This window comes from Rhodococcus sp. 27YEA6 (assembly GCF_044908235.1).
GTDB lineage: Bacteria > Actinomycetota > Actinomycetes > Mycobacteriales > Mycobacteriaceae > Rhodococcus_F > Rhodococcus_F qingshengii.
Map to the genome: position 1 here is coordinate 1 of NZ_JBIYCY010000011.1, position 173,931 is coordinate 173,931.

Annotated in this window: 152 protein-coding genes and 2 pseudogenes; 72 read left to right on the forward strand and 82 right to left on the reverse strand. The window is 61.9% G+C overall.

Annotated elements, in window-relative coordinates:
• Positions 1-176 precede the first annotated feature (176 nt).
• From ABH939_RS23685 to ABH939_RS23700, 4 genes are all read left to right on the forward strand, one after another.
• The gene (locus tag ABH939_RS23685; RefSeq protein WP_404650231.1) at positions 177-836 is read left to right on the forward strand and encodes a response regulator; all 660 of its coding nucleotides are present in this window, start codon (positions 177-179) and stop codon (positions 834-836) included.
• Positions 833-2,527, forward strand: coding sequence for a two-component system, sensor protein (locus tag ABH939_RS23690; protein WP_404650232.1), 1,695 nt, complete (start codon positions 833-835; stop codon positions 2,525-2,527). Before ABH939_RS23685 ends, ABH939_RS23690 begins: the two co-directional genes overlap by 4 nt.
• A 74-nt stretch (positions 2,528-2,601) precedes the next feature.
• Complete coding sequence (locus tag ABH939_RS23695) at positions 2,602-3,279, forward strand: GAP family protein (protein WP_404650233.1); 678 nt, start codon at positions 2,602-2,604, stop codon at positions 3,277-3,279.
• Positions 3,280-3,304: 25 nt separating this feature from the next.
• Positions 3,305-4,879: a carboxylesterase/lipase family protein gene (locus ABH939_RS23700; RefSeq protein WP_404650234.1), complete on the forward strand. Its 1,575-nt coding sequence runs from the start codon at positions 3,305-3,307 to the stop codon at positions 4,877-4,879.
• Between the two features lie 4 nt (positions 4,880-4,883).
• Here ABH939_RS23700 and ABH939_RS23705 read toward each other — a convergent pair whose 3' ends face one another.
• The gene (locus tag ABH939_RS23705; protein ID WP_404650235.1) at positions 4,884-6,842 is read right to left on the reverse strand and encodes a BTAD domain-containing putative transcriptional regulator; all 1,959 of its coding nucleotides are present in this window, start codon (positions 6,840-6,842) and stop codon (positions 4,884-4,886) included.
• A gap of 98 nt (positions 6,843-6,940) precedes the next feature.
• Between ABH939_RS23705 and ABH939_RS23710 the strand changes: the two genes are divergently transcribed.
• Together ABH939_RS23710 and ABH939_RS23715 are read left to right on the forward strand one after the other, a co-directional pair.
• On the forward strand, positions 6,941-7,819 hold the full coding sequence (locus ABH939_RS23710; protein WP_217018035.1) for an alpha/beta fold hydrolase: 879 nt from the start codon (positions 6,941-6,943) through the stop codon (positions 7,817-7,819).
• Between the two features lie 71 nt (positions 7,820-7,890).
• Positions 7,891-8,376: a hypothetical protein gene (locus ABH939_RS23715; RefSeq protein WP_042922885.1), complete on the forward strand. Its 486-nt coding sequence runs from the start codon at positions 7,891-7,893 to the stop codon at positions 8,374-8,376.
• A gap of 33 nt (positions 8,377-8,409) precedes the next feature.
• Here ABH939_RS23715 and ABH939_RS23720 read toward each other — a convergent pair whose 3' ends face one another.
• A complete protein-coding gene (locus tag ABH939_RS23720) occupies positions 8,410-9,387 on the reverse strand; it encodes an ABC transporter substrate-binding protein (protein WP_030536198.1) in 978 nt (325 codons plus the stop codon).
• 244 nt (positions 9,388-9,631) lie between these two features.
• On the opposite strand from ABH939_RS23720, the gene ABH939_RS23725 reads away from it, so the two are divergent.
• The 3 genes from ABH939_RS23725 to ABH939_RS23735 are packed head-to-tail and all read left to right on the forward strand — an operon-like array spanning position 9,632 to position 13,530.
• Positions 9,632-11,185 (forward strand): MBL fold metallo-hydrolase, encoded by a 1,554-nt coding sequence (locus tag ABH939_RS23725; RefSeq protein WP_003942885.1) that lies wholly within the window; start codon positions 9,632-9,634, stop codon positions 11,183-11,185.
• 14 nt (positions 11,186-11,199) lie between these two features.
• Positions 11,200-11,865, forward strand: coding sequence for a YoaK family protein (locus tag ABH939_RS23730; RefSeq protein ID WP_404650236.1), 666 nt, complete (start codon positions 11,200-11,202; stop codon positions 11,863-11,865).
• A 39-nt stretch (positions 11,866-11,904) separates the two neighbouring features.
• On the forward strand, positions 11,905-13,530 hold the full coding sequence (locus ABH939_RS23735; protein ID WP_404650237.1) for a cation:proton antiporter: 1,626 nt from the start codon (positions 11,905-11,907) through the stop codon (positions 13,528-13,530).
• On the opposite strand, the gene ABH939_RS23740 is transcribed toward ABH939_RS23735, so the two are convergent.
• On the reverse strand, positions 13,531-13,968 hold the full coding sequence (locus tag ABH939_RS23740; RefSeq protein ID WP_007730272.1) for a DUF2867 domain-containing protein: 438 nt from the start codon (positions 13,966-13,968) through the stop codon (positions 13,531-13,533).
• 53 nt (positions 13,969-14,021) lie between these two features.
• On the opposite strand from ABH939_RS23740, the gene ABH939_RS23745 reads away from it, so the two are divergent.
• The gene (locus tag ABH939_RS23745) at positions 14,022-14,594 is read left to right on the forward strand and encodes a TetR/AcrR family transcriptional regulator (RefSeq protein WP_404650238.1); all 573 of its coding nucleotides are present in this window, start codon (positions 14,022-14,024) and stop codon (positions 14,592-14,594) included.
• 179 nt (positions 14,595-14,773) lie between these two features.
• Positions 14,774-14,902, forward strand: coding sequence for a hypothetical protein (locus ABH939_RS23750; protein ID WP_003943237.1), 129 nt, complete (start codon positions 14,774-14,776; stop codon positions 14,900-14,902).
• Positions 14,903-14,963: 61 nt separating this feature from the next.
• Here the strand turns inward: ABH939_RS23750 and ABH939_RS23755 are convergent, their stop codons facing one another.
• Positions 14,964-15,848: an SDR family oxidoreductase gene (locus ABH939_RS23755; protein ID WP_042922879.1), complete on the reverse strand. Its 885-nt coding sequence runs from the start codon at positions 15,846-15,848 to the stop codon at positions 14,964-14,966.
• Between the two features lie 56 nt (positions 15,849-15,904).
• Here ABH939_RS23755 and ABH939_RS23760 point away from each other — a divergent pair, with 56 nt between their 5' ends.
• Positions 15,905-16,231, forward strand: a complete 327-nt coding sequence (locus tag ABH939_RS23760) for a helix-turn-helix domain-containing protein (RefSeq protein ID WP_019745900.1) — start codon at positions 15,905-15,907, stop codon at positions 16,229-16,231.
• Positions 16,232-16,239: 8 nt separating this feature from the next.
• Here ABH939_RS23760 and ABH939_RS23765 read toward each other — a convergent pair.
• The 8 genes and pseudogenes from ABH939_RS23765 to ABH939_RS23800 all read right to left on the reverse strand — a co-directional run bounded on the left by ABH939_RS23765 (position 16,240) and on the right by ABH939_RS23800 (position 28,608).
• Positions 16,240-17,300: pseudogene (locus ABH939_RS23765) on the reverse strand (alpha/beta hydrolase).
• An 83-nt stretch (positions 17,301-17,383) separates the two neighbouring features.
• Positions 17,384-18,853, reverse strand: coding sequence for a cellulase family glycosylhydrolase (locus ABH939_RS23770; protein WP_404650239.1), 1,470 nt, complete (start codon positions 18,851-18,853; stop codon positions 17,384-17,386).
• A gap of 80 nt (positions 18,854-18,933) precedes the next feature.
• Entirely contained in the window at positions 18,934-21,057 is a 2,124-nt protein-coding gene (locus tag ABH939_RS23775) for a phosphocholine-specific phospholipase C (RefSeq protein WP_404650240.1), read from the reverse strand.
• Between the two features lie 104 nt (positions 21,058-21,161).
• On the reverse strand, positions 21,162-22,907 hold the full coding sequence (locus tag ABH939_RS23780) for an Ig-like domain-containing protein (protein ID WP_404650241.1): 1,746 nt from the start codon (positions 22,905-22,907) through the stop codon (positions 21,162-21,164).
• A gap of 29 nt (positions 22,908-22,936) precedes the next feature.
• Complete coding sequence (locus ABH939_RS23785; RefSeq protein ID WP_063315478.1) at positions 22,937-24,079, reverse strand: Ig-like domain-containing protein; 1,143 nt, start codon at positions 24,077-24,079, stop codon at positions 22,937-22,939.
• 237 nt (positions 24,080-24,316) lie between these two features.
• Entirely contained in the window at positions 24,317-25,450 is a 1,134-nt protein-coding gene (locus ABH939_RS23790) for a nitrilase-related carbon-nitrogen hydrolase (RefSeq protein WP_197486202.1), read from the reverse strand.
• Positions 25,440-26,876, reverse strand: coding sequence for an amidase (locus ABH939_RS23795; protein ID WP_064075074.1), 1,437 nt, complete (start codon positions 26,874-26,876; stop codon positions 25,440-25,442). The genes ABH939_RS23790 and ABH939_RS23795 overlap by 11 nt, the downstream gene beginning before the upstream one ends.
• Positions 26,863-28,608, reverse strand: a complete 1,746-nt coding sequence (locus tag ABH939_RS23800; protein WP_404650242.1) for an amidohydrolase — start codon at positions 28,606-28,608, stop codon at positions 26,863-26,865. The genes ABH939_RS23795 and ABH939_RS23800 overlap by 14 nt, the downstream gene beginning before the upstream one ends.
• Before the next feature lie 176 nt (positions 28,609-28,784).
• On the opposite strand from ABH939_RS23800, the gene ABH939_RS23805 reads away from it, so the two are divergent.
• Positions 28,785-29,522 carry a helix-turn-helix transcriptional regulator gene (locus ABH939_RS23805; RefSeq protein WP_054781200.1) on the forward strand — a complete coding sequence of 246 codons (738 nt, stop codon included), beginning with the start codon at positions 28,785-28,787 and terminating at the stop codon, positions 29,520-29,522.
• 25 nt (positions 29,523-29,547) lie between these two features.
• On the opposite strand, the gene ABH939_RS23810 is transcribed toward ABH939_RS23805, so the two are convergent.
• Positions 29,548-30,057, reverse strand: a complete 510-nt coding sequence (locus ABH939_RS23810; RefSeq protein ID WP_404650272.1) for an O-acetyl-ADP-ribose deacetylase — start codon at positions 30,055-30,057, stop codon at positions 29,548-29,550.
• Between the two features lie 489 nt (positions 30,058-30,546).
• Positions 30,547-31,485: pseudogene (locus tag ABH939_RS23815) on the reverse strand (ADP-ribosylglycohydrolase family protein); the annotation flags it as partial.
• Positions 31,486-31,563: 78 nt separating this feature from the next.
• Here ABH939_RS23815 and ABH939_RS23820 point away from each other — a divergent pair.
• From ABH939_RS23820 to ABH939_RS23830, 3 genes are all read left to right on the forward strand, one after another.
• Entirely contained in the window at positions 31,564-32,244 is a 681-nt protein-coding gene (locus tag ABH939_RS23820; RefSeq protein ID WP_404650243.1) for an NrtR DNA-binding winged helix domain-containing protein, read from the forward strand.
• A gap of 61 nt (positions 32,245-32,305) precedes the next feature.
• On the forward strand, positions 32,306-33,430 hold the full coding sequence (locus ABH939_RS23825; protein ID WP_030536189.1) for a dihydrodipicolinate reductase: 1,125 nt from the start codon (positions 32,306-32,308) through the stop codon (positions 33,428-33,430).
• Positions 33,427-33,906 carry a carboxymuconolactone decarboxylase family protein gene (locus ABH939_RS23830; RefSeq protein WP_404650244.1) on the forward strand — a complete coding sequence of 160 codons (480 nt, stop codon included), beginning with the start codon at positions 33,427-33,429 and terminating at the stop codon, positions 33,904-33,906. The genes ABH939_RS23825 and ABH939_RS23830 overlap by 4 nt, the downstream gene beginning before the upstream one ends.
• Position 33,907: 1 nt before the next feature.
• On the opposite strand, the gene ABH939_RS23835 is transcribed toward ABH939_RS23830, so the two are convergent.
• From ABH939_RS23835 to ABH939_RS23860, 6 genes are read right to left on the reverse strand one after another with little or no spacing between them, the layout of a single operon-like run.
• A complete protein-coding gene (locus ABH939_RS23835; protein WP_317418975.1) occupies positions 33,908-34,693 on the reverse strand; it encodes an SDR family NAD(P)-dependent oxidoreductase in 786 nt (261 codons plus the stop codon).
• A complete protein-coding gene (locus ABH939_RS23840) occupies positions 34,683-36,428 on the reverse strand; it encodes an amidohydrolase family protein (RefSeq protein WP_065351588.1) in 1,746 nt (581 codons plus the stop codon). The genes ABH939_RS23835 and ABH939_RS23840 overlap by 11 nt, the downstream gene beginning before the upstream one ends.
• Positions 36,425-38,086 carry a class I adenylate-forming enzyme family protein gene (locus tag ABH939_RS23845; RefSeq protein WP_058038402.1) on the reverse strand — a complete coding sequence of 554 codons (1,662 nt, stop codon included), beginning with the start codon at positions 38,084-38,086 and terminating at the stop codon, positions 36,425-36,427. The genes ABH939_RS23840 and ABH939_RS23845 overlap by 4 nt, the downstream gene beginning before the upstream one ends.
• 19 nt (positions 38,087-38,105) lie before the next feature.
• Positions 38,106-39,146, reverse strand: coding sequence for an NAD(P)-dependent alcohol dehydrogenase (locus ABH939_RS23850; protein ID WP_404650245.1), 1,041 nt, complete (start codon positions 39,144-39,146; stop codon positions 38,106-38,108).
• Complete coding sequence (locus ABH939_RS23855; RefSeq protein WP_372025530.1) at positions 39,143-40,297, reverse strand: serine hydrolase domain-containing protein; 1,155 nt, start codon at positions 40,295-40,297, stop codon at positions 39,143-39,145. The genes ABH939_RS23850 and ABH939_RS23855 overlap by 4 nt, the downstream gene beginning before the upstream one ends.
• The gene (locus tag ABH939_RS23860) at positions 40,294-41,682 is read right to left on the reverse strand and encodes a flavin-containing monooxygenase (RefSeq protein ID WP_372025528.1); all 1,389 of its coding nucleotides are present in this window, start codon (positions 41,680-41,682) and stop codon (positions 40,294-40,296) included. Before ABH939_RS23860 ends, ABH939_RS23855 begins: the two co-directional genes overlap by 4 nt.
• Before the next feature lie 167 nt (positions 41,683-41,849).
• Between ABH939_RS23860 and ABH939_RS23865 the strand changes: the two genes are divergently transcribed.
• Entirely contained in the window at positions 41,850-42,506 is a 657-nt protein-coding gene (locus ABH939_RS23865; protein WP_372025526.1) for a TetR/AcrR family transcriptional regulator, read from the forward strand.
• Positions 42,507-42,509: 3 nt separating this feature from the next.
• On the opposite strand, the gene ABH939_RS23870 is transcribed toward ABH939_RS23865, so the two are convergent.
• The 3 genes from ABH939_RS23870 to ABH939_RS23880 form a co-directional block, all read right to left on the reverse strand.
• The gene (locus ABH939_RS23870; RefSeq protein ID WP_050654996.1) at positions 42,510-43,082 is read right to left on the reverse strand and encodes a TetR/AcrR family transcriptional regulator; all 573 of its coding nucleotides are present in this window, start codon (positions 43,080-43,082) and stop codon (positions 42,510-42,512) included.
• A gap of 36 nt (positions 43,083-43,118) precedes the next feature.
• On the reverse strand, positions 43,119-44,234 hold the full coding sequence (locus ABH939_RS23875) for an agmatine/peptidylarginine deiminase (protein ID WP_372025524.1): 1,116 nt from the start codon (positions 44,232-44,234) through the stop codon (positions 43,119-43,121).
• Between the two features lie 157 nt (positions 44,235-44,391).
• Positions 44,392-45,975, reverse strand: coding sequence for an AraC family transcriptional regulator (locus ABH939_RS23880; protein ID WP_030536181.1), 1,584 nt, complete (start codon positions 45,973-45,975; stop codon positions 44,392-44,394).
• 172 nt (positions 45,976-46,147) lie between these two features.
• Here ABH939_RS23880 and ABH939_RS23885 point away from each other — a divergent pair, with 172 nt between their 5' ends.
• Both ABH939_RS23885 and ABH939_RS23890 read left to right on the forward strand, forming a co-directional pair.
• A complete protein-coding gene (locus tag ABH939_RS23885) occupies positions 46,148-46,978 on the forward strand; it encodes a siderophore-interacting protein (RefSeq protein ID WP_007730297.1) in 831 nt (276 codons plus the stop codon).
• Positions 46,979-47,032: 54 nt separating this feature from the next.
• Positions 47,033-48,118, forward strand: a complete 1,086-nt coding sequence (locus ABH939_RS23890; RefSeq protein WP_372025521.1) for an ABC transporter substrate-binding protein — start codon at positions 47,033-47,035, stop codon at positions 48,116-48,118.
• A 96-nt stretch (positions 48,119-48,214) separates the two neighbouring features.
• Here the strand turns inward: ABH939_RS23890 and ABH939_RS23895 are convergent, their stop codons facing one another.
• Positions 48,215-48,595, reverse strand: coding sequence for a hypothetical protein (locus ABH939_RS23895; RefSeq protein WP_372027922.1), 381 nt, complete (start codon positions 48,593-48,595; stop codon positions 48,215-48,217).
• Positions 48,596-49,249: 654 nt separating this feature from the next.
• On the opposite strand from ABH939_RS23895, the gene ABH939_RS23900 reads away from it, so the two are divergent.
• Entirely contained in the window at positions 49,250-50,407 is a 1,158-nt protein-coding gene (locus ABH939_RS23900; protein ID WP_030536178.1) for an acetyl-CoA C-acetyltransferase, read from the forward strand.
• Between the two features lie 72 nt (positions 50,408-50,479).
• On the opposite strand, the gene ABH939_RS23905 is transcribed toward ABH939_RS23900, so the two are convergent.
• The 10 genes from ABH939_RS23905 to ABH939_RS23950 form a co-directional block, all read right to left on the reverse strand.
• Complete coding sequence (locus tag ABH939_RS23905) at positions 50,480-52,027, reverse strand: ATP-binding cassette domain-containing protein (RefSeq protein ID WP_404650247.1); 1,548 nt, start codon at positions 52,025-52,027, stop codon at positions 50,480-50,482.
• Positions 52,027-53,658 (reverse strand): ATP-binding cassette domain-containing protein, encoded by a 1,632-nt coding sequence (locus ABH939_RS23910; protein WP_404650249.1) that lies wholly within the window; start codon positions 53,656-53,658, stop codon positions 52,027-52,029. Before ABH939_RS23910 ends, ABH939_RS23905 begins: the two co-directional genes overlap by 1 nt.
• 129 nt (positions 53,659-53,787) lie before the next feature.
• Positions 53,788-54,681 carry a hypothetical protein gene (locus ABH939_RS23915; RefSeq protein ID WP_054188368.1) on the reverse strand — a complete coding sequence of 298 codons (894 nt, stop codon included), beginning with the start codon at positions 54,679-54,681 and terminating at the stop codon, positions 53,788-53,790.
• A gap of 46 nt (positions 54,682-54,727) precedes the next feature.
• The gene (locus tag ABH939_RS23920) at positions 54,728-56,500 is read right to left on the reverse strand and encodes a sulfite reductase subunit alpha (RefSeq protein ID WP_404650250.1); all 1,773 of its coding nucleotides are present in this window, start codon (positions 56,498-56,500) and stop codon (positions 54,728-54,730) included.
• 33 nt (positions 56,501-56,533) lie between these two features.
• Positions 56,534-62,002 carry a glutamate synthase-related protein gene (locus ABH939_RS23925; RefSeq protein WP_404650251.1) on the reverse strand — a complete coding sequence of 1,823 codons (5,469 nt, stop codon included), beginning with the start codon at positions 62,000-62,002 and terminating at the stop codon, positions 56,534-56,536.
• A 182-nt stretch (positions 62,003-62,184) separates the two neighbouring features.
• Entirely contained in the window at positions 62,185-63,228 is a 1,044-nt protein-coding gene (locus ABH939_RS23930) for a ParB/Srx family N-terminal domain-containing protein (protein ID WP_404650252.1), read from the reverse strand.
• 152 nt (positions 63,229-63,380) lie between these two features.
• A complete protein-coding gene (locus tag ABH939_RS23935) occupies positions 63,381-64,241 on the reverse strand; it encodes a 3-hydroxyacyl-CoA dehydrogenase (protein WP_063315496.1) in 861 nt (286 codons plus the stop codon).
• Between the two features lie 15 nt (positions 64,242-64,256).
• Complete coding sequence (locus tag ABH939_RS23940; RefSeq protein WP_030536169.1) at positions 64,257-64,871, reverse strand: TetR/AcrR family transcriptional regulator; 615 nt, start codon at positions 64,869-64,871, stop codon at positions 64,257-64,259.
• A gap of 84 nt (positions 64,872-64,955) precedes the next feature.
• Positions 64,956-65,552: a hypothetical protein gene (locus ABH939_RS23945; protein ID WP_003943061.1), complete on the reverse strand. Its 597-nt coding sequence runs from the start codon at positions 65,550-65,552 to the stop codon at positions 64,956-64,958.
• 4 nt (positions 65,553-65,556) lie between these two features.
• Positions 65,557-66,015, reverse strand: coding sequence for a hypothetical protein (locus tag ABH939_RS23950; protein WP_003942982.1), 459 nt, complete (start codon positions 66,013-66,015; stop codon positions 65,557-65,559).
• A gap of 101 nt (positions 66,016-66,116) precedes the next feature.
• On the opposite strand from ABH939_RS23950, the gene pip reads away from it, so the two are divergent.
• Complete coding sequence (gene pip / locus ABH939_RS23955) at positions 66,117-67,076, forward strand: prolyl aminopeptidase (protein WP_404650253.1); 960 nt, start codon at positions 66,117-66,119, stop codon at positions 67,074-67,076.
• On the opposite strand, the gene ABH939_RS23960 is transcribed toward pip, so the two are convergent.
• Positions 67,064-67,666 (reverse strand): TetR/AcrR family transcriptional regulator, encoded by a 603-nt coding sequence (locus ABH939_RS23960; RefSeq protein ID WP_003942861.1) that lies wholly within the window; start codon positions 67,664-67,666, stop codon positions 67,064-67,066. The two genes, pip and ABH939_RS23960, sit on opposite strands and share 13 nt — an antisense overlap.
• Before the next feature lie 106 nt (positions 67,667-67,772).
• Here ABH939_RS23960 and ABH939_RS23965 point away from each other — a divergent pair, with 106 nt between their 5' ends.
• Positions 67,773-68,852, forward strand: a complete 1,080-nt coding sequence (locus tag ABH939_RS23965) for an alpha/beta fold hydrolase (RefSeq protein ID WP_064113605.1) — start codon at positions 67,773-67,775, stop codon at positions 68,850-68,852.
• Here ABH939_RS23965 and ABH939_RS23970 read toward each other — a convergent pair.
• A complete protein-coding gene (locus ABH939_RS23970; RefSeq protein ID WP_404650254.1) occupies positions 68,823-69,944 on the reverse strand; it encodes an endonuclease/exonuclease/phosphatase family protein in 1,122 nt (373 codons plus the stop codon). The genes ABH939_RS23965 and ABH939_RS23970 overlap by 30 nt on opposite strands.
• A gap of 86 nt (positions 69,945-70,030) precedes the next feature.
• On the opposite strand from ABH939_RS23970, the gene ABH939_RS23975 reads away from it, so the two are divergent.
• Positions 70,031-71,368 (forward strand): MFS transporter, encoded by a 1,338-nt coding sequence (locus ABH939_RS23975; RefSeq protein ID WP_404650255.1) that lies wholly within the window; start codon positions 70,031-70,033, stop codon positions 71,366-71,368.
• On the opposite strand, the gene ABH939_RS23980 is transcribed toward ABH939_RS23975, so the two are convergent.
• Positions 71,343-72,356: an ABC transporter substrate-binding protein gene (locus ABH939_RS23980; protein ID WP_007730352.1), complete on the reverse strand. Its 1,014-nt coding sequence runs from the start codon at positions 72,354-72,356 to the stop codon at positions 71,343-71,345. The two genes, ABH939_RS23975 and ABH939_RS23980, sit on opposite strands and share 26 nt — an antisense overlap.
• Before the next feature lie 88 nt (positions 72,357-72,444).
• Here ABH939_RS23980 and ABH939_RS23985 point away from each other — a divergent pair, with 88 nt between their 5' ends.
• Together ABH939_RS23985 and ABH939_RS23990 are read left to right on the forward strand one after the other, a co-directional pair.
• Positions 72,445-73,272, forward strand: a complete 828-nt coding sequence (locus ABH939_RS23985) for a transglutaminase domain-containing protein (RefSeq protein ID WP_208690113.1) — start codon at positions 72,445-72,447, stop codon at positions 73,270-73,272.
• Between the two features lie 12 nt (positions 73,273-73,284).
• Positions 73,285-74,079: a 2-phosphosulfolactate phosphatase gene (locus ABH939_RS23990; protein ID WP_404650256.1), complete on the forward strand. Its 795-nt coding sequence runs from the start codon at positions 73,285-73,287 to the stop codon at positions 74,077-74,079.
• Here the strand turns inward: ABH939_RS23990 and ABH939_RS23995 are convergent.
• From ABH939_RS23995 to ABH939_RS24010, 4 genes are all read right to left on the reverse strand, one after another.
• Positions 74,034-74,825, reverse strand: coding sequence for an ABC transporter permease (locus ABH939_RS23995; RefSeq protein WP_054780764.1), 792 nt, complete (start codon positions 74,823-74,825; stop codon positions 74,034-74,036). The two genes, ABH939_RS23990 and ABH939_RS23995, sit on opposite strands and share 46 nt — an antisense overlap.
• Entirely contained in the window at positions 74,822-75,763 is a 942-nt protein-coding gene (locus ABH939_RS24000; protein ID WP_007730361.1) for a daunorubicin resistance protein DrrA family ABC transporter ATP-binding protein, read from the reverse strand. Before ABH939_RS24000 ends, ABH939_RS23995 begins: the two co-directional genes overlap by 4 nt.
• 14 nt (positions 75,764-75,777) lie before the next feature.
• Positions 75,778-76,653: a DUF4097 family beta strand repeat-containing protein gene (locus tag ABH939_RS24005; RefSeq protein ID WP_208690114.1), complete on the reverse strand. Its 876-nt coding sequence runs from the start codon at positions 76,651-76,653 to the stop codon at positions 75,778-75,780.
• A 65-nt stretch (positions 76,654-76,718) separates the two neighbouring features.
• A complete protein-coding gene (locus tag ABH939_RS24010) occupies positions 76,719-77,234 on the reverse strand; it encodes a toxin-antitoxin system HicB family antitoxin (RefSeq protein WP_404650257.1) in 516 nt (171 codons plus the stop codon).
• Positions 77,235-77,365: 131 nt separating this feature from the next.
• On the opposite strand from ABH939_RS24010, the gene ABH939_RS24015 reads away from it, so the two are divergent.
• On the forward strand, positions 77,366-77,962 hold the full coding sequence (locus ABH939_RS24015) for a CHAP domain-containing protein (protein WP_030536161.1): 597 nt from the start codon (positions 77,366-77,368) through the stop codon (positions 77,960-77,962).
• On the opposite strand, the gene ABH939_RS24020 is transcribed toward ABH939_RS24015, so the two are convergent.
• Entirely contained in the window at positions 77,953-78,723 is a 771-nt protein-coding gene (locus ABH939_RS24020; protein WP_003943026.1) for an acyl-[acyl-carrier-protein] thioesterase, read from the reverse strand. The two genes, ABH939_RS24015 and ABH939_RS24020, sit on opposite strands and share 10 nt — an antisense overlap.
• Before the next feature lie 124 nt (positions 78,724-78,847).
• On the opposite strand from ABH939_RS24020, the gene ABH939_RS24025 reads away from it, so the two are divergent.
• Together ABH939_RS24025 and ABH939_RS24030 are read left to right on the forward strand one after the other, a co-directional pair.
• Positions 78,848-79,192, forward strand: a complete 345-nt coding sequence (locus ABH939_RS24025; protein WP_007730375.1) for a helix-turn-helix transcriptional regulator — start codon at positions 78,848-78,850, stop codon at positions 79,190-79,192.
• Positions 79,192-79,863, forward strand: coding sequence for a cation transporter (locus ABH939_RS24030; protein ID WP_285181634.1), 672 nt, complete (start codon positions 79,192-79,194; stop codon positions 79,861-79,863). Before ABH939_RS24025 ends, ABH939_RS24030 begins: the two co-directional genes overlap by 1 nt.
• Before the next feature lie 54 nt (positions 79,864-79,917).
• Here the strand turns inward: ABH939_RS24030 and ABH939_RS24035 are convergent, their stop codons facing one another.
• Positions 79,918-80,070, reverse strand: a complete 153-nt coding sequence (locus ABH939_RS24035) for a hypothetical protein (RefSeq protein ID WP_007730382.1) — start codon at positions 80,068-80,070, stop codon at positions 79,918-79,920.
• 275 nt (positions 80,071-80,345) lie between these two features.
• On the opposite strand from ABH939_RS24035, the gene ABH939_RS24040 reads away from it, so the two are divergent.
• Positions 80,346-80,762 carry a hypothetical protein gene (locus tag ABH939_RS24040; RefSeq protein ID WP_003943077.1) on the forward strand — a complete coding sequence of 139 codons (417 nt, stop codon included), beginning with the start codon at positions 80,346-80,348 and terminating at the stop codon, positions 80,760-80,762.
• A gap of 95 nt (positions 80,763-80,857) precedes the next feature.
• Here ABH939_RS24040 and ABH939_RS24045 read toward each other — a convergent pair whose 3' ends face one another.
• Complete coding sequence (locus ABH939_RS24045; RefSeq protein WP_003943015.1) at positions 80,858-81,070, reverse strand: hypothetical protein; 213 nt, start codon at positions 81,068-81,070, stop codon at positions 80,858-80,860.
• A gap of 258 nt (positions 81,071-81,328) precedes the next feature.
• Between ABH939_RS24045 and ABH939_RS24050 the strand changes: the two genes are divergently transcribed.
• Genes ABH939_RS24050 through ABH939_RS24060 form a run of 3 tightly spaced genes read left to right on the forward strand, consistent with a single transcriptional unit; the run spans position 81,329 to position 84,414 of the window.
• Complete coding sequence (locus tag ABH939_RS24050; protein ID WP_007730384.1) at positions 81,329-81,988, forward strand: GAP family protein; 660 nt, start codon at positions 81,329-81,331, stop codon at positions 81,986-81,988.
• Between the two features lie 15 nt (positions 81,989-82,003).
• Entirely contained in the window at positions 82,004-82,717 is a 714-nt protein-coding gene (locus ABH939_RS24055) for a GAP family protein (RefSeq protein ID WP_058226844.1), read from the forward strand.
• Positions 82,714-84,414: a SulP family inorganic anion transporter gene (locus ABH939_RS24060; protein WP_328599546.1), complete on the forward strand. Its 1,701-nt coding sequence runs from the start codon at positions 82,714-82,716 to the stop codon at positions 84,412-84,414. The genes ABH939_RS24055 and ABH939_RS24060 overlap by 4 nt, the downstream gene beginning before the upstream one ends.
• Here ABH939_RS24060 and ABH939_RS24065 read toward each other — a convergent pair.
• The 5 genes from ABH939_RS24065 to ABH939_RS24085 form a co-directional block, all read right to left on the reverse strand.
• Positions 84,406-85,227, reverse strand: a complete 822-nt coding sequence (locus ABH939_RS24065) for a hypothetical protein (protein WP_003942972.1) — start codon at positions 85,225-85,227, stop codon at positions 84,406-84,408. The two genes, ABH939_RS24060 and ABH939_RS24065, sit on opposite strands and share 9 nt — an antisense overlap.
• 14 nt (positions 85,228-85,241) lie before the next feature.
• Entirely contained in the window at positions 85,242-87,941 is a 2,700-nt protein-coding gene (locus tag ABH939_RS24070) for a LuxR C-terminal-related transcriptional regulator (RefSeq protein ID WP_064687892.1), read from the reverse strand.
• 175 nt (positions 87,942-88,116) lie between these two features.
• Positions 88,117-89,079 carry an asparaginase gene (locus ABH939_RS24075; RefSeq protein ID WP_064687891.1) on the reverse strand — a complete coding sequence of 321 codons (963 nt, stop codon included), beginning with the start codon at positions 89,077-89,079 and terminating at the stop codon, positions 88,117-88,119.
• A gap of 15 nt (positions 89,080-89,094) precedes the next feature.
• Positions 89,095-90,540, reverse strand: a complete 1,446-nt coding sequence (locus ABH939_RS24080) for an amino acid permease (RefSeq protein WP_030536152.1) — start codon at positions 90,538-90,540, stop codon at positions 89,095-89,097.
• Positions 90,540-91,979, reverse strand: a complete 1,440-nt coding sequence (locus ABH939_RS24085) for an aspartate ammonia-lyase (protein WP_058038379.1) — start codon at positions 91,977-91,979, stop codon at positions 90,540-90,542. Before ABH939_RS24085 ends, ABH939_RS24080 begins: the two co-directional genes overlap by 1 nt.
• Before the next feature lie 216 nt (positions 91,980-92,195).
• On the opposite strand from ABH939_RS24085, the gene ABH939_RS24090 reads away from it, so the two are divergent.
• On the forward strand, positions 92,196-92,906 hold the full coding sequence (locus tag ABH939_RS24090; protein WP_047272293.1) for a FadR/GntR family transcriptional regulator: 711 nt from the start codon (positions 92,196-92,198) through the stop codon (positions 92,904-92,906).
• Positions 92,907-92,956: 50 nt separating this feature from the next.
• Positions 92,957-93,664, forward strand: a complete 708-nt coding sequence (locus tag ABH939_RS24095) for an ankyrin repeat domain-containing protein (RefSeq protein WP_404650259.1) — start codon at positions 92,957-92,959, stop codon at positions 93,662-93,664.
• On the opposite strand, the gene ABH939_RS24100 is transcribed toward ABH939_RS24095, so the two are convergent.
• Positions 93,649-94,665, reverse strand: a complete 1,017-nt coding sequence (locus tag ABH939_RS24100; RefSeq protein ID WP_404650260.1) for a helix-turn-helix domain-containing protein — start codon at positions 94,663-94,665, stop codon at positions 93,649-93,651. The genes ABH939_RS24095 and ABH939_RS24100 overlap by 16 nt on opposite strands.
• Before the next feature lie 99 nt (positions 94,666-94,764).
• Here ABH939_RS24100 and ABH939_RS24105 point away from each other — a divergent pair, with 99 nt between their 5' ends.
• The gene (locus ABH939_RS24105) at positions 94,765-95,571 is read left to right on the forward strand and encodes an alpha/beta fold hydrolase (RefSeq protein ID WP_007730412.1); all 807 of its coding nucleotides are present in this window, start codon (positions 94,765-94,767) and stop codon (positions 95,569-95,571) included.
• Between the two features lie 30 nt (positions 95,572-95,601).
• On the opposite strand, the gene ABH939_RS24110 is transcribed toward ABH939_RS24105, so the two are convergent.
• From ABH939_RS24110 to ABH939_RS24125, 4 genes are all read right to left on the reverse strand, one after another.
• Positions 95,602-96,792 (reverse strand): lipid-transfer protein, encoded by a 1,191-nt coding sequence (locus tag ABH939_RS24110; RefSeq protein ID WP_020909545.1) that lies wholly within the window; start codon positions 96,790-96,792, stop codon positions 95,602-95,604.
• Positions 96,789-97,262, reverse strand: a complete 474-nt coding sequence (locus tag ABH939_RS24115; protein WP_007730419.1) for a Zn-ribbon domain-containing OB-fold protein — start codon at positions 97,260-97,262, stop codon at positions 96,789-96,791. The genes ABH939_RS24110 and ABH939_RS24115 overlap by 4 nt, the downstream gene beginning before the upstream one ends.
• 212 nt (positions 97,263-97,474) lie before the next feature.
• Positions 97,475-99,202 (reverse strand): FAD-dependent oxidoreductase, encoded by a 1,728-nt coding sequence (locus tag ABH939_RS24120; RefSeq protein ID WP_404650261.1) that lies wholly within the window; start codon positions 99,200-99,202, stop codon positions 97,475-97,477.
• Between the two features lie 33 nt (positions 99,203-99,235).
• Positions 99,236-100,243, reverse strand: coding sequence for a diiron oxygenase (locus ABH939_RS24125; RefSeq protein ID WP_003943163.1), 1,008 nt, complete (start codon positions 100,241-100,243; stop codon positions 99,236-99,238).
• Positions 100,244-100,520: 277 nt separating this feature from the next.
• Here ABH939_RS24125 and ABH939_RS24130 point away from each other — a divergent pair, with 277 nt between their 5' ends.
• The gene (locus tag ABH939_RS24130) at positions 100,521-101,363 is read left to right on the forward strand and encodes an SDR family oxidoreductase (protein ID WP_074447109.1); all 843 of its coding nucleotides are present in this window, start codon (positions 100,521-100,523) and stop codon (positions 101,361-101,363) included.
• 111 nt (positions 101,364-101,474) lie between these two features.
• On the opposite strand, the gene ABH939_RS24135 is transcribed toward ABH939_RS24130, so the two are convergent.
• A complete protein-coding gene (locus ABH939_RS24135; RefSeq protein WP_404650262.1) occupies positions 101,475-102,713 on the reverse strand; it encodes a DUF222 domain-containing protein in 1,239 nt (412 codons plus the stop codon).
• A gap of 1,103 nt (positions 102,714-103,816) precedes the next feature.
• Between ABH939_RS24135 and ABH939_RS24140 the strand changes: the two genes are divergently transcribed.
• Positions 103,817-104,440, forward strand: coding sequence for a hypothetical protein (locus tag ABH939_RS24140; protein ID WP_064443584.1), 624 nt, complete (start codon positions 103,817-103,819; stop codon positions 104,438-104,440).
• Positions 104,441-105,110: 670 nt separating this feature from the next.
• Here the strand turns inward: ABH939_RS24140 and lanKC are convergent.
• Entirely contained in the window at positions 105,111-107,693 is a 2,583-nt protein-coding gene (gene lanKC / locus ABH939_RS24145; RefSeq protein ID WP_404650263.1) for a class III lanthionine synthetase LanKC, read from the reverse strand.
• A 368-nt stretch (positions 107,694-108,061) separates the two neighbouring features.
• Here lanKC and ABH939_RS24150 point away from each other — a divergent pair, with 368 nt between their 5' ends.
• From ABH939_RS24150 to ABH939_RS24160, 3 genes are read left to right on the forward strand one after another with little or no spacing between them, the layout of a single operon-like run.
• The gene (locus ABH939_RS24150) at positions 108,062-109,255 is read left to right on the forward strand and encodes an acetyl-CoA C-acyltransferase (RefSeq protein WP_030536138.1); all 1,194 of its coding nucleotides are present in this window, start codon (positions 108,062-108,064) and stop codon (positions 109,253-109,255) included.
• A 28-nt stretch (positions 109,256-109,283) separates the two neighbouring features.
• The gene (locus tag ABH939_RS24155; protein ID WP_003942978.1) at positions 109,284-110,045 is read left to right on the forward strand and encodes a 3-hydroxyacyl-CoA dehydrogenase; all 762 of its coding nucleotides are present in this window, start codon (positions 109,284-109,286) and stop codon (positions 110,043-110,045) included.
• Between the two features lie 13 nt (positions 110,046-110,058).
• The gene (locus ABH939_RS24160; protein ID WP_063315515.1) at positions 110,059-110,685 is read left to right on the forward strand and encodes a TetR/AcrR family transcriptional regulator; all 627 of its coding nucleotides are present in this window, start codon (positions 110,059-110,061) and stop codon (positions 110,683-110,685) included.
• A 72-nt stretch (positions 110,686-110,757) separates the two neighbouring features.
• Here ABH939_RS24160 and ABH939_RS24165 read toward each other — a convergent pair whose 3' ends face one another.
• Positions 110,758-112,380 carry a long-chain fatty acid--CoA ligase gene (locus ABH939_RS24165; protein ID WP_003943212.1) on the reverse strand — a complete coding sequence of 541 codons (1,623 nt, stop codon included), beginning with the start codon at positions 112,378-112,380 and terminating at the stop codon, positions 110,758-110,760.
• 101 nt (positions 112,381-112,481) lie between these two features.
• Complete coding sequence (locus ABH939_RS24170; RefSeq protein ID WP_198035670.1) at positions 112,482-114,167, reverse strand: dihydroxyacetone kinase family protein; 1,686 nt, start codon at positions 114,165-114,167, stop codon at positions 112,482-112,484.
• Between the two features lie 54 nt (positions 114,168-114,221).
• Here ABH939_RS24170 and ABH939_RS24175 point away from each other — a divergent pair, with 54 nt between their 5' ends.
• Both ABH939_RS24175 and ABH939_RS24180 read left to right on the forward strand, forming a co-directional pair.
• The gene (locus tag ABH939_RS24175) at positions 114,222-115,085 is read left to right on the forward strand and encodes a patatin-like phospholipase family protein (RefSeq protein ID WP_047269365.1); all 864 of its coding nucleotides are present in this window, start codon (positions 114,222-114,224) and stop codon (positions 115,083-115,085) included.
• Positions 115,082-115,936 (forward strand): LLM class flavin-dependent oxidoreductase, encoded by an 855-nt coding sequence (locus ABH939_RS24180; RefSeq protein WP_054186995.1) that lies wholly within the window; start codon positions 115,082-115,084, stop codon positions 115,934-115,936. The genes ABH939_RS24175 and ABH939_RS24180 overlap by 4 nt, the downstream gene beginning before the upstream one ends.
• Position 115,937: 1 nt before the next feature.
• Here the strand turns inward: ABH939_RS24180 and ABH939_RS24185 are convergent, their stop codons facing one another.
• Complete coding sequence (locus ABH939_RS24185; protein ID WP_338926521.1) at positions 115,938-116,948, reverse strand: GntG family PLP-dependent aldolase; 1,011 nt, start codon at positions 116,946-116,948, stop codon at positions 115,938-115,940.
• A 335-nt stretch (positions 116,949-117,283) separates the two neighbouring features.
• Here ABH939_RS24185 and ABH939_RS24190 point away from each other — a divergent pair, with 335 nt between their 5' ends.
• Both ABH939_RS24190 and ABH939_RS24195 read left to right on the forward strand, forming a co-directional pair.
• Positions 117,284-117,814 carry an HNH endonuclease gene (locus ABH939_RS24190; protein WP_338926519.1) on the forward strand — a complete coding sequence of 177 codons (531 nt, stop codon included), beginning with the start codon at positions 117,284-117,286 and terminating at the stop codon, positions 117,812-117,814.
• 19 nt (positions 117,815-117,833) lie between these two features.
• The gene (locus ABH939_RS24195; protein ID WP_003943196.1) at positions 117,834-118,091 is read left to right on the forward strand and encodes a WhiB family transcriptional regulator; all 258 of its coding nucleotides are present in this window, start codon (positions 117,834-117,836) and stop codon (positions 118,089-118,091) included.
• 4 nt (positions 118,092-118,095) lie between these two features.
• Here the strand turns inward: ABH939_RS24195 and ABH939_RS24200 are convergent, their stop codons facing one another.
• The 7 genes from ABH939_RS24200 to ABH939_RS24230 all read right to left on the reverse strand — a co-directional run bounded on the left by ABH939_RS24200 (position 118,096) and on the right by ABH939_RS24230 (position 124,362).
• Positions 118,096-119,517: a DUF2252 domain-containing protein gene (locus ABH939_RS24200; protein WP_047269369.1), complete on the reverse strand. Its 1,422-nt coding sequence runs from the start codon at positions 119,515-119,517 to the stop codon at positions 118,096-118,098.
• 80 nt (positions 119,518-119,597) lie between these two features.
• On the reverse strand, positions 119,598-119,921 hold the full coding sequence (locus ABH939_RS24205; protein WP_003942947.1) for a DUF6292 family protein: 324 nt from the start codon (positions 119,919-119,921) through the stop codon (positions 119,598-119,600).
• Positions 119,922-119,990: 69 nt separating this feature from the next.
• Positions 119,991-121,271, reverse strand: a complete 1,281-nt coding sequence (locus tag ABH939_RS24210) for an NAD(P)/FAD-dependent oxidoreductase (RefSeq protein WP_338926516.1) — start codon at positions 121,269-121,271, stop codon at positions 119,991-119,993.
• Between the two features lie 45 nt (positions 121,272-121,316).
• Entirely contained in the window at positions 121,317-121,799 is a 483-nt protein-coding gene (locus tag ABH939_RS24215; protein ID WP_030536130.1) for an acyl-CoA thioesterase, read from the reverse strand.
• A gap of 125 nt (positions 121,800-121,924) precedes the next feature.
• Entirely contained in the window at positions 121,925-122,728 is an 804-nt protein-coding gene (locus ABH939_RS24220; RefSeq protein ID WP_030536129.1) for a class I SAM-dependent methyltransferase, read from the reverse strand.
• The gene (locus ABH939_RS24225; RefSeq protein ID WP_125052245.1) at positions 122,725-123,381 is read right to left on the reverse strand and encodes a FadR/GntR family transcriptional regulator; all 657 of its coding nucleotides are present in this window, start codon (positions 123,379-123,381) and stop codon (positions 122,725-122,727) included. Before ABH939_RS24225 ends, ABH939_RS24220 begins: the two co-directional genes overlap by 4 nt.
• A 78-nt stretch (positions 123,382-123,459) precedes the next feature.
• Positions 123,460-124,362: an Lrp/AsnC family transcriptional regulator gene (locus ABH939_RS24230; protein WP_007730473.1), complete on the reverse strand. Its 903-nt coding sequence runs from the start codon at positions 124,360-124,362 to the stop codon at positions 123,460-123,462.
• A 224-nt stretch (positions 124,363-124,586) separates the two neighbouring features.
• On the opposite strand from ABH939_RS24230, the gene ABH939_RS24235 reads away from it, so the two are divergent.
• The gene (locus ABH939_RS24235; protein WP_042921482.1) at positions 124,587-126,302 is read left to right on the forward strand and encodes an amidohydrolase; all 1,716 of its coding nucleotides are present in this window, start codon (positions 124,587-124,589) and stop codon (positions 126,300-126,302) included.
• Positions 126,302-127,636: an MFS transporter gene (locus tag ABH939_RS24240; RefSeq protein WP_003942898.1), complete on the forward strand. Its 1,335-nt coding sequence runs from the start codon at positions 126,302-126,304 to the stop codon at positions 127,634-127,636. Before ABH939_RS24235 ends, ABH939_RS24240 begins: the two co-directional genes overlap by 1 nt.
• Before the next feature lie 137 nt (positions 127,637-127,773).
• Here the strand turns inward: ABH939_RS24240 and ABH939_RS24245 are convergent, their stop codons facing one another.
• The 3 genes from ABH939_RS24245 to ABH939_RS24255 all read right to left on the reverse strand — a co-directional run bounded on the left by ABH939_RS24245 (position 127,774) and on the right by ABH939_RS24255 (position 130,479).
• Complete coding sequence (locus ABH939_RS24245; protein WP_007730475.1) at positions 127,774-128,139, reverse strand: hypothetical protein; 366 nt, start codon at positions 128,137-128,139, stop codon at positions 127,774-127,776.
• 336 nt (positions 128,140-128,475) lie between these two features.
• Positions 128,476-129,342 (reverse strand): alpha/beta fold hydrolase, encoded by an 867-nt coding sequence (locus ABH939_RS24250; protein ID WP_238704762.1) that lies wholly within the window; start codon positions 129,340-129,342, stop codon positions 128,476-128,478.
• 90 nt (positions 129,343-129,432) lie between these two features.
• Positions 129,433-130,479, reverse strand: coding sequence for a LacI family DNA-binding transcriptional regulator (locus tag ABH939_RS24255; protein WP_338926510.1), 1,047 nt, complete (start codon positions 130,477-130,479; stop codon positions 129,433-129,435).
• A gap of 248 nt (positions 130,480-130,727) precedes the next feature.
• On the opposite strand from ABH939_RS24255, the gene ABH939_RS24260 reads away from it, so the two are divergent.
• The 5 genes from ABH939_RS24260 (at position 130,728) to ABH939_RS24280 (ending at position 135,951) form a co-directional block, all read left to right on the forward strand.
• Positions 130,728-132,182, forward strand: a complete 1,455-nt coding sequence (locus ABH939_RS24260; protein WP_328599532.1) for an APC family permease — start codon at positions 130,728-130,730, stop codon at positions 132,180-132,182.
• Positions 132,179-133,783: a N,N-dimethylformamidase beta subunit family domain-containing protein gene (locus ABH939_RS24265; protein ID WP_042921484.1), complete on the forward strand. Its 1,605-nt coding sequence runs from the start codon at positions 132,179-132,181 to the stop codon at positions 133,781-133,783. The genes ABH939_RS24260 and ABH939_RS24265 overlap by 4 nt, the downstream gene beginning before the upstream one ends.
• A gap of 1 nt (position 133,784) precedes the next feature.
• A complete protein-coding gene (locus ABH939_RS24270; RefSeq protein WP_007730501.1) occupies positions 133,785-134,147 on the forward strand; it encodes a cupin domain-containing protein in 363 nt (120 codons plus the stop codon).
• A 14-nt stretch (positions 134,148-134,161) separates the two neighbouring features.
• Positions 134,162-135,589 (forward strand): aminobutyraldehyde dehydrogenase, encoded by a 1,428-nt coding sequence (locus tag ABH939_RS24275; protein ID WP_404650264.1) that lies wholly within the window; start codon positions 134,162-134,164, stop codon positions 135,587-135,589.
• 227 nt (positions 135,590-135,816) lie between these two features.
• Positions 135,817-135,951, forward strand: coding sequence for a hypothetical protein (locus tag ABH939_RS24280; protein WP_003942853.1), 135 nt, complete (start codon positions 135,817-135,819; stop codon positions 135,949-135,951).
• A gap of 14 nt (positions 135,952-135,965) precedes the next feature.
• Here ABH939_RS24280 and ABH939_RS24285 read toward each other — a convergent pair whose 3' ends face one another.
• A complete protein-coding gene (locus ABH939_RS24285; protein WP_007730507.1) occupies positions 135,966-136,619 on the reverse strand; it encodes a nucleoside/nucleotide kinase family protein in 654 nt (217 codons plus the stop codon).
• A gap of 124 nt (positions 136,620-136,743) precedes the next feature.
• On the opposite strand from ABH939_RS24285, the gene ABH939_RS24290 reads away from it, so the two are divergent.
• The 5 genes from ABH939_RS24290 (at position 136,744) to ABH939_RS24310 (ending at position 142,804) form a co-directional block, all read left to right on the forward strand.
• Positions 136,744-137,337, forward strand: coding sequence for a TetR/AcrR family transcriptional regulator (locus ABH939_RS24290; protein ID WP_007730510.1), 594 nt, complete (start codon positions 136,744-136,746; stop codon positions 137,335-137,337).
• Between the two features lie 45 nt (positions 137,338-137,382).
• The gene (locus ABH939_RS24295; RefSeq protein WP_223304467.1) at positions 137,383-138,261 is read left to right on the forward strand and encodes a crotonase/enoyl-CoA hydratase family protein; all 879 of its coding nucleotides are present in this window, start codon (positions 137,383-137,385) and stop codon (positions 138,259-138,261) included.
• A 14-nt stretch (positions 138,262-138,275) separates the two neighbouring features.
• Positions 138,276-139,919 (forward strand): AMP-binding protein, encoded by a 1,644-nt coding sequence (locus ABH939_RS24300; RefSeq protein ID WP_042451563.1) that lies wholly within the window; start codon positions 138,276-138,278, stop codon positions 139,917-139,919.
• Positions 139,920-140,001: 82 nt separating this feature from the next.
• Positions 140,002-141,555 carry an acetyl-CoA hydrolase/transferase family protein gene (locus tag ABH939_RS24305; RefSeq protein WP_404650266.1) on the forward strand — a complete coding sequence of 518 codons (1,554 nt, stop codon included), beginning with the start codon at positions 140,002-140,004 and terminating at the stop codon, positions 141,553-141,555.
• A 37-nt stretch (positions 141,556-141,592) separates the two neighbouring features.
• Complete coding sequence (locus tag ABH939_RS24310) at positions 141,593-142,804, forward strand: CdaR family transcriptional regulator (protein ID WP_210377815.1); 1,212 nt, start codon at positions 141,593-141,595, stop codon at positions 142,802-142,804.
• Here ABH939_RS24310 and ABH939_RS24315 read toward each other — a convergent pair whose 3' ends face one another.
• A complete protein-coding gene (locus ABH939_RS24315) occupies positions 142,805-143,632 on the reverse strand; it encodes an SDR family oxidoreductase (RefSeq protein WP_003942902.1) in 828 nt (275 codons plus the stop codon). It abuts the gene before it with no gap.
• Positions 143,633-143,796: 164 nt separating this feature from the next.
• Here ABH939_RS24315 and ABH939_RS24320 point away from each other — a divergent pair, with 164 nt between their 5' ends.
• On the forward strand, positions 143,797-145,029 hold the full coding sequence (locus tag ABH939_RS24320; protein ID WP_054781271.1) for a CdaR family transcriptional regulator: 1,233 nt from the start codon (positions 143,797-143,799) through the stop codon (positions 145,027-145,029).
• 4 nt (positions 145,030-145,033) lie between these two features.
• Here the strand turns inward: ABH939_RS24320 and ABH939_RS24325 are convergent, their stop codons facing one another.
• A complete protein-coding gene (locus tag ABH939_RS24325; RefSeq protein WP_003943172.1) occupies positions 145,034-145,381 on the reverse strand; it encodes a hypothetical protein in 348 nt (115 codons plus the stop codon).
• A gap of 225 nt (positions 145,382-145,606) precedes the next feature.
• On the opposite strand from ABH939_RS24325, the gene ABH939_RS24330 reads away from it, so the two are divergent.
• Positions 145,607-146,692, forward strand: coding sequence for a TerC family protein (locus ABH939_RS24330; protein ID WP_003942925.1), 1,086 nt, complete (start codon positions 145,607-145,609; stop codon positions 146,690-146,692).
• A gap of 61 nt (positions 146,693-146,753) precedes the next feature.
• Here ABH939_RS24330 and ABH939_RS24335 read toward each other — a convergent pair whose 3' ends face one another.
• On the reverse strand, positions 146,754-147,800 hold the full coding sequence (locus ABH939_RS24335) for an NADP-dependent oxidoreductase (RefSeq protein WP_030536117.1): 1,047 nt from the start codon (positions 147,798-147,800) through the stop codon (positions 146,754-146,756).
• Positions 147,801-148,168: 368 nt separating this feature from the next.
• Here ABH939_RS24335 and ABH939_RS24340 point away from each other — a divergent pair, with 368 nt between their 5' ends.
• Both ABH939_RS24340 and ABH939_RS24345 read left to right on the forward strand, forming a co-directional pair.
• Positions 148,169-149,434: a cytochrome P450 gene (locus ABH939_RS24340; RefSeq protein ID WP_404650268.1), complete on the forward strand. Its 1,266-nt coding sequence runs from the start codon at positions 148,169-148,171 to the stop codon at positions 149,432-149,434.
• Between the two features lie 138 nt (positions 149,435-149,572).
• Positions 149,573-150,154, forward strand: coding sequence for a PadR family transcriptional regulator (locus ABH939_RS24345; RefSeq protein ID WP_050656919.1), 582 nt, complete (start codon positions 149,573-149,575; stop codon positions 150,152-150,154).
• Between the two features lie 108 nt (positions 150,155-150,262).
• Here ABH939_RS24345 and ABH939_RS24350 read toward each other — a convergent pair whose 3' ends face one another.
• Complete coding sequence (locus ABH939_RS24350; RefSeq protein ID WP_007730520.1) at positions 150,263-150,985, reverse strand: IclR family transcriptional regulator; 723 nt, start codon at positions 150,983-150,985, stop codon at positions 150,263-150,265.
• A gap of 280 nt (positions 150,986-151,265) precedes the next feature.
• Here ABH939_RS24350 and ABH939_RS24355 point away from each other — a divergent pair, with 280 nt between their 5' ends.
• A complete protein-coding gene (locus ABH939_RS24355) occupies positions 151,266-152,192 on the forward strand; it encodes an alpha/beta hydrolase (protein ID WP_007730522.1) in 927 nt (308 codons plus the stop codon).
• Between the two features lie 5 nt (positions 152,193-152,197).
• Here the strand turns inward: ABH939_RS24355 and ABH939_RS24360 are convergent, their stop codons facing one another.
• Positions 152,198-152,848, reverse strand: a complete 651-nt coding sequence (locus ABH939_RS24360) for a Dabb family protein (RefSeq protein WP_404650269.1) — start codon at positions 152,846-152,848, stop codon at positions 152,198-152,200.
• Positions 152,841-153,188, reverse strand: coding sequence for a hypothetical protein (locus ABH939_RS24365; protein ID WP_007730530.1), 348 nt, complete (start codon positions 153,186-153,188; stop codon positions 152,841-152,843). Before ABH939_RS24365 ends, ABH939_RS24360 begins: the two co-directional genes overlap by 8 nt.
• 241 nt (positions 153,189-153,429) lie before the next feature.
• On the opposite strand from ABH939_RS24365, the gene ABH939_RS24370 reads away from it, so the two are divergent.
• Both ABH939_RS24370 and ABH939_RS24375 read left to right on the forward strand, forming a co-directional pair.
• Complete coding sequence (locus ABH939_RS24370; RefSeq protein ID WP_042921616.1) at positions 153,430-154,317, forward strand: SDR family NAD(P)-dependent oxidoreductase; 888 nt, start codon at positions 153,430-153,432, stop codon at positions 154,315-154,317.
• 47 nt (positions 154,318-154,364) lie between these two features.
• On the forward strand, positions 154,365-155,228 hold the full coding sequence (locus tag ABH939_RS24375; RefSeq protein ID WP_007730535.1) for an SDR family NAD(P)-dependent oxidoreductase: 864 nt from the start codon (positions 154,365-154,367) through the stop codon (positions 155,226-155,228).
• Positions 155,229-155,255: 27 nt separating this feature from the next.
• Here the strand turns inward: ABH939_RS24375 and ABH939_RS24380 are convergent, their stop codons facing one another.
• The 3 genes from ABH939_RS24380 to ABH939_RS24390 form a co-directional block, all read right to left on the reverse strand.
• Positions 155,256-156,752 carry an MFS transporter gene (locus ABH939_RS24380; protein ID WP_404650270.1) on the reverse strand — a complete coding sequence of 499 codons (1,497 nt, stop codon included), beginning with the start codon at positions 156,750-156,752 and terminating at the stop codon, positions 155,256-155,258.
• 154 nt (positions 156,753-156,906) lie between these two features.
• Complete coding sequence (locus ABH939_RS24385; RefSeq protein ID WP_047269441.1) at positions 156,907-158,370, reverse strand: benzaldehyde dehydrogenase; 1,464 nt, start codon at positions 158,368-158,370, stop codon at positions 156,907-156,909.
• A gap of 93 nt (positions 158,371-158,463) precedes the next feature.
• Positions 158,464-159,354 carry a LysR family transcriptional regulator gene (locus tag ABH939_RS24390; protein WP_003943104.1) on the reverse strand — a complete coding sequence of 297 codons (891 nt, stop codon included), beginning with the start codon at positions 159,352-159,354 and terminating at the stop codon, positions 158,464-158,466.
• A gap of 124 nt (positions 159,355-159,478) precedes the next feature.
• Here ABH939_RS24390 and ABH939_RS24395 point away from each other — a divergent pair, with 124 nt between their 5' ends.
• From ABH939_RS24395 to ABH939_RS24410, 4 genes are all read left to right on the forward strand, one after another.
• Positions 159,479-160,846, forward strand: a complete 1,368-nt coding sequence (locus tag ABH939_RS24395; protein ID WP_003942969.1) for an NAD(P)/FAD-dependent oxidoreductase — start codon at positions 159,479-159,481, stop codon at positions 160,844-160,846.
• Positions 160,847-160,895: 49 nt separating this feature from the next.
• Complete coding sequence (locus ABH939_RS24400; RefSeq protein WP_003943227.1) at positions 160,896-161,648, forward strand: IclR family transcriptional regulator; 753 nt, start codon at positions 160,896-160,898, stop codon at positions 161,646-161,648.
• A 98-nt stretch (positions 161,649-161,746) separates the two neighbouring features.
• Positions 161,747-162,937 (forward strand): 4-hydroxybenzoate 3-monooxygenase, encoded by a 1,191-nt coding sequence (locus ABH939_RS24405; RefSeq protein ID WP_007730544.1) that lies wholly within the window; start codon positions 161,747-161,749, stop codon positions 162,935-162,937.
• A gap of 322 nt (positions 162,938-163,259) precedes the next feature.
• Positions 163,260-164,129, forward strand: a complete 870-nt coding sequence (locus ABH939_RS24410) for a TIGR03619 family F420-dependent LLM class oxidoreductase (RefSeq protein ID WP_007730547.1) — start codon at positions 163,260-163,262, stop codon at positions 164,127-164,129.
• 43 nt (positions 164,130-164,172) lie between these two features.
• Here ABH939_RS24410 and ABH939_RS24415 read toward each other — a convergent pair whose 3' ends face one another.
• Both ABH939_RS24415 and ABH939_RS24420 read right to left on the reverse strand, forming a co-directional pair.
• Positions 164,173-165,495: a ClC family H(+)/Cl(-) exchange transporter gene (locus tag ABH939_RS24415; RefSeq protein ID WP_338926488.1), complete on the reverse strand. Its 1,323-nt coding sequence runs from the start codon at positions 165,493-165,495 to the stop codon at positions 164,173-164,175.
• Between the two features lie 114 nt (positions 165,496-165,609).
• The gene (locus ABH939_RS24420; RefSeq protein ID WP_064075026.1) at positions 165,610-166,230 is read right to left on the reverse strand and encodes a LysE/ArgO family amino acid transporter; all 621 of its coding nucleotides are present in this window, start codon (positions 166,228-166,230) and stop codon (positions 165,610-165,612) included.
• A 75-nt stretch (positions 166,231-166,305) separates the two neighbouring features.
• Between ABH939_RS24420 and ABH939_RS24425 the strand changes: the two genes are divergently transcribed.
• From ABH939_RS24425 to ABH939_RS24445, 5 genes are all read left to right on the forward strand, one after another.
• Positions 166,306-167,199, forward strand: a complete 894-nt coding sequence (locus ABH939_RS24425) for a LysR family transcriptional regulator ArgP (protein WP_064075025.1) — start codon at positions 166,306-166,308, stop codon at positions 167,197-167,199.
• A 132-nt stretch (positions 167,200-167,331) separates the two neighbouring features.
• The gene (locus ABH939_RS24430) at positions 167,332-168,804 is read left to right on the forward strand and encodes a class I adenylate-forming enzyme family protein (RefSeq protein WP_054826947.1); all 1,473 of its coding nucleotides are present in this window, start codon (positions 167,332-167,334) and stop codon (positions 168,802-168,804) included.
• An 85-nt stretch (positions 168,805-168,889) separates the two neighbouring features.
• Entirely contained in the window at positions 168,890-170,737 is a 1,848-nt protein-coding gene (locus ABH939_RS24435) for a DUF3556 domain-containing protein (protein ID WP_338926482.1), read from the forward strand.
• The gene (locus tag ABH939_RS24440; protein WP_338926480.1) at positions 170,734-172,167 is read left to right on the forward strand and encodes an NAD(P)/FAD-dependent oxidoreductase; all 1,434 of its coding nucleotides are present in this window, start codon (positions 170,734-170,736) and stop codon (positions 172,165-172,167) included. Before ABH939_RS24435 ends, ABH939_RS24440 begins: the two co-directional genes overlap by 4 nt.
• A gap of 35 nt (positions 172,168-172,202) precedes the next feature.
• Complete coding sequence (locus ABH939_RS24445) at positions 172,203-173,492, forward strand: CdaR family transcriptional regulator (RefSeq protein WP_063315534.1); 1,290 nt, start codon at positions 172,203-172,205, stop codon at positions 173,490-173,492.
• Between the two features lie 97 nt (positions 173,493-173,589).
• Here ABH939_RS24445 and ABH939_RS24450 read toward each other — a convergent pair.
• Positions 173,590-173,931, reverse strand: a 342-nt coding sequence (locus ABH939_RS24450) for an HNH endonuclease signature motif containing protein (RefSeq protein WP_404650271.1), incomplete at its 5' end; no start/stop codon positions are given.

The following is a 173,931-nucleotide window of genomic DNA, read 5'->3' on the forward strand; positions in this document are numbered from 1 at the left end:
CATGGCCCGTCCTGATGGTCGAAGGGGTGTGTACTCGGAACACCCTGCGCTCCGACGCTTGGGACATATCGGGCGAAATGCTTGGAACCCGCATGGTTGATAACTGCCGTGTTACTCGGAATCCGTCACCACCTGCTCGGTCGAATACGCACTCTCCCAACGGTTAATCTCTGGTCATGGAGACCAGCCAGTGGGTGCGACGGGTGTTGGTGGTGGAAGACCAACCACTGATGCGTGCGCTCGTCGGTGACACGCTCACACACGCCGGGTTCGTGGTCCATACGGCCGGATCGGCGGTCGAAGCGCTCACGGAGTTCGACGGATTCGATCCTGACCTCTTGGTCACGGACATCGACCTTGGCGTGCGGCCGAACGGCGTCGATCTCGCGAACATCGTCACCGTGAAGGCTCCGCATTGCGCGATCGTGTTCCTGACGAACTACCCCAACGCATCGACAGCGCCAGGTTCTGTGGGTGCGCCGCCGAAATCGCTGTTCGTGGACAAGGCGGCTGTCCAGTCGGCGGATCAGTTGATCGGCGTAGTGGAGGCCGCGTTGACGGAAACCGAGCCACCGGCGCTCGGGAGTGATCCGGACTCCGCCTTGTCGAGCCTCACCAGATCACAGCTCGATCTTCTGCGTTACATCTCGCTCGGGTGGTCGAACAGCGCAATCGCAGCGCATCGTGGGTCCTCGATCCGAGGTGTGGAGAAGCTCATCGCGCGCACTCTCGAGAGCCTGGGATTGACGCACGATTCGTCCACCAATCCGCGAGTGCTTGCTGCGAGTATCTTCATCCGCCATTTCGGTGTGCCCGAAGTGACCGACTCGGTGTGAACCCGCGTGAGTGGTGGCTTCGACTCGGTGATCGGAACATCGTCACCAAGTGGTCCTGGATTCTGACGCTGCCGTTCGCGGTGACCGTGATGGCCAACTACTACCTGTGTACCGGGGTGCGCGAAGTAGGCGTGATGGCAGTCGGCGCCTTCGCGACCCACTGCGTCGTCGGGGTGATGCTGCTGATGGCGAGGGCTGTTCTTGCAGCACACCGATCGCAGCTCGCAGCCCTGGCCCTGTTCGCAATGATCGGCGCGATCCGCCCGTTCGTCCTCGACGCGATCACCCGCTCGCTCGAACTCCCCGTCGACCCCAGACCGATGCTCGTCCGGGTGGGACTCAACGTCGTGTGCAGCGTTGTCTTCTTGTCGTTGACCGCCGTACTGGTAGGCGCTCTCCGTGACCGCCTCGCGCTGCAACGGAGTTTGAAGGTTGCCGGGGCCGCCGTCCAACTCCAACAGACCCGGGATCGATTCCGCCTCGACCAAACCCGTGCGCAGTGTCGGCGAGAGCTCGAGCGCAGTATCGAGACAGTCATGCACGCGGTTGCTGAAACGGAACTCGAGGGAGTACGAGGAGCAGCGCTCTTGAATCGAATCTCCGACGACGTGGTTCGCCCGATGAGTCATCGACTGTTCCGGGAGATTCCCCCGATCGAATCACCGACGCCGACTGTGCGGCTGACGGCGAGAGATCGACTGATCGGCGTCGTACGCAGCGTTGAACCGGCGCCACTGTACGTACCGGTGTTCGCGTACACGGCACTGGTGACCGTCTACCTGCTCACGACTTACGGCGTGACGTTCACGGCGGTCCAGCTCGGCGTCGGTTTCTGGCTCTTCGTCGGTGGCAATGCGTGCGCTCGCCGAGTTGTCAGCAGCGGAGACGGCCCTCTGAGACGGATCGCGACTCTTTCTGCGGTGTACTGCGCGAGTGCGTTGATCAGCAGTACCGCGACGTGGCTGCTCCTGACGGTGTTCGGCCGTACCCCGACTTTCTATCTCTCGTCGATGGCCGTCTACCCGTTGGTTGCGCTGTCCGTCTGTCTGATCAGGGCTGCGGATACGCAGCGTCAGGACGAGGAGCGTCAACTCCGCAGTGCCCTGAGCCGGCAAGCGCTCGATGCAGCTCGTATCCATGCCGAGCTCATGCACACCCGACGTGGACTGGCCAGGTTGTTGCACTCGTCGGTGCAGGGCGAACTCGTAGCGGCCGCATGGTCTTCGGACGCCGTTGCCGGTCGCCCGGTCGATGTTGCGGCAACCATTGCCCACATTCTCGACGGCTTGGAAAGCGACCTGTCTGCGTCATCCGATCAGCCGGCTGACTCCGATGCCCGAAAGCGTATCGATGATCTTGTCACGGTGTGGCGCTACGCAATTCCGGTCGTCAGTCACGTCGACGACGAAGTCTGGGCGGTGATCGGTTCCGGCTCCGCTCGGCTCGACAGCGTGGTGGAGATCCTGTCGGAGGGACTGACCAACGCCGTGAAACACGGTGCAGGAGGGCCCGTCTTCCTCGAGGTGACACTCGCCGATGCTCGGGCGGTAGTAGTGCGGATCAGTTCGCCGGGTCGGCTGCCGGTGGCACGGGACTCAGGGATCGGGCTTGAATCGCTCGCCGGTACGGTAACGTCCCTCGAACTTGTCGAAGAGCAAGACCGGGTGGTCCTCACAGCCGTGCTTCTGTGACACCGTGAGTGGCGATGTCGTGGAGGCCGAACGTTTCGCGAATGGCCGGATTGGCCGCTTGTACGGTCGCAGAAATGGAATCGATTACTGCGCAGCTCATCCCACTCGCCACCGGCGTCGTCATCAGCCCGATTCCTCTGGTTGCGATCATCGCGATCCTGCTGTCCACTCGGGCGAAGGCAAATGCATTCGCGTACACCGCGAGCATCGTGCTGGCCGCGGCAGCGATCACAGCAGCGACGGCACTCTCGACCACCGGAGTGGAATCGAAGTCCAGCGGCAGCGCGCATACCGTCCAGACGGTGTTCGCCGTCGTGTTCACTGTCGGTTTTCTGGCGCTCGCATACTCGAGTTGGCGTAGCCGTCCGAAAGACGATGCCGAGCCGGCGATGCCGTCGTGGCTGGCGCAGATCGACTCGATGCAACCGGGCAAAGCTGCGGTCCTGGGACTGTTGTTGACCGTACCCAACGCGAAGAACCTGCCGCTCGAACTCAAGGCAGGTTTGATCATCGGTGGCGGGCACCTCGGCTGGGTATCAGTGATCGCGTACTCCGTCCTGTTCGCGGTAGGGGCGTCCATCGCTTTGATCGTGCTGTCAGCATTGGCTGCCGTGCCCTCGGCGAAGGTGACCGATGCACTGAGCGCCACCAAAAGCACTCTGATCCGCCACAATGCAGCAATCATGACCGTTTTGTTCCTGATGCTGGCAGCATTGGAACTCTCGCACGTTGTCGAAGCCCTGTCGAAGTAGCAACTTGTATTCGAGGAGAAATCGAATGACGATCACACCCAGCGAAGCGCCGGTAGTCGAGACAACGTACGGGCCGGTTCGAGGATCGACGGAAGGCTCGGTGTCGAGTTGGAAGGGGATTCGTTACGCGGCACCTCCGGTCGGTCCGCTGCGATTTCGCGCGCCGGTTCCGCCGAAGCCATGGACCGAGGTCCAGGATGGAACAGAATTCGGACCGTGTGAGCCGCAAAGTCGACTCGCGATGATCCCGCTCGGTGAGAACGTTCCGATGGACGAAGACTGCCTGTTCCTCAACGTGTGGGCACCGGGCCCCGTCGGTTCTGATGCGCCGGGTAAACCGGTGATGGTCTGGATTCACGGCGGAGCGTATTTCCGCGGAGCGTCCAGCCAACCACTTTTCGACGCAACCACATTGGCTGAGAACGGCGACGTTGTCGTCGTCTCGATCAACTACCGCATCGGTGTGTTCGGCTTCGTCGATTTCTCGTCCTTCAATTCGAGTGAACATACCTTCGAGCCCAATGTCGCTCTCCGCGACATGATTGCAGCGCTGCAATGGGTTCAAGGCAACATCGCGGCTTTCGGTGGCGATCCCGACAAAGTGACGTTGTTCGGCGAGTCGGCAGGTGGCGGCGCGGTGACGACGCTGATGACCGTCCCGTCCGCTCGCGGCCTGTTTCATCGCGCTATTGCCGAAAGTTCGCCCGCCACTTCGGTGTACGGTAGTGAACGTGGTGAGATCGTCGCGAAGCTGTTTCTCGAGATCTTCAGCGGCGGAAGCGATCTGGGTCTGTTGCGGTCCACGTCTGCCGAAGACTTGATCGGGCCGTCAGACGAACTGTTTGCTCGCGTCCCCCAGGAGACGCCTGGCACTTTGGCGTTCGCGCCGATCGTCGACGGTGATCTGCTCCCTGACTACCCGGTGCGCGCGTTCCGTCACGGCAATGCACACCCGATTCCGCTGATCATCGGAACCAACAAGGACGAATCTTCGCTCTTCCGGATGATGAAGTCGCCGTTGATGCCGATCGATCCCGTCGTGATCACGTCGATGTTCGCGGAGATCGCCGACGAGCATCCAGGACTCGAGCTACCGGATCATTCTCAAATCGAAGGCGCGTATTCGGGACTGTCCAAGCTGGGCGCCGGTCTCGGTTTGACCCGTGATTTCGGATTCCGGCTGCCTACGTTGTGGATCGCCGAAGCGCACAGCAAGGTTGCGCCGACGTGGTTGTATCGCTTCGACTACGCGCCGCCGATGCTCAAGGCGCTGAAGATCGGTGCGACCCACGGCACCGAACTTGCCTACGTCTTCGGCAACATCAACCACGGGGCACGAGACATCACCTACAAGTTGGGTGGCTTGAGCGCGGCGCGTCATGTCTCTGAGCGCATGCAGGCGAGGTGGTTGGACTTTGCCAGAGCTGCAGGCGATTACGACGCCGGGGACGATCGCGAACTGGGTGCGGACCCGGGGTGGCCCACTTACGACACCGACACACGCTCGACACTGTTGATCGACAAACGCGATGCCGTCGTCGCTGATCTCGACCGCGAGATCCGGGAGGCGTGGGGTGAGACGGTGATTGCATTCACCTGACGGTTCAGCCCTGCTCCAATTCGGCCAGGTAGTGCGAGACGGGTCCCACGGTGAGCATTCCGCTTCCGGCGCCGGCTATTTCGGCGGCGGCAGGTAGGAGCGCCGCTCGCGCACGCTCCTTGACTCGATGGTCGCCGACTGCAGTGGCCGCTGCGGCAGTCAAGCACCACAGTGCCTCGGAGAGTAGGTCTTCGGGCGGGTCCGGCAATGCCTCGACGGCCTTCGCTGCTTCGTTCGTCTGCCCCTGTGCGATGAGCAGGTGTGGCCGGGCCCAGGGTTCGTAGGGGCCCCACTGCGTGGTCGAGTCGAAAATCGCCGGCAGTCCCCGCCATACGCGGAGGGCGAGAATTGCGAGAGGGAGTATGCCGTCCGCGAGACCCGGCATGCCGGCATCGGAAAGATTGACCGCCGCAGCTTCGTACAGCTTCTCGCAGTGCGCGGCCTCCGCGCCGGCAGCGGCAGTACGCATAGCGCGAAACCAGGTGGTGAACACCGCTGCCAACGGGCGTTCGTGACGTCCGGCCAATCGATCAACCGTCTCGGCATGTAGCTCGGCTGCATCGAATTGCCCAAGGGCGCTGAGGGCTTGCATGCGGATCAGATGGCCGAGGATCTCGAAGGTAGCCAGGCCGTGTCGAATGGCGAGGTCGACCAGTTCACGGCCGATGTCGTCGCGCTCGGAGGCCAGACCGGTAGTCCAGAACGTCTGCATGAACAATCCGTTCAGAGCGAAGGCCAGGAGCCCTGGATCGTCGAGAGCGCGACCGATCTGTACTGCGGCACGGGCACATTCGAGACCGTGATGACCGGGCAGTCCGCGCGATTCGAGTGCGATTGTCGCCAACAGTCTCGCCCGAGCGGGTTCGTTGCCGGCCGGAAGTCGATCGAGAGTGCGCTGAGCGGCCTCGACGATCTGCGTAGCCTGCCGAGGATCGTCGGATCGCGTCCAGATCCCGGGCACGTCGTAATTGCCGATGATCCGCGCGGTGAGTTCGACGTCGTCCAATTGTTCAGCGGCGCCGATGATTGTCAGTCGTTGGTTTCGGGCAATCTCGAGTCCGCTTCCGCCCGCAACTGCCAAACTTCGGAGGAGGCCGACGGTTGACTCCAATCTCGATTTCGATCCTGCCGCTACGGTCCGGTCGTACGCTGCCGAAACCTGACTGAAGATCTGTTCTGCCCCTGCAGAATCCAGGCGGGTTTCCCTGCGGAGAATGTCGGACTCGAGGTCGTTCAGTCGTGGACCAGGGTCGATGCCCAACTCTTCGGCGAGTAACTTCCGTGCGCGACGTAGGACTGCCAGAGCATCGCCTTGACGATCGGACCGGTACAGCGCCAGAGCGAGTAGTCGCCAACCCTCCTCGCGCCAAGGGTGTTCCGTCACGTGGGCATCCAGATCGGGAATCGCTTCGGCAGCTCGCCCGAGATCGAGCTGCGCGGATGCCAAGCGTTCGACGGCAGTCAGACGCAGTTCCTCCAAGCGTGATCGCTCCGTTCGGGCCCAAGGCTCGTCGGCGAACTCCGCGTAGGCCGGCCCTCTCCACAGCTGCAGCGCGGTTCGGAGCAGTTCGAGTGATTGCGCCGGCGTCGAATCTGCGGCTTCTCGCACCAGTCTTTCGAATTCCCAAGCGTCGACCGCGTCGGGTGCTGCATGAAAGGCGTAACCGGGCCCTTCGGTGACAATGACTTTCGGCTTCTTTCGCGGCGCGCGATCCGGTTCGAGCGCACGCCTCAATGCGGAAACGAACGTACGTATTGCGCTGGTAGCGCCGGACGGAGGATCGACCCAGAGGTCGTCGACAATCACGTCCACGGGAACAACACGTCCGCGGGCGACGACGAGACGAGCGAGGACCGCTCGGTGTCGTGGACCCTTCAGATCGATCTGGTGTGAAGACTCGTTCCACGCGACCACGGGTCCGAGCACTCCGAAAGCCGGGGCTTCAAATGTGTGGTCTCGCATTTCCCCACGCTATCGCGCTCATCGAACGCTCATCGACTGCGGCGAAGCTGATTGCCATCACCCCGACCTGCCATCACCCCGACTAACGAGAGCGATCGATGACTATCACCATTCCAGGCTTCGACTACCAGCAGATTTCCACAGCAGACGGAGTGCGGCTCAACGTCGCGGTCGGCGGAAGCGGAACACCACTCGTCCTTCTGCACGGCTTCCCTCAGACTCACCTCATGTGGCGTCACGTAGCCACTGCCTTGGCGTCGGATCACGCCGTCATCTGCCCGGATCTACGCGGATACGGAGCCAGCGACAAACCGGTCGAGGAAAACCCGGACACCTACTCCAAACGAACAATGGCTGCCGACATCGTCGAGGTGGCCAGGAACTTGGGACACGAGAAGTTTGCCCTCGTCGGCCACGATCGTGGCGCACTGGTTGCCGTCAGAGCGGGGCTGGATCATCCGGATGTGATCACGCAACTCGGCTCGCTGGACGTGCTCCCCACCCTGGATATGTGGGACATCCTGCATGGATCGAATGCTGCTGTGGCGTTCCATCTCTATCTCATGGCTCAGCCACCTGGTCTTCCCGAGCAGATGATCAGCGCCAGCGCCGATGCGTTCTTCGAGTACTTTCTCGACGTGTGGACGCAGAACCGCGAAGCGATTCCGGTAGACGTGCGGGCGGAATACCTGCGCGCCTCACGGGAGGCGGTGCCGTCGATCGTTGCTGATTACCGGGCGTCGGCAGGCATCGACATCGAACACGATCAGTCCGATCGGGAGGCGGGCAACCAACTGCACATGCCGGTCACGGTCATTCAGCAGGACTGGGGCTCGATGCTCGGCTACGACGCCGAGGCCCTGTGGAAAGCGTGGGCGCCCGATCTCGAGCACCGCACGCTGTCCGCAGGTCACTTCATGGCAGAAGAGGCGCCTGCCGAAGTGGTCGAGGCGATCCGGACCCTACTCGAGAGGTAGTTTTGACGCTTCTCGGCTGTCGAGGTACTGGCGAGCGCATCACGTGCGTCGCGAATGGACGAGGGGGATCGATGGGTTTCTCGCTGCACTTCATGCGGGTGACGAAGGACGTGCAACTCGATGTTGATCGGGCGGCGGTCGCCGCTTTCCTCGATCAGCACGGGCTGCGCGTGGTCGAGAGCCCGTACGGAGGCGAGATCGTCGACCGTGACGACAGGGCATTGACGATCGACGGGGCCTTCTCCGACCTTCATCTCGACTCGCTCGAGCAGAGCGATCCACTCAGTGGTGGAATCTTCCACGCGACGCTGTCGCCTGCCGAGTGCGCGTTCGTCTACGACCTCTGCGCGGCGGCTGGGTTCCTGATCGTCAACCCTCAGGGTGACCCGACGTTTCTCGTTCCCCAGCGCAATCACGAGCCCGACGACGTTTCCGAGTTGGAGGACGTCGTCTGGGTCGACAGCGCCGAGGAACTGGCGCGGGCGCTCACCGGTGGTTTCCAAGCGTTCCGCGAGTTTCGGGACCGCGTGACAGGACGAGCCGCCGGTGCCGAATGATCGGGGCCCCGTCGGGTCGACGAAGGTCGGGTTCTACCGCTTGACCCCGGCCGCCAAGTCGTCGACGAGAACCTTGGCGGTCAAGGCGTATCCCGCGGCCTTGTAGTAGTCGAAGGGAATCACTCGACCAGCCTGCGCGGCGGGCAGACGCTGCCACGTCGGCGAGGTGTACACGCTGCCGGAGGCGCTGCGATCCAAGGCGAAGATGACGTCGGCTTCTTCGAGACGGTTGAACTGCTCCGATCCGAGCATCACGCGAAGGTCGGGGCCTTCACGGAGCACCTCGAATCCCAGGTCCTCGGCGACGGCGGTGCGGAAATCGTTCTGGAACCACGCGATCTGATCCTCCGCGGCGGCGACGAAGGCAACCTTCTTGCCGGCCATCAGCGGTTCGACGGTCGGGCGGACCTGAGCTACATGGGCGTCGTACTCGGCGAGTACTTCTTCGGCGCGATCGCTGCGCCCGATGCCGGTGAGGAAGTCCGACATGACCTTCCGCCACTCCGGGGTGAAGTCCTTGCCGACGGGCAGGACCGGTGCGATCTGCTGCATCCGGTCGTTGCCGTACGACCCGGTGTCCCACCAGCCGGCGCTGAGGACGAGAAGGTCTGCGCCGAGAGTCGAGATGTATTCGAAGTTGGGATCGGAAGCACCTTCGGCGAAGATCTCGACACCCGTGGCATCCGGGACCTCACGGCGTAGGTGATCGGCGGCGCCGGTCGGGTAGGCGGTCACCGGGTATCCGGCGAGGATCGACAATTCGAGGCCGTCCCGCGGGTCGAGGGCAACGACGTTCTGCGGGTCCGTCGGAATGATCAGCTTCTCGTCGCCGCGCGTGAACTCGAAGGTCTCCGCGTTCTCGGGCGTCGAACTTTCCGTGCTGCCGCAGGCGGCGAGAAACGCGGCCGCAGCGACGCCCGCGCCGACGCCGAAGAAACCGCGTCGCGTCAGGTTGTCCACGATCGCCCAGTAGTCGCGATCGGTCGTGGAGGGAGAAAGGAGTCGAGTCATGCTTGTTAGGTTAGCCTTAGGGGCTGTCTTCGGGAATGCTGAAACAGCTCCCGCGAACGCCAAGAAATACGGCGAACACGCCAGCACAGAGAGTGTTGTCCGCGTCACCGGCAGGTCTGATTCACAACCCACTTTCGACCTCTGACGTGCATGACGTCACAACCGGCCGCCTCCTCGATCGCGATTTGGCCCTGATCGCGCCGACTATGCTGAGTTGACCAGCAGTACGATTTCGGAGGTTGCAATGCAGATCACCAGCGTCGGCCACGCAGGATTTCACATCCAGACCGAGGCCGGATCCATCCTGTGTGATCCGTGGGTGACCCCGACGTATTTTGCGTCCTGGGTGCCGTTCCCCGACAACACAGAGTTGGACTGGGACGCGCTGGGCAACTGCGACTACCTCTACGTCTCGCACCTGCACAAGGACCACTTCGATCCGAAGAATCTGATCGCGCACGTCAACAAGGACGCCACAGTCCTGCTCCCCGATTACCCGGTGCCGGACCTCAAGCGTGAACTCGAGAAGCTCGGCTTCCACAAGTTCTTCGAGACGGAAGACTCCGTCAAGCACACCGTCAGCGGTCCCAAGGGCGATCTCGACATCATGATCATCGCTCTGCGCGCTCCCGCGGACGGTCCGATCGGTGACTCGGGCCTCGTCGTCTCGGACGGGGAAACCACCTGTTTCAACATGAACGACGCCAGGCCCGTCGACCTGGACCCGCTGACCGACGCCTTCGGGAAGGTCGACATCCATCTGCTGCAGTACTCGGGCGCGATCTGGTACCCGATGGTCTACGACATCCCGAAGGGCACCAAGCGCAACTTCGGCAAGCAGAAGCGTCAGCGCGGCATGGACCGCTGCCGCAACTACATCTCCCAGGTCGACGCTGCCTGGGTTGTCCCGTCGGCCGGCCCGCCGGTCTTCCTCGACGACGACCTGCGTTACCTCAACGACGATCATGGCGACGAGGGAAACATCTTCCCCGACCAGATCACGTTCCTCGAGCAGATGCGCATCAACGGCAACGATCGTGGTCTGCTGATGATCCCCGGCTCGGCCGTCGAACTTCGCGGAAGTGAGAAGGTCGCACTGACGCATCCCATCCCGGACGCGGACGTCGACAAGATCTTCTCGAACAAGGCCGAGTACATCGAGAAGATGGCGCAGAAGATGGCACCGGTCATCGCCGCGCAGAAGGCCACGTGGGCGCCGGCCGAAGGCGAGCCGCTGCTCGACGGTCTCAAGGCCAAGTTCGAGCCGATCATGGCTCAGTCCGATCTGATCTGCGACGGAATCGGCTACCCCGTCGGACTCGTGATGGGAGAGGAGACGGTCGTCCTCGACTTCCCGAAGCGGATCGTTCGTGAGCCCATCGACGGAGAAGGCAAGTACCGCTACGGCTTCCGCATCGCTCCCGAACTGGTTCGCACCGTTCTGCGCGACGACGAGCCCGACTGGGTCAACACCATCTTCCTGTCGACACGCTTCACGGCGTGGCGCATCGGTGGGTACAACGAATTCCTCTACACGTTCTTCAAGTGCCTCACCGACGAGCGCATCGCGTACGCCGACGGCTGGTTCGCCGAGGCCCACGACGACAGCGCGTCTATCGAGTTGGGCGGGTACGAGATTCAGCGTCGTTGCCCCCACCTCAAGGCGGACCTGTCGAAGTTCGGTGTCGTCGACGGCACCAACCTCACCTGCGATCTGCACGGCTGGCAGTGGGATCTCGAGACCGGCCGCTGCAAGACGTCCAAGGGCCACGAGCTGCGCACCAGCAAGCTGAGCTGAACCGAGCTCGTCGGGTGACGGGATACAGCAGGTCGCTGATCGGCCTGGCGACAGCGCTCGCCGGGTTGGCCGGTTACGTCGACGCGCTCGGATTCATCACGCTCGGTGGGCCTTTCGTTTCGTTCATGAGCGGCAACATGACGCAGGCGAGCGTCGCATTTGCCGACGGGGTGTGGTCGACCGCGAGAGTTGCCGGCGGAATCATCGTGCTCTTCCTCCTGGGAATCGCGCTGGGAACCGTCGTCACCCACTTCACGGAGCGCTATTCGGTCCGGGCTCGCAAGGTCACGGTGCTCGCGGTTGTAGCCGGGATGCTGTCCATCGGTTCGGTGATGAGCAGCCTCGACGTCACCCCCGGCGCGATCTCGGCGATGGCCTTGGCGATGGGAGCCGTCAACTCGGTGTTCCAGCGCGACGGCGAGGTGACGATCGGTGTCACGTACATGACCGGTGCGCTGGTCAAGATGGGCCAGCGTCTGACCGGAGCCTTTCTGGGTGGCCCGAAGTGGGCGTGGCTGCAGCACTTCGGGATGTGCGCGGGGTTGATCGCGGGCGCGGTGGTCGGTGCGCTCGTTCATCGGTGGATCGGTCTTCACGCTCTGTGGCCCGCATCGGCGTTCACGGTTGTTCTGATCGCCGTTGCCTGGCAGGTCTCGCCCCCGTCTCCGGCAAAGGTGTAGAAAGAGCCAGACACAAATCCGGGGGTACAGGGGGAAGCAGTGGATGCTCTGATCATCGTGGTGCTCGGACTGCTCGGAATCGTCGCGGCCTCGACGCTCGGAGCGCGGATCGGAGTCGCAGCACCGTTGATTCTGGTGATGGCCGGGATCGTTGTCAGCCTCCTACCATTTGTCCCAGCAGTGGACATCGACCCGGAATGGATTCTGGCAGGCGTGCTTCCGCCACTGCTGTACTCCGCCTCGGTCTCGATGCCGTCGATGGAGTTTCGGCGTGAGTTCGGTGCCATCGGTGGGCTTTCCGTTCTGCTCGTGGTCGTGAGTGCGCTTGTTCTCGGTGTGTTCTTCTCCTGGGTGATACCAGGACTCGGTATCTGGTGGGGCATTGCACTCGGTGCGATCGTGAGCCCGACGGATGCCGTCGCGACGTCCATCGTCAAGAAACTCCCGGTCTCGCCGCGGGTGGTGTCGATCCTCGAAGGCGAAAGCCTGCTCAACGACGCCACCGCTCTGGTTCTGTTGCGTACTGCCATCGCCGGGGCCGCCGCATCGGTGTCGCTGTGGAGTGTGTTGGGCAAGTTCGCTTTTGCCGTCGTCGTGGCCGCGGTCATCGGAGTTGTCGTCGGCAAGGTCAACCTGATGGTTCGCGCCCGTGTCACCGATTCGACGGTCAACACGGTCATCTCGTTCACGGTGCCGTTTCTGGCGGCGATCCCCGCCGAAGAGTTGGGTGCGTCAGGGTTGGTTGCTGCCGTCGTGGCCGGGCTCGTCACCGGCTACGACGCTCCTCGGAAGCTGTCACCGCGTCATCGGTTGTCCGACTCCCAGAACTGGCGCACAGTCGAATTGGTCCTCGAAGGTGCGATCTTCCTGGTGATGGGCCTCGAACTCTCGTCGATAGTCGACGATGTCCGGGTCGACCACGAGGGCATATTCACGGCGGTCTTCGTGGCGGCGGGTGCACTGTTCCTCACGATCTTGGTGCGGGCTCTGTACGTGGCCCCGCTCCTGCGAGCGCTCCAAGCGCGGGCGAATTTTCGTGAACGCATGAAACCCAGACTCTCCGACATCGCGAATCGCCTCGACAATCCCGAGGATTACCCGCCAGGCGAACGACGCAGCAGGCGCCGGGCACCTTCGGCGAATCAGATGGAAAGGTTCAAGGTTCGGGTTCGGCGGACGGTTGCCGATATCGACTACTACCTTGCTGCGCCGTTGGGATGGCGTGAAGGCACGATCGTCATCTGGGCCGGCATGCGCGGGGCGGTCACTCTGGCTGCAGCGCAGACTCTGCCGGAAGACACCCCGAGTCGATCGCTCCTGATCTTGGTTGCGTTCCTGGTGGCAGCAGGCTCGTTGATCCTTCAGGGAGGAACGTTGAAGCGCGTCGTAGTGGCGACCGGTCCGGCATCGCAAGATCTCACCGAATCCGAACGAGACGAGCATCGCAGGTTGCTCGACCTCCTCGAAGATGCTGCTGCGAGTGTCGTTCCGCCAGAGAGTCGGTCGAAGAAAAGGATCCGCCTCGACGTGATCGACGCGCAGCGTCAGGCACTGCTCGACGCACGTGACGATGGCGTGTTCGACGCACGGATGCTCGGATCGGCACTTGCCGCGCTGGATGCCGATCAGATCAGCCTCGAACTCAAGGGCGGTCCGGACGGTTGATCACGTGCACAGTCTCTTTCGAGCGGACGTCATCATTGCCCGCGTGATCACGCCGTGCAGTACCTGAACGGGTGCGAAGTAGATTCGGCCCGCGCGGTTCTTCAGCTCCACGGCGGTGACGACGTGCAGGAGGCCGGCGTCGTTGTCGGCCTGAACCGAGGCGACGAATCGTAGGTGTTTCTCGTCCGCTTCGATGAGGGCCTCGCCGTCGGCGATCTTGTCGACGGCAAAGGTGTCGGGGCGTCCCTTGGCGATGCCGAGCAGTCCGACTATCCGCTCCCTGAGCCAGAACATCGCGAGGACGGGTGCGGGGACATTCCTGACGTCGAAGACTGCCTGCGCCCACTCCTCGGATGTATGGGTCGGAACAGACGGGATGGTGATCGTGGTGGCTTCTGCCCAGTCCGGTGCAGGCATTGCCTTGAAAGCGAGTGTCATTTCGTCCTCCGTACGGTGCCGTATGGAACTTACCCATACGGTACCGTACGGAGGTGACGAATGCCCGCGCCCGACTCTCTCGCGACCAGTGGATCGATGCAGCTTTCCAGGCTCTGACAAGCCATGGGCCTGATGCAGTTGCAGTGGAAAAGGTGGCGCGCACGCTCGGATCGACCAAGGGTTCCTTTTATTGGCACTTCGCCAACCGCGACGAATTGCTGCAAGCTGCGCTCGGCCGGTGGGAAGTTTTGGCAACCGAGAGACTGATCTCCTCCGTCGAGTCCTCTGGTGAACCGGCGGAGGTGAGGTTGCGTCGTCTGGTGGATTCGGTCACGACCGGATTGGCCGATCGTCGTGCGGAGTTGGAACTGCTTGCCGGGATCGACCATCCTGTGGTTTCGGCGGCGGTTCGACGTGTCACCGAGCGTCGAGTTACCTACATCGTGACGTTGTTGGTCGATCTGGGGATGGACAGGCAGAAAGCGGAACATCGTGGCGTACTTGCCTATTCGATGTACCTGGGGCAGATGCAATTGGTACACAGTGCGCCCGATGTGGTTCCTGGCAGCGGTGCGGACGCTCAGGCGCTCGCCGACGAGTTCGTGAACATGGTTCTGGCCAGGTAAGTTCGCCGTCGAACGCAGCGTGATCTGCGCATCACCCTGCGCTTTCAGGTGAGGGACCACACATTGCGCGTAACCCATAGTTACAGATACTTTGAGGTCAGCTGAAGTGGGGTGCCGGATATGTCGACATTTCCCGGAGGCGCAAAACCGTTTCACGACAGGAAGAAAGGTGACTCACCATGAGCGTTGTGCTTATTTCGTTGCTGGTCGCCGCTGGACTCACCGTGCTGGCCACCAGTGACGGTGCCGGTCTGGACTTCGGGAGTCGGCAGCTGAACCGCCAGTTGAAGACCCGCACGCACCGGTAACCCCGGAAATCGGCCGGCTCCACGCGATACTTCGCGGAGCCGGCCGTTTGCGTTGTTCCGGTCAGTTCACTCCGAGATCTACCAGCCAGGCCCGGGGGCTGCGGGCGACGATGCCCAAGGCAACGGCAGAACCCGTCGCGGAGTCGAACGCGACGCTGTCGGCAGATTCGAGCCCCGTGTAGAGCTGGGAAACCCCGGCTGCTGCGCCCGCTCCGATGATCGGCGCAATCGACGCACCGAAGGCATCGGGCGTCACGGCTTCGAAAGTTACCGCGCGCGAGAAGTGTTCGGCGAATGCCTCGGCGAGTTCGATGCCGGTGATCGCCGGAATCTGTCCGATGTCGACCGCGTCCGGTGCTACGTCGAGAGTCAGGGCAGCAACGGCTGCATCAGCGACGTCGAGATGTGAACTCCATGCGACCGCGAGATCGGCACGTAGTGGGTAACGCAGGACCCCTTCGTCTTTCACCCCCGACAGCACGGTGGGCAGAAGAAGATTCTCGAGGAACAAACGCGGGGTCAGGACGGTCACCGCGATACCTTCGGCGCGGAGTCCGTCGACGAGCTCGGAGAGAACGGGTGTGTTGGGACCGGCAAGCGGCGAAGTAGCGTCGCCGGTCACCGTGCCGCTGGTAGAGATCACGAACCGCGAAGGACCTGTCACTCTTGCTGCTGCCAGAACATTGTGGGCGTAACCAGCTAGCGTCTCGGTGTCGCCGGCGAGTGGCAGGTGGAAGAACACCCCGTCTACCCCGCGATAAGCGTCGGCGAGAGAGTCGGCTGACGCATTGTCCGCGACGACGGTGTTCGCACCCTCGAACGTCTGGTCAGGGTTGCGGGTGATTGCTCGGACTTCGGCACCTGTCGATCCGGCGAGAGCCGCGACCAATCCCGCGAGAACGGGAGAACCCTGTGCGCCGGTGGCGCCATGCACTGTGTAAGTCATGACGCCTATAGTTCAGATTGGGAACCAGTTACTTCAAGTGAACTAATGGGGAATCGATGAGTGAATCAGGTCACGTGCTTCCGGAGTGCGGCGTCGCGCGCTTTCTGCTGGTTCTGGACGGACCGTGGGCAACGCTGATCGTTCGTGAGCTCACGCACGGCCCGATGCGCTTCACGGAACTACGACGCGCATTGCCCGGCATCAGTCCCAGGACACTGTCCGCCAGACTCAAGCGATTCGAGGAGTTCGATCTGGTGACCCGGACTGCCTACGCCGAGGTGCCGCCGCGAGTGGAGTACGAACTCACCGCGACGGGGATGGAACTGCGCTCCGTGCTCGAAGCGATGGTCGAGTGGGCGGATCTGGCACTCCCCGTTTCGTGACCCTGCCCTCAGTGCGGGCCCGAAAGTCCAACCCGCAGAGCGCCGCAGGCCTCGAACATCGCATCTTGACCGGTATGGCCGACACCGGTGGTTTGACGAAGGCATGGATCAATCCACTGTGACGCCTGAGTGCAACCGGGACTCCGGCCTCTCGCAGCCGGTTCGCGTATTCCTCACCCTCGTCGCGTAGTGGGTCGAAACCGGCGACGGCAACGTACGCGGGTGGTAGGCCGGCCAGGTCCGGAGTGAGCAGCGGGGAGACTCGCGGGTCGAGGGCCGAAGCGCCGCCCGACAGGTAATGGGCCGCATACCAATCGAGTTGGGCGTCGGTGAGAAAGAAGTCGGTGCCGAACATCTTGTGCGAAGGGCGCTTCGACGAAAGGTCCACCCAGGGAAAGAAGAGTAGCTGATATGCGGGCTTGACGTCGTCTTCGGTCGTGGACTGCGCGACGACGGCAGCCAAGTTCCCACCCGCGCTGTCTCCGCCTACCGCAATGGATTTCGGATCTGCACCCAGATCTGTGGCATGCTCGACGCAGTACCGGAATGCGGCGACGGCGTCATCGACCCCGGCGGGGAACGGGAACTCCGGTGCTAACCGGTAGTCCACCGACAACACACTGACCTCGCCGTGGCGGGCCAGGAAGCGGCACACACTGTCGCCGCTCTCGAGGCTGCCGAGGACGAACCCGCCGCCGTGGAAGTACACCAAAAGTGGAGCGGGCGTTGAGACTCCGGCCGGGCGATACAGCCGAGCCGGAATCGCGTGATCCCCGGCCGGGATCTCGAGGTCACGTACCGTCTCGATGTCGATGGGCGTACCGCCGAACAGTCGCGATTCGGCGGCGATCTGAGCCCGTCCCTCTTCGACCGGAAGATGCTCGAAGCTCGTACCTTCGACCGCTGAGAGCAACCGCAGTGCAAGCTGGATCTCGGGGTGCAGAGTCTGCCCGTCGATCTCCTTCGGCTTGCCACCGAGAATGCGCTGCGCGCCGGTCGGTAAGGCGCCGACGACATCGAGCACCACCCGCGCAACACGATCTTGGACAGACATCTTCTCCGTGGACATCGTCGCCTTCCGTCGGCCGATCACCCGTCGCTTGTACGTTACGAAAGAACCGGACAAATATCCAGGAATCTCGGCGCTCGCGGTCAGTTTGCCGGCGTTACCGTGACCGTGACGGGACCCGCGCCGTCCGCGGTTTCCACTGTGAGAAGACGGCTTTGGGGGTTCCAGTTCACGATGTCGGCGCCCGCGACGTCGACGCCGCCGGGAAAGCCGCTTTCGGGTAGGTAGATCTCGGTCGGTGCCGTCACTGCGGGGTTCGGGGTGAACGTCAGCTGAAGGCGGTCAACGGTCGAGGACCATTCGGTGGGTGTGCCCGCGACGGCACGCGGATACGGCTTGTTCAGGGTGTCGACGAGGAGTGTCTGCGATCCGTCCGGCAGGTACGGGCCCCAAGGACCTGGATCACTGGACCAGTAGGAGACACCCGCGCCGAGTTCTCGGGCGGTCGTGTAGACGCGGTCGATGTAGTCGGTTGCGCCGGGCAGTGTTGTGTCGAGCCCGAATTCGCCGAGAATGATCGGAACGCCGCCGAGTACGTTGCCTGCGATGTGTTCGACGCTGTCGCGCCAGGTGTCGATGGTCGCGTCAGTGAGTGTGCGTGAGAGGCCGGAGTATCCGTCACCGAGGTCGAGGGGCAGCGGGTACAGGTGTGGGCAGTAGGCGATTCGCTGTTCGCCGGCTCGTGGGTCGTTGATCTTCGTGAGCCCGCTGGGGACACCTTGGTTGACGCCGACGGCCTGCGGGGCCACACACACCCAGCTGTCCTGATCAACTTCCCTGATGGCGTTGGTGGTTCGCTGATACAGGGCAGCGAGGGGCCCACCTTCGAAGGCGGGGCCTTGGAGGGAACCGCCCCACGGCTCGTTCATCAGGTCGTATGCCACGACGGTGTCATTGCCTGCAAAACGTTCGGCCACCGCCTGCCAGGCGTTCGCGTAGTGCTCGACCAGTTCGGGATGTTGGCCGGTGGTGTTCCAGAAGTTGTCGAATGCACGCATCACACCGGGTTGGACGTAGTACAGCTCCCAGCGGTCTTGAGGGGTGACCGGAAGGCCGTCCATGTAGGTCGCCCAGGCCGGCGCGCCGTTGCCGATGTTGCCGGCGCCGTTGCCGCTGTTGCCCTCTGGTGTGATCGCGCCGGAGTAGACGTCCTGATGCATGTCGAGCATGACCTTGTACCCGCGTTCGGCGTACCAGCTGACCCGGTCCTCGACGCGGTCCAGATATTTCTGGTCGTACTGTCCCGGCTCTGGCTCCACCGAACGCCAGGAGATCAGGAAACGCACGAAATTTGTTCCCATGTCGGCATGTTCGCGCTCGAGATCGGCTTCGGTGAACTTCGGCATGCCGTCGGGTGCGCTTTTTGCGCTCGACGCCGTGTTGAACCCTCGCAGGATCAAGGAGCGCCCGGCGTCGTCGGTCAGGTACGACGGTGGCACCGACGTGCCATCGGCGCTCCCCGACGTGGGCAGGCTGCCCTGAGCCGCGGCAATTCCGCCGCCCAGTATCAGTGAGCCCGCGACTATCAGTGCTGAGAGCGGGATACGACGCACGGAAACTCCTTCTGGGTGTGTGGATGGATTGACTTGTCCGAATGGGGATTCGGCCCTGGGCTTGAACGCTCGGTGTCGATTCACGTCGGTTGGCTTACACTGGTCCGCCCGTTTTCGATGTGTCCGACGAGCACGCGCTTGAATTCAGGATCTTCGTCGACCGTCACGGTGGCCTGATACCAGCCGTCCACCGACGCCACCGCCCACCGGCCGCGTGCGCCGGCAGCGAGCTTCCGTCGGTCTCCGTCGACGTCGACGGAGAGTGCGCGACTTCCGGAATTGTTCGCGGTCAGTACAAGCGCGCGCGTCCCTGCGTCGATGGTTGTCGAGACGTCGAGCGAGGCTGCCGCACTGTCTGTAGCTCCACTGAACTCGCGCCTGAAACCATTGGGACCCAACAGGGTCAGGCTGTAGACGCGATCACTGAGCGCAACGGTGTCATCGACCTCGCCCAGGAGGTCGTAATGCCGTGGCTCGTCGAACTCACCTGCGTACGGGTACAAGGCCAGGTGAGTTGATGCGGCACCGGCATTGACCAGATGGACCGTCAACGAGCCGGTTTCCGGGTTCACCGTCGTGTAGGCGTCGGGCTGATAGGGAAGGGCCCGTGCTGGTCGAGTGCCGCTTTCCTGCAGGGGCATTCTCTGTTCGGTGGGTGGGGTCGGTGTCCACCGCGGTTCCAGAGGCGGAGTGGGCTGCGGGCGCGCCAAAGTCGGTCGGCTACGCGGGTTGGCGAAGTCGAACGCCGACGTCAGGTCGCCACTCACCGTGCGTCGCCACGGGTCGATTTCCGGCTGCGTGATTCCGAACCGCTTCTCCAGGAATTGCGTGACGGACGTGTGGTCGAACACTTGTGAACAAACGAAACCGCCAACAGTCCACGGCGAGATGATCGTCATCGGCACCCGCGGGCCGAGACCGAGCGGCTGATTACCGACCCATTCGGCTTCGACCGAGCGCGGCGGTCGAGGTGGCGGTACATGGTCGAAGTACCCGTCGTTCTCGTCGAAGTTGACGATCACGGCCGTCTTCGTCCACAGATCCGGATCGGACGCGATGGCGTCGAGTACTTGATAGAGCAGTGTTGCGCTCGCTGCCGGTGACGAACCCGATGGGTGCTCCGAATCCACCTCGGACGGAACGAGATAGCTGACTTGCGGCAGTCGACCGGACTCGACGTCTTTCCTGAACTCGGCAGCCAGTGTGCCGGGCCGGGATCGGTACAGCGCGCGATCGTAGAGTTGGCGATCAGCAGGCGACAGTTGGTCTGCGGCATTCGCGAGGGCCAGTACCGCTGCGTCCTGGACCGGCGCCGGCATCGACGGCAGGGCGAGATAGAACCCGGCCAAGGTCTGGATTTCGTAGGGGAGCAGGCTCGGCCGGCCAAGCAGCCCTGCCGCCACTTTCTTGAAGGCGGTGAAGTATTCGAGGTTGTTGTCTCCGAAGTTGTCCCACTCCTGGTAGGTCTTCCAGGAAATGCCGGCGGACTGCAACCGCTCGGGGACCGTCGTCCATCCGTAACCGGCGTGCCAGGGGTTGTAGGCCGCGTTGGTTACAGCTCTTCCCCCGGGACCGGGTGGATCCGAAGGCAGGACCGACTCGGTTGGATTCGGCGAAAGTGGCTCGTATCCCGTGTATCCAGAGACCCAATAGTTCCGGTTGGGGCTCGTGGACGTCGGAACGGAGCAGTGGTAGGCGTCGCAGATCGTGAACGCGTCCGCCAGTTCGTAGTGAAAGGGAATGTCTTGCCGGTCGTAGTAGGCCATCGTCGTGCCGGTTTTTGCCGCGATCCAACCGTCGTGCCAGCCGTCGGCGAGTGCGGCATGTCCGCCCGCCCAGCTGTGGTCGAGTCCGGTCACGTTCTGGGTGTCCATGCGTTGCGCCGCAGCCGAATCGCGGATAGGGAAGGGGAGCACAGGACCGGTAGGCCCGGGTTGTTCGAAGACGCTGTGGCCGCCGCGCAGACGCAGCGCATTCGGATCCCCGAATCCGCGAACACCCCTCAGTGCGCCGTAGTAGTGATCGAAAGATCGGTTCTCCTGCATGACGAGGACAACATGCTCGATCGAATCGAGCCCGCCGGAGTTGACGGGTGTCGCCAGTACACGCTGAAGCGACGGCGGGAGAAGGGAAGTAGCGGCGACTGCAGTTGCACCGACCCCGGCGGCGAGAAACGACCGTCGAGAAAGAGAATTCCTGGACACTTGTGCTCCATCGATAAATCAATCAGTTCTATGACCACGGCCGCAACAGGCTGCTGCCGCTGCTCCGAATCGGTGCAGCGGCAACAGCGTCGAGAAGAATTCGATCAGGAACCGAAGAGACCGCCCAGTGAACCGAGGCTGCCCGAACCGCCGTTCCCGCCGTCGTCAGGCGCAGCAGAAACCTTGACGACGGATTCGTCCGACGCGGACTGTGTGAATCCACTTCGCCCGGCGTATGACGCCTTGATCCGATGATCGCCCGTCGATGCGAAAGTGTGCGTCAGTCGCGCCACTCCATCGACTCCGACGACAACGGGCTGTCCGATGGGTTGGTCGCCGTCGTAGAACTGAACCGAGCCCCCGCCGGGGTTGGGGGTGACCGTCGCGGACAGTTCTGCCGCGACATTCTGCTTGGTCGTCGCGGGAGCTGCCAGTGAGGTCGAGGTGGTGACATCGGACGGTGCGGGATCAGACACGGTGACCGTTTGAGCGGATGCCATCGACGGCATGAATCCTGTTGCGCCGGAGTAGTAGGCCGAGACGGCATGAGATCCAGCCGAGGTGAAGGCATGTTCCAGAGTGGCTTTGCCGTCAGCGCCCACCGGGATCGGAGCGCCGATATCTGCAGCGCCGTCCTTGAACTGGAGAGTGCCACCGGCGGGTGTCGGCGTGACCTGCGCCCTCAGCGACACCGATATGCCCGTCTTCGCATCGGTAGGAACGTTCACGGCAGTGTCGGTCTGCTTGACGACAGGTGCGGCAGTCACCGTGACCATTGCCTCGGTCGAGTTGGAACTCTGGAATCCGTTGACTCCCTGGAACGTTGCGGAGACCCGCGCGGTTCCGGCGGTGAAGAAGGTATGCGGTAGCCGGGCAGTGCCGTCGGCGCCCGGAGTGACCGGTGTACCGACGTCGGCGCCGTCCACCCTGAACTGCACGTTTCCGTTGACCGGAGCCGGATCCACCTTTGCGACAAGCTCGGTCGGTGTGCTGGCTTGGATCGAGCCGGGCATCTGGATTGTGGTGGTTGTCGGTTGGCTGACGTAGATGGTGGTCAGGGCCTGCCCACCGGCGTTGAGGCCGGAGTTCCTGTTGTCCCGCGGGGAGCAGTTGTAGCGCTCCCAGTAGTTGACTGTGAAGACATCCTTTTCGCGCTGGACGAATGTGAGCGCATTTCGGTCGTCGTCGTAGTTGGCGGAACCGGGATCGGAAACCCTCAGCGAAGGCTTGATCTCGGTACCGGCCGCACCGGCTTTGACCGTGACGTCGACTGCGGGGAGTCGGAACTTGGTGTTGGCACCGACGATGATGCCGTCACTCGATCGAACTGCGGAGGACGGACCGTTTCCGGTGGTTCGATTCGATCCGGAGATACGCAGGTGCGTACCGGATGCCGATGGATTACCGCCGTCGTCGATCCGTGTGACTGTCGGAGTGGCACTGTCGGATCCGAGGCCGTACGCACTGTCCGCCACAAGCTGGGAACTCACGAATTCGACGCCGGACGGGATGTCGAAGTCGTACTTGATCCGGGCCCAGTGCACGACTCCACGGCTGGCATGGCCGCCGCTGTTTGTCTTCATCTCGTTCGGCTGCACGCGGTAGGTGACGGTCTCACCTGGTGCCGCGGTGGTCGGCGCGGTGATGGTGACTCCCGAGCCGAGTGTCTCGTTGAACGTGATCGGGCTTGCCACACCGTCCATCTCGCGCACATGGCATGCAGTTGTGAAGGCCACGCTCTTGGTCTCGGGGGCAGCAGAGGCGATCCCGCCGCCGGCGATCGAGAACAGGCCACCGGCCAGTACCGAGACGGTTGCAATCGCAGAGCCGCGCAACAGTTTCGAGTTCATCGAGAAATCCTGGTTTCTGCTCACAGTTTTCACGACCCGAATCCGGGGGTACCAAGGCTGCCGAGGCTACCGGTGCCAGGCTCGGGCTCGGACGGTTCGACGACGTTGATCGTCACGGCGCCCGACATCGACTCCATGAAACCGGCCGATCCCGTGTAGTACGCCGTGATGTTGTGGTCGCCCGCTGTTGTCATCGTGCGGTTGGCCTTCGCGACGCCGTTGACGACGGCCACCGGAGCGCCGAGGTCAACCCCTCCGTCGCGGAACTGCACTGTTCCTCCCGACGGCCACGGAGTGACCGTTGCCGTCAACTCCACGGAGTCACCGACGACAGCTTTACCGGGTGCGTCGATTCGCGTCTGTGTCTGAGCGAGGCTGGAGTCGACGTTGATCACGGCGAGCGGCCGGCCGCCGGCGTTCAATCCGGCCGAACGATTGTCGCGTGGTGAGCAATTGGTGGTCAGCCAGTATTTGACGCCGCCGAGCAGGGTTTCCTGTTGCAGGAAGGTCAGGTAGTTGGCGGCACTGTCGTAGGAACCGGAGTTGGTGTCGGACACGCGGAGCATGGGCTTGATCTGGGTTCCCACAGCCCCTGACGTGACGGTGACGTCGACTGCCGGGAGCTGGAACGTCTTTCCTCCACCGACCTCGATTCCGCCGCCGCCGTTGTCGTCGGTGTTGGGTCCGTTGCCCGCCGTGATGTTGTTGCCGGAGATACGAAGATGCGCCCCATTCGGATCGGGTGAACCGGCATCGTTCACCCGCGTGATCGTCGGGGCGACCCCACCCAGATTCGAGCTGGTGCCGGCCACGATCTGCGCCCCCACGTAGGAGGTGCCTGCAGGGATGTCGAAATCGAACTTGAGACGCGTCCAGTTCACGACGGACCTGAGGTCGTAACCGTCCTTGGGGACCGTCATCGGCTTGGGCGCGAGGCGGTATGTGAAGGTGGAGTTCGGCGGGACCACGGCCGGCGCACTGATCGTGACGCCGGAATCACGCGTCTCGTTGTGCGTGATCGGTCCGGGGAACTGCCACCCGTGGCACGATGCCGTGAACGGAAGGTCCACATCAGCGGCGGACGAGGCTCCGGCTCCGCCGATCACGAGGGCAACGCATCCGGTCAACGACGCGGCCACCCCCACTCCTCGGCGCATCAACGTCGACACCATTCACATTCTCCTTGAGTAGCGCTCGACAAGATCGAGCTCTCGGCTTGAAGCCGGGTCCGGGAACCAGCCTCGAGCTGACAGAGAATCGAATACGTCTCGTCGTTTGCTCACCACCAGCTCAAACCCTGGAGAGGAGTAGAACACAGAGCGAGCCGCGAAATATGCGATTCGGACAAATTGTTGGACAAACGTCCAACCGGTGAAATTTCTCCACTTCTCCGACCGCTCTGCACTGCTTTAACGTGGGGTGATGTTAGCGCCGCGGAAGTCGTATGCAGGTTCTCGGTACGCCCCGCGGGCGAGCAATCGGGCGATGTTGGCCCGGTATATCTTGTCGGCGTCGGCATGGAGAACGGGATTACTCTCGAGCCACAGGTTTGCAGGATGAATCGGTTCGTCGTACATCCGACGGAAGAGTTCGGTACGGAGGTCTTTGAGCCAATTGGAGTTCAAGTTCATGACGCGGAACTGGCGCAATGCTTCGATGTCGATCACGCCCGACACGAATGAATTGTGTCCGGAGACGGTGTGGCCGAGTACCGCTCCGTGGTAGTCCACGACGTGTGAATTTCCGCCGGCGATGTCGAATGACTGTAACGCCGACTGAGTCGGATAGACCGGTCCGGTGTTCGGGCAGATCATGTACAGACTGTTGAAATGCGCATGCGCACGGTTCTGGAGGAGCCATGTTCCCCCTGGGTCCGGTCCTGCATGCGTCATCGGAACCGCCTCGCTCGGGCGGTACACGACCTCGGCTCCTTGAAAAGCCAAGGCGCGTACTGCTTCCGGATACTCTCCGTCGCTGCAGCAGATTGTGCCGATCGAACCGATGTCCGAAGTGTGCAGAACGGGATAAAATGCGTCGATGCTGTCGCCGAACAGTTCGGTCCAGCGGTCATAGACATCGTGAGGCGTGCAGGAACGTTCTCGACACCAGACGTGATTTTTCGTGGCGCGATGTATCACCTCGCCTGCCGGGGAGATCACCACCATGGAGTTGAAGAATCGATCAGCCATGACCTCGGGCCACCGCGCCTTGCTTTGAGCGATGATGTAGACCCCGTACTGCTTGGCAAGTCCGCCGAGTCGATCTGTCTCGGGGCCGGGGATGTCGATGAACATCTCCCGTGCTGCCTTCACGTGAGGTATGTCGAAGGCTTCGTCCCCGAACCCGGTCAACGCGCCTTCTGCCAACGCAATCAGTTTGACAGGCATGTTGATCGAAACTGTCGACACCGCAGCGTGAATCGCTTCCTCGATGGTGTCGAGGTTTGCCTTGATCTGCGATCGGTGTTCGATGTTGCGCACCACCGTCGACAGACCAATCGCCGTGTAGGGGGCGATGGGAGCTGCGGCCGAGTCAGCATTCACCGGCATTTACCTTCGGTATGCGATGCGCCCACGGCACGACCTTCTCCAATTGGGATGCAACCGCTATCAGGGTGCCCTCCTCACACATGGGCGCGGCCAGTTGAACGCCGATAGGCAACCCCGAGCGCGTGGAACCCAGCGGCAGGCTGATTGCCGGTCCGCCCGTCGCATTGAAAAGTGGAGTGAACGAACAGATGCCGAACAACTTGCGAGTCCATTCGCTAGGGGAGAGTGATGCGTCATTGGAATCGAGTTCGCCCAACAGTTGGGGTGGCTCACCGAGCGTCGGGGTGAGCAATAGATCGTAATTCGTGAAAAACATTCCGACTGAGCGGGACACCTGGTTGAAGACGGCGAGCGCTCGAGCGAGTTGAATGGCCGTGACTCGGCGTCCGTACTCCACGCAGGCCAAGGTTGTCGCCTCGAGGTTCTCGGGTCCCGGGGTCACACCGAAAGCTCCGGCAAGTGCATCGACGCCTTCGGCAAGAGAGACACTCCACACCGGAAGGTTGGCCTCGACGAACTGATCCCAGTCGAAGACCGGCGTGTCGGGAATGACGTGATGCCCGAGCCCCTCGAGAACCGTGCCGACAGAGGACACGGCATTCGCGACCTCGATGTTCACTGGATCTCCGGACCACGACTGAGTGTGGATCGCAATGCGTAAACGCCCCGGGGAGCGGTTGATCTCGTCGGAGTATGGTCGCGAGGGATCACGGATCACGTACTTGTCTCCCGGGGCCGGCCCGCTCACGGCATCGAGTAACGCTGCGCAGTCACGCACCGATCGGGCGAGCCCCAACTCGGCCCCCAGCCCTGAGAGTGGTTCGCTCGAGTCAGGGCCCACTGGTACACGCCCCCGGCTCGGTTTCAGACCCACCAACCCGTTGGCGGACGCCGGAATTCGGATCGACCCTCCACCGTCGGTAGCGTGAGCGATGGGAAGGGCTCGCGCTGCGACCAATGCCGCTGATCCGCCACTCGATCCGCCGGCACTGCGTTCGGTGTCCCACGGATTGCGCGTCGAGCCTTGAGCAACAGGTTCGGTGTTTCCGTTGAACGCGAATTCCGGTGTGGTGGTCACCGCCACAGCAGCCAATCCTGCCGCCCGGAATCGTGTCATCAGTTCGGTGTCGTGAGGAAAGATTGCACCTTCGCCCGCCAGCCGACTTCCGAACCTGGTCGGTACTCCGGCCGCGTGTACGGCAAAATCCTTGAGTGCAAAGGGAACCCCCGCAAATAGTCCCTGTTCGTTGCAATCGAGGGCTCGATCCCACGGGCCCTCGACGACGGCGTTCAGCGTCGGATTGACGGTCTCGATCGCGGTGCGTGCTGCCTGGTGAACTTCGTCAACGGACACCTGCTTGTCGCGAATCAGTTCGGCGAGGCCCGTGGCGTCATGCTCGATGTACTCATTCGGCTTCATCGAAGATCCCCTCGGTGGCGGCAGGGAGGACGGCGTCGTCGTGAACTATGTTTCCGCCCAACATGGTTCGATGCACTCGAATGTCCTTCAATTCGTCGAGATCGCAGGTCGAAGGGTCGCGGTCGACGAAGATGATGTCCGCGTGATTTCCGGGTCGGATGGATCCGATTTCGTCCCATCCGAGGATCTTCGCTGCGCTTGTGGTCCACATAGCGAGAGATTCCTGGCGATTGATGACCTGGTCCGGACCGTCGTTTCTCAGGTCTGTGCCGGCAATCTCGTGCGTCTGTGCAAGTGCAATCTGTTCCCATGGACTCTTCGGTCCCCAGTCAGACCCGCCGGAGACGTCGAGGCCTGCGTCGAGTAGGCGCCTCAAGGGGACCATGTCACGCCATATGTGCCGGCCGATCCGTTCGTCGTACATTGCGCCCTTGCCCCATGCGAATCCGACAGAAGTGGTGATCTGGAAACCGAGTGCCTTGTACCGGCGAACGTGATCCGGGCTTATGGTGATCGCGTGCTGCAGAATCCACGCCTTGTCTCGAAAATCGTGTTCGATGACGACACGCTCGGCGATCTCGAGAAAGTCGTCGTGCTCACGGTAGGAACCGATACAAATGTTGGCCCGAACGTCATTCTCCGCGCAGAATCGAACGTACGATTCTTCTTTCTCTAGTGAGACGAAGCGATTTCCCTTGGTAGGCCTGCCGAAAGGATCGGTATAGGTTTCGTGCATGGCGAAATGCCCTGCAAAACAGGGTCCCCCAGGGCTGATGGTCATACCGACGATTCGCAACATGTCGTCGGCGCTATCGGCCGATTGCGGCGCAAGTGATTTCAATCGATCGTCGAACTCGTGCAGCGACAACGGTTCGAAGGGATAGAAGATGACCGACTCCACGTCGTGAGTGGCCTGGACTCGCATGGTGAGCATGTCGGATGTACGGAGATGTTGATACATCTGTATGTGGATCGGTTCCATGGCGTGTCCCTCGTACAAAGTGGTGACACCGTGGGCGGAGAAGCGAGCCATTTCGTCGAGTACACCGGGTACTGCGTGATCGGGATCGAGTGGTGGGAGCTTGAGAAGGATCTGTCCCCAGAACGGGTCGTAGGTGTAGTAGTTGTTCACCGGTCCGCGAAGTATTCCTGTCAAACGTCCGGCTTCGTCCTTCTCGATCTCCACATCACACACTTGATCAGGGATGAAGTCCGACAGACCGACAGCACGCAAGCCGGCGCTGTTGAACGCCACGATGTTCGGAGTACGCGGCGCCCACGCTTGAATGAGCACAGGGTGGTCGGAGGTCGCCCGGTCGAGGACATGACGGTCGGGCAATCGTCGCTCGGCAAGGTCGCGCCACGATCGGCGAATGAAGTAGTGGGCTTCACCGACCGGCGTGCAGATGATCCACTCGCCGGGTGCGGTGACGGCGGCCCGAGCACTGATGCGCTCGACGATATCGGCGTGATCGAGTGCATCACTCAAGTCGACGAGGCCGCCGCGAAGTGCACCGAAGTGCATGACGTGCGGGTGGGTGTCTATGAGTCCTGGCATGACGACCGCGTCGCCGGCTTCCATGACCCGGGTGTTCGGGCCAGCGGACTCGACCAGGTCGGAGAACCTGCCCGTCTCGAGGATCACGCCGTTGTCCACGAGTACCGCTTCCACGACCGGGTTCGCATCGTCGAAGGTCAGGACCTTCGACGATCGGATGAGTGTTCTGCTCACGTGGACCTACCTCCGTGCATCTCGACGAGTCCACCGCGTGTGGCTCGCCAGGTAGTAGCACTCTATGAGCGGCCGGGCTGGGGGAGAATCATCCGAAAGGATGAAGTCCGATCGGTCTTGACCAGTGATTATGGCCGCAGGTAGCGTCGTACTGGTTCGTTGTGGAGGAGCGCGATATGTCGGTGGTTCGGTCGGATCTCGTTGCACCGAATCTCCAACCGATCCGACGCAACAACGAGTTCGCTCGCAACATCGAATTCAAACGCAACGCGATGGAGTTTCTTGCCAGGTTCGTTCGCGTGTCCGGGATGGTTTTCTATTCCGTTGATCGCAGCATGAATGCCGACATGCACGTATTCGATCGGGTGTGTCCTGAGGAAAATGGTCGCTACACCAGGCACTTTCACGAGTTGGACCCTTTTCATCCGCGTAGGTTCGCCGAATCGGGCGCCGACCTCGCATCGTCGAACGACATTGGCCAGCGTTTCGACAAGACCGACTATTACGACGGCTTCTTTCGCCCGATGGGTTATCGATACGAGGCTGAACTGTATCTGCGTCATGCCGGGCGCATCGTGGCGGGCGTTTCCCTGCTCCGAAGTGCCCGCGACGGTGACTTCTCGAGGGAAGAGATGCAATTTCTGCAGAAGTCTCATGGATTCGTCGAACAGTCCTATTGCATGCTCGGTCAAATGCCCAGTGCCCCGAGTTCTTCTGCAGTGCCGGAACATTGGAGATTATCTGCTCGGGAGCGCGACGTCGTCGAACTGCTGGCACAGGGTGCGAGCAACATCGACATCTCCCGTGCGCTGTTCATCAGCGTCCCAACCGTGAAGAGTCACCTGCAACACGTGTATCGAAAGTCGAGCGTGCATACACGCACCGAGTTGGTGTCACGCCTGGTGCACGGCTGAGGGAGTTGACTGTCCCGTCCGAAGGTCAGTCGATGGCGCGGCGCATCAAGTCTGCCGTTTCCTTGTTGAACGCGACCAGTGTGACCGTCTCGACCTCGGTCTTCGCCGCGCGAATCGCTGAAACGGCCTGTCGGACGGCATCTTCCTTCGGCCAGCCGTAGACCCCTGCCGAGATCAACGGAAAGGCGACGGTTCGGGCGCCGATCGAGTCGGCCACGGCGAGGCTGCGGGTGTATGCCGACCGAAGCAGACCGGAACGATCCTCGGAGCGCGAATACCTCGGGCCGACGGTGTGAATCACGGCCTTGGCGTGCAGCTTTCCGGCGGTGGTGGCTACGGCCGCACCCACCGGCAGGCCGTCGGGAAGGCTGGTGTTGCGCAATACCTCGCAAGCCTTCAGGATCTCCGGTCCCCCGGCACGGTGGATCGCGCCGTCGACACCGCCGCCGCCGAGGAGCCTGGAGTTGGCCGCATTGACGATGGCGTCGACGGTCAGCGTCGTGATGTCACCTTCGACGACTGTAATAGCGGGCATGGATCCTCCTGTGTATCCGACGGCTGTGTGTCCGACGGACGCGTTTCCGACTGCCGTGTTCCAGAGTTCACGCTTCGGGCGAGCCCACGGCATAGCCGAGCGTACGTCGTAGGGATCACGTCCGATCAACATCGAGTATCGCGCTGCAACCGACGGCGTGCGACTGTGCGCCTGAACGCAATGGAGGAGTACGCGCTTTCCCTCGGCCCGCAACGCCTGGACGGTGCGCGCTGCGTCGTCGAGAACGAACTCGAGGTTGGCGTTGGAATCGAGACCGTCGTCGACCAACCAGAACTCGACGTGATCAGGAGCGACCTGTCGTGTTCCCATGCGGCACAGGCTGACCACGGCGTCGTAGTCTGCAGTGGACACCGCATCGACGCCGCCGAGCATGACGCCGTCGTCGTGCGGGTGCGTCGTCAGGTGGTGGGTTCCGCGAAACCTCGAGTAGTCGAGTTCTGCCGTCGACGGCCATCCGTTCTTGTCGTCGGTACCGCCGCGAGCGGTCTTTATTGCCAGGCGAATCAGATCGGAGGAACGGTATCCCGGCCAGCCATGCATGATTCGGCGCCAACGGGCGGGAACCGCCGACGCTCCCCAGCGGGCGCCGAGGAGGCCACCCGCGATGGCCGCCGTCGTGTCGGTGTCCCCGCCGGCTCTTACTGCCGCTTCCAATGCTTACTGGAGGTGGCGAGCATCGCCATTGTCCGTGGAAGTGATTGCCCACCAAGCAGTCTGAAGTGCATGCACCACCCAACCGTTCTTGGAGAAGTCCTGCGGGTTCCCGGTTTCGGCCTGATCGAGCAGCGGGCCCCAGTATTCGGCGACGTCCTGATCGGCAACGGAGAGGAAGCCGCGAACACCGTCGAAGTTGCCGGAGGCAACGGCATGGCGGATGGCATGGGTCCACAACTCGCACGCCTGTCCGGCACGCGGGTCGTCGTGCGTGAGTGAACTGATCCGGTGCGCTGCCGACCTGGCACCTTCTGCATCGTCCAAGTAGGAGAGGGCGACGGGAGCAGTCCGCATGAGCGAGCCGTTGCCGGCCTTGCGGCCGCTGATCGCTCGCGCACAATCCGCCATCGCCGCTGCGCTTTCGGAGCGGACGGACAACACTGCTCGCGTCTGGTTGCCGATGTCCGCGGGCTTCGAGTCGTACCACCGGATGAACTGTGCTGCAATGGCATCGAGACCGTCAGCGCTTCCGATGTCGATTCCGGTAGCGGCCACCTCGGCGATCGCAACTGCCATCGAGGTGTCGTCGGTCCATTCTCCCGGCGCCCAGTCGAACGGGCCGCCACCGATCATGTCGATCGTGACCTCGGCCTTCGGGTAGGTGAATTCGTAGCCGGCGCCGAGCGCGTCTCCTGCTGCGGTGCCGAGCAGAACGCCGGCCGCTCGATCGGACTGCTGTGCGGTGAGTTTCATGGCCACCTCTTCGGTTCGCGATGATCGTTTGATCAACTTTGCGCTAACCATAGATCATGTTTGAGATAACATGCAAGGGTGAATAAATGGACAGGCGCGAGCGGTAAGGGATTGACGGACTATCCGCGTCCGTCTGTGGCAGTGGACGTCGCGGTGCTGACGTACAGCGGTGGATCTCTGAAAGTTCTGGTGGTTCGGCACCGTCTCGGTGCGCTGGCGCTACCGGGAACATTTCTGCACGAACGCGAATTGCTCACGGCCGCAGCCGATCGTGCCCTGTCGGTCAAGGCAGAGTTGGCCCAGACGAGCTTCCACCAGTTGGCGATCTTCGACCGACCGGACCGCGACGACCGTGGATGGGTTTTGTCGGTCGCACACACGGCTTGCCTACCGGAATCGGCACTGCCCGATTCGGCGCTTCTCGTCGATGTGTACGACGACGAGGCAGTGAGCGGACTCGCATTCGATCACGCCGACATGGTGCGACTCGCGGTCACGGACCTACGCACGAGGTATGCGTCGTACGTGGATCCGGACGGATTGTCGGGCGGGACGTTCACCGTCGCCGAACTTCGGGGACTCTACGAGGTGATCTTCGATCGTCCGTTCCAGAAGGACAGCTTCCGCCGGCAGGTGTTCGACGCGCTCGAAAGTACCGGCGAGATGAGCAGACCAGGTAACGGCCGACCCGCCGAGACGTACCGGAGGCGGGGTGACGGCGCACTGACTGCGCAGGCAATGGCATTTTTGACCGGATGAAGTGAAACGAATTCTTGCAGTTCTGCTGACCTGACGCGCTGAGCTGGGTAATGTCCGATTGATGGGTGCAGTTTCGAATGAAGCCGAGTCCAAGATTCCGACTGTCGTGTGGGGTACCGGCAACGTCGGGCGTGCATCGATTCGCGCTGTGACAGCCAATCCGGCCCTCGAACTTGTCGGCGTCATCGTTGCGAACCCCGAGAAGGTCGGGCGAGACGCCGGTGACCTCGCCGATCTGGGAGTGCACCTGGGCGTCGCGGCTACCGACGACGCCGATGCCGTGCTCGCAGCGTCTCCCGGCGCGGTGGTCTACGCGGCGTCCGGCGACATTCGGCCCGACGACGCGGTTGCCGACATCACGCGGGCACTGGCCGCCGGAGCTGTGGTGGTCACGCCGTCGGTATATGCGCTGTACGACCCGAAATCTGCGCCTCCCGAACTTCGTGATCCCGTCGAAGCTGCTGCCAAGGCGGGCGGCGGCGCTCTGTTCGTCTCCGGTATCGACCCAGGCTGGGGCAACGACATCCTGCCGATTCTCGTCAGCGGGCTCGCGGGGACAATCGACCAGATCCGGTGTCAGGAAATCTTCGACTACACGACCTACGAACAGCCGGATTCTGTCCGCTACCTGATCGGGATGGGTCAGCCGATGGACTACGAACCTCCCATGGTCGCGCCGACCGTACCCACCATGGTCTGGGGCGGGCAGATTCGGCTCATCGCGCGGGCACTCGGGGTGGAACTCGACGAGATCCGCGAGACCTTGCTGCGCCGCCCGCTCGAGGAAACCGTGTCGACCGAACATATGGGGGAGTTCGCGGCCGGCACCCAAGGCGCACTGCGATTCGAGGTTCAGGGAATCGTCGGCGGGGAACCCCTGATCGTGATCGAACACGTCACGCGTATTCATCCGTCTTGTGCCCGCGACTGGCCGCTCCCGCCCGACGGCGGCGACGGCGCGCACAAGGTGATCGTCGAAGGACGACCACGAATCGAGATCAACGTCGAAGCCACCGATGAAGGTGGAAATCGCGCGGCCGGTGGAAATGCCACGGCCGTAGGACGTCTCGTCAACGCAATTCCCTGGCTACGTCAGGCTGAACCCGGTCTCTACGACGCGCTGGACGTTCCGCTCACACCCGGCGTCGGCAAGCTCGGTGCCCGAAACTCGGAGGTACTCACATGAATATCGACATACCCGAAGGCAAGAATCCGATCGGCTACGTGTGGGGAGAGATGGTCCCCGGCATCGGACCCGCGGCCGCCGGGTTCTCCCAAAAGGTCTACACGGACGGCACTCTCGGACTCCGCGAGTTCGAGGCGGCCAGGCTTCGGATCGCTCAGATCAACGGGTGCATCTTCTGTCAGGACTGGCGCACCGAGCGTGACGGCGAGACTGTGGAGTCGACGTTCGATCAGTCTGTCACCGACTGGCGCACCACCGATGCCTTCGACGACAGGACGCGCCTCGCTGCCGAATACGCCGAGAGATACGCCCGCGACCACCACGGGCTCGACGACGAGTTCTGGGAACGCATGACAGCTCACTACTCCCAGCGAGAAATCGTCGAGTTGAGCATGTGCCTCGGATCGTGGTTGGCCTTCGGCAGGCTCAACCACGTCCTCGGCCTCGATACTCAATGTGTGTTGCCCGGCAACTGAACTAGTTGCCCAGCGTCGTCAGATCCGGGTAGTTCGAGACCTCCCAGCCGCCGTCGACGACCAGACTGGTTCCGGTGATGTACGAGGCGTCGTCGCTGGCGAGATAGAGGCAGGGGCCCGCGATCTCGTCGGGAGTTGCTGCTCGGGACATGGGGATTCGGCTGAGAAACATGTCGCGGGCGGGTTCGTAGTTCATGACCGGCGCGACCAGTGGCGTGTCGACCAGGCCGGGTAGAACGGCATTGACCCGGATCCCCGACGCAGCCAGTTCGATCGCGGCATTCTTGCTGAACATCTCGACTCCGGCTTTGCCTGTCGCGTATGCGCTCCCGTAGGGGCTCGGCACGTGCGCGTTCAATGAGGACACGTTGACTATCGCACCACCGCGACCATGCTCTCGGATATGCCGCGCTTCATGTTTGGTGCAGAGGAAGACGCCCTTCTGCACCAGGTCGATGGTGAAGTCCCAGTCGGCCTCGTCGAGGTCGACGATCTGCCCCACCCTCGACGCACCGGCAACGTTGAAAGCCAGATCGATACCGCCGAATTCCGCCGCCGCGGCAAGGGCCTCGGCAACATCGGATTCCTTGGTGACGTCAGTGGGAACGGCGAGGAAAGCCCCGCCGTGCTGGGAGGCTATCTCTTTCAAACCCTCTGCAGCGATGTCGATTCCAGCTACCTGTGCGCCTTCGTCGATAAGCCTTAGTGCGATGGCTGCACCGATACCTGATGCTGCTCCAGTGACGACTGCTGTTTTCCCGGCAAATCTGGACGTGTTAATGGGCACCTGCTTTCAAGAACTTTCCGGTTCGGCGGTTGCCGAGAACGGGTGCTGCTTCTCCGTCGCCGAAGACGTACTCGCCGCCGACGAACACTGCGGTGACGGTCTGGTCGTTGCGATTGACCATGCGGGAGAGGTTGTCGTACTCCACAACCGGGCTTTCCGCGTACGCGTCGAGCGAATCGTCGAGATGAGCGGGATCGATCACAACCAGGTCGGCGCGATCACCTAATCGAAGGTGCCCGGCATCGACGTCGTACCACTCGGCGAGTTCACCGGTGAGACGATGCACCGCTGCCTCGACGGTCATGAACGGACGGCCGACCTTTTGGGCATCGTAGACACGTCGTAGTAGGCGTAAGCCGAAGTTGTAGAACGCCATGTTGCGCAAATGCGCTCCGGCGTCGGAGAACCCGAGTTGGACGCCATTGTCCTGGGCGAACTTGTCCAGAACCTCCGGCCGGTGGTTCGAGATGGTTGTGCGCCAACGCACTTTCGTGCCGTGTTCGAGGACCAGATCCAGGAATGCATCGACAGGGTGGAGGCCGCCACGTTCGACGCCGACCTGCCCGAAGCTCTTGCCGACCAGGGATTCGTCGGGGCAGGACACGATCTCGGCGTCGAAGAAATCGCGATGCCAAACTTTGACACCGAACTTCTGGTCGTAGTCCTTGCGGAATTGTCGACGGTAATCCTCGCTCTGCATGAGGACGTTGCGTTCCATCTCGTCGGTCAGATGCAGTGCTGCAGCGCCGGATCCGAACTCCTCGAAGACAACCAGGTCGATGCCGTCGGCATATACCTCGAAGGGAACTGGTAGGTGCTGCCAGCGCAGGTCGCCGCCGAGTCGATTGACCAAGTGTGCCAGTGGGCCGAGTATCACCACGGCCAACTTGTTGGACTTGATGTCGGCCGCCGAAAGCATGCTCGTCTTGAGTCGCTTACGCCAGATACCCGCGCTGGAGAACGCCATCGCTCCGGTACTCATCGGGTTGGAGAGGTCAGGTCCGGCCTGAAATACCCGTCCCCGACGGCGCAGGATCGCATTGAGTCGGCGTCGTTCTTTCGTGGTTGCATACGTCGACGGCAGCGTGCGTGAGCGGCAGGTCTCGCCGTCGAGTTTGTCGAACAACAATTGCTGACTGGACATCCCGACGAATCCTGCGTCGAGAGCTTCGGTCAACTGTGCTTCCATCGACGCGAGTTCGGCGTCTGTGGGATGGACGTCCTTCCTGGTAGCACGATCCAGTCCCATCTCGGCGGCCCGCATATCGGAGTGTCCGATGAAGGCTGCAACGTTGGGACCTAGCGGAAGCGCCTCTAGTGCAGCAACATACTCGCTCGCAGAGTTCCAGGTCTTGGCACGGTTGAGTGCGTCGACGACGTGCTTACGCGGAATTGCCTCTACTCTGCCGAAGAGATCACCCGCGTCGGAGGGGCTGGCGTGAATGGTGGACAGGGAACACGATCCGACAAAGATCGACGTGACCCCGTGTCTGAGAGATTCGCTCAGCGCCGGGCCTTCGAGGATCTCGACGTCGTAGTGAGTGTGGATGTCCACGATGCCCGGGATCACCCACTTGCGCCTCGCGTCGATTACACGGGGACAGTCGGTTTCGTCGAGTGGATCGAGGGAGATGGCAGTAACCAACCCATCGCGGATACCCAGATTGCGGACAGCTGGTTTGGCCCCGGTGCCGTCGAACCACAGACCGTTGTTGATCACGGCGTCGTAGGTCATGAGAGAACCACCTTTGCACGTATCGTTTTTCCGGTTGCATTGCGGGGCAGAGGAGTTGTGCTCAGTTTCCACTTCACCGGCACCTTGAAGTAAGCCAGTCGTTCGGCGACGTAGTCGCGTAGTTCTTCTTCGCCGGCGGCTCCCTCACTCCGCAAAACGACGACGGCTGCAACTTCTTGGCCGAGGTCTGCCGAATCAATGCCGATCACAGCGCATTCGAGTACGGCGGGATGCTCGTCGATGGTCTGCTCGATTTCGAGAGGGTAGACGTTCTCGCCGCCGCGCAGGATCAGGTCGGATCGGCGACCCGTCAGGCGGAGTCGGCCGTCCTCGAACACTCCGAAGTCGCCGGTTCGGAGCCATCGATCAGGACCGATAGCGGCTGCAGTCGCGGTCTCGTCGTTCCAGTACCCCAACATCACATAGGCGCTGCGCGCACAGATCTCACCTTCCTCGCCGTCGGGGACTGCAACACCGAAGGGGTCGCGCACCTCCACGCTCACCCCGATGATCGGCCGGCCGAGAGTTCCGGGGAACGCGGCAAGTTCCGGTGGTGTGGCAACTGAAATGCCGGTGGAGGATTCGGTGAGCCCGTAGCTGTCGACCAAGGTGTGCTGCGCAAAAGGCAGGCGTGCGCGCAGGCGGTCCTGCAAGGCCGGAGATGACGGTGCAGACGCGAGTGCAAAAGCCCTCAGTGAGGTCAGGTCGTACTTCTCGAGACTGCCGTACTCGAGGAGACGGGTTGCCATGGTGGGTACGACCGCCCAGTTGGTGACCTTCTCGCGTTCGACGAGGGAAAGGACTTCGTCGACGTCGAAGGCGCCCTGATGGATGACCACCGCTCCGCCCGTCGCGAGTCGTGGGATCGCCAGGTTATGCAGGCTTGCAATGTGAAACAGCGGCGCGGTCAGCAGATACCGCAAGTCACTCGGTCGGCCGTCGCTGGGTTTGCCGGTGAACGCCGCAGCGAGGCGATCGCTGTAGCGGTGGTAGTCGATGACGGCCAACACGTTTCGGTGACTGTGAACAGCCCCCTTGGGGCGGCCGCTGGTTCCGCTCGTGTACAGGATGACGGCCGGATCGTCCTCGTCGACGGACGTGCGGGGCAGTGCAGAACCCGAATACTTCTCCAACAAGGTAGGTAGATCTTCTTCCATCGTGAGCACGGGAACATCGGTGTTCAGTTCGGAAAGAATCTGCGCGCGTTTGGCGTCGGCGATCACCACTGTAGGGGTGGTGTGATCGATGCCGTACGCCACCTCGCGGGCCACCCACCACGAGTTGAATCCGACGGCGATGGCACCGAGGGACTGAGCCGCCCAGAAGGTCATCACCCATTCCGGCGTATTGGCAGCAAGTATGCCGACCCGATCACCCTTGCGGACGCCGTACCGCTCGCGCAGCGCCGTCGCCAATGCTGCTACGGCCTCGCCGTGCTCGAGGTAGCTGAAGCGTCGGTCCTTGGTCACCAGATAGTCGCGTGATCCGTAGTCGAAGGATGCAGCGAGCACGTCGCCGAGTGCCTTGTCGCGGTTCTTCATGACGGGCATCGAACTGCCCAGTACATCCTCGACTTGCATCTCGAAAGGACCACCGGGGCCGGTCAGCCCGGCCATGACGGACGCGATGAATGCTTGTGTATCAGCGGAAGTAGTCACGTGAAGTGCCTTTCGAAGATTAGGGTACGAGCACTGCGCGTCCGGTGACCTTGCCGTGTTCGAGACGGTCGAGTGCGTCGCGGGCATCAGCGAGGTCGAAGGGGGCTACTTCTACCGTTACCAGACCGGCCTGTGCCAGGGCGATGGAATCGACGAGGTCGTTTCTGGTGCCGCCGTACGACTTCCGGATCGATGCGCCCCACGGCCAGCCTGGTCCGCCGGCAGCTTCGGCAGTGATTCCGGGGTTTCCGCCTCCGAGACCTACCATGCGATACGCGCCGTTCGGCGCAACCGCTTGAACGGACATCTGTGCAGTTGCGTCGATACCGACGAAGTCGAAGATGACTTCTGCGCCTCTGGCCGATGTGAGGTCGAGGATGTGCTGCGCGGTGTCCGGTCCCGATTCGAGCGTGATGTCGGCGCCGCAACGTTTGGCGAGATCGAGTTGATCCTGTCCGACATCGACGGCGATGATGCGCACGGCACTGATCGCGCGAAGTATCTGTACTGCAACGTGACCGAGTCCGCCGACGCCGATCACGACGGCGGTGGCACCGGGCTGGAGATGTTCGCGGGCACCGCGAATGGCGTGGTAGCTCGTCAGCGCTGCATCGGCGAGTGGTGCGGCCTGCAGGAAGTCGAGGTCGCCGATGGGTACGAAGGAGCGAGCCGGGATCTTGACGTACTCGGCCATCCCGCCCTCAGGGCCGAGTCCGGGGCAGGGCGGCATCGCGGTGCGTCCAGCGGCGAGGCACATATTCTCGTTGCCGCTCATGCATTCTCGGCACTGTCCACATGACCAACAGAGGTAGACGACGCCACGCTCTCCGACGGAACGGCCGTCGACGCCACTCCCGACGGCTTCGATCGTTCCGGCAATTTCGTGGCCGATCGTCAGCGGTTCTTCGCGCATCTTGTACGGAAAGTGCAGGAGATGGAGATCGGAGTGGCAGATTCCCGCTGCGCCCACCCGAATCAGTAGTTCCGACGGACCGATCTCCGGGACCGGCACGTCGTTGATTTCCAGGAGCCCGGGCCCCATGAGCTGGGCTGCCTTCATGAACTGACCTCGCTGACCTCGGAGTTGTATGCGGCGCTCAGGTAGGCGTTGCTGCGGTCGGATCCGATCAGACCCGGTGCCATCTTGTTCATGACGTAGGCGAAGGTCATCCGTCGGTCCAGATCGTTGACCAGCATCGAGCCGCCGATACCTGCCCACCAGCAGGCGCGTCCGTCGGGAATCAGTGGCGCGGTAACCGGATGTGGCAGTCCGTAGCCGATGCCGAACTTGAGTGGTGTCATGATCCCGAGATCGATACCGTCGGCTTGGATCTCGAAAATCAGGTCGATGGTGCTCTGCGAGAGCAGCTTCCGGCCGTCGAGCACACCACCGTTCGAGATCAGGGATTGGACCCGAGCGATAGAACGTGCGTTGCCGTGGCCGTTGACTGCGCCGATCTCGGCTTCCCGCCAGGGTGCGGTGTTGACCTCGGGGTAGTCGAGCAGTGGGCAGGTCAGGGTCTTGATGAAGATGCTGTCCTGGTCGAGCGTGGACAGGTCGAACTCCAACGCGGGCGGCGGAACCATGGTGGCGATTCGACCGAAATGCTCTGCGGACGTGCCGATATGGAAGTCGGCTCCCAGTGGACCGGAAAGCTCTTCGGCAAAGAACCTGCCGAGAGTTCGCCCGTCGATGCGACGAATGACCTCACCGACGAGATGGCCGTAGTTGATCGCGTGATAGCCCGACGCCGTACCCGGGGTCCACCAAGGCTTCTGGGTAGCGAGGCGAGCGGTGGACGCCTCGAGGTCGTAGATGTCCGTCAGTTCGATCGGGCGCTCCCAACCGGAGACGCCAGACGTATGCGACAGGAGGTGGCGAACTTCGATGTCTTCCTTACCGTTTGCCGCAAATTCGGGCCAGTAGTGAGCAACTTTCTGGTACACGTCCAATTGGCCGCGTTCGACCAGCAGGAGCGCACACAGGGCCGTCATGGTCTTGGTGATGGAGAACGTGTTGACGATGGTGTCGCTGCCCCATGGAGTGGTACGGGATTCGTCGGCGTACCCGCCCCAGAGATCGACCACGGATTCTCCGTCGACGGTGATGGCAACGGAGCCGCCGAGTTCTTCACCGGATTCGAGTTGAGCCTCGAAGGCGGTGCGGACGGCGTCGAACTCGTTGTCGCAGTGACCGTTCACCAGACTCATGCGCGATCCGCCTTCTCGAGTTCGTGTGCTGCTGCACGCGCTGCAACAGGTAGCTTGTTTCCGGAGGCCGCAGCACGCTTGGTGCCCTTGGCGATTTCCTTGTTCATGTTGCGGACGTAGGGATCGAACTCGAGCTGGATGGTGTGCCGCGGCGACTTGTAATAGGGGGCGAGGAAGTACGCCTCGTCGGCCTTGGTGATCTCCTGCATCTCGTTCGCAGACGGCAGTTGGTATTTACCGGTGAGGTAGGCCGCGACGAGCTTGCTCTGCTGCTCGGCGAAGTTGACGAGCGTCGGCATGGGCTGCGCGAGTCCCATGAAGAAGAGGTTGTCGATTCCGGGCTTCATCATTCGTTTGAACAGTGGGAATCGGTTGTCCCTGTCCGGCAGCAGATTCGGATCACTGAAGAAGGGGAAGCTGATGTTGTAGCCGGTGGCGCAGATGACCACGTCGACGTCCTCGGCGGTGCCGTCGGCGAAATGAACCTGCTTTCCGTCGAGTTTGGTGATCGCCGGCTTGAAGGTGATGTCGCCTGACCCGGCGCGTCCGAGGAACTCGCCACTGGCTGACGGATGTGCCTCGAAGGGGCGGTGATCTGGCTTGGGTAGTCCGTAGCCCTCCATGGTTCCCAGGTTCTTGCCGAGGAATCGACGACTCAGGAACAGGCGCAGCCCCCGAGGCATCCAGGGCGGGGTGATCAGTTTGTCTCCCGGCACGCCGCCCAGGTATTTCGGCAACACCCACACGCCGCGGCGCGCCGAGACGATGAGCTTGTCGGCGAGGTATCTCTGCCCCAGTTCGGAAGCAATGTCCAAGCCGGAGTTCCCCATTCCGACCACGACTACTTTCTTGCCGCGCATGTCGATCGGATCGAACGGGTCGTTGTAGCTGTGGCTGTGCATGAGGACGCCGTCGAACTCGCCGGGGTAGTCCGGGATGTTGGGATCCCAGTGGTGACCATTGCAGACCATCAGGACGTCGTAGGTACGGACTTCGCCGTCCGAGCGCGTGATGGTCCACAGTCCGTTTGCATCACGCTCTGCGGCAACAACACTGGTGTTGAAGATGATCGACTCACGCAGTCCGAAGTGCTCGACGTAGTCCTTGAAGTACTGGAAGAGTTCGGAGTGGTGCGGGAAGTCGGGAAGGTCGGCAGAGACCGGGAAGTCCTCGAATGCCAAGCGCCACTTCGACGTGTCGATGTGCAGGCTCTGGTAGCAGGCCGACATCCCGTTGGGATTCTTGTAGTACCAGTTTCCGCCGACCTCGTCGGACGCTTCGTAGCAGTCGAAGGGTATTCCGAATTCCTTCATTCGCTTGGCCGTCGTGATTCCGGTGGGCCCGGCGCCGATGATGCACACGCTCGGCAAGGGGGAGGGGCTCATTCGCCATCGCTTTCTGTTCTGTCTCGGGCGTGCGCGAAGAAGAATCGAAGCCCGAGAAGTGACTTGAGTCATAGTGCGCCATTCGCTGACGATGTGTCAATGAATGACGCAATGTTTTTTGATGACGGTGAGTCGGTGATTTGCCAGGAAGTCGAAATGCGAGCAAGGTGGGCGACGTGAGCACGACTACCGATGGCCCGAAGAACAGGCGGGGAACCCTTCGCGACGAGCAGAAACGAGCGACGCGGGCCAAACTCGTGGACGCCGCACGCACTCTGTTCGAGGAACGGGGATACGCGGCCGTGACGGTCGATGACATCGCCTCGGTCGTCGGATGCAGTAGAGCCACGTTCTACGTGCATTTCGCCAGCAAAGTGGAGATGCTCAAGACGATCGGCGCGGCCGGGATGGCGGCGAGTGCGTTCGCTTTCTACATCGATCTCGATCGGGTCCTCGACACGAACTCTCGCGGGGAATTCACGGCTTGGTTGGAGCGTGCCTTCGACTGGTTCGACGAGAACAAACGCCTGCTGCCGGCCTGGGACGAGGCCGTGGCACTCGAACCGGAGTTCCGCGAGACAGCGAGAGACGGTATGACCGAACTACCGAATGCCATGCCCAAGTATCTGGGTCGGTGGCCGGTGGAACAGCATGACGAGGCGAGGTTGCGCGTCGAATTGCTTGTGAGCCAGCTGGAGCGATTTTTCACACGCTGGGCCGTGCAGGGGACGATCGACGTGACTCGGATGCAGGCGGCCGAAGTTCTGACCGACATCTGGTTCCCGGCTCTGTCTCCGGAATCGAAGGGCGTCGGCGAGCGGTAGAGGCTAGCTCGGATCGATCTCCACGCCGATCGCACCGGTGAGCAGTTCTCGGGCTCGTTCGATGGGGATCGAGCCGCTCAGCCAGCGTTCACTCAGACCCTCGACCAGGGCGGTGAGTCGCTCGGCGGCGTCGGCCGGGCTTGCCTTCGGATCAGCGAGCCCGGCATCCTGCGCTTGGCGGATCAAAGATTCGACGTCGTCGGCCCACTCTTGCGTCGTGGTGCGTAGCGGTTCGCGCAGCTCGTCGGCGAAGACTGCGCTTGCTCGGAGTTCACCCCAGGCGATGCTGTTCTCTCGAATCTTCGGGGCATTCTGAAACTCCAGCAGGAGCATCTGCTCGAGCTGCGCACGAGGGTCTGTCTCCGTGAAGGCGCTTTCGGTGTACAGCGCGGCGCGATCGTTGATGTGATCGAGGGCCCGGCGCAGCACACCTGCGCGGTTTTGGAAGTGGTAGTAGATGAGTGCTGTCGACACTCCGGCCTCGGCAGCGAGCGTCTCCACCCTCAGCCCGCGTACGCCGTGTTGGGCAATGACGCGGACTGCTGCTTCCAAGATTTGCGTTTGGCGGTTCGACACGAGTCCGAATTCTACGAGGGTGGTCGGGACAGGTTTCTAGTCCGCGGGTTCCTGCTGGGTGGTGCAGTGAATGCCGCCACCACCCGCGGCGATGGCGTCGATGTTGATCTGCACGACACGGCGGTCGGGGAAGAGGCGCTCCAATTCGCTTCTGGCGGCCTGGTCGGCCTCGGGGTCACCGAACTCGGGTGCGATGACCGCCCCATTGCATACGTAGAAGTTGATATATCCGGCTGCGAAATCGTCCGATTCGAAGTCGGGCCTGATCGCGACCGGCGCCTCGAGGACCACCACTTCCAGCTTCCGTCCCTGTGCGTCGGTCGCGTTCTGGAGAATCTCGAGGTGACGTGCGGTCACGTCGTGGTCGAACGACTCCGGGTCTGTGTCGAGGCCTGCGACCACGACACCTGGGCGTGCGAAACGGGCGTAGAAGTCCGTGTGGCCGTCCGTGATGTCCTTGCCGGCGATTCCCGGTAGCCAGATGATCTTGTCGAGACCGAGCAGGGGGCCGAGTTCGGCTTCGACGTCCGACTTCGACCATCCCGGGTTGCGGTTGTTGTTGAGTACACAGCTTTCGGTGATGATGGCTGTGCCTTCGCCGTCGACCTCGATGCCGCCGCCTTCGAGGATCAGGTCGGTAGGCAATGATTCGACTCCCGCACGGGCGGCAACGAAGGCTGCGACCTGGCCGTCCTGATCAAAATCCTGCTTCTCGCCCCAACCGTTGAAGTTGAAATCGATACCCGCTTTGGTCCCGTTGCCTTTCACGAATACGGGGCCGGTGTCGCGCATCCAGAGATCGTCGAGAGGCGCGGCGATCAGTTCGACCGATGGGCCGACGAGGGAGCGAGCCAAGTCCAGTTGCTCGGAACGAACAAGCATCGAGACGGGCTCGAACTGCGCGATGGTCTGCGCGATCGTCGCGAGGTTGCGCTGGACCTCGGGCAGGAGGGCTGCTCCCCAGATCGCTTCGCTGGTACCGAACGCCATCCAGGTGCGCTTATGTGGATCACCCTCTTCCGGCATCACCCACTCGCGAAGATCGTCGTCTCCATTGCTCCCGCCCGAGGCTGAGTCGGAATCGCCGCAACCTGCCAAAAAGAGGCCACTGAGCGCAGCGGCGGCTGCCTGAATGAACCGACGTCTTTGCATTGCGGTGACTCCTTGTGCTGTGTGCGTGCGCGCCCGGTCCGCGTCCTGCTTGCATGGAGCGTAAACCTTGACTGAAAATTTAGTCAAGGAAGTAGTGCCAGTTCGAGACCGTTTCGGCGGGCGACACGACGGATCGAAGGACTCATCCGTCGGAAGGTCACGAGTCGATGAGTCCTTCGACCGTTCCCCGCCATCCGCGGCGCTGGTAGTCCCGGGGCGACATGCCGTGGGCACCGATGAAGACCTTGGTGAATCCGGACGCGTGCGCGTAGCCGAGTCGACGGGCGGTCTCTCCGGCCGAGAAGCCCTCCTCGAGATAAGCGCGGGCGAGGGTCATCCGCAACTGACCGCGCCAGCGCGGGAAGCTCTGGCCGGTGGCCGCTACGAAGCGTTTGTGGAGCAGGCCCTCGTCGACGCCGAGTCGAGCGCTCCACTCCGGCAGCGTGCGCGAATCGGTGGGGTCCGCGCGGAGTGCGGTAAGGATCGTTTCGACAGGATCGGTTCGGCCGCCGGGTGTCCGCGTCGCCGCGCTGTTTCGGATCAGCCTCGAGATCCTCGCTGGGTCATGGATTTCGGGGCGCAGAAGGGTGTAATTCGCAACGACCGTGTGCAACAGATACGCCTCCGCTTCGCGCGCGAAGTGCAGCACTCGTGGCGGCGGTGCAGTGACGGGAGAGTCGCCAGGCTGGGATCCGAGCGGAAGTAGAAGCGAACCCTCCGCGATCTCGACGCTGTTGCGTACTCCCGCGGGAAGCCACATCGCGTCGCCCCGCCTCAGATTCCAGGTTCGGTCGCCGAAAGTGACCCGGGCGGAGCCTCGGTAGATCCAGACGACGACGTGAAAGTTGTTGACCCTGGCCCACGTTCCGCTTGCAGGAATCGTCGGCGGTATCGGCGCCGAGCCTGAGTGGGCGCCTTCCTCGGACAAGAGTGCGACGCTCTGTGCCAAGGTCTCGTTCTCATGGATCGGCGCTGAGCCTTGGTTTGCACGTGTGTAGTCACTGGGTGTCACACCGGTGTGTTCACGGAAGGCACGGGTGAATCCCGCGGGCGTCGCGAATCCGACCTGCCCACCCGTCCATCCGATTTCGCGGCCGGAGTTCAGGTATGCGATTGCTGCCGCGATCCGGGCCGAGGTGCGCCAACGCGCGAAAGGCAACCCCGTCTCCTCCGTGAATCGGCGCTGCAGGGTGCGGACGCCGATCTTGAGTTGCCGGGCGAACTGGGAAAGCTCCGTGTCGTCGGCTGGCGTCCGTAGAAGCGTGCGAGCGATCTCGAGGGTCTCGGCCGAGCGTGGCAAATTCGGTGGGGCGTACGACACCGAAGCGTCGGCGTCGTTGGAATGGGCCCCCGCGACAAGCTCGAGTAGTCCGGCCCCCACAGTCGCCCCACCGCGCAGAAATCCCAAGTTGTGCGCGAACTGGTGGACGAGCCAGTCCTGCCAGGCTGCCGGGATCTCGAAATCGATGATCCGGTTCAACGTGGGCGGCAGGTCGGCAGCGGGCATCGGAATGGGAAACGCGACCGCTCCCGGGTCGACTCGGATGCTGTAGGCGATTCCCGCGGGCACCCAGGTTGCCGCCCCAGCGGTCACGCTGCGGGTGCGGTCGCCAATCTGTAGTTCCGCGTGTCCGGTGTGTACCCAGAAGAGCAGTGGCTCACGTGCATTCGCGATCAAGGAGAGTCGGGACGCGGGGATCTCGGGGACTTCGCCCGCGGAGAACACCAACCGTGGTCCCACGTATGCCCTCCCGATTCAGATGCTTTCTCACGCAGCCACCGATGAGTGTAAGAAGTCGGCACGCACGGATAACCGTAACCGATTAGGGGAGGCTAGCTTTATTCAATGGCCCTTCCGCCGTGATCGAGCGTGGGTCGACCCCCCCGTCTGTGCGTTTCCGAGGAGTCTTTCCGTGCCCCGAAACACCCGTCCGACAACGGCGTACTCAGTCACCTTGCGTGAACTCGAGGTACGTCGGGTGACAGACGTGACGCCGGGCATGCGGAGAGTGACGCTCACCGGAGCGCAGCTCGACACCTTCACAAACGCCGACGGCTTTGCCGAGCCCGCCTTCGTCAGCACCGGCTTCGACGACGACCTCCGATTGTTGTTCGCCTATCCTGGCGAAACCGATCCGGTCTTGCCGGTGATAGTCGACGGCACTGTGACTTTCGCAGCGGGACGCCGTCCACTTGCCCGCGCGTACACCGTGCGCCGTTACGATCCGCGAACAAGGGAACTTGACGTCGATTTCGTCGTTCACGGCGGTGGAGTTGCTACCACCTGGGCGCGCGACGCCGGCCCTGGCGACCGAATGCACATCGCGGGTCCCTCTGTATCGCAGGGACTCCCGGAAGATTGCGAGTATCTGCTCGTCGTCGGTGACGAGACGGCGCTACCTGCGATCGCACGTCTGCTCGAGGAATTGCCTGCCGATGCCAGGGGGCATGTGTTCGTCGAAATTGCGGACTCGGCTCACATTCAATCGGTGCGCGAGTTGCCCGGGGTGAGTGTCACGTGGTTGCCACGCGAGGGGGCGGAGCCCGGCACTACTTCTTTGTTGCTCGACGCGGTCAGTGCTGTCGAATGGCCTGACGGACGCGTATTCGCTTGGCTTGCAGGCGAACAGGCGACGATTCGCTCGCTTCGGCGTCATTTGATTCGTGATCGAGGAATTGCGAAGACCGACATCGATTTCACCGGCTACTGGAAACGCAGCGACACAGTGCGCACAGATTCCTGACCCGGCTCCATCGCTCGGTAAGACCGAAGCGCTCGATAACACCGAAAGGCAGAAATGACAGTCCTGCGCACCAGACGATCACGGATCATCGGACTGATCGGGGCCGCGCTCGCCGCAGCGCTCCTTGTGTCCGGGTGCTCGGCCTCGGCCGAAAACTCGAAAACGGCGTCCACTCCCGGTTCGGAGGGGAACGCCCTTCCCGCTGCGGAAGGAACGACTACTTACCCGCTGACCCTGGAATCGCCATATGGTACAAGTATTCTCGAGAAGCGCCCGGAGCGGGTTGCCGCAATCGTCCCCAATGCCGTCGACACGGAAATGCTCCTCGCGCTCGGCGTCAAACCCGTTCTCTCCTCGTCGATGGTCAAGGAGTCGGCTTCCCAGTCGTACTTGCTGCCTTACGGCGCAGAGGATCTCGACACCTTCGAGTTCGCGATGGGCGGCACACTTCCCGTCGAAGCGATCGCCGCGAGCGAACCTGACCTCATCGTCGCCGTCGGCTGGGCCGACGGCCTGGGTGGTTTGTCGATGGGCGATTACTACGAACGTTTGTCCTCCATCGCACCGGTGGTGACGAGCCCCGACACGAAGTCGCGGATGCTCGTGCCGTGGAAGGAATCGATCCGCGTACTCGGCGAGACACTCGACCTCTCGAAGGCAGCCGAAAAGATCGTGGCGGACCATGATCGGTATTTTGCGAAGGTGCGTCAGGAGAACCCTGAACTCACTGGCCTGACCGCAACCTGGGCGATCTTCTACGGAACCGGCAATGGGCTGCAGTACCTTTCAGCGCCCGATTCGGCTCCGGCAACTTTCTTGGGCGAGCTCGGTTTTGCCGAGAACCCGCGTGCACAGGAGTTCGTCACCCAAAGCACTGTCGGCGAGGAACTTCTCGAGAACATCGATGCGGACTTCCTGCTGATCGGCCGCAGTGCCGCCGGCAGCGAGGAGGATTTCGACAAGCTGACCGGCGGGAAGCTCTTCCAAGCGCTGGGAGCGGTGTCCTCCGGTCGTTGGGTCGCTCTGCCTCCTCGCACCGCCGACGGTGGCGACGTTCTGTGGGCAATCACGAGCGGTGGCCCGATCGGAACGATCTGGGCGGCTGAACATATCGTGCCGCTCATCAGCGCGAAGCTGTAGGCGTACAACTGGAGAACGGAAAGCCCTCACCCGTCGCCACACGATTGTGTGGCGACGGGTCGTTCGTACAGCAGGTGTCCCGGGTTTGAGGGTTGCCTATGGGACGAAGAAGGTTGCGAAACCCGGGGTGACAGGTCCGGCGGCAGGCAATATGGCGACGGCAACTTGCCCGGCTCCAGTCTGCAGGGTTGCCTCTCCCGGGGTTCCTTGGTTGTCGCCAGAAAGCCGACCGGTGCCGGAGGCTCCTGTCGAGAGGTTCATCCAGCGCACTTCCGTCGAAAGCATGCAACCCCACCGCTCGTCTTTGGCGCCGGTGATCGTCACCGTGCCAGGTTGTTCGCCGACTACCGCCACACAGTGGACAGGGGGTGCGTCGAAGCTGCCGTTTGGGTTCCCGAACGGCGCCGGGTTGATTTGGAACGGAACGGTGACCGCAGCGGAGGCAACGGTTGCGGGCGCGAGAACCGATACGGCCACTATGGATACGCAGGCAGATAGTCGGCGTACGAGATTCGTCACGGTAACCTCCGGTAATCGAAGACGGTGTGGTGCCCATGCTCTACCCGGAGCGCAATTACCGCAAGGGGATCCAGTTTTCGAGCCAGCGGCGGTTCATGAATCGCTGAGTGCGTGAGCGTTTGTAGAATCGTTGTCCTGCAACGCGTATCGGTATACGAAGCCTGTATTGGGCGGTGAATAGCCCAATCGTGCTGGGCTCCACCGAAAGTACTAACTTTCCAGCCATCGGCCAGCCGGCTTGCGGTGTAGCTCGACAAAGCTGGTGTTGTTCGCAAGGCGGGCTGAACGATTTCTCAGGGAAGGCAATGGATATGGATGATGCGCTCGTTCCGCTCGAAGATGCACTCCCGCAGCTGTTCTCGCATCTTTCGCGGTTTCACGCTGGCGTGAGGGGTCTGCGGCGTGGGCAGCCAAGCCGCGTTTGGGGGTCGAGCCTCTAACTGTCGAATGATTGCGACAGCAGTGGATTTCGTTGGATAGAAGTGCGGAGACCAATCCTGTGTCGGTAGCTGCGGGTCTCGAAATCACGTTTCATCTACCAAACAAATGCTTGATCGCTAGAGTGTGTGCGACATCGAAAGCCCGACAAAGCTCGATTTCGAAGGAGTTCGTATGGTTGCACCTCAGGCTTATGTCGTCGATGCGCTCCGCACTCCGGTGGGTAAACGGCACGGCTCGCTCGCAGGAGAGCACCCAGCGGACATGGGGGCCCACGTGATCACATCGATTCTCGACCGCACTCGACTGGACCCGATGGCCGTCGACGATGTGATCTTCGGTTGTGTCGACGCTATCGGGCCGCAATCGGGCAACATTGCCCGCACCGCCTGGCTTTCAGCAGGCCTACCCTTGGACATCCCAGGAACGACAGTCGACAGACAATGCGGATCTTCACAGCAAGCCGTCCACTTCGCAGCGCAAGCGGTCATGAGCGGGACCCAAGATGTGGTGCTTGTCGGCGGTGTGCAGAACATGTCCTCGATTCCTATCTCGGCGGCAATGCGTGCCGGCAACGAGTACGGATTCGACACGCCCTTCAGTAAGTCCCGGGGGTGGGCAGCACGATTCGGTGAGGCCGAAATCTCACAGTTCGTCGGCGCCGACCTGATTGCCAAGAAATGGGGTATCAGCCGTGAAGACATGGAGGAGTGGGCACTGCAATCGCATCAGCGTGCCCGTGCTGCCATCACAGACGGCCGATTCGAGCGTGAGACAGTGTCATTGGGCCAATGCGTCGTTGACGAATGCCCACGAGAGACATCCATGGAGCAGATGGCTGCACTGCCCGCATTGAGGGATGGCTCGTTGCTGACGGCTGCTGTGGCTTCGCAGATCTGTGACGGCGCATCAGCGGCCCTGATTGTCTCCGAGAAGGCGCTCGAGGTTCATGGATTGAAGCCACGTGCGCGCATTCATCATATGAGCGTGCGCGGCGACGATCCGATGCTGCAGCTCTCGGCGCCGATACCCGCGACGAAGTATGCACTGGCGAAATCCGGCATGGCGATCGGCCAGATGGATACCGTAGAAATGAACGAGGCATTCGCTTCGGTAGTTCTGAGCTGGTTGATCGAGACGGGTGCAGATCCCTCCCGGGTCAATCCCAACGGTGGTGGAATCGCATTGGGCCACCCTCTTGGGGCCACTGGCACCAAGTTGTTCGCCACGATGTTGCACGAGTTGGACCGCATTGATGGACGGTACGGACTCCAAACCATGTGTGAGGGTGGCGGGACCGCGAACGTCACCATCATCGAGCGGCTGAGCTGAAATCGCCGACTGCGGTCATCACCTGGGTGCGACGGGACCGGCAATGTATCCACGCGTGTAAGACAAGCGATGTCAGAGGGTGATCGTGCGGGTGGGCTCCCAGATGGCGGGGTCGCGGTGGGTGACGACGAAGACGGTGGCCGCCAATTCCCGCACGGCGCCGGCGATACGGCGCTCGGTGGCCTCGTCGAGGGCCGAGGTGGCTTCGTCGAGAACCAGGACGGGAGCGTCTTTGAGGAAGGCGCGAGCGATCGCCACCCGCTGACGTTCGCCACCGGAGAGAGCGGCACCCTGGTGTCCGATGTCCTGATGAATGCCGAGCGTCGAGCGGTCGAGAACGGCGCCGAGGGCAGCGCGCCTGGCGGCGTCCTCGATCTCGGTTTCGGTAGCGCCCGGTCTTCCAAGTCCGATGTTCTCCCCGAGGGTGCCCGAGAACACGAGTGGGTCCTGCGGCACGTAGCCGATGTGTGCCGCCAGGTCGTCGTAGGGCAAGTCGCGCAGTGAAACTCCGCCCAGAGTGACGCTGCCTTGGTCCGGATCGTCGAAGCGCATGAGCAGCCCGAGAAGTGTGCTCTTCCCCGTACCCGAGCGTCCTGCGACGAGAACTCGCTCACCCGCGGGGATCTCCGCGGTGATGCCACGCAGAACCGGAGCGTGATCTACCCCGGCGACCTCGATGTCCGTTCCAACAGGGCGCGCGGCGTCCCAGGGTGCGGGCTCGGCCAGTGCGGGAGCCGAAGTCGCTGTGCGGTAGTCGCGAACCGTTGCGCGCAGTTCATTGACTCCGATTCCGGCCAGGGCGAGTTCGTCGAGCGGCGCAGCGGCGCGAGCGGTGAGGACGACGAGGGCGAGAGCGGCTGCGGGATCGTCGAATCCGGTGGCGGCGAGGAAAATCACTGCGCCTGCCAGCGGCACGATGGTGGCGATCGCCGAGATGAATGTCGCTGGTACCGCGGCGAGATTTGTCCGTGCAAGCGCGGCTTCCTGGTCCCGCCAGCTTCGCTCGATTCGTTCGACGGAACGTGTGGGACCGGCTGCTGTGCGCAGTAATTCGAGGTGGTCGGTGAGCTCGAGTGTCGACTGCGTTGCTGCGAGCTCGGCTTCGTGTCGGCGCTCGTCCGCTCGGCTGAGCGCACGTTGGGCCAGCGTCTGAGCGACGAGCGACACGGCGAGCAGTCCACCGACGAGCAGCATGACGCCCGGCCCCGCGACGACCGCGATCCCAGGAAGCAGGAGCAGCGGGATCAGCGGTGCAACCAGGAAGGTCTGAAGTTGGTGCGCGGGAACACTCATCAGCGACGGGATTCCGCGCCCGGCGACGGTGGCGAGCAGTGCCCGGTTGTCGTCGGTGAACCAGGACAGTTTCGCACGGGCGAAGGCGTCGCCGAGAGCGTCGTAGAGATCGCCGACGAGTCGAGCCCCGGTGAAGTAACCGCCCCGTGAGACCAGGACGGTCACGAAGAGAGCGATGGTGGCCGTGGCCAGGACGAGGACCGGCGACCGGTGATCAGCGATCGAGAGCGCGAGGGTGGTGTACGCGATCGCTTCGAGGACAGCGACGGACACCCAACCGAGTCCGATGGTGATCAAGCGTCGTCGGGCTGCATTGGCGCTGTTCATTATTCGGCTCCAGTCAGGGCTGCATTGTGCGAGGCGGCGTCATTCACGTTTCGACCGCCGAGGTCGAGTCGATCGTCGGCATCGTCTGCAAGAGCGGGGTCGTGGGTGACGATCACGACCGTCTTTCCTTCGAAGTGCGCGAGATGCCGCAATTCTTTCAGCAGTTCTGCCGCTGTCCGATCGTCGAGTGCACTGGTCGGCTCGTCGAGTAGCAGTACTGCTGCGGGCGAGAGGAACACCCGAGCGATCCCGACGCGCTGACGTTCTCCTCCGGAGAGTGAAGTGGCGTGGGCGTCGAGGCTGACGTCGATCTGTGCCCGGCGTAGTGCGGCGGTGTATTCTGCGTCCGTTGCATCGGGGGCGGCCAGCGCGATGTTCTCGCGCACCGTGGCAGGTAACACGTCTGCGCCCTGGGGTGTGAGCAGAACGGACTGTGGCCGCAGGTTCTCGTCGATCGCGGTGATGCTACGACCTGCGTAGCGGACGGTACCCAGTTCCGGGATCTCGAAGCCGGCCAATGCTTTCAGGAGCGTCGACTTGCCCGCTCCACTCGGTCCCGTGATCGCAGTGATCGTGGCTGGGCGGAATGCATGCGTGACGTCGTCGACGACTCTGCGGTCCGCGATCGTGACCGTCAGGTCGACGATCTCCAGGTGGTCGGAGGGACTCGCCGCCGGAACGGTGAGTGCTTCACCGGCAGGGAGAGTGGGTTCGTTCAGGGCAGTGGCGAGCCGGACCGCAGCAGAGCGTCCAGCCGCGACGTAGTCGAGGCCGTGCCCGAGTCGCAGGGCCGGTGTCACGATTGCGAGGCTGAAGAGAATGGTGGCGGCCAACGTCGTTGCATCCCAGTGATATCCGACGGCATAGGCGATCGCGAACGTCGCCGTCGCCTGCATGAGGGCAACGGCGACGGCCGCAGGGGTAGCCACGAGTCGAACGCGCTCCTGCATTCCCCCGGTGAACCGTGCTGTCGATTCTGCATAGTCGGCGGCAGCGCCGGTCTGCGCGCCGTAGATCCGGCAGACGCGGATGCCGCGGGCATAGTCGTCCACGGCAGTCACGATGTCGCCCATGACATCTGCACTTTCGGCGCTGTGCCGAGCGGCCATTCGGGGGATCGCGACCAGGTAGAACAGAGCTGCCACGATGCCGGGAGCCAGAGCGAGAAGCGCCACGGGGCCGGCTGAGGCAACCAACGCCGCGATCGTGACCGCGGGGACCACGATGAGTGTGGCGAACTCGGCCGGTAGGTGCGCAGTCATATGGTGCAGCGCCGAGATGTCGTCCGAAACGAGCCTCCTCAGTGCGTCTCCGCTGTAGCGGGACAGCGTGCTTGCCGGTAGGCGAACGAGGTGGGCTGCGAGCTGGCGTCGAAGCCTGGCCTCGAAGAGTGACTCGGCGTGATGCGAGAGCCACGACGACGTGGCAGCGAGCGTTACCCCGGTGAGCCACAGCCCACATGCCCACCCGGCCCAGCTCATCGACGGTTCACCGATGAGTTGCACGACGCACCAGAGCGCCCCGAGCATCGCGACCCCCGACGCTGCGGCCGCGACGACCCCGGCAGCCAATGCAGGCAGCGCCGGGCGCAAGGCCGGGACCAGCGACGGTTCGACGAGAGGGCGGGGCATGGATAACTCCTTGAATCAGCGTCAGAGTGCAGGCACGACAAATGACCGAGACCTAAGGTTAGGGGTCGATGGCTCCATGTGGTTATCGCCGTATGCCGATTTCTTACACTTGCCCAGCATCCGTCGGTGTCAGGATGCGGCCGAGATGGAACTCATGACGTCTTCCCACACGCCCATGACTGCGGGTTCGGTTGGACCCGTTTGGGTGAAGACTGCCACGCATTTGCGGCGGAAGTCGTACATCTCGATCGAGCTGGTCAGGCCGTGAACGCCGTGGGTGCGGGTCAGCCAGCACTCCGAGACACCATTCAGGTCGATCATCGTCCGGCAGGTGTCGGACGCCAAAGTCAGCGTCCCCCCGAACATGGCTGCGGCGTCGAGGTCACCACGGTGGATCTGCAGGCATCCGTTCCCGGCGACGACGGTCGTGACGGGCAGTTGGTGGTAGGACAGGTGCTCCATCCCGGCAGCCATGAGGTGAGGATCGACTCGCCGGTAACCGAGGGCGCCCAGAGCGACCAGGCCGCTACGACGTTCGCTGCCGCCGTCCGCGAGGATGAAGTCGAGCTGTGTCAGCTGATCGGCTTCGGCCCAGAATGCGGGCGTATTCGATGTCTGGATGGGAGGGCTTGTTTCCCTCGCAGTGCTCGGCGCAGTTCGCATCGCTTCGAAGGCGAGACGATCCGAGGCCGGGGTCAAATACGTGGTGTGTGAACTTGATCCGTGGATGTCGAACATGCGGAGCGTCGGCGGTAGGTGCTGCCCTGCTTCAGTGGTCACCACCGAGCCGAGGGAGGCAACGTTCAAACGTAGAGAGACGAGCCCGGGCGCGCAGACCAACGGATCGCCGGGAAATGTCGGAACGGAGTACTTGCCCGAGTCGTTGACAGCCACCGGACCTGCAACGGTGATTGCTACGGCGTCGTCCAAGAGTGGCAGCATTTTGCCGACTACCTCAGGTGCGGTGTCGATCAGTCCGCCGCGGAATCCTGGACGCGCAAGCAGTGCGTCCAGGTCCGACATGCGTGCCAAAGCTGCGCAACGACATTCGCCACGGTGCGGGCACATCTCAGTAGACATCCCTTAGGTACCGCTTCGATCGTTTGAGGTTGTTGACGTAATCCTCGGCGGCGTCCGCATCCAACCCACCGTGCTCGGCGACGACCTCGTGCAATGCGTCGTCGACGTCCTTTGCCATCCGAGTGGCGTCGCCGCAGACGTACATGTGCGCACCGTTTTCGAGCCAGTCGAACAAGTCTCGGCCCTGCTCGCGCATACGAGTCTGGACGTAGATCTTCTCGGACTGATCGCGCGAGAAGGCCAGATCGAGGCGAGTCAGGACACCGTCACGGGTCAGCCCGTTCAACTCGTCCTCGTAGATGAAGTCGCTCGACTGATGCTGATCGCCGAAGAAGAGCCAATTCTGCCCCGACGCGTTGCGCGCGCGACGCTCGTGCAGGAAAGCGCGGAAGGGTGCGATGCCGGTTCCGGGGCCGATCATCACGACGGGAACAGCGTCATCGGCTGGTAGGCGGAACGAATTATTCTTTGAGACAAAAACTCCGACCCGATCGCCCTCGCCGACGCGGTCCGCCAGGTACGTCGAGCAGACGCCGCCGCGGTCCCGCTCCCCCGAGCGGTAGCGCACACTCGCTACCGTCAGATGGACGGTGCCGTCGTGGGCCAGCGGGCTGGAGGAGATCGAATAGACCCGATGTTGCAGCGGGCGAAGAAGTGTAAGCAGATCCTCGGGATTCAGGCGAATGCTGTTGTCCAACTGGAGGAGATCGAGAACGTCCTTGCCCCACAGCCACGCATCGAGCGCTTCCCGATCTTCCGTGTCGAGAATATGCTGCAGTTCGGCGTCGCCGCTGCGTCGGGCGATGTCTTCGATCAAATCGCGCGAGGGAATGGAGATCTCGTAGTCGCTGGTCAACACCTGGTCCAACGGTACGGACGAGCCGTCTTTCGCGGTAACCACGTAATCGCCGCTGACACCGAGCTGATGGATGATCGCCTCGACGAGGGCGGGGTCGTTGATCGGGCGGATGCCCAATCCATCTCCGGCCTCGTAGTCCAGACCGTCCTCGCCGAGCGCAAGGGTGAAGTGGCGGACTTCCTTGGCTGAGTCCTCGCCGGACAACAGCCGGTTGGCGAGGACGGTTGCAGGATAGGGGTTCTTGCGAGTCCACTGGGGCTTGGTCTTCGTCTGAGCGGGCGCAACCGGCGAGGCAGCGGCCCCCGCATCACCGTCGACACCGGCCACCGCAGCGACGGCCCGAACGATCCACTCGGCCGCCGGATCCTCGTAGTCGACGTCGCAATCGGTGCGGTCGACAACCCGGGTCCCGCCGAGCGCTTCGAAGCGGGCGTCGATGTTCTTTCCCGACTGGCAGTACCCGTCGTAGCTGGTGTCACCGAGTGCGAGTACTCCGAAGTAGAGACCCTCCAGCCGGGGCGCACTCTCGGATTCGACTGCATCCCAGAACAGCTGCGCGTTGTCGGGCATCTCGCCCTCGCCGTAGGTGGAGGTGATGACGAGCACCCGGCGCATGGCGGAAAGTGCATTGATATCCACGGTGTCCAGACTCGCGACAAGTGGTTCGAGACCGTGGGCACGAGCAGCTGCGGCTGCGTCTTCAGCCAAGGACTCCGCGTTGCCGGTCTGACTTCCGTAAAGGATGTGCACGGCTGCGCCGGCAGCTCTCTCCACTGTCGCTGTTGCAGTACCGGTTTGACCGGACATGACAGTTCGCGAGTGTAGACCGGCCAGGAATCCGGAAAGCCACGCGCGCTGGTCGCCGGTGAACGGTGCGTATTCGGGGATGTACGGGATTTCCATGATTTGAAGCTCACCTACTTTCAGGGGAGGAGGTCAGGACACCAGGTCGGGGATCGTGCGCGATGCGAACAGTTCGTCGAAGTTCGGCAGTGATCCGAGCTTGTCCCGATTCTTGTTGTCTTGAAACAGAATCCACCCGTACGTCGCCGGGCTGTCCATGGCCAACACGTTGCGTAGGCTCAGCGCCTGCTTGTAGTCGTCGACCCGCTTGGCTGCAATCAGCGCAGCCAACTGTTCGTCGTCGTAGTCGGCCAGAATCTCTTTCGAGTACTTGACCAAGTGCTGGACGAGGGCGAAGTCCTCGGTCAGCACCAGGTTTCGGGCCGCTTTCTGCACTGCTGGATCGTCGGGTCCGGACGCACCCGGCGTGCGGGCGGTGGCGAGTTGTTGCGCGAAGTGAAGCACGGTGTACTCACTGAGCAGCGCATACATCGTCGCCGTATCGGTCTCGCCGTAGGCAGGGACTGCTCCGTTCAGTGCGGGGCGCCCGTCGCGCACTGCGAGTTTGAAGGTGCGGACCTGACGTGCTGCGATGGCGGACGCCAATTCTTCGAGGAGCTCTTTGTGCGACTTCGCAGCCAGGATTGCATCACTGTCCTGGTAGAGCATCAGTGCCTTGGGCATCGCGTAGACGAACGAGTGCTGTTCGACTTCCCAGTTCTCGAGCAGTCGGGTGCCGAGCGCGGATCCCGTTGCTTCCACATGCAGTTCGAGCAAGAGTTGTACTGCGTGGTTGTGGACGGCGGCAAGAGGGTCGGTCGCAGCGGTGATCGAACCCAGCAGTACGGAATCGGTACTTGCTCGCAGTGCCAGTTCGCCACGAGGGTCGTACTGGTAGAAGAAGCCGCCACTCATGCCGTTGCCGACACCCTTGCCGAACTCGCCGAGATTCACGACAGCACCGTTGGTCATGTACTCGCCGGCGAAGTCTCCGACACCTTCGACGACAGCACTGGCGCCGGAGTTGCGAACTGCGAAGCGATCGCCTGCTTCACCTTCGACGAACACTCGTCCACCGGTGGCGCCGAAGAGCGCGAAGTTGCCGATCAACACGTTTCCACCGGCGTCACTGGAGCCGCCGCCTGGGCTGCGCACGGCAATCACGCCGCCGCTCATGCTCTTTCCTACGCCGTCGTTACATGTCCCGGTGTGTTCCAGGTGCATGCCGTCGTTGCAGAATGCGCCGAACGACAGGCCCGCAGATCCGGTCGTCAGGACGCGCACGCTGCCCGGCGCCAGGTAGCGTCGTCCACGCTCGTCGGTCAGTACTCCCGGAGCGAGAAGGCCGGCCGCTCCGTAGTTGAGTTCGCGTTCGAGGTCGATCGCCAACTGACCACCGACGCTCTTGTTCCGGTTACCCAGGTGCAGTGCACCTTCGGCGAATTCAGGTCCGGACACGGCGACCGAGGCCCCGCCACGGTTGAAGAACACCGTGCGAACCTCGTCCATGATCTTCTCGTCGAGCGCGTACTCACGTTCGAGGTACACAGGATTGTCGATGGTGATGTTCGGAGCGGTCTCGAACATCGCGTCCAGCTTCAGATTGCCGACAATAGACGGGTGATCGAGCAGATGCAGGAGATCCGTTCGACCCCGCGCTTCCTGAAGGGACCGCATTCCCAGATTCGCGAGCAGTTCCCGAGTTTCGTGAGCGATGTTGAGAAGGTACTGCGCCATCGCGCGGGGATCGCCGTCGAACAGTTCCGGGTTGGTGGTCAGACCGGCGGGGCACTTGATGTTGCAGTTCTTGGCCATGACGCAGCCCATCATCATCAGCGCCGACGTACCGAACTCGAAGCTGTCTGCGCCGAGTAGGGCGGAAGTGATGATGTCGCTGCCGGTCTGATGCGCGCCCGAGCATCGCAGAACGACTTTCTGGCGAAGGCCGTTGGCACACAGAGCTTGATGGACCTCCGCGATACCGACCTCGGCCGCACGACCCGCGTATTTGAGGCTGGTCACCGAAGCTGCGCCGGTGCCACCGGTATTTCCGGCGACGTTGATGACGTCGGCGCCGGCCTTGGCGACACCGACGGCGATGGTGCCGATTCCTTCCGAGGACACCAACTTCACGATCACCCGAATGCGAGCTGCCTTGCAGTCGTGGATGAGCTGAGCGAGGTCCTCGATGGAGTACGTGTCGTGGTGAGGCGGCGGCGAAACCAGTTCGACCCCGGGCGTTCCGCCGCGGGCGGCAGCGATGTCGACGGTGACCTTGGCGGCCGGAAGCTGCCCGCCCTCACCGGGTTTTGCGCCTTGACCGAGTTTGATCTCGATCTCTTCGAGCATCGGATCGGCGAGGTAGCCCGCCCAGATTCCGAAGCGTCCGGATGCAAACTGCTTGATGCGCGATGCACGAATCGTGTTGTAGCGCGAAAGGTGTTCGCCGCCTTCGCCGCTGTTGGACATCGCACCGACCATGTTCGTGCCGTGCGCGACGGCTTCGTGCGCCGGAGCGTTCAGTGCGCCATGGCTCATGGCACCCGACGCCAACTTCGGGGTGATGTCGCTTGCACTCTGTACCTCGGAGAGAGGTACACCTGCCGGTGCGACCCTCAGCTTGGAAAGGAACTCTGCTGCAATACCGGTTGCATTCAGCACCAGATCCGGGTCGGTGGCCTCGATGGTGACGTCGTCGGCAAAGGCGACGGAGAGAGCATCGCCGAGTGCTACCACCCGAGCGGTGTCGTCGGCCAGTGGACCGTCCAGGCGAAGTGTGTACCGGCCGTCCGCGGCAGATTCACACCGGATTCCACGCATCACGATCGTCCTATTGCCGCGCACCGAGAATCGGCTGATCTGGTCGGTGAACTCGGCTGTTGTCACCGCAAATGTGACATCACCGGGCACGGAGATGACATCGCGCAACGCGGCGGGACGACGCGATCGTTCCGCAGCCATCACAGTGGAAAAGTCCCGGTACCCGGCGGTGATGTCGAAGTCGTCGATCTGCTCGGTGGTCAACCGGTCGAAGCTCGTCGCCCGGTATGCCCCGGCGTCGAGGCGGAAGGCGTCGTCGAGCCGTCCGAGCGGCAGTAGACGTAGAGCCTCGAATTGTTCTGTTCCGGAGGGACTGTCGAACGCGATCTTCTCCTCGGTGAGTTCGACGTACTTACGGACCGCGGTGGTACCGAACGAATGCCCTGCGCCGTCTGCACGCTCCTTGAACAGGCCGAGCAGTGGCAGATCCTTCTCGCCCCCGACTGCGCTCGCACGCTCGTGCCACTGCTTCGAGGTCACCGCGACGGTGTCGAAACAGACGCCACCCACCGGTGACTTCATGTTGGGGAACCACTGGCGCAGAACAGGGTCGGAAGTGTCGAGGAAGTTGGGTTCGAAGAATTCTCCACCGATGTAGCTCTCGACGGTGCACAGTCCGACGCGCCCCATCGTCTTCATGAGGGACTTCTCGGCGGCCTTCGCGAAGCGTCGGAACGCGGCATCCGGGTCAGCGGCGAACTTCTCCTCGGCTCGCAACTGAACGGACAGCGGGTAGACCGCGGAAGCACCGAAACCGAGTGCGGCCGCAACGTGGTGTGAGGACTCGATCTGGCCGCTCTCCACGATGAGAGAGACGCGCAATCGCAGGCCCGCGTCGATGAGGCGCTGGTTCAATGCTCCGACGACCATGATCGCGGGAAGTGTTGCGCGCTCGTGAGATACGTGGCGGTCGGTCAGGACTGCGATTCCGCCCTGTTCGGCCGCGAAGGCTACAACAGCGTTGCCGAGCGCGGTCATCGCGTCGACCATTGCCTGCGCGTCACCCTCGGCGGGGTAGAGCATTTCGAAGCGGCGGTGCGGAGTGTGGTTCTGTTCGCGGATCTTGAGCATGTCCAGGTGCCCGAGGATCGGCGAGGCGATGACGATCTGCTTGCCCTGTCCGGGGGACATCTTCGCACCCAATGCAACCCTGAGAGTCATACCGTCCGCTTCCCGGATGCTGTCGAGGGGAGGGTTGGTGACCTGGGCGAATCGCTGCGAAAAGTAACGAGCCACGCCGCCTTCGCGGTCGCTGAATGCGTTGATGGCGTTGCCGTAACCCATGGCGGAGACCTTTTCGGCTCCGTGCGTGAGCATCGGATCCATCAGGAATTTGAAACTTTCCTGATCCAGGGAGTACGCCATGTAGCGCTGATGAACCTCGAAGGTGCCGTTGTAGCGGGTCGGGGAGCTGACCTTCTCCGCTGGCACGGTGGGAATGTCTTCGATCAGGATTCGCGATTGCTCCAGCAACGACTGGTAGTCGCGCTGAGCGGCAATCTTTTCCAGAGCTTCGCGGGCAGTGTAGGTATGGCGGTCTCGATGATCGAAGTACAACATTCCGCCGGCCTCGACACGGCCACGGTGAATCACCGTCTCAGGCGCGAACGCGATCTGTCCGGCTTCGGAGAATGCGCACACGTAGTCGTGCGTCTCGATCGTGCGTAGTGGACGCAGACCGAGGCGATCCAGGCGCGCACCGATGATGGTGCCGTCGCCGAACACCAGCGCTGCCGGTCCGTCGTTCTTCTCCTCGTACAGCGAGAAGTACTCGAACATCGCACGCACTGCGGGGGAGAGGGTGGTGTCGTTTTCCCAGGCCGGCGGCATCATCGAGACCACAGCCGTCACCAGGTCGACACTGTCCTCGATGACGCGTGCTTCCAGGGTCTGATCGAGTCGGCAACTGTCGGACTGGCCGGGCGGACGGACGATCGCACGTCGTTTTGCACTGGCGACAGCAGCTTCGGAGAGCCGATTCTTCTTGTCCGTGTTCAGTTCTCCGTTGTGAGCCATGAACCGGAACGGCTGCGCCATCGTGGGATGCGGGTCCGTGTTGGTCGAGAACCGCGTATGGAAGTACATCGTGTGCACGGCGTGATCGGGGTCGACCAGGTCGCGGAAGTACGGGATCACTTCGTCGGAGTTCAAGCGACCTTTGAGAACCTGAGTTCGCGCGCTGAGCGAGAGTGGGTACAACCCGCGTAGTGCAGGGGTGTTGTACGCGATTGCCTCGATGGCGAGCAGGGCCTCGTGCACGAGGCGATCGACTACCGCAGGCTCGGGGCGAGGAGTGGGCACCTCGAAAATCCACTGCCTGACCGGAAGTTGATGCGCGATCGCGGCCGGCCGAATCGCCGAGTTGTCGACCGGGACGTCGCGCACTGCGAGAGTGGTGAAACCGCGATCGAGAAGTTCACGTTCGACCAGGGCGGCAGCGCGAGCGTGCTGGGCGTCGTCGTCCGGAAGGAAGAAGTTGCCGACGCAGAAGCGTCCGGCGCGAAGGTCGGAGCGCCCGGTTACCTTGCGGAAGAACCGGAGGGAGAGGTCCACCGAGACGCCGCCGCCGTCGCCGACGCCCTCGGAGGACATACCGCCGCGGTGCGGAACCGAGCAGAGCGCTTCGCGGCCCTTGATCAGGACATCGTGGGTCTGCACGCCGTCCTTGCGCGTGATGAACCCGACCCCGCAACTGCTCTTGTCATCTGCGGGGTCGTACAAACCGACGATGGACGTGCTCACTGCAGCAACCTTCTCCCTGTCCTGGTTGCCCGGAGATTGTTCGACCGGGCAGATACGACGGCATGTATTCCGTCAGGGCAGGGCGTCGCTGCTTCGATGAAGCGGCACCCGAATGGGTTCAGACTACTGAGTAGAGGCTTACCTTAGTCAAGTCTGCTTGGTGTGACTTGGATCTGAGCAGGTCAGAGGGTTGCTTTGTAGGCAAGTGCGTAGGCGATCTTGCCCGGCTTGTCGTCTGTGTACGGCTTGGACAGCTTTGCGAACTCGCCCTTGGACTCGGCTTTGCCGTCGTTCCAGGCCGACAGGACGCCAAGATCGGTGGCAGTGAATCCGCTGTCGACGACGGCATCGCCCGTCAACGCAGTCTGTGCTTTGGTCACCGACTTCACGGTGCCCAGGTAGCTGGAGAGATCATCGCGATTCCAGTTGGTGAGGTCGACGGGCGCGATGTCGCGGACCCAGGCGCCCCAGTAGAACTCCTGGAACGGAATCGTGCCTGCGGCGAATCCGATGTCGCGGGAGAAGTACATCAAGCTGCGGTACTTGTCGTCGGCGAAGTTGGCCAGGCCGACGCTCTTCGGCAGAGCCTGGACCGGTACCTGGTTTCCGTCGACGTCACGCGACCAGACCCACTTGTTCTTTTCCATCTCGGTCCAGAAGGCGCCTTCACTCAGGCCACTGAGGTTGCCGAGAACCCGCAGTCGCACGTGCAGGTCGGGGCCTCCGTCGGCCGTCTCGATGAAGGACGTGAGGGTGTGGTGACCGTCGGTCAGGTAGAGATCGCCGCGGGGTCCGACGACCACGGTCTTCATGGGCGCGATGCTCTCGGCGGTTTCCTGACCCACTGGAATCTGGCAGGTGAAGGACGACGGGTCCTTCAGCGTCGACGCCGCAGTAGCGGTCGCGGCCTGGATCTGGCCGTTCGCCTCACACCAGTCGTCGAACTTCTTGTTGATCGTGTCTTTTCCGAGCGTGTATCGCCCGAGCTTGTAGTACACCTCGTCGTAGCCGAGTGACGGCTGTGTCGCGTGAACGTCGCCGATGCGCACGTCCAGGAGATCACCTTCCTTGGCGCACAGGTACTCCGATCCGCCGGCGGAGCCTGAGAACGAACCGGTGGAGATTCCGCCACACGCGAGGGGAGCGGCGACAGCGGGAGTGCTGACCAATGTTCCGGCGCCGAGCAGTGCCAGTGTTGTGAGTGCCGAGATGGCGGAACGACGCATGTGGGGATCTCTCCTGATGATGGGTTCGCACGTGAAGAAGCTTGCGTCACAATCGCTCAGGGTGGTTTCGGACTTACTGACAACAGACGTCCGCGCGGTGGCTACCACGTGAATTCACGTCGTAACCACCGCGCGGTGAGCCGGTAAGTCGGTCAGCCCTTGTAGTTGTAGAAGCCCTCGCCGACAGCGACGCCGAGCTTGCCTTCATCGATGTAGTTCTTCTTGATGTAGTCGGCGAATTCGCGCTGCTTCTCGCCGCCCTGGGAGGAGATGTTGTAGACGGTGGTCAACCCGACGACGTCCATGATCTGGAAGGGGCCGAACGGGGCTCCGGTGCCGATACGCCACGTCTTGTCGACCATGTCGGGATCGGCGATGCCGTCGATCAGCAGGTCGGAGGCCGCGTTGAGGAGCGGGACCAGGAGCGAGTTGAGTACGTAGCCCGCCTTCTCCTTCTTGAGTTCGATCGGCACCATGCCGATGTTCTTCGCGAACTCGACGACCTCGCGGTACACGGCGGGGTCGGTGGACTCGGTGCCCATGACCTCGGCAGTGTTGTTGACCCACACGTGATTTGCGAAGTGCAGTGCGAGGAACTTCTCGGGGCGGCCGGTGAACTCCTTGAGATCGCTCGGCAGCAGCGTCGAGGAGTTGGTAGCGAACACCGTGTGCTCAGGAGCAACCGTGGCAAGCTTCTCGTAGGTGTCGCGCTTGATGGCGATGTCCTCGGGAATTGCCTCGATGAGCAGGTCGGCCTTGGCGACGGCTTCGCCTAGATCGTACGAGTACGTAATACGTTGCAGCGCTTCGTCAGCCTTGCCTTCCTTGGAACCCTCGACGTTCTCGGCCTTGTAGGCCGCGGCCAACGAGTCGAACCGAGCCTTGGCCTTTTCGATGACCTCGGCGTTGATGTCGTACGCGACGACGTCGAAGCCGTGATAGGCGGTCTGATAGGCGATCTGTGAGCCGAGAACTCCGGTACCCAGAACGGTGATCTGCTTCAGTTCAGTCATTTTCGATCCTCAATCCTATTCGGTGGGTAGTCCGGCAAGCGTCAATCGGACCTGTGCGGCAACGATGTTCGTGAGTTCGTCAGCCGTGATCCGGTCCAATGCCGCGCGGGCTATTTCGAAGTGCAGCACGTTGGAAATCGTTCGCGCTGCAGTGGTGGTTCGGGTGGTGTGGTTGGGGTGTGCCTCGTGCAAGATTTGCGCAATCCGCGTTTGCAGGCGCTGCGAGAGTTCCAGGCCTTCGGCCCGGAAACACTCGCTGGGCTCACCGAACAACACCTCGCGTTGGTAGATGCCGGTGTTCTCGTCGTTTCGGCGACTTGCGATCAGCAGGGGTGAAACCAGCTCGAGCACACGATCTTCTGTGCCGGTCGACTTGGCTTCACGCTCTTCTCCCAATTCGATCTGCTTGCGGTACTCCGCGTTGTACACCATGAGCAGCAACTCGGCTTTGCTTGCGGCGTAACGAAAGAGAGTGCCGCCGGCTACATCGGCGCGGTCGGCAATTTCTTGAGTTGTGACTGCGCTGTAGCCCTTTTCCGCGAACAGTTCGGCAGCGGCGTCGAAGATGCGTGTCTGCTTCTCGAGTTTGTTGCGTTCGCGACGGCCCAGCTCTTGGTCCGGCTTCGTCATCCCGCTCACCTCGTTCCATTTCGGATCACGCTCATAAATGAGTCTACTCCGAAATGTCGGGAGGGTGGAGTCTCCTCCGTCACATCACCGCAGTCCGCTGACCCAACCGGCGAACACGTCTGAGAACACGTCCGCTTCGCACGCATGCGCCGATTCGGGATAGGCGCACTCTGGGTATCCGGCGACGACGGCGGCAAGTTCGACGTTGCAACACTGCGCCAAGAGGCCACGCAGGAGATCCGCAACCGACCAGCCCGCGACGGATACCGCAGGGATTCCCTCTTCGTCGTACACCTTCACCAGATCGGCGTGCCTCCAGGACAATTCCTCGGCCACCAGTGCATCAGGGTTGAAAGACATGGCGCGGTCGAGTGATCCGCGCAGAAGTGAGTGCGGATCGTCCTCGCCGCGAAGCCTGGTCGCGAGGTCCGCCGGCGCCTTCTGCATGACGAACATCCAAGGTTTGCCGTCGGGAAAGACTCCACCGAAGCCTGCCACGTTGAACGGTAGGTGGCTACTGAGAAAATCGGTCTCCACGTCGACGTGTTGATCGTCGCCCAGATGAATGAAGTGGCCGGAGGCAATCTCCTCGCCCATTGCCGGCTCAGCCCATGTGTTGTTCCACAGATCGGTCATCCGACTGCCTTCGGGAAAATCGAGAACCTCGAAGAGAAAACCCATGTCTCTACAACTCCCCGTCGAAGTGGGTGGTTACTCCACCGGTCAGTCGAGAAACCGTCTGCGCCGAGGTCGCGAGGACGACTCGGCTTGTCTCGAAGGTCATCTCGTCGCGTTCGGTGTCCTCCGATTCGGGATCCTCGGCGAGTGAGAAGTCGAGTTCCACCTCTCGATCGGTGCTGGAACAGACCGAGATCATCAGCCCGAGTCGTTCGTCGGTGAACGCCGGAAGCGATTTCTCGGGATGGAAGTCTGCGGCCGCGTGAAAGAAGAACGCCGCCAGCCGTTCGACGAATCCGTCGTCCGTATGTCGGCTGAGATACTGATTGAAGCGGTCGGGGCTGAGCAGCCCGACGTCGAAAACGAGTGTGGGTACGTCGGATTCGAAGACAGTGGCGGGAACCGCATGACTGCGAAGGAAGACTGCGGCGCCGCCGTATCCCGGCAACCTGAACCCATCACGCATCTGGTGTACTCCCGTCGCAGTGGTGTCCTGTCCACGCTAGGCCATTGCTCGGCCGCGTGCTGCCTACTCGAGTAGGCAGCTTGATGGAAGAATCACCGCCTATGACTGCTGTCCTGTACCCGCCCGTCGAGCCGTACGAGTCGGGGCTGTTGGAAGTGGCGGACGGTCAGAGTCTCTACTGGGAGACAGTCGGCAATCCGGCGGGCATTCCGGTTCTCTACCTCCACGGCGGTCCTGGTTCGGGATGCACTGTCGGCGCCAGGCGTTTCTTCGATCCCGAAGTCTTTCGCGCAGTTCTGTTCGATCAGCGAGGCTGTGGGCGCAGTCTTCCGCTAGCGAGCAGTCCGGACGTCGATCTGACCGTGAACACCACGGCGCACATTGTGGAAGACATCGAGCGTCTTCGTGAGCATCTCGGTATCGAGCGATGGATCGTGACGGGACTTTCCTGGGGCGTGAGTTTGGGTCTGGTGTACGCGCAGGCGTTTCCCGCGCGGGTGCAAGCGATGGCCCTGGGCGCGATCACCGGCGGGACGAGGGTCGAAATCGAGTGGATCACCCGTGCCATGGGCCGGGTATTTCCGCGTGAATGGGAAGAGTTCGTGGCGCCGTTGCCGGTGGACGAGCGTGACGGAAACCTCCCCGCGGCGTACGCGCGACTGCTTGCCGATCCGGATCCTGTTGTGCGCGAGAATGCCGCGTTGCAGTGGTGCCGTTGGGAAGACGTGCACGTGTCGCTGATGCCGGGGTGGACTCCGAGTGTTCGATACCAGAATCCGGACTTCCGCCGGGTGATGACCAGGCTGGTTACGCATTACTGGGGTAACGACTGCTTCCTGGCGCCGAATCAGATATTGGACGGAATGGACCGTCTCGCTGAGATTCCCGCGATTCTCGTGCACGGACGGCATGACATTTCCGGGCCACTCGACACTGCCTGGGCGATCCACCGGCGTTGGCCGGGTAGTGAGTTGGTGGTACTCGACGGCGCCGGGCATGGCGGCAGCGGATTCAACGAGGCAATCGTGGAAGCGCTGAATTCACTGGCTCATTCGGCCTGATCGAGTGCCCCGGCGCGGGCCGCAGCGAGCGCGCCGGCAGCAGCACGATCGGCAACCGACTGGTCGACGGGTAGATCGGCGACCAGCAGGCGATAGTAGATGGGTGCGGCGACGGCCGCCAGAAGATCAGCGGCCGAGACCTTCTCGGAGATCTCCCCGCGCTCGACTGCTCGGCGAACGACGATGTCTGCCAGTTCGTAACGTGCGGAATAGAACTCGCGCTTGAGTCTCGCGACCTCGGGAGTGCGGACCGCGTCGGAGAACAGTGCAGCCACCAACGCGCCGCCCGACTCGCTGGTCACCAGTGCGACTATCGATCTGGCCATCTCGCGCAGGTCGGATTCGATGGAACCGGTATCCGGGATGGGGACGGTGGTTGCCGATACCTCGATCGCCGCGTCGGCCACCAACTGGGACAGCGTGCTCCACCGCCGGTAGATCGTGGTCTTGTGGACTCCGGAGCGGGCGGCTATGTCCTCGATAGTCATCGCCGCGAATCCGCGTTCGGACAATTCGGCCGCCGTGGCTGCCAGGACGGCCTCGCGCACCCTGGCACTACGCCCTCCGGGCCGTTGTGGTGTCGAAGTCATGAGCCAACCTTATCGCAACAAGGTGTTGTGTTAGCTGGAGGCACGTGGTTCACTGAGCTAATGCAACTGATCGTTGCATTAGAGATGAATTGAGGGGTGTTTTCCCATGTCATACGAATTTCCTGTCGATCACCGAGGCCTCTTCGAAGAGCGCACAGGACAGTTTCTGAGCTTCGGGCTCCCCGTCTCGGATCTCGAGGAACTGCGCGCGTCCATCCACTCGACCTGGGCCGACGCGCCGGGTGGTTGGTCGTACGAGTGGTCGGCGTTGGCAGCAAAGTACTCCGCGGCCGGCAATCATTCACTCGCGGCGATGATCTACGGAATCGCCAAGTTCCCCGTCCTGGCCAACGATTCGCGGCGCCGGGCCCTGCAGAATCAGGTGGACGAATACGTCAAGGCAGCACCGGGATTCGGGCTCGAGTTCGAGCGTCGAATCCTGTCCCTGCCCTACCGAAACGGCGAGATCGAGCTACCGGTACACATTCTCTCCGTGGACGGAAGGTACGAAGACGCACCCGCCCTGTTGCTCAGCGGCGGCGTCGACGGCTGGAAGATGGACATGCATCCGTTGGTCAGTGCGTTCGCGAAGAACGCCGGAGTGACTGTTGTCGCTTTCGACCAGCCGGGAACTGGTGAATCACCGGTTCCTCTCGACGCTTTCGGTGACGAGGTGATCGACGGACTGGTGGCGACGGCTCGCGCCCTCGGCAATGGCCAGGTGGCACACCTGGGAGTCTCCTTCGGTGGCAACTTCGCCGTGCGGTCGGGGTTGACCGGCGCCGTCGATGCGGTGATCAACATCGGCGCCCCGGTCAAGGGCGCGTTCGAGACCGCGAACGCGGAGCGCCTGGTCTACGGCATGGGTGACATCGTCGGAAACGCACTGGGTTTCGATGCCCCGGCAACCAAAGAGGCGCTGGTACAGGGTCTGCGTGCTTTCGATCGCAGTGTCTTGATGACCGCCGACGACGGCCGGACCCCGATGCTTGTGGTCAACGGGGCCGACGACGTTCACATCCCGCTCTCGGACACCACTCTCTTCGAGGAGCGCCCGAACACGCAGGTACACGTCATCCCGGATGCGGGGCACTGCGCAGTGACCAAGCTGCCCGAGTTGACGCCGATGATGATCGACTGGCTACGAGATGCCCTGTCAGGAACCGCTCCACGAACCGGTAGATGATCCGCCGCCGAAGCTGGCAAAACGATACGTCGCAAGAACGGCCTTGTGATCGGTCGGCCACGGCGTCGGTGAAGCGATGAAGTTGTCCTGGGAGTTCTCCTCCACTCTTTTGTTGTGCACGATCGTCTTTCGCGGGCCGATGATCCCGACAGATCCCAACTTCAGGTCGGAAGCGCGATCGGCGAAGATGTAGTCGATCCGATCGCGTTCGTCTGCCTCGGGTGCCCAGGTGAGCTGTGAGGTGTCGACGTCGGGATTGTCGGACGGCCAGGTGAAGCCCGGGTGTGTGGCCGGGTTCGGGTACTTACTGCGGTAAGCGTCGACGAATCCGGCTTGGTCGAGCAGGCGGGTGGATTCCCAAGGAACGACTACACCGTTGTGGTCGAACAGATTTCGCGTGCCGTCGGTCCAATCCAGGGCCGACGGTTCGTTGAAATCGCCACCGAGGATGACGGATCTGCCCTTGGCCCGTTCTTGTGCCGCATCGTCGACGAACGTCGAAATTGCCTTGGGTCGTCCCGAATTGATGTTCACGCGCTGAACCGTCTCGGGGTCCGTGACCGGACCGGACGGCATCTTGTTCCAGCCGAACTCGGAGAACTCTCCGGGCTTGGGAACACCCGCGCCGTATCCGCGCGGTAGATACGTCGCGTAGGACGTGTAGGCCAGATGTGCCGAGTAAGCAGCGATTTGTTTGCCGTCGACCGTCACGACTGCCTTGATCATCGAGTTCAGGTCGGCTGTTTCCTCGATCGGAAACTTGGAGAGAATCCCCACGTCGGAGGACGCTGCTCCGTAGAAGGTGGTTCCTGATTTGGTCAGCATGTCGGCCAATGCAGTTGTCGCAGTGCCGGCTTCCGACAGGAGAACTATCGACGCCTGTGTCGAGATGATCATGTCGGCGATCAGCTGCAGGCCACCGTTGATCTTGGTTCCGCCGTGCCAGGTGTTGAGGGAGAGCACTTTGATCTCCTGCGCGGGGCTCGCCCCCGCGACGGAGGTATTGGCACCTAATGTAAATGCGCTCGCGGTGACTGTGCCCGCGGCTACCGCCATCGCCTTGACCATCTGGCGGCGCGTCAATCCATTCATCAAATCCCGGCTCTCGTTGTCGTGTGCTCGAACCCCCGGAAGATGATTACCATCGCTACCTAAACGGACAGTTAACCAATTGTAAAATGGCAGATTTCCAAGAAAGCCGTGCGGGCAATAGTCTTCTGATCGTGGTACTCAGTGAGCGTTTCCCCGGTAACAAGACCTTCGCGAAGGTTCGTGTCCTGCCGCCGGTGGTGAAGCTGCTCCTCCTCTCGATGGTGCTGTTCAACATCGGGTTCTATCTGGTTGTCCCCTTTCTGGCGGTGCACCTTTCGGAGGACCTCGGATTTGCGGCCTGGATTGTCGGCCTCGTCCTCGGATTGCGGATGTTCAGTCAGCAGGGCATGTTCTTCATCGGTGGAAGCCTCGCCGACAGGTTCGGCAAGCGTCCGATCATCCTGCTGGGCATAGCCGTTCGTGTAGTCGGTTTTCTGATGCTCGGTCTGGCAGAAAGCATGAGCGCCGTGATCGTCGGCGTGCTCCTGGTCGGCTTTGCTGCCGCGCTCTTCGCGCCCGCAGTGGAGTCGGCCAACGCGGAGTACGGACGCGAACTCGAGTCCGCCGGAGTTATGCGTCGTACCGATTTGTTTGCAGTGGAACAGATGTGCAGCCGCCTGGGAACAGTGATCGGTCCGGCGCTGGGAGCTGCTCTCCTGATGTTTCCGTTCTCGTGGACGGCGTCGAGCGCCGCGTTGCTCTTCGCGATCATGTGGGTCGGGTTCTTCATCTGGTTCCCCCGACCGGGCGATGCCCACGACGGCCCGGTGTCGACCTATACGCTGCGCGACGTCTGGCGAAGTGTCCTGACCAACAACAACTTTCTGCTCTTCGCGACGCTCTGCAGTTTTCAGCTGGTTGCGTACAGCCAGCTGTACCTGATGCTTCCGGAACAGCTCGAGCGCGGAATCGGTTCGCAGTCGGCGCTGGGATGGTTCTACGTGGGCGCGGCGGTGTTGGTGATCGTCGGGCAGGGACCGACGGTCGCGGTTGCCCACCGCATCGGGCATCGGCGCGCGATCACCTTCGGGCTTGTGCTCATTTCGGTGTCGTTCCTGGTTCCGCTGGTCACCGGCGTCGACTCCGCAGCTTCGGCGTCGACGCAGATAGTCGGTCTGGCGGTGTGGATCGGGCTGCTGCACCTGGGACAGATGTTGATGGTGCCGCCGATGCGAGACACCATCGCGATCCTCGGTCGTGAAAGCAACCTCGGAGCGCACTTCGGCATGCTCAACACGATCGGCGGTCTGCTCGCGCTCCTGGGAACCGTGGGAGTCGGATTCGTGTACGACCTCGTCGACAACGGCCACGCAGCGCCGGCGTCACCATGGGTGATCGTTGCGCTCTGCGTGGCCGTGTCGGCTGTGGTGTTGTGGGTGTGGTCAGGCCGAACGAAAGTTATCGACCAGCGATCGTCTGATTGATCTTTGCGACGAAATCTTCCAGCACAAACGGAATGGTGAGTGGGTTCGGCATGGACACCGCGTCACTGACGATGGGGTCCAAGCTGATCAGGCCTCCGGTCTCGACCACGTTCAGATTGGTGAACGCCGGCTGCGACTCCATCTCGGCGCGAGCCTTCTCGTAGTTGTCGAAGAGCAGGTAGTCGCACTCGAGGAGGTCGTAGTTCTCGGCGGAGATCTCGTAGTTCAGCTTGCCCGCGAACCGATCCTTCAGTGCGGCAGGCGCCGTGAATCCCAATTGCGTGAGCAGCTGAGCCCGCGCTGCCTCGGGGCTGAACGCTCGCAGATTTCCGTCGCTCCAGCGAATGACGAGAGCTGCTGTCTTGCCTTCGAACTGGGGGTTCTCCGCGCGGGTGCGAACGATGAGGTCTTCGACTTCCTGGACCTCCTTCTTTGCCTGCGCGGGAACGCCCACAGCCGTACCGATGCGGGTCGTGACTTCCTGCCAGGGCAGAACCCAATCCGTCTGATCGGCGGCGTGCAGCACCGTCGGCGCGATGGCGCTGAGCTGCTTGTACAGATCCTCGTCGATCGCGTTGTTGACGGCGATGATCAGGTCAGGCGCTGCAGCCACGATCGTTTCGATGTCGAAATCGGTGGTGGCGTTGGCCAATGGCGTCGGCTCGGCGCCCTGGACTGCGGAGTCGGCCCAGACGCCGATTCCGTCGTCGGTCGATCCCTTCCACACCGGGACCAGGACGGGCGTCAGCCCGAGGGAAAGCAAAACGTCCGCGTCGCCGATACCGACCGCTGCGATGCGGCTGGGTGCCTGCTCGATGGTGGTGGAGCCGAACTTGTGGTCGATCGTCACAGGGAAGGCGTTGGCCTCGGCGTGAGCACCTTCGGTGCCGGGAGTGGATTCGTCCTTCGCGCTGTCGCCACAGGCAGCAAGGGCGAAACCGGCTGCTGTTGCGAAGGTGACGGACAGCATGGCACGGCGGCTCAACATAGGGTTCACGGCAACCTCGGGTTTCATGGTTATGGGACCCTAACCATAGTGGAGTTGCTGTGTCGGCAGTGTTTGTTAACCTCCGCCCATGACGGCGGTTCTCGACTACACATCAGCAGGACCGTTCACCCGCATCGACGGGGTGGACATGCTCGCCCTCGAGTCGCTCCCCACCGACCCCATGCAAATATGCCGGGTAGTGCCGTACCTGGTGGTCCAACCCACCGATGCACGGTCGCTGAATCTGCCCACCGACCGATTCGACGAAAACCAGATCCGGCCGGCAAGCGTTCTGCTTCAACGCCTGCTTGCGCTCGATCCGGCACCGGTGACCTCCGCCCGAGAACCCGACAAGCGGCTCGTCGGAACCTGTCGGCACTTTGCTGTTTTGAGTTGTGCGTTTCTGCGCTATCGCGGAATTGCCGCTCGCGTCCGCTGTGGTTTTGCCACCTACTTTCAACCGGGACAGGGCGTGGACCACTGGATCACCGAGTACTGGGACGACGCCGGCAAGCGGTGGATCCGCATCGATTCGGAGATCCTCGGACAAAACGTCCTTCCTCACGCCCATAACCTGCAGCCGGGAGAATTCCTCAGTGGTGGTGAGGCGTGGCTGGCGTATCGACGCGGCGTGATCGACGGGTCCCAGTTCGGGGTGTACGGCACCGAGAACTGGGGGCCTGCCGAGATCCGCGGCAACGCAGTGAAGGATCTTGCCGCGATGAACAAGGTCGAAACTCTGCCGTGGGACGAGTGGGGTCGTATGACGGCCGCCTACGACGGAAAGACAGGCGCCGACTACGACCTACTGTTGGACGATGTCGCCGCGGTGTGCGCCGCCGACGATCCCGTTGCCGTGCGAGCACTGTACGAGCACGATGACTTGCGCGTGCCGGACAAGCTGATTCGTTTCTGAGATGCTGGTGCGATGAATCCGGAGCATCGCCAACTCGATTACGGACTTCGATTCGACTGGGGGTTGCGCGGCGCCGAAGCGATTGCTGCCGGCGTCGATGTGGCAGTGGTGGTAGACGTTCTCTCGTTCACGACGACGCTGAGCGTTGCCGCCGACGCGGGAATCGACGTACTTCCCTTTTCCTGGAACGACGAGCGCGCGGTCGATTACGCGCGTGATGCCGATGCGGTCCTGGCGGTGAGGCGGAGCGTAGCCGCGGAGGGTCAGATCAGTCTGTCTCCCAAGACGATTCGCGAAGCCGAGGTGTCGAGTCGGCTGGTGCTGCCGTCGCCGAACGGGTCGACTATCGCGTTTGCGTTGGCGTCTCAGGTTGCGGTGTGTGTCGGCGCTTCGTTGAGGAACGCTTCCGCCGTCGCGGATTGGATTGTGCACGAACATGGTTCGAGATCGAGGGTTGCGATAGTCGCGTCCGGTGAAAAGTGGCCCGGTGGAGAGTTGCGTCCGGCGGTGGAGGATCTGTGGGGCGCCGGTGCGGTTGTCACGGCGTTGACCGCGACTGGTTGGGAAGGGTCCCCATCGCCCGAGGCGCAGATGGCGGCGACTGCCTGGACGGCGGTGTCGGATTCGTACGAGGAACGGTTACGGGACTGCGCCTCAGGGCGCGAGTTGATCGTCATGGGGTTTCCACACGACGTCGCCATCGCCTCGGAACTCGACGAAAGCGACACCGTACCTGTTCTCGAAGATCGTGTGTTTCGAGGTCAGCGCACCGGGCGTCGGTTGAACAAACTCCGCGCCCAGAGGTAGGAGAGGAAGGTGATTGCGACGCACCATCCGATCGCGAGTATCGCGTTGTTCCCGATAGCTTCGCCGAGAAGAAGTCCTCGAAGAGTCTCGATGATCGGAGTGAACGGCTGATACTCGGCGAACCATCGCAACACGGTCGGCATCGAGTCGGTGGGGACAAAGCCGCTTCCCAGGAACGGCAAGAGGATCAACACCATTGGAAGGTTGCTGGCCGTCTCGACACTCTTGCTGACGAGGCCGAAGGCGACCGACAACCAGATCATGGCGATGGAGACCAGGACGAGGAGTGCAAACGTCGCGGCCCACTCCACGAAGCCTGCAGTGGGCCGGAAGCCGACGGCTATCGCTACGGCGATGACGACAACGAGGCTCACGATCGTCTGAAGGAGGCTGCCGAGAACGTGACCTGTCAGGACGGACGTGCGCGTGATCGCCATCGTTCGGAATCGTGCAATGATCCCGGCGGTCATATCGGTTGCGACGGAGATGGCAGTACCTTGTGCCGCTGATGCCACGGTCATCAGAATGATCGCCGGTGCAACGTAATTGACGTACTCGGCTCGACCGCCACCGCCGGGGCCGAGGCCGTTCCCGAGCGTTCCGCCGAGCACGTAGACGAACAGCAGTAGGAAAACGACTGGCATTCCGACGAGCATCACCGTCATCGACGGATATCGAAGGATGTGTCGAATACTGCGACGCAGCATGGTTTTCGAGTCCTGATAGGCAAGCGTCATGGTGGTCATCGCGCGTCGGTCCTTTCGGTGGCGGTCAGAGTCAGGAACACGTCGTCCAGGTCGGGTGTGTGCACGGAGAGTTCCTTGACGTCGATCGAGTGAGCGTCGAGTTGGTCGAGAAGAGAGCGCAGCGAGCGGACACCCCCGTCGCTGGGGACCTGGAGGACATAGGCGGCATCGTCACGTGAAGATTCGTCGAAAACAGCTGCAGCAGAATCGAGCTGATCTCGGTCGAAGAAGTGAAGACGAATGTGGCCGCCGGGGATGTGCCGTTTGAGTTCCGCTGCCGTACCTTGGGCGACGATCCGTCCCTGATCGAGGACGGCGATGTGGTCGGCCAGTTGATCAGCTTCCTCGAGGTACTGGGTCGTGAGGAAGATGGTGACACCGCCCTCGACCAACTCCCGGATGATCTGCCACATGGTGCGTCGGCTCCGGGGGTCGAGGCCGGTGGTGGGCTCGTCCAGGAAGATGATCTCCGGTCGTCCGATCAACGTCATTGCCAGGTCGAGCCGTCGACGCATGCCGCCCGAGTAGGTCGACGCCAGCTTGTCCGCGGAGTCGATCAGATCGAACTTCTTCAGGAGTTCTTCAGTGCGCGTTCGACGTTCGTCCTTGCCGAGATGGTGCAGGTCGGCCATGAGGAGAAGGTTTTCCTCACCGGACAGATAGTCGTCGACTGCTGAGAACTGCCCGGTGACGCCGATGCGCGAACGCACCGCGTCGGGATCGTCGGAAGGGTTGTACCCGGCGATGCGGATGTTGCCGCCGTCTGCGGGAACGAGGGTCGAGAGGATTTCCACGATGGTGGTCTTGCCGGCGCCGTTGGGGCCGAGGAGTGCAAAGACGGTTCCGCGGTCGACGGAGATGTCGATTCCGTCCAGTACCGTCTTGTCGTCGTAGGCCTTCTTCAGGCCCGTCGCGGTGATGGCTGGTTTACGGGACATCAGCGTTCCTTTCGCTAGATCTTCTTGTTGGATTCTTCTCGAGGCTCCGAACGTCGAATGACGATGTCGCCGTAACTGGTGTGTGCCCGGACGTCTACCCGGCGTTCAGTGGAAGCCGGACCGTGCGTGGCATTCATCTGGTTGTCGACGCGGCCGAAGGACGTATGAGCGTCGAATCGCGCGGCGGTTCCGGATCGAACACCGATATGGATTCGTCCGGCGGCCGTCTTGGCGGATACGACTCCACTCTCGATGGCCTCGAAGCGGATGTCGCCGTTGGCGGTTGCGGCGCTCGCATCGGATTCGGCATGCTCGACGGCGACGCTTCCGTTGGCGGTCTTCGCCTTCAGTGCGCCGGTGATCGTGCCGATGTTGATGTCGCCGTTGGAGTTCTTGACCTCCGCGTTGCCGTCGACGCGGCCGATGCGGATGCTTCCGGACCCGGTGCTCGTGTCGATGTCACCGGCCACGTGCTCGACGATGATCGCGCCGGCCCCGGTGCTGATGTTGAGCGGCCCGGTGGTTTCCAGTGTGCAATCGCCCGCGGAAACCTTCACCCGTGATCGTCCGAGAGTGCCTTCGCTACGGAGGTTGGCAACTGCGGCAGTGCCTTCGAGTTCCGAGCCGGAGGGAAGCTGAACGGAGATGTCCACAGATCCTGTCTTCCCGAAGATGCCGAGGCCGCGCTGTTTCGGAGTCTTGATCTGCAGCCGGCCACCTGCGAATTCGACGCGTGTTTGTTCGGCGACTCGAACGTCGACCTCGCGAGACGAGTTGCTGGGCAACACTTCCACGACAGTGTCGTTGCGGCTGCTCGCCGTGATCCGGATGTGTCCGACTGCCACGTCGAAGTTCAAGGTGATGGGGTCAGGTGTGCTGAATGTAGGCATGGTGATACTCCCGATGAGGTTGTCTCGGTTGATGAAAGAGGGTGGTGCGAAAGATGAAGCCGGTGTCAGTGCACCCAGCCGCTGAAGCTTTCGGAACCTTGGGACGTGCGCTGTCTCGGAGTGCTTCTGTTCGCGCCGCCTTCCAGAGCCGTTGCAGCCGAGCGAACCAGCCACGCGTTGACGGAGATCCCGGCTTCCCGGGCCGCCGCCTCGATCCGGTCTTTGAGGTCTTGCCCCAGCCGCAGGTTGATTCGAGTCATCGAGGCGTCGTCGGACTCCGTGACGGGGCGCGGTGCCGGAGTCGGGTCCTCTTCGACGGGGGCTGGAACCGGTTCACTGATGGCTGGTGCCACCACGAATTCGGGTTCGCGTCCCCGCAGGCGCAGGTCCACCGAACCCGGGGCGAGGTCACGCGTGATCTCGGCGGCTGCCGCAGACAATGCGTCGAGAAGGGTGAGTCGCACTGCTGATTCCAGCGGTGCGGTCAAACGATCGGCGAGTGCCTTTGCGTCTTCTCCGCCTGCTTCGGTCGCCACCGCGAGTTCGTGGCGAAGGTTGTCTACGTACGGTGTCAAGTCCATGGCATCACTATGGCACCACTTTGGTGCCACCGCAATAGTTTGGTGGCACATTCGTGTGAATTTGGTGAGAATTGCCAGGTCATCGGGGTGGTTGGCGATTCGGTCCGCGGCAGGCTGGCACACTCGTAAGGGTGAGTCCTGCCGAATCGAACCGCCGACGCCGCATCGTGCTCTGGATTGCCGGGGTGCTCGGCGTCGTGATCGTGGTTGGGGTGGTGGTCGTCGCGATCGCACCATCGCGGTACCTGCCCTGGGACACGGCTGAGTTCCCGGCGGTGGACGCGAGTGCGCTCACGTCTGATCAAGGTCGGGTGCTCGAGCTACTGCAATCCGAGCATGAGCAGGACCGTCCGGGCACCTTCTATTCCGACGGCATCGACGAAGAGTGGTGCGCCGACTTTGTCAGCTGGATCATGAGGGAAGCGGGTCGACCGTTGTCCAACCCGAACTCCGGAAGTTGGCGCATCCCGGGTGTGTACACCTTGCAGGAGTATTACCAAGGGATCGGCGCGTACGCCGAGAACGGCAGCGGGTACACCCCGAATGTGGGTGATGTGGTGATCTACGACAGTTCGAGATGGGTCGGTCAGCACACCAACATCGTTGTGGCAGTGGACGGCAACTCTGCGATCACGGTTGGCGGCAACGAGTTCGGCAAGGTGCGGGTTCATGATCTGGACTGGCAATCCGACTCTGCCGTCGTGGGATTCGGAAAACTTCACCCCTGATCGTTGCTCTTCGGAGACAAGGCGAACCACCGCGCCGACGCACGTGCCTCGTCGCCTGCGTCGATGTGCAGCGTGTTCGTGCCGGTTCGCACGCTCACCTGCTCACCTCTCTTGATCGGCTGGGTGTACTCGAGGATCGCGCGAAAGGGCCCGCTTCGTAATCTGTCGGGCAGCGCATCTTCCACGGGCTGCCAGTAGATTGCGTTGTTCACGTGATCGAAGGGGTCGAAATCGCTCGAGCGCAACGGGAACGGCGTATCCGCTGACGGCGTCGTGTCCGGGGTCGGGTCGATCCACCGACGCCAGTGAAGATGCTGGTCCACGGCCGTAGATGCCAGGGCGGCGGTGAACTTCTCACTGATGGATGCCGGCATTCCCGTCTTCGGGTCGATGTTGATCCAGAACGCCTCGGTTTCGATCAACCCGCCGCCATCGGATCTGATGCGAACTCGCATCGAACACCACTTGTTCGACAGGCCTGAACACCAGCGCTGCAGGTGAACTCGATCCGGCCAGACGACCGGCTCGAGTACATCGATCACCGTTCTTCGTACCATCCACAGCGGGTGTGTATCCATGGCGCCGCGGTCGACGAGATTGTCGAAGCCCGCGTCTTGGAGGTAGCGCGCGATCGCGTCGAGGCGCAGTTGTTTGTCGGTGTGGATGTCACCCGTACGCACCGGCCACGAGGCCTGGAAGATGCTTCCGGTTGTCGGTAGTTCGGCCATCGCTACGTGGTCGTCGACTTTTGTACGGTTCATCGGATGTGGGCTCCCGGTGTTCGCCTGATTGGGTGGCTTCACGCTTGCGTTACCCGATGGTGGGATCTTGAACCATCGGAGTTCATCGTTTTCTGAATCCAGTTTTCGATGTACTGTCGCACGTATGGATATCGAGGGCGTAGATGTGGTGACCAACGTGGCGGTGCTTGCGAGGTTCGGGCATGCACTGTCCGACGAGACTCGGACACGGATACTGCTCGAACTGAAGACCGCACCGCGGTATCCGTCCGACCTCGCTGAAACGCTGGCTGTGACCAGGCAGAAGCTGTCCAACCATCTGGCGTGCCTGCGCGGTTGCGGCTTGGTGGTGGCCGTCCCGGAAGGGCGCCGGACCAGATACGAACTCGCCGATGTACATATCGGTCGGGCCCTCGACGACCTGCTCGGGGTCGTACTCGCGGTGGATCCGTCGTACTGCCCGGACAGCGAATCAGAGGGGTGCTGCTGATGGTTGCGCCCGTTGACGGTGTCGGGCTCTCGACTGACCGGCGTGCGCTCTTGTCGAGAAGAATTCGCATCTTCGTGGCGATCACGATCAGCTACAACGTCGTCGAAGCGATCATCGCGCTGGCGGAGGGCACACGGGTGTCGTCCGCAGCACTGTTCGGTTTCGGCCTTGATTCGGTGATCGAAGTGTCCTCGGCGGCAGCTGTTGCCTGGCAGTTCTCGGCGCCGGATCCGACGAGCCGTGAGAAGACGGCACTGCGAGTGATCGCATTCTCGTTCTTCGGGCTCGCTGCGTACGTCTCGTTCGACGCGATTCGGTCGCTGTTCGGTCTGGGTGAAGCTCGGCACACGAGCGTCGGAATACTCTTGGCTGCGGTGAGTTTGGCGATCATGCCGGCCCTGTCCTATGCGCAACGCCGAGCCGGTCGGGAGTTGGGTTCGCTGTCGGCGGTCGCGGATTCGAAGCAGACGCTGCTCTGCACTTACCTCTCTGCTGTCTTGTTGGTCGGTTTGCTGCTCAACTCGCTGCTCGGCTGGTCGTGGGCGGATCCGATTGCTGCACTGGTCATCGCCGTCATCGCGGTGAAGGAAGGCATCAACGCGTGGAAGGGTGATCCGTGCTGCCCGGTTGTGGCTGCGCCCGAGAGCGGTGACGAGTGCGACTGCTGCTGAGTGAACACAGGTTTTGTCGAGTGAGCACCCCCTGCGGTGCGTCAGAGCGGGTGTTCACTCGATGAAAGGCGTGCCGACTTCTGCGCGGCCCTTGATGTGCGCGGCGCGTTGCTCGAGAAGGCGCCGCAGATACGGGCCGACAGCCAACCTCAGTGCCAGGTGTCCGAGCGCCCCGAAGGGGGCCGTAACCGTGAAGCGGTCATGCATCCGCGTCCACCCACCCGGCTGAACGTCGAAGACGTGTCGGAGAGCGATGACGAGTGCGACTACTGCTGAGTGGGCACAGGTTCAGCTGAGTGAACACCCCCACAAGTACGCCACAGCCTGTGTTCAGTCGAGGAAAAGGGTGTCAGGCCTGGTTTGCGATCCCGGCAAACGGGTACGGGTCGGTGACCTGCGGTTCATCCGCGACGGGTGATGTTTTCGCCTTCCAGCCCCTCGAGACTGAGTAAGGGAAGTGCATTCTGTCGAAAGGAACGCTGATGACTGCTCCACCGCGGGAACCCGCGAATCACCCTGTCCGGCAGGGTTTCGCGGTAGGTACGACGTTTGCAGCAGCAATCCTGCTGCTCACCGCAGGCATTGTCGCTCTGCTTCAGGGCATCGCGGCCGTTGCCGACAACAATCTGTTTGTCGTGGGTATCAACTACACGTACAAGTTCGACATCACGACGTGGGGTTGGATCCACATCATCTTGGGCATCATCGGGATCGTGGTGGCCCTCGGCCTCTTCACCGGTGCAGTGTGGGCCAGGGCGGCGGCAATCGTCATTGCGTCGCTCTCGATCATCGCCAACTTCTTGTGGATGCCGTATTACCCACTGTGGTCGATCCTGGTCATCGCGCTCGATGTCGTTGTGATCTGGGCGGTCGCGACCTGGGACAGGGACAGAGTCTAGGCACCGAACAACCCGAGAGCAGTTGGTCCCGACCGAGTCGACTCGGTCGGGACCATCGCTCGTGCGTGGGACATTTCGACAGGGTGTGGCTCGGATCAGTCTGGGAGTCGACGCATTTCGGCGACGGTCAGGCCGAGGGAATCGAGACGGGCCATGATGCTCCGCATAGCCGTGTGGTCCGCGACGGGTCCGTACAAACTGGTGAACCCGCCGGCGGCACTGGCGACACTGAGTTCAGGAAATGCGGCCTTGACGCGGTCCGACACTTCGCCGTCGATGAGGAATTGATACCGAGTGGGAGCATTCATCAGTATCCGCTCCATTTCGTAGGGCCATGAGGTTCGAGAAGGCAGCGCTCCGAGCCTCGAAATCGCATGTCGTCAAGTGCAATCGGCGTCGCTGCCCGATCCAGGACTCCGCATCCGTGAGATCCAGTCTTACTCGCGTACGCGCTCGGGGCGTCATCCCCTACGGGTGAATGTCGTCGCGGGTCCGTTCATCCCTTTTGTGTGAGGCTCCGCAGAGTCGCCACCCCTAGTGTCGACCGGGAGAGAGAAGAGGTCGGCATGGGATCTGTCATCGGGGATCTGTTACCCCTCGCGGTCGGCGTTGCGGTATCGCCGATCCCGATCATCGCGGCAATCTTGATGTTGTTGTCCAAGCGTGCCGGCAGCACGAGCGTCGGGTTCGCGCTGGGCTGGATACTCGGAATCGTCGTCGCCACCGTGATCTTCGTGCTTCTGTCCAGCAAGCTCGGTGACTCCGAAGGTGATCCGTCAGCGACAGTGTCGTGGATCAAGCTGGCGTTGGGTGTATTGCTTCTTGCGTTCGGAGTCAAGCAATGGCGCGGACGCGGAGGCGAGCACGAAACCCCGAAGTGGATGCACGCCATCGATGACATGACCGCTGTCAAAGGCCTCGGCTTGGGCTTCGCTCTGGCTGCGATCAATCCGAAGAATCTGATGATGTGTATCGCGGCCGGAATCTCGATCGGATCCGCGTCATTGGGCTCCGGAGAAGTTGTTGTCGCCATTCTGGTTTTCACGATCATCGCGGCCTGCACAGTGTGCGTGCCCGTGATCGGCTACCTCGTTGCCGCGGAGCGACTGCGTGGTCCGCTGGCCAAGCTGAAGGTGTGGTTGCAGGAAAACAACGCCACGGTGATGAGTGTGTTGATCCTGGTTATCGGTGTTGTTCTCATCGGCAAGGGCATCGGCGGTCTCTGACAACTGGAGGTAGTTATGGGATCGCTGCTACTGCAACAGATCCCGCTGGCGCTCGGGATCATCATGAGCCCGCTGGCGGTTGTCGCCGTTGTGGCCGTACTGTTTTCCGAACGAGCGCGTATCAACAGCATTGCGTACCTGATCGGGTGGTATCTCGGAATAGTTGTCGCGCTGGCCGGTTCGTACGTCATCTTGACCGCACTCCAGGTTCATCAGCGCACACACCCTCCGCTGTGGGTGCCCATCATCCATCTCGTTCTCGGGGCAACTCTGCTGGCGGGTGCCTGGTTCGTCTACTCACGCAGTCGTCGCGGGGTTCAGGCGATGGCGGCTGCAGTTGTCCCTGGCGACGTTGTGGCTGCGGCCCCTCAGCTGCCGAAGATGCTGCAATCGGTTGAGCACTTCCAACCAATGCGATCCGGTGTGCTCGGTTTCGCGCTGTTCGTTCTCAACCCCATCGACATGTCGTGTGCCATCGCAGCAGCGATGAACCTTCGTCTCAGCACTGTGGCACCGACGTCGCAGATCGTCTCGGCCGTGATCTTCTCGCTGGTGTCCGTGACCTCGGTCGCGGTACCTGTTGCCCTCCTGCTGATCAAGAAGGACGAGGCAACCGAACCGCTGCTGAAGATCCGCACCTGGATAGCCACCAACACGCACTTGCTGAACGTCGGGCTCCTCGTCCTGATCGCGGCGATGCAGATCAGTAAAGGGGTGCAAGGACTATGAGTGCTCCGCACACGCGGACCTGGTGGGTCTTCGGATCGTTGTCCGACTATCAACGCGCTTGGCTTCGCCCCGACATCATTGCGGGCCTTACGGTGTGGGCTGTCCTTGTTCCGGAAGCGCTCGCGTACGCCACCATCGCCGGAGTTCCGCCGGTGGTCGGGCTTTATGCTGCGGTTCCGTCATTGATTCTGTACGCAGCAGCCGGCAGTTCGCGCCATCTGATCGTCGGGCCGATGTCGGCGACCGCAGCGTTGTCCGCGGCGATGATCGCGCCATTGGCTTCAGGAAACGACGGCCGATTCATCGCGCTGTCGGCGGCATTGGCGATCGTGACCGGGCTCGTCGGACTGCTCGCAGGATTCATGCGCCTCGGATTCATCGCGTCCTTCATCTCCGAGCCGGTTCTCAAGGGATTCATCGTCGGTCTGGCGCTCACGATCATCATCGGTCAAGTACCCAAACTCCTGGGCGTGGACAAGGGTGAGGGAAACTTCTTCGTCCAGACGTGGACAGTGGTGAAGGAACTGGGTGAGGTCGACCTACCGACCGTGATCATCGGATTGCTCAGCCTGGCAATGGTCCTGGGCGTCAAGCGATGGCTTCCGCTCGTACCGGGTTCGCTCCTCGTCGTTCTGCTGGGCATTACCGCAGTAGCATTGTTCGGCCTCGACGATCGTGGCATCGACATTGTCGGACACATCGACTCGGGCCTGCCGTCGATGGGTCTGCCGAGTGGTGTGGGAGCTGAGGACTACCTCGACCTGGTCGGACCGGCGGTCGGCGTTCTGCTCATCGGTTTCGCCGAAGGTCTTGGCGCTGCAAAGACATACGCGGCCAAGGCCGGCTACACCATCGACGCCAATCGTGAACTGGCAGGACTGGGTGCGGCCAATCTCGGATCGGGTCTCTGCTCGGGAATGGTGGTCAACGGCAGCCTGTCGAAGACCGCCGTCAACGGAGGAGCGGGCGCCAAATCTCAGGTCAGCGGACTGGTGGTCGCGGCACTGACGCTGGTGACACTGCTGTTTCTCACTGGCCTGTTCGAGAAGTTGCCAGAGGCGACGCTCTCGGCTGTGGTCATCGCAGCAGTGATCGAACTGGTCGATTTCTCCTCTCTCGCAGCGCTGTACCGGGTGTGGACGAAGAGGTTGGGCAGTATCTACGGGCACGCTGCCCGGGCCGATTTCGCGGCGGCGATCGCGGCGATGTTCGGGGTTCTCCTCTTCGACACGTTGCCCGGGCTGATCATCGGAATCGCCGTCTCGATGTTGCTGCTCCTGTATCGAGTCTCCAAACCGCACGTGGCCGCTCTGGCCAAGGACGGCACGCGCTGGGTCGACATCAGTGGGCATCCTGATCTGAAGACACTCGACGGCGTCGTAGTGGTCAGGGTCGAAGCGGGGATGTTCTTCGCCAATGCCGATCACGTGCGTGATCAGATCACCGGTCTGGTGACCGCCGGCACCACCATGGTCGTTCTCGACGCCGAGACGTCACCGTTCATCGACGTCAGCGCTGCGCAGATGTTGGCTCAGCTTCGAGATTCGTTGGCACGCAGGAATGTGAGCTTCCGAGTGGCACGCGACATCGGGCAGTTCCGCGACGTTCTGTCCGGTGCCGACCAGGGCGCGCTGAAGGTCGACGTCTATCCGACCGTCTCGCAAGCGCTTGCAGGTCGAGACAACACCTCAGCGTGATGTCCGTAGCCAGATTCCCAGGGGACCGGAATCTTTGGCCACTGATCCGACGATCGACGACGCGACAACCACGATGGCCGAGAAGATGAACAGCCAGCCGATGACGGTGAACATCACGCCCAGAAGACCGAACTCGTCCTGCGACGTCTTTGTCATTCGGGGGAGGAAAAGAGTGCCGGCCACGTGCAGTCCGGTCAGGCCCGTCGCGGTGAGCAATCCCGACCCGACGCACATTCGAGTGGTCATGCGATTGGCCGTCAGCAGCATGGGCACGGCTGTCCACACGAGTGCCCACACGACGTAGACCGCTGTGAATTCCAGGACTCTGCCTACTCCCGGAACACCATTCAGTTCACGGCACAGGGCCGCACCGACCACCGACGCGGCCACGACGCACACTACCGCGAACCACCGCCACGCCTGACGGAGTGTCGCCGTCGGCACGCTCCAGATCCGTCCGTACATCCGGCCGAGAGCGCGAGCGTAGGAGGTGGAACTGATCAGCAGCATGAGCAAGCCGACAATCCCGAACGCTGCCGCGGTAGAGGTACTGGTCAATACGGTGTCGGGGAGTTGGACGCCGAGGTCGTCTTTGGCGGCATCAGCCAACGGCTTCAGCTTCTCCAAGGTCGACGCTGCAATCATGACCGGGAGCAATGACGTAAAGGCCTGGGCCGCCAAAGTCATGGCGCTGTCCACGAGCCCGACTTCGAAGACCCCGATGGTTGCATCAGTCGCCAACCGTCGACTGGGTGTACGTCTCGCCCACACGGTCAATCGATCGCGCGTATCGGAATACAGCTTCGGGGGCATGGAAGCAGTCTTGCTCAGATGAGTCCGCCGCGTCGCGCAGCCTTGAGCGCGTCGCGTCGGTTGCTCACTTCCAACTTGCGATAGATCCCGCGAAGATGCGTCTTGATGGTGTTGACGGAAAGGAACAGCGTGTCGGCAATGGACTCGGTGGTGTCTCCGGAAGCCAGTTCACGGAGCACGGTGTATTCGCCTGGCGTGAGGATAGGTGCACTCACCAATTCTTGTGGGCGAATGCGGCTACGTACCTGTTCGGCAAATGCTTCCTGATCGCCGAAATGTCCACTGAACTCGTCGAACACCGGCCGCAGGGATGCGCCGTAGTCGAGGAAGGGGCGTAGCAGGCTACCGGCTTCCGCGGCGCGCAGCGCTTTGTGGAGGGAGCGAAACGACTTGCGCTCGTGACCTGTTGCAGCGTGGATCCCGGCTTCAAGTGTCCAGGCGTAGACGTGATGTGCGAGCAACGGGATTTCGGAGGACCCGAGAGCTTCGGAAACTTCGACGAGTGCTTCCGCGAACTTGTTGGACGAGAAGGCGACGGCACCCCGTGCGAGATGTATCTCCGACGTTTCTCCGAATTGATCGGCTGCGTCACGCACGAGTCTCGCTGCCCATTCCACCTCGCCGACGGAAAGGCATGCGTGGACGACGGGTGGTAGAAGAGCCAAGGTCGCGAACGCGAAGGTGCGTAATTCGATCGCGCTGAGCATCGCGTCGCGGACATCGGCGGCGGTCGAGCGTCGGTCGGTCGAGCCGTCGAGACTGTGAAGGCCGAAGGTTACGACGGAGTGCCACCCGAACACCGGCGCGCTGGCGCCGAGAACGTCTGTGCTCCGGTAGTTTCCGATTGTCGGGATGCGGTACGGGAGTTCGCTCGAAGCGCAGAGATATGTGGCAAAGGCGGCCACCGACGCGGACAACTCGTACTCCGCAGTCGTCGTGATGCGATGTTCGACCGCGTAGTCGAGAGCGTAGACGGAGTGAGCCCTCATCGCCCCGATGTCTCCGCTGAGAGAAGCTACGTAGCCCAGTCCGGTCAGCGACTTCAAGACGAATCGCGCCCTGCCCCGTATTGTCCCGAGTGCGACGGCTTGAGTGTATTCGACAGTCGCCCTGTCGAACTCACGTCGCAGTAAGTGTGCCGTCGCCAATTCCATGTGTGCGTAGGCTTCGATGTCGGAGTGGGTGCTTTTCTGACGCCGCTCCAGACGTGCCGCCAGCGGCTCGTTGTCGGAAGTCGCCGTAACGCAGGAGATTTCCAGGCTCATCGCCAGGAACAATGGATCTTCTGCAATCGGTGGATGAGTTGCCTCGAGAAGATCGAGGCACGTGGTCGCCGAGGTCACGTCACCGGAGTGGAGGGCGGCCGCCGCCAGCACTAGTCGGGTGATCGGGGATTCCGAAACCTGCGTCGACACCGATTCCAGGACTCGCACGACGTCCCCGCAGTGCCCGTCGAGTACGAGGCCCAGCCCGCAGCGTTCGAGAAACGCGAGAATGCGGTGTGGGTCTCCGATCGACACCTCGAGTTCGAGCGCCTCGAGTTCGAAGTGATTGCTTTCGAACCAGCTTGCTGCTCGCAGGTGTACGCGGTTTCTCTCGACGTGATCGACGCGACGGAACTCTGCCCGAAGGTGCTCGCGCAAGAGAGGGTGATAGCTGAACCACGTTGTGTGGTCGGCGGAATCGGTACGGGTCACGGGGAAGTTGAACTGAATCAGCGAGTCGATCTCGGATAGAGCGTTCGAGTCCGTCAGAGTTTCCGCCAGTTGGGCGGAGAAAGAATCGACTACCGATGTTCGCAACATGAACGAGGTGACATGTTCGGGCAAGGACGTCAGTACCTCGTCGACGAGAAAGTCGGCGATCGGGCGGGGTGTGTGCGTGAACTCGTCCAGTGCATCGCCGATGTCACTGCGGCCGGCCAGAAACGCGGCGGTCAGGCGAACGACGGCGCCCCACCCCTTGGTGAAGTTCTCGACGATTGCGAGTTCGTCGTCGCGCAGCGTGATGTCGTACTCGCCGAATATCGCGGTGATCTCGGAGCGATCGAAAGCGAGATCGGTGGATGCAAAGCGGGTGAGTCGGCCGTCGAGAGCCAGACGATGCCACGTGAGCGGTGGTTCGTAGCGGGCGGCAACGATAATCGACAGGTTGCCCGGGGTCTGTGTGAGTATCCGATCGAGGAGACCGATCGACATCGGATCGTGGAGGGTGTGAACGTCGTCGAGGATCAACGTTGTTCGGCGCTCGTGCGTTTCGAGGGTTTCCGCAAAGTGCGCGAGCCACTGCTCGACGGGCGGCCTGGATCCGGTCTGCACGGGGAGCCTCTGGCCGGCCGCATCGACGGAGGTCGCGATCGCCTCGGCGAGGGATTCACACAGTATCGACACGTTGTTGTCGCGCTCGGCCAACGTCAGCCAGGCCAGCGCAACATCAGGGGAGGCTCGAGAATATTCGCGAGCCCAATCGGCCAGAAGTAGGGTCTTCCCCGCACCGGCCGGAGCCGAGAGCAACCCGACAGGCCCGGGGCCTGAGCCTTTGGTGGCAGTGGATGCGGTGAGTTTGCGGTGCAGGCGCGGACGCGCGACCAGTCCTTTCACGGCAGTTGGCGGGTGAAAACGACCGTTGAGTGCGGCGCCTGGCACGTGCGCTTGCCCGACGCGGTGAGACGCGTCGAGCGTTACTGCAGCGGCATCACGAAATGGGCTGCTCATCCGACTCCTGTTCGACTGGCTGCACTGGACGTGACCGCTGGATCGAAATTTTGAACGAGTTAGATGATGTGAAACTACCCAATTCGGACACCAAATAAGCGTCCAAGTCGAAAATTCGGACCAAAGTCCCTGATTTAGTGGAGTGAATTTCGAACAATGAATGGTGTCGCCAGTTCTACCGCCCGAACGGCGGGGTGCGAGCAAACCTCGAATAGCGGTCGAATACCTTTTCCAGGCCCACGAGATCCGGATCTGACAACAAGGCTGCCAGAAGTACACGTGCCTGCCCGGCTCGAAGATCGGTGGAAAATACAGCGCCTGCGGCGATCAAGTCGTGCCCGCCACCACCGCCACCGTAAAGCGGGGAGATTGGCCCCGAGGGCACCCGAGTTGTCACGGCTACCGGAATGTGAGCGCCTACGCAGTCTCGTACGGCCTCGACTATCGTCGGATTGGCATTTCCCGAACCGAGTCCGTCGAGAACAAGTCCCTGCGCCCCGGCGTGCACGCAGGCGTCGATCTGTACGCGGTCTGCCCCGGGATACACGGCGATGATGTCGACGCGGGTATCCGAAATCGGATGCCACGGCAATGGTTCTGGCGTGCGCAGCAGGAGCGGATCGATGTGCACGCGGCGGAAGGCATCGAGTGCCGTTGTATCGGACTTTCGCGTACCTGCGGCTGGATGGACCGAACCGCCGAAGGCGATGAGGACACCACGCCCGTGTGACGAGATGTCCAGTCCGGCTGAGATCGCCGCGGCGAGATTCGAACGAGCGTCGGATTCGGGATGGTCGAAAGTGCGCTGCGCGCCGGTGAAGACCACCGGGCGTTGGTCGTCGTGGTGCAGGTCCAACAAGAACGCAGTTTCCTCCATCGTGTCGGTGCCGTGAAGCACGACCACCGAGTCGAGTCCGGGATCTTTCAATTGATCGGCTACGGCGTCGCGAACACGATCCATGTCCGCGAAGGTCATGCTCGAGCTGTCCTTCGACATCACGTCGACGACTCGAAGCTCGATGTCGGTCTGCTCGTTGCCGACCAGATCTGCACCGGTGATTGCGGGCCGGCTGATTCCATGCGCATCCCGGGTGCTGGCGATGGTGCCACCGGTAGTGACAACTGCGACTTTCGACACTGTGGTCCTTTCACGTCAAGCTGCGGGGTGGTGGATGGCCAACTCGCGAATACGATTCCTGGCGGCGTACCAACCAATCATCAAGAGCGGTGCGATGATCGCGATGGATCCGACGGTCCACGTTCCAACAGGGTTGTCGAATGCCATCAACACGATAACGACCGCAAGAAAGACCAGTGTCGCGATCCCGGTGTACGGTGCGCCGAATATGCGGAAGGCAGGGCGAGTGACTTTGCCTTGTTTCGCAAGTTGCCAGAGCCTCAACTGGCACAGCACAATTACCGCCCATGCACTGATGATGCCCAGTGCCGCAAGATTGAGGACTATTTCGAAGGCCTGCGCTGGGACAACAGCATTGAGCCCGACGCCGAACAGGATGACCACGCCGGTGAGTGCGATTCCCCCGTACGGCACTCCGGCTTTGTTCATTCTGGCAGCGAAGGCAGGCGCCGAACCGGCCGTCGCCATCGAATGGAGTATTCGTCCGGTCGAATACAATCCGGCATTGAGGGAAGACAACGCCGCCGTGAGAACGACCAGATTCATGATCGCATCTGCGCCTTGGATGTTGATCGAACCGAAGAATGTGACGAATGGACTTTCACCGGCGTGGTATTCGGTGTACGGGAGCAACAGTGAGAGCAGCAGGACCGACCCCACGTAGAAGACGAGGATCCGAATGATCACTGTGTTGATCGCCTTGGGTATCACCTTCCGGGGATTTTCGGTCTCTCCAGCCGTGGTCCCCACGAGTTCAATTGAAGCGTAGGCGAACACGACGCCCTGAATCACCACGACTGCCGGCAGTATTCCGTTGGGGAACAGCCCACCGTTGTCGGCGATCAGGCTGAATCCGGAGGAATGCCCTTCGATGGGCGTGCCGAAGAGTACGAAATAGACACCGAACCCGAGGAATGCGGTCAAGGCCACGACCTTGATCAACGCGAACCAGAACTCCAACTCTCCGAAGACTTTCACGGACACGAGATTCAGTCCGAGAACCAGCAACACCGCGATCAGAGCGAACATCCACTGATCGATGTGTCCCAGTGGCGCCCAGTACTTTTTGAAGAAGTTCATGTACAACGCCACAGCCGTGACGTCGACCACGGCAGTCATTGCCCAGTTCATCCAGTACAACCAGCCCGCAGCGAAAGCCATCTTTTCGCCGAAGAATTCGCGTGCGTAGGAAACGAAGGATCCGGAAGTCGGTCGGTGCATCACCAGTTCGCCGAGCGCCCTCAGGATCAGGAACGCGAAGAATCCGCACAGCGCGTACACGAGAACCAAGGCCGGGCCCGCCTGTTGCAGTCGCCCTCCCGCCCCCATGAAAAGGCCGGTTCCGATCGCGCCACCGATCGCGATCATCTGAATTTGTCTGGGGCCGAGCGCCTTCTGATATCCGAGATCCTCCTCAGTGGCAACTTCGGCGCGGCCTGTCTCTTCCCGTTCGACGGTCATCAAACCTCCTCCGCAACAGCGGTGGCATGAGGCTTCTCCCCCGAAACGCGGAGATTGGCGAGATGTTCGGGGCTGAGCAACCGATCGAGTTCCTCGCGGTCGAGCAGGCCGGCTTCGATTACGAGATCGGCGACGCGACGCCCGGAAATCAACGCCTCCTGGGCGATCCGAGTGGACGCGGTATATCCGATGTAGGGGTTGAGCGCGGTGACGAGGCCGATGGAGTCTTCGACTCGGGCGCGCAGCAGTTCGGTGTTAGCCGTGATGCCGAGTACGCACCGGTCCGCCAAAATGCGGCAAGCCGCACCGAGGTGTCGCATTCCTTCGGACAGTGAGTGCACGATGATCGGCTCGAAAGCGTTGAGTTGGAGCTGACCGGATTCCGCAGCCATCGTGATCGTCACGTCGTTGCCGATGACTTCGTACGCGACCTGATTGAGGACTTCGGGAATGACAGGATTGACCTTGCCCGGCATGATCGACGAACCTGCCTGCACCGGTGGAAGATTGATCTCGTTCAATCCGGCTCGCGGGCCCGAAGAGAGCAGTCGGAGATCGTTGCACACCTTGGACAACTTCACAGCGACCCGCTTGAGGACGCCGGAGAGGTGGACGAACTGGCCCACGTCTTGGGTCGCTTCGACCAGATCCGTTGCCAACACCAGCGGCAGTCCGGTCAGTGCGCCCAGGTCGGAACAGGCCACCTCGGCGTAGCCGGCGGGTGCGTTGAGGCCAGTACCGATAGCAGTCGCGCCGAGGTTGATCTCGTGAACGAGAAGAGCGGCCTCAGCCAGACGCGCCCGATCCTCCTCGATCATGACCGCGTAGGTCCCGAACTCCTGACCCAGAGTCATCGGCACGGCGTCCTGCAGTTGGGTGCGTCCCATCTTCACTGTGTCGGCGAACTGAAGAGATTTGGTCGTGAATGCGTTCTGGAGTGTAAGAAGTGCATCCAGCAGGTCATCGATCGCGAAGATCGTCGAGATATTCACGGCCGTGGGGTAGACGTCGTTGGTCGATTGGCTCAGGTTCACGTGTTCATTAGGGTGAAGCCGTTCGTAGTCGCCGCGCTGGTGGCCGAGGATTTCCAACGCGCGATTGGCGATGACCTCGTTCGCATTCATGTTCGTCGACGTGCCGGCGCCACCCTGGATGACGTCCACCACGAACTGTTCGTGCCACCGCCCGTCCACGATCTCCTTGCATGCCTGTGAGATGGCCTCCGCGCGCGGGCGGTCGAGGATGCCCAGCTTTTCGTTTGCGCTGGCTGCGGCCCACTTGACGTAAGCGATGCCGCGGATCAGATGCGGGTTCGTGGAGATTGTTCGACCAGTGATCGGGAAGTTCTCCATTGCGCGCAAGGTGTGGATACCCCAGTACGAATCGGCTGGAACCTCGCGATCGCCGAGCAGATCGTGTTCTGTTCGCGTTTCGAGCACTTGATCAATTCCTCGTGTCTCTTCGCGCAAGCATCACTCTGCGCGGTGGGTGTATTTCGGGATCGCAGCGCTGACGGTCGAGTAGTAGTCCCGCCCAGCTATCGGGCTATCAGGCTGTCTGACAGGTGTAATTGTTACCTCGCTCACTCCGGCACGTCAACCCTTCATCAGGTGCGATGTTTGACGCGGGTCTTCGGCAGTCGCAACAATGACGGCATGAACCTGTCAGACAGCTGGGCCACCAGGCGACCCGTCGCCTCGCGGGTGAGTGCTGCCGAGGCGGTTCTCGCCGACCTCCGTGCCGCAATAACCTCCGGCGAACTGGCAGTCGGAGAGCGTCTCCCGTCCGAGGCGTCCCTGGCCGAAAGACACGGGGTCAGTCGATCGGTCATCCGTGAAGCCCTGCGCTCGTGCCATGCCCTCGGGCTCACCGAGACGAAATCCGGGCTCGGCACCTTCGTCGTCAGCGATTCGATAGCGCGAGACCTCGATTTCGGCAGTTACGCGGCCAACGAATTGGTCGAAGCACGGCCTCATGTCGAAATTCCGGCCGCAGGATGGGCTGCGCAACGGCACACCGGGGAGGAGTTGACGGCCCTCCGCGGACTGGTCCAGCAGATGCGTGACGAGGATGATCCGCTCGTATGGGTCGCACTCGATGCGCAGTTCCACGGACTGATCGCGAAAGCCAGTAGGAATCGGGTCTTCGAGTCGGTAATCGTCGATATTCGTGAAGCGTTGACAAGGCAGTCCGAGACACTCAATCTTGTTGCCGGTCGCCAGGAAAGGTCGAACGAGGAACACGAACGAATAGTCGAAGGAATCGCATCCGGCAGTTACGACCACGCCTCCAGGGCGATGGCCGAACATCTGGACGCCGTCAGGATGACGCTTGAAACTCTTGTCCAAGAAAGTAATCCGCTGTGACGGCGCTTCCGGGTAGGTCTGTCCTCGTCTGCGTTATCCTCGCGGTATCAGTGACCGGGGCGTTGGCCGGCTGCAGTTCGTCCGACACCCCGGTGACGTCGACGATCGCCGCGTCAGCGACGACAACGGCAGCTGTATCGATTACGGGCGTAAAGCCGCCATCGACGCCGGAATCCGAACGGGCACTCTTCGATGCGGTGGACCGCAATGATCCGGCAGCGATCACCGCGGCCCTGGCTTCGGGCGCGAACATCGAAGCTCGCGGCGAGGGCGAACGGACTCCACTCGTCGAGGCCACCAAGAACAACGCCGTCGCCGCGGCTTCTACGTTGATTCTTGCCGGAGCAGACGTGAACGCGAAGGATTCCATGCAGGATTCGGCCTTCCTGTATTCCGGAGCCGAGGGTTTGAACGAGATTCTGGCGCTCACGCTCGCCCACGGCGCGGACGTCGACAGCGTGAACCGTTACGGCGGTACGGCGCTGATTCCCGCGAGTGAACACGCGCATGTCGAGACCGTCCGGATGCTGATTGCTGCCGGGGTTCCGGTCAATCACGTCAACGATCCCGGGTGGACGGCGCTACTCGAAGCCGTTGTGTACGGCGATGGTTCGGCGCGCTATATCGACGTGATCACTCAGCTTCTCGACGCGGGGGCAGATCCCTCGATCCGGGATGCATCGGGGAAGACCGCGTTGGACAATGCCGAAAGTCGTGGTCAGTCAGACGTTGTGGCGCTGCTTCAATCGCGGAGCTGACGCCAACGAGTCGGGCTCAGCCCGTAGGCCTGTCGAAAGCGTCGGCTGAAGTGTCCGGCGTCGACAAACCCCGCCCGGTGCGCAACGGTCGCGATCGGCAGATCGACGGTAGCGGGTCGAGCCAGTTCGTTTCGAGCCTTCTGCAGGCGCTGGGTGATGATCCACTGTTCGATCCGAAAGCCGTTGTCCGAGCAGATCTTGTACAGCTGTCGCAGTGAGATGTTGTGGGCGTGAGCAATTCGTGCGGGATTCAGTGTCGGATCGTGAAGGTGTTCACGGATGTATCGACGGATCGAAGTCATGGCAAGGGCCGATCTCGGAGCGGATGCGTCAGGATTCGCATGTGCGATCGAAGCGACCAAAGCACGTGCGAGTTCGATCGAGGCCTCGCCCAATTGTTCGGCGGCAGGATCGGTCTCCAACAGAGCGGCGCTGCGGAACAATTCACGAACGTGCGCGATCATCACGGGGTACAGATTGCTGTGATGAGGCCGGGTAGCTGCGTCCCGCACGGTGTCGATCGGCAGTCCCAGCCGATCCATCGGAACGTAGAGGCACTGGGAAGCGCCCGTTCCCGGCCAGGAGAAATCGTAGGTCGACGTCAGGTCCGTCATCAACAGCTCACCGGCGGGCACTCTGCGTTGTTCGTCGTGCTGATCTAGATGGCCGATCCCGATCTCCTGCAGGGCAATCGCAAGGACGGGCATCGACGCGGACCGGACGTGACGTGGTGTTCGGGTCAACCGCATACCGGTCGACTCGGAGCGGAACAGTGATGCTGCACCGAGGTTCCACACGTTCATTCTCGCGCTCACCCGTTCCGGGTTCTCCAAGTGGATTGCACACGGGACCGAGGCACGACCCATCGCGTCGACAAAGGCGTCCGCGCGTTGGTCAGGCTCCAACACGGAAGTATCCAGGAGCAAAGCCATGCAGCCCTGATACCCCGCGATGCGGACGCTCAACCAGAAGTTGTGCAGTGTGAGCTCAAAAGTCTGCACGGACAGTCACGTCCGTCGCAGCAGGTATTTCTAGGATCGAAACGGGCGTGTCCCGGCCTACCGCAGTTTCTCGCTTTTCGACGAGAGTGAAGGAAACGCATGAAGATCTCACGTGTATTCACCGCAGTTCTGGCGTTACTCATGACAGTCGCGGCTGGAGTGATCTTCGGCTCCGGCGCTGCGGTGGCGAGCCCCAAGCCAACCGTCGTTCTCGTCCACGGCGCTTTTGCCGACGCGACCAGTTGGGACGGCGTTGCCGCCGACCTACGCTCGCGTGGCTATCGCGTCGTGGCGCCGGACAATCCTCTACGCGGGCCCGCTTACGACGCGTCCGTGATCGAGAAGACGGTTGCGGACATCGACGGACCTGTCGTGCTCGTCGGTCACTCGTACGGCGGCGCGGTGATCACCAATGTTCACGACCCGAAGGTGCAGTCGTTGGTGTACATCGCTGCGTTTGCTCCGGTTCAGGGTGAGCCGGTGCAGATCACGATCGATCCCATCAGGTTTCCTGGCAGCCAATTGCTTCCTCCGGCTCTGGGATTGAAGATCGTCGACGATCCTCACGCGATCGGCGGGAAGAACGTCGACGGCTACGTCACGGACGAGTATTTCCATTCCGTCTTCGCTCAGGATGTTTCCGACGAGACAGCGGCAACGATGTTGGCGCATCAGAAGTCTGCGGCTTTGTGGGCGAACCTCGAGCTCGGCGGGCCACCGTCGTGGGCGAACACACCGAGCTGGTATCTGGTTGCCGGTGAGGATCGCGTGATCCCCGCATCGGCGCAGCGGTTCATGGCAAACCGGATGGGCGCGAACACCAGCGAACTCCCGACCTCCCATGCCTCGCTGGTCTCACAGCCAGGGGCAGTGGCAGACGTGATCGTGGCGGCCGCTCACGGGTGAGTGTGCGACCGCCACGAAAGTAGAACAGGGTCAGGCGGAAACGATTACCGAGGAGCCGTGTCCGAACAGACCTTGGTTGGCGGTGATACCGATGCGGGCGCCTTCGACCTGACGGCCTTCGGCTTGTCCGCGCAGCTGCCAGGTGAGCTCGCACACCTGCGCAAGTGCCTGTGCGGGAACGGCTTCGCCGAAGCACGCGAGACCACCGGACGGATTGACCGGGATGCGGCCTCCGATACTGGTGTCACCCGCACGCAGGAGGTGCTCGGCCTCGCCCCGCTTGCAGAGGGCAAGGTCTTCGATCCAGTCCAGTTCCACGGAGGTAGCGAGGTCGTAGACTTCGGCGACGTCGACGTCCTCGGGAGAGATCCCGGCTTCCTCGTATGCGGCGTAGCCGATGGATTCCTTGAACGTGCGCTCCGGAGCGGGAACGGCGGAGCTGGAATCGGTGGAGAAGTTCGGCATGTCCATGATCGTCTGGGGGAACGTCGGCGTGACCGTCGAAATAGCCTTGATGCGAACAGGTTCCGCGATGCCCATCTTGCGGGCGTATTCCATCGACGTCAGCAAGATTGCGGCGCCGCCGTCGGACGTCGCGCAGATGTCGAGCAGGTGAAGGGGATTGGACACCACGGGGGAGGCCAACACGTTCTCGACGGTGACTTCCTTGCGGTAGCGCGCATTCGGATTATTGAGTCCGTGCTTGGCGTTCTTGACCTTCACGTTGGCGAAATCCTCCGCGGTGGCGCCGTAGAGGTCGATGCGACGACGCGCGTTGAGCGCGAAGTACGCCGGGTTGGTCATACCCATGAGGCGGAAGCGCAGCCAGTCCGGGTCGTCCCAACGCTCACCGGCGACGGGAGCGAGGAAGCCCTTCGGCGTGGTGTCGGCGCCGACGACCAGGGCAACTTCGCTGAGGCCGGCCAGGATTCGTGCGCGAGCGGTGTCGAGTGCCTGGGCTCCCGTCGCACACGCGGCGTACGACGTGGCGACGCGAGCGCCGTTCCAGCCGAGTGCCTGGGCGAAGGTGGCTCCGGCGACGTATCCGCCGTACCCGTTGCGGACGGTCTCGCCGCCGACGATGAAGTCGACATCCTGCCAATTCACACCCGAATCGGCGAGCGCGGCGCGAGCGGCCGCAACGCCGTATTTCACGAACGACTGCCCCCACTTGCCCCAGGGGTGCATACCGACACCGAGTACTGCGACGTCCTTGCTCATGACTGCAACTCCTGATCGGCGGCGACAGGCTTCCAGCGCCACGTCGTACGTACTCCGGTTTCGTCCGTGTACAGCGGCTCGACAACCAATTCGACGGTATTGCCGACCTTGAGATCGTCGACGCCGAATCCGTCGGCCACCTGGCCGAGGATGACGATGCCCTCGGGCAGTTCGACTGCTGCGAGAGCAAAAGGCTCGTACGGATCCGAGCGCGGGATGTACGGCGGCGGGGGCTGGTACTGCGCGTCGGTGTACGACCAGACAGTGCCGCGGCGGGAGAGTTCCACGTCGTCGAACTCCTCGCTGAAGCAGCTCGGGTTCTTGCAGAACGTCGCCTCACGAGGGAAGGAAATGGTGCCGCAGGATTGGCACTTCGTGCCGATCAGAGCAGGTTCGTCGCCGGTGGTGAACCAACCCTCTACTGCAGGCGTCACACTCCCGTTCGGCGCCGGCGTTGCAGTCTCGCTCATGCAATCCTCATCTGGTTGGCGAGCCTGATCCGGGGGATCGTGGGCCCGCTGTGCCGCTTACTGGAACAGGTTGCAGTATTACACGATTTCGGCCGCTGACGGGCAAAAATTTTCGCTGAGTGGGACGCTGCCGGAACGCAGACGGCCCCGCCGGGCAGACGAGTCTGCAGGCGGGGCCGTGTGCGTGAAAGTAGCTGTTTACCTGTAGCGGATCAGCGAGCGCGAACGGGTCGACCGAATCGACGCGTCGGTTTCACCCGGGCCGCAGCGTCGAGGATGGAGGTGATCTCGACCTGATCCAGAACCTTTTCGCGGACACGGTCGTGCGCAGCGCCGCGTTCCAGTTCCGCCTTGTCGATGGCATGCCAGCCCTCGCGGTCGACGACGTCGGACTGTCGCGCCCGGACCAGACGATCGACTGCGGAGTCGTCGGCGACCGGGTTGGTCAGGCGTCCGTCGTTGAAGTCGTCGACGAGCATCCTGATCGTTTCCTGCGCGCAGGACTTGTTGGTGCCGATGAACCCACTCGGTCCGCGCTTGATCCAACCGGTCGCGTAGACCCCGGTGGCGGGATCACCGTTCGGAGCTTCGAGGACTCGGCCGTTCTCGTTCGGAATGACCGACGCACGCTCGTCGAACGGGACGCCGGGGATGGGCACTCCGCGGTAGCCGATCGAGGTGAGGACCAAGCCGGTATCGATGGTCTCAGTATCGCCGGTTGCTTCGATCTGCACGGTTCCGTTTGCGTCGACAAGAGCGTTGCGAGCGAACTCGATTCCGCTGACCTGATCGTCGCCGGTGATCGAGGTCGGCGTGAGCAGGTAGCGCAACGTGATGCGCTTGTTGCCGACGTCGACGTGATCGCGGTTCTTCAGGGCTTCGAGGAGACGCAACTTCTGCTCGACGGCATGCGGGAGTTCGCCGCGTTTTGCCAGTTCTTCGGTGGCCGAGTCGAGAACCATGTCGTCGGGTCCGACAGAGAGTTCGATGTCCGGCAGTGCCATCAGGCTGGTGAACTCGGGGACCGTGAACGCGGACTGCGCGATTCCGCGTCGACCCACGATGACAACTTCTTCGACGCGACTCTTCCGCAGAGCGGCGAGTGCGTGAGCGGAGATGTCGGTACCGGCCAACTTCTCGGGATCGGCCGTCAGAATGCGAGCGACGTCGAGCGCGACATTTCCGTTTCCGATGATGACCGCGCGGCGATGTGAGAGGTCGAAGACGTCGTCGGCGTGATCGGGGTGGCCGTTGTACCAGGCTACGAAGTCGGTGGCCGAGGCCGTGCCAGGCAGATCAGCGCCCGGAATGCCGAGACCACGGTCGGACGAAGCGCCGACTGCGTAGAGCACCGCATGGTGATTTTCGAGCAGTTCGCTGTGCGAGATGTGCTTGCCGATCTCGACGTTGAGGTAGAACTCGAAACCCTTTTGTGCGGCGATCTTGTCGAACAAGCGAGTGACCTGCTTGGTCTTCTGATGGTCCGGAGCAACGCCGGCGCGAACCAAGCCGTAAGGCACAGGAAGGCGATCGAAGACGTTGACCTGCACGTCAGGCTGAGTCAGCAACTCGTCCGCGGCGTACATCGCCGACGGTCCGGAACCGACGATCGCAACGCGCAACGGCGGTCGGCCCTTGTCGACGTGGGCTGCCGGGATGACCTTGGCGAGAAGCGGCCTGGGTCGCTCTTCCTTGTAGAAGTCCGCATTGATGGACAGGAAGACTCGCTGCGGGTCGGTCAGCTTCGACTCGGGGACGATGGCGTCGACCGGGCAGGCCGAGACGCATGCGCCACAGTCGACGCAGGCCTGCGGATCGATGTGCAGCATCTCGGCGGTGAGGAAGTCCGGCTCGTCCGGCGTCGGATGGATGCAGTTGACCGGGCAGGCGTAGACGCACGAGGCGTCGCTGCAACAGGACTGCGTGACTACGTGTGGCATGGCGCTATGAGTCCGATCTCGACTGTCCGGGAGCTACGCGGCGGCGTTGTGCGAGCTGCGGTGAGGTTCGCTACGGAAGCGTGATGCGCGGCCGTCCATCTTGCAGGCCTTCCACACCAGGCGCGAGGCACGGTTCATCAGACCGGTGTCGGTGGCCAGCATGCGGACGTCACCGAAGTAGTTGCGCAGGGTCTGGCGCGACTCGGGCAGATCCCAGAACAGGTCCTTCTTCACGGACTTCGGGATGTCGAACTGCTTCCAGAAGGACTTCGGCGGGATGACGATGGCGTCACAGAGAATGCGCATGACGATCGGGAACAGCAGCGAGAGGACGAACCGGTTCGGGCGTGACATCAGCGGGATGCGACGGCTCAGAAGCTTGTGCGCGAACGAGATATGACGCGCTTCCTCGGCTACGTGGATGGCCATGACCGACTGCATGATCGGGTGGATCTGGCCGCCGGCGCGCAGGATGCTCTTCTGAATGTGGTCGATCGGCTCTTCACCGGCGAGGACACCGACGAAGAACAGTTCGGGGAACGGACCCGCAGCGAGGGGGATGAAGGGTGCAAGCATCTTCATCGGACGGCTCATCCCGGGAGCGTCGGCACCGATGCGGTTGACCATCTCCTGGAACATCATCGTGTGGTTGCACTCTTCGACCGACTCGTGCGTGCAGTAGCGCGCCTCGGCCGAATCGTTGGGTAGTGAGAAGACGTACTGCATCATGCCGCGGATCAGAATGTTCTCGAACTGGAGACCGACCTTCGCGACATTGGCCTGGCGCCACATGCCGATTTCGATCTGCCTGGCCTCGGACTGCGACTGGTACCACGGGTGTGCACCCAGCGGGTCAGTCTCGGCCGGGAGGATCCAGCGGCGATCGTTCGGGACGACGGCAAACTCGGGGGAGTCCCAGTCGATGTCGAGGTACGGGTCGAAGTGCTTGTGCACCGAGCCCTCGGACAGGAGTCGAAGCGTCTCGTTGTACGAGTCGTCGGATGCTTCTCCGCGCTTGTCGAGCGGCGATGTGAGCGTCATGGCGTCTCCTCTTCGTTTCGGTCACCGCTGGTATTTCTCGCGGTGTTCGGTGGAATCGAGGGCCGGTTGTGTGATCGCTGGCACTCGGTCTGGATTTAATGTAACCCGAGGTATCAGGAAAAGCTAGTGGCAGATACTCCTGAATCCCGACGAATTCTTGACACGGCCGAAACGGCGCCATAACTTACTTTTGAGTAATTTCCGCGGTGCGTCCGAAGTGGGCTGTTCAGGGACGGGTTCGCACCGAATCGCACGCGAAGATCGAACCGAGGCCGACGTGATCAGATCGATTCTCAGCAATCTTGCATTGAGACCGCCGACGCGTCTGCGCTCCCTTGTTCCGTCTCGCGGCGTCACGCTTTCCGACAAGACCATCGTCCTGACGGGAGCCTCGTCGGGGATCGGTGAGGCGACAGCTCATCTTTTGGCTCGTCGGGGAGCCGAGATGATCCTGGTCGCGCGCGGTGAGGAAAACCTCGAACACGTACGGGACGAGATTCACCGCAGGGGAGGATGGGCACACATCGTGCCTGCGGACCTCTCCCGCGGTGAAGCCGTTGACGAACTCGCGGAGACGATCGCGGATCGATTCGGGTCGGTCGACATCCTCGTCAACAATGCGGGTCGCTCGATCCGGCGTACCGCGTTGGATTCGGTCGACCGATTCCATGACTACGAGCGCACCATGGCGCTGAACTACTTCGGGCCGACAAGACTGACGTTGCGGCTACTGCCCGCGATGCTCGAGGCGAAGTCCGGACACATCATCAACGTCGGAACCTGGGGAGTTACTGCCGGGGTGATGCCCAGGTTCAGCGCCTATCACGCGTCGAAGTCTGCTCTCAGTGCCTTCGGCCGAAGCCTCGGCGCGGAATGTCACGGCACCGGTGTCGATGTCACCACAGTGCAATTCCCACTCATACGAACACCGATGATCGCGCCGACGGCGGATTACGTGAGCCAGCCGGCGCTGACGGCCGATCAAGCTGCATCGTGGATCTTGAGGGCGATCAATACGCGTCCCGTCGAGCTGTATCCGCGGTACGCGGGGCTGTTACGAGCGATTGACGTTGTATCCCCTTCTGCCACTGACGCTCTCGTGCGAAGGGCCGGGATCTGAGGGGCTGGGATTTGAGGGGTTGGGATCTGAGGGGTTGGGATCTGACCAGAAACGTGCACCAGCACCGGGGCATGGTTCGTCCCCGGTGCTGATGTATTCGATTGTCGCGATTCACGCCGCTGTGGGTGGGCTGTTCCCGCCGATCGGCTGTTGATACGGATCGATCGACATCGGTGGATAGAACACCGTCTTTCGATCCGGTCCGATCTCCACCCGCCATTCCGTGTGGTGCATCGTCCGGTGGTGATGACCGCACAACAAGATCAGGTTGTCGAGATCTGTTGGGCCACCATCGTTCCAGTGAACAATATGATGGGCATCGCACCACCCCGACGGAGTCCCGCACCCCGGAAACGCGCACCCGCCATCCCGGACGGCCAGTGCTCGCCGCTGCGGAACCGTCGCTGTTCTCGCTTCCTTGCCGCAGTCGAGCGGAACACCGTTCTCATCCAACAAAATTCGCGTCACGGTGCAGTCGCACGCCAACATCCGCGCGGTATCGATACTGATGGGGCCCACCCAATCCGTCCACGCGAAACCCAGTTCCTGAGTCGACGGCAAGAGGTCCTTCAACGCCTTGAGGTCCGTCATGTCTTTCGCGCTGGCGGTGACCGTGATGTGCGGTTTCACCCCGCCCTCGATCGGACCCAACCCCGCCCGCTCGTACCGGCGCAACAACTCGCAAAAGCCGTCCGCACGCCGTAGCGCCGGAGTGCGGGCGTCTTTGACGCCGTCCTTCTCCGGCGTCGGCGCAGACAGACTCGACAACAACGTGATCAACCGGGCCCCGTTCACAGCATCTAGGTCGCCCTTCACAGTTACTCTGCCGTACAAGCCTTTCGAGGCGTAGAACTCGTTACGTTCGGAATCCTCGCCGACCGGGACGCCGTCCTCGCGTTTTCCGTACTGCTTCTCGATCCGCCGAATCGCCGCCCGCACCGCATCGCAATCCGCAATGTTCTTCGACGCCAACGACAACAAAATCCCGCGAGCCTTGTCCACATCCGCCAGGGTCATGTTCTTCGGCGGATGCTGACAAAACGACGCCACCTGCCGCGCCTTCAACGCATCCACGTCACCGCGATGAAACGCATCCGCGACAACAGGTTCGAGCATCAACAACCGCGCCAACCCGACCAGCAGACTGCACTCACCGATCTCCAAATTCGTCGAACCATGCAACCACTGCGCGATCGCCCGAAAACCCTTCCCGCCGAGAACCTCACGGGAAAACATCTCCACGATCAGCAACACCAACCGCGACTGCAACTCGTGCCGGACACGCACCAGATCCAGAACCTCCCCCTTGAGGCCCTCGCCATCCAGCTGCCACGCATCCCGACTGTCCATGCCGAAAGCATAATCGAACAAAGTTTCGAACACAAGAGAATGTGGATCGAAAATTGCTGCTATCAAATCGATTTCGACATTTCGGACAGTCGGTTATAGGCGGGTCGCCGACGTAGTCCACGTGCGCCGACGAGTGCGAGCGCCACCATCAACCCGGAGCGCAACAGCATCACGTCGGAATTGTCTGAGCCCCAGCACATTGTGTAATCGGCGTCGATCATGTTGCCGCCTGTCCCCGGCAAGCGCATGGGTCCAGCCGAGCACCAGGCCCAGGAGAGTCATCGCCAGCGTGATGGGAACGAAGACCACCAGGACCCGCAAGAAATGCCCTCGAACAAGGCTGGTGGATTCGCGAAGATCGACGAGTGGTGGAAGCGCCGGACACGACGGACACCGATTTATTACTCATCGGTCTGGTGTCGAGTGCGCATCTGCAGTCCCGAGCCAAAACCAATCTTCAGCGCTTCCGGCGGCCGAACAACACGCCGACAGCCGAGATCATGATCAGCGCCACAAGAACGACGACGATGTACGACCTGTCCGCGGCCGGTGCCACCGTTTCGCTCTCTTTGGTCACTGCATCAGTGAATGTACAGCTTATGCCTGGAGGGAACCATCCCCAGAAGTCTGTAATTCCTGCCGCTACCCTCTCCGCCCGGCCGGGAAGGAGATAATTGAATCGTGATGGGATTCCATAGTGATCAATGCACCAGCTGGGCTGATGTTGGAGGCGCAAAGAAAATGCGTCCAACAAATAGACCAAGGTTAGTGCGATCAGCGATATTGCTAAAGACGCTTGGCTTGCTCGTAATAATCGAATCTTCACGACTCGCCCGCAACAGTCACGTCATCATGGGGTGACGATGGTATTGGTTGCTGCGATCCACCGAATCCAGCCGTGCTCAAAATTGACCTGTCGACTTTGGGAGTCGCCGAGCTCTCCTGACATCGGTAGTTCAAATCGACCATCCTCGCAGCCCTGCCTCCCATAGTCAGCAAAGATAGCACCGTGGACACTTTCTCCGTGCCGAGAAACAATCGATCGTGAGATCGGGGAAGTGGTTACTGCTAGTCCGCGACAAACAGCTCGCTATTCTCATCGAATGGATCAGGCAGTGTCGAACTCGCAGGCAACGAGAAGGTCCGGTGCTCTTCGTTGGGTTGTTTTGGTAAACGCACTTATCGCAGCGTCGGCGTCGGCGATGTATGTCGCAGCGAAATGCCATCTCGCCTGGCCCGAACCTGCGGATAGTGCACTCTCGATCGCCGGTGCGGTCGTTCTCTGGGTCCTCACGGCGAGTGTTGCAATCGTGCTGCTCGGAGTGTGCTGGTGGCAGCGACGCCGATGGTTGTGGTCCGATGTCGCTGTTCCGGTTCTCGTGGTGATCGCACTCGGGATCGCGGCCGCGGGGCAGCCACATTTCGATCAGTATCGGGCAGACTTCGAAACCGTTGCACAGCAACTACTTCAAGAACCTGACGATCCCTATTCCGATGGGTATCATCGTGATCTACGAATCGGCAGATTCGATATCTCCTATGCCAACGTCAGCAGTGAAGGCCACGTCTATTTCTATGACGCACGAGATGGATTGGACATCTTGGACAATCCCGGCTGGGTGTACGCACCCGATGGTGTGTCCGACAAGACCTTCAATCAGCTCCGGCTGGAAGACATCGGGGGCGGATGGTACCGATTCCCTCATCTTGTCGTTGACAGCTATTGAAACTCAAACCACCAGACCCTCCGCTCGAAGTCTCGGGCGAATGTGGTGACGCCGACCAGCATTCCTGAGGCGAAGGGAAGTAGGAGTACGAAAAGCGTCGTGAAGGTCAAGGCGGTGGCGGCGCGGCAACCGCCACCCCCCGTCGTACCAGCGCGAGCAGATGTCCCCGAAGTCCCAACTCTCGCCCCAACGCTGCACGAACCAGCCCGAAAGTGCGGCTGTCAGGATCAGTAGGAATGTCGTCGCTAGTGACCATGCGATCTACCCTCGGCATTGCCGCCAGGTCGCACACACCATCGGCGAATACAGCTCGGTGAAGTGCGGATGCGTCTCATGATGAAACAATATTGTTCGTCTGATGATCCGCACGGATTCCGAAAGCCGATACCCCGGACTTGCTCCGAGGTATCGGCCTGAGGTCAGAGGCAGAAGAAACTGAGGGAACTGATTGCCGCGTTCTGCTCGAGTTGGCCGGCATCTCCGACGTTGCCGGCGGCGACTGACAGATCTTGAAGGGAGAGAATAGCGTCCATTGTCATTTCCTTTGTTGATCGGCGTTCTTGCCGATGGATTTGATCGATCGAGTTTGCTTGCGGTGTTGATTTAATTCCAGGTTTTTCGCCTGGTACTTCTGTGCTCCAATCTTCCGGGTTGATAACTTTCCGAACAACTAGGAGATGTGGCAGTTCGACACGCACATCAGTGGAAACGACTGTCGGACAGTTGCCGATCCGGCATGACGGAGCAATGCCAGTATTCCCGCGGATCCGGTTGCCCAGTCTGTCGAGAGTCTCAGGTTCTGTTCACCTGGAAAGTGCAGGCCTCCTGCGTGATTGAGGCTGTGCAAGCCCAGAAGCTGAAACTGCTGTGCAAGCGTCTGTTCACAATCGGCGCCGGCGTATGGAGTCTTGGAGAGTTCGCTGAGGAACAGAATCAGCCCGGCTCGCCCGTTGAGTAGTCCGGCTTGGGCAGTGAATTCGACTGTGGCGGCGCGGGATATCGCACGCACCGCAGCTGCGTAACGCGGTTCGTCGACATGGCGCAGAAGTTGTAGAAGTACCAGGCCCACACCGACAGACCCGGATCCGAGATACGGCATCGTCCGGCGCTCCTCTCTCAGCTGCATCGATCCGTCAGGGCACATCGACATCACAGACAGATCGATGTCGACGAGCTGGCGTGCGTGTTCCAGCGATCGAGGATCACCACTCAGTTCGTAGTGGCGAGTCCAGAACAGTGCTTGTCCGCTCGGTCCCCGCATCAGCCCACCTCGGCCGGCCACTGCCCAAGGTGTTCCGCCGGCGTCGCGGACATGCAAGCGAGCAGCTGAAATTCGTTCGCGCAGAGTTTCAGTCACGACAGCGAGAGTGGGTGACACGATCGGCCGTGAAACCGATTCCTCGAGTAGGAGGCAACCGATGCCGGAAAGGCCGTCGAAGAGGCTGGAGTCGAGCTCGTCGAGTGAAGCTTTGCACAAAGTCTCGACCCATCTGTCGGCAGTCGAGTGTCGTCCTAGTTGCCGAAAGGTATGCACCGCACCTGCGAGCCCGTCGAAGAAACCGAACCGTGGTTGCGTATCCGAATCAACTTGATGTTCAGTCCATTCCAGAACTGTCTCCAAGGTGTCGGTGGGAAGATCATCGGCGAGTAGGTTTCCGCACGAGCCGTGAGCAATGCCGTAACCGTTCACTTCGAACTGGGCGATGTCACCGGGAAAGAGTCGATCAGGGCGGGAGAGATCAAGCGAGGCGAGTATGCCGCAGCGCAATAGAGCGGCCGCCCGTTGCAGGTTTTCCCCGGGCGACGTGTCCCAACGATGTGGGCGATTCTCCGGCTCCGGCGCCTGTACGTCGAGCATCGAATAGAGCGAGGCACCGAAGGCACGAGGAAGATCGAATCGAGACACCGCATAGTCGATGAGTTCGGGAATCTTGTTGCAATCGAGAGGGAACAATGTAGTAAGTGGGACAAAGAGTCCCAGCTCGATGCATCCCAACGAGTATCGATCCGCCGCGATTCCTGTCAACTGTCGAGGTGCTGTGTATCCGGGGGCTCCGGTGGACCGGGGCGGATGCTCGTCGATGTTGTGGGCCATCTCGAAGTCGATGATCCGAATACCGGACGGTGAGCACATGACGTTGCCAGGGTGAAGATCGGCATGAACGATTCCGGCGTTGTGGAAGCTCTCGACTGCGGTAGTCAACTGTTGTGCAATGTCGAGTGCCCAGGTTCTGTATTCCGTTCGGGAACTGAGTGTCTGGTCCGCACGTATCAGTGGGTGACGGAGCGCAACTTCCTGATTCAGGGGAGTGCCGGCAGCGCGCTCGGTGACAAGGAAGTGGTGTCCCTCGCGCTCGAACAAGCTGATCGCAGAAGGTGTGTACGGGTTGTCGGCAAGGTGAGTCAACTTGTCGTACTCGTTACGGATGCGGTCGATTGCGTACCGGCCGTTTGCGTCCGGGGCGGTAAAGGGACGGCCTTCTTTGATGACCAGATCGATGCCGGCGTCGTCGAATGCGGAGTAGATCCCCCCGCTGTTGCTGAAGTGCAGGGCTTCATTGATCGAATAGGGGAATTCGTCATGTGATTTCAGCTTGTCTTGCTGCGCGCGAACGAAGTCCGGGATTTGTACCCAGTCCGGAGTTCTGAAGGAAGTGCCGCGCACATCGGGTTCGAGCGATCCGTCAGGACGCCGAATTGCCGGGACGCGATCGCCGAATGAATCGTAGGTCTGCATGGGCAGATACGCGCCGTACCGTAAGTAGAGCGGTCCCCGGTTCCATCGCACATCGCTGAGGATGTACGGCCCGTCGGCACCGGTGACAAGCTTGTCCAGTTCGGTGATGACACGTTGTGTGGCAACACCATCCGCCGGATAGATCGTGATGAATTTTCCGCTGGAAGTTCGATTGGCCTGCTTGCTGTTGGACAACATGAGGTCTGCTGCCGTCCGAAGAAATTTGAACGGCACATGATTGTGACCGCAATACACGGAAACGGTATCGAGCAGCTCCTGCGCGTTGGCTCGGGTAGCGGAGCAGTGAATCTTCCATCCTTGTTCTGGCAGCAGACCGTCGGGCGGTTGGAAGTAGTTCCACGGTCCACTTTGGGGACCGCGCCGCCAGAGCGACCAATCCACCGACTTCGCGGGGATAAAGTGCTGGTCAGTTGATGTATCTAGTCGGGTGACCGTTCTGATTCGGTCGTAGAAATGCGGGTCGGCACGCGTGAAGGCAACGTATCGCAGGTCCACGCCAAACCTCCCGGTCAGTCCCCCTGCGGTTGTCATCGATTGGTGCCACGCCCCGAATCCCCTGTGGCTTGGATTGCTTGTGGCGGAAGGTTATCCGATTCCGGACATTTCGGGCGAAGATTGAAAACCTATCATTCGAAAGTACTAATGAATGGCGTGGGCCAGGCGAGGTCACTGATCGCCCAGCTTTTAGTCGGCCGCATTTGTTTCGAGTTCGGAGGCCCCCTCTTGACGAGAGGATCAAGTCGGTGGTAGTTCTTTAGCGAGCGCTAAGTCAGGGTGCTCCCTCGATCTCGGTCCGGTACCCGGCGCCACGAAACACGGGTGCCGGACCGCCCCAGCAATGCACGTCCTCGAAGGGAACGAAGATGACCAAGGCAGTGATCGTCGATGTAGTCCGGATCGCGTCCGGCAAGGGAAAGCCGGGCGGAGCACTGTCCGGGACGCACCCTGTCGAACTGATGGCCCACGTTCTGCGTTCCATCACCTCGCGAAACGGCCTCGACCCCGCCCTGGTGGACGACGTGATCGGCGGTTGCGTCGGCCAGGCCGGTGAGCAGGCGCTCAACATCACCCGCAGCGCGGTCCTGTCGGCAGGGTTCCCCGAGTCGGTACCCGCCACCACGATTGATCGCCAGTGCGGATCAAGTCAGCAAGCTGCGCACTTTGCGGCGCAGGGCGTGATCGCCGGGGCCTACGACATCGTGATCGCGGCAGGCGTCGAATCCATGAGTCGTGTCCCGATGGGTACCACGACGATGGGGAAGGACGCTTCCGGTCCGGGCGTCGCGGCTCGCTACCCCGAAGGCCTGGTCAACCAGGGAATCTCTGCAGAATTGATCGCCGCCAAGTGGAAGCTTGACCGCGACGCTCTCGACGCATTCTCCGCGCAGTCCCACCAGCGGGCAGCAGAGGCAGCGGCGAAGGGGCTCTTCGACAAGGAGATTCTGCCGATCTCGGTGACCAACGCCGCCGGTGAGACCGTCTCGCATATCGTCGACGAGACGGTTCGCGCGTCTACTACCGCCGAGGGACTCGCCGGTTTGAAGCCGTCGTTCTACTCGGAGAAGTACGCGCAGCGCTTCCCCGAGGCGCAGTGGTCGATCACTCCCGGTAACTCGTCGCCGCTCACCGACGGCGCGTCCGCAGCACTGATCATGAGCGAAGAAATGGCGTCGAAGCTGGGGCTGACGCCGCGAGCTCGTTTCCACTCCTTCTCCGTTGCGGGCGATGACCCGATCTTCATGCTCACCGCACCCATCCCAGCCACCCACAAGGTGCTCGCTCGCGCGGGTCTGAGCATCGACGACATCGACACCTACGAGGTCAACGAAGCCTTCGCTCCCGTTCCACTCGCCTGGGCTCACGAGTTCGGCGCCGACCCGGCAAAGCTCAACCCGTGGGGCGGCGCGATTGCACTCGGCCATGCCCTGGGGTCCTCGGGTACTCGTCTGCTGACCACGATGGTCAACCACCTCGAGGCCACCGGCGGACGCTACGGATTGCAGACCATGTGCGAGGGCGCCGGCATGGCCAACGCCACAATCATCGAACGCATCTGAAACACATAACCTTTCGAAAGGAACTCTCATGATCGTCAACGACAGCGTCGCCGTCGTCACCGGTGGAGCATCCGGCCTCGGCCTGGCTACGACCAAAGCCCTTCTTGCCGACGGTGCCAGCGTCGTCATTATCGACCTTCCGTCGTCCAACGGTGAAGCCATCGCCAAGGAACTTGGCGACCGGGTCCGCTTCGCGGCGGCAGACGTCACCGACGAGGCTGCGGTCACCGCGGCACTCGACGTGGCCGAGTCCCTCGGACCCCTGCGCGTGGCAGTCAACTGCGCCGGAATCGGCAACGCAGTCAAGACGGTCAGCAAGAAGGGCGCTTTCCCTCTCGACGCGTTCAAGAAGGTCATCGACGTCAATCTGATCGGCACCTTCAACGTCCTTCGTCTTGCTGCGGAACGTATTTCGAAGACCGAGCCAATCGACGGTGAACGCGGCGTCATCATCAACACCGCTTCGGTCGCCGCGTATGACGGCCAGATCGGGCAGGCTGCGTACTCCGCGTCGAAGGGCGGTGTCGTCGGTATGACGCTTCCCATCGCCCGTGACCTCGCGTCGCTGCTGATCCGCGTCAACACCATTGCACCCGGCTTGTTCAAGACCCCGTTGCTGGCCGGACTGCCCGAAGCAGCCCAGGCGTCGTTGGGTCAGCAGGTGCCTCACCCCTCTCGCCTGGGTGATCCCAGCGAGTACGGCGCGCTTGCTGCGCACATCGTTTCCAACCCCATGCTCAATGGTGAGACGATCCGCCTCGACGGTGCAATCCGTATGGCACCGCGGTAATTTCGGCTATCACATGACTGGCGAGGTGGAGTCGGTGAGCTCGGTGGCAGTGGACTGGAGGTCCTTCCCGCCGCTGGTGATGACCGACATCCTGACGGCTTCGCTCGAGCTGTTCGACGAGAATGGTTACCACGGCACGACGGTGCGCCAGATTGCCAATCGTGTCGGGGTAACCGTTCCCGCGCTCTACTATCACCACGCGAACAAAGAGGCAATTCTCGTCGCTTTGTTCGAGGTCTCGATGAGTGAGCTGAATACCAGAACCGAAGCGGCAGAAGCGGAGGCCGGCGAAAATCCGGTACGACGCTTCGCCTTGGTGGTGGAGGCGATAGTTCTCTATATGACCCACCGGTCGCGGCATGCTGCGTTGGACACCGAGATCCGGCATGTCTCACCGGAAAGCCGAAGTCGATACGCCGCCAGTCGTAAGCGGCTCGAGTTGCTGATGCGCAGGATCGTCGACGACGGTGTGGCATCGGGAGATTTCGCGGTCACCGATACCGAAGAGACCGTCCGGGCAATACTCGGTATGGCGCAGTCACTGCCGCGTTGGTTCCAGACCGGCGGTCCGATGTCACCGTCGCAATTGGCGCAGAAGTACGTCGACATCGCTTTTCGCACGGTCGGGTATCGACCGTAAGGTGTCTCGTCCGTAAACGAAGGCGGGCAACAGGTCGAAAACCTGTTGCCCGCCTTCAGTATTTGATACGTGTCAGAGTCTCGTGACTTCGAGTCCGCCCTCGTGGTAGTCGGCGCGAAGGCGCTTCTTGTCGAACTTGCCGACGCTCGTCTTCGGGACTTCCTGAACCACAGCCCAGTTCTCGGGCAGCTGCCACTTGGCAACCTTGTCCGAAAGGTACTGTTGCAGTTCGGACATGGTGGTTTCGGAACCAGCGCGAAGAACAACCGCAACCAACGGGCGCTCGTCCCACTTCTCGTCCGGCACGCCGATGACGGCAGCTTCGGTGACGTCAGGGTGACCCATGACGGCGTTCTCGAGGTCGACCGAGGAGATCCATTCGCCGCCGGACTTGATGATGTCCTTGGAGCGGTCGGACAGGCTCAGGAAGCCGTCGGCCGTGATGGATCCGACGTCGCCGGTCTTGAGCCAGCCGTCGTTGAACTTGTCTTCCGCATCGACGCCGTAGTACGACCCGGTGATCCAGGGGCCGCGCACTTCGAGCTCGCCGACGGAAACGCCGTCGTGTGCAACAACTTTGCCGTCGTCGTCGATGAGACGTGCCTCGACGGATGCCGGGAATCGCCCCTGGGAGTAGCGGTACTTCCACATTGCGTCGCCGGTGACGCCGGCCGGCGGGCGGGCAACGGATCCGAGCGGGGAGGTTTCGGTCATGCCCCAGGCATGCAGGACCGAGACGTTGTGATCGGCTTCGAATGCGTGCATGAGGGCCGGCGGTACCGCGGACCCACCGATCAGAACCTCGCGCATCGAGGAGATGTCCTGCGGGTTCTGCTCGAGGTAGAGGTGCAGGCCCTGCCAGATGGTGGGGACGGCTGCGGCGAACGTCGGCTTCTCGCTGGCGATGATCGCAGCCAACGGGGCAGGCTGGAGGAAGCGGTCGGGCATGATCAGCGAAGCACCGATCATGAATGCGGCGTAGGGAAGTCCCCACGACATGGCGTGGAACTGAGGCACCACGGCGAGTGCACGATCGCCCTGCGCGAGGTTGGGGCCGTCGCTCATGCAGACCTGCATGGAGTGCAGGTAGATCGAACGGTGGGAGTAGACGACGCCCTTGGGGTCACCCGTGGTGCCGGACGTGTAACACATTGCGGCAGCGCTCAGTTCGTCGACCTCGGGCCAGTCGAACTCGGTGGGCTGATCGGCGATCAAGCCCTCGTAGGTGTGAACCTGCACTCCCTCGGGAGCTTCGAGTCCTGCAGTGGAGGAGCCGGTGACGACGATGTGTTTGACGGTGGTCAGCGACGGAAGCTGCGGAGAGAGAAGCGGAATCAGGGACGGGTCGACGATGATCACGCGGTCCTCGGCGTGATTGGCGACATGGATCAACTGCTCGGGGAACAGACGAATGTTCAGGGTGTGGAGCACAGCGCCCATCGAGGGGATCGCCAGGTACGCCTCGAGGTGCTCGGAGTTGTTCCACATGAACGTGGCGACTCGCTCGTCGCCCTCGACGCCGAGCCCGCGCAGGGCGTGCGCGAGCTGAGCACAGCGCTTGCCGACGTCAGCGTAGGACACACGGCGCGGGCCGGACTCGGTCCACGTGACAACCTCGGAGGCGCCGTGAACGGAGGCACCGTGGCGGAGAAGTTGAGCAATGGAGAGGGGGGCGTCTTGCATGGTGCTCAGCATGGGCTGCTCCTGTGTGGTGTGTGAGACCGGTGCTTTTGCCCACGGGTCGTCACAAACGATGTGCTGTGGCTGCCAGATTAGTCACAGCCCCGAAGTGCTCGCTAGTGACCCACTGCACTGGCGAAGAACCACGCTATGAGTAGCGCTCCCGGATCGACTACTCCGCGAGCGGCTTCGCCCACATAACTTGCACGTCCGCGGTTCGCGAGCATGGTTTCGGTCGACTCCGCCCCGGCCGCTGCGGCTTCCGCTGCGCTCGCCAGCGCAGCATCTCGATCGGCTTCCGAGCTCACGGATTGCTCCAACGACTCGACCGCCGGAACTATCGCGTCGACCATCGTCTTGTCGCCGACGCGTGCGCCGCCGAGCGAGGTGATGTTGTCGAGTCCCGCTCGCGCTGCAGCCGCGATCGCGCCGAGGTCGAGTTCGGAGTCCGCCGAGTCTGCGGCAACGCGGAAGAAATGCCGGAACCAGATGCCGAACAATGCGCCGGAGGTGCCACCAGCGTGGCCGAGGTACGCCTGTGAGACTGCATCGAATATCGTTGCGGTGGAGTACGTGTCACGGATCGCCGAGATGTCGAGTTGATCCAGTGCGGCCACCATGTTGGTCCCGAAATCGCCGTCGCCCGCTCGTCGGTCGAGATCGGTCAGTGCCGGTTCCTGATCCAGTACCTTCTCGGCCCAGTCCGCAATCCAGCTTCCGACGAAGCTGCTTTCGGCGGTGCGTGAGGTGTCGGGTGTGAATGTGGGACCGAAAGATTCGCGCGTGCCCATGCCGGTGTACTCACGCGCTATAGCATTCGGCCAGGCGGGCGCTTTTGTTGGTGCGTCCCATAATTCGAGGATTTCTTTGTCTGTGCGAACAAGGGTGATGGACGCGCCTGCCATGTTCAATGCAGTGACGAAGGTTCCGATCAGTGTCCGCTCGATGTGAATTCCCTGTTCGTCCAGATAATCTCCGAGTTCGGCGAACAGAAGTTGCAACTCCAGCGGGTGGGTGGCGCCGAGACCGTTGACGACGGCGATGACGCGGTCGCCTTCGGCGAGACTCAGGGACTTGATGATCGGGTCCGTCAGCCGCCGCACCAATTCCGGTGCGGGCAGGGCGTCCGCGCGTTCTGTGCCGCGTTCGCCGTGGATGCCGATACCGAGTTCCATCTGACCCGCCGGCAAGTCGAACGACGGCTCGTCAGCCCCCGGCAATGTGCATGGGCGAAGGGCGACGGCCATGCTCCGAGCGGAGTGCGCGACGTGTTGTCCGATCCGGGTCACCTCGGCCAGGTCGTCGCCGCGGGCGGCGGATGCGCCGCAGACCTTCTCCACCACGATGGTTGCCGCAGTACCGCGTCGCCCCGGGCCACTGCCGTCTGCGCGTTCGGTCGCGACGTCGTCGTCGACCAGGACGACGTCCGTATCGATCTTGTCCTCGCGTAGCAACTCTCGGGCGATACCGAAGTTCATCACGTCGCCGGTGTAGTTCTTCACGATGTGAAGGACGCCGCCGCCGGCGTCGGCAGCCTTGGATCCCTCGTGGATCTGAAGTGCATTGGGTGAGCTGAAGACCAATCCGGGGCAGACGGCTGTGAGCATTCCTTCGCCGATGAATCCGGCGTGCATGGGTTCATGGCCTGAACCGCCGCCGGAGACGAGCGCGACCCGTCCGCGGGGAAGTGGCCTTGCGCGTGTGAGGTACCCAGGGTCGGGATTCCACGCGATGTCGTCGGTGGATGCGATCAACCCACGGAGTGCGTCGGGAACAAATGTCTTTGCGCTGCGCATGAACATCACTTCAGAGTAGGTCTAACGTCGACTTCGGGCACGGATCACGATCGACGAGAGGTGGACGGCGTGAAATTGGGGTTGGTACTTGCCGGTGGCGGCGTTGCGGGAATCGCCTGGGAAACAGGTTTTCTGTTGGGCCTTCAGGACAAATCACCGGACACTGCCGCTGCGCTGCTGACGGCGGACGTGTTGATCGGCACTTCCGCAGGTTCCACGGTGAGCGCTCAGATAGCGAGCGGCGTGACACTGCAAGAGCTTTTCGACGCACAAACAGCGGAGGCGACCGGCGAAATCGACCCGAAGGTCGATGTCGAGGTACTCGGTCAGATGTTCGTCGACGCGATCGCAGGATCGCAGGACCGGGCCGAGCAGCTCCGTTTGCTCGGCGAAGCAGCGATGAGAGCCGATACCGTCGAACCTGCCGTGCGTCGCGCGGTCATCGAGGCGAGGCTGCCCAATCGGTTGTGGCCCGACCGGGAGTTGCGCATCCCGGCGATCAACGCACAGACCGGTGAGTTGAGGGTGTTCGGCAACGCTGACGGCGTAGAACTGATCGACGCAGTCGGAGCAAGTTGCGCCGTACCAGGGGTGTGGCCGGTAGTCGTGATCGAGGGCGAGCGGTACATGGACGGCGGAATGGCGAGTGGCTCGAATGTTCATCTGGCTGCCGACTGCGATGTGGTCGTGGTTCTTTCACCCGCAGCCGACCCCGCCCCGAATCTTCTGGGCGGCAGTCTACGAGAGGAAATCGACGTGATGACGCCCTTGCCCGTGCTGCCTGTCTTCGCCGACGACGCCGTCGTCGAAGCGATCGGAACGAACTCGCTTTCACCGACAACCAGGCGCCCCGCAGCCGAACTCGGCCGCGAACAGGGCCGTCGAACCGCCGACGAGATCGCCGCGTTTCTGGTGACGGCATGAGCGCCGCACGGATTGCCGTCGTCGTGCGCCCGGAGCAATCTCCGGAAGATCTGGTTCGACATGCCAGGTATGCAGACGAAGTCGGTATCGACGAGGTCTGGTTGTGGGAAGACTGCTTCTTCGGCGGAGGAATAGCCACTGCTGCAACTGTATTGGCTGAGACCGATCGTGTGGGTGTGGCGATCGGTGTGCTGCCGACCCCGATGCGCAACACCGCGATCACGGCGATGGAGATTTCAGCGCTGGCCAGAGTTCATCCGGATCGACTACGGGTTGGCTTCGGTCACGGCGTTCAGAGTTGGATGCGGCAGATCGGGGCCAAAGCCGAATCGCCGTTGACCCTCCTGCGGGAGCAGTTCGGAGCAGTCGAGCGGCTACTGGGCGGTGAGTCGGTGACGGTGTCCGGTCGATACGTGAATCTCACGGACGTCACGCTGGCGTGGCCACCGGAGACGGTGCCGCAGTTGCTCGTCGGCGCCACGGGGCCAAAGACTTTGGCGCTCAGTGGCGAGTTGGCGCAGGGCACCGTGCTCTCGGGTGGGACGACCCCGGACGGCGTGCGTCGGGCGATCGCTCACATCGGGGCGTCGGATCACGAGGTCGTCGTCTACGTCATCTGTGCTTTCGGTTCCGGCGGTCGTGAGCGCGCCCTTGCCGAGGCCGCAGCGTCCGATAGCGAGTCGCCGGAGGATGCGATTGCCGTGGGCAACGCGGCCGAAGTCGCGGCAGCAACACGGCGATGGGTTGCAGCAGGTGCAACCACCGTGGCACTCCAACCGACTGTTGACGAGCCGGATGTCCGCGAGTTCATTCGCTTTGTCGCGCAGGAGGTTCAACCCCTGGTGGCGTAGTTCAGAAGGTTACTCTGGACAGAACCGCGTCGATGTCGGCAGTGCTCACGTCGTGATGTGTCACGAACCGAACCTTCCCGGCAACGGTGACCGCGCCGACATCGACAGCGGCGAGCTGAGCAACGGTGACCGACGGATCGGCTGTCGCGGCCAGAACGATGTTGGTGGCAGGTTCGTCGACGGCCCAACCGCGTTCACGAAGCCCCGACGCGAGGCGCTGCGCGTTGTCGTGATCGTCGGAGAGGCGAGCTTGTGAGCGCAACGCGACGATGCCGGCTGCGGCCAGCACTCCGCCCTGACGAACGCCGCCGCCGAGCATCTTGCGGATCCTTCGGGCTTCGGTGATCAATTCGGGTGATGCGGCGAGTATCGAGCCGACCGGCGCACCGAGTCCCTTACTCAGGCACACCTGAACGGTATCGGCGCCGGAAGTCAATTCGGTGGGCGAAACATCGAGTGCAACAGCGGCATTCCAGAGACGGGCGCCGTCGAGGTGAATCTTCAAGCCGCGTGATCGCGCTGCGTCGACCAGCTTCGTCCATTCGGTCGGATTCATGACGGCACCGCCGGCGAAGTTATGAGTGTTCTCGAGACAGAGCAGCGTGGTGTTCAACGCGAAGTACGGGCCGGGGGAGCCCGCCGCCTTCACGACAGTCTCGGGGGTGGGACGTCCGGGTCCGCCGTCGTGCGGCAACGCCATCGGCATTCCCTGGGCGAGCCAGGCAGCGGTGCCCAATTCGGAGCCCAAGACGTGAGAGTGTTCCGGTGCCAGGAACTGATCGCCGCGGTGAAGGTGCAGCATCAGCGCAATCAGGTTGCCCATCGATCCGCTCGGCACCCACAGTGCCGCCGGTAAACCCAGAGTGTGCGCCACCTCTTCCTCGAGCGCCGCCATGGTCGGGTCGTGATCGAGGACGTCGTCACCGACCTCGGCGTCGGCCATCGCCTTCCGCATCTCCGCATCAGGCTTGGTGACGGTGTCCGAGCGTAGGTCGATGTACGACGAAGTCATGGCTCATTCGATCAAGCCGCGTGTTCCGGCGTCAAACCGCGGTATTTCCAGGACGGCTCTTCCGGCCTGATAAATCGATATCGCTGAGGATGCCTTCCGTGTGATGATGAGCGCCGGCAATCGCCGGTGACGAGAACAAGAAGTGGAAGGGGACAGGCATGCGCGACTGGAAGCAAGCGTTGCACCTGCGCGGGCACTCACCCCGCGGTATTTCCCATCCCGCATTCGGGGAACAGAGCGGCGCTGGATATATGCCGTTCCCCATTTCTTGCATTTGCTCCTGACCCGTCTTCGTGTCCAGGAGTTTCACTCCTCGACACGAACTGAGAACTCTCATGCGGAACCCGAACCGCGCACTTGCTCACAGTTGGATGAACCGCCCCGTCCGGGTACTCAACGCCACGTACGAGTACCTCGGTGAAGTGAGCGCCGATCGTGCGGTCGTCCTGATCGCCACCGGCTCCGCGCAGCCCACCGAAGACGTGACCCCGATATTTCCGGTGCGCTCCAAGCACGTCGAAATCCCACTGCCGAGGACGATCCTGCTCGCCGAGTACGTGTACGTTGCTCACCGGGTGACGGTCACCGATTCCAGTCGGGCCACTTTTGCCGGTGTCTTCGACCGGGACGGTCGTCAATGTGCGTACTGCGCCGCCCGGGCAACGACCATCGACCATGTCCAGCCGCGGAGCCGTAACGGGCCCAACACGTGGGGAAATCTGGTGGCGTGCTGCAGTTCCTGCAATCAGCGCAAGGCGGATCGCACTCCGGCCGAGGCCGGTATGCGGCTGCTGTGGGAGCCGAAGGCACCTCGGCGCATCGAGAAAGTGCAGCAGGAGATCTGGCGTGAATTGAGTCGGACGTGACAGTCGAAGGGAGCCAGTGATGTGCGCTGACGAAATCTCCAATTTGGCTGAGCTTTTGCCGATCTCGGACGACCGGACGTGGTGGCAGGCGGAATGCCGAGGAGACCCCGAGCCGGACCGGTGGTTTCCCTTTCCGTCCGAGGGATACGACTACGCGACCGACGTGTGCAACAGGTGCCCGATTGCGGAATCGTGTCGCGAATTCGCCTCTGCCACTGGCCAGACCGGAATCTGGGGAGGAGTGAAGTTCGAGCAGGGCAGGATCGTCGCGGCGTGAGGGATCAGATTCCCGGCTCCGCGGCGATCGTACCGGCCGATACCGCCCGGCACAGAGCGTCGTGGTCACGTTCGGTTTGATCGGCGTAGAGCCGAGCAAACCGGGTGAGGGCGGTATCGACCGCGTCCGAGGTTCCCAGGTAACCGGAAATCAGTGACGCGCCACTGGTTCGTGCGTGTCCCTTGGCCAGTAGGCGACCGCAGATCGCGACATAGTCGGTCAAGGCCGCTGCATCGATATTGTTCAGGTCCACAGAACCTTTCATGTTCCGGAACTGACGGACGTAGTACTGGCGGTCGTCCACGGTGCACCACCCGAGCAGTGGATCACTGACCGTCTGGAGAGCTTGCTGGTATTCCGCGACGCGTCGTCCTTGGTGGTCGTGCCAGGCCGAGTCGCCGTGCACGAAGGGCGCAACTACGGATCGGCGAGCCTGTTTGAGCTGCAAGAAGATGACGTCGTCCGGGATGCTCCCTTCGCACAGGGCGACATAGGCGCGCAGAGCGACACTCCCGACTCCGACAACCCGGTGCGCAACGTCGATGACGTTGTATCCCGAGACGACTCGGCGCCAGTGTGGTGCAAGGGTTTCGAGATACTCGTCCAGACCCTCCAGGAGGAAGTCGGTGTCCTGCGGCGTGAGTCGTGTTGTGAGCGGCGGGTTCTCGACCAACTGGCGCCGTCCGTGATCCTCGACGGTGAACCGCGGCACCGCATGGTCACTCGTACGCCGCCGGGCGCGCTCCGCGGCGCGCCTGATCTCGGCCAGCAACCCAGGATCGGTGACGTGGTCGGTGAGTCCGTCGAGATCGACCCGGTCGAAGGAGCGATCGAACAGCGGACGCTCGGAGAGCTTCGCCAAGTGGAGGCGATACGCGGACACACACGAGGTTGTTGCTGTTTCGCATTGAGCTTCGGTGAGACCGTTCTGCCGACCGGCCACCCAGATGCTCGCAGCCAGCCTTCGTAGATCCCATTCCCAGGGGCCGGGATGTGCTTCGTCGAAATCGTTGAGGTCTATGACAAGTTCGCGTTCCGGAGATCCGTAGAACCCGAAGTTTCCGACGTGCGCATCTCCACAGATGACGGGAGTGATGCCGGTGGACGGCAGCTGCGCCATGTCCTCTGCCATCAATCCGGCGGTACCGCGCAGGAATCCGTATGGCGAAGCGACCATTCGCCCCACACGGATCGGAACCAACCAGTCGAGTCTTCCCTCGTGTGCCGTGTTGACCTGATCGACCGGGTCACGTCGATCGGATGGGGGCGTCCAGTCGCCGAGCGACGATCGCGCCACTCGCTTGCGCAGGCCTTTCCCGATCTTGCGACGCTCACTGCGGGGCGTCTGACGCGCCCGCAAAGTCGCCCTGCCGTCCGGTTCGTTCTCGAGAGCCAGCTGACCGGCAGGCCTGTTCAGCGGGTCCATGTCGGGCTCTCTTTCGTCGGGCGTGCGAAACTCGCGCTCGATCTTATGCCCGCCGGATTGTGCGCCGCGCGACGAGTTCCTTAACTACCCGCCTGGGCAATCAACTCGACAGCGCGGTCGGCGCACAGTTCAGGATCCGGCATTCTCCCGATACCGAGGCATTCGACAACGGCGAACGACGCATCCGGTGTGGTTTCCACGCCGAGCGCCCACCCGAAGTAGTGATTCCAGGCGAGTACGGCTCGGTGGCCACTGTGCTGCGGAATCTCGCTGCCCAGAACGAGTACTGCGTCGAACGCGGGGCCGTCGCACCAGATGACCGATTCGGCGAAGGTGGAGCTGGCGACGGCGACTACGTACCTGTGACAAGTCGATTCACTCGGAATGGCGATGTGTGCACGCATGGTCGCTCCTCCGGCTCGGTTGCGATCGGAGGGTTCCCCGTTGCCGGCGCCGAAAAAACGCTTGTCAGATTACGTCCCGGCCACAGATCTACGACGCAGACGGTGCCTGAGATGTTTTTGTGCTGCCCGCGCGACCGAGCGAGTCGAGAGATACTGTTCGGCCGGTATCAACCGGGAACCGAACAAGTAGAACCTTCGGGCTTCGTCGTGGTCGTGGGTGGCCGCGGAGATGAGCAGACGTTCGATCGCGGTGAACTTTCGCCCACCGGCGTAACCACTCATGTAGTCGATGTGATTCGTCATACTCGCTCTGGCGCTACGGTATTCGGTCAATGCAGCGTTCACGTTCCGATGTGAGTCGAGTGTGTCTGCCGGCGTCTCCGTCAGCATGTGCGCGGTCGCATCGACCAGCATCTGAGCGGTCTCGAGTGCCCACGAGCATCCGATACCCCACAACGGGTCGTTGGTTGCCGCAGCGTCGCCGATGAGTGCGAACCCGTTACCCACGGGTTCGGTGAGGGTTGTGGAGAAGTGTTTGGTACCAACGATCTTTCCGACGATGTGCTCTCGCCGAACAAGCGGAGCGCCGGGTAATGCGTTGGCGTACTCGAGGAAAGCAGTAGACAGGTCGTCAGCGAACGAGCCGAGCTTGTCGAGGGCAGGGAAGACCACCAGCACGCTGATTCCGCCGTCGTTGGGGAGCAGATAGGCGACGTCGGGATCCATGAACCACGACAATGACGTTTCTCCGCCGGGTCGTTCAAGTCCGGAGAGTTGGGCGAAATAGCTGAAACGCCCGTTGGATGCAGTCACGGAGTCACAACGAGCGGATCGTGCGACGGTCGAATCCTTGCCGTCCGCTCCGACGGTCAATCGTGCTTCGACAGTGAAGACCGAACCCTGTTCGGTGCCGTAGACGCCTGCAGTAGTGCCGTTCTCGGTCAGTAGTCCGGAAACGCGATGCCCGAGAAGAAGGTCGACGTTCGGGTAGTCGTTCGCGAGTTGGCGCAGTAGGGGGTCGAGAGTTTCCCTTCGGACGTTGAACCCAGGTGGCGGTGAGTTCTCTGCCGCGTCAGGGGTGATCACTCCCCAAGGGGTCCAGAATGTCGGAACGGTTTCCACCATTCCCAGGGCGAGCAGTTTTTCCGTGGCGCCGAGTCGTTGCAAGATCGGGGCACCGCACGGTTGCAGGTGGTGAGTGCACAGGACTTTGTGCGCCCGGATGTCGGAGCGAGCGTCGAGAAGCGCTATCCGCAGACCTTGCTGGGCGTACATGATGGCGGCCGCGCATCCCGCGATGCTCGCGCCGACAATCACAACGTCATACTTTTCCCGTGCCTTCGAAGTCACTCGATCAGCTTAATGCATAAGGTTATAACTTAAATATGACTGGATTCAGTCATCGTGTTCGGGCGTTAAGTCCCGAACTGCGGCCCGGATGGACTGTTCACGAAGCTCGTTCTCTCTGCGCAGTTCACGACGCCGTCGCCCGGCCTCGAATCGCTGCCTCGCGATTGTTCCGGTCGGCCGGAGTTGGGGTACCTCAGCCGGTTTCCCGTCGCTCCCCATCGCCACCATCGTGAAATAGCAACTATTGGTGTGTCGAGATTTTCCGAGAAGAATGTCTTCGGTTTCGACTCGAATTCCGATTTCCATCGAGGTGCGCCCGGTGTAATTGACGGAAGCGCTGAACGTGACGAGTTCGCCGACATGCACCGGTTCGCGGAACACCACACGATCCACCGACAGAGTCACGACGTAGGTCTGGGCATATCGACTCGCGCACGCATAGGCAACCTGGTCGAGAAACTTCAGAATCGTTCCGCCGTGCACGTTGCCCGAGAAGTTTGACATGTCCGGCGTCATGAGGACGGACATGGACAAGGTTTGTTTCGATGCTTGCTGCGATGCTTGCTTCAATTCAGGTAGGGAGTTCGATTCAGACATCAAGCGGGCCTCTTCGGTTCGGTGGACGGTGAAGAGACCGTATCCGGCAAAGAGGGTTACCCGCGCGTTCGGAAGAGCGCGGTGTCAGAGTTCGGGACAGTGCCCGTGTGGAGGACGTATTCGCTGGTGGCGACGGGGCCGGCCGCGCTCGACCTGAGACAGGGTGCGAGCGTCGAGCGGAGGTGCGCTGACATCGAAGCCCAATTCCCTGCGCCTCGAACCGCCTCGCGAAAGTTCTTCAACGCCGGCGCCTGGTCGCACAGTTCCTCGACGGGATCCGAACCGGCTGGTAGTTGCCACTCGAGCAGGTGCGAGGCCGAGCTCACCGACTCCAATCCAGCTGCTGCCTTCTCGAATTCGCTCGGGCTCGACCATGTCGTCGGTAGTGGTGTGATGCCATTCCACGCAGAGGCGGCCTCCCTTCGGAGTGCTGCTGCCCACCCGTTCTCCGACCACGTTGCGACACAAATGCTTCCACCCGGGCGGGTCACCCGCATCATCTCTGCGAGGGCGATCGCAGGGTTGGGACAGAAGATGATCCCGAAGATGCTGACACAGGCGTCGGCGCTCGAATCCGACCACGGCAGAGACTGTGCATCGCCGATCGTGAAAGTGGGTTCGGTAGTTCCGGGGCGAGGAATCCAGCGTTCGCGCGCGACCTCCAGCTGGCTGGCGGAGAGGTCGAGTGCGTGGACCGCGATCCCGGACTGGGCCGCCGGGAGCGTAAAGTTCCCCGTTCCAGCGCAGACGTCGTACGCCGTGCTCACGTGCCCGATCGAGCGCAGCGCCTCTGTCGATGCAGGTGAGAGTTGTTCGGCAAGAGGGGAATATGCCGCACCGTTCCAGTTTCCCCGATTCACGACAAGCTCCTTTCGACTGCGTCGATGACCGTATCGAGCGCTGCGCCTGCCGCACGCGCTGCTTCGCCGGGGTTGCGTTCCTCGATGGCAGCGATCAAGGGTCGGTGCTCGTCGACGTGGAAACCTGGACCGACACTGACGGCGGACAGCGAATCCGTCACGGCGGCAAGGACTCCCCGGTAGACGTCGATCAGTGCGGAATTGTGGGACGCCTCGACGATCGAAAGGTGCAAGGCCATGCCGGCTTCGACAGTGAAGCCGCCGACGTGACCGGGGTGGGCATTCCAGGCTGCATGTATCCGCGCGAGATCTTCGGGGGTGTGGCGCTGCGCTGCAAGTCGCGCGGCTTCGACCTCGAGTCCGCGTCGCAGGCTCAGTACGTCGAGAACGTCACCTCTGGCGAGCCTGCGCCCGAGTAATCCTTCGACCGGCGACGCCGCCATGACGTACACGCCGCCACCGTGGCGTACGGACAGAACTCCGGCGTGGGCAAGCGCCCGTACCGCTTCGCGCATGGTGTTTCGGGCGACTCCCAATTCTTCGACCAATGCGGTCTCCGGCGGGAGTTTCGATCCGACGGGCCATCGACCGGTCGAGATCGCCTCCTCGATCGCCGCGGCGACGATGTCTACCTTGCGTCCGGAATCGGCCATGTATGTCACCTCGGATAAGTGGGTCAATGACTTGATCGAGGTTAGCGTGCCCGACCAAGTGGGTCAATGACTCGGAAATTACCCGCGTACGTCCAGGCTGCGGGCGTAGTGCTCCTTGAATACCTCGAGATGTGCCCAAGATTCCAAGCCGCTGACACCGTCGATCCCGCGGATTCGCTCGGACAGCGCATGCAGGTCGCTCGAGGAGTTGGCGGCAACCGTCGCGATCACGTCGTATCGTCCGAGGGTCCGGGCGAGGAATTCGATTCCGGGCAGCGACTCGATCTCCGATACCGCGTTGTCGTCCCGTGAGCCCAGATTGACGCCGATGCCCATCGCCAGCGTTCGGCCACCACCTCGCCGCTTGACGACAGCGCCGACGCGCAGTGCCGTGCTCGCGATCAGATGATTGACCCGGTTGCGCACGGCGCTCGGCGACAGTCCGGTGTGTTCGGCCAGCTCGAGAAAGGGCATTCGCCCGTTGCGCTCGAGCAGTTCGATCAACGCGACATCTGTCGAGTCGAGTCGGATATCGGCTTGTAAAGCGGTCTCGGGCATGAAGATTCCCTTGATGACGTCGACGTAGACCAGCGTGCTCACGGATCGAACGCCACGTTGTGAGCGGAGTTCGGCGATGGCACGGTACAGATCGTCGTGACTGGGCACCCGAAGTTCCGCAATCACGTTGTACTGCCCGCTGACTGCCGAGATGTAGACGGCGGCCTCGGATGCGATCAACGCGTCCAGCACCGGGGTCATCGGTCCGGACACTGCGATCGAGACGTGTGCAAGCGCCTTCAGCCCGAGAAGTTCGGGGTGCGCGACGGCCACTACGGACACCGTTCCCGAGTCGAGTAGCGCCTGCACTCTGGTGGACACCGCCGCTCGTGGGGCGTCGACCGCCACGGACAGTTCGCGGTACGTCGCTCGCCCGTTGCGCTGAAGTGCGGCAATGAGCTTGGAATCGAGATCGACCGTCATGGTTGCCCCAACTTTTCCAGAGATTTTTCTGTATGAGCTTCCTATTAGAACAGTCGCATGTGGCCATGGATGATGTGGATAAGTGCAGAAATGCTCAAGAACTCATACAAAAAAGTTGTATACCGCCTGGTCTGAAACTTTGATGCATTGCATAGCTCCAGGTCAGGGCGTAGTTTTCGCTCAACACGCAGTGACCTGCACCACCATCTCGACGAAGGACCACCATGCGCAAGTTGCACACGCACGAAGCCTCGCCTCTCGACGCCACCGGCACGATCTTCACCGGCGCCAAGATCCACACCGTTGACGACAGCACGGTGGGAGCCGAAGCGTTCCTGGTGTTCGGAAACCGCTTTGCAGCGGTGGGAACGCTCGAGGAATGCCGCACCGAGGCGCGTCGGCTGAGCACTCGCACAACCGCGGTGGTCGAACTCGACGGCGCCACCGTCGTCCCCGGCTTCGTCGATCCACATGCACACCCGTTGATGTACGGGCAGATGCTCAGCTGGGTGGACTGTGGGCCGGAGAAGGCACATTCCATCCCCGGAATCATTGCGCTACTTCAGGAAGCGTCGCTCACAGCACCTGCGGGCGTCCCGATTCGCGGATACGGCTACGAGCACCGCAACCTGATCGAAGGGCGTCACCCGCTCAAGGAAGAGCTCGATCAGGTGGCCACCGATCGCGAGGTCTACCTCATGAACGCGAGCGGTCACGGCGGCGTCGTCAACTCCTTCACTTTCGACAAGCACGGTATCGACGCGAGCACCGAGAATCCGGCCGGTGGCGAGTTCTTCCGAGATGAAGACGGCGAACTCACCGGTGAGCTCTCCGACGCCGCGTGCAACATTCTCACCGGCGTCAACGGAGTGAAGGTCGGCCATCACGGCCCCAACTTCCATCTCGAGGACGAGCCGGAAGAGCACCTTCGCCAGCTGTCGGTCGCTCAGGACAAGTTCCTGGCCGGTGGCGTCACCACCATCGGTGACTGCCAGGTGACCCGGCGTGAATTCGACATGTACCTGCGTCTGGCCGAGCAGGATCAGCTCAAGACCCGCGTCAGCATGTACATGCTCAGCCACCTCCTCGATCACGTCATCGACACGGGAATGCACGGCGCCTTCGGCAATTCGCGGCTCGCGTTCGGGGGCATCAAGTTCTACGCCGACGGCACACTCGGCGGCTGGACCGCATACTTCCCCGACGGCTACGTGGGCGACCCGTGCCGCACCGGGCAGCTCTACCACGAGCCGGCGGACTACTCGGAGCTGATTGCCAAGGCACATTCGGTGGGTCTGCAGACCGCCACGCACGCTCAGTCACCGACCGCCATCGACATGGTGCTCGATGCCATCGAAGCTGCGCAGAAGGCTCACCCCGACGCCGACGCTCGTCACCGCATCGAGCATTGCGGACTCCCGACGGCCGAGCAGATCGCAAGGATGAACCTGGCCGGTGTCTACCCGGTGAACCAGCCACAGCACTACTACAACTGGGGCGAGGGCGTCACCGCTGCGATCGGCACTCCGGGCGAGCGGTTCAACCCGCTCGGCGAGTTCATCGCTGCCGAAGTTCCCGTGACCATCAGCTCCGACGCCCCCGTCGCAGAGCCGAAGCCGCTCGAAGCAATTCAGGCAGCCGTTACTCGTGTGACGCGTCAGGGCCATCAGCTCGGCTCCGATGCACTCCGCATCACCGCCGACCAGGCATTGCAGGCTCACACCCTCAACGGTGCGCGTGCGCTGGGCCGCGAAGCAGAGCTGGGCAGCATCTCGGTCGGCAAGCGGGCCGACTTCGTCATTCTGGGCGCGGATCCCCTCGAGGTTCCGGCCGACGCGATTGCGCAGATCGAGGTCCGAGAGACCTGGATCGACGGCGAACTCGCACATTCAGGTCATAACCACCTATTGTCGAGCACTTCGACCACCGAGGAAAAGTAATGAACCGAGAGCAACAGATCGTGAAGGCCCGCAAGGCGGGATTTGCAGCCTTCGTCGGTACAACTATCGAGTGGTACGACTTCTACGTGTATGCCACGGCAGCCGCCCTGGTGTTCGGTGACATCTTCTTCCCACCCGGAACCGACCGCCTGACCGGCGTTGCGGCGGCGTTCGCGACATACGCCGTCGGTTTCTTCGCTCGCCCGCTCGGCGGAATCGTGTTCGGCCATGTCGGTGACAAGATGGGCCGACGCACCGCATTGGTTGTGACTTTGACGCTGATGGGTGCAGGCACGTTCCTCATCGGCATGTTGCCCACTTACGCGTCGATCGGGTTCTGGGCGCCGTTACTGCTGGTACTGCTCCGCTTCGTCCAGGGCTTTGCCGTCGGCGGCGAATGGGGCGGCGCGGTCCTGATGGCCGTCGAGCATGCACCCGAGGACAAGAAGACCTTCTACGGCGGTTTCGCTCAGCTGGGCAACCCGGCCGGCGCGCTCCTGGCCACAGGTTTCTTCAGCATTCTCTCCACCTTCGGCGACGACGCTCTGCGCGAGTGGGCTTGGCGACTGCCGTTCCTCTGCTCGGCGCTGCTGATTCTCGTCGGCTTGGTCGTTCGCCTGAAGGTCGAAGAGTCCCCGGTTTTCGAATCCGAGGTGAAGTCCGCGGACGTACCGGAAATGCTCCCGCTCAAGTACGCGCTGGTGACCAACTGGCGCCCGATCATCCTGGGCATCGGCATTCTGCCCGTCGCAGTCGGCGGCTACTACCTCGTGACGACCTTCATCACGGCATACGCAACCGACCCCGATGTCGGATTGTCGGAGACGTTGATTCTCAACGCGCTGAGTGTCGCTGCAGTGGTCGAATTGATCGCGACTCTCGGCGTGGCGTGGCTCGGCGACAAGGTGGGACGCGTCCGCGTCGTCATCTGGGGCCTTGCGGCAGTCGCGATTCTCGCAGCGCCGCAGTTCCTGGTGCTGAAGTCCGGATCCGTGTTCCTGATCTTCCTGACCTTCGCTGTCATGCGACTGGTGCTGGCGGCCACGTACGGCCCGATCGCCGCCGTCCTGTCGCAGATGTTCAAGCCGCAGGCCCGCTACACAAGCATTTCGTTGGCGTACCAGGGTGCAGGCGCGATCTTCGGTGGGTTGTCTCCGCTGGTGTCGACGCTGATGTACAAGGCAACCGGCAGCATCTGGCCGGTCATCGCACTGCTGATCGGCATGTGCGTCCTGAGCATCGTCTGCCTGCTCTTCGCTCCGCAGCATGTGGACGAGGCGACAGATACCGACGGTGCTCCGCAGGGCCTGAACAAGGAATCGGCTTCCGCCTGATTGCCGAGAGTCGGCTTCCGCCTGACTGCCGAGAGTCGGCTTCCGCCTGACAACTGAAAACACGACAGCCGGGGCAGTACACGATTTCCGTGTACTGCCCCAGCTGTCGTTTCAGGTCAGTTGTCGTTCAGCGCCGGTTACGCGCCGACGAGATGGCGATGAAAATGATCGCTGCGTCGGTGGGCCTGGCTGAGATTTCTGATCTCACGCAGCCAGAAGTGAGACGCCAGCGTGTTACTGCTTCCGTAACCAGTGCCGGACGTGTCTTCGTCGATCAGGGCGACAAGCGCTTTGATCAGGCTGGTGACCTTGAGGTTGTTGGTCTGAGAATGTCGGAGCAAGAGCTCGGCGGCTTCGTCGGTGCTGCAACGGTAGAGGGTGCAGACGATTTCGATACCGCGCTCGCGGATCCGGCCCGAAGTAGTCGGGATCCGTAGACCGTTCGTCGAGTTGCTGTTCGTCTGGTTGTTCGTGTCGTCGGGGTGAATCATGGTGTTGATCAAGGTATTCCTTTGAACCGCAGGGTCTTTGGGCCCGTGCGGTGTGTAGCGCATGTTGATACTGGTGCAGTCGGTACGCGATTGGCGGCGGACTCCGTCGGAGCCTTCGGCCTGGTCAACAATCTGCGGGACTGATGAAAGTGCGTAGTGATCAAAGGCGCGGATTTGCACCGAACTGGAAGTCTGCCCCTGGAACGAATACTGGAACTGTTGTTCCGGGCGAAGCGACCGGCTGCCTGACTGACGGCTGCCCTCTGATAACCCCACCGTACGTCATCGATTGAGTTTCAGCTAATTCTATTTCGAGCGGCTGAGAGCACTGTGGCCCGTATTACCTGCTCAAGAGGCATTTATGTGGCCGATTATTGCTTGCTTGGTGATAGCCCAGGCGTCGGTCGTCGGGTTGCCGAACTCGCCGTGGCCGACGCCGGGAAGTTCGATCAGATCGACCACGTCGCCTGCTGCTCGGGCGGCACGGGCATAGCGCCGACTCTGTTCGACCGACACGACCTTGTCTCCGAGTCCGTGGATCACCGTGACGGGGAGGCCGGTGGGGAGGTGCTCGATCGGTGATGCGATGCGGTAGCGATCGGGATGATCGGTAGGCATGCCGCCCAGAAGATTTCGAACAAATCGATCTTTGCCCGCGGTTGCGGCGAGCGTCATGTCGAAGACGCCGGCCATGATCGTCGTCGAGCGAACCGGCACCGAGAGGTTTGGTTCCGGGGCGTCTGCACCCTGTTGGGATCGCGATGCGACCCAGGCGGCAAGTTGTCCACCCGCGGAGTAGCCGGCGATGTGTACACGGCTCAAATCCAGTCGCCCGGAGGCCTTTTCCTGAACGATGCCGGCCAGGGCGTTGGTGGCCGTAACGGTATCGGAGAGCGTGGTCGGCCAACCACCCTGACCGCCGACGCGTCTGTATTCGATGTTCCAGACCGCAATTCCGTACGGGGTCAGGGTTTTTGCCCACGCGCCCGCGTATTCGAGATTGCTCTTCTGGGCCCATCCACCGCCGTGAATGAGTACGACGACCGGCAGGTCACCGTCCGATCCTTCTGGAAGATACAGATCGCCGAAAGTGTCTGCGGCCGCGGCGTAGGCGATGCGGACCGGAGCGACGTCGCGGTCGAGGCCGGTCGCACTGCTGACAGATGCGAGGAGGGCGAGTGCACAGACGAGCACTACGGCGAGATACCCGGCCAAGCGGTCGCGGGAGCGGTGCGCGATGACCTGATTCCTCTCGGCAGGCGACGGACGATAATTCGGAAATCAGTCTATCGGTGCCAGGTGAATTTATGGTGTGAGCGAATGGGCCGTGCTCGCTCGCACGCGGAGTTCGCTACGCGTATAGCTCTGAACTGGGGGTTCGTCACCGTTGACCAGAGCCAACAGTGCATCTACGGCCGCTGCCGCCTGTTCATGGGGGAAGAAGTCGAAGGCAGTGATCGGGGGCTGGGAAACCAGCAGGGCAGGTTCGTCGCTGTCCTGTGCAATCAAGACGTCACCCGGAATCGACAGCCCGAGATCGAGGGCCGCTCGCGCCGCTGCCGGGGCGCAACCGAGAATCAACGACAGGATCGCGTCAGGCGGAGTCGAGGAGTCGAGGGCCTCGCGGGTGGCCGCATACGCGGCCCCGATGAGGCCTCCGACGGTGCTGGCGCCCGGAAACGACGTCAATTCCTCGCTGGTGCGTGGTGCCACGCCTCGGGCGCGGCACCACTCGAAGTAAGCGAAAGTCGTTGCGCGGGTCCACTCCGAATGCATTCCGGGAGTGAGGACGAAAATGTCCCTTGCCCCACGTTCGGCGAGGTGGTTCAGAAGAGTCTCCGTGGTGGAGACGAGGTCCGGTGAGGTGGAGTATCCGAACTGCCCGGAGTGTCCAGGACCCACTGCGACAGAGGGGATTCCGATCTTCTGCAGAACCTCGACGCGCGGGTCGTCGACCATCGGGTCGACGACCAGTACGCCGTCCATCTCGATGCGCCGCAGTCCCTTCGGATCTTTCATCGACGGTAGTAGGAGGAGTGAGTGATCGGCGTGGAATGCAGCCTGGGTCGCGGCGGTCGCCACGCGCCCGTACCAGTCGAAATTGAGGTACTCGGCCGATGACAGTTGGTCGGGAGCGGGGAGCATCAGCCCGAGGGTGGCAGTCCGACCCGACCTGAGATTCTGGGCCGACCGATTGGCACGGTATCCAAGGCGGTCGGCAACCTCTTGAACCCGAGCGCGAGTGGCCGCGTCGACCCGGCCCTTGCCGTTGAGTGCATAGGAGACCGTGGACACCGCGACGCCGGCGGCGTTGGCGACATCACGAAGCGTCGGCGAAACAGGGGTAGCCACTGCGGATCGTTTCTACTCGTTGGTCGGTTTGTCTCCAGCCTATCGATCAATCGTTTCGGCATGTTGCGTGCACCGGTGAGGGGCACCTCAAAACAAAACGTCGAATCGTTTCAGCGCAGGTATTGACACTGGTGAAACGATTCGGCACTCTCTTAGGAACACCGGGCGAACGTCGAGAGAAATTCGGGCGAACCTCGGGAAACCTGACCAGGCAGGCGCATACTTGCCTTAACTCGCGGAGCCTCCCCATGACCGAAAAAACCGACCCTCCCGGTGCAGGAACGCATTCTGAATCCGGTTCTCTCACGTCATCCTCGGGCCTGCGCGCCGGAACTATCAACAGCCGTCATCTGGTCTTCTTCGTCATCGCCGCAGCGGCGCCACTGACGATCCTGGTGGGATTCGCGCCACTGGGCCTGATGGTTTCCGGCGCTGCGCTTCCGGTGGGGTACGTCGTTCCCGGGATCGTCTATCTACTGTTCGCCGTCGGCTTCACGGCGATGAGCAGGCATATCCGCGGCGCGGGCGCGTTCTACGCCTACATCACCGAAGGGCTCGGAAAAACAGTCGGCGCAGGCGCCTCTGTGCTGGCTTACATCGGCTATCTCGGTGGCCAGATCGGATTCGTCGTCGCTTGCGGCATCTTTCTCTCGTCGACGATCGAGTTGTTCTTGGGAGTAACCGTTTCCGTCTACACCTGCGCATTGGCGGTCGCAGTTCTGGTCGTGGTGGTGGGATATCGCAGGGTCGATATCGGCGCGAAGGTGCTGGCCGTTTTGATGGCGCTCGAGCTCGGCGTCCTCGCAGTCTTCTGTGTGGCGGTTCTGTTGAAAGGCGGCCACGAAGGACTGTCGCTCGACAGTTTTTCGCCGTCGACCTTCATGACAGCCGGACTGGCGAGCGTCTTCGTATTGACCTTCACCTCCTTCGTCGGTTTCGAGCAGACGGCGATCTACAGCGAGGAAGTTGTCGATTCCAAACGCACAGTGTCGCGTGCGACCTACACAGCAGTCACTGTTCTGGCCGTGGTCTACGCATTCTGTGCTTGGGTGATCGTGCAGGCTGTCGGCCCGAGTCGGATGGGCGACCTACTCGGCGGTGACCCGTCCGAGCTGATCTTCGATCTCAACAATGAATTTGCCGGCTCCATGATGACCGACGTGATGCATCTGTTGATCGTCACGAGCTTCTTCGCGGGTTGCCTTGCCCTCCACAATGCTTGCAGTCGCTATCTGCTCACCATGGGGCGCGCGAGAGTCTTTCCTGCCGCGCTTGCACGGGTTTCGCCGACCACTGGAACGCCGAGCGTCGCCGGAATCACACAAGGCGCACTGGTATTCGCGGCAATCGCCGGCTTTGCGCTGACGCCCGCAGACCCGTACACCCAAGTAGTCGTGTGGACGAATACACCAACGATCATCGGTGTGCTGGTGTTGCAGGTCCTCACTTCCGTCGCCGTGCTCAGGTTCTTCTCGCAGGATTCTCGCGGTGAAGGTCTGTGGCAAAGGTTGATTGCACCCTCGCTCGCTGCAGTGGCGTTGATCGTCGCGCTCGGATACCTCTTGATGAACATGAGTGACCTGACCGGGTTGACCACCGCGCAAAACTTCTTGTTGGCAGTGCCATTGCTGTTGGCTTTCGCATTCGGCGTGGTCCGCGGGATGCGCGTACGTGAACACTCGGTCGAGGAGTTGTCGGCATGAGCGAATACGCATGGTCGGTCCCCGGAGGGTTGGTCGAACGTCCCGGAATTGTTCCGGGCGCTCCAGAGATATGGGTCTATGCGGACAGGTTCTCGTACTTCGGTGGTGACACCGTCTCGATCCGAGTGCATACCACCGCAGAAGAATACGACCTCGAAATTGTTCGAGACGGCGCCCGGCCGCAACAGGTCGCGCAATACGTCGGTCTGCCGGGCAAGCAGCAGCAGACGCCTGCCGACGCGTACGCAGTGGGCTGCGACTGGGCGGAATCCCTTGCCGTCGAGATAGATCCGAAATGGACGTCCGGCATGTACTTGGTTCTGGTCCGGATGCTCCACGAAGGGGTGACTATTGAGCGGGAGGGCTTCTTCGTCGTCAAGGCGCGCGAACCCGAGCATGCCGACTTCGTACTCATTCACACCACCAGCACGATGTTGGCCTACAACGACTGGGGTGGGGCAAACCACTACCGAGGTGTTCCGGACGGCTCCGGCGATGTGCCGACACCGATTTCCTCGACGCAGCGTCCCGTCGCGCGGGGGATGTTGCGCAAACCCGAGGGCGCAGCACGCAACATCCACACCGACACACCGGGAATCGGATGGATACCCCGTCACCCGCCGTACGAATGGGCGTGGGTGAACGGCTACTCGCGTCACCATGCGGACGCCTTCTGGGCCACTTACGAGAGGCCGTTCACGGTCTGGGCGGAAGAGCAGGGGTTCCGCGTCCACCACGTGACACAACACGATCTGCATAACGATCCGTCAGCGCTGCAGGGATATTCATGCGCAGTTGTTGTCGGTCACGACGAGTACTGGTCCTGGGAGATGCGTGACCGCATAGATGATTTCGTCGAAGAGGGTGGTGGTCTGGCGCGATTCGGCGGGAACTTCCTGTGGCAGGTACGCCTCGAAAACGACGCACAAGTCTGTTACAAGAATCCGTTCGACGATCCGATGCGAGAAGTCGACCCGACCCGGGTGACGACGGCGTGGGATTCGCCCGAGGTTGCCCGACCGGGGGCGTGGACGATGGGATTGACCGGCATGGCCGGTGTCTACAATCGTTACGGTGCAACAACTCCCAGGTCTTCGGGCGGTTTCACGGTATACCGGCCGGATCATTGGGCGTTGAACGGAACCGACCTGTACTACGGAGACAACTTCGGGATCGCCCCGATCTGTGTTGCCGGATTCGAGATGGACGGCGTGGATTTCACGTTCCGGAAGGGCCAGCCGTATGCGACCGGCGTCGACGGCGCTCCCGAGGATCTGGAGATCATCGCGATGGCGCCGGCAGTTTCGGGTTCGCGGGACAAATGGAACGGGAAAGTTCCGATCGGTGCGCCTTTCGCCGAAGTGCAGGGAATCATCGAATGCTTCTATGGCAGTGAGCCTCCAGATCACCTTCGTGATCTCGAATACGGATCGGGAATGGTCGCCTGTCACAAGCGAGGTCTCGGCTCCGTGTTCAACGCAGGTTCCACCGAATGGGTGAACGGGCTGATCCATCACGATCCGTTCACCGAACGAATAACTGCAAACGTACTGAATCTGTTTGCTGCACGAATTTCCAGCTCCAACACGAAGGAAAAATGACATGAGTGTCAACGACATTCGAATGTTCGGGCCAGGGCAGGGGACGCGGTTCATCCCGGAGTGGGGTGACGACGCGAGCCCGAACTGGTCGGAATCCGAATGGAGGTCATTCGGAGATCCGAACGGGGAATACTTCGGCGGTGGTTGGGAAGGCGAGCCCGGCACGCTCTTGTGCGACCCGTATCCGTACGACGAGGTCTGCATCATGATCAGCGGCCGGGTGGCGCTGATCGACCTCGATGGAAACCGTCGCGAATTCTCCGCTGGGGAAGCATTTTTCGTGCCGCAGTCGTTTCGCGGTACCTGGGAGACGGTTGAGCCGTCGAAGAAGTTCTTCGTCGCGCTCCCCGGATCGCGCTCATGACGGTGGAAACTTCGATGACTGTCGCAGCGTTTGGTCACGTGATCAACGGAACGTGCGAGAGCCCGGCAGGTAGACTTTCCGTGCTGGTCGATCCGGTGACCGACAATGTATACGCCCGTGCTGCCGTCGGTTCCGCCGATGACGTCGACCGAGCCTGCCGTTCGTCCGAGAAGGCTGCGCGGTCCTGGCGCCGGTCCACCCCTGCGCGCCGTCAGGAGTTGCTGCTGGCCCTCGCGGACGCGCTGGAAGCAAACGCGAAATATTTCCTCGAGGTCGAATGCCGCAGTACCGGCAAGCCTCTCAGGCAGGTGCGAGACGACGAGATCCCGCAGTGTGTTGACTTTCTGCGGTACTTCGCGGGTATTGCCCGCTCTCTGCCGGGCGTTGCCGCAATGGAGTACACGGAGGGTGCTACGTCTTATGTCAGACGTGAACCCATTGGCGTGATCGGTGCGATCGCTCCTTGGAACTACCCGTTGATGATGGCGGTCTGGAAGATCGCGCCGGCACTCGCGACGGGAAACACCCTCGTGCTCAAGCCGGCCGAGGAGACGCCGGAAACCGCGGTGATGCTGGGAGTGCTTGCAGCGCAGATCTATCCGCCCGGGGTGTTGAACGTAGTGTGCGGCGATCGCGATACCGGAGCCGCGCTCGTCGCTCATCCGGTTCCTCGGATGATTGCGCTGACGGGATCGACGAGAGCGGGTATTTCGGTCGCAAAGGCCGCGTCGGAAGACGTCAAGCTGTTGCATCTCGAACTCGGAGGCAAGGCACCCGCCGTTGTTTTCGCCGACGCGGACCTCGACGGCACAGTCGCGGGGATTGTTGCCGGGGCCTTTTACAACAGCGGTCAAGATTGCACCGCTGCGACGAGGATTCTCGTTCAAGAGGAGGTTGCGGAGGAGTTCACCGAGAAGTTGACGGCTGCGGCCGCGGACTTGAGGTTGGGCGGACCGGAATCGGGCGATTGTCTCGGCCCCCTGGTCAGCCGCGCTCACCGTGATCGAGTGGCGGAGTTGGTAGAGAGACGCTCAGCAAATACGAACGTATGTATTGGCGGGGGAAAGCCATCTGGACCAGGGTTTTTCTATCTGCCGACTGTTATTTCCGGGGTGCAGCAGGAAGATGAACTGGTCCAGGAAGAGATATTCGGGCCGGTTGTCACCGTACAGTCGTTCTCCACCGAGGCTGAAGCGATCGAACTTGCGAACGGGACCAAGTACGCTCTCGCGTCGAGCGTGTGGACGTCCGACCACGGCACCGCGATGAGGATGACGGCTGAACTGGACTTCGGCTGCGTCTGGGTGGGAGCCCACGGAATGCTCGCCGCTGAGATGCCTCACGGTGGCTTCGCTGGGTCGGGTTACGGCAAGGATCTGTCGGAGCTCGCACTGGCGGAGTACACGAGGGCCAAGCACGTCATGCATGTGACGAGCGTCTGACTCCTCGGCAATATCCAACGACGGCCATCTGCCCGCGCTGCGGGCAGGTGGCCGTCGTCGTGCCTCGGTGGACCTGCAAGATGCTGTTTGAATATGTTGCAGTGCAACATATTTGGAGAGAATTTTCGTTGATCCGGGTCGCGAATGCCGGTAAAGTGACGTGTGCAACATTGCGCACTTCGGCGCACATTCAACCCCACTTTCAATTCTGACTCCAGGAGACTGCCATGGGTTCATCCGACACCGATCTCAAAGCGCTCGACAGCGTTATCACCGTCGCCGGTGCATTGGCGGCGATATTCGGCGGAATCGCCGGAGTTGCCGGGCTGGCCACTTTTCTCGGAACCGGCGGCGGTTCTTAGGTTTTCAGCTGACATCAGTGAGGCTCGGACCGTTCGATTCTGACGATCAGATCCGCGCGTGGCCTGACTGCGCTGATCAACTCGGCGTTCGGCTGATCTACCCGTTTCACCCACTCTGCAGCCGCTTCGGAACTCTTTCCGAAGCGGCTGTGGCGTTTCACCAAGCGCTTCGTCCGAGTTTCCTCCGGAACGTCGAGATACCAGACCTCGTCGAGTGCTGCTCGCACTTCCTGCCATCCACCACTGGGTAGGAGGAGATAGTTCCCCTCGGTGACTATCAGCGGTGTACATGGGTCGACAGCCGTTGTGCTGCCTATTGATTCGTCGAACTCGCGATCGAAGACCGGAGCATAGACCGTCGAGTTCGAGGCTCGGAGTCGGCGTAGTAGAGCCGCGTAGCCGTCGACGTCGAAGGTGTCCGGTGCGCCTTTGCGTTCATGCCTGCCGAGTCGGTCGAGTTCCCGATTGGCAAGATGAAAACCGTCCATCTCGACGATGGAGCAACGAGAACCTAATTTCCGCACAATTGCCTGTGACACCGTCGACTTTCCGGCTCCCGGTGCGCCCGTGATGCCGAGGATTCTCCGACCGTCGTCGGTGATCAGGGAAGCAGCGCGTGAAGCAAGTTGGTCGAGCGTCAGCGAGACGGTCGGCGGTGAGGTCGTCACGTGTTGCTCCGATCAGTCCGAAGGGCCGGTGCATCGAGAGTACGCCGGAGGCTTTCGGCCATTGACAGTCTGAATGGACTGTGAAACTGTGAGCCATGCCACTCGAGAAGTTGGAGGTGAGACCGTGACCCTGCGCGATGCGCAGCGCGAAGCGACGCGCCACCGGATTCTCGATGCGGCAACGGATTTACTGATAGCGGACGGTTATTCATCTCTGACGGCGCAGTCGGTGCAAACCGCTGCCGGAGTCAGTCGGGGCGCTCTGCTGCACCACTTTCCGAACATGCAGGAGCTCACTGCGGCGTTGGTGTCGAACATCGTCGTACGGAACGAGGTGGCGGTAAGAGCTGCCATGTCTCGGCAGGATTCGTCGGTTGACACGATCGAGAACTCGATCTCCGCTCTGTATTCGGCGTTGACTCAGCCGCCATTTCAAGCGGAACTCGAACTGTGGTCCGCAGCGCGGACGGATCCGGTGTTGGCCGAGGTGCTCCGGGAATCGGAGCGAATCGCCGGACGGGATCTGCGGCGAGTTGTCCACGACGCTTTCGGTCCCGAAATTGTTGCTTCCGAGAACTATTCGCAGATTGCAGATCTGACGGTGCTGATGCTCCGTGGTTTGGCGCTGTCCCGGGCAGTGCAGAAGAGCGACGCGTCTGCGCGTCGTTCGATCAGTCAATGGGCAGGCGTCGTTCGCCTGCTCCTCACCCAGAACTAGCGTAACTCGTTCCGAGCGAGGCGCGCTCTGTCGACAGGACCGATGATGACGGATTTTGCGACCCTGAAGTACGAGACGTCCGGCGGTAAAGCGTATATCACGCTCAACCGCCCCGATCGGCTCAACGCGATCGACGACCGGATGCCGTCTGACATTCGAAACGCGGTGGCAGCAGCCAATGACGACGACGAGGTCCGTGTGATCGTCTTGCAAGGTGCGGGCAAGGCATTTTGTGCCGGGTACGACCTCAAGAAGTTTGCCGAAGGTGACCTTGACGGAAAGTGGAACCAGGGCCCGGTCTGGGACCCCATCAAGGACTTTCGCGGGATGAAGCAGAACACCGACGACTTCTTCACGCTCTGGCGATCGCTCAAGCCGACGATCTGCAAGGTTCAGGGATATGCGATTGCCGGTGGAAGTGACATCGCGCTGTCCTGCGACATGCTGATCATGGCCGACGACGCTCGCATCGGATACCCGCCTGCGCGTGTGTGGGGTTGCCCGACGACGGCGATGTGGGTGTACCGGCTCGGCGCCCAGCGTGCCAAGCGAATGCTGTTGACGGGAGACACCATTGACGGTGTCACTGCGGCTGACTGGGGATTGGCGCTCGAAGCGGTGCCGGCCGACGAATTGGACTCGGCGGTGGAAGCGTTGGCGGATCGCATCGCCGGTGTTCCGCTCAATCAGTTGGCCATGCAGAAGATGATGATCAACCAGGCGTACGACAACATGGGATTGCAAGGCACCCAGGTACTGGCAACCCTGTTCGACGGAATTACGCGTCACTCCCCGGAGGGGCGCTGGTTCAAGGATTTTGCCGAGCGCGACGGATTCCATGCCGCGGTTCAGTACCGCGATTCCGGACGCAAGATTCCAGACGGAGGCGGGCCGCTCCCCGCGTCCGACACCCCTCCTCGATAGAAAGTGGATGTGAGATGAGCAGTGTTCTCGAAACGTCGTACTTCCCCGCTGACGTGTCTGACCCGATAGAGGAGCAAACGGTGGGTGGGCTGCTGCGAGAGTGCGCCGCGGACTCGCCGAATCTGATTGCAATCAGAGAAGTGGTTCCGACGCAATCGCATTCGCTTTCCGGGGCGGCTGAAACCGATCGCACGTGGACCTTCGCGGAGCTTCTCGACGAAGCAGAGGGGTGTGCGCACTATCTCTTGTCTCGGTTCGACTGTGGAGATCGGATCACTGTCTGGGCTCCGAACGTTCCGGAATGGATGATTCTGCAATACGGCGCCGCGCTCGCCGGGATGGTTCTGGTGACCGCCAATCCGGCGTTGGGTGCGGAGGAGCTGGCGTACGTCTTGTCGCAGTCCCAGTCTCGGGGGCTCTTCCACACCGGAAAGTTCCGCGGTGGCGATATGGCAGCGGTTGCATCCGAGGCGATTTCGATTTCGGGAGAAGAAGTTCTCGCAGTCAACTTCGAGGAGTGGGATCGCCAGGTTCGAGGTTGGGCGGGCGAGCGGGGCGCTCTGCCCGAAGTCTCGCCTGACGACAATGCGCAGATCCAGTACACGTCGGGAACCACCGGGGTTCCCAAAGGTGCTCTGTTGCATCACCGAGGATTGGTCAACAATGCCGATTTCGTGAGTCGGAGAGGCCGATTCCCTGAGCGGGGTTCGGTTGTGTCGGCCATGCCGCTGTTCCACACCGCCGGGTGCGGCATCCTGGTTCTCGGCGCCGCGCAGCGAAGAATGTCGATCGGCCTGATCCAGTACTTCGATCCGACTGCGGTTCTCGATGCGGCGGAACGCTTTCACGCTGACGTGGTCAGTGGAGTGCCGACGATGCTGATCGCGATGATCAACGACGCCAGCTTCGCGAGTCGCGACTTTTCGGCCTGTTCGGTGGTCGTATCCGGCGGGTCGTCGGTCCCGCCCGAACTCGTCAGCACGGTGGAGTCGGCCTTCGGGGCGGGGTTCAGCATCGTCTACGGACAAACCGAGGCCAGCCCCGTCATCACACAGACCAGCCCGGCCGACACCCCCGAGGACAAGTCGGAGACGGTCGGACTCGCGTTGCCGCAGGTCGAAGTGAAGATCTCCGACGTCGTGACCGGGGACAGCGTGCCGCTCGGCGAACAAGGCGAGATCTGCGCGCGCGGGTACCTCGTCATGACCGAGTACTTCCGTAATCCGGAGGCTTCGGCCGACACCGTGGACAAGGACGGTTGGTTGCATACCGGCGATTTGGGGACGATGGACGAACGTGGATACGTCCGGGTTACCGGCCGCCTCAAGGACATGATCATCCGCGGCGGTGAGAACATCTATCCGCGTGAGGTCGAGTCCGTGATCTTCACACATCCGAAGATTCTCGACGTGGCGGTCGTGGGTGTGCCCGACGAGGTGTGGGGTGAGCGAGTTGTCGCCGTCATCCGCTGGAAGGACGAGTCCGACCAACCGACCGCCGCCGAGCTGGTCGAGTTCTGCACCGAGCGACTGGCGCGCCACAAGGCGCCCAAGGAGTGGTTCAGCGCGGAGGCGTTCCCACTGACAGGGTCGGGCAAGATCCAGAAATATCGAATTGCGAGCCTGGTCGGCGAAGGCGTGTACGGCGTCGTCAACTGATCGGTGCACATAGCACGTCGGAGCGATTCTGTCTGGGTTATCCCCGTAAATCGCTTCGACGTGCCCTGTTTATCCTGGTGCCGTGAGTTCAACCTTCGGTGAGACCGGACACAACGCCACCTCCAACCGCATTCGCGCCACAGCGTTTGCGTCGAAGGTGATGTCTGCGTCCGACGCCGTGAAGTTCATCAACCCGGGCGACACCGTCGCGATCAGCGGTTTCGCGAGCGCCGGTACACCAAAGGTTGTCATTCCGGCCCTGGCCGAGCGCATTCACCGGACCCGCGGCAACGGATCGAACTTCACGATCAATCTCCTGACCGGCGCTTCTGTGTCCACCGAGACCGAAAGGCTGCTCGCGGAGGTCGATGGAATCGCGCTGCGCATGCCGTATCAGTCCGAGGCCACCGCACGTCGCCGGATCAACGACGGTCGTATGGACTACGTGGACATCCATCTCTCCCACGTGGCTCAGCAGGTGTGGGAGGGCTACTACGGCAACGTAGACGTCGCGGTGGTCGAGGTCGCCGGTATCACCGAATCGGGGGAACTGATTCCCTCCGCGTCGATTGGCAACAACAAGACCTGGCTGGACGTCGCCGACAGGGTCATCCTCGAAGTCAACTCGTGGGTGCCCGAGGCGATGGAAGGTGTTCACGACGTCTATTACGGCACCGCGCTGCCGCCGCATCGCAAGCCGCTCGAGATCATTCGTGTCGAGGACCGGATCGGCCAGACCACGTTCCGAGTGGATCCCACGAAGGTTGTGGCCGTTGTCGAGACCAACTGCCGTGACAGCGCGAGCCCTCTCACTGCACCCGACGCCGTCAGTGAGGCGATCGCCGGCCACGTCCTGGAATTCTTCGACTTCGAGGTGCGCGCCGGACGGATGCCGGCCGATACGTTGCTTCCGCTGCAGGCGGGCATCGGCAATGTCGCCAACGCGGTGCTTGGAGGGCTCGATCGGGGGCCGTATCGCGGCCTGACCTGCTACTCCGAGGTCATCCAGGACGGGATGCTGAAGCTGATCAAGGACGGAACCGTCGCGCATGCGTCGTCGACGGCTTTGGCGCTCACCGAAGAGGGCATCGAAGAACTGACCGCGAACATCGACTTCTACCGCCACCACATCACGCTCCGTCCGCAGGAGATCAGCAACCACCCGGAGGTGGTGCGCAGGCTCGGAATCATCGCCATGAACGGCATGCTCGAGGCCGACATCTACGGCAACGTGAACTCGACGCACGTCATGGGGACGAAGATCATGAACGGAATCGGCGGCTCGGGGGACTTCGCCCGCAACGGCTACGTGTCCATGTTCCTGAGCCCATCGACGGCCCGCGGCGGTGAGATCTCGGCGATCGTGCCGATGGTTCCGCACGTCGACCACACCGAGCACGACACTCAGGTGTTGGTGACCGAGCAGGGGTTGGCGGATCTGCGCGGTCTGTCGCCGCGGCGACGCGCGCGCCTGATCGTCGACAAGTGTGCTCACCCGGAATTCCAGCCACTGCTCCACGATTACATCGCTCGCGCCGACGCTCAACCGGGTGCGGGGCAGACGCCGCACATCCTGGGCGAGGCATTCTCGTTCCATCAGCGGTACATCGACACGGGTTCGATGCGCCTTTCGTGACGCCAGGCAATGCTGCCGGCAGTGAGAGAATGCGAGGGTGAGCCGAACCGGGGTACCTGACGACGCCATACGCCGGGTTGCCGCGGCGGGGGCCGATGACGCCGGTGGCCTGCCCGTCGAACTGCTGGGTGATTTCCTCGACGTGCTCAGCGACGCTGTCTGTGAAGGGAAACCGCTGCAGCGTCGCCAGCTGCACCGCTTCCGCGCTCGCGGGGAAGAAGCAGCGCAGCAGGGTGTCGCCCTGCGAGCCCTGCTCGATCTGTATCTCTCCTCGGCCTGGCGTCTGTGGCGTGAACTGCCTGCTGTTATTGCGGCACAATCGGATCCGAACGCCGTCGTCGCGGCCGGCGAAGTGATGCTGCGTGCCGTCGACGATGCCGTCGCCGAACTGGCCGAAGGTTTTCAGTTGGCCAGGCGTTCTCTGGTCCGCTCGCAGGTATCGGCACGCCGCGAGTTCGTCGACGACTTGTTGACGGGCGGCGCTGACGTCGTCGGATTGTTGGATCGCGCTTCAGGATTCGGTCTCCACCTCAGTGGTCCGCATGCCGTGGCGGTAGTGACCGCCGCCCGTGAGTTCACCGACGACAACCCTTTGGTGCGCGCCGTCGAACGTGCCGTTCTGGGTAGCAAGGGTGACGCCGACGCGTTGGTCGCCAGCAAGAGCGGCAAACTGGTGGTCGTTTTCGCGGCGCCGGATCGCGATGCCGTCGACCACGTGCTGGCAGGGATTCGTTCGGCTCTCGGACCGGGGACCGATGACGATGGGCGAGTGCAGTTGCAGCGGCGTCCTTTGGACGGCACGTGGCAGATCGCTGTCGGGCGCCCTCGAACCACCGCTTCGGGCGTGGTGGCGTCGTACCGGGAGGCGCTGGACGCACTGGACCTGGCGCAGCGCCTGTCGTTGACCGCACCGATCATCGATGCTCGTGACCTGCTGGTCTACCGGGTTCTGGTCAACGACAGACCGGCGGTCACCGACCTGATCCGCACCCTTCTCACGCCGCTGCTCGAGGCGCGTGGTGGCGCTGGACCGATGATCGACACACTGCTCGCGTACTTTTCCGCCGGCGGCAATACGGCTAAGACCGCCCGAGACCTGCATTTGTCCGTCCGCGCCGTGACGTACCGGTTGGACCGCATCCGTGAACTCACCGGTCAGAACGTCAACGATCCCAACGACAGCTTCGCACTCCACGCTGCCGTACTGGGTGCGAAGCTGCTCGACTGGCCGGCCACCGAGCTGACCTGATCAGCTTGCGCGGGCGCGTTCTTCGTAGGCAGCACGTGCCGCGGTGTCGACGTCGCCGAGAAACTGCGTCTCGACGCCGAACAGTCGGCTCAATGCCTCGTACGGCCGCCGGGGGAAGAAGCCCTGTGCCTGCACGAGCAGCCCGGACACCCGCGTAATGCGTACGCGTGGGCGCGGTTTGGTGATCAAGCCGACGACGGCTTCGGCGATTTCCTCCGGCTGAACCTCTCGGAATCCCTTCATGCCCGAAGTGCCCGAGGTGAGTTGGGTGTTGGTGAGCGTCGGCAGCACGGACGAGATGTGAACTCCGGTGCCACGAACTTCCTTGCGGACAGAATCGGTGAAGCCCAACACCGCATGCTTGGCGCCGCAGTACGTCGACAAACCGGGGCACGGGAGTTCGCCTGCAAGCGAAGCGATATTGATGACGTGTCCACGTCCGCGCGGAAGCATCCGTCGCAATGCGAGCTTGGTTCCCGTGATCACGCCGAGGACGTCGATCTCGATGATGCGTCTGGTCACGGAGTCGTCCTCGTCGACGATCCGTCCGACCGGCATGATGCCCGCATTGTTGACCAGCACGTCGATCGGGCCGAGTTCACCTTCGACGGTGTCGAGGAAGTCGAAGAACGAGGCGGGGTCGGTGACGTCGAGGCGCCCGAACGTGCGGATGCCCAAATCCTTGGCTGCTCGCGCGAGAGTGGCTTCGTCGATGTCGCCGATCGCGACCGTCGCACCCAGGCTGATCAGCCGCTTCGCGGTGGCGTATCCGATGCCCCGGGCGCCGCCGGTGATGACCACTACCTGACCGTCGAAAGGTTTGTTCATTTACTCCAGCGTCTCCAAAGATAGGGGTTGGTTGCAGTGAGATGAATCTGCAGTGAGATGTGATTGTGGACCAGTCGAAACCGGGTTGCTAGGGCTTCTTGGCCGAAGCGAGACGGTAGATTTGTGACTAAGTCACAATCAGGGTGACAAGTCAGGGAGGCGCCATGGACACATCGGAGTTGGACGGCTGGATTGCAAATCTCGCGCCCATCTATCTCCAGCCGGAGGTGATCGACGGTTTCGTTCAACGCATCGACGACGCCATTGCGGTGGCCAATCCTGAAGTGGCGGGTGATCGGGAGCTACGACGCGATGTGGATGCGAGCACTGCGGCGCAGCTTCGCGTCATCGTGGCCGCGATCGCGGGCGGTTCCCAGGAGGTCACGCCGCCGCCGGAGTCGGTTGCGCTTGCACTCACCGTCGCCAGGCGCGGTATGGATCTTCGAGTCCTGCTCAAGATCTACGGTGCCGGACGCCTCGCGATGCTGGGCTTCGTCGACGAGTCGATAGAAGCACTCCCGATCGGTCCGGAACTCAAGCGCGCACTTCTGGTCCGAGTGTGGGGTTCGGCGATGAGATGGCTGGAAGTGACCACCGAATTGTTGGTGGCAACGTATGCGAAGGAGCGTGAGAGCTTGGCGCGCGGCGCTTTTGCGCGTCGGTCCGAGACGGTGCACGCGATTGTCGCAGGCGAAGCACTTCACTCCGATGAGGTGTCGCAGATTCTCGACTACCCGATGCGGCGCCACCACACTGCGTTTGTTCTCTGGACGGACGACACCGATCCGGCCGCCGACGTATTGGCCCGATTGGACTCGTATGCGCGTTCCTTTGTGGACGAGTCGAATGCCGAGCGCGTGCTGACGCTGCCTTCGGGGGCGCGCGAGGTGTGGTCGTGGGTCGCGCATTTCGACGACCATGAGTGGGCGGCGCTCGATCGTGCTCGGAATTCGGATCTCCGTGTCGCGGTGGGGGCCAGCGGTTACGGAATGGAAGGATTCGCGCGCAGTCACCGCGAGGCTCTCGCCGCGCAGCGCATCGCGGTCCGTTCGACGGGTTCGCCGGGGGTCACCGTCTACGAAGATGTTCAGGTTCCCTGTCTGCTCACCGAAGATCTGGACGAACTGCGTGCGTTGGTGGCTCGGGAATTGAAAGGCCTCGCCGGCGCGGACGGTGTCACGACGCGTATCCGTGGCACCGTTCGGGTCTATTACGAGAACAATTGCACTGCAGCCGCTACCGCCGTGGCGCTCGGTCTGCACAAGAACACCGTGCGGTATCGACTCGATCAGGCCGAAAAGCTGTTAGACCGCAGCGTGGACCAGCGTCGGCTGCCAACAGAGTTGGCGCTCATCGCGCTGGAGAGCTACGGAGCCGCCCTCCTGGCGAACCCGTGACTCGCTACTGCATGTCGTCGAGCCCGGGGAGCGAATAGCCGGAGCTGTCATCCCAATCGGCGGGGGTGTCGTCGAGTGAAACGTCCCAGTCTGCGTCGGGCACCGCTCGCCGGAGTTCGGTCAGAGCGTTGAACCAGTAGACGAGCGAAGGGATTACCTCGGTCGGGTCGCTCGAGATCTTTGTCGAACCGTTGAGCAGAGTGTTGGGGATATCCGACGGATAGAGGTCCAGGACCTCGTAGTCGAACGGAAATTCGTCGTTGTGGACGGCGATGAGTCGGTCGACTTCGGCCTTCTCGTCGTCGGTCAGCGGTGTGGTGCGGACGGCGGAGTAGTACAACGAGGTGCTCATGCTTGCCAGGCTAGAACAAGATGCCGTCCAGCGGCGGTTTCGGACGCAACACCCTCAGATTGCATGGTTTCGGCAACTTCAGGTGTGAAAGTCGTCGATATTTCGACCGGGATGGATAGAAGTCGGCAAGGAACACTGGAGAAGACGGCGAGACGGCCGTCCGAACCCAGTGAAGGAGCTCCCCGTGACCGCAGTCATCAGTGCCATTCGGGTAGGTGGTCAGCGATGAACGTTCCCATGTGGGCGTGGGCCGCGTTCGCCGCAGTCATCGTCGTCATGTTGCTCATCGACCTGCTCGCCCACCGCGGCGCGCACGTCATCGGCTTCAAGGAAGCGGCCTGGTGGAGTGCACTCTGGGTCGGTTTGTCTCTCGTATTCGCGGTGGTCGTCACCCTGACCTTGGGGGTGAACTCGGGCGTCGAATTCACCACGGCCTGGCTGTTGGAGAAGAGCCTCTCCGTCGACAACCTCTTCGTGTTCGCCCTGATCTTCGGTTACTTCAAGGTGCCCCGTGAATACCAGCACCGCGTGTTGTTCTTCGGTGTCATCGGCGCCCTGATCTTCCGCGGTATCTTCCTCGCCGCCGGCGTTGCCGTGGTCAGCAAGTTCACGGCCGTTCTGTTCGTCTTCGCCGCCATCCTGCTCTACAGCGCCTACAAGCTGCTCAAGGACGACGACGAGAACTTCGATCCGGGAACCTCGCTGGCGGTTCGCTTGCTGCGCAAGATCATGCCGGTCCGTGAGGAATACGCAGGAACCAAGTTCTTCGTCAAGGAAGCCGGAAAGCGCGTCGCAACACCACTGTTCGCCGTCGTCGTCGCCATCGAAGCTGCCGACCTCGTGTTCGCAGTCGACAGCGTCCCGGCAGTGCTGGCAGTGAGTGACGATCCATTCATCGTCTACTCCAGCAACGCGTTTGCGATCTTGGGTCTGCGTGCCCTGTACTTCCTGCTCTCGGGCCTGCTCGAGAAGTTCCACTACCTGTCCAAGGGTCTGTCGATCATCCTCGCCTTCATCGGCGTGAAGCTGATCATGCAGGCCAGCCACAAGGTGATCAGCACGTCGATCCCCGAGATTCCCTCACTGGTCAGCCTCGCGGTGATCATCGTGGTGTTGGCAGGCTCGATCATCCTGAGTCTCAAGAAGCCGCTACCGGAAGAGCCTGAGGCCGAAGAGGTTGCGACCGGTGATGCACCGATCGACCTCGAGAAGTCAGGTGCTGACGGCAGCATCGAGAAATCCGGCGTCCAGCTCGCAACCGGCGAGCGCGACGACGATGACGACAAGGTAGATGCTCGGCCCAGAGGCTGACGCCTGATCGGCTGAACGAATCGAAAAGGGAGACCACACAACGACGTGTGGTCTCCCTTTGTCAAATCATCACCAACTGCTTCCCCCGGTTGTGGCCCGAAAGCTGCCCGATCAAGGCCGCTGGGGCATTTTCGATGCCCTCGGTGACATCGTTGCGGTAGCGCAGTCCACCTTCGGCGATTCGAGCGGACGCCCACGCCCGGTACTCCGGGTACCGGTCGTAGTGGTCGTAGCAGACGAACCCTTCGATGCGTAGACGTTTGCGTAGTACTGGGCGTAGGGGAGGCCCGACTTCGCTTTCATCCTGGTTGTATTCGCTGATCATTCCGCACACGACGACCCTTCCGAAATCGGCCATGCGATCGAAAACCGCTCGCGTGATCGAGCCTCCGACGTTGTCGAAATAGACGTCGACGCCCTTCGGACACAATTCGTCCAACTGCTCGCCGATGTTCGCCGTCTTCCTATCTATGCAGGCGTCGAACCCCAATTCCTCCACAACGTATTCGGTCTTCTCACCCCCGGCGATTCCGATCACCCGGGCGCCCGCCAGCTTCGCGATTTGGCCTGCAACCATGCCGACTGCTCCGCCGGCCGCCGAAACCACGACTGTGTCTCGCTCTCGGACGTCGGCGACCAACCGCATTCCGCAGTGTGCGACAAATCCTGGCTGTCCTAGAATTCCGAGTTCATCTCCTAAGGAAGCTCGATTCTCCCTCGGTATGCGGTCCAGGGCAGCGCCTTTGATTGTGTGATAAACCTGCCAGTGCGTTCCGCCTCGAACCAAATCACCTGCCGCAAAGTCAGGATGCCGCGAAGAAATCACTTCGCCGACTGCGATGCCGTCCAAACCGGAGTGCGCAGGCACTACTCCAGCCAAGACGACGTCGCCGATACCGGCAACAGCTCCCAACGGCCCGGGGGCAGAGCTGGTGGACGGTAGGCGTCTTCGTATCGCCGGATCGATCGAAAGATAGTGGGCGCGGAACAGAACTTCGCCGTCCGCGGGCGGCCGGATCGGAACCTCGTCGATCCGAAAATCTTCTACGACAGGCAAGCCGCGGGGAGCTCGAACGACTCGCACAGCGCGGTTCACATATTCGGTCATGCGCAATTTCCAATCTGCTTCGACACCGGTTCGCATCACTTCTCGGGACGATTGCCCGGAATTGATCTCGCCGCCTTACTGATTCACGGCGAAGACGTCTGGGAATTCTGTCCTCGAGCAGCAAGGAGCGCACCTTCCCGCCCGCTCAGTGAGAATGTGGCAACCCGACGTCCGGAGCGCGACTTCATTTCCCATACAGCGGGCGGTTTGTTGGTTGCCTCGTAGTCCGACTGTGAAGCTCTGCGCAGTTCAGTTCAGCGCAGCGCTGACGCTCGTCACCAGTGGTATTCGGCTGTGGATTTTTACGAGGGCGTCAATGATCTGCCAGATCTTGTGTGAGTGATTTTGTCGAGGACGAGAGGTTGACTATGACTTCGCCGGTGGGTTCGGAGCGTGCGGTTCATGACACAACGGATTGGCTCAGAACGGGATTGGTCGATCCAACGGAGCCAGGCTTCCTGTCCGATCCGTACGCGCGGTACGCGATTGCGCGAGAAGTTGCTCCGGTACAACAGCATTCGAATGGCGTATACATGCTTTTCGCCTACGACGACGTGAAACGCGCACTGGCGGACAAGTCGCTGAGTTCGTCGGAACAGTATGCACTCGAGGCACCGCGCAATATGCGGATCAAGGCGGCCGGTGGCAGCGACGCCTACTTGTTGCGCCCATCGTTGTCGAAGCTGGATCCACCGGACCATCTGGCATTGCGCAAGCTACTGGCGCGCCCGTTCACGCCCAGGGCAATCAAGCGTTACGACGCGCGGGCGAAGGAAATCGTCGACGAGTTGCTTGGCGATCATGGACGGGGCTCCGAGATCGAGCTGGTGACGGAAGTTGCTCATCCGCTACCGATTCGCCTTGTCTGCGAAATTTTCGGTATCCCCGTACCTGCCGACACCGATACGATGTTCGAGTGGACCCGTAAGGGACTCAACCTACTCGATCCGTTTCTGACTGCCGAGCAGACCAGCGACTACATTTCCGCTCAGCGTGATTTCTCGGCACACCTTCAGGACGTTATCGCTTGGAAGCGCAACAATCTTGGCGACGACATCCTGTCGGACTTCATCTCCGCCGGCGACGAAGGCGAGATAATCGGGCCGGATCAAGTTGCCGCTACCGTGCAGACTTTGGTCATCGCCGGACTGGACACCACAGTCAATCAGGTCGGTCTCACCATGAATGCACTTATGGGCCATCGTGATCAGTGGGAACGACTCGTCGACGACAGGGCACTGCTCGATCACGCGGTAGAAGAAGTCCTGCGCTATGAGCCGACGGCGCAGTTGATGATTCGCATTGCTCCCGAGGATTACGCGGTGGGAGATGCGGTGATTCCGGCCGGAAATCACATTGTGACGTGGCTGGCGTCGGCAAACCGCGATGAAACTCGATTCGGTCCGAACGCGGACAGATTGGACTGGTCGAGGTCAAATATCCGGGACCACATCACGTTCGGTCACGGTGCGCACGCTTGCCTCGGTGCGTGGTTGGCCCGGCTGGAGATCAAGACCATCCTGAAGGCGTTGATCGACAAAGCGCCGAAGACCGAGCTCGTCGACGGTGGAGTGACGTGGGGTGGCACGGCCTTTATCCGCGGTGTCTCCGAACTGCGATTGAACCTTTTCTGATTGCACGAATTCGTGAACAGACCACTCGGTGGGCAAGTCGGTGTCAGATGGTCGACGTCTTGTTAGTCTGGGCCGGTGCCTGATCCCGCAACTGCGTGTTACCCGGCATTGCCCGCGACAAGTTGGGCAGTGCTGGGAATGCTCACATTCGGAGAAGAACTCAGTGGCAGCGATCTGAAAAGCTGGGCCGACTGGAGCATCGGGTTCTATTACTGGAGCCCGTCGGTGAGCCAGGTCTATACCGAGCTCAAAAAGCTGGAAACGCTGGGATTCGTCAGTTCGCGGGAGGTTTCGGAATCGGGTGGGCGTCGTCGACGAGTGTTCACGATAACCGAATCCGGTATCGAGGCTCTCAGATCATGGTCACGCCGATCGGAGATCGAAACCCCCGTTCTCAAACATGGAGTGATGTTGAGACTGTGGGTCGGCCACCTCAACGACCCCGATCAGCTCAAGTCGATAGTGCTCGATCACATCGACAACCTCGAGGCAAAGAAGCTCAAGGCAATCGAACACGCCGATAACTCGGAGAATGAACCCGCCTGGGCATTTACCGAGATGAGTCTGCGATGGATAGGCCGCCATTTTCAGATGGAGATCGACCTCGCCGCTCAGTTGCTCGATGACATCGATGAGGCCGCCGCTCGATTCGCGCAAGGCGACGCCAACGCTCTCGGCTTGCCGCAGCCCGTCAATGCCGGTAGTTGGAAGTTGATCTGAGCGTGCGGAGGTACAACTCTCCAGATTCTGCCCCACGCCAATAGAATTGTGCTGTCGAGGTTTTCGTGCCCAGTCTTCGTGCCTAGTCTTCGTGCCTAGTCTTCGTGCCTACTGAGCTCGCATGCTTTCGGTGGTCCGGACGCCCGCATTTCGCCACAGGGAAGCGGCTGTTTCCCGAAGAAGCCCGGTGAGAGGCGAGTTCCGCTCGTCGAGCGGCATTTGTCGGAGCGGTCCGCAGATCGACAGCGCGGAGGTCGCGACGCCGATCGGGCCGATCGGAGTGGCGATCGTGCCGAATCCGTCGATCGGCGTGTCACGGCCGTATCCCACGCCGGTTTTTCGGACCTCGTCGGCCGCCTCTCCTCGCTCGTTGTTGAAGGTGTGGAGGACCCTGCCGACGAGAGTTCCGTCTGCGCGCGTGCTGAAACCGATCCGATTCGGAATCATGCTGGCGAAACGACCTGCCATGTGGGCGCGGCACACCACATTTGAGCCGTCGAGAATCGTCATCTCGACGATCAGTCCGGTACGCCGGTGCAATTCGTACAGGTGCGGATGCGCAGCTGAGTGAAGTCTGTCCTGGTACACGGCCAACGAGCCGAGTTCCACGAGCCGCAACCCGAGCGTGTAATCGCGGCCGCTGCGGTGCAGCCACCGAAGTTGGACCAGATGGTCGAGTATGCGGTGGGCTGAAGACCTTGGAAGCCCGGTTCGTCGGACAATCTCGGCGAGGGTGAGACGATCTCGACCGCCGAACGCATCCAGTAGCAGAGAGACTCGGTCGAGGAAGGCGTTCGGCGTTGCGGGATCGACCTCGAGCTGGAGCGACATGTGTTCCCTCTGCTATCCCGTAGTCAAGTTGGACAACTGCCCTGGACAAGGCTATTTCGATTAGGAATGATGACATGTTTTTTCTGCTTTGTGAAGAAGGCCACCCTGTGGATCGGACGCCTCCGGTGCTCGTCGGCGGAAACGGACCACTGATCGGGAGAGCGGGTTCCTTGCTTGGTGGTGGGCGATCTACGTTGACGTGATCACACGCCAAGTGGACAAACGCGGATGCCGGCGCAGACGTAGCGCCACCCGCCGGGCTGAGAGACCAGGAGACGATATGACGATTCAAGCGGAAGTCACCACGATGCTTGCAACCCTCAACGCTGGATTCCCGGATGTTACCAGTGTCCCGCCGTCGGAGCTACGAACTCTGATTCGGAACCGACGTGCGCCGCTGACGGGTCTTCCCGACATGCTTTCAGTCGAGAATCACGTAATCGACGGTCCCGGTGGAGATCTGGCAATTCGCGTCTTTCGTCCGCATGGAACCTCGAACGACGTTCCTCTCGTGGTCTTCGCTCACGGGGGCGGTTTCGTGTTCTGCGATCTGGACAGTCACGACGAATTCTGTCGATCGATGGCGCAGGGAGTCGGCGCAGTAGTGGTTGCCGTCGACTATCGGTTGGCGCCGGAGCATCCGGCACCGGCAGCCCACGACGACGTCTACGCCGCGGTGGCGTGGGCCAGCGAGCATGCTGCCGAATACGGTTCCGACGCAGGTAAAATCGCACTTGTGGGCGACAGTGCGGGAGGGAACCTCGCGGCGACCGTGGCTATTGCCGCTCGGGATCGGGGTGGTCCGGAAATCGCCCTTCAGGTTCTCATCTACCCCGTGATCGACGACGACTTCGAAACCGAGTCGTATCGGCTCTACGGCACGGGTCACTACAACACCACCGCAGCGATGGAATGGTACTGGCAGCAGTACGCGCCTGAAGGTCGCGACGACGCCCGTGTGATTCCTACGCGTGCGGAGACGCTCGCCGGTCTTCCGTCTGCTGTCGTCGTGACAGCCGAACTCGATCCGCCGTGTTCGTCAGGTGACGCGTATGCGCAGATGCTCGCGACGGCTGGCGTTTCGGTGCGCCATCATCGCTTCGAAGGATTGTTCCACGGCTTCCTCACTATCCCGTCTTTGTCACTGACCGAGCCTGCGCGACAGAAGCTTTGGGCGATGACGCGCGAGGCGCTCGGTAGCGAGTAGGCAGATCACTTCACTGTCAGGAGTCTCTCGGTGAGATTGCCGAACGTGTGACAGATTCTGTCGTGGACCACGGCCTCGGGACATTCGGGGTCGAACCACCGGTCCACCACTGCCCAGTGAATCGGATGATCGAGGTACTGGGTCTGCAGTGAGCCGAGGTCGGTGAACTCCTGCTCCCAGACATGAGTCCATGGTGTGTGCCCGATCGCTGCGTCGACTCGGCTGAGACGCCAGGCGCAGATCGACGAGATATGGGTAGGCATCCTGAGCAGATCCCGTTCGAATTCCTCGAGTACGTCCTGGGGTGTGCTGAGGGATACCCGGATGAACAGCGCTCGGTACACCTGACCGGCGGCTTCGGCGCCGGAACGTCCCGTGGTCCCGGACGAGTACTCGGCACCGTGGAAGTGGTCGACGGCGGCGCAGCGCAGGCTGTCGTCGACCGCATCTCGGGCTGTCTGCCAAGCCATCTCGTCTTCGAACTGAAGATGGACGATCAGATCTCCGCCGTTGATGACGCCGGGAAGTGTCGTACAGACGAGACGACGCAGCGCGTTCGACGATTCGGCAACTGCGGCAATGTTCTTCACTGCAGCGGTCCACTCGTCGGCGCCCGCCCCGTTGGCGGCGTGCACGACTCTTGTCACGTTATACATTGCTCAGTCCTTCGATGTCCTTTGCTGCGGCGGCCATGGAGCGACTCCGTTCGATTATGAGCGGAGCCATTGCATCCCACCACTGCCTGAGGGTGGAGTCTCTGCGGCCCTGGCGCGTCATCGACCACCAGCCGGCCGTGCCGTCGACCGTCCAGGTGACGGTCAAGGTGTTCGGGTCTTGATCGCACCACAACGGAGGGCTGACGAGTACGTCGGCGAGTGTCATGCCGCGACGCTGTGCACTCGGCAAATACTGGTCGAGTAGCGCGTCGACGAACTGTCGACCGCATCCCGGTTTCGTGACTATCCGATCGATCACGTAGAGCGTTTCATCTGCCATTGGTGAAGATTACTTTCCCCTAACCCGTTGTGATGCTTTCGATCTCACACAGCGGGAGATAGCGGATTTGGTCATGTGCCCGGCATTTCGACACCTCCCGTCAGGCGGGAATCGTTGCTGTGCAACAGAATCGGATGATGCAACATGGCGGACAACGATTGCGTGAAATGCAGTCGAACTCAGGTCGAACACATACGTCATGTGTTCGATGTCGTGAAGTGGAAGAGCCTTGGAGGAGCAGTTGAATCACTCGCTGGTAGGGAAGACCGCGCTGGTGACCGGGAGCAGTCGAGGCATCGGCAGGGCGATCGCCAGGCGACTGGCGGCAGAGGGGGCAACCGTGGTCGTCACCGCACGGTCGACTCGGCCTACCGCGGCAGTCCGTGCCGACAGTAATGTCGTCATCGGCGGTACGTTGTCCGAGACCGTCGAGATGATCGAGTCGCAACACGGTCGTGCACTTGCCATTCCGGCCGATCTCGAGGATTCCGAGGCTCGCGACGGATTGATCGAGAAGGTCGTCTCGCGGACCGGAGGTATCGACATCCTCGTGAACAATGCCGGGTTTGCCGACTACGCGCCGATCGAGAAGATGTCGCTGGCGACGTTCGATCGGACCCTCGACCACTACATTCGCGCGCCGTTCGCCCTGTCGAAGGCAGCCATCCCCTACATGCGAGAGCGCGGCGCAGGCTGGATCGTGAACATCGGTTCCTCGACGGGACTGAATCCGATCAGGCCCTTCCGCGACTACAACAAGACGTCGGGTGACGTGATTTACGCGTCGATGAAGGCAGCACTGCACAGGTTCACACAGGGCCTCGCCGCGGAGGTGCTGGACGATAATATCGCGGTCAACTCGGTGGGGCCTTCCACTGCGATCTCGACTCCCGGCGCCGACGCACTCATTCCGGATGGATACGAAACCGAGCCCGTCGAGTATCTTGCCGAGACGGTACTGGCCATGTGTTCTCTTCCCGCGGCCGAGCGGACCGGCCTTGTAGCCTTCAGTCTTCATTTTCCCTGGTATCAGGATCTGGTCGTGAAGGCGCTCGATGGGCAAGGGCTGATGCCCAGACGTGAGCCACCGACGTGGTGCAATCCCAACATTCTGCCCGAAGGAATCTGAAGTCTTTGTCGAGCAATAGTTTCGGCGACACAACCCGAGGAGTGGAGATGTCCCACGCTGAACGCCGGTTCGGTACCGGCACGGCCGTCGTGACCGGTGCGGGGGCCGGTATCGGTGCAGGGTTCGCCCGTCACCTTGCGCGGCTGGGAATGACGGTGGTCGTTGCCGACATCGACGAGGAGCGTGCGTCGCTCGTCGCCGAGGACATTCGCGCGGCCGGTGGGAGAGCTGACGTCCATGGGGTGGACGTAGCGGATGCCGATGCCGTGAAGAGGATGGCGGACAATGTGTTCGATCGTCACGGCAGCGTCGAGTTGCTGGTCAACAATGCCGGAGTGGAGACGGCCGGGTTGCTGTGGGAAGTCAGTGGTGCGCGGTGGAGACGGTTGATGGAGATCAACGTCGACGGCGTCTTCTATTGCCTTCGTGCTTTCGTGCCATTGATGTTGAAGGTGGGTAAGCCGGCATGTGTGGCCAATCTGTCTTCTGTCGGCGGGATCAACAGCGCCGCGGTGCAAGGACCGTACATCGTCAGTAAGTTCGCGGTGCTGGCGATGACCGAGAGCTTGCACCAAGATCTGTCGTTGGTCGACTCTCCGATTCAGGTCAGTGCTGTTGTTCCACACTCGATCCGGAGTGAGATCTTTCGTGCGGCCCAGCGTGACGCGCCGACTACGAACGTCACGGCAAACGCTGTCTTCGATGCAATGCAACAGGCGAACGTCGAATCCGGACTCGACCCGCTCGATGCCGCCGAGCACATGACCGAAGCAATAGCGCGTGGGGACTTCTGGGTGTTCTCCGACGACGACGCGTGTCGGCAGTTCACCGACCGCCGAGCCGCTCAGCTTCGAGACCTGCTACCTCCCGCCGATCCTCGCACAATGCTCACACGCATGGGCATCTCGTGAATGCGGAGCTGTTCGGAGCAGGCCTGTTCACGCGCTGCCGTTGACAGACGTCGACGCACTCTTGGGGAGGCCTGACCAACCCACCAGGCCGACCAGAGCGAAAGCTACGGCGGCAGTGACGAAGGTGACGGTGAAGGCGGATTCGCTGGGCAGAACGGATACGCCCTCTGGCAGGTTCGCGATGGTCATCGAGGCGAGAATCGTAGTCACCACTGCACTGCCCATGGCGCTGCCGGTGGAACGGGAGATCGAGTTGATGCCGTTGGCTATTCCACTCTGGTGTCGCGGAACGCTCGACATGATGATCGCGGGCATGGCCGCGTAGCCCAGGCTCACGGCGGCGCCGATCACGATGCCGGCACCGATGACCGACGCGGTGTGCGTGTGGTCGTACGCGAGCCAGGCGAACGGCACCGCACCACAGATGGCGGTGAGTCCCAGGACGAAGCGTGGCCCACGCACTCTGATGAGCCGCCCACCGATCGGTGCTGCGATCAGCGAGGCAATCGCACCCGGCAGCAGGAATTCCACCGACGCACGCAGAATGCTGGCGTCGAATCCGTATCCCGTGAGGGCGTGGGGAAGCTGCACGAGATAGGAGATGCCCAGGAAGTTGGCGAACATTCCGAAGCCCAGCATGACCCCCGCCAGATTCGCCATCATCACGGGCCGGTGGACGAACATTCGCATGTCGACCAGTGGTTCGTCGACGATCTTCTCGATCCAGACCCAGACTGCGAACATCACGATCGAGCCCAGGAAAACACCGATGGTCACGGGTGAGAACCAACCCCATTGGTGGCCTTGCGAAATCGACAACAGGAGCAGAAGGAGTGCAGCGCCCAGGCTCAGCGCGCCGATGACGTCGACGCGCCCGCCGCTCTTGTGCTTGGTTGCCGGAACCAGCGTGATGACGGCGACGAGGGCAAGCAACGCGAACCCGGTGGCCATCCAGAAGGCGTTGCGGTAGTCGGCATCCGGAGCCGATGTGAGAAGTCCGGTGGCCACGAGGGCGAGCCCGCTGCCGAATGCGAGAGTTCCGCTGACCAATGCCATCGCGCCGGGAAGCTTGTGTGGGCGGACCTCTTCGCGCAGGACCGACAGAGCCAGCGGGAAGATGGCGGTGGCGGTCCCCTGGAGGACGCGTCCGAGGATGAGAAGTGGCAGATTGTGTGCCAGTGCGGCGACGATCGAACCGATGACCATGACGACCAGAACGCCGACCAGCGTGCGCTTCTTGCCGTGCTGATCGCCGTAGCGGCCCAACAGGGGAGTGAAAACGGCGGCCGACAGCAACGTCGCCGTCGTCACCCAACTGATGCCGGCCGCGGATGCGCCCAGATCGGACTGAATACGCCCCAAAATCGGGACGGGCAGTGTCTGCATCATCGAGACGATCATCGCGGCCAGGCTGAGCGCCCCGATGATGACGGCCTCGCGGCGCGGCGATGTTACGACGGATACATCCGGGGTGTCGTGGACCGTTGGCTGCGCAGCGCTGTCGGTCGTCACTGAATTCGTCAAGTGGGTCCTTCTCGGGAATTACAAGAGAAATTGCTTAATGTGCCGAAGTAATTTTCTCTGGATGGTAAGTCCGCGAGATCGATCCCGTCAATGCTGGTCAGTGAGCCCCTGGGGTCAGTTCGGTGTATTCAGGACCAACTCGGCGTGTTCCGGACTAGAAGGGGTAGACCGGGAGTGCGCTCTGCGCAGTCACCCACTGCGTTTCGGTGAAGGCGTCGAGGTTTGCGCCGATACCGCCGACGCGGCCACCGTTACCCGAAGACGCCATGCCGCCGAACGGGATGACTGCTTCGTCGCCGACGGTCTGATCGTTGATGTGTACGAGGCCGGTGGGGATTTGTTGAGCGAGTTCGAGTCCGCGCATGGCGTCGGAGGTCAGAATGCCCAGTGACAGTCCGTACTCGGAATCGTTGGCTATGGCGACGGCCTGTTCGACGGTGGCGAAGGAGGTGACCGGTGCGACTGGCCCGAAGACTTCGTCGGCGAAGGCCGGGGCGGTCAGTGGGGTGTCGGCCAGCACGGTGGGCCGGTAGAAGAGATCCTCGTAGGTGCCACCGGCTGCCAGTTTTGCTCCGGCCGCGATGCTTCCGGTGACCAGGGAGTGGATGTGGTCGCGTTGTCCGGAGTCGATGATGGGTCCGAGTGCGACCTGACCGGTGAACGGGTCGCCTACCGGAAGCTTGTCGGCGCGTTCGGCAAGGAGTGCGGTGTAGTCGGCGGCGATGCTTTCGTGGACGAGCTGGCGGCCGGTGGTCATGCAGATCTGCCCCTGGTGCATGAAGGATCCGAAAGCGCCTACAGATGCGGCCTTTTCGAGGTCGACGTCGTCCATGACGATCAGTGCGTTGTTTCCCCCGAGTTCGAGGTGTGCTCGTTTGAGATGGCGGCCCGCCAGTTCACCGACAGCGCGTCCTGCCCGGGTCGACCCGGTGAATGCGATGACGCGAACGCTCGGATGAACCACGATTGCCTCACCGGCGTCAGCGCCACCCGGCAGCATGCCGAACACTCCGGCAGGCAGACCGGCTTCTTCGAAGATGCGGGCAAGAACCACACCGCCACAGATCGCCGTGCGCGGATCAGGCTTGAGGATCACCGAATTGCCCAGTGCCAGTGCGGGAGCGACTGCACGGATCGACAGAATGATCGGGAAGTTGAACGGTGCGATGACGCCGACGGTGCCGACGGGGACGCGACGAGAGAAGCTCAGCCGCGGTTGCTCCGAGCGCAGCACCTCGCCGACGGGGTGTGCGGCCAAAGCTGCTGCGTTGTAGCACTCTTCGGCAGCGGTGTGGGTTTCCAGTCCGGCTTTGGCGGGAATGCTGCCGGCCTCGCGGATTACCCATTCGCCGATTTCGTCGGCGTACCGCTCGAACAGTTGACCGGCGCGGCGTAGAACGGCGGCTCGTTCGGTGTACGGCCTTGCTGCCCAATCCTTCTGAGCGGCAGTAGCTTTTGTTGCAGCGGCTGCCACGTCGTCTGGTGTTGCCATGCCGACCGTCGTCAACTGCTTGCCGGTGGCCGGCTCGACGACAATACGATCGTCGGCGCTACCGCGAACCCATTCGCCGTCGAAGATCTTCGATTCCCACACAGGTTCGCTCAGCAAACGCGTCATGGCCGCTCCTCGGTAAAGGGATGCAACCGCGCGCCGCATCACATGGTTGTGGACCACGTTGCTCCGTGAGGGGAGTCGATCGCCATCGCACTTTCACTCAGTGAAAGACGGATTCATGGCGTCCTTGAGCGCTTGGATCAGATCGGCGAACTCGGTCGAGTGGGTGGCGCCGCTGCGGGTCACTCCCGAGACGGGAATCCGCAAGCGGCCGTGCGATTCTCGCATGAAGCTGATGCCGGCGCGTGGAGATTCGCCTGCGGTGATCGAATACAGGAGGGTCCAGGCGCGCGGGTTGGTGATCACGTCCAGCGTGGCTGTGTGATCGCTCGGAATTGCAGGGCCCAGTTGGACGCGTCGATCTATCTCGCGGAACGCGTCCTCGACCACCTTGTGAATGAGCACCTGGCTTTGGCGCGGCGGCAGGAGCAGGGGGTATGCCGCCAGATCATTGAGGTCGACGCTTTGTTGGCCGGCCAGGGGGTGCCGGCTCGACATGACGACCAGTAGATCTTCGACGCCGAGGTCCAAGGGTTCGAGTCCGGGGCGGTCGACGCCGCCGCGAATCAGCGCGATGTCGGCGTCGCCGGAGGCCACGGCGTCCATGCGGTGGGCAAAACTCTTGATGACGAACTCGACGTCCAGGTCCGGATGAAGTTCGCGCACGTGTGCGATGGCGTCCAGCGTCTGAGCGGCGAAGCTCATGTTTCCGGTGATCCGGATCCGGGCTCGTGGGTCGCGTGCGACGGAGTAGGCCATCGTTTCGAGGCTGAGGACTTGCTGCGCGATGGGCACGAGTCGCGATCCTGCCGGGGCAAGGCGAACGGCTCGGGTCGAGCGTTCGAAGAGTGTCGCGCCAAGCTCCTTCTCCAGTCGGGCGACCTGATGGCTGATCGCCGACTGCGAGATGAAGCAGCGCTCGGCAGCGCGACTGAAGCTCAGTTCCTCGCTCACGACGAGGAAGTACTTGAGTTGGCGGAAGTCCATGAGGACAGCTTACTTATGAGCAATCGAGATAACAGTCTTGCGAATACTCCAGCTAGCTGGACCCGACCCATGATCAGTCCATACCGTAATAGTCATACTTTCAATTTGGTTGAGGAGATTTGTTGTGGATAGAACAGCTGCGGGTCGCGCTGACATCGACGCGACTGGACACGAGCAGACTCAGGTAGTCATCGTCGGTTCGGGATTCGGAGCCCTCGCCGCGGCCAAGACCCTCGCGAAGTCCAAGACGCCGTTCGTCCTCATCTCCGCCACCACCGAGCACCTCTTCCAGCCGCTGCTCTACCAGGTGGCGACTGGTGTTCTGTCGGCAGGCGAAGTTGCTCCGCCCATCCGCACGATCCTGCAGAAGTACCCCAACGCCGACGTGCGTCTCGGTCGCGTCGTCGAGGTCAACGCCGAAGAGAACACCGTCGTCTACGAGGCTTCGGGCACCCGCCACACTCTCGGATACCGCTCGCTCATCGCAGCCACCGGTGCCACCCAGGCGTACTTCGGTCATGACGAGTTCGAAAAGGTCACCTACAAGCTCAAGACCGTCGAGGATGCCGAGGTCCTGCGTAAGCAGATCCTGCGTTGCTTCGAAGAGGCTCACACCACCAACGACGCGCTGGTTCGCCGCAACCTGCTCAGCTTCGTTGTCGTCGGTGCAGGCGCGACCGGCGTCGAGCTCGCCGGACAGATCAAGGAACTGGCGCGTCGCTACTTCGCCAAGTCCATCAACAACATCAGCGCCGACGAGGTCACGGTCACCATGGTCGAGGGCGCGGGCGTTGCGCTTCCGGCCTTCGGCGGCAAGCTCAGTGAGTACACACAGGCCTCGCTCGAGAAGTCGGGTGTCGAGGTTGTTCTCAACACCATGGTCACCGCCATCGACGAGCACGGTGTCACCGTCTCTTCGGCAAAGACCAAGGAAGAGAAGCGCATCGACGCCGAGACCGTCATCTGGTCGGCCGGTGTTCGAGCCAACGACTTCGCCGCAGTGCTCGGCGAGGCGACCGGTTGTGAGAGTGACCGTGCAGGTCGTCTGCTCATCAATCCGGACTTGACCGTCGGCGGGTTCGCCAACGTCTTTGCCATCGGCGACATGACTTCGCTGAACGGTCTGCCGGGTCAGTCGCCCGTTGCAATGCAGGGTGGCCGTCACGCAGCGAAGACTGTGAACGGAAAGGTCAAGGCCGGAACGCCTTTCAAATACTTCGACAAGGGCAGCATGTCGATCATCAGCCGATTCAGCGCTGTGTGTCGCGTCCGCAAGGTCGAGTTCAAGGGCACGATCGCCTGGTTCATGTGGCTGGCCGTGCACGTGATGTATCTGGTGGGCTTCCGCAACCGGTATGTCGCTGTGATGTCGTGGTTCGGTTCGTTCATCGGTCACCGTCGTCCGCACTTCCACTACGCGCAGGAGCCGATGAAGATCGAGGCCACGCCGCCGGTGACCGAACGCGAACCGGAATTGGCGCACTCCGCGTAGCTCCGCACCGCCTGAACACGTTTCGCCTGATGTCAGTCACACTGTGTGAATGGCATCAGGCGAGCGTTCGTTGATCGGCCGGGCATTTATCGTGCTCGGTGCCTTCGACGCGAAATCGCCGCGGTTGACGCAGTCGGAGATCAGTCGTCGCAGCGGTTTGCCTCTGCCCACCGTCCACCGACTGTGTGGGCAGTTGGTGGCTGAGGGCGCACTCGAGCGTCGGAGTGACGGCAAGTACCAGGTCGGAGTCCGGTTGTGGGAGATCGGCGCTCTTGCTCCCGGCGCTCACGGCCTACGGCAGGTGGCGTTGCCGTTCCTCGAGGACCTGTACGAGGTCACCCGAGAGAACGTGCAGTTGGTCGTTCGTGAGGGCACCGAGGCTCTGTACCTCGAGCGCTTGTCCTCGCGTAGCGCCGTCACCGTGGTCGGCCGTGCCGGCGGAAGATTGCCGTTGCACGCGTCCAGCGGTGGATTGATTCTCCTCGCGCACGGCGGAACCGAGCTTCTCGACGACGTCCTTCGCGCCGGCCTCGAGTCGTTCACTCCCAAAACCATTACTTCCGAGCGGATTTTGCGAGCAACTCTCGACGAGATCAGGCGCGCCGGATTCGTGGTCTGTCGTGAGTATCTGAACGTCGGAACCCTTGCCGTCGCCGCTCCTGTCCGCGAAGCCGGGGGCAGTGTCGTGGCAGCGGTCTCGACAGTTGTTCCGGTGGAGCAGGATCCAGCTCCTTTACTGCCCGCGTTGGTCGCGGCCGCCCGTGGAATATCACGCGGGCTTGGTAGCGGTGGGTTTCGATAGCTCGTTTCGGTCTTTCACTGAGTGAAATTGCAGCTGTTCAGAGGAGTGATCGTGGTCGAGGGTGGTCTCAATCGTCACTCACCTCAGGAGCTCTCTGTATGTCTTCTTCACGCACCCAGGTCGGAATCGTCGGTGGTGGTCCCGCCGGGTTGATGCTCTCGCATCTGTTGCATCTGAAGGGAATCGATTCGGTTGTCCTGGAATGCCGCACCCGCGAAGAGGTAGAAGGCACCATTCGTGCCGGGGTGCTCGAACAGAACACGGTTGATCTCATGGTCGAGACCGGACTCGGTGATCGACTGAAGCGGGAGGGCCTCGAACATCACGGAATCGAGTTGCGATTCGGTGGACGAGGGCACCGAATCGCGTTCGACGAACTGACCGACGGGCGAGCAGTCACGGTGTATCCGCAACACGAGGTGCTCAAGGATCTGATCGCGCGGCGTCTCGCTGACGGCGGGGACATTCGATTCGGAGTGTCCGACGCGCAAGTACACGATCACGAATCGGATCGCCCGAGTATCACTTTTGTCGACTCGGACGGAAATGATCAGAAGCTCGAGTGCGCCCTGGTGGCCGGTTGCGACGGTTCACGCACCGGAACGCGAAAGCTGATTCCCGAACCGTCGATCCGAACGGATCATTTCCGCCAGTATCCCTTCGCGTGGTTCGGCATCCTGGCCGAGGCGCCGCCGTCGTCCGAAGAACTGATCTATGCCAACCATGAGCGCGGGTTTGCACTGATCAGCACACGGACGCCCGAGGTACAGCGTCATTACCTTCAGGTCGATCCGGACGACTCCGTGGACAACTGGTCCGACGATCGAATCTGGGACGAGCTGCACATGCGCGTCGACGGTGAGGGGGCGGAGATCAAGGACGGCAGGATCTTTCAGAAGTCGATCCTCCAGTTCCGCAGCTTCGTGTGTGAGCCGATGCAGCACGGCAACCTGTTTCTTGCAGGGGATGCGGCGCACACCGTGCCGCCGACCGGCGCGAAGGGAATGAATCTCGCGATCGCCGACGTCTACGCACTGGCGAAGGCAATGGACGGTTTCTTCACCTCGTCCGACCGAAAGATGCTGGACGGGTACACCGAAACGGTGTTGCCGCGTGTGTGGCGGACGCAGCACTTCTCGTGGTGGATGTCGTCGATGCTCCATCGCTTGCCAGACGACAGCGGTTTCGGGCATCGCCGACAGTTGGCCGAGTTGGACATGGTCACGCGTTCCGTGGCGGGACGAACGCTGATCGCCGAGAACTACGTCGGAACTCCCTTGCATCAGTAGGCCGATTCGCAGGTTGCACGGTGCGAAATCAGGGGGAGTGGGGTGCCAGGTGTCACCAGGACCCCGAAGTTCTTGGTATGTGTCCGCCTGGCGGGAAGCCGCCGAGCCGAAGTAGCGGGAGCTTTGTAACCTCGAACACGTCCTTGTCCAACCGAGGGTGGCTGATGCTTCGACCGCACTGCGGGGGAGTTGTCGTATGACTGAGCGTTGCAAGAAGTGACTGTTCAGGATCCACTGTCTCCCAAGCCGATCGGTGCGAACCGACTTCGAGCTCATCGAGGCACTTCAGTCGCTCCGGTCAACTGAACAGAGGGATCTTCCGATGAAGTTCAGCCTCGCCGTGGCGATGATTCCCCTCTCTCAACTCGTTGCACTTGCGAAAGTGGCCGAAGAATGCGGCTTTTCTTCGATCACGATGCCCGACTCACTGTTCTTTCCCGAGCGGGGCGCTACCGGGTATCCGTATACCGCTGACGGTGTGCGGATGTGGGACGCGAAGACACCATTTGTAGACCCCATGATTGCCGCGGCCTTCATGGGACCCGGAACGTCGAAGATTCGCTTTTATCCGCAGGTGCTCGAGCTCAGCTCACGCAATCCTCTGCTGCTGGCAAGCCAGGTGGGGTCGGTCGCGAATCTGACAGGAGGCCGCTTCGGTCTCGGGGTCGGTGTGGGCTGGGCGCCAGAGGAATTCGAGTGGTGCGGCGCTTCCCCCAAGGATCGAGGCCCGCGAGTCGACGAGATGCTCGAGGTACTGCGACTGGTTCTAGGCGGCGGTATGGTCGAACATCACGGCAAGTTCTTCGACTTCGACAGGCTGCAGATGAGCCCGGCGCCGATCGATCCCGTCCCCATCTACATCGGAGGACATTCCGCGGCCGCATTGCGCCGTGCAGCGCGAGTGGGTGACGGTTGGACCTCGGCTACAGTCTCTTTCGCTGATCTGCAAGCTCTCATCGCGAGGATCGGCGTCCTGCGGGTCGAGTACGGGCGCGCCGAGTCCCCGTTCGAAATTCAGGCCGTCTGCGCCGATCGCTTCGGTCTCGACGGCTCCCTGGAACTGGCCGATAGCGGAGTGACGGAATCGATCGTCATTCCTTGGGCCATGTACGGCCTCGGGTTCGACTGCGACCTGGAAGCGAAGAAAGATGCGGTACGCAGGTTCTCCGAGGAAGTCATCTGCAAATTCTGAATTCACGTAGCGCACCCGTGCTGCAATGACCCGTGTGCGGGGATCAATCCGTATGCGGGCGTTGCGGCTCCAACATCCGTTCGCGCAGACTGTCGTAGATAGGTGCCGACCCTGCCGACGTGGTGACGAATACCGCTGCCGCAGTGGCAGCGAGCATCGGGACCAGCGTCGACGTCACCGCGGTCATTTCGACCACGATCACGATGCCGGTGAACGGTGCGCGTACTACGGCGCCGAAGAAGGCCGCCATACCGACGGTGGCCATGGTGACCGTGAGCCCGGCGTCCACTCCGGGCACGAAGCTCGACAGTCCGGTGAAGATCGACCCCCAGAGCGCGCCGAGAGCGAGTAAGGGAGCGAACAGTCCGCCGGGAGTTCCAGCGGCATACGAGAGCGGGCCGGTGAAGAACCGAACCACCAAGTACAGCAGCAGGATCGGCAGTACGAAGGTCCTTCCGCCGACGATCATCTGTGCAAGAACGTCGCCGCCCCCACTGGCCAACGGGTCGAGGAACAGCGTCAGGCCGATGACGGCGCCGATCGTTGCGCCGATGACAGTCGGTGGGATCTTGTCGAGCCGTGCCACGATGTCGAGTAGTCCTAGAATCAGGCGGTTGTACGCAATACCCAGTAGCCCCGTGAGGATTCCGAAGACGACGAACAGTGGCAAGAATGCGAGTTGCGGTGTCGGGACGGTGCCGACCTCGAAATCGGGTTGATCACCGATGACGATCCGTGCACAGCCCACCGCCACTGAAACACCGAAAAGCGTTGGCAGCACGGTGCGCAGCCGGAACGAGTGCGTCACCTCCTCGCAGACGAACAGTGCTCCCGCGATCGGCGCGTTGAATGCGACAGCGAGTCCTGCTCCGGCCGTGGATGTTTGCAGCATGGCGACGTCGGGTTCGGTAAGGCGGGCTCGCCGTCCCGCTTCTGCTCCGATCGCCGCACCCATGTGCACGGTGGGGCCTTCACGGCCGAGAACCAGACCGGAGCCGATCGCCAAGAGGCCGCCGATGGATCTGGCGGGCACGAGATTGACTCCCGGCGGTTTCGCTTCACCGCGGGACACCGCCTCGACGTGCTGGATGCCGCTTCCCTTTGCGAGGGGCACTCGTCTGACGATCAGTACGGCAAGTACCGTGCACAGGGCCACCAGGAGGACCGGCACGAGCCACCCGACGTACGGAACGTGATGCGCCCAGTTCACGATCGCCTGACGAAGTTCGTCGGCCCTGATCAGACACCAACGGAACGCGCCGCCGACAAATCCGACCCCGACGCCGGCGACCGCAGCGAGTAGACACAGCAAACCCAGTCCGCGGAGGGAGTCCCGCGGTTCGGTGCCGCCATCGTCCTCGGTCATCGTGATCAGCCCTACCTGATGGTCACAACTCGCGACAGGTGAATTGAGCTTCCTCACCTTGGACGGTAACCCATCGCGCTACCCGCAGGGTCGGATCGAGGTTGTGCAGCCTGGTCACAATTCGACAAGCAGGCTGATTCCGAGAACTGCCATCATCACGGCGATCAGAGCATCGAGAACCCGCCACGCGTTGGGTTTCGCAAAAAGCGGCGTCAGCAGACGTGCGCCGTAACCGAGGGCGCCGAACCAGACCGCACTTGCCGTGATGGCACCGGCTGCAAACCACCAACGTCCGATCTCGCCGCGACCGTTGGCGATAGAACCCATGAGCACGACGGTGTCGAGGTACACGTGTGGATTGAGCCAGGTGAGGGCCAGTGCCATCGTGACGGCGGCAATCCTCGACCCGTTGCCATGTCGATCCGGTGCCAACGTCTGGGGGTGAAGTGCCCGCTTGGCGGCGAAGATCGCATAGCTGAGGAGGAAAACGGCGCCGGCGATACGAACGAACGTGATCATCGACGGTGCGTGTTCGAGGAGGGTCCCGATTCCGCCGACGCCCGCGAGGATCAGAATTGCGTCTGACAACGCGCACACTGCGACGATCGGGAGTACGTGCGAGCGCGTCAGACCTTGGCGAAGAACAAACGCATTCTGGGCGCCGATTGCGACGATCAATGACAGTCCGACTCCGAAACCGACGAGGGCCGACGCAGGGTCGTTGGTGCTGAGCATGTTGTCGAGCCTGCCGCGCAGATATCATTCAGTCCAGCTAATGATTCTAAGGACACATCAGAGTAGCTTCAGATTATGTTGGATTTCGAGCAACTGAGGGCATTGCACGCCGCGGTCGACGAGGGAACCTTCGAGGCGGCGGCGCGGAAACTACACATCACGCCTTCGGCGGTCAGCCAACGAATCAAAGGTCTCGAGACCTCGGTTGGCCGGATCCTGGTGCAGCGCACCAAACCCATCCAGGTCACCGATTCCGGGAGAGAAGTCCTGCGTCTTGCACGTCAGATAGACGCTTTGTCGCGTGACACCGTGCGAGAGCTCGGCCTTGAAAATGGTTCAGGGATGTTTGCGCGTGTCTCGATCGCGGTCAATGCCGATTCGCTGTCCACCTGGGTTCTCGGGGCCCTCGCGGAGTTCACGCAAGAAGTCAGTTTCGATTTTCATCTCGACGATCAAGACCACACCACCGAACTGCTGCGCGACGGTTCGGTCATGGCTGCCGTCACGTCTGTTGCGTCACCGATTCAAGGGTGTACCTCCAGTCGGTTGGGCATCATGCGGTATCGGCCGATGGCGAGTGCAGAGTTCTGCCGTCGTTGGTTCGCAGACGGTGTCACGGCCGAATCCCTTTCGGAGGCGCCGCTGGTTGTGTTCAATCGCAAGGATCTACTGCAGGATCGCTACCTCGATCAAAAGGTCGGCCACCCCGCCGATCCGCCCCGTCATCTTGTTCCTTCATCGGCAGACTTCGCGGACGCCGTCAGGCGGGGATACGGCTGGGGATTGATACCGGACCTGCAGCGCGGCGACGACGATCGCTCCGGCGTGCTGATCGGATTCGATCCGGACTTCGTGGACGACGTTCCGCTGTACTGGCAGCAGTGGAAACTGTCGTCACCTGTCTTGCGCCGGATCTCCGAGGTGGTGACCAGACGCGCCCACGAGGTGTTGCATCAGCCGTCGAACTGATGCATACCGTACGTGTGGTGTTGTGCTCAGGGAACAAAGAACCTGGACAAGTTGATCCCCTGGGACCGTTTCTTCGGCCGCAGGACGCCGATAGTGTTTTGAGTCACACACGAATGAAAGGTGCTGACTCTCGTGGCGAACATCGGATATCTGGCTTGGGATCTTGCAGAGAAGTACGGGCAGAAGCCGTGCTTGCGGGACGACCACGTCGAACTCACGTATGAAGAGTTCGCAGATCGCACGGAAGCTGTTGCCGCGCAATTGGCCGGACTCGGAATCGGCCTCGGTGACGTGGTGGCGATCATGCTGCCCAATCGCGTCGAGTTGCTGATCGCGATCATGGCTGCCTGGCGCATCGGTGCTGCGGCTACACCCATCAATCCGATGTTCACCGCGAACGAAGCGGACTACCAGATCGCGGACTCCGGGGCCGAGTTGGTCATCACCGCCACTGCCGACGCACCCTCGGGCGGCCGAGCAGTGCTGGCCGTCGAGGATCTGGCGACAGTGCCGCCGACCGATCCCCGACCCGGAATCGATGTTGCAGCAGACGATCTGGCGTTGCTCATCTACACCAGCGGCTCCACCGGACGGCCCAAGGGAGTGATGCTGACTCATGCCAACCTGCAGTTCATGGCTTCGTCGATGGGCAAGAACATCGGTGTTACCGGCGCGGATCACTGCCTGCTGATTCTGCCGCTGTTCCATGTCAACGCGATCTGCGTCAGCGTCTTGACGCCCTTACTTGTCGGCGGACAGGTGAGTGTCACCGGGAAGTTCTCGGTTTCGAGATTCTTCGACGACGTCGCGCGGCTTCGCCCCACGTATTTCTCGGCGGTGCCGGCAATCTACGCGATGCTGACCTCACAGCCGGAAGACCCTTCGATCGACACGTCGTCCTTGAGGTTTGCCGTGTGCGGTGCGGCGCCGATCAGCAAGGAACTCCTCGAACGCGCTGAGCAGCGTTTCGGTTTCGTGATCGTGGAAGGTTACGGACTCACCGAGGGGACCTGTGCGTCGGCCTGCAATCCTGTGGACGGCGTGCGCAAACTCGGTACGGTCGGCCCGGCGTTGCCCGGCCAGCAGATTTCCATTCTTGCCGAGGACGGAACCTTTGCGCCCGCCGGGACTGCCGGAGAGGTGGTCATCAAGGGTGGCAACGTGATGCGTGGCTATCTGGGTAAGCCGGAGGAAACTGCGAAGACCGTCAAGGATGGTTGGTTGCATACCGGTGACGTCGGAGTCCTCGACGAGGACGGCTACCTGACCCTGGTCGATCGCATCAAGGACATGATCATCCGTGGGGGAGAGAACATCTACCCCAAGGAGATCGAAAATTCGCTCGCTACACATCCTTCCGTGCTCGAGGCAGCCGTCATCGGCGCTCCGCACCAGGTCTACGGAGAGGTGCCAGTTGCCTATGTCGTTGCCTACCCCGATGCACCCGTCACCGAAGACGAACTGCTCGAACATGTCACGGCCTTGCTCACCCGAGTAAAGGTGCCAGTGGCGATCTACGTCGTCGATGCGCTTCCCCGAAACCCGGTGGGCAAGATCGACAAACCTGGAATGAGACGAGCTTTGAGCGCAACTCCCGCTCACTAGTCACTTCCCCGTAATACCAGCACAGCTCGACGACGTCCGTCGAGTCGATCCGTCATGCCCACATTCCGTATTTCAGGAGCACATCATGGGATTCAAAGAAGGAAACTTCCCTCCCGTCGATCCGGCAACGTTCATGGACAAGCCGTTTCTCGAGCGTCTGCGTGACATGTCCACGCACTGGGTGGATTACGGCTTCGGTACGCCGAAGATGGTCCACACCGTCTACATCATGAAACTGTTGTTCCTCTACCTGGCAGCTGGAACAGCCGTTGCCACTTTGACTTCCGGCCTCTCGTGGTTCGACATCGGATCGTGGTGGAACCAGCCGATCGTCTACCAGAAACTCATCATCTGGACGATGATGCTCGAGATGCTGGGCTTGGCAGGATCCTGGGGACCGCTCGCCGGCCACTTCAAGCCGATGACCGGTGGAGTTCTCTACTGGCTCCGCCCCGGCACGATTCGTCTGCCACCGTGGCCGGGCAAAGTGCCGCTCACCTCGGGTGACACCCGCACGGTGTTCGACGTCTTCATCTATGCCGCCGCAGTCGCCAATCTCCTTGTTGCCGCTGTTCTCCCCGGTGTTCACACCACAGGAATCGATTCGGCAATCGCTGACAATGCCGGACTGGTGCGCCCGACGGTCTTGTACTCCTTCCTGGTACTCATGGTGATTCTCGGGTTGCGGGACAAGGTGCCCTTCATCGCTGCCCGTAGTGAGCAGTACCTGCCGGCGATCTTCTTCTTCACATTCCTGCCGTTCGTCGACATGATCCTGGCGCTCAAACTGCTGATCGTCATGGTGTGGATCGGTGCCGGTGTCTCGAAGTTCGGTCGCCATTTCTCGCTGGTGGTTCCTCCGATGCTCAGCAATACCCCGTGGATCCCGTCGAAGAAGATCAAGCGCGCCCACTACCGGAATTTCCCGGAGGATCTGCGGCCTTCACACCTGGGCGGCGGCGTCGCACACGTGGCCGGAACGATGGTCGAAATCGTCACCCCGTTGATACTGCTGTTCTCGACGAACAAGACCCTCACGATCCTCGCCGTGATCCTCATGGTCGGATTCCATCTGTTCATCGCGTCGACCTTCCCGCTTGCCGTCCCACTCGAATGGAATCTTCTGTTCGCCTACGCCTCGGTCTTCCTGTTCCTGGGATTCCCGGCATGGGACGGCTACGGACTCGGCGCCATGTCCTCACCGTGGATTACCGCGGGAATTGTTGCAGCCCTTGCCTTCTTCCCCATTCTCGGAAACCTTCGACCGGATCTGGTGTCCTTCCTGCCGTCGATGCGTCAGTACGCCGGCAACTGGGCATCCGCGACGTGGGCATTCGCGCCGGGCGCTGAAGCCAAGATCGACCAGTTCATCAAGCGTCCGTCGCCGGATACGCGCAATCAGTTGATGACGATGTACCCCGAAGATGTGTCCGATGTCGTTCTGCATCAGCTGTTGGGCTGGCGTTCCATGCACAGCCAGGGGCGTGCGCTGTTCTCTCTGATGATCAGGCACCTCGGCGACGACATCAACACGTACTCACTGCGGGAAGCGGAGTTCATGTGCAACTCCATCGTCGCCTTCAACTTCGGTGACGGGCACCTGCACGACGCGAAGTTGATTGCCGCCATTCAGCGTCGCTGCAATTTCGCGCCCGGTGAGTTCCTGGTGACCTGGATCGAATCGCAGCCCATCCACAAGGGAACGCAGGAGTACCAGGTGATTGACGCCGCTCTCGGCGTCATCGAACGGGGTACTTTCAAGGTCGCCGACGCAGTTGCCGAACAGCCGTGGTTGCCGAACGGGCCCATTCCGTTCGACGTTCAGTGGACACTGGACGTACGGGCCGGCCGCGCGGCAACGGATCCGCAGGTTGTCTCCGAGCCGAAGATGCGTACGAGGGTCAGCGGTAGCGAGCAAGAGGTGAGTAAGTGACAAAGGCCGTAGTCGTCGGCAGCGGGCCCAATGGGCTCGCTGCCGCGGTACACCTCGCACGTAGCGGTGTGGACGTGCAGGTGCTCGAGGCTGCCGACCAGATCGGCGGAGGCACCCGCTCCGGTCCGATCGACGTGCCGGGGTTGATCCATGATCACTGCTCGGCGTTTCACCCGATGGGTATCGGCTCGCCGTACCTGTCCAAGCTGGACCTCGAGCGATACGGGCTGATCTGGAGATGGGCAGAGGTGGACTGCGCGCATCCGCTCGACAACGGGGACGCCGGTGTTCTGTACCGCTCGCTGGAGCAGACGGCGGCGGGACTCGGCGCGGACGGACCTCGATGGCAACGCATGTTCGGTGACTTGTCGACGGGATTCGATGCATTGGCGTCCGATCTGATGCGCCCGATCGTCAATGTCCCGCGGCATCCGCTGCGGCTCGCAGCTTTCGGTCCGCGAGCGCTGCTTCCGGCAACGGTGACCGCGAAGTTGTGGAAGACCGACAAGGGGAAGGCGCTGTTCGGCGGGGTTGCCGCGCACGCCTTCTATCCACTCAATCGTCCGGCCACCTCGGCGGTGGGATTGATGATCACTGCTGCTGGTCACCGCTACGGTTGGCCGGTTGCAGAGGGAGGTTCGCGGTCGATCACCGACGCGATGGCTGCGATGCTCCTCGATCACGGCGGCAAGATCGACACCGGCGTTCGGGTTCGTACGGCCTCCGAGATTCCGGACGCCGATGTTGTTCTGCTGGATGTCAATCCGGGGGGTGCGCTCGAAATTCTGGGCGATCGACTCCCTGGCCGAGTGGCGAGGGCCTATCGAAAGTTCAAGCAGGCTCCCGGAGCATTCAAGGTCGATTTTGCGATCGAAGGTCATGTGCCGTGGACCAATCCGGACTGTGCTCGGGCCGGAACTGTCCATCTGGCAGGTGGTTTCGACGAAATCGTGGCCGCTGAGCGTGAGACGAATTCAGGCCGTATGCCGGACCGGCCGTTCGTGCTCCTAGGTCAGCAATACCTGGCTGATCCCACCCGATCTGCCGGGAACGTTCATCCGCTGTATGCCTATGCGCACGTGCCTCACGGTTACGCCGGCGACGCTACGGAGGCGATCATCCGTCAGATCGAGAGGTTTGCGCCAGGATTCCGGGAGCAGATCGTCGCGACGTCGAGCAGTGGTACAGCTGACCTGGCAGAGGACAATCCGAATCAGGTAGGCGGCGACATCATCGGAGGTGCCAACACCGAACTGCAGGTTGTCTTGCGTCCGCGCGTCGCAGTCGATCCGTACAGCACGGGGATCGCGGGCACTTACCTGTGCTCGGCCTCGACCCCGCCGGGTGCCGGAGCACATGGAATGTGCGGGTACAACGCAGCCGAATCGGCTCTGAAGTACCTGCGACGAAAGGGTGCGGAAGTTCTGTGAGTAGTCCATCGCACAAGGAACGAGGCGCCGGTGCGATGCGGCGCCTCGCCCGAGTGCCTGCAGCCGCGGAGCCGGAAGTGCTTGCGGTGGTTGCCGAGTTGGCACGACGACTCGACGAGCGCAGCGCCGACATCGCGCGTGAGATGGCCTTCATGATGGCTCACGAAATCGACCAATTGGATGCAGACGCCAAATTGCTCGAAATGCTCGAGGCCAGCGTGCAGGGAAACATCACGACGATCATCCACGTATTGGCCAACGACATTCCGATCGATCATCTCCAACCCACCACTGCTGCAGTGGAATACGCTCTGCGTCTGGCGCAGCGGGATGTCCCGTCCAACTCCCTTGTCCGGGCCTATCACATGGGCCAAGGCGATCTGATGCGGATCTGCCACGACGAGATCAGCACACTGGATATTCCGGCGCGACTCACTTTGGCTGTCCTGAAACACACTTCGGACGTGGTCTACAGCTACATCGACTGGATCACGCTCTACGTCTTCGACGCGTACGAGCGGGAACGCAGTCGATGGATGGCAGCGCAGGGAAACCTCCATTCCGCCGCAATCCACGCCCTCCTGTCCGGCACCAACGCAGATACCGCTGCTTTCGAAGCGGAGACCGGGTACCGCCTGGGTCAGAACCACGTCGCCCTGGTGGTCTGGTCGACGTGGGATGCCGACGTCATGGGCATCAATACGCTGGACCGACTCGTACGTGATCTCGGCGCAGCGGCGGGAGCGGACAAGCCGCCGATCATCACCGCCATCGATCGACGCACGGTGTGGGCGTGGCTGCCGTTCGGTCGCCGGGTGCCTGCGCCGGATCCGGAGGTTCTCGCGGCGGCAGTGCCGTTGGACGGCGGGGCGCGGGTGGCAATCGGACTGCCGGGGTCAGGGGTCGACGGTTTCAAGCGGTCCCACGAACAGGCAACCGCCGCCTATTCGGTTGCTGCCGTCCCGGATACACCGCAGCGACCTGTGGTGAGCTTCGGAGACCGCGGCGTCGCTGTGGTTTCACTTCTGTCCGAGAACATCGATTCGACGAAGTCATGGGTCTGGGAGGTGCTTGGCCCGTTGGCGGAAGATACGCCCTCTGCTGCATCCTTGCGGACGACGTTGAGTGTGTACTTTGCACATGGTGAAAGTCATCTGCACACTGCCAATCACATGAATCTGCACCGGAATACGGTGAAGTATCGCATCAACAAGGCGCTCGGCGATCCAGTTGCTGCCGGCCGAGACAAGTTGGATCTTGCTCTGGCCCTGCAGGTTTGTGAGTTGTTGGGTAGATCGGTCTTGCGCCCGGCCAAATCGTCGTGAGTTGTGGACGCGCCACGGCCTGTGGGCTCCGTATCGGGTTTTGATGTCCGATGCGGAGCCTGGCCGTGTTCTGTTGTCGCCAAAGAGGTTTGACCCCTCAGGTTTTGAAGGTGGTGTTCGCCGGCCTGGGTTGCTGTCCGGGGTCGATCGAGGGCGGCGGGACGAACCAGGGTTTGTTGTCGGCGCCGATTCGGATTTCCCATTTGCCGACGAACCCGGATTTCCGGTGCATCAGTCGGTGATGTGAACGGCACAGCAGCACCAGATTGTTCATCACCGTCGGGCCGCCGTTCGCCCAGTGCCGGATATGGTGCGCATCCGTCCAGGCCGGTACACATGTGCAGCCCGGGAACGCGCAGCCCCTGTCTCGGGCGATCAACGCCACTCGCTGTTCGGGGGTGACCAATCGTTTTCCGGGTTTCGCATCGAGCGGTGCGCC

Coding starts and splice junctions, on each gene's coding strand:
- ABH939_RS23915 (WP_054188368.1), bottom strand. CDS start 54,681: ATGTCGGACCTGGACGCACTGCTTGCGCGTCCAGGATTCCGCGGCGGA.
- ABH939_RS24115 (WP_007730419.1), bottom strand. CDS start 97,262: ATGAGCGAGACTGCAACGCCGGCGCCGAACGGGAGTGTGACGCCTGCA.
- ABH939_RS23840 (WP_065351588.1), bottom strand. CDS start 36,428: ATGACCTACGACGCCGTGATCAACAACGGTCTGTGGTTCGACGGCACC.
- ABH939_RS24180 (WP_054186995.1), top strand. CDS start 115,082: ATGAGCGCCGCACGGATTGCCGTCGTCGTGCGCCCGGAGCAATCTCCG.
- ABH939_RS23725 (WP_003942885.1), top strand. CDS start 9,632: ATGCAGATCACCAGCGTCGGCCACGCAGGATTTCACATCCAGACCGAG.
- ABH939_RS23720 (WP_030536198.1), bottom strand. CDS start 9,387: ATGACTCGACTCCTTTCTCCCTCCACGACCGATCGCGACTACTGGGCG.
- ABH939_RS23860 (WP_372025528.1), bottom strand. CDS start 41,682: ATGAGCCCCTCCCCCTTGCCGAGCGTGTGCATCATCGGCGCCGGGCCC.
- ABH939_RS24410 (WP_007730547.1), top strand. CDS start 163,260: ATGAAGTTCAGCCTCGCCGTGGCGATGATTCCCCTCTCTCAACTCGTT.
- ABH939_RS23985 (WP_208690113.1), top strand. CDS start 72,445: ATGACGGCGGTTCTCGACTACACATCAGCAGGACCGTTCACCCGCATC.
- ABH939_RS24435 (WP_338926482.1), top strand. CDS start 168,890: ATGGGATTCAAAGAAGGAAACTTCCCTCCCGTCGATCCGGCAACGTTC.
- ABH939_RS23705 (WP_404650235.1), bottom strand. CDS start 6,842: ATGCGAGACCACACATTTGAAGCCCCGGCTTTCGGAGTGCTCGGACCC.
- ABH939_RS23960 (WP_003942861.1), bottom strand. CDS start 67,666: ATGACTTCGACACCACAACGGCCCGGAGGGCGTAGTGCCAGGGTGCGC.
- ABH939_RS24270 (WP_007730501.1), top strand. CDS start 133,785: ATGAGTGTCAACGACATTCGAATGTTCGGGCCAGGGCAGGGGACGCGG.
- ABH939_RS24375 (WP_007730535.1), top strand. CDS start 154,365: ATGTCCCACGCTGAACGCCGGTTCGGTACCGGCACGGCCGTCGTGACC.
- ABH939_RS24325 (WP_003943172.1), bottom strand. CDS start 145,381: ATGAGCACCTCGTTGTACTACTCCGCCGTCCGCACCACACCGCTGACC.
- ABH939_RS24035 (WP_007730382.1), bottom strand. CDS start 80,070: ATGCATGACCGCTTCACGGTTACGGCCCCCTTCGGGGCGCTCGGACAC.
- ABH939_RS23685 (WP_404650231.1), top strand. CDS start 177: ATGGAGACCAGCCAGTGGGTGCGACGGGTGTTGGTGGTGGAAGACCAA.
- ABH939_RS24400 (WP_003943227.1), top strand. CDS start 160,896: ATGGCATCAGGCGAGCGTTCGTTGATCGGCCGGGCATTTATCGTGCTC.
- ABH939_RS24195 (WP_003943196.1), top strand. CDS start 117,834: ATGTGCGCTGACGAAATCTCCAATTTGGCTGAGCTTTTGCCGATCTCG.
- ABH939_RS24040 (WP_003943077.1), top strand. CDS start 80,346: ATGACTGCTCCACCGCGGGAACCCGCGAATCACCCTGTCCGGCAGGGT.
- ABH939_RS23905 (WP_404650247.1), bottom strand. CDS start 52,027: ATGAACAGCGCCAATGCAGCCCGACGACGCTTGATCACCATCGGACTC.
- ABH939_RS24265 (WP_042921484.1), top strand. CDS start 132,179: ATGAGCGAATACGCATGGTCGGTCCCCGGAGGGTTGGTCGAACGTCCC.
- ABH939_RS24025 (WP_007730375.1), top strand. CDS start 78,848: ATGGATATCGAGGGCGTAGATGTGGTGACCAACGTGGCGGTGCTTGCG.
- ABH939_RS23945 (WP_003943061.1), bottom strand. CDS start 65,552: ATGGGTTTTCTCTTCGAGGTTCTCGATTTTCCCGAAGGCAGTCGGATG.
- ABH939_RS23940 (WP_030536169.1), bottom strand. CDS start 64,871: ATGACGAAGCCGGACCAAGAGCTGGGCCGTCGCGAACGCAACAAACTC.
- ABH939_RS24330 (WP_003942925.1), top strand. CDS start 145,607: ATGAACGTTCCCATGTGGGCGTGGGCCGCGTTCGCCGCAGTCATCGTC.
- ABH939_RS23810 (WP_404650272.1), bottom strand. CDS start 30,057: ATGCCCGCTATTACAGTCGTCGAAGGTGACATCACGACGCTGACCGTC.
- ABH939_RS24110 (WP_020909545.1), bottom strand. CDS start 96,792: ATGAGCAAGGACGTCGCAGTACTCGGTGTCGGTATGCACCCCTGGGGC.
- ABH939_RS24185 (WP_338926521.1), bottom strand. CDS start 116,948: ATGACTTCGTCGTACATCGACCTACGCTCGGACACCGTCACCAAGCCT.
- ABH939_RS24200 (WP_047269369.1), bottom strand. CDS start 119,517: ATGGACCCGCTGAACAGGCCTGCCGGTCAGCTGGCTCTCGAGAACGAA.
- ABH939_RS24050 (WP_007730384.1), top strand. CDS start 81,329: ATGGGATCTGTCATCGGGGATCTGTTACCCCTCGCGGTCGGCGTTGCG.
- ABH939_RS24165 (WP_003943212.1), bottom strand. CDS start 112,380: ATGCTGAGCACCATGCAAGACGCCCCCCTCTCCATTGCTCAACTTCTC.
- ABH939_RS24300 (WP_042451563.1), top strand. CDS start 138,276: ATGAGCAGTGTTCTCGAAACGTCGTACTTCCCCGCTGACGTGTCTGAC.
- ABH939_RS23910 (WP_404650249.1), bottom strand. CDS start 53,658: ATGCCCCGCCCTCTCGTCGAACCGTCGCTGGTCCCGGCCTTGCGCCCG.
- ABH939_RS23750 (WP_003943237.1), top strand. CDS start 14,774: ATGAGCGTTGTGCTTATTTCGTTGCTGGTCGCCGCTGGACTCACCGTG.
- ABH939_RS24010 (WP_404650257.1), bottom strand. CDS start 77,234: ATGGACTTGACACCGTACGTAGACAACCTTCGCCACGAACTCGCGGTG.
- ABH939_RS24160 (WP_063315515.1), top strand. CDS start 110,059: ATGACTGGCGAGGTGGAGTCGGTGAGCTCGGTGGCAGTGGACTGGAGG.
- ABH939_RS24335 (WP_030536117.1), bottom strand. CDS start 147,800: ATGACCGAATATGTGAACCGCGCTGTGCGAGTCGTTCGAGCTCCCCGC.
- ABH939_RS24140 (WP_064443584.1), top strand. CDS start 103,817: ATGGATCAGGCAGTGTCGAACTCGCAGGCAACGAGAAGGTCCGGTGCT.
- ABH939_RS24345 (WP_050656919.1), top strand. CDS start 149,573: ATGCTCACATTCGGAGAAGAACTCAGTGGCAGCGATCTGAAAAGCTGG.
- ABH939_RS24385 (WP_047269441.1), bottom strand. CDS start 158,370: ATGACGCGTTTGCTGAGCGAACCTGTGTGGGAATCGAAGATCTTCGAC.
- ABH939_RS24445 (WP_063315534.1), top strand. CDS start 172,203: ATGCGGCGCCTCGCCCGAGTGCCTGCAGCCGCGGAGCCGGAAGTGCTT.
- ABH939_RS24275 (WP_404650264.1), top strand. CDS start 134,162: ATGACTGTCGCAGCGTTTGGTCACGTGATCAACGGAACGTGCGAGAGC.
- ABH939_RS24005 (WP_208690114.1), bottom strand. CDS start 76,653: ATGCCTACATTCAGCACACCTGACCCCATCACCTTGAACTTCGACGTG.
- ABH939_RS23710 (WP_217018035.1), top strand. CDS start 6,941: ATGACTATCACCATTCCAGGCTTCGACTACCAGCAGATTTCCACAGCA.
- ABH939_RS24055 (WP_058226844.1), top strand. CDS start 82,004: ATGGGATCGCTGCTACTGCAACAGATCCCGCTGGCGCTCGGGATCATC.
- ABH939_RS23930 (WP_404650252.1), bottom strand. CDS start 63,228: ATGCGTCGTTCCGCCATCTCGGCACTCACAACACTGGCACTGCTCGGC.
- ABH939_RS23785 (WP_063315478.1), bottom strand. CDS start 24,079: ATGGTGTCGACGTTGATGCGCCGAGGAGTGGGGGTGGCCGCGTCGTTG.
- ABH939_RS24415 (WP_338926488.1), bottom strand. CDS start 165,495: ATGACCGAGGACGATGGCGGCACCGAACCGCGGGACTCCCTCCGCGGA.
- ABH939_RS24045 (WP_003943015.1), bottom strand. CDS start 81,070: ATGAATGCTCCCACTCGGTATCAATTCCTCATCGACGGCGAAGTGTCG.
- ABH939_RS24215 (WP_030536130.1), bottom strand. CDS start 121,799: ATGTCCGTCCTCATGACGCCGGACATGTCAAACTTCTCGGGCAACGTG.
- ABH939_RS24355 (WP_007730522.1), top strand. CDS start 151,266: ATGACGATTCAAGCGGAAGTCACCACGATGCTTGCAACCCTCAACGCT.
- ABH939_RS23805 (WP_054781200.1), top strand. CDS start 28,785: ATGTCGGTGGTTCGGTCGGATCTCGTTGCACCGAATCTCCAACCGATC.
- ABH939_RS24230 (WP_007730473.1), bottom strand. CDS start 124,362: ATGACGGTCGATCTCGATTCCAAGCTCATTGCCGCACTTCAGCGCAAC.
- pip (WP_404650253.1), top strand. CDS start 66,117: ATGACTGCTGTCCTGTACCCGCCCGTCGAGCCGTACGAGTCGGGGCTG.
- ABH939_RS24425 (WP_064075025.1), top strand. CDS start 166,306: ATGTTGGATTTCGAGCAACTGAGGGCATTGCACGCCGCGGTCGACGAG.
- ABH939_RS24390 (WP_003943104.1), bottom strand. CDS start 159,354: ATGGACTTCCGCCAACTCAAGTACTTCCTCGTCGTGAGCGAGGAACTG.
- ABH939_RS24260 (WP_328599532.1), top strand. CDS start 130,728: ATGACCGAAAAAACCGACCCTCCCGGTGCAGGAACGCATTCTGAATCC.
- ABH939_RS23950 (WP_003942982.1), bottom strand. CDS start 66,015: ATGCGTGATGGGTTCAGGTTGCCGGGATACGGCGGCGCCGCAGTCTTC.
- ABH939_RS24340 (WP_404650268.1), top strand. CDS start 148,169: ATGACTTCGCCGGTGGGTTCGGAGCGTGCGGTTCATGACACAACGGAT.
- ABH939_RS23740 (WP_007730272.1), bottom strand. CDS start 13,968: ATGACACTCGCTTTCAAGGCAATGCCTGCACCGGACTGGGCAGAAGCC.
- ABH939_RS23850 (WP_404650245.1), bottom strand. CDS start 39,146: ATGAAGGCAGCCCAGCTCATGGGGCCCGGGCTCCTGGAAATCAACGAC.
- ABH939_RS23970 (WP_404650254.1), bottom strand. CDS start 69,944: ATGAATGGATTGACGCGCCGCCAGATGGTCAAGGCGATGGCGGTAGCC.
- ABH939_RS24320 (WP_054781271.1), top strand. CDS start 143,797: ATGGACACATCGGAGTTGGACGGCTGGATTGCAAATCTCGCGCCCATC.
- ABH939_RS24360 (WP_404650269.1), bottom strand. CDS start 152,848: ATGTATAACGTGACAAGAGTCGTGCACGCCGCCAACGGGGCGGGCGCC.
- ABH939_RS24240 (WP_003942898.1), top strand. CDS start 126,302: ATGAACCGAGAGCAACAGATCGTGAAGGCCCGCAAGGCGGGATTTGCA.
- ABH939_RS23875 (WP_372025524.1), bottom strand. CDS start 44,234: ATGCAAAGACGTCGGTTCATTCAGGCAGCCGCCGCTGCGCTCAGTGGC.
- ABH939_RS23695 (WP_404650233.1), top strand. CDS start 2,602: ATGGAATCGATTACTGCGCAGCTCATCCCACTCGCCACCGGCGTCGTC.
- ABH939_RS24000 (WP_007730361.1), bottom strand. CDS start 75,763: ATGTCCCGTAAACCAGCCATCACCGCGACGGGCCTGAAGAAGGCCTAC.
- ABH939_RS23830 (WP_404650244.1), top strand. CDS start 33,427: ATGAATATCGACATACCCGAAGGCAAGAATCCGATCGGCTACGTGTGG.
- ABH939_RS24190 (WP_338926519.1), top strand. CDS start 117,284: ATGCGGAACCCGAACCGCGCACTTGCTCACAGTTGGATGAACCGCCCC.
- ABH939_RS23890 (WP_372025521.1), top strand. CDS start 47,033: ATGACAGTCCTGCGCACCAGACGATCACGGATCATCGGACTGATCGGG.
- ABH939_RS24150 (WP_030536138.1), top strand. CDS start 108,062: ATGACCAAGGCAGTGATCGTCGATGTAGTCCGGATCGCGTCCGGCAAG.
- ABH939_RS24105 (WP_007730412.1), top strand. CDS start 94,765: ATGAAGATCTCACGTGTATTCACCGCAGTTCTGGCGTTACTCATGACA.
- ABH939_RS24065 (WP_003942972.1), bottom strand. CDS start 85,227: ATGCCCCCGAAGCTGTATTCCGATACGCGCGATCGATTGACCGTGTGG.
- ABH939_RS23990 (WP_404650256.1), top strand. CDS start 73,285: ATGAATCCGGAGCATCGCCAACTCGATTACGGACTTCGATTCGACTGG.
- ABH939_RS24365 (WP_007730530.1), bottom strand. CDS start 153,188: ATGGCAGATGAAACGCTCTACGTGATCGATCGGATAGTCACGAAACCG.
- ABH939_RS23760 (WP_019745900.1), top strand. CDS start 15,905: ATGAGTGAATCAGGTCACGTGCTTCCGGAGTGCGGCGTCGCGCGCTTT.
- ABH939_RS23920 (WP_404650250.1), bottom strand. CDS start 56,500: ATGGAAATCCCGTACATCCCCGAATACGCACCGTTCACCGGCGACCAG.
- ABH939_RS23975 (WP_404650255.1), top strand. CDS start 70,031: ATGGCAGATTTCCAAGAAAGCCGTGCGGGCAATAGTCTTCTGATCGTG.
- ABH939_RS24405 (WP_007730544.1), top strand. CDS start 161,747: ATGTCTTCTTCACGCACCCAGGTCGGAATCGTCGGTGGTGGTCCCGCC.
- ABH939_RS24235 (WP_042921482.1), top strand. CDS start 124,587: ATGCGCAAGTTGCACACGCACGAAGCCTCGCCTCTCGACGCCACCGGC.
- ABH939_RS24060 (WP_328599546.1), top strand. CDS start 82,714: ATGAGTGCTCCGCACACGCGGACCTGGTGGGTCTTCGGATCGTTGTCC.
- ABH939_RS24120 (WP_404650261.1), bottom strand. CDS start 99,202: ATGCCACACGTAGTCACGCAGTCCTGTTGCAGCGACGCCTCGTGCGTC.
- ABH939_RS23780 (WP_404650241.1), bottom strand. CDS start 22,907: ATGAACTCGAAACTGTTGCGCGGCTCTGCGATTGCAACCGTCTCGGTA.
- ABH939_RS23755 (WP_042922879.1), bottom strand. CDS start 15,848: ATGACTTACACAGTGCATGGCGCCACCGGCGCACAGGGTTCTCCCGTT.
- ABH939_RS24205 (WP_003942947.1), bottom strand. CDS start 119,921: ATGCGTGCACACATCGCCATTCCGAGTGAATCGACTTGTCACAGGTAC.
- ABH939_RS24295 (WP_223304467.1), top strand. CDS start 137,383: ATGACGGATTTTGCGACCCTGAAGTACGAGACGTCCGGCGGTAAAGCG.
- ABH939_RS24280 (WP_003942853.1), top strand. CDS start 135,817: ATGGGTTCATCCGACACCGATCTCAAAGCGCTCGACAGCGTTATCACC.
- ABH939_RS23980 (WP_007730352.1), bottom strand. CDS start 72,356: ATGTTGAGCCGCCGTGCCATGCTGTCCGTCACCTTCGCAACAGCAGCC.
- ABH939_RS24350 (WP_007730520.1), bottom strand. CDS start 150,985: ATGTCGCTCCAGCTCGAGGTCGATCCCGCAACGCCGAACGCCTTCCTC.
- ABH939_RS24020 (WP_003943026.1), bottom strand. CDS start 78,723: ATGAACCGTACAAAAGTCGACGACCACGTAGCGATGGCCGAACTACCG.
- ABH939_RS23965 (WP_064113605.1), top strand. CDS start 67,773: ATGTCATACGAATTTCCTGTCGATCACCGAGGCCTCTTCGAAGAGCGC.
- ABH939_RS24070 (WP_064687892.1), bottom strand. CDS start 87,941: ATGAGCAGCCCATTTCGTGATGCCGCTGCAGTAACGCTCGACGCGTCT.
- ABH939_RS23700 (WP_404650234.1), top strand. CDS start 3,305: ATGACGATCACACCCAGCGAAGCGCCGGTAGTCGAGACAACGTACGGG.
- ABH939_RS24420 (WP_064075026.1), bottom strand. CDS start 166,230: ATGCTCAGCACCAACGACCCTGCGTCGGCCCTCGTCGGTTTCGGAGTC.
- ABH939_RS23795 (WP_064075074.1), bottom strand. CDS start 26,876: ATGAAGCCGAATGAGTACATCGAGCATGACGCCACGGGCCTCGCCGAA.
- ABH939_RS24315 (WP_003942902.1), bottom strand. CDS start 143,632: ATGAACAAACCTTTCGACGGTCAGGTAGTGGTCATCACCGGCGGCGCC.
- ABH939_RS24170 (WP_198035670.1), bottom strand. CDS start 114,167: ATGTTCATGCGCAGCGCAAAGACATTTGTTCCCGACGCACTCCGTGGG.
- ABH939_RS23900 (WP_030536178.1), top strand. CDS start 49,250: ATGGTTGCACCTCAGGCTTATGTCGTCGATGCGCTCCGCACTCCGGTG.
- ABH939_RS23855 (WP_372025530.1), bottom strand. CDS start 40,297: ATGAGTCTGGTGAACGGTCACTGCGACAACGAGTTCGACGCCGTCCGC.
- ABH939_RS23995 (WP_054780764.1), bottom strand. CDS start 74,825: ATGACCACCATGACGCTTGCCTATCAGGACTCGAAAACCATGCTGCGT.
- ABH939_RS24030 (WP_285181634.1), top strand. CDS start 79,192: ATGGTTGCGCCCGTTGACGGTGTCGGGCTCTCGACTGACCGGCGTGCG.
- ABH939_RS24125 (WP_003943163.1), bottom strand. CDS start 100,243: ATGACGCTCACATCGCCGCTCGACAAGCGCGGAGAAGCATCCGACGAC.
- ABH939_RS24155 (WP_003942978.1), top strand. CDS start 109,284: ATGATCGTCAACGACAGCGTCGCCGTCGTCACCGGTGGAGCATCCGGC.
- ABH939_RS24135 (WP_404650262.1), bottom strand. CDS start 102,713: ATGGACAGTCGGGATGCGTGGCAGCTGGATGGCGAGGGCCTCAAGGGG.
- ABH939_RS24090 (WP_047272293.1), top strand. CDS start 92,196: ATGAACCTGTCAGACAGCTGGGCCACCAGGCGACCCGTCGCCTCGCGG.
- ABH939_RS24080 (WP_030536152.1), bottom strand. CDS start 90,540: ATGACCGTCGAACGGGAAGAGACAGGCCGCGCCGAAGTTGCCACTGAG.
- ABH939_RS23935 (WP_063315496.1), bottom strand. CDS start 64,241: ATGACTGAACTGAAGCAGATCACCGTTCTGGGTACCGGAGTTCTCGGC.
- ABH939_RS24225 (WP_125052245.1), bottom strand. CDS start 123,381: ATGGCCGATTCCGGACGCAAGGTAGACATCGTCGCCGCGGCGATCGAG.
- ABH939_RS23715 (WP_042922885.1), top strand. CDS start 7,891: ATGGGTTTCTCGCTGCACTTCATGCGGGTGACGAAGGACGTGCAACTC.
- ABH939_RS23825 (WP_030536189.1), top strand. CDS start 32,306: ATGGGTGCAGTTTCGAATGAAGCCGAGTCCAAGATTCCGACTGTCGTG.